This is a genomic window from Kribbella sp. NPDC051952 (assembly GCF_040680855.1).
Classification (GTDB): Bacteria; Actinomycetota; Actinomycetes; order Propionibacteriales; family Kribbellaceae; genus Kribbella.
Genome location: NZ_JBFAXQ010000016.1, coordinates 1 through 203471, shown reverse-complemented (window position 1 = coordinate 203471; position 203471 = coordinate 1). Strand labels below are relative to the sequence as shown.

176 protein-coding genes are annotated in these 203471 nt (G+C 68.0%); 82 read left to right on the top strand and 94 right to left on the bottom strand.

The window, feature by feature from the left end:
• Positions 1-1027 (bottom strand): Gfo/Idh/MocA family oxidoreductase (locus tag AB0L70_RS27760; protein ID WP_363689148.1); only part of this gene is annotated, 1027 nt, incomplete at its 3' end.
• A 175-nt stretch (positions 1028-1202) separates the two neighbouring features.
• Between AB0L70_RS27760 and AB0L70_RS27755 the strand changes: the two genes are divergently transcribed.
• The 4 genes from AB0L70_RS27755 to AB0L70_RS27740 all read left to right on the top strand — a co-directional run bounded on the left by AB0L70_RS27755 (position 1203) and on the right by AB0L70_RS27740 (position 6480).
• Entirely contained in the window at positions 1203-2333 is a 1131-nt protein-coding gene (locus AB0L70_RS27755; protein ID WP_363689146.1) for an ROK family transcriptional regulator, read from the top strand.
• A gap of 57 nt (positions 2334-2390) precedes the next feature.
• The gene (locus AB0L70_RS27750) at positions 2391-4139 is read left to right on the top strand and encodes a DUF4832 domain-containing protein (protein ID WP_363689144.1); all 1749 of its coding nucleotides are present in this window, start codon (positions 2391-2393) and stop codon (positions 4137-4139) included.
• Between the two features lie 30 nt (positions 4140-4169).
• Complete coding sequence (locus AB0L70_RS27745; RefSeq protein WP_363689142.1) at positions 4170-5612, top strand: DUF4832 domain-containing protein; 1443 nt, start codon at positions 4170-4172, stop codon at positions 5610-5612.
• 121 nt (positions 5613-5733) lie between these two features.
• Positions 5734-6480: a hypothetical protein gene (locus AB0L70_RS27740; RefSeq protein WP_363689140.1), complete on the top strand. Its 747-nt coding sequence runs from the start codon at positions 5734-5736 to the stop codon at positions 6478-6480.
• A 5-nt stretch (positions 6481-6485) separates the two neighbouring features.
• Here the strand turns inward: AB0L70_RS27740 and ftsH are convergent, their stop codons facing one another.
• The 6 genes from ftsH to AB0L70_RS27710 are packed head-to-tail and all read right to left on the bottom strand — an operon-like array spanning position 6486 to position 12607.
• Positions 6486-8462: an ATP-dependent zinc metalloprotease FtsH gene (gene ftsH / locus AB0L70_RS27735; protein WP_363689138.1), complete on the bottom strand. Its 1977-nt coding sequence runs from the start codon at positions 8460-8462 to the stop codon at positions 6486-6488.
• A gap of 57 nt (positions 8463-8519) precedes the next feature.
• Positions 8520-9455, bottom strand: a complete 936-nt coding sequence (locus AB0L70_RS27730; protein WP_363689136.1) for a zinc-binding alcohol dehydrogenase family protein — start codon at positions 9453-9455, stop codon at positions 8520-8522.
• Between the two features lie 10 nt (positions 9456-9465).
• Positions 9466-9825, bottom strand: a complete 360-nt coding sequence (locus tag AB0L70_RS27725) for a hypothetical protein (protein WP_363689134.1) — start codon at positions 9823-9825, stop codon at positions 9466-9468.
• On the bottom strand, positions 9822-10685 hold the full coding sequence (locus AB0L70_RS27720; RefSeq protein WP_363689132.1) for a hypothetical protein: 864 nt from the start codon (positions 10683-10685) through the stop codon (positions 9822-9824). Before AB0L70_RS27720 ends, AB0L70_RS27725 begins: the two co-directional genes overlap by 4 nt.
• 12 nt (positions 10686-10697) lie before the next feature.
• Positions 10698-11483 carry a citryl-CoA lyase gene (locus AB0L70_RS27715; protein ID WP_363689130.1) on the bottom strand — a complete coding sequence of 262 codons (786 nt, stop codon included), beginning with the start codon at positions 11481-11483 and terminating at the stop codon, positions 10698-10700.
• Complete coding sequence (locus AB0L70_RS27710; RefSeq protein WP_363689128.1) at positions 11480-12607, bottom strand: CoA transferase; 1128 nt, start codon at positions 12605-12607, stop codon at positions 11480-11482. Before AB0L70_RS27710 ends, AB0L70_RS27715 begins: the two co-directional genes overlap by 4 nt.
• Positions 12608-12797: 190 nt before the next feature.
• Here AB0L70_RS27710 and AB0L70_RS27705 point away from each other — a divergent pair, with 190 nt between their 5' ends.
• Genes AB0L70_RS27705 through AB0L70_RS27695 form a run of 3 tightly spaced genes read left to right on the top strand, consistent with a single transcriptional unit; the run spans position 12798 to position 16636 of the window.
• Complete coding sequence (locus AB0L70_RS27705) at positions 12798-14279, top strand: amidohydrolase family protein (protein WP_363689126.1); 1482 nt, start codon at positions 12798-12800, stop codon at positions 14277-14279.
• Positions 14280-14320: 41 nt separating this feature from the next.
• Entirely contained in the window at positions 14321-15142 is an 822-nt protein-coding gene (locus tag AB0L70_RS27700; protein WP_363689124.1) for an IclR family transcriptional regulator C-terminal domain-containing protein, read from the top strand.
• Between the two features lie 36 nt (positions 15143-15178).
• Entirely contained in the window at positions 15179-16636 is a 1458-nt protein-coding gene (locus AB0L70_RS27695; protein ID WP_363689122.1) for a benzaldehyde dehydrogenase, read from the top strand.
• An 11-nt stretch (positions 16637-16647) separates the two neighbouring features.
• Here AB0L70_RS27695 and AB0L70_RS27690 read toward each other — a convergent pair whose 3' ends face one another.
• From AB0L70_RS27690 to AB0L70_RS27680, 3 genes are all read right to left on the bottom strand, one after another.
• Positions 16648-17103, bottom strand: a complete 456-nt coding sequence (locus tag AB0L70_RS27690; protein ID WP_363689120.1) for a hypothetical protein — start codon at positions 17101-17103, stop codon at positions 16648-16650.
• A gap of 8 nt (positions 17104-17111) precedes the next feature.
• Positions 17112-17696, bottom strand: a complete 585-nt coding sequence (locus tag AB0L70_RS27685) for a sigma-70 family RNA polymerase sigma factor (RefSeq protein WP_363689118.1) — start codon at positions 17694-17696, stop codon at positions 17112-17114.
• 68 nt (positions 17697-17764) lie between these two features.
• Entirely contained in the window at positions 17765-20356 is a 2592-nt protein-coding gene (locus tag AB0L70_RS27680; protein ID WP_363689116.1) for a CHAT domain-containing tetratricopeptide repeat protein, read from the bottom strand.
• A gap of 58 nt (positions 20357-20414) precedes the next feature.
• Here AB0L70_RS27680 and AB0L70_RS27675 point away from each other — a divergent pair, with 58 nt between their 5' ends.
• Complete coding sequence (locus AB0L70_RS27675) at positions 20415-21707, top strand: S8/S53 family peptidase (protein ID WP_363689114.1); 1293 nt, start codon at positions 20415-20417, stop codon at positions 21705-21707.
• Between the two features lie 181 nt (positions 21708-21888).
• On the opposite strand, the gene AB0L70_RS27670 is transcribed toward AB0L70_RS27675, so the two are convergent.
• The gene (locus tag AB0L70_RS27670) at positions 21889-22206 is read right to left on the bottom strand and encodes a hypothetical protein (protein ID WP_363689112.1); all 318 of its coding nucleotides are present in this window, start codon (positions 22204-22206) and stop codon (positions 21889-21891) included.
• Between the two features lie 235 nt (positions 22207-22441).
• Between AB0L70_RS27670 and AB0L70_RS27665 the strand changes: the two genes are divergently transcribed.
• The gene (locus AB0L70_RS27665; RefSeq protein ID WP_363689110.1) at positions 22442-23875 is read left to right on the top strand and encodes an alkaline phosphatase PhoX; all 1434 of its coding nucleotides are present in this window, start codon (positions 22442-22444) and stop codon (positions 23873-23875) included.
• Here the strand turns inward: AB0L70_RS27665 and AB0L70_RS27660 are convergent.
• Positions 23844-24947 (bottom strand): serine hydrolase domain-containing protein, encoded by a 1104-nt coding sequence (locus tag AB0L70_RS27660; protein WP_363689108.1) that lies wholly within the window; start codon positions 24945-24947, stop codon positions 23844-23846. The two genes, AB0L70_RS27665 and AB0L70_RS27660, sit on opposite strands and share 32 nt — an antisense overlap.
• Positions 24948-25028: 81 nt before the next feature.
• Between AB0L70_RS27660 and AB0L70_RS27655 the strand changes: the two genes are divergently transcribed.
• The gene (locus tag AB0L70_RS27655; protein WP_363689106.1) at positions 25029-25610 is read left to right on the top strand and encodes a TetR/AcrR family transcriptional regulator; all 582 of its coding nucleotides are present in this window, start codon (positions 25029-25031) and stop codon (positions 25608-25610) included.
• On the opposite strand, the gene AB0L70_RS27650 is transcribed toward AB0L70_RS27655, so the two are convergent.
• The 3 genes from AB0L70_RS27650 to AB0L70_RS27640 form a co-directional block, all read right to left on the bottom strand.
• Positions 25579-26715, bottom strand: coding sequence for an MFS transporter (locus AB0L70_RS27650; RefSeq protein ID WP_363689104.1), 1137 nt, complete (start codon positions 26713-26715; stop codon positions 25579-25581). The two genes, AB0L70_RS27655 and AB0L70_RS27650, sit on opposite strands and share 32 nt — an antisense overlap.
• A gap of 23 nt (positions 26716-26738) precedes the next feature.
• A complete protein-coding gene (locus AB0L70_RS27645; RefSeq protein ID WP_363689102.1) occupies positions 26739-28040 on the bottom strand; it encodes a BNR-4 repeat-containing protein in 1302 nt (433 codons plus the stop codon).
• A 119-nt stretch (positions 28041-28159) separates the two neighbouring features.
• The gene (locus AB0L70_RS27640; RefSeq protein WP_363689100.1) at positions 28160-28747 is read right to left on the bottom strand and encodes an NADPH-dependent F420 reductase; all 588 of its coding nucleotides are present in this window, start codon (positions 28745-28747) and stop codon (positions 28160-28162) included.
• A gap of 94 nt (positions 28748-28841) precedes the next feature.
• On the opposite strand from AB0L70_RS27640, the gene AB0L70_RS27635 reads away from it, so the two are divergent.
• Positions 28842-29321, top strand: coding sequence for a MarR family transcriptional regulator (locus AB0L70_RS27635; protein ID WP_363689098.1), 480 nt, complete (start codon positions 28842-28844; stop codon positions 29319-29321).
• Here the strand turns inward: AB0L70_RS27635 and AB0L70_RS27630 are convergent.
• Positions 29318-30988: a DUF222 domain-containing protein gene (locus AB0L70_RS27630; protein ID WP_363689096.1), complete on the bottom strand. Its 1671-nt coding sequence runs from the start codon at positions 30986-30988 to the stop codon at positions 29318-29320. The two genes, AB0L70_RS27635 and AB0L70_RS27630, sit on opposite strands and share 4 nt — an antisense overlap.
• A 179-nt stretch (positions 30989-31167) precedes the next feature.
• Between AB0L70_RS27630 and AB0L70_RS27625 the strand changes: the two genes are divergently transcribed.
• Both AB0L70_RS27625 and AB0L70_RS27620 read left to right on the top strand, forming a co-directional pair.
• Positions 31168-31944 (top strand): inositol monophosphatase family protein, encoded by a 777-nt coding sequence (locus AB0L70_RS27625; protein ID WP_363689094.1) that lies wholly within the window; start codon positions 31168-31170, stop codon positions 31942-31944.
• 76 nt (positions 31945-32020) lie between these two features.
• Positions 32021-32938: a pyridoxal-phosphate dependent enzyme gene (locus AB0L70_RS27620; protein WP_363689092.1), complete on the top strand. Its 918-nt coding sequence runs from the start codon at positions 32021-32023 to the stop codon at positions 32936-32938.
• On the opposite strand, the gene AB0L70_RS27615 is transcribed toward AB0L70_RS27620, so the two are convergent.
• Positions 32900-36334: an error-prone DNA polymerase gene (locus tag AB0L70_RS27615; RefSeq protein ID WP_363689090.1), complete on the bottom strand. Its 3435-nt coding sequence runs from the start codon at positions 36332-36334 to the stop codon at positions 32900-32902. The two genes, AB0L70_RS27620 and AB0L70_RS27615, sit on opposite strands and share 39 nt — an antisense overlap.
• Positions 36335-36751: 417 nt before the next feature.
• On the opposite strand from AB0L70_RS27615, the gene AB0L70_RS27610 reads away from it, so the two are divergent.
• The 10 genes from AB0L70_RS27610 (at position 36752) to AB0L70_RS27565 (ending at position 46763) form a co-directional block, all read left to right on the top strand.
• Entirely contained in the window at positions 36752-37027 is a 276-nt protein-coding gene (locus AB0L70_RS27610; protein ID WP_363689088.1) for a hypothetical protein, read from the top strand.
• Positions 37028-37132: 105 nt separating this feature from the next.
• Positions 37133-38365, top strand: coding sequence for an MFS transporter (locus AB0L70_RS27605; RefSeq protein WP_363689086.1), 1233 nt, complete (start codon positions 37133-37135; stop codon positions 38363-38365).
• 188 nt (positions 38366-38553) lie between these two features.
• A complete protein-coding gene (locus tag AB0L70_RS27600) occupies positions 38554-39321 on the top strand; it encodes a GNAT family N-acetyltransferase (RefSeq protein ID WP_363689084.1) in 768 nt (255 codons plus the stop codon).
• Positions 39322-39323: 2 nt separating this feature from the next.
• Positions 39324-39548, top strand: coding sequence for a translation initiation factor IF-1 (infA, locus tag AB0L70_RS27595; protein WP_363689082.1), 225 nt, complete (start codon positions 39324-39326; stop codon positions 39546-39548).
• Positions 39549-39657: 109 nt separating this feature from the next.
• Positions 39658-39993, top strand: coding sequence for a hypothetical protein (locus tag AB0L70_RS27590; protein ID WP_363689080.1), 336 nt, complete (start codon positions 39658-39660; stop codon positions 39991-39993).
• An 81-nt stretch (positions 39994-40074) separates the two neighbouring features.
• Positions 40075-41100, top strand: coding sequence for an agmatinase (gene speB, locus AB0L70_RS27585; RefSeq protein WP_363689078.1), 1026 nt, complete (start codon positions 40075-40077; stop codon positions 41098-41100).
• A 73-nt stretch (positions 41101-41173) separates the two neighbouring features.
• Complete coding sequence (locus AB0L70_RS27580) at positions 41174-42628, top strand: amino acid permease (RefSeq protein WP_363689076.1); 1455 nt, start codon at positions 41174-41176, stop codon at positions 42626-42628.
• Complete coding sequence (locus tag AB0L70_RS27575; RefSeq protein WP_363689074.1) at positions 42625-43545, top strand: universal stress protein; 921 nt, start codon at positions 42625-42627, stop codon at positions 43543-43545. Before AB0L70_RS27580 ends, AB0L70_RS27575 begins: the two co-directional genes overlap by 4 nt.
• Before the next feature lie 31 nt (positions 43546-43576).
• Positions 43577-44833, top strand: coding sequence for a diaminopimelate decarboxylase (lysA, locus tag AB0L70_RS27570; RefSeq protein ID WP_363689072.1), 1257 nt, complete (start codon positions 43577-43579; stop codon positions 44831-44833).
• Positions 44834-44849: 16 nt separating this feature from the next.
• Positions 44850-46763 (top strand): primary-amine oxidase, encoded by a 1914-nt coding sequence (locus AB0L70_RS27565; protein ID WP_363689070.1) that lies wholly within the window; start codon positions 44850-44852, stop codon positions 46761-46763.
• On the opposite strand, the gene AB0L70_RS27560 is transcribed toward AB0L70_RS27565, so the two are convergent.
• Positions 46723-48858: a transglycosylase domain-containing protein gene (locus AB0L70_RS27560; RefSeq protein ID WP_363689068.1), complete on the bottom strand. Its 2136-nt coding sequence runs from the start codon at positions 48856-48858 to the stop codon at positions 46723-46725. The genes AB0L70_RS27565 and AB0L70_RS27560 overlap by 41 nt on opposite strands.
• 9 nt (positions 48859-48867) lie before the next feature.
• Complete coding sequence (locus AB0L70_RS27555) at positions 48868-54384, bottom strand: carboxyl transferase domain-containing protein (protein WP_363689066.1); 5517 nt, start codon at positions 54382-54384, stop codon at positions 48868-48870.
• 181 nt (positions 54385-54565) lie between these two features.
• On the opposite strand from AB0L70_RS27555, the gene AB0L70_RS27550 reads away from it, so the two are divergent.
• A complete protein-coding gene (locus AB0L70_RS27550; protein WP_363689064.1) occupies positions 54566-55924 on the top strand; it encodes an FAD-binding oxidoreductase in 1359 nt (452 codons plus the stop codon).
• Here the strand turns inward: AB0L70_RS27550 and AB0L70_RS27545 are convergent.
• Entirely contained in the window at positions 55921-56784 is an 864-nt protein-coding gene (locus AB0L70_RS27545; protein ID WP_363689062.1) for an NAD(P)-dependent oxidoreductase, read from the bottom strand. The two genes, AB0L70_RS27550 and AB0L70_RS27545, sit on opposite strands and share 4 nt — an antisense overlap.
• A gap of 23 nt (positions 56785-56807) precedes the next feature.
• Here AB0L70_RS27545 and AB0L70_RS27540 point away from each other — a divergent pair, with 23 nt between their 5' ends.
• A complete protein-coding gene (locus AB0L70_RS27540; protein ID WP_363689060.1) occupies positions 56808-57980 on the top strand; it encodes a pyridoxal phosphate-dependent aminotransferase in 1173 nt (390 codons plus the stop codon).
• Here AB0L70_RS27540 and AB0L70_RS27535 read toward each other — a convergent pair.
• Genes AB0L70_RS27535 through AB0L70_RS27520 form a run of 4 tightly spaced genes read right to left on the bottom strand, consistent with a single transcriptional unit; the run spans position 57946 to position 61760 of the window.
• Positions 57946-59082: a DegT/DnrJ/EryC1/StrS family aminotransferase gene (locus AB0L70_RS27535; protein ID WP_363689058.1), complete on the bottom strand. Its 1137-nt coding sequence runs from the start codon at positions 59080-59082 to the stop codon at positions 57946-57948. The genes AB0L70_RS27540 and AB0L70_RS27535 overlap by 35 nt on opposite strands.
• The gene (locus AB0L70_RS27530; RefSeq protein WP_363689056.1) at positions 59079-59828 is read right to left on the bottom strand and encodes an amidohydrolase family protein; all 750 of its coding nucleotides are present in this window, start codon (positions 59826-59828) and stop codon (positions 59079-59081) included. The genes AB0L70_RS27535 and AB0L70_RS27530 overlap by 4 nt, the downstream gene beginning before the upstream one ends.
• The gene (locus AB0L70_RS27525) at positions 59825-60502 is read right to left on the bottom strand and encodes an amidohydrolase family protein (protein ID WP_363689054.1); all 678 of its coding nucleotides are present in this window, start codon (positions 60500-60502) and stop codon (positions 59825-59827) included. Before AB0L70_RS27525 ends, AB0L70_RS27530 begins: the two co-directional genes overlap by 4 nt.
• Positions 60503-60506: 4 nt before the next feature.
• Positions 60507-61760 (bottom strand): sugar ABC transporter substrate-binding protein, encoded by a 1254-nt coding sequence (locus AB0L70_RS27520; RefSeq protein WP_363689052.1) that lies wholly within the window; start codon positions 61758-61760, stop codon positions 60507-60509.
• 112 nt (positions 61761-61872) lie between these two features.
• On the opposite strand from AB0L70_RS27520, the gene AB0L70_RS27515 reads away from it, so the two are divergent.
• Positions 61873-62613, top strand: coding sequence for an alanyl-tRNA editing protein (locus tag AB0L70_RS27515; protein WP_363689050.1), 741 nt, complete (start codon positions 61873-61875; stop codon positions 62611-62613).
• Here the strand turns inward: AB0L70_RS27515 and AB0L70_RS27510 are convergent.
• Positions 62610-62984, bottom strand: a complete 375-nt coding sequence (locus tag AB0L70_RS27510; RefSeq protein WP_363689048.1) for a DUF5997 family protein — start codon at positions 62982-62984, stop codon at positions 62610-62612. The two genes, AB0L70_RS27515 and AB0L70_RS27510, sit on opposite strands and share 4 nt — an antisense overlap.
• A 48-nt stretch (positions 62985-63032) precedes the next feature.
• Between AB0L70_RS27510 and AB0L70_RS27505 the strand changes: the two genes are divergently transcribed.
• Positions 63033-63731, top strand: coding sequence for a LysR substrate-binding domain-containing protein (locus AB0L70_RS27505; protein ID WP_363689046.1), 699 nt, complete (start codon positions 63033-63035; stop codon positions 63729-63731).
• Between the two features lie 69 nt (positions 63732-63800).
• A complete protein-coding gene (locus AB0L70_RS27500; protein ID WP_363689044.1) occupies positions 63801-64319 on the top strand; it encodes a VOC family protein in 519 nt (172 codons plus the stop codon).
• On the opposite strand, the gene AB0L70_RS27495 is transcribed toward AB0L70_RS27500, so the two are convergent.
• Positions 64316-66286, bottom strand: coding sequence for a GMC family oxidoreductase (locus AB0L70_RS27495; RefSeq protein WP_363689042.1), 1971 nt, complete (start codon positions 66284-66286; stop codon positions 64316-64318). The genes AB0L70_RS27500 and AB0L70_RS27495 overlap by 4 nt on opposite strands.
• 79 nt (positions 66287-66365) lie before the next feature.
• On the opposite strand from AB0L70_RS27495, the gene AB0L70_RS27490 reads away from it, so the two are divergent.
• Entirely contained in the window at positions 66366-67463 is a 1098-nt protein-coding gene (locus tag AB0L70_RS27490) for an aldo/keto reductase (RefSeq protein ID WP_363689040.1), read from the top strand.
• On the opposite strand, the gene AB0L70_RS27485 is transcribed toward AB0L70_RS27490, so the two are convergent.
• Genes AB0L70_RS27485 through AB0L70_RS27475 form a run of 3 tightly spaced genes read right to left on the bottom strand, consistent with a single transcriptional unit; the run spans position 67450 to position 70026 of the window.
• Positions 67450-68040: a TetR/AcrR family transcriptional regulator gene (locus AB0L70_RS27485; protein WP_363689038.1), complete on the bottom strand. Its 591-nt coding sequence runs from the start codon at positions 68038-68040 to the stop codon at positions 67450-67452. The two genes, AB0L70_RS27490 and AB0L70_RS27485, sit on opposite strands and share 14 nt — an antisense overlap.
• A 17-nt stretch (positions 68041-68057) precedes the next feature.
• Entirely contained in the window at positions 68058-69002 is a 945-nt protein-coding gene (locus AB0L70_RS27480; protein WP_363689036.1) for an aldo/keto reductase, read from the bottom strand.
• Position 69003: 1 nt separating this feature from the next.
• Complete coding sequence (locus AB0L70_RS27475; protein WP_363689034.1) at positions 69004-70026, bottom strand: hypothetical protein; 1023 nt, start codon at positions 70024-70026, stop codon at positions 69004-69006.
• A 62-nt stretch (positions 70027-70088) separates the two neighbouring features.
• On the opposite strand from AB0L70_RS27475, the gene AB0L70_RS27470 reads away from it, so the two are divergent.
• Entirely contained in the window at positions 70089-70727 is a 639-nt protein-coding gene (locus AB0L70_RS27470; RefSeq protein WP_363689032.1) for a helix-turn-helix domain-containing protein, read from the top strand.
• Here the strand turns inward: AB0L70_RS27470 and AB0L70_RS27465 are convergent.
• From AB0L70_RS27465 to AB0L70_RS27455, 3 genes are all read right to left on the bottom strand, one after another.
• Entirely contained in the window at positions 70649-71050 is a 402-nt protein-coding gene (locus tag AB0L70_RS27465; protein ID WP_363689030.1) for a DoxX family protein, read from the bottom strand. The two genes, AB0L70_RS27470 and AB0L70_RS27465, sit on opposite strands and share 79 nt — an antisense overlap.
• Before the next feature lie 94 nt (positions 71051-71144).
• On the bottom strand, positions 71145-71690 hold the full coding sequence (cpt, locus tag AB0L70_RS27460; protein WP_363689028.1) for a chloramphenicol phosphotransferase CPT: 546 nt from the start codon (positions 71688-71690) through the stop codon (positions 71145-71147).
• Entirely contained in the window at positions 71687-72940 is a 1254-nt protein-coding gene (locus AB0L70_RS27455) for an MFS transporter (protein WP_363689026.1), read from the bottom strand. Before AB0L70_RS27455 ends, cpt begins: the two co-directional genes overlap by 4 nt.
• A gap of 94 nt (positions 72941-73034) precedes the next feature.
• Here AB0L70_RS27455 and AB0L70_RS27450 point away from each other — a divergent pair, with 94 nt between their 5' ends.
• Genes AB0L70_RS27450 through AB0L70_RS27440 form a run of 3 tightly spaced genes read left to right on the top strand, consistent with a single transcriptional unit; the run spans position 73035 to position 76886 of the window.
• Positions 73035-75032, top strand: coding sequence for a potassium transporter Kup (locus AB0L70_RS27450; RefSeq protein ID WP_363689024.1), 1998 nt, complete (start codon positions 73035-73037; stop codon positions 75030-75032).
• Positions 75033-75083: 51 nt separating this feature from the next.
• Positions 75084-76310: an FAD-binding oxidoreductase gene (locus AB0L70_RS27445; RefSeq protein WP_363689022.1), complete on the top strand. Its 1227-nt coding sequence runs from the start codon at positions 75084-75086 to the stop codon at positions 76308-76310.
• Positions 76311-76325: 15 nt separating this feature from the next.
• Entirely contained in the window at positions 76326-76886 is a 561-nt protein-coding gene (locus tag AB0L70_RS27440; protein ID WP_363689020.1) for a dihydrofolate reductase family protein, read from the top strand.
• Here the strand turns inward: AB0L70_RS27440 and AB0L70_RS27435 are convergent.
• On the bottom strand, positions 76883-77494 hold the full coding sequence (locus AB0L70_RS27435) for a maleylpyruvate isomerase family mycothiol-dependent enzyme (RefSeq protein WP_363689018.1): 612 nt from the start codon (positions 77492-77494) through the stop codon (positions 76883-76885). The two genes, AB0L70_RS27440 and AB0L70_RS27435, sit on opposite strands and share 4 nt — an antisense overlap.
• Positions 77495-77611: 117 nt before the next feature.
• Here AB0L70_RS27435 and AB0L70_RS27430 point away from each other — a divergent pair, with 117 nt between their 5' ends.
• The 4 genes from AB0L70_RS27430 (at position 77612) to AB0L70_RS27415 (ending at position 81592) form a co-directional block, all read left to right on the top strand.
• Positions 77612-78826, top strand: coding sequence for a helix-turn-helix domain-containing protein (locus AB0L70_RS27430; RefSeq protein WP_363689016.1), 1215 nt, complete (start codon positions 77612-77614; stop codon positions 78824-78826).
• A gap of 86 nt (positions 78827-78912) precedes the next feature.
• Positions 78913-80142: a DegT/DnrJ/EryC1/StrS family aminotransferase gene (locus AB0L70_RS27425; protein WP_363689014.1), complete on the top strand. Its 1230-nt coding sequence runs from the start codon at positions 78913-78915 to the stop codon at positions 80140-80142.
• A complete protein-coding gene (locus AB0L70_RS27420; protein ID WP_363689012.1) occupies positions 80142-80867 on the top strand; it encodes a hypothetical protein in 726 nt (241 codons plus the stop codon). The genes AB0L70_RS27425 and AB0L70_RS27420 overlap by 1 nt, the downstream gene beginning before the upstream one ends.
• The gene (locus AB0L70_RS27415; protein WP_363689010.1) at positions 80861-81592 is read left to right on the top strand and encodes an amidohydrolase family protein; all 732 of its coding nucleotides are present in this window, start codon (positions 80861-80863) and stop codon (positions 81590-81592) included. The genes AB0L70_RS27420 and AB0L70_RS27415 overlap by 7 nt, the downstream gene beginning before the upstream one ends.
• Here AB0L70_RS27415 and AB0L70_RS27410 read toward each other — a convergent pair.
• The 4 genes from AB0L70_RS27410 to AB0L70_RS27395 all read right to left on the bottom strand — a co-directional run bounded on the left by AB0L70_RS27410 (position 81582) and on the right by AB0L70_RS27395 (position 84232).
• Positions 81582-82127, bottom strand: a complete 546-nt coding sequence (locus AB0L70_RS27410; protein ID WP_363689008.1) for a GNAT family N-acetyltransferase — start codon at positions 82125-82127, stop codon at positions 81582-81584. The genes AB0L70_RS27415 and AB0L70_RS27410 overlap by 11 nt on opposite strands.
• A 9-nt stretch (positions 82128-82136) precedes the next feature.
• Positions 82137-82580, bottom strand: a complete 444-nt coding sequence (locus AB0L70_RS27405) for a hypothetical protein (protein WP_363689006.1) — start codon at positions 82578-82580, stop codon at positions 82137-82139.
• Between the two features lie 67 nt (positions 82581-82647).
• Complete coding sequence (locus tag AB0L70_RS27400) at positions 82648-83361, bottom strand: type II CAAX endopeptidase family protein (RefSeq protein WP_363689004.1); 714 nt, start codon at positions 83359-83361, stop codon at positions 82648-82650.
• Positions 83362-83662: 301 nt separating this feature from the next.
• On the bottom strand, positions 83663-84232 hold the full coding sequence (locus tag AB0L70_RS27395) for a TetR/AcrR family transcriptional regulator (RefSeq protein WP_363689002.1): 570 nt from the start codon (positions 84230-84232) through the stop codon (positions 83663-83665).
• Between the two features lie 46 nt (positions 84233-84278).
• On the opposite strand from AB0L70_RS27395, the gene AB0L70_RS27390 reads away from it, so the two are divergent.
• Positions 84279-86690: a glycoside hydrolase family 3 C-terminal domain-containing protein gene (locus AB0L70_RS27390; RefSeq protein ID WP_363689000.1), complete on the top strand. Its 2412-nt coding sequence runs from the start codon at positions 84279-84281 to the stop codon at positions 86688-86690.
• Between the two features lie 20 nt (positions 86691-86710).
• On the opposite strand, the gene AB0L70_RS27385 is transcribed toward AB0L70_RS27390, so the two are convergent.
• Positions 86711-87667: a winged helix-turn-helix domain-containing protein gene (locus AB0L70_RS27385; protein WP_363688998.1), complete on the bottom strand. Its 957-nt coding sequence runs from the start codon at positions 87665-87667 to the stop codon at positions 86711-86713.
• Positions 87668-87726: 59 nt separating this feature from the next.
• Here AB0L70_RS27385 and AB0L70_RS27380 point away from each other — a divergent pair, with 59 nt between their 5' ends.
• From AB0L70_RS27380 to AB0L70_RS27370, 3 genes are read left to right on the top strand one after another with little or no spacing between them, the layout of a single operon-like run.
• Entirely contained in the window at positions 87727-89001 is a 1275-nt protein-coding gene (locus tag AB0L70_RS27380; protein ID WP_363688996.1) for an MFS transporter, read from the top strand.
• Positions 88913-89731 (top strand): ATP-binding cassette domain-containing protein, encoded by an 819-nt coding sequence (locus AB0L70_RS27375; RefSeq protein WP_363688994.1) that lies wholly within the window; start codon positions 88913-88915, stop codon positions 89729-89731. The genes AB0L70_RS27380 and AB0L70_RS27375 overlap by 89 nt, the downstream gene beginning before the upstream one ends.
• A complete protein-coding gene (locus AB0L70_RS27370; protein ID WP_363688992.1) occupies positions 89728-90384 on the top strand; it encodes a hypothetical protein in 657 nt (218 codons plus the stop codon). The genes AB0L70_RS27375 and AB0L70_RS27370 overlap by 4 nt, the downstream gene beginning before the upstream one ends.
• Before the next feature lies 1 nt (position 90385).
• Here AB0L70_RS27370 and AB0L70_RS27365 read toward each other — a convergent pair whose 3' ends face one another.
• Together AB0L70_RS27365 and AB0L70_RS27360 are read right to left on the bottom strand one after the other, a co-directional pair.
• The gene (locus tag AB0L70_RS27365) at positions 90386-91432 is read right to left on the bottom strand and encodes a LacI family DNA-binding transcriptional regulator (protein WP_363688990.1); all 1047 of its coding nucleotides are present in this window, start codon (positions 91430-91432) and stop codon (positions 90386-90388) included.
• Between the two features lie 4 nt (positions 91433-91436).
• Positions 91437-93791 (bottom strand): glycoside hydrolase family 3 N-terminal domain-containing protein, encoded by a 2355-nt coding sequence (locus tag AB0L70_RS27360; protein WP_363688988.1) that lies wholly within the window; start codon positions 93789-93791, stop codon positions 91437-91439.
• Positions 93792-94056: 265 nt separating this feature from the next.
• Between AB0L70_RS27360 and AB0L70_RS27355 the strand changes: the two genes are divergently transcribed.
• From AB0L70_RS27355 to AB0L70_RS27345, 3 genes are all read left to right on the top strand, one after another.
• Positions 94057-95406, top strand: coding sequence for an extracellular solute-binding protein (locus AB0L70_RS27355; RefSeq protein WP_363688986.1), 1350 nt, complete (start codon positions 94057-94059; stop codon positions 95404-95406).
• 95 nt (positions 95407-95501) lie between these two features.
• Positions 95502-96344: a sugar ABC transporter permease gene (locus AB0L70_RS27350; RefSeq protein WP_363688984.1), complete on the top strand. Its 843-nt coding sequence runs from the start codon at positions 95502-95504 to the stop codon at positions 96342-96344.
• Between the two features lies 1 nt (position 96345).
• A complete protein-coding gene (locus tag AB0L70_RS27345; RefSeq protein WP_363688982.1) occupies positions 96346-97236 on the top strand; it encodes a carbohydrate ABC transporter permease in 891 nt (296 codons plus the stop codon).
• Here the strand turns inward: AB0L70_RS27345 and AB0L70_RS27340 are convergent, their stop codons facing one another.
• Positions 97237-97479 (bottom strand): hypothetical protein, encoded by a 243-nt coding sequence (locus AB0L70_RS27340; RefSeq protein WP_363689150.1) that lies wholly within the window; start codon positions 97477-97479, stop codon positions 97237-97239.
• Between the two features lie 159 nt (positions 97480-97638).
• On the opposite strand from AB0L70_RS27340, the gene AB0L70_RS27335 reads away from it, so the two are divergent.
• Both AB0L70_RS27335 and AB0L70_RS27330 read left to right on the top strand, forming a co-directional pair.
• Positions 97639-98016: a DUF2255 family protein gene (locus AB0L70_RS27335; protein ID WP_363688980.1), complete on the top strand. Its 378-nt coding sequence runs from the start codon at positions 97639-97641 to the stop codon at positions 98014-98016.
• Between the two features lie 56 nt (positions 98017-98072).
• Positions 98073-99041 (top strand): aldo/keto reductase, encoded by a 969-nt coding sequence (locus AB0L70_RS27330; protein WP_363688978.1) that lies wholly within the window; start codon positions 98073-98075, stop codon positions 99039-99041.
• 36 nt (positions 99042-99077) lie between these two features.
• Here AB0L70_RS27330 and AB0L70_RS27325 read toward each other — a convergent pair whose 3' ends face one another.
• Positions 99078-100028, bottom strand: coding sequence for a zinc-binding alcohol dehydrogenase family protein (locus AB0L70_RS27325; RefSeq protein WP_363688976.1), 951 nt, complete (start codon positions 100026-100028; stop codon positions 99078-99080).
• 58 nt (positions 100029-100086) lie between these two features.
• Between AB0L70_RS27325 and AB0L70_RS27320 the strand changes: the two genes are divergently transcribed.
• The 5 genes from AB0L70_RS27320 (at position 100087) to AB0L70_RS27300 (ending at position 109047) form a co-directional block, all read left to right on the top strand.
• On the top strand, positions 100087-100692 hold the full coding sequence (locus AB0L70_RS27320; RefSeq protein ID WP_363688974.1) for a TetR/AcrR family transcriptional regulator C-terminal domain-containing protein: 606 nt from the start codon (positions 100087-100089) through the stop codon (positions 100690-100692).
• 151 nt (positions 100693-100843) lie between these two features.
• On the top strand, positions 100844-103189 hold the full coding sequence (locus AB0L70_RS27315; RefSeq protein WP_363688972.1) for a transglycosylase domain-containing protein: 2346 nt from the start codon (positions 100844-100846) through the stop codon (positions 103187-103189).
• Between the two features lie 90 nt (positions 103190-103279).
• Positions 103280-105259, top strand: a complete 1980-nt coding sequence (locus AB0L70_RS27310; protein ID WP_363688970.1) for a hypothetical protein — start codon at positions 103280-103282, stop codon at positions 105257-105259.
• A gap of 61 nt (positions 105260-105320) precedes the next feature.
• Positions 105321-107723, top strand: a complete 2403-nt coding sequence (locus AB0L70_RS27305) for a hypothetical protein (RefSeq protein WP_363688968.1) — start codon at positions 105321-105323, stop codon at positions 107721-107723.
• Positions 107724-107784: 61 nt separating this feature from the next.
• Positions 107785-109047, top strand: coding sequence for an aminotransferase class I/II-fold pyridoxal phosphate-dependent enzyme (locus tag AB0L70_RS27300; protein ID WP_363688966.1), 1263 nt, complete (start codon positions 107785-107787; stop codon positions 109045-109047).
• Here the strand turns inward: AB0L70_RS27300 and AB0L70_RS27295 are convergent.
• Positions 109038-109550, bottom strand: a complete 513-nt coding sequence (locus tag AB0L70_RS27295; protein ID WP_363688964.1) for a PaaI family thioesterase — start codon at positions 109548-109550, stop codon at positions 109038-109040. The genes AB0L70_RS27300 and AB0L70_RS27295 overlap by 10 nt on opposite strands.
• A 169-nt stretch (positions 109551-109719) precedes the next feature.
• Here AB0L70_RS27295 and AB0L70_RS27290 point away from each other — a divergent pair, with 169 nt between their 5' ends.
• Positions 109720-110283 carry an excalibur calcium-binding domain-containing protein gene (locus AB0L70_RS27290; RefSeq protein ID WP_363688962.1) on the top strand — a complete coding sequence of 188 codons (564 nt, stop codon included), beginning with the start codon at positions 109720-109722 and terminating at the stop codon, positions 110281-110283.
• Here the strand turns inward: AB0L70_RS27290 and AB0L70_RS27285 are convergent.
• The 3 genes from AB0L70_RS27285 to AB0L70_RS27275 all read right to left on the bottom strand — a co-directional run bounded on the left by AB0L70_RS27285 (position 110280) and on the right by AB0L70_RS27275 (position 113652).
• Positions 110280-110723: a nuclear transport factor 2 family protein gene (locus tag AB0L70_RS27285; protein WP_363688960.1), complete on the bottom strand. Its 444-nt coding sequence runs from the start codon at positions 110721-110723 to the stop codon at positions 110280-110282. The genes AB0L70_RS27290 and AB0L70_RS27285 overlap by 4 nt on opposite strands.
• A gap of 64 nt (positions 110724-110787) precedes the next feature.
• On the bottom strand, positions 110788-112203 hold the full coding sequence (locus AB0L70_RS27280) for a hypothetical protein (protein ID WP_363688958.1): 1416 nt from the start codon (positions 112201-112203) through the stop codon (positions 110788-110790).
• Between the two features lie 90 nt (positions 112204-112293).
• Positions 112294-113652 (bottom strand): NAD-dependent succinate-semialdehyde dehydrogenase, encoded by a 1359-nt coding sequence (locus AB0L70_RS27275; protein WP_363688956.1) that lies wholly within the window; start codon positions 113650-113652, stop codon positions 112294-112296.
• A gap of 143 nt (positions 113653-113795) precedes the next feature.
• Between AB0L70_RS27275 and AB0L70_RS27270 the strand changes: the two genes are divergently transcribed.
• Both AB0L70_RS27270 and AB0L70_RS27265 read left to right on the top strand, forming a co-directional pair.
• Positions 113796-114833 carry a hypothetical protein gene (locus AB0L70_RS27270; protein WP_363688954.1) on the top strand — a complete coding sequence of 346 codons (1038 nt, stop codon included), beginning with the start codon at positions 113796-113798 and terminating at the stop codon, positions 114831-114833.
• Between the two features lie 112 nt (positions 114834-114945).
• Positions 114946-117060: a M6 family metalloprotease domain-containing protein gene (locus AB0L70_RS27265; protein WP_363688952.1), complete on the top strand. Its 2115-nt coding sequence runs from the start codon at positions 114946-114948 to the stop codon at positions 117058-117060.
• Here the strand turns inward: AB0L70_RS27265 and AB0L70_RS27260 are convergent.
• Positions 117019-117648, bottom strand: a complete 630-nt coding sequence (locus tag AB0L70_RS27260) for a histone deacetylase (RefSeq protein WP_363688950.1) — start codon at positions 117646-117648, stop codon at positions 117019-117021. The two genes, AB0L70_RS27265 and AB0L70_RS27260, sit on opposite strands and share 42 nt — an antisense overlap.
• A gap of 162 nt (positions 117649-117810) precedes the next feature.
• Here AB0L70_RS27260 and AB0L70_RS27255 point away from each other — a divergent pair, with 162 nt between their 5' ends.
• Positions 117811-119841 carry a phosphocholine-specific phospholipase C gene (locus AB0L70_RS27255; protein ID WP_363688948.1) on the top strand — a complete coding sequence of 677 codons (2031 nt, stop codon included), beginning with the start codon at positions 117811-117813 and terminating at the stop codon, positions 119839-119841.
• A 104-nt stretch (positions 119842-119945) separates the two neighbouring features.
• Here the strand turns inward: AB0L70_RS27255 and AB0L70_RS27250 are convergent, their stop codons facing one another.
• From AB0L70_RS27250 to AB0L70_RS27230, 5 genes are read right to left on the bottom strand one after another with little or no spacing between them, the layout of a single operon-like run.
• Positions 119946-120833: an ABC transporter ATP-binding protein gene (locus AB0L70_RS27250; protein WP_363688946.1), complete on the bottom strand. Its 888-nt coding sequence runs from the start codon at positions 120831-120833 to the stop codon at positions 119946-119948.
• Positions 120830-121648 (bottom strand): ABC transporter ATP-binding protein, encoded by an 819-nt coding sequence (locus tag AB0L70_RS27245; protein ID WP_363688944.1) that lies wholly within the window; start codon positions 121646-121648, stop codon positions 120830-120832. Before AB0L70_RS27245 ends, AB0L70_RS27250 begins: the two co-directional genes overlap by 4 nt.
• On the bottom strand, positions 121641-122516 hold the full coding sequence (locus AB0L70_RS27240) for an ABC transporter permease (protein WP_363688942.1): 876 nt from the start codon (positions 122514-122516) through the stop codon (positions 121641-121643). Before AB0L70_RS27240 ends, AB0L70_RS27245 begins: the two co-directional genes overlap by 8 nt.
• A 5-nt stretch (positions 122517-122521) precedes the next feature.
• On the bottom strand, positions 122522-123616 hold the full coding sequence (locus tag AB0L70_RS27235) for an ABC transporter permease (protein ID WP_363688940.1): 1095 nt from the start codon (positions 123614-123616) through the stop codon (positions 122522-122524).
• Positions 123613-125454 (bottom strand): ABC transporter substrate-binding protein, encoded by a 1842-nt coding sequence (locus AB0L70_RS27230; RefSeq protein WP_363688938.1) that lies wholly within the window; start codon positions 125452-125454, stop codon positions 123613-123615. The genes AB0L70_RS27235 and AB0L70_RS27230 overlap by 4 nt, the downstream gene beginning before the upstream one ends.
• A gap of 316 nt (positions 125455-125770) precedes the next feature.
• Here AB0L70_RS27230 and AB0L70_RS27225 point away from each other — a divergent pair, with 316 nt between their 5' ends.
• Both AB0L70_RS27225 and AB0L70_RS27220 read left to right on the top strand, forming a co-directional pair.
• Positions 125771-126586 (top strand): class I SAM-dependent methyltransferase, encoded by an 816-nt coding sequence (locus AB0L70_RS27225; protein ID WP_363688936.1) that lies wholly within the window; start codon positions 125771-125773, stop codon positions 126584-126586.
• 93 nt (positions 126587-126679) lie between these two features.
• A complete protein-coding gene (locus tag AB0L70_RS27220) occupies positions 126680-128467 on the top strand; it encodes a BTAD domain-containing putative transcriptional regulator (protein ID WP_363688934.1) in 1788 nt (595 codons plus the stop codon).
• On the opposite strand, the gene AB0L70_RS27215 is transcribed toward AB0L70_RS27220, so the two are convergent.
• Positions 128429-131395, bottom strand: coding sequence for a hypothetical protein (locus tag AB0L70_RS27215; RefSeq protein WP_363688932.1), 2967 nt, complete (start codon positions 131393-131395; stop codon positions 128429-128431). The genes AB0L70_RS27220 and AB0L70_RS27215 overlap by 39 nt on opposite strands.
• A 43-nt stretch (positions 131396-131438) precedes the next feature.
• Between AB0L70_RS27215 and AB0L70_RS27210 the strand changes: the two genes are divergently transcribed.
• Positions 131439-132236, top strand: a complete 798-nt coding sequence (locus AB0L70_RS27210) for an SGNH/GDSL hydrolase family protein (RefSeq protein WP_363688930.1) — start codon at positions 131439-131441, stop codon at positions 132234-132236.
• A gap of 10 nt (positions 132237-132246) precedes the next feature.
• On the opposite strand, the gene AB0L70_RS27205 is transcribed toward AB0L70_RS27210, so the two are convergent.
• The 3 genes from AB0L70_RS27205 to AB0L70_RS27195 all read right to left on the bottom strand — a co-directional run bounded on the left by AB0L70_RS27205 (position 132247) and on the right by AB0L70_RS27195 (position 133854).
• Positions 132247-133041, bottom strand: coding sequence for a GNAT family N-acetyltransferase (locus tag AB0L70_RS27205; RefSeq protein WP_363688928.1), 795 nt, complete (start codon positions 133039-133041; stop codon positions 132247-132249).
• Between the two features lie 37 nt (positions 133042-133078).
• Entirely contained in the window at positions 133079-133249 is a 171-nt protein-coding gene (locus AB0L70_RS27200) for a hypothetical protein (protein ID WP_363688926.1), read from the bottom strand.
• 107 nt (positions 133250-133356) lie between these two features.
• Positions 133357-133854 (bottom strand): MarR family transcriptional regulator, encoded by a 498-nt coding sequence (locus tag AB0L70_RS27195; RefSeq protein WP_363688924.1) that lies wholly within the window; start codon positions 133852-133854, stop codon positions 133357-133359.
• 98 nt (positions 133855-133952) lie between these two features.
• Here AB0L70_RS27195 and AB0L70_RS27190 point away from each other — a divergent pair, with 98 nt between their 5' ends.
• Both AB0L70_RS27190 and AB0L70_RS27185 read left to right on the top strand, forming a co-directional pair.
• Positions 133953-134726 carry a hypothetical protein gene (locus AB0L70_RS27190; RefSeq protein ID WP_363688922.1) on the top strand — a complete coding sequence of 258 codons (774 nt, stop codon included), beginning with the start codon at positions 133953-133955 and terminating at the stop codon, positions 134724-134726.
• Between the two features lie 15 nt (positions 134727-134741).
• The gene (locus AB0L70_RS27185; RefSeq protein WP_363688920.1) at positions 134742-135623 is read left to right on the top strand and encodes an MBL fold metallo-hydrolase; all 882 of its coding nucleotides are present in this window, start codon (positions 134742-134744) and stop codon (positions 135621-135623) included.
• Here the strand turns inward: AB0L70_RS27185 and AB0L70_RS27180 are convergent.
• Both AB0L70_RS27180 and AB0L70_RS27175 read right to left on the bottom strand, forming a co-directional pair.
• The gene (locus AB0L70_RS27180) at positions 135577-136287 is read right to left on the bottom strand and encodes a DUF2071 domain-containing protein (RefSeq protein ID WP_363688919.1); all 711 of its coding nucleotides are present in this window, start codon (positions 136285-136287) and stop codon (positions 135577-135579) included. The two genes, AB0L70_RS27185 and AB0L70_RS27180, sit on opposite strands and share 47 nt — an antisense overlap.
• A gap of 3 nt (positions 136288-136290) precedes the next feature.
• Complete coding sequence (locus tag AB0L70_RS27175) at positions 136291-136611, bottom strand: hypothetical protein (protein WP_363688918.1); 321 nt, start codon at positions 136609-136611, stop codon at positions 136291-136293.
• A gap of 60 nt (positions 136612-136671) precedes the next feature.
• Here AB0L70_RS27175 and AB0L70_RS27170 point away from each other — a divergent pair, with 60 nt between their 5' ends.
• A complete protein-coding gene (locus tag AB0L70_RS27170; RefSeq protein WP_363688916.1) occupies positions 136672-137718 on the top strand; it encodes an epoxide hydrolase family protein in 1047 nt (348 codons plus the stop codon).
• Here the strand turns inward: AB0L70_RS27170 and AB0L70_RS27165 are convergent.
• From AB0L70_RS27165 to AB0L70_RS27130, 8 genes are all read right to left on the bottom strand, one after another.
• Positions 137715-138716 (bottom strand): sugar phosphate isomerase/epimerase family protein, encoded by a 1002-nt coding sequence (locus AB0L70_RS27165; protein WP_363688914.1) that lies wholly within the window; start codon positions 138714-138716, stop codon positions 137715-137717. The genes AB0L70_RS27170 and AB0L70_RS27165 overlap by 4 nt on opposite strands.
• A 199-nt stretch (positions 138717-138915) precedes the next feature.
• Positions 138916-144276: a ThuA domain-containing protein gene (locus AB0L70_RS27160; RefSeq protein WP_363688912.1), complete on the bottom strand. Its 5361-nt coding sequence runs from the start codon at positions 144274-144276 to the stop codon at positions 138916-138918.
• A gap of 114 nt (positions 144277-144390) precedes the next feature.
• Positions 144391-145551 (bottom strand): xylose isomerase, encoded by a 1161-nt coding sequence (gene xylA, locus AB0L70_RS27155; protein ID WP_363688910.1) that lies wholly within the window; start codon positions 145549-145551, stop codon positions 144391-144393.
• A complete protein-coding gene (locus AB0L70_RS27150) occupies positions 145548-146711 on the bottom strand; it encodes a Gfo/Idh/MocA family oxidoreductase (RefSeq protein WP_363688908.1) in 1164 nt (387 codons plus the stop codon). Before AB0L70_RS27150 ends, xylA begins: the two co-directional genes overlap by 4 nt.
• Positions 146712-146732: 21 nt before the next feature.
• Positions 146733-147773, bottom strand: coding sequence for a substrate-binding domain-containing protein (locus AB0L70_RS27145; protein WP_363688906.1), 1041 nt, complete (start codon positions 147771-147773; stop codon positions 146733-146735).
• 13 nt (positions 147774-147786) lie between these two features.
• On the bottom strand, positions 147787-148860 hold the full coding sequence (locus AB0L70_RS27140) for an ABC transporter permease (RefSeq protein WP_363688904.1): 1074 nt from the start codon (positions 148858-148860) through the stop codon (positions 147787-147789).
• Positions 148857-150359, bottom strand: a complete 1503-nt coding sequence (locus AB0L70_RS27135) for a sugar ABC transporter ATP-binding protein (RefSeq protein WP_363688902.1) — start codon at positions 150357-150359, stop codon at positions 148857-148859. The genes AB0L70_RS27140 and AB0L70_RS27135 overlap by 4 nt, the downstream gene beginning before the upstream one ends.
• Entirely contained in the window at positions 150356-151642 is a 1287-nt protein-coding gene (locus AB0L70_RS27130) for an ROK family transcriptional regulator (protein WP_363688900.1), read from the bottom strand. Before AB0L70_RS27130 ends, AB0L70_RS27135 begins: the two co-directional genes overlap by 4 nt.
• 137 nt (positions 151643-151779) lie before the next feature.
• Here AB0L70_RS27130 and AB0L70_RS27125 point away from each other — a divergent pair, with 137 nt between their 5' ends.
• Positions 151780-153285, top strand: a complete 1506-nt coding sequence (locus tag AB0L70_RS27125; RefSeq protein WP_363688898.1) for a lectin — start codon at positions 151780-151782, stop codon at positions 153283-153285.
• Here AB0L70_RS27125 and AB0L70_RS27120 read toward each other — a convergent pair.
• The gene (locus AB0L70_RS27120; protein ID WP_363688896.1) at positions 153282-154070 is read right to left on the bottom strand and encodes a hypothetical protein; all 789 of its coding nucleotides are present in this window, start codon (positions 154068-154070) and stop codon (positions 153282-153284) included. The genes AB0L70_RS27125 and AB0L70_RS27120 overlap by 4 nt on opposite strands.
• Positions 154071-154327: 257 nt before the next feature.
• Entirely contained in the window at positions 154328-155137 is an 810-nt protein-coding gene (locus tag AB0L70_RS27115; protein WP_363688894.1) for a dienelactone hydrolase family protein, read from the bottom strand.
• A 141-nt stretch (positions 155138-155278) separates the two neighbouring features.
• Between AB0L70_RS27115 and AB0L70_RS27110 the strand changes: the two genes are divergently transcribed.
• Positions 155279-158155: a S8 family serine peptidase gene (locus AB0L70_RS27110; RefSeq protein WP_363688892.1), complete on the top strand. Its 2877-nt coding sequence runs from the start codon at positions 155279-155281 to the stop codon at positions 158153-158155.
• A gap of 49 nt (positions 158156-158204) precedes the next feature.
• Here AB0L70_RS27110 and AB0L70_RS27105 read toward each other — a convergent pair whose 3' ends face one another.
• Positions 158205-159539 carry an amidohydrolase gene (locus AB0L70_RS27105; protein ID WP_363688890.1) on the bottom strand — a complete coding sequence of 445 codons (1335 nt, stop codon included), beginning with the start codon at positions 159537-159539 and terminating at the stop codon, positions 158205-158207.
• 89 nt (positions 159540-159628) lie between these two features.
• Positions 159629-160252, bottom strand: a complete 624-nt coding sequence (locus AB0L70_RS27100) for an XRE family transcriptional regulator (RefSeq protein ID WP_363688888.1) — start codon at positions 160250-160252, stop codon at positions 159629-159631.
• Positions 160253-160353: 101 nt separating this feature from the next.
• On the opposite strand from AB0L70_RS27100, the gene AB0L70_RS27095 reads away from it, so the two are divergent.
• Positions 160354-161175, top strand: coding sequence for an MBL fold metallo-hydrolase (locus AB0L70_RS27095; protein ID WP_363688886.1), 822 nt, complete (start codon positions 160354-160356; stop codon positions 161173-161175).
• Between the two features lie 236 nt (positions 161176-161411).
• On the opposite strand, the gene AB0L70_RS27090 is transcribed toward AB0L70_RS27095, so the two are convergent.
• The gene (locus tag AB0L70_RS27090) at positions 161412-162269 is read right to left on the bottom strand and encodes an SDR family NAD(P)-dependent oxidoreductase (protein ID WP_363688884.1); all 858 of its coding nucleotides are present in this window, start codon (positions 162267-162269) and stop codon (positions 161412-161414) included.
• Between the two features lie 103 nt (positions 162270-162372).
• Between AB0L70_RS27090 and AB0L70_RS27085 the strand changes: the two genes are divergently transcribed.
• A complete protein-coding gene (locus AB0L70_RS27085; RefSeq protein ID WP_363688882.1) occupies positions 162373-162972 on the top strand; it encodes a CGNR zinc finger domain-containing protein in 600 nt (199 codons plus the stop codon).
• 89 nt (positions 162973-163061) lie between these two features.
• Positions 163062-163706 carry an alpha-ketoglutarate-dependent dioxygenase AlkB gene (locus tag AB0L70_RS27080; protein WP_363688880.1) on the top strand — a complete coding sequence of 215 codons (645 nt, stop codon included), beginning with the start codon at positions 163062-163064 and terminating at the stop codon, positions 163704-163706.
• 44 nt (positions 163707-163750) lie between these two features.
• Here the strand turns inward: AB0L70_RS27080 and AB0L70_RS27075 are convergent, their stop codons facing one another.
• Positions 163751-164218 (bottom strand): hypothetical protein, encoded by a 468-nt coding sequence (locus AB0L70_RS27075; RefSeq protein ID WP_363688878.1) that lies wholly within the window; start codon positions 164216-164218, stop codon positions 163751-163753.
• Positions 164219-164360: 142 nt separating this feature from the next.
• Here AB0L70_RS27075 and AB0L70_RS27070 point away from each other — a divergent pair, with 142 nt between their 5' ends.
• The 3 genes from AB0L70_RS27070 (at position 164361) to AB0L70_RS27060 (ending at position 167483) form a co-directional block, all read left to right on the top strand.
• The gene (locus AB0L70_RS27070; RefSeq protein WP_363688876.1) at positions 164361-165611 is read left to right on the top strand and encodes an MFS transporter; all 1251 of its coding nucleotides are present in this window, start codon (positions 164361-164363) and stop codon (positions 165609-165611) included.
• Positions 165612-165625: 14 nt separating this feature from the next.
• Positions 165626-166264 (top strand): pyridoxamine 5'-phosphate oxidase family protein, encoded by a 639-nt coding sequence (locus tag AB0L70_RS27065; RefSeq protein ID WP_363688874.1) that lies wholly within the window; start codon positions 165626-165628, stop codon positions 166262-166264.
• 79 nt (positions 166265-166343) lie between these two features.
• On the top strand, positions 166344-167483 hold the full coding sequence (locus AB0L70_RS27060) for a sensor histidine kinase (protein WP_363688872.1): 1140 nt from the start codon (positions 166344-166346) through the stop codon (positions 167481-167483).
• On the opposite strand, the gene AB0L70_RS27055 is transcribed toward AB0L70_RS27060, so the two are convergent.
• Complete coding sequence (locus AB0L70_RS27055) at positions 167484-168695, bottom strand: alpha-hydroxy acid oxidase (protein WP_363688870.1); 1212 nt, start codon at positions 168693-168695, stop codon at positions 167484-167486.
• Between the two features lie 181 nt (positions 168696-168876).
• Between AB0L70_RS27055 and AB0L70_RS27050 the strand changes: the two genes are divergently transcribed.
• Entirely contained in the window at positions 168877-169572 is a 696-nt protein-coding gene (locus AB0L70_RS27050; protein ID WP_363688869.1) for an FCD domain-containing protein, read from the top strand.
• Here AB0L70_RS27050 and AB0L70_RS27045 read toward each other — a convergent pair.
• The gene (locus AB0L70_RS27045; protein WP_363688867.1) at positions 169569-170081 is read right to left on the bottom strand and encodes a DUF6069 family protein; all 513 of its coding nucleotides are present in this window, start codon (positions 170079-170081) and stop codon (positions 169569-169571) included. The genes AB0L70_RS27050 and AB0L70_RS27045 overlap by 4 nt on opposite strands.
• A gap of 133 nt (positions 170082-170214) precedes the next feature.
• Here AB0L70_RS27045 and AB0L70_RS27040 point away from each other — a divergent pair, with 133 nt between their 5' ends.
• The 6 genes from AB0L70_RS27040 (at position 170215) to AB0L70_RS27015 (ending at position 174993) form a co-directional block, all read left to right on the top strand.
• On the top strand, positions 170215-171354 hold the full coding sequence (locus AB0L70_RS27040) for a histidine kinase (RefSeq protein ID WP_363688865.1): 1140 nt from the start codon (positions 170215-170217) through the stop codon (positions 171352-171354).
• Positions 171351-172007 (top strand): response regulator transcription factor, encoded by a 657-nt coding sequence (locus AB0L70_RS27035; RefSeq protein WP_363688863.1) that lies wholly within the window; start codon positions 171351-171353, stop codon positions 172005-172007. The genes AB0L70_RS27040 and AB0L70_RS27035 overlap by 4 nt, the downstream gene beginning before the upstream one ends.
• A gap of 21 nt (positions 172008-172028) precedes the next feature.
• Positions 172029-172694, top strand: a complete 666-nt coding sequence (locus AB0L70_RS27030; protein ID WP_363688861.1) for a response regulator transcription factor — start codon at positions 172029-172031, stop codon at positions 172692-172694.
• A 34-nt stretch (positions 172695-172728) separates the two neighbouring features.
• Positions 172729-173169 (top strand): hypothetical protein, encoded by a 441-nt coding sequence (locus tag AB0L70_RS27025; protein WP_363688859.1) that lies wholly within the window; start codon positions 172729-172731, stop codon positions 173167-173169.
• Between the two features lie 77 nt (positions 173170-173246).
• Positions 173247-174158: an ABC transporter ATP-binding protein gene (locus tag AB0L70_RS27020; protein ID WP_363688857.1), complete on the top strand. Its 912-nt coding sequence runs from the start codon at positions 173247-173249 to the stop codon at positions 174156-174158.
• Positions 174148-174993: an ABC transporter permease subunit gene (locus AB0L70_RS27015; protein ID WP_363688855.1), complete on the top strand. Its 846-nt coding sequence runs from the start codon at positions 174148-174150 to the stop codon at positions 174991-174993. Before AB0L70_RS27020 ends, AB0L70_RS27015 begins: the two co-directional genes overlap by 11 nt.
• Here AB0L70_RS27015 and AB0L70_RS27010 read toward each other — a convergent pair.
• Genes AB0L70_RS27010 through AB0L70_RS26995 form a run of 4 tightly spaced genes read right to left on the bottom strand, consistent with a single transcriptional unit; the run spans position 174986 to position 180340 of the window.
• Entirely contained in the window at positions 174986-176260 is a 1275-nt protein-coding gene (locus tag AB0L70_RS27010; protein ID WP_363688853.1) for a glycoside hydrolase family 125 protein, read from the bottom strand. The genes AB0L70_RS27015 and AB0L70_RS27010 overlap by 8 nt on opposite strands.
• Positions 176261-176268: 8 nt before the next feature.
• Positions 176269-177513, bottom strand: coding sequence for an ROK family transcriptional regulator (locus AB0L70_RS27005; protein ID WP_363688851.1), 1245 nt, complete (start codon positions 177511-177513; stop codon positions 176269-176271).
• 15 nt (positions 177514-177528) lie between these two features.
• On the bottom strand, positions 177529-179100 hold the full coding sequence (locus AB0L70_RS27000) for a hypothetical protein (RefSeq protein ID WP_363688849.1): 1572 nt from the start codon (positions 179098-179100) through the stop codon (positions 177529-177531).
• Positions 179101-179137: 37 nt separating this feature from the next.
• A complete protein-coding gene (locus tag AB0L70_RS26995; protein ID WP_363688847.1) occupies positions 179138-180340 on the bottom strand; it encodes a cysteine desulfurase-like protein in 1203 nt (400 codons plus the stop codon).
• A 129-nt stretch (positions 180341-180469) separates the two neighbouring features.
• Here AB0L70_RS26995 and AB0L70_RS26990 point away from each other — a divergent pair, with 129 nt between their 5' ends.
• A complete protein-coding gene (locus AB0L70_RS26990) occupies positions 180470-181417 on the top strand; it encodes a DMT family transporter (protein ID WP_363688845.1) in 948 nt (315 codons plus the stop codon).
• Here the strand turns inward: AB0L70_RS26990 and AB0L70_RS26985 are convergent.
• Genes AB0L70_RS26985 through def form a run of 4 tightly spaced genes read right to left on the bottom strand, consistent with a single transcriptional unit; the run spans position 181407 to position 185305 of the window.
• Entirely contained in the window at positions 181407-182405 is a 999-nt protein-coding gene (locus AB0L70_RS26985) for a DMT family transporter (protein WP_363688843.1), read from the bottom strand. The genes AB0L70_RS26990 and AB0L70_RS26985 overlap by 11 nt on opposite strands.
• A 49-nt stretch (positions 182406-182454) precedes the next feature.
• Positions 182455-183831, bottom strand: coding sequence for a transcription antitermination factor NusB (locus AB0L70_RS26980; RefSeq protein ID WP_363688841.1), 1377 nt, complete (start codon positions 183829-183831; stop codon positions 182455-182457).
• Positions 183828-184760, bottom strand: coding sequence for a methionyl-tRNA formyltransferase (gene fmt, locus AB0L70_RS26975; RefSeq protein ID WP_363688839.1), 933 nt, complete (start codon positions 184758-184760; stop codon positions 183828-183830). The genes AB0L70_RS26980 and fmt overlap by 4 nt, the downstream gene beginning before the upstream one ends.
• Positions 184757-185305, bottom strand: coding sequence for a peptide deformylase (gene def, locus AB0L70_RS26970; RefSeq protein WP_363688837.1), 549 nt, complete (start codon positions 185303-185305; stop codon positions 184757-184759). Before def ends, fmt begins: the two co-directional genes overlap by 4 nt.
• A gap of 161 nt (positions 185306-185466) precedes the next feature.
• Between def and AB0L70_RS26965 the strand changes: the two genes are divergently transcribed.
• The gene (locus AB0L70_RS26965; RefSeq protein ID WP_363688835.1) at positions 185467-186762 is read left to right on the top strand and encodes a C39 family peptidase; all 1296 of its coding nucleotides are present in this window, start codon (positions 185467-185469) and stop codon (positions 186760-186762) included.
• Positions 186763-187920, top strand: a complete 1158-nt coding sequence (locus AB0L70_RS26960) for a hypothetical protein (RefSeq protein ID WP_363688833.1) — start codon at positions 186763-186765, stop codon at positions 187918-187920.
• Positions 187921-188085: 165 nt separating this feature from the next.
• On the opposite strand, the gene AB0L70_RS26955 is transcribed toward AB0L70_RS26960, so the two are convergent.
• Genes AB0L70_RS26955 through AB0L70_RS26945 form a run of 3 tightly spaced genes read right to left on the bottom strand, consistent with a single transcriptional unit; the run spans position 188086 to position 190234 of the window.
• Positions 188086-188631 carry a DUF1707 domain-containing protein gene (locus tag AB0L70_RS26955; RefSeq protein WP_363688831.1) on the bottom strand — a complete coding sequence of 182 codons (546 nt, stop codon included), beginning with the start codon at positions 188629-188631 and terminating at the stop codon, positions 188086-188088.
• A 9-nt stretch (positions 188632-188640) separates the two neighbouring features.
• Positions 188641-189258, bottom strand: coding sequence for an HAD family phosphatase (locus AB0L70_RS26950; RefSeq protein WP_363688829.1), 618 nt, complete (start codon positions 189256-189258; stop codon positions 188641-188643).
• Positions 189259-189286: 28 nt separating this feature from the next.
• Positions 189287-190234: an Lrp/AsnC family transcriptional regulator gene (locus tag AB0L70_RS26945; RefSeq protein WP_363688827.1), complete on the bottom strand. Its 948-nt coding sequence runs from the start codon at positions 190232-190234 to the stop codon at positions 189287-189289.
• A 97-nt stretch (positions 190235-190331) separates the two neighbouring features.
• On the opposite strand from AB0L70_RS26945, the gene AB0L70_RS26940 reads away from it, so the two are divergent.
• Positions 190332-191660, top strand: coding sequence for an MFS transporter (locus AB0L70_RS26940; RefSeq protein WP_363688825.1), 1329 nt, complete (start codon positions 190332-190334; stop codon positions 191658-191660).
• Here AB0L70_RS26940 and AB0L70_RS26935 read toward each other — a convergent pair.
• A complete protein-coding gene (locus AB0L70_RS26935; RefSeq protein WP_363688823.1) occupies positions 191593-192807 on the bottom strand; it encodes an MFS transporter in 1215 nt (404 codons plus the stop codon). The two genes, AB0L70_RS26940 and AB0L70_RS26935, sit on opposite strands and share 68 nt — an antisense overlap.
• A 72-nt stretch (positions 192808-192879) precedes the next feature.
• Between AB0L70_RS26935 and AB0L70_RS26930 the strand changes: the two genes are divergently transcribed.
• Together AB0L70_RS26930 and AB0L70_RS26925 are read left to right on the top strand one after the other, a co-directional pair.
• The gene (locus AB0L70_RS26930) at positions 192880-193869 is read left to right on the top strand and encodes a helix-turn-helix domain-containing protein (RefSeq protein WP_363688821.1); all 990 of its coding nucleotides are present in this window, start codon (positions 192880-192882) and stop codon (positions 193867-193869) included.
• Positions 193870-194059: 190 nt separating this feature from the next.
• Positions 194060-195136, top strand: a complete 1077-nt coding sequence (locus tag AB0L70_RS26925; RefSeq protein ID WP_363688819.1) for an aminoglycoside phosphotransferase — start codon at positions 194060-194062, stop codon at positions 195134-195136.
• A 9-nt stretch (positions 195137-195145) separates the two neighbouring features.
• Here the strand turns inward: AB0L70_RS26925 and AB0L70_RS26920 are convergent, their stop codons facing one another.
• From AB0L70_RS26920 to AB0L70_RS26885, 8 genes are all read right to left on the bottom strand, one after another.
• Positions 195146-197170, bottom strand: a complete 2025-nt coding sequence (locus AB0L70_RS26920) for a primosomal protein N' (protein ID WP_363688817.1) — start codon at positions 197168-197170, stop codon at positions 195146-195148.
• Positions 197171-197278: 108 nt separating this feature from the next.
• Positions 197279-198472: a methionine adenosyltransferase gene (gene metK / locus AB0L70_RS26915; RefSeq protein WP_363688815.1), complete on the bottom strand. Its 1194-nt coding sequence runs from the start codon at positions 198470-198472 to the stop codon at positions 197279-197281.
• Between the two features lie 189 nt (positions 198473-198661).
• Positions 198662-199774: a winged helix DNA-binding domain-containing protein gene (locus AB0L70_RS26910; protein ID WP_363688813.1), complete on the bottom strand. Its 1113-nt coding sequence runs from the start codon at positions 199772-199774 to the stop codon at positions 198662-198664.
• 355 nt (positions 199775-200129) lie between these two features.
• On the bottom strand, positions 200130-201434 hold the full coding sequence (gene coaBC, locus AB0L70_RS26905) for a bifunctional phosphopantothenoylcysteine decarboxylase/phosphopantothenate--cysteine ligase CoaBC (protein WP_363688811.1): 1305 nt from the start codon (positions 201432-201434) through the stop codon (positions 200130-200132).
• Positions 201435-201461: 27 nt separating this feature from the next.
• Positions 201462-201770: a DNA-directed RNA polymerase subunit omega gene (gene rpoZ / locus AB0L70_RS26900; protein ID WP_363688809.1), complete on the bottom strand. Its 309-nt coding sequence runs from the start codon at positions 201768-201770 to the stop codon at positions 201462-201464.
• Positions 201771-201772: 2 nt separating this feature from the next.
• Positions 201773-202411 (bottom strand): guanylate kinase, encoded by a 639-nt coding sequence (gmk, locus tag AB0L70_RS26895; protein WP_363688807.1) that lies wholly within the window; start codon positions 202409-202411, stop codon positions 201773-201775.
• Between the two features lie 62 nt (positions 202412-202473).
• A complete protein-coding gene (gene mihF, locus AB0L70_RS26890) occupies positions 202474-202788 on the bottom strand; it encodes an integration host factor, actinobacterial type (protein ID WP_363688804.1) in 315 nt (104 codons plus the stop codon).
• A 105-nt stretch (positions 202789-202893) separates the two neighbouring features.
• Positions 202894-203280 (bottom strand): hypothetical protein, encoded by a 387-nt coding sequence (locus AB0L70_RS26885; protein WP_363688802.1) that lies wholly within the window; start codon positions 203278-203280, stop codon positions 202894-202896.
• Positions 203281-203471: the final 191 nt, after the last annotated feature.

Genomic DNA, 203471 nt, shown 5'->3' with positions numbered 1-203471 from the left:
TTTCCCGCGGCAACTTTTTCGCCAAACTTTTTTCATGGTCGTCCCTTCTTTTTTTGTTTTTGTGGTTGCCGGTTTCGGCCGCCTCGTTGGCGGCCACGACCAGACGGGTCAGTTCGAGTGCGCGCTCGATGTTCTCGTCCGCGCGGGTGCCGTTGGTGATGTGGTCGACCCACTGACCGAACGGGTCCAGGATGTGCTCGGGCACCGGCGTCTGCTCGCCGTTCACCGTCAGCAGGTTGCCCTCGTCGGTGTAGGTCAGCGTGCCCTCGGTCCCGAAGAGCTCGATCGTGAACGGGTTCCGGCTGGCGAAGCCCGCCTCGATCACGCCGATCTTCTGGTCGCCGTACCCGACCACCACGACAGCGTTGTCTTCGAGGCCGCGCTCGGCGATCGACCGGTACGTCGCGCTGACCGTGTCGGGCTGCGAGCCGAGGAAGAGCTGGGTCAGGTAGACCGGGTGGCAACCGAGGTCTGTCAACGCGCCACCGATGGCGGTCGCCGGCTCGAAGAACCGCTGCGGCAGCCAGCCCTCGACACCGTCGCGCGGAATCGCGCCGTCGTGCGAGAGCCGGACCCGGCCGTAGGTGAGCGTCCCCAGCGTGCCATCGTCGATCACCTGGCGGATGGCCTGGGTGTAGCCGTGCGACAGCCGCGGCAGCGAGACCGTCAGCTTGACGCCGGCCTCGTCGGTCGCGGCGATGATCTCCTCCGCCTCGGCGACCGTCGGCGCGAGCACCTTCTCGGTGAAGATGTGCTTCCCGGCCTGGGCTGCCTTCAGCATGATGTCGCGGTGCACGTTCGTGGGCGTGGTGATCACGACACCGTCGAGGTCGTCGCGGGCCAGCAGCGCGTCGAGATCGGCGGTGAACTCCACGCCGAACTGGTCGGCACCGCCCTGGCCGCGCTCGGCGTCGTCGTCCCAGACGGCGACGAGCTCGGTGCCGGGATGCGCTTGCGCCTGCCGCGAGTAGTCCCCCGCGTGCACGTGCCAGAAACTCAGGGTCGCGATCTTGAGCGGATTGGACACAGTGGTCCTCCTACTGGGTCGGAAACGTTTCGGACTGACTCGCGGCACACCACGGTACAACGTTGTCATCGGGTTGAGGAGGGGTCCGGCGCGCCTCTCTCGCGCGGTGAGATCGGGACGTACGACGGACGCCTATAGTTATTCAGGACTCCATCAATAACCTCGAGGGGCCGCGATGATCGACGAGCCGACCGGTGGCGATCTGTCCCGGCTGCGGCAGCTCAACGCGGCGACCGTGCTGCGGGTCCTGCGGGCCGATCAGCCGCTCACGCTGACGGAGTTGTCGCGTCGGGCCGGCCTGTCCCGCGCCTCGACCGAGGACGTGGCGCGCGACCTGCTCGGGCGCGGCTGGGTGACCGAGGTGGCGCCGGCCGCGGGCACCGTCGGGCGACCGGCCAGGCGCTACCGGTTCCACGCCGAGGCAGGCCGGTTGCTCGGGGTCGACATCGGCGGGCACAAGGTCCTTGCCTTGGTCACCGATCTCGAGGGTGAGGTGCTGCACCAGGCCCGGATCGCGGTCGCGCCCGAGCTCGGGCGGCGCGAGCGGCTCGCCGTACTCGACAAATGTGTGGCTGACGCACTGGCCGGCGCCGGGGTCGAGCGCAGCCAGATCTGGTCGACCGGTGTCGCGACGACCGGGCTCGTCGACGGGACCGGGAAGGTGATGCTGTCCGATTCGCTGCCCGAGTGGACCGGGGTCGACCTGGCCGCACACCTACGCCGGCTCGTTCCGGGGCCGGTCCGGGTGGAGAACGACTGCAAGCTCGCCGCGCTCGCGGAGAGCTGGCGCGGGGTCGCTCGCTATGCCAAGGACGTGGTGTTCCTGCTGGCGGGCCTGCGGACCGGCGCCGGGTTGATCATCGACGGGAAGCTGCATCGCGGTTTCGCCAACTGGTCGGGCGAGATCGGCGCCCTGCCTGCCGCGGGCTGGCTCCGCGCGCCGGAACACCTCCGCAACTGGTTGGGGGCCGACGACTCGGGGGACGACGTCGAGCGGGTGTTTCTGGCGGCGCGGGACGGGGATCGGGAGGCGATGCGCGCGGTCCGGGGATACGTCCGGGACATCGCGGTCGGCGCCTCGGCTCTGGTGCTCACGCTCGACCCGGAGGTCGTCGTCATCGGTGGCGGCTTCTCCCGGTCGGCCGACGTACTGGTCGAGCCGCTTCGGCGTGAGCTGGACCGGTGGTGTCTGCGCACTCCGGAGATCCGGGTCTCGGCGTTCGCGGACCTCGGCGTCGCGCTCGGCGCCGTCCGGTTGGCGCTCGAACAGGTCGAGTCGACCGTCTACAACGGGCTGAAGCCTTGACATAGTTTCCCAGGACTCCATGATTATTCCATCGCCCGCCCAGCGAGAGGATCCATCATGCGTCCGCCATCGCACCCCCTTCGGCTCTTGATCGGCATCGTCACCGGCAGCGTGCTCGCTGCCCTTGCGGTCGTCCTGCCCGCCCAAGCCACCATCAGCGGTACGTCGGCCACCAACACCGCGACCACGGTCACCTATCGCTTCTCCTACACCGGATCGCCACAGTTCCTCCGCGCGTACGTCGACACCGACCGCAACGCCTCCACCGGCTTCGCCCAGGGCGGCACGGGTGCCGATTACCTGCTCGAGAACGGCAGCCTCTACCAACACACGGGCACCGGCTGGAGCTGGACGCTCGTACGCACAGTGACCTTCTCCAGTACGGGCGGAGTCGCGCAGTGGACTGTGAACCGTGCCGATCTCGGCGAGACCGCGTCCCCGAATGACGCCGACCTGATCTTCCAGGTCGAGGCTCCCCTGGAGACGTCGAGCAAGTACACCCACGTCTACAGCGGCGGCGGATCCTCGGGCACCGTGACCTACACCGCGGCCACGGACAACTTCGCCAACCCGGAGCGCGGTTTCTACCACCACACGGGCGACTGCGACAAGACCGACTTCTCCCAGAGCACTCTGCAGGGCTACCGCACCAGCCAGGGCATCTCGCTGGTGATGTGCGTGTTCTACCTGGCCGAGTACAAGAACAGCCCGATCGCACAGGCCGCCCTCGACCAGTTGCAGCAGCAGATCAACACCGTCCGGGCGGCCGGGCTGAAGATGGTCCTGCGGTTCGCCTATACGACGTCGACCGCCGGAGACGACGCGCCCAAGGACCGGATCCTGGCTCATCTCGACCAATTGGCGCCGTACCTGAACTCCGGCAAGGACGTCATCGCGGTCGTGCAGACCGGGCTGATCGGCGCCTGGGGCGAGTGGTACTACACGCAGAACTTCGGCAACGCCGGCACGGTCAGCGCGACCGACTGGGCCAACCGCAAGGCCGTCACCGACAAGCTCCTCAGCGTGCTCCCGTCCAACCGGATGGTTCAGCTGCGTACGCCGAAGTTCAAGCGGACCATGTACTCGACCACACCGGTGCAGTCCGCAAGCGCGTACAACGGCTCGGCGCTGTCCCGGATCGGTCACCACAACGACTGCTTCCTCGCCAGCCCCGACGACTTCGGCACCTACGAGAACACCGCGGTCGAATACCCGTACCTGCAGGCCGACACGACGTACGTCGCCATGGGCGGCGAGACCTGTGGATCCAACCCACCGCGGTCCAGCTGCCCGACGGCCACCTCCGAGCTCGCGCAGTTCCACTGGTCGTTCCTGAACACCGACTACGAGCCGACCGTGCTGAACTCCTGGAGCACGGGTGGCTGCCTGGCCGACGTCAGCAAGAACCTCGGCTACCGCTTCCGGCTGGAGACCGGGACCTACCCGTCGACCGCCTCCCCCGGCGGCAGCCTGCCGGTGTCGATCGCGGTACATAACGACGGTTATGCAACTCCGTTCAACCCACGCAACCTCGAGCTGGTCCTGCGGAACACCTCGACCGGCACGAACTACAAGCTCACCCTGAACTCCGACCCGCGACGCTGGACCGCCGGCGCGACCACCACGGTTGCGCAGACGCTGACCCTGCCCGCGAACCTTCCGGCCGGTTCCTACTCCCTGCTGCTCAACCTGCCGGATCCACTTCTGTCCACTCGCCCCGAGTACTCGATCCGCCTGGCCAACCAGGGCACCTGGGACGCGGCGACCGGGATGAACTCGCTCCTGCACACGATCACCGTCAGCTAGTCCCCCGCCAGCTACTGCTAGGAGACAACCATGAGACGGCTTGCCGCAGGCATCGCCGCGATCGGCCTGCTCGTGCCGGTGCTACCGGCCCAGGCAGCGATGACTCACCACGACCCGCCGACGACAACTCGCACCTACGCGCCGACCGACGAGGTCATCAGCAACCAGGAGCGCGGTTTCTACCACCACGAAGAGACGCATTTCCGGGCCGACGGCAGCGGTTACGTGCCACTCGACCTGACCACCCTGCGGAACTACCGGACGCAGGAACACATCACCCAGATCCTCCGCCTGTTCTATCTGGAGAAGTTCTCCAAGCAGGACGTGATCGACAAGCACTACCTCGACCTGATGCAGGCCGACTTCAACACCGCGCGGGCCGCCGGCGTGAAGATGATCGTCCGGTTCGCCTACGCACTGCCGGGCGACGGCTGGCCGCCGCCAACGCCGTACGGCGACGCGCCGGTCGCGCGGGTCGTCAAGCAGATCAAGCAACTGACGCCGATCCTGCGGAAGAACGCCGACATGATCGCTGTCGTCCAGTCCGGCTTCGTCGGCCTCTGGGGTGAGGGCTACTACACCGACTACTTCTCCGACCCCGCGGACCCGAGCCAGGTCTCGGACCAGAACTGGGCCGACCGCAAGGCCGTTATCGACGCGCTGCTGAAGGCGCTGCCGAAGGACAAGATGGTCCAGGTGCGGACGCCGTACATGAAGCAACGCATGTACGGCGTGCCGACCGGCACCGCGGGCGGGCTCACCGCCAGGCAGGCCTACAACGGCTCGGCCGTGGCGCGGATCGGGCAGCACAACGACTGCTTCCTGGCCAGCCCGGACGACTTCGGCACGTATCTGAGTGACCCGATCGAGCTGGACAAGGACTTCGTTGCCCAGGACACCAATTACGTGCCGGAGGGCGGCGAGACCTGCGGCGTGAACGCGCCCCGCTCGGAGTGGCCGTCGGCGTCGGCCGAGATGGCCCGGCTGCACTTCTCCTTCCTGAACATCGAGTACCACCCGGACGTGCTGGCGAGCTGGGGTGACAACCTCACCATCGCCAAGCAGAAGCTCGGCTACCGGTTCGCGCTGACCCAGTCCACGGTGAGCCAGTCACACGGCAAGGTCCAGGTCGGCGTGAAGATCCGGAACGACGGGTGGGCAGCGCCGTACAACCCGCGGCAGGTTCAGCTGGTCTTCCAGAACTCCAGGCACACCTATCGCGTCGATGTGCCGGCCGATCCGCGTCGCTGGGGCGCCGGTCAGACGGTGAGCCTGAACTGGAGCGTCAAGCTGCCCAAGGGCAAGTACCAGGTCCTGCTGAACATCGCTGACCCGAAGCTGCAGTCCCAGGCTCACCTGCCAGGCTCCGCCGAGACCTACAACTCGGTCTATGCGGTCCGCCTGGCCAACACCGGAACCTGGCAACCCTCCACCGGCTACAACGACCTCCAGCAGACGGTGACTATCCGATAGGCGCCCAAGGTGGCGATGTGGTCCACGCTCGTCCAGGTGAGAACCTTGGCCGAGCGTGGGCCGGATGACCTGAAGGTGACAGCAGTCGGTGCGCGACCCGGCGGGCTGGTTGACTACCGAAATGTCCACGGGCGAACTGACGGCGGAGATCGTCACGGGGGTGTTCGCGGAGCTCACAAAGCTCCACGAAGCCGACCAGCTGACAGGGACCGCGCTGCGCGACCCCGGGTTCGACCGGCGGTTCCGGACCGAACGGGTCGCTGAGCTCGACGCGGAGATCGCCGCCGTACTGCACGTCCGCGACTGGTGCATGGATCCGGTTCATCAGAAGGAGCTGAAGAAGGCGCTGCACAGCAAGCGCTGGGTCATGCCAGACGCGGAGGTCAGTTGGTTCCTGCTGAAGCTCGCGCAGCGGCTCCACGATCCGGTCCGTGAGCGCGCCACCTTGTCCGGTCGCCGGCCACAGGCCACCGCTTCACTCGCCGAGCTCCAGCAGACGCTCTCCGAGTACGGCCTCGTCTACGAGAGCACTCAGCTGTACATGCACCGTCTGGTGGTCCTGCCGCACTACTCGGGATCCCACAAACGCTTCGTGCGCGGGAACATCAGGCTGTTGGGCGGCCGGAAGCAGGTCGAGGACATCCTGCAGCGGCTCGCCGACAAGCTCTGGGCGTTGCTCGCCGAGACCAACTGGCAGGATGCCGGACCGGCCCAGCTCCCGGCCGGGGACAAGGCGTTCGGGCAGGAATGGGGCAAGTCGTCCTCCACCATGCTTGCCCGGCGCCACGAGTTGGTGCGGCTCGGGGTCGGCGAGCACCGCAGGCTCACCGTCGATGCCGACGGTGAGGTCCGGTACGAGCCGCTCTGACCGCGTCAGGTGCGGGCGTCGTGGGGGATGCCGGCGGCCGCGTAGGCGTCGGCTTCGTCGAGGGTTTCGTGCAGGAGGAGTTGTTCGGCGAGGGAGTCGAGGCGGGTCCGGTTCTCGCGGAGAAGGCGGCGGGCTTCGGCGTAGCACTCCTCGATCAGGCGGCGGATCTCCTCGTCGACGGTGTTGAGGAGCTCGTCGGAGACTCCGGCCGTACGAGCGTCGCCCTCGGACGGGAGGACGGAGACCGGGCCGACCGCCTCGGACATGCCCCAGCGACCGACCATCGAACGAGCGATCCGGGTCGCGGTCTCCAAGTCGCTCTCGGCGCCCGTGGTGACGACACCGAGGACCTCTTGCTCGGCTGCCATTCCGCCGAGGGCCCCGATGATTCGGCCGCGCAGGTAGTTCACGTCGTACCCGTAGCGATCCATCTCGGGAGTGGAGAGCGTGACACCGAGCGCCCGGCCGCGCGGGATGATCGACACCTTGCGGACCGGGTCGGCGCCGACCTGGACCATGCCGAGGACCGCGTGACCGCCTTCGTGGTACGCCGTACGACGTCTCTCCTCCGCGGGCATCACCACGTTGCGCGCCGTACCGAGCTGGATCTTCTCCAGCGCGTCGGTCAGGTCCCGCTGGACGATCTCGAGCCGTCCCTGCCGGGCAGCGGTCAGCGCGGCCTCGTTCAGCAGGTTGGCGAGGTCGGCGCCGGTCATCCCGGGCGTGGATCTGGCCAGGGCGCCCAGGTCGGTGTCCGTGGCGAGTGGCTTGCCGCGGGCATGGACGCGAAGGATCTCCTCGCGACCCTTCTGGTCCGGCGCATTCACCGTGATCGTGCGGTCGAAGCGGCCCGGCCGGAGCAGCGCCGGATCGAGCACGTCGGCACGGTTCGTCGCCGCGAGCGTGACGACGCCTTCGGACCCGGAGAACCCGTCCATCTCGGTGAGGATCTGGTTCAGCGTCTGCTCACCCTCGTCGTGACCGCCGATCGAGCGAGCCCCACCGCGGGCGCGGCCGATCGTGTCGATCTCGTCGATGAAGATGATCGCGGGCGCGACCTTGCGCGCCTCGCCGAACAGCTCCCGGACCCGGCTCGCACCGACCCCGACGATCATCTCGATGAACTCCGACGCGCTGGCGGAGAAGAACGGTACGCCGGCCTCCCCCGCAGTCGCCCTGGCCAGCAAGGTCTTGCCCGTCCCCGGCGCGCCGGACAGCAACACGCCCTTGGGCGCCCGCGCACCAACCCGGCGGTATTTCTCGGGATCCTTCAGGTAGTCGACGACTTCCTCGATCTCGGCCTCGACCTCATCGATCCCCGCGACGTCCGCGAAGGTCACCCGGACCGACGTGGGGTCGACCGGCTTCTTCTGCCGGCCGCCGCCACCGAGCAGACCGCCGAGTCCGCCACCGGCCGCCCGCTGGCGCCGGAACAGCCAGATGTAGAAGCCGACCAGCAGCAGGATCGGCGCGAACGAGATCAGCAGGTTCCACAGCACGCCACGCTGCTGGGTCACCGGCGTCGCCCGGACCGTGGCGCCGCTCTTCTGCAGAGCGCCGTACAGGTCGTCGTTCGCGAACGTCGGTCGCTCGGTGGTGAACTTCGTGTACGTCGAGTCACTCTTGCCGGGGACCGGGGTGGCGTTCTTCAACCGGCCCTCGATGGTGTCGCCGCGGGAGAAGACTTCGGCGACGTTCATCTTCTGCACCTGCGCGGTGAAGTCGGTGTAGGCGATGGTCTGTTCGCTGCCGGACATCTGGTCCTGCATCGTGGTCACCAGGAACAGCAGCAGGTATCCGCCGACGATCCAGGCCACCCACCGCCACCACCGCGGCCTTCGCGGCTTGTCCCCGTCGTCATGCCCGGCCGGCAGCCCCTCGGTCCGCCACGGCTTGTGCGGATGCCGCCGCACATCATCGGGCCGCTCGTCCCGCTCCGAGCTGGACTGATCCTGCGGCGGCGGTTGATCCTTGTCGCTCATATTCGGCTCCGCTGGCTGACCCACCCGCTGAACACACGGCCTGAGCCAAACATACGACTAGATCGTCACGACCAGACGACCTGAGGTGGTACCGCTGGACTGCCGGTGCCACGCGGTCGCGATGTCGGCGAGCGCGACCGTCTCGTACGCGACCTTGATCGCACCGGTCGCCGCGTGCTCCAGTACGGCGGTCAGCGCGTCGCGACGCTGGTCCGGGGTGATGGCGTTGTTGGTGTAGCCGAGGATGCTCGCCGTACGACTGCGCAGGATGGCCGAGGAGAACGTTGCCTCGTCACCAGAAGCTCCACCGAGGTTGACCAGCCGACCGCCGTCGGCCAGTGCGGCCGCCGCAGCGGTCGCGGCCGCTCCGAAGACCGGATCGATCACCACGTCGAAACGTGCATCACCGAACCCCTCGTCCACACCGACCACCTCATCGGCCCCCGCCGCCAGAGCTCTGGCGGTGTCCGAGCGGACCATCGCGACAACCCGCTGAGCACCAAGAACCCGAGCAGCCCCGATCGCGGCCTGCCCGACCGCGCCACCGCCGCCGAGCACGAGGACCCGCTCCCCCGGCTTGAGCTGAGCCCGCCAAGTCAGCGCCATCCAAGCCGCCACCCCCGACAATCCGATCGCAGCCACCTGCGCATCTGGCACCGCCGTATCCAGCACGATCAGATCGCCATCGGGAACGACGGACCTCTCCGCCAGGCTGCCGTCCCCCGCAGCCATGCCGGCCGAGGTCGCGAAGAACACCTTCGTCCCCGGCGCCACCGCATCCGACTGCTCGACCACGCCGACCCCTTGAACGCCTGGTACATAAGGGAGTTGCGGCTGACCGAAGTACGACGTACCGGACGCACAGAGCAGGTCGAGTGGCACGACCGGTGCAGCGGTGACGCGGACGATGGACTGGCCGTCCGCTGCGACGGGGTCGGGGTGTTCGCCGTGGGACGGCGGTTCGCCGTGGGTGTGCAGGACTGCTGCTCGCATCCCGGCCTCCTCAGGTGCTGACGTCGGGATAGGGCAAGGTGAGGTGCTGCAACGCCCGGCCGTACGCCTTCTGGTACTCGAGCGGCCCGTGGTCACGCTCGAACAATGCGATGAACAGCGTGAGCGTGAGGAACGGATGCGCGCCCAGCTCGAAGAGCGCGACGTGGTCGTGCTCGCTCAGGGCACGACGCTCCTCGTCGGTGAAAGCGAGCCAGGTCGACTTCTCCTGAACCGTGCAGTTGAGGAGCTCGTTGGCCCGCTCCGATTCCCACCAGGTCACGGTGCCGACCGCGTCCTCGCGATACCGCTCGACCAGCTCCGGATCACGGTCGACCGTGTAGAGGAACTTGTTCAGCAGGTACTTACTCATGCCGGCACTCCGTTCGGGTACCAGGTGAAGTACGCCTCCATGGTGTGGAAGAGGTCGAGCGAGTCGACGTGATCGGCCTTCGCGCCGGCGCCGGCCGCTCCCATCATCAGCATGAAGTCCATGAACCCGTGGGTCGCATTACCCGGCAGGTGCAGGCTGTCCAGCGTCACCTCGGCCAGGCAACCGTCGAGGTCACCGCTCGCGATCCACTCCACCGCCTTGCGATCGAACTCCGGATCCGGCCCGTGCTCGCCGAACTGTCGCGGCCCACCCAGTTCGAGCGACAGGTGACCGGTGCCGATGATCGCCACCCGCGCATCGATCGGCCATGACTCGACCAGCTGCCGGATGGTCCGGCCGAGCTCGACGAACCGGCCCGGCCGGGGCAGCGGTGGCGCGAAGATGTTCGTGTAGATCGGCACGATCGGCAGATCTGCCTCGGGCCGGAGCGTGATGATCGGGCAGGTGATGCTGTGGTCGATCCGCAGTTCGTTGCTGAAGGCAAGATCGAAGCCGGCGTCCAGGCCGTTGCGCAGGATGTGCTCGGACAGCCGCTCCTCCCCGGCCAGCGTCATCCGCGGCAGCCCGAACTCGCGCTCCTCGTTGTACCAGTTCGCATCGAAGTACGGCGCCTTGCCGACCAGGAACTGCGGCATGTTGTCCAGCCAGAGCTGATGGAAGTGGTCGCTGCCGACCATCACCAGGATGTCCGGCCGGGCCTTGGTCAGGGTCTCCCGGAACGCCTCGATCTTCGCGACCCACTCGTCGGCGAACGGCGGCCGGTCGTCGCCGGTCGCCGTACTGGCGCGGTAGTAGAACGGATGATGCGTCGAGGCGATGACCGCGGCGACAGTGGCCATGTAGTGCTCCTCTCAACTCGGGTCGACGCTCGGGTCGACGTAGACCGCGTCGCGGTCGACGGTGAGATAGACGTCCATACCGATCGGTCGGCGGCGCTCCTCGGCCAGCTGACCGAGCAGCCCGGCAGCCCTTGCCAGTAAGGCGAATCCGCGCAACAGCTCGACCGGCAACCCGAGGTCGGCGAGCGCGGCACCGCAGACTCCGGCGCCGTTCAGCGGCAGCTTCCGGCCGAGCACCTGCTCGTGCGTTCGTCCGATCGCTTGGAACAACTGCAGGTGCGGACCCAGCAGTCCTTCGTCGGCGGCGATCCCAATCAGCACCGGCGTACGCGGATCCTCGACCTTGTGCACCGGATGCCCGAGTCCCGGCACGTACTTCCCCGCTGCCCGGGTCGCGGTGACCACCTCGAGCGCGAGCGCGTCCCACCCTGCGTCATCGGTGGGCGGTTCCAGTCCTTCGAGAGCCTCGTGCAGATACATCCCGCAGTCCTCGGTCACGCCGAGGAAGCGCGATCCCCCGCCGAGCAACCCGGCCGCCAACGCGCCTTGCAGGGAGTCAGGTGCGGACAGATAGGTGAGCCGGGCCGCGATGGCGGTAGGGGTGAAGCCGTGGTCGGCGAGTGCGACCAGGACGGCCTCGAAGACCCGGGTCTCCGACGGTGTCGGCCGACGCATCGCGACCAGCCAGAACGCGAGCTCACCGAATCCGACCTTGCCCATCAGGTCGGCCGTGAGGTCCTGTCCCAACAGCCGGATCTCGTCGGCTGACGACGTACCCAAGGAGGTTGGAAAGCTCATGTCGTCAGCCACTTCCGTAGTTCGGCGCCGTGCTCGTCCAGGTCCGGCGGCGGCAGCCGGTACGACGCCGCGCTGTCGGAGAACGCGATCGGGTTCCGGATGGTCGGGATCGACCCGACCGTGACGACCGGGTCCAGGCCGATGTCCTCGGCGAACGCCACGCCACCGTCGATCGTGTTGATCGGACCGCAGGGCACGCCCGCGGCGATGATGTCGCCGAACCACTCCATCCGGGTCCTGGTGCCCAACCGCTCCACCAGCAGCGGCCGCAGCTCGTCACGATTGGCGGTCCGCTTCTCGTTCCGGTCGAACCGCGGGTCGTCGGCCAGCTCCGGTACGCCGAGCACCTCGGTCAATCGGCGGAACTGGTTGTTGTTCCCGGCCGTGATGATCAGATCCCCGTCGGAACACGGCAACGGCTCGTACGGGAACAGGCTCGGATGGCTGTTCCCCATCCGCATCGGTACGACGCCGCCCGCGACGTACGCGCTCGACTGGTTGACCAGCCCGGACAGCGCCGACGACATCAGGTTCACCTCGACGTGCTGACCCCGGCCGGTCTCGTGCCGGGCGTTCAGCGCGGACAGTACGCCGATGGTTGCGTGCAGGCCGGCCATCACATCGAAGACCGAGATACCGGCCCGGAACGGTTCACCGTCGGGGTCACCGGTCAGACTCATCAGCCCGGAGATCGCCTGCACGATCAGGTCGTATCCCGGCAGCTCGGCGCCTTTCGGGCCGGAGCCGAAGCCGCTGATCGACGCGTAGATCAGCTTCGGGTTGCCCTCGGCAACGGTCTCGTAGTCCAGCCCGAACCGGGCCAGTCCGCCAGGCTTGAAGTTCTCCAGCATCACATCCGCGCGCCGGACCAGCTCCTGCGCGGCGGCCCGGTCGTCCGCGTCCTTGAGATCGAGCGCGATCGACCGCTTGTTCCGGTTCACCGCGAGGTAGTACGTCGAGATCCCGTCGCGGACCGGTGGTTGCCAGGACCGGGTGTCGTCGCCGCCGGGAGCCTCGACCTTCACCACGTCGGCGCCGAGATCGGCCAGCAGCATGGTCGCGTACGGCCCGGCCAGGATCCGGGAGAAGTCGGCCACCAGCAGCCCGGAGAGCGGACCCGTCACACGACCTCCCAGCACTATTCCGGACAGCTGTCCGGACGGTTGGATCGCCTCAGTCTCCGACCGTCGCCACCCGCCTGTCAACCACCCGGTCGACCCCTTGACACTCCGCGCGCACGCTCAGATAGTGAGTATCACCGCCCCGATGACCGTCATACGGACGTATGTCCGGGCACTCTTCTGGAGGGGAACCATGACCACTGCCGAGGCGCCGCTGGCGGGCCGGCCGATCCTGCTGCGCGGCGGCACCGTGCTGACCATGGACGACAACCACACGATCGTCACCGACGGAGATGTTCTGATTGCCGACAATCAGATCGCGGCCGTCGGTCCGGGGCTCGACGTCCCCGAGAACACCCAGGTGATCGACGCGTCCGGCGGCATCGTCATGCCCGGCATGATCGACACCCATCGGCACATGTGGCAGACCGCGATGCGCGCGTACGGCGCCGACTGGACGCTGACGCAGTACTTCGTCTGGTACTACCTCGAGCACGGCAAGATCTTCCGCCCCGAGGACATCCACGCCGGCAACCTGACCTCGGCCTGGGAGTCCCTCGAAGCCGGTGTCACGACCACGGTCGACTGGTCCCACGGGCTGCAGAGCGTGGATCATGCGGAGGCTGCCGTCGATGCGCTCCGCGCCGTACCCGGGCGGTTTGTTCTTGCCTACGGCAACATTCAGGCGGGGCCGTGGGAGTGGTCCGCCGATGCGGCGGTCCGGGCGTTCCTGGAGCGGCTGCGGGACGACGACGAGATCGGGTTGCAGCTCGCCTTCGACGTCACCGGGGACCCGGCCTTCCCGGAGCGCGGCGCGTTCGAAGTGGCGCGGGAGCTCGGGCTCGGCGTGACTACGCATGCCGGCGTCTGGGGCGCGACCAACGACGACGGCATCCGGCTGATGCACGAGAACGGCTTCATGACACCGCAGAACATCTACGTGCACGCGGCCACCTTGAACACCGACTCCTACCAGCGGATCGCGGCGACCGGTGGGTCGATCTCGGTCTCGACCGAATCCGAGCAGAGCGCCGGTCAGGGCTACCCACCCACCTGGCAGGTGCGCCGGCACGACATACCGGTCTCGCTGTCGATGGACACCAGCGTGTGGTGGAGCGGCGATCTCTTCAGCGCGATGCGTACGACGCTGGGCGCCGACCGGGCTCGTGAACACCTCGAGGCGCATATGAAGGGCGACACCGTGACGCACAGCCATCTGCGTGCCGAGCACGTCGTCGACTGGGCCACCCGCGGTGGTGCGAAGGCACTCGGCCGGGACGACCTCGGCAGTCTCGAGGTCGGGAAGAAGGCGGACGTCGTACTGCTCAAGAACGACTCCTCCCCCGTGTCGTTCCCGCTCGTCAATCCCTACGGGCACGTGGCGTTCCAGGCGCAGCGTGGGGACGTGCACACGGTGATCGTGGACGGCAAGGTGGTGAAGTTCGCCAACCAACTGGTCGGTTGTGATCTGGCCGCGGTCCGGAGCGAGGTCGAGTCGACGGTCGATTTCCTGCGCTCGTCACTCGGTGCGGAGGCGTGGGCGAGTGGGATGAACCCGGAGTTGCCGAAGGGCGAGGTGCTCGACAACCCGTACCAGTACACGGAGTACAAGTCCGACTCGACGCGGGAGGCGCGCGGCACCATCTTCGGGGATCCCGGATCCGAGACGTCGTAGGCTCGGGCGGTACGTCGTACGCCGGTTGGAGGCAGGCACTGATGGCAGGACGGGGCTCGGGCCCGGATTTCGTCGAATCTCTGGCTCGTGGGCTGGATGTGCTTGCCTGCTTCGACGCCGACCACCGGACGATGTCGCTCAGTGAGGTGGCGACCGCGGCCGGGCTGGCGCGGCCGACCGCGCGGCGGTTGCTACTGACGCTGGCCGAGCTCGGGTTCGTCCGTGGGGTCGAGGGCTCCTACCAGCTCACGCCGAAGGTGCTGACGCTCGGCATGGCGTACGTCGGTTCGCTCGGGCTGTGGGACATCGCGAAACCGCATCTCGCCGAACTCGTCGCGCGGACGGGCGAATCGTCGTCGATGGCGCAGCTCGACGGGTCCGACATCGTGTACGTCGCGCGAGTATCGGTACCGAAGATCATTGCGCTCCGCGTCGACATCGGCACCCGGTTCCCCGCGGCCCAAACCTCGCAGGGGAAGGTCCTGCTCGCGGCCCTCTCCCCCGACGATCTGGCCGACGTCCTCGCCCAGCCGAGCCGCGCCGGACTTCCGCCGTACATTGGCCGTACGGCGGACCAGCTCCGCGACGAGCTCACCGAGATCCGGGCCCGCGGCTGGGCGCTGGCCGACGAGGAACTGGCCCCTGGAGTTCGGTCGGTAGCGGCCCCCGTCCGCGACGGCACCGGCACGGTCCGAGCCGCCATGAACGTCACCGTCCACGCCGCCGAAACCACCACCGACAAGCTCCTCCAGGCTCACCTCCCCCTCCTCCTCCGCACCGCCGGCGACGTCAGCGCCGAATGGGCTCTCTGGCAGTCCCGCCCTCACCAAGAACTGGAAAGCTTCCACTCAGCGGAAGCGTGATGTCCGGCCGCGGCACCTCGTTCCTAGCGTCAACTCATGATGCTGCTGGCGCCCGAGGTGTGGTCCGGGAAGATTCTTGTAGAGAAGTGGACTTCTGGGGCGGCTGGTTCGCGGGCTGTGGTTGAGCCGGCGACCGGTGGGCAGCTTGGCGAGATCGGCATGGCGTCCACGGAAGACGTCGTACGCGCGTCTGCCCGGGCCGCAGCCGCCCAACGGGAGTGGGCCGTCGCGCCGCCCGCCGTCCGCGGTGCGGTTCTCCGTCGCGCCGGCGAACTCTTCGAGCAGTACGCCGAGGAGATCCAGGACTGGCTGATCCGCGAGGCCGGCTCGATCCGCCCGAAAGCCGGGCTGGAAACCGACATCGCGGCCGCAGAATGCTTCGAAGCATCCGGACTCCCGACCCACCCCATGGGCCAAGTCCTTCCCTCCGGAGAACCGCACTGGTCCTTCTCGCGCCGCCGCCCAGCCGGAGTCGTCTCGGTCATCGCGCCCTTCAACTTCCCGCTGATCCTCTCGATCCGCAGCGTCGCCCCGGCCCTGGCCCTCGGCAACGCCGTACTCCTCAAGCCCGACCCCAGGACCGCAGTCTCCGGTGGCGTAGTACTCGCCCGCATCTTCCAGGAAGCCGGCCTCCCCGACGGCCTGCTCTCACTCCTCCCCGGCGGACCGGATGTCGGCGAAGCCCTCGTCACCGCCCCAGAGGTGTCGATCGTCTCCTTCACCGGCTCCACCAGAGCAGGCCGAGCCGTCGGCCGAACCGCCTCAGAACACCTGAAGCGAGTCCACCTCGAACTAGGCGGCAACAACGCCCTCATCGTCCTCCCGGGCGCCGACCTACCGAAGGCCGCCAGCGCAGGCGCGTTCGGCTCGTTCAACCACCAAGGCCAGATCTGCATGACCACCGGCCGCCACCTGATCCACGAATCCCTGTACGACGACTACGTCGCACTCCTCGCCGACAAGGCCACCAACCTCCCGATCGGCAACCCTGCCAAGGAGAACGTCGCCCTAGGCCCGATCATCGATGCCGCCCAACGCGATCGCATCCACGACCTCGTCACCCGCACCGTCGAGGCCGGCGCAAACCTGTCTGCCGGCGGCCGCTTCGAGGACCTCTTCTACCGCCCGACCGTGCTCTCGGCCGTCACCCCGGACATGCCGGCGTACGCCGAGGAGGTCTTCGGCCCGGTAGCCCCGGTGCTGTCCTTCGGCTCGCTCGACGACGCGATCAAGCTGGCCGCGGATTCGCCATACGGCCTGTCGCTGGGGATTCTCGGCGATGTCGGCCTGGCCATGACGGTCGCCGACGCGGTCCCGGCCGGCATCGTCCACATCAACGAGCAGACTGTCGGCGACGAAGCGCAGGTCCCGTTCGGCGGCGTCCGTACCTCTGGCACCGGTTCACGCTTCGGCGGCGCCGAGGCCAACATCGAAGCGTTCACGGACACGCAATGGCTGACCGTCCGGCCAGACATCGCGCCGTACCCGTTCTAAGCAGACCCGTTCTACGGGGTGACCCATCCGGTCAGGATCGTGATCCCGGAGTCGACACTGCATACCAAACGGTATGGGACGGTCGGGACCGGCCGTAGTGCGAAGAACCCGAGCTCGTCGACCTGGGCCGAGGCCAGTTCACCGGCGTCGTCGCGAGCCGTGACCGTGCCGGTATCCGGCGGATCCAGCTGACCGAGCACCCCATCCGGAGTCAATTCGAGCTCGATCGTCCACCCGTCGGAAGCGAACGTCAGCGACCGAAGCGTCGCGCTCTCCGAGCGCACCAGCACCGGCTCGGGGACGTCCCAGTCCGAGTCGTAGGTGAGCGCCGCCAGTTCGGCGTCGATCGTGCGCCAGACGAAGGCGGCCTTGCCGGCCTCGACAAACGCCTGTGGCACCTCATCGCTCGTGGCCAGCGCGTCCCGCAACGCCTCGAGCAGCTCGTCGTCATTCCAATCGAGATCCATCACTCCGCTCACCTCCTCGTCTCATCGTCCGGTCCCCCGGCGACCAGCAAGGCCAGGGCGGGGGTACGGCGTAGTCGTTCCAGGCACCGGGCCCGGTTGGGTCCGATGCTCCCGATCGGCACCTGCAGGCGCCGGCTGATCTCGTCGTACGCCGTCGGTGGGTCCAGCGTGAGCAGTGCCAGCAACGCCTGGCAGCGCTGCGACAGCTCGCGGAACGCCGCCCGGATCGCGGCCCGGCGTTCGTACCGGAGCACTTCCTCCTCGGCGATCGCCTGCTCGACCACGTCGTTCGACTCGGCCGGGTCGATGGGTTCGATCCGGCTCGCCGCCCGCAGCAGCCGATAACACTCGCGCTGCGTCGTGGTGGCGATCCAGCCCGGCAGCGCCGCGGCTTCACGCAGGCCCGGCAGGTGTTCGATCAGCCGCAACCACACGCTCTGCCCGACGTCGTCGGCGTCAACCTGTGTCAATCGGTATCGACGGCACACGGACCAGACGAGTGGTGCGTACCGCTCCACCAATTCGTCCCAGGCATCCTTGTCGCCGTCTCTGGCCCGGGTGACCAGGTCGACGACAGTCGGGTCATCCCGCATGTCATCCCCCTTTCCTACCGGACCGCTCATCAGTACGGAGTCAGTACGGCCCGTTGTGATACATCGGTTCAAGCCCCCAGCGCGACGAACGACCTCCCAGCTGCCAGGGCCACGGGATCGTCCGCGGCCGCCGTCCGGGCCGCGGCGAACGCAGCGGCAAGCGATTGTCCAGCCTGAAGATTGTCGTGCAGCGCGGTCATCAACGGCACGGTCGCAGGATCGTTCACCGGTACGACGCTGGCCAGAATCCCGGCCGCCCCGAGCGGGATCAGGCTGCTGCTCAACCCGAGCAACTCGTCCGCCCCGACCGGCTTGGCCAGGCCGGAATCGCAGCTCGACAGCACCAGTTGGTACGGCGCCCGCCGCAACCGCTCGAAGTCGTACACGGTCAACGGACCGTCGTCGAGCCGCAGCGACGAGAACAGCGGGCTGTCCGACCGGAACGTGCCGTGCGCGGCGATGTGCGCGATCCACGCACCATCCAAGGCATGCAACACCTTCTCCGCGGTCGCGTCACCGTTCGCCAGCACCGTCGCGCCCGGATAACGCGCCGCCAGCCGAGTCACCTCGACCTTGCCCGCCGACAACCCCGGACCGAGCACCAGCACCACACGCCGATCGGACGGCGGCCGCAGCCGGCGCGCTCGCAACCAGGTCGCCGCCGACGGTACGACGTTCACCGGGCGGTCAGCCAGCGACGGCAGCAGTCCCCACGGCAACGCCTGCAACCGCCCCGGCGGGACCATCACCACCGGCCGATCACCGAGCAACTCCTGCGCCGGCCCGAGAATCGCCGCCCCCAATCGCGCGCCGAGCACCTCGAGCGACGGACCACGCTGCGACCGGCCATGGGCCAGCCACCGCAACCGGAACCGCGACCGCTCGACCTCAACCGCCGCCGTCGCAATCGGCCCAACCGTATGCCGGCTGATCACCCCGTCCCGGACCACAACCGCCTGCAGTACGTCGTCGACCTCGATCAACTCGACCAGCACCGTCTCGCCCAGTGCCCCGACCAGCTCGTCGACCTCGAACCGAGTCGTTGCCCCACGCAACGAAGCACCGTGTGCCCGCAGCGTCCGCTCCCGGACAGCCTTCTCCAGCCGGCGCCGCTCCTTCTCCAAAGCAGGGTCCGGCTGCGCATCAAGGCGCCGTACGACGTCTCGCAGGGCGGCGAGATCGCCGACCAACTGCTCGTCACCTGGCGGTCGCACCGGCGGAACAGTGAGCGCGGTCGCGCGCCAGCGTTCGCTCCAGGCCAGCAGGCTGCGCGCGTCGTCTCGCCGCAGCGCGTCGCGCAAAGCCAACTCGGCAAGCTCTGCGCCATGACCGGTCGCCAGCGCGCGGAGCTCGGTGGCACCCATCGTCAGCCGATGTTCGTCCAAGGCGTCGAGGCCGCGACCGCAAGCGGTCAACATGCCGCGCACATCGGCGCGGGCCTTTGAACGCAACGCCTTGCCGAGCCAGGCCGCGCTGCGAGCCAACGGCGGCGCGTCTTTGCTGCGCCGTCCGGCCAACTCCAGTTGGCGATCCGCCATCCGTGTCCGTCCATCGGCCAGCGCAAGCCGACCGGCGAGCAGATGCGCGGCCGATGCTTCGGAAGCACCAAGTGCATCGAGACGTCGCGCCACCTCACCCACTCGTCGCAGGAGCAGCGGACCCTTCTCGCCCGACTGATAACGCGCTTCCAGGTGCACCATCGACGACCGCACCGACCACCACTCGCGCCGTTGCGCGGAGAACAGCCGCCGAGCCCGATCCGCCCGCTCCCGCGCGGCCGGCAGATCACCGGTAGCCAGAGCCGCATGCGCCGACGCGAACCACACCTCACCGCGCTTCGTCGCCTGCGCACCTTCGGCTTCCATCCGGGCGATCGCCTGATCCATCTCGGCCGACGCCTCGGTGCTGAGCCCGGCAGCAAGCAGTACGCCGCAACGGTCGATCGCGAGGTCCGGCCACACCACACCGACCGCCGCGAAGCGCTTTCCGGCATCGTCCAGATATCCCAACGCTGCCGGCAGATCACCACGGGAGAACGCGACCAGACCACGGTTCTGCCGGGCTTCGGCGTACTCGAACTCCTGGCCGGTGGCGGCGTACAGGCGTTCGGCGACGGAGAAGTCGGCGTCCGCACGTTTGGTCCCACCGAGGGCGAGTTGGATGAAGCCGCGATAGTTCCGCGACCGCGCCTCCCAGACCTGATCGCCGGAACGACGCAACCGCGTGATCGCGGCCCGCAAGTCGTCCAACGCCTCGCGATGCCTGCCCAGTACGAGCAGTACGTCGGCACGCCGTACGAGCACGCGTCCGGTCAGGGCGCCGCGGCTGAGGTCGACGGCACGGTCGAGATTCGCCAAGCCCTCGCGGCTTCGACCCGCGCGACCAAGAGTGGCGCCGAGGGTTGCCAGTACGTCGGCCTCACGATCGGCCAGACCGCTGAGCTCGGCGAGCTGCAACGCACTGCGCAGTTCGCGGATCGCTGCCGGCACATCGCCGAGCTGGCGCACCGCGATGCCGATCGCCTGATGCGCCAGGGATGCCGCGGCGGCCGGCGGATCGGCGCGCAACAAAGCCTGCGCTGCCTCGATCGCGTCATGCGGCCTCGACAGTGCAAGCGGCAGCAAAGATTCTGCTGCGACACTCCCCCCGGCGGTCGGCACTCTGAAAGGATAACGGCCGAATGCTCCATTTCATTCGATTCCAGGGGGAAGGCCGGAAATGGCTCAGCAGGGGAAAGACAACGGGGGAAAGCAAACGGATGACAGAAAATACGTCCAGCAGATCGAGCTGATTCTGCGAGCGTACGGCGAGGACGTCCAGGTCTATCCGCGGGACTGGCAGCGGCGCGAGGAGGGCGCCGACTACCTGTACCGCACCGGCACCGTGCTCGTCCGCGATGCCGACGTCGACCGGGTCGTCGAGCTCTTCGGAGGCGGCCGGCAGGGCGAGGGCGGAATCGGCGGGGTGACCCGGCTGCATCTGCCCGACAAGTACCCGCCGGGTGTGCCCGAGGAGCTAGGGCTCACCCAGGCGTATCTGCAGTTCGCCGACCTGCGACTCGGTCGGGGCGTGGTCACTCCGGAACACCTGTTCTACGTGACTCCTAGCGTGAGTCCGTGTCCCGCGACCGAACCAGAGGAGGTAGCGCCCGGGACCCCGCCAGATCCGGTCCTGCCGACTCCGCTCGTGTCCGGCGGCGCGGCGGACGGCGCCGGGGTGAAGGTCGTCGTACTCGATGTCGGTTGGTCCGAGGCGCCGGCGGCGTACTGGCTGGCCGGGGTGACCGGAGACCCGGAGGACGCGTTCGACGGAGCCGGGCAGATCAGGCCGTACGCCGGTCATGGCACGTTCATCGCCGGTGTGCTGCGAGCGATCGCGCGCAATGTCGAGGTCGTGGTGAAGAGCTACTTCACCACGACGGGCGCGATGTGGGAGTTCGATCTGGCGCTCGCACTCGACGAGGTGCTCGATCTGGGGCCGGACATCATCAGCCTGTCCGCCGGCACGCGGACGCGCTTCGATCTGCCGCCGCTCGGTCTGGACGTCTTCGTCCAGACCCATCTGGACCGCGTCAACGGTCTGACTCTCGTCGCCGCGGCCGGGAACGAAGGCACCCGGGACTATTTCTGGCCGGCCGCTTTCCCAGAGAGTGTCGGGGTCGGAGCCCTGGCGTCGAGCGGGCGGGATCGCGCGTCGTTCAGCAACTTCGGTGGCTGGGTCGATGTCTACGCACCGGGTGTGGACCTGATCAATGCGTTCCTCACCGGCACCTACAAGTGCACCGAGTCGCCTCATGTCGACGAACTGCGAAACTTCGCCGGGATGGCGCAGTGGAGTGGTACGTCGTTCGCGACGCCACTGGTCGCCGCACTGATCGCGGGACGGATGTCGGTCACCGGTGAGAACGCCAAGCAGGCTTCAGATGCGTTGCTGGCCTTCGCACTGACGCAGGCGGTGCCGGGTGTCGGCCCAGTCCTGCGGCCGGGTGACGCGCTGGCTTCACTGCCTTAGGCCGGTGTCGTGCGCTGACGCGGTACGGAACTCCGGCCTGACCACCGGACCTGCCGTACCGCGTCAGCCCTCCCCCCGACGAGCCTCCGGATCGCAATCCCCCCTGGTGCAACCTGGAGACATCCCCCATTTGTGCGGAGTCCGCGACGACAGACTGTGATACACCCCAGTTCAGAAATTCTCAGCGCGTCGGTTCTTGGGGCTTCTCGCACAGGAACGGAGCCCGGCCCGCGCCGGAGTGGTACGAGTACTGCGTGCCGGCAACCTCGAGGACCGTGTGGAAGCCGGCCACCAGTGCCTGGGTGTAGAACATGCCGGGTTGCGGGCAGCCGAGGCTCCCGTCGTTCCACGTCACCTCGGCCGCGCTGACCACGGTCACCTGCGCCGCGTCGACCCGCAGTCGCGCGGCCAGATCGGCCTTCGCCTGCTCGACCGGGTCGGCGGGCAGGGTGGGTGGGGTGGTGGGCTCCGACGTCGGGTCGGGTGATGCTGGATTCATCGACGGTTCCTCCCCGGATCCGGATTCGTTGCCGCATGCAACCAGCAGGACAGTCGCAACCGCAGTTGCGGCCATTACGCTTACTCTGCGCATCACGATCACCTCCCACAGTAGACGCCGTACGTCTTCGGTTCGTTGCAGCCCTGGTTACCTGGCAGTTGTTCAAGTGGTGTTTGCCGTATGTCAGCCGACTCCCTGAAGGATCACCCTGACCATACGCACCAAGGAGACCGCCATGCCTGTTGCACGTCGATCTGTCCTACGAGGCGCCGCCGCTGGTGCGGCCGGCGTCGGAATCGTCGGATCCGTACCGACCCTCGCCGACGCGACGCCGTCGTCGCACCACGAGCCGTTCCCGCAGCACCGTCCGTTCCCGCCGCTGCTCGACGACCCCAAGGGTGTCCTCGCCCTGCCGCCCGGGTTCAAGTACAAGATCGTCACGCAGGCCGGCCAGACCAAGCTCAAGAGCGGTCACCCGACGCCGACCCTGCACGACGGTACGGCGGTCTTCAAGGGCAGCCGGCACGACACGTACCTGCTGATCCAGAACCACGAGATCGGTGCCGCCGACCCGCTCGGCGTACCGCCGATCGAGGGCACCGTCTACGACAGCGGCGTCGGTGCGGCCGGTGGCTGCACGGTCATCTCGGTCGACCGGGACGGCAAGAACCTCGGCGAGTGGGTCGGCATCTCCGGCACCATCACCAACTGCGCCGGCGGCCCGACGCCGTGGGGCACGTGGATGACGTGCGAGGAGACCGAGAACAAGGCCAACGGCACCACCCGGCTGAAGGACCACGGCTATGTCTTCGAGGTCTGGGGCGACGGCAAGACCTCGCACCCGACGCCGCTGAAGGCACTCGGCCGGTACGCGCACGAGGCCCTCGCAATCGACGAGGACCGCACCCACATCTATCTGTCCGAGGACGCCTCCGGCCCGAACGGGACCTTCTACCGCTGGTCCGGACCGCGCGGCTACAAGCTCAGCTCGAAGAGCTGGAAAGACCTTGCGGACAAGGACTTCGGCACGCTCGAGGCCCTGGCCATCCTCGGTGACGACGGCAAGCCGATCCCGGACGTCGCGTACCTGACCTCGGCCCAGCTGCTCCGGCCGTTCCGGGTCGCGTGGGTGCCGGTGCCGGACCGCGACGGCGCGTCGGTGTCGGTCCGCAAGCAGTTCACCGACGACCAGATCACCCGGGGCAAGAAGTTCGAGGGCGTCTTCGGCACCCGGGACGGTGTGTATGTCGTGAACTCGTACGCCGAGTCCGGAACGGCCGACGTGCCGGTTGACGGCGTACCGCACGACGGCATGGTGTGGTTCTACAACTACAAGAACCGGACCATCCAGCTGGTCACGTACTTCCCGGAGAACGCCGCCGCGAACTCTCCGGACTCGAAGTACCAGGACCTCAACTTCGACGGACCGGACAACGTCACCGTCACGCCGTGGGGCTCGCTGATCCTGGCCGAGGACGGTCAGGCCAGCAGCCACGTGCTGAGCGCGACCCCGGGTGGGCCGACGTACGCGATCGCCCGGAACATGCTGAACGACTCGGAGTTCACCGGGCCGACGTTCTCCGAGGACGGCAAGGTGCTGTTCGTCAACATCCAGACCCCCGGTATCACGCTCGCCATCACCGGTCCTTGGCGCGACTACCTCGGCTGAGTGCGGCTAGCAAGGTGAGCGGACGGTCGTCTGGACCGACGCGCACCTCGTTCATCAGGTAGGAGTAGGCGGTTCCCCGGCTCGGCCACGCGCCGTGCCGGGATCCGCCGGCTCCGGCATGACCGAACATGTCGGCGGGATCGGCGGCAGCGGTCCGCAGTTCGAAGCCGGCACCGTAGGCGATCTCACTGCCCCACGTCGGCTCGATCCCCCGCCGGATCTCCCGGCGGGCCAGTTCGACGATCGCGGGTGCGAGTACGCCGTCGACCTTGTCCAGCAGCGACGCGTAGAAGCGCGCCATCCCGCGGGCCGTCGCGAATCCGCCGACCGCGGCGAGCCCCGCACTGCGGTACTCGACGCTGTTCCAGATCTTTTCGGCACCAGGCACCAGCAACGGATTAGGCCTGAAGAGCGGTTCTGGGAGCGGTTCGGCGGTGAGCACTCCGTCGGCCGCCACCATCGTGGCTGCCCGCCAGTGCAGCTCCTCCGGCAATCCGATCCAGACGTCCAGCCCCAGCGGTACGGCGAACTCCGCATCGAAGAATGCGCTGATGGTCCGGCCGTCCACCCGCCGTACCAGTTCGTCGACGAGCCAGCCCCAGGTGATCGCGTGGTACATGAACGCGGCCCGCGGATCGGCCACCGGCGCCTGCGCGGCCAGGTGCGCCGCCATCACGTCGTGGTCGAGGAGGTCGGCGTACCCGGCCTCGACCCACGGCAGCCGAGCCTGATGGGACAGCACCTCCCCAATCGTGATGCCTGCCTTGCCAGCCGCGGCGAACGCCGGCCAGTAGCGACTGAGGGGATCGTCGAGCGACACCTGGCCGCGTTGCACCAGGCGTAGTACGCAGGCGGCCGCGAGACCCTTGGTCCCGGAGAACATCAGCTGGACCGTGTCGCGATCCCAGGCCCGGCCGGTGTCGCGGTCCGCCGTACCACCCCACAGGTCGACGACCAGCTCGCCGTCCTGGTACGCGGCGAAGGCCGCTCCGAGCTCACCGCGCTCGGCGAAGTTGCGCTCGAATGCCTCGGCCACGGGCTCGAATCCTGCCGCTGTCCAGCCATCGATCATGGACTGATAGTACCGATCGTTCTTATCTTGTGCCAGTAGATGACACCGATCGGTACTCTGGTCTGCAGGAGGTGGTGCGGTATGCCGGTCAAGGCCGGAGAACGACTGGACCCGGAGGCGACGAAGGCCCGGATCCTCGCGGCGGCGGCTGAGGTGTTCACCCGGCGCGGCATCCACGCGGCCGGGATCAACGAGGTCGCGGAGGCGGCGGGCGCCTCCAAACTCACCATCTACAAGAACTTCGGCTCCAAGGACGGCCTGATCGAAGCCGTCCTCACCGATCGCACCCACCGGGTCCGCGCCTGGCACAACCACGCGGTCGAGCAGGCCGCGCCCGGCCGGGACCGGATCCTGGCCGTCTTCGACCTGATCGCGAGCTGGTACGCCGAGGCCGGATTCCGCGGGTGCGCGATGATGAACGCGGCCACCGAGGACCGCGGCCAGGACGGCGCCCCGCGGCGACTCGCCGCGGACCACCTCGCGTTCTACCGCGACCTGTTCGCCCGGCTCCTGACCGAGGTCGGCGTCCGCGACCCCGGGACCACGGCCCGGCAGCTGGTCGTCGTACTCGAAGGAGCGACGCTGATCAGCGCCGTCGAGCGCGACCCCGGTCTAGGCGCGGAGGCGCGCGTCATCGTGGAGACCCTGCTCGACGCGGCCTGAGCAACGCCGCACACACGACCACGCACGCCACCGCGAAACCGGCCGCCACGAAGAACGCGGCCGGGAACCCGGCTCGTTCGGCCACCAACCCGCCGAGCGGACCCGCCACCATCACCCCCAGATCCCAGAACGACGTCATCACGCCCATCGACACCCCAGGACGCAGCCCCCGCACGCGATCCAGGGTCATCGACACGCACGCCGGGTAGACCAGCGCCATCCCGAGGCCGGCCAGCGCGATGCACACCAGCGCACTCACAGGACCACGAGCAAGTGCCAGTCCCACCAGCGCGACGCTCTCGATCGCCACGGTCGAGACCGCCACCGCGCGACCGCCGTACCGGTCCACCAGCGGGCTGCCCGCGAACCGCACGACCAGGAAGGAGCCGGCGAACACGGCCAGCGCGATGTGGTCTATCACGATCCCACCGTCCCGCAGGCGTAGTACCAGCAACGCCGCGACCGTCCCGTAGCAGTACGCCGCCAGTCCAATGGTTGCTCCTGGCAACGGTACGCCGACCGGCAGGAGATCGCGGATCCGGCGGATCCGGACCAGCGGCTCGATCCGCCCGGGGTCGGCGCGGGTTGTCGACACCAGGATTGCCGACAATCCGGCGAGCCCCACGACGGTCCACCAGACCCGGTCGCCGCCCACCAGCGTGGCAATCACCGGACCGCCCGCCAGCCCGCCCCACATCGACAAGCCGAACCATCCCGCCAACCGTCCGCGCTGCGCCACCGGCGTCCCGGCCAGCACCCATGGCAATGCGCCCGAGAACAGCGCAGCCTCCCCCGCACCCATCACCAACCGGGCGACCAGCAAGGCGGCCAGGCCAGGCGCAAGCAGTTGCCCAACGCCACCAATGGCCGTCAGCACTCCCCCGGCCAGCACGACAGGACGCGACCAGCCGGCATCCGCCAGCCATCCGGCAAACGGGCGGCAGCACGCGGTCGCCAGGAACGCGATCCCAACCGCGGTGCCACTCGCCAGCGCACCCCCGCCGAACCTCTCCGGCACGTACGACGGCAACGCCTGCAGCGTCGCACCGAACGCGAGATACCCACACAGCACCGCCACCCACAACCGCCGGACCGGAACACTCATGGGCGAGATAGTACCGCTTGGTATTATCTCTGTCTGGGAGTGTCCACGAGAACAACCTCGCAGGCGTAGTGCTGGGATGCCGTCATCTCACCGCGGAACCACAACAGCGGGACGCGGGCGGGATCCCCCGGCGCGACGATCGGGCGGAGGTTGTCGGTGCTGGAGTTCTCGGTGACCGGTGTCCAGGTCCAGCTCTCGCCGGCATCTGCCGTACGCGCGTGGTAGATCTCGTGATGCTCGAGCTCGGTCCCGTCCCTGGGGTCGATCGGCGTGGAGACGTAGAGCGAGTCCACGTCGTACGGATCGATCGCGACCAGGCCGGTGTAGTCGTTCTCATGCACCAACAGACCCGGCCCGGCCTTGGCCAGCTGATGGACTTGCCACGTGCCGCCCGGCGCGAGGCGGGCGTAGAAGAAGCGGTGATCCGGCACCGGATGCCGTCGCGCAAAGGCGTCCTCGGGATTCTCCGGCGCGTCCTGGCGAGCCGACAAGACAGCCGCGAGTACGCCGTCCTCGCTACGCCGGATGTCGACCGTCCAGCAGTGCGTCATCGGCTCGCCGTCCCAGACTGAATCGGCCGCGAGCACAGTCGTGAGCTCTACCTGCGACGGAGCCTCGCCCTCCAGCACGGCTGGGTCCACGACCGTCCCGTCGCTCCGATGCAGGGCGCCGCGTTCGAGGTAGCCGTGATAGATCGAGTTGTTGTAGTCGCGGGGATGGTGGTCGGTCGTGATCAGATCGACCCGCGACGGGGTTGAGACGTAGCGCGTGTAGCCGTTGACGTAGCCGACCTTTGGGCGGGTGAACAGCTTGCCCGCGTACGTCCAGGTATCGCCGTCATCGTCGGAGACCAGGGCGCACGGATCGTCGTTGACCGCTCTTGCGAAGCAGTACAACCGTCCGTCGAGCTGGTGCAGGTTCGAGTACGTGACGCCGCGACCGCCCGTGTACGGACCCCAGTCGAACGTCTGCTCCGGCCCCCACGTCCGCGGATCTCCCGGCTCACTCACCCGCCACCGGGTCAGGTCATCGGTCTTGTGCTTCGTGTACACCGCCAGCCAGCGCCCATCGGCACGCCGCCACAACGCCGGCACATCGTGATCGTCGGCCTCGAACTGCTCATGCAGTACGACGATGTCGGTCGAACCGGACCGCAGATCCACAACGGTCAGCTCGACGTTGCCGGCTCGCTCCGCGCCGCCCGGACCTTCGGGCGCCGCGATGGACCCGACGACCAGCAGCTGGTCTTCCGGGTCCACCACCGCACGCTCATCCTGGAACCAGCACCAAGCACCGTTGTCATTGATCACCCGAGAAGCACCCATGGCGCAACAGTCTGTCAGCGCCCGGCCGCTCCCAGGGCTCCGATGTCCGGATCCGGCAAACGTTTGCCAGCATGTGGTCTTCTGCGGTCAGCTTCACTGCGGCCGATCGGGCGGTGGGATCAGGCGGCCGGGGTCTCCGACAGGCCGAACCCGCCGGTCCAGGCGATCTTCTCGCCGGCTGCGAGCGTGAGCTGGAGGAATCCGACCGCCTCGAGCTCGCGGGCGCGCTTCAGCGAACCGGCGTCGACGGCGCGCAGGCCGCCCTGGGAGACAACCCCAGCCAGCAGCTCCTTGGCCTCGACGTCGTCGCCGGCGATCAGGACCGTGGTCGGCACCTCGCCGGCCTGTCCGGTCGCGACCGTCGCGGCGAAGGTGGTGTTGAACGCCTTCACCACCTTGGCTTCGGGCAGCTTCTCCGCCAACTCAGCGGCGGCCGAGCCGTCCGCCGGCACGACCAGCGAGTCGAAGGTCTCGAAGTTCAGCGGGTTGGTGATGTCCACGACAACCTTGCCGGCCAGCTGGTCGCCGCGCTCCGCGAGTACCTGGGAGAGCGCCGGGTACGGCACCGCGAGTACTACGAGTTCGCCGGTGACGGGACGGTCCTTGTCGGTGGTGTCGAACAGCTCGACGGTGTTGCCGCCCTGCGTCGCGACGGCCGAGATGGCCTGACCCATGTTGCCCTTGCCAATGATGCTGACGTGCGTCATGTCGCTCTCCTGCGTTCGATTTGGTTGTGCGTTCAACCATTACGGTAGCGCAGGTTGGTTGTAGCTACAACCATTTGGATGAGAGAATCTCGTCATGACCGAACCGCGCTGGCTCGACGAGGCCCAACTCGCCGCCTGGGTGCGACTGGCCGCCGTACTCGAACTGCTGCCGGGCGTACTCGACACCCAACTACGTCGGGACGCCGGGCTGACGCACTTCGACTACTTCGTGCTGGCGATGCTCTCGGAGGCGCCGAAGCGGACACTGCGGATGACCGCCCTCGCACTCCGGACGAACTCCACGCTCCCCCGCCTCTCCCACGTCGTGAAGCGCCTCGAGGACCGCGGACTGATCGAGCGGTTCCCGTGCCCCGAGGACGCCCGTGCCACCAACGCCCGCCTCACCCCGGCCGGCTGGGAGAAGATCCAGGCAACTGCCCCCGGCCACGTCGACACCGTCCGCGACCACGTGATCGACGTCCTCACCCCGACCCAGATCACCCAACTAACCAAGATCACCGAAGCGATCCTCACCACCCTCGACCCCAACGGCCACCTCAGCCACGCCGACTAAGGCGTGTCTACGCGGCGGGTGCCAGTGGGAGTCACGCGGTACGTGAACCCGTGGGGTGTGGTCCATTCCAGGGTCTTGTGGTCGATGCGGCGCACGCTCCAGCCAGGGGCATGGGTCTTGACCCGGTGGGTGTACCGGCCCAGGGGTGCGAGGTTTTGGGTGTTGGTCTGGCCTGGTGGACCAAGCGGGTCGTAGGGCTGGATGTGGTCCAGGTCCATGCCGGGGTGGGTCTCGCGGGTGCCGAATGGGAACAGCTCGACCGGGTTGGCGAGTCGGACGCGCTCACGAATCCGGTCGGGAATCTCGTAGGCGTCGACGCTGATGGCGCCGTTGAGGTCGATGACGGGCTTCACGACGTACGGACCGTGGCCGACGAGCTCGGTCAGTTGATCGGCGAGGAGAGGGCCGATGCTTTCGGCGCGGAGTACTCCGCTGCCGGTGGCGAGAGTGTGGTCGGTGAGGTGGACGTAGATCTCGGTCTTGCCTGGGCGCAGTCGTCCACCGGCGGTGGAGGGGCTGGTGTAGGCGTCGTGTTTGATCTGGGCGAGGCGTGCGTGCAGGGCTCGCTGGGCGGCGGCGTCCATGGGTTCACCGTCATCGAGATCCAGGTGAAGGTTGGGATCGTAGGGTTCGATCGGCGTGGCGCGTTGGGTGTCGAGAGGGTCGGGCATGCCGGTCGCACTGGGCGGCGGCGCTTCGCGGTCCGCTTCGTCGTTCAGGCCGGGCTCGATCCAGTCCTTGGTCCGGTCGACCAGCAGTTCGTCGTCGTACGACTGGGAATCGGCTGCTCGCCCGAGTGCGATGTGGTCGCGGCGGCCGGCGGCCGGACCTGCAGGTGGAGTCAGTGGTGCGGTCTTCGCGGTGGCGGTCGCGGCTGGGGTGTTGCCGGCCTCGTGGCGGGCTCGGCGTAGGAGTTCTTGGGTGTAGCAGGGGTCGGCGATGATGCCGACGGCATCGGAGCGGCGGTGTTGGACGGGGCGGGTGTCGCCGAAGATCTTGAGTGCGTCGGCGATGTTCGCGATGGTGGCATCGTGGCGGGTGGCGTTGCTGCTGGCCGTGCGGATATAGATGGTCTTGGTGCCGCGGTCGTCAGACTGTCCGACGTACACGCCGCGTTCGCGGGTCTTCTCATCGGTTTCGGCGCGAGCGAGTTCTGGATCGGCGTGGTTCTTGGCGGCATTGACAATCTTCTCGAGTCGGTACGGGGTGATCGAGTCGATGATCGGTGCGATACGGCGGTCGACGTACCTGGCCGCCTCTTCGGAGAGCTTGGTGCAGTCGGCGACGATCCGGCGGGCCTTCCAGGCGGTGGCGTCGCCGGCCTGGACGCGTGCCCAGGTGAAAGGGAACCGGTGTCGCAGGGCAAGGGCGTGGCCGAGATAGTCGGCGGCGACGCGAGGGGAGATTCCGAGGATGACTCCGAATTCGGCGATGGCGAACTCGGCGATCTCGGGACATCCTTCGCCGCCGAGGACTACCGGGCGTTCGCGGCCGTCGCAGGAGCGGCGGCCCGGACGGGTCGGGCATTTATCGGGATGGTAGCGGTCCGCGTAGATCTGGGCATGTTCGAGGAGCCGGGCTTCGGCGCGGTTGACGACTGCGCGGTGTTCGGCGGCCGATTCCAGCAGGTCGGCCGTCGAGAGCGTCGCCAGATCTTCCTCGAACATGTGATCGACTCTATGTATCAATCGTTCGTGAAGCAAATGCAGATCGCACCGAAAAGCCTTATCCACAAGGGGAAACATCACACCAGATCGATCGGTGAGAACTGGTAGGCACCGCGGAGGTGCTTGCCGCGCGTGGACAGTGGGTTCGCGTTGGGATCCCGATGGAGTTGGATGGGCGTATGAGCGATCTGCGTGATGTCGAGGTGGCGATCAAGGCGGCTGAGGCGGGGGCTGCGGTGGTGCGGCAGAAGTTTGGTGGGGCGCTGACTCGGTACGACAAGTCGGCGACCGACTTCGCCACCGAGGCGGATCTGGAGGCTGAGCGGGCCATCCTCGCGGTGATCCAGGCCGAGCGTCCCGATGACGCCGTGATTGGCGAGGAGTACGGCGCGAGCGGTGAAGCTGAGCGCACGTGGTTGGTCGACCCGCTGTGCGGGACGCTCAACTTCGCGGCGCAGAACCCCTTGTTTTCCGTGAATGTGGCGTTGCAAAGCCCCACGGGGGACGTCGCTGCGGTCGCTCAGCCGCTCACCGGCGAGATCTTCTGGACCGACGGTACGACGGTTGCCGTGCGCAAGGATGGGATCGATTCCCCGGCCGCTCCGGACGCCACCTCGCGGATGGTGAACGTCGATATCGACGCGCCGCCGGAGGGTGATTTCATCGGGGCTCAACTGCTGACGGATGCGAAGCTCCGGGAGGCGTTCGCGCTCCGGGTCTGCTCGACCACCCTCATCCTCGCCTGGGTCGCCATCGGCCGCCAGGCCGCGTACATCACCGACGGCAACCTCCGCGACAGCGTCCACTTCACCGCCGGCACCATCCTCTGCCAGGCTGCGGGCGCCACTGTTACTGACCTCCGCGGCAACCCCCTTCACACCACCTCGGGCCTGATCGCCGCTGCCCCTGAAACCCACCCCCACCTCCGGACCCTCGTAACCCCTCACCTCACGTGACCCACGTGATCCGGCGTGATCATGCGGACGGGAGCTATTACGGCCGGACCATCGGTCGCCATGTGATGCTGGGGCTGTGGGTGTGCCTCCAGTGATCGAGCTGCGGGTTCCGTCGCCGTTGGTGGAGCTGTACGACGACCGGCTGACTGCGGCCGGCGTTCGGGTGTTGCTCAAGCGGGACGATCTCATTCACCCGGAGATCCCGGGCAACAAGTGGCGCAAGCTGAAGTACAACCTCGCGGCCGCCCGCGAGCTCGGCCACACTACGATCCTGACCTTTGGCGGCGCGTACTCCAACCACCTGCGCGCAACCGCCGCCCTCGGCTACTACGCCGGCCTCACCACGATTGGCGTCGTACGGGGTGAAGAGCACCTGCCGCTGAACCCCTCACTCGCGTATGCCGCAGCCCGCGGCATGCGGCTCACCTACCTCGACCGGACCACCTACCGCGCCAAGACCTCAGCCGAGGTGATCGACAGGCTGCGCCAGCAGTTCGGCGACTTCTACTTACTGCCAGAAGGCGGTAGCAACGGCGCCGCAGTGCTGGGATGCGCAGAGCTTCCAGCTGAGCTCACCGAACCGTTCGATGTCCTGTTCTGCGCAGTGGGCACCGGCGGGACCTTGGCAGGCGTCGCCGCTGGGGTGAGCGAGCGACACGTCGTGGTCGGCGTACCGGTCCTGAAAGGCGGCACCTTCCTCGAGAACGAGATCGCCGGACTCCAGCAGGCCACCTACGGCGCTCGCGTTGGCACCTGGCGCCTCTACTACGACTACCACTTCGGTGGTTACGCGAAGCGAACCCCCGAACTGGATGCCTTCATCAACGACTTCGACGGACGGCACGGTCTCCGGTTGGACTGGGTGTACGAGGCAAAGATGATGTACGCCCTCTTCGACCAGGTACGACGTGGTGCGTTTCAAGGCGGTACGACGATCGTCGGGCTGATCAGCGGGTCATCGGAAGTCCCGGGAGGAGGGGGTTCGGGTGGCTAGGGGGAGGCGTTGGAGGTGGTCGGCGGAGAGGTTGGTTACTTCGCCGGCTCGTTCTACCCGGCCGCGGATGATCATGGCGCTGGCGTTGCGGGCTACGGCGGCGTGGCGGTGCCAGCAGCCGACGGTGATGACGATGTTGGCCATGCCGGTCTCGTCTTCGAGGTTCATGAAGGTGACGCCGGAGGCGGTGGCGGGGCGTTGGCGGTGGGTGACTACGCCTGCGACGCGGACGCGGGCTCCGTCCGGGGCTTTGCGGAGCTCGGCCGCAGACAGGATGCCTTCGGCGCGGAGCTGATCGCGGACGCGCTGCATCGGGTGGCTGGTGGTGGTGATCGAGGTGGACCAGAGATCCGCCATATCGGCCTCGATGTCGCTCATCCCGGGCAGGGTCGGTGGTGGACCGGCCGCGGTGATGCCGGCCAGTTGGCCGGGGCGTTCCTCGGCGGCCCGGCCGGCTTCCCAGATGGCCTGGCGGCGGTCCAGGCCGAAGCACTCGAAGGCATCGGCGGTGGCCAGCGCCTCGACCTGCGCCGCGGTGATACCGGTACGCCGGACCAGGTCGGCCATCTCGGTGAACGGCCCACCCCGCTCCCGCTCCTCGATGATCAGCTTCGCGCCCTTCGTCCCGATCGTGCGCACCTCGGACAACCCGAGCCGGACTGCGAACGCACCGTCGCGGCGATGGAACGTGGTGTCGGCCGGCGCCTTCGGGTCGAACGGGCCGACCAGCGGCTGCGGATCCTTCAGACACAGGTCCGACCCGGTCGGTCCGGTCAACTCCTGCCCGTCGATCAGTTGCTCGAGCCCGGCGTCGATCCCCGACAGGTGCAGGTGTGGTCGCCGCACCTCCACGCCGTGGCGGCGGGCGTCGGCGACCAGGGACTGCGGTGAGTAGAACCCCATCGGCTGGGCTCGGAGCAGTGCGGCCAGGAACGCGGCCGGGTAGTGCAGCCGCAGCCACGTGCTGGAGTAGACCAGCAGGGCGAAGCTGATCGAGTGCGACTCGGCGAACCCGAAGTTCGCGAAGGCTTCGATCTTCGCGTAGATCTCGTCGGCCAGGTCGCCGGTGATCCCGTTCCGCGCCATCCCGGCGTACAGCTTCTCCTTCAGTGACGAGATCTTCTCGATGCCGCGTTTGGAGCCCATCGCCCGGCGGAGCAGGTCGGCCTCGTCGCCGTCGATCTCGCCGACCGCCATCGCCATCTGCATCAGCTGCTCCTGGAACAGCGGCACGCCCATGGTCCGCTCCAGCACCGGCTGCAGCTTCGGGTGCAGATAGGTGATCGGCTCCTCACCGGTCCGGCGGCGGATGTACGGATGGACCGCACCGCCCTGGATCGGGCCGGGCCGGATCAGTGCGATCTCGGTGACCAGGTCGTAGAACCTGCGCGGTTTCAGCCGTGGCAGCGTCGCCATCTGGGCCCGAGACTCGACCTGGAACACACCAACCGAGTCCGCCCGGCAGAGCTGGTCGTAGACCCCGGCCTCCTCCTTCGGGATCGTGTGCAGCAACCAGGACTCCCCCACCTGCTCGCGCACCATCTCCATGCAGTACTGCAGTGCGGCCAGCATCCCGAGCCCGAGCAGGTCGAACTTCACCAGCCCCATCCAGGCACAGTCGTCCTTGTCCCACTGGAGCACCGTCCGGTTCTCCATCCGGGCGTGCTCGATCGGCACCACCTCCCCGACCGGACGCTCGGTCAGCACCATCCCACCGGAGTGGATCCCCAAGTGTCGCGGGAACTTCAGCAACTCGGACGCCATCGCCACCACCCGCGGTGGGATGTCGTGCTCGGTCGAGGTGATCTCCGGACTCCATCCGTCCACCTGTTTCGACCACGCGTCCTGCTGACCGACCGAATACCCCAGCGCCTTCGCCATATCGCGTACGGCGGACTTGGGCCGGTAGGAGATCACGTTCGCCACCTGGGCGGCGTTGTGGCGGCCGTACTTCTTGTAGACGTGCTGGATCACCTCTTCGCGGCGGTCCGAGTCGAAGTCGACATCGATATCCGGCTCCTCGGCCCGGGTCGTGGCGAGGAACCGCTCGAACGGCAGGTCGTAGAGGATGCTGTCCACCGCGGTGATCCCGAGCGCGTAGCAGACCGCCGAGTTCGCCGCCGATCCCCTGCCCTGGCAGAGGATTCCCTCGGTGTGCGCGAACCGGACGATGTCCTCGACGATCAGGAAGTATCCCGGGAAGCCCTTCTCCTCGATCACCGCCAACTCCCGCTCCAGCCGCTCGTACGCGTCCGGCCGCTGCTCGCGGGTGCCGTACCGCTTCGCGGCGCCGTCGAAAGTCAGCTCCCGCAGCCACGACATCGGGTCGTGCCCGTCCGGTACGTCTCGCAAGGGCAGCTTCGGTTTCGCCCGGGCCAGGTCGAAGGACAGCTGGTCGGCCAGTGTCACCGAGCGCGCAACGGCTCCGTCGTACTGGCGGAAGCGGGCGGCCATCTCCTCCCCCGAGCGTAGGAACGCCATCCCGCTCGAGGGCAACCAGCCGTCCATCGAGTCCAGGTCTCGTCGGGCGCGGACCGCGGCCAGCGCGGCGGCCAGCTTGTGCTGGGCCGGGGTGGCGTAGTGAACGTTGTTCGTGGCAACTACCGGGAGACCGCGGTCGGCGGCCAGGGCGGCCAGGATCCGGTTCCGGGTGGTGTCCGCGGGGAGGTGATGGTCGATCAGCTCGACCACTACGCGGTCCTTGCCGAACAACCCGGTCAGCCGGTCCAGCTCTCGTCCGGCGGCGGCTGGACCGTTGGCGTGCCCACCGAGCTCCAGTGCCTGCCGGACCAGGCCCTTCCGGCAGCCGGTCAGGATCATCCAGTGATCCTCACCAAGAGCCGCCAGCTCCTCCAGGTCGTAGACCGGCTTGCCTTTCTCACCACCGGCCAGCTGCGCCTCGGTGATCGCGCCGGCCAGCTTGTGGTAGCCGTCCTGACCCTCCGCAAGCACCAGCAGGTGGCTGCCCTCGGGGTCGGCCACGCCGTTCTGCGGGCCGGTCAGTCCGAGCGACAGCTCCGCCCCGAACACGGTGGGCAAGGAGTACGCCGCCGCTGCCTCAGCGAAGCGGGCTGCGCCGTAGAAGCCGTCGTGATCGGTCAGCGCCAGCGCATGCAGCCCCTGCCGGACCGCGGCCTCGATCAGGTCCTCCGGTTGGGAGGCGCCGTCGAGGAAGGAGAAGTTTGAGTGGGCGTGCAGCTCCGCGTAGGGAACCACCTGCTCTGGGCGGACGATGTCGGTCTTCGAGGGCACATACGGACCGCGGTGCTGCGACCAGGCCGGGCTGTCGCCACCGTCGGCCGTCACCGGGCGGTCGCCATGGCTGCCCGGCCGGGACCGGTCCGACAACCTCCGCTCCAGCTCCGACCACTTGATCGGCGGATTGTTGTAACCCACACGCCACCTCCCCGATCGTCACCGCAGGTGTCCCAACAAGTGCAATAGTAGAACAAATGTTCGATACCGTAATCAGACCGGCTCCGGGCGGGAGTGGGTGGAGACAGTGGTGACACTGCGCCGTACGCGATGGAACGCCGAGATCGAGGACCTTGCGGCTGTTATCGGGGCGGTCGGGGGCCGGGCGCACGTGTTCGGTGTCGTCCGGCGGAGCGCTCGCGCTGGAGGCAGCCGCGACCGGCGTACCTATCGACAGAATCGCTGTTCACGAGGTGCCGTATCTCCTCGGCGACGAAATGGTCGCGAGCTGGCTGGTCTACGTCGACGAACTGGCCGTCGCCTTGGATGCCGATGACCGAGACCAGGCGCTTCGGCTGTTCATGGAGTTGGCCGGTTCCTCGGAGCAAGACATCGCGGGTGCCGAAGCCGCTCCGGTATGGCCGGCGCTGGTGGCGCTCGCACCAACGCTGCGGTACGACTGCTTGCGTCGGCGAGGGTCCACCACCCGCAGAGCGGCTGGCGAAATTGGCTCAGCCTGTGCTGCTGAGCACCGGCGCGACTCTGGATCCACACTCGGCCGGACTGCCGGTCGACTTCTTCGGCGCCGCTGCCGATGCGGCAGCCCATGCTTGCCGGACGCGCAGCGACTCACCATTCAGGTCGCTGGACATGTCGCTGATCCACTGGTCCTAGGGCCGTTTCTGTCACGGTTCTACACGGGGTAAGACACGACGCAGGCGACGTCATCGCAGCGAAATGGGTTGATGACCCCCGGCCCGGAGACCAGAATCACCCCTTGTGCCTGACGCGGAGGAACCCGACGGCCAAGGGGACCCGTCGAGTCGGCCGCTTCGGTCGCCTTCTTTCCGATGGTTCTTCGCCGGGTGGTCGATCTCCGTCGCCGGGAGCTCGATGGCACCCGTCGCGCTGGCATTCGGCGTGCTGGAGGTCACCGGCAGCGCGACCTGGCTGTCGGCGGTTCTCACCGCATCGATGGTTCCGCTGATCGCGACGATGATCATCGGCGGCGGGATCGCCGACCGGTACCGTCGCGACCGTGTCCTGCGGCTGTCCAGCCTGGGAGCCGGCATCAGCCAGGCCGGCGTGGCCGTCGTACTGCTGACCCGTCAGGACCCGGTGTTCCTGCTCCCGCTCGCAGCACTGAACGGCGTCTTCCAGGCACTGACCACGCCGACCATGCGTGGCATCGTCCCGCAGTTGACCACCGGACCAGGCATCAAGGTGGCCAACTCGCTACTCGCCTCCGCCAGAAACCTCGCTCGCATGATCGGCCCCGCCGCGGCCGGGTTGTTGACCGTGACGATCGGCGGTGGCTGGGCCATTGCCGCCGACGCCGCATCCTTCTTCCTGGCAGCGGCCTGCTTCGGCCGGATGGCGCTCGCCGCCCGGCCGGCTCGCGGCGCCGGCTCCCCGAGCATGCGCAGCGAACTGCGGGAAGGCTGGAGCTACTTCAGTTCCCAGTCGTGGATCTGGTCGGTGACACTGGCATTCGCTGTTCTGAATGCCGCCTACACGGGAATCTGGCAGATCCTCGGGCCCGTGATCGCCCTCGCTACGATCGGCGCCGACGGCTGGGGTCTGGTGCTGAGCGCCCGCGCGGCCGGGTCGTTCCTGGCGACTGTGGTGATGGTGAAGCTGACCGTGCGGCGTCCGATGGTACGAGCGCTGTCCATGATGACGCTGGCCGCTGTCCCGCTGATCCTCCTCGGCGTCGGCGCGAACGCGTGGTGGCTGGCGGTCGCCGCCTTCGTCGCAGGAGTGGCGGCCGAGTTCTTCACCGTCGTCTGGTCGACGATCTGCCACGTCCACATTCCCGAGCGGCTGCTGTCCCGGGTCGGCGCCTACGACGAGTTCGGGTCGTTCGCGTCGATTCCGCTCGGTCAGCTTTCGGTTCCGTTCCTGGCCGCGGCCTTCGGGGCCGCGGCCGTGGCTGTCAGCGGTGGGGCACTGTTGGCGGTGGCCATGCTGCTGCCACTGCTACTGCCCTCGCTGCGGCGACTTGAGATGTAGGAAATGGTTGGCCGGTGCGATGGGTGGGTTGGTACGGTTCCGGGGTCCGTGACATCACGCCTGGAGGTGAGACCCCATGAACGCTGTAGCGCAGTGGGTGCTCCGCCTCTCGTGGTCACGGGCGGGCGATTGACATAGGTGTCGCCGGGAGCGCCTCGAGAAGTTCGGCACTCCCGAAAGGAACACCTATGAACTCTTTGCCTTTGACGGTCTCCCGGGTCGCGGAGAACCAGTGGCACGCGGTCGAGAACGACCTGGTCGTCGGTCGTGGTCATGCTTCGCGCCGGCTCGACGGCCGGACCTTCCTCAGCATCGATACGTGGCGCGGCGCCGTCTTCGACCGACTCGCCGACGCGATGCTGGCCGACCAGTCGACGCCGCTGTACACGGTCGTCGACGAGACCGACCGTGACCTGGCGGCCAGCTGGGAACGTGCCGGGTTCACGAGTTGGCGCCGCGAGCGGGAATTCGTCGTACCCACTGGGCGCGCCTCGGCATCGCTGCCGCCGGGGGTGGTCATCGTGGCGGCCGATGAGGTGGCGGAGGGGCCGCTTCGTGAGCTGGACCAGGCGATTCGGACCGAGGTCCGGGCTACCGTCGGCTGGGAGACGATGCCGGCGGAGGTGCTGCCCTGGCAGGGTGGTACTACGCCCATGGAGCCGTCGAAGTACACGGTCGCCGTGCGGGGCGATCAGTACGTCGGATTGGTCCGGCTGGCGACGAGGACCCGGCAGCCGCGGATCGGGCTGATCGCGGTCCGGGGCGGCGAGCGACGGCGCGGTATCGCGCGGGCTCTGCTGAGCCGGGTGCTGGGTGACCTGCACCGATCCGGGGTCGAAGCAGCATCGGCCGAGGTGAACGAAACCAATGCGGCCGCGATGGCGCTGTTCGAGAGTTTCGGCGCTCGACGAACAGGCAGCAATCTGGAACTGGTCCACCAGCAGGGGAAGGCCTGACCATGCCCAGAAACGCAGGCGGCATCGAAATGGAAGGCACCGTCGTCGAGTGCCTCCGCAACGCCAACTTCCGGGTCGAACTCACCAACGGTCATCAGGTCCTGGCGCACATCAGCGGGAAGATCCGGAAGAACTACATCAAGATCCTCCCTGAGGACCGCGTCCTGGTGGAGCTCAGCCCGTACGACCTGACCCGGGGCCGGATCACCTTCCGCTACCGGAGCTGACCCCACCGCCACTACCACCGTCACCGGGCTCGGCAGCACGACGGCTGCCGGGCTCGGACCGGCCACGCCAGACTAGAACATATGTTCGAAGGTGCGCTAATCTGAAAACATGCTTGGTCGGTTCACGGTGCGCCCGTCCGACGACGGATCCGAGGGATTCGGCGTCTGGGACGGTGCGGTCAACGGGTGGCGTGCAATCGGTATCGACGACGAGACGGAGGCTTACCTGATGGCGTCGGAGCTCGACGTGCAGTACGACGCGCACGGGCCGAGACCCGCGGACGCGGTGCGGAAGGTGGATCCGGCCCAGGCGGTCCAGCGGGCCGAGTGGACCACGGGCGAGCTCGACGTCTGGATCCGGGACAACGGCGAATGGCTGGGCCGCTTCCGCGGCAAGGACGGCCGGGTGACCTGGATCCCGGGCTCCGAACTCCGGCCGTTGTGAACAACCAGTTGCCCAAAGCAATTACTTGGGGCGATCGGCGGACTGCTGGACGGGTGGGAGCCGGGGTGCGAGACTCCGGAGATGAGCCGCTACGGCCAGCAGTTCGGCCCGGACTTCACGTTCCTCGGCGTCCCGGTCTGCGACCTGGACGACCCGGCTTCGTACGCGGACGCACAGGTGGTCATCCTGGGCGCGCCGTTCGACGGCGGCACCTCACATCGGCCCGGCGCCCGGTTCGGGCCGATGGCGATCCGGATGCGGGACTACCTCGGCCATGACGGGTCGCGGCCGAGCCTGGCGCTACGCACCGACGGCCTGGTCGACCTGCATGTGGTCGACGCCGGTGACGTCGAGATGTACTCCGGTGACATCGAGGTCGCACTCCCCGCCCTCGAGGCGGCCGTCGAGACCGTGACCCGTTCGGGTGCGATCCCGATCGTGCTCGGCGGTGACCACTCGATCGCGTTCCCGGATGCGAAGGGCGTCGCAAACGTACTCGGCCACGGCCGGGTGTCGATGCTGCACTTCGACGCGCACGCGGACACCGGCGACATCGAGTTCGGCTCGTTGTGGGGCCATGGGCAACCGATGCGCCGGCTGATCGAGTCCGGCGCGCTGCGTGGCGACCGTTTCCTGCAGATCGGCCTGCGCGGGTACTGGCCGCCGCCGGACACGCTGGACTGGATGGCCGAGCAACGAATGCGGTCCTACGAGATGACCGAGATCGTGCACCGCGGCCTGGACGAGTGCCTGACCGAGGCGTTCACGATCGCGACCGACGAGTGTGAGGGCGTCTTTCTGTCCGTCGACATCGACGTCTGCGATCCCGGTCATGCTCCCGGCACCGGGACACCTGAGCCAGGTGGTCTGACCGCACGTCAATTACTCGATGCCGTACGCCGGATCTGCCTCGAGCTCCCCGTGGTCGGCATGGATGTCGTCGAGGTGAGTCCGCCGTACGACCACGCGGATATTACGGCTGCGCTGGCCAATCGCGTCGTACTGGAAGCGGTGTCGGCAATCGCCCGCAGGCGCAAGGACGAGCGCGACGGCACCCACTGGGATCCGGCTCAGCCCTTACTGGGTGACCGGTCCGAGCCGAGCTGACCTGTTCCCAGTAGGGAACGCCGGTGCCACACTCCGAAGAGGGTGGCGGGGGCTTCCAGGGAGGGGAGGCATCATGGCGATGACTCTGCAGCAGCTGTTCCGCCGCAAGCCGGTACCGGAGATGTCGCAGGAGAGCGGCACTGACTCCGGCCAGAGCGAACTGGTCCGTTCGATCGGTCTGTTCCAGCTCTCGATGTTCGGCATCGGTGCCACCATCGGCACCGGCATCTTCTTCGTGCTCGCACAGGCCGTTCCGGTCGCGGGACCGGCGGTGATCTGGTCGTTCGTGATCGCGGGCGTGGTCGCCGGGCTGACCGCGATCTGCTACGCCGAGCTGGCGAGTGCGGTCCCGGTCTCGGGTTCGTCGTACTCGTACGCCTATGCGACGCTCGGTGAACTGCCGGCGATCGGCGTGGCCGCGTGCCTGCTGCTCGAGTACGGCGTCTCCGCTGCCGCCGTCGCGGTCGGCTGGTCGCAGTACCTGAACGAACTGTTCGACAACATCTTCGGCTTCACCATCCCGGACAGCCTGTCGCAGGCACCCGAACAGGGCGGCATCCTCAACCTGCCCGCGATGATCCTGGTCGCGCTCTGCACGCTGCTGCTGATCCGCGGCGCGAGTGAATCGGCCAAGACCAACGCGGTGATGGTGTGTATCAAGATCGGCGTACTGATCCTGTTCATCGTGCTCGGGCTGAAGGGCTGGGACGCCAACAACCTCTCGGACTTCGCGCCGTTCGGCGTCACCGGGATCACCTCGGCGGCCGGCATCATCTTCTTCTCCTACATCGGTCTGGACGCCGTCTCGACCGCCGGTGAGGAGGTCAAGAACCCGCGGCGAACGATGCCGCTGGCAATCTTGATCGCCCTCGCCACGGTCACCGCGCTCTACATCCTGGTCACGCTGGTCGCCGTCGCCGCCCAGCCGTCCGGTGAGTTCGAGGACCAGGAGGCCGGGCTGTCCGCGATCCTGGAGAAGGTGACCGGATCGTCCTGGCCGGCCACGGTCCTGGCCGCGGGTGCGGTGATCTCGATCTTCAGCGTCACGTTGATCGTCATCTACGGGCAGACCCGGATCCTGTTCGCGATGGCGCGGGACGGGATGATCCCCGAACTGTTCCACCGGGTGAATCCGCGCACGCACACGCCGGTACCGAACACGCTGATCGTCGCGATCGTGATCGGCCTGCTGGCCGGGCTGATCCCGATCAACTTCCTGGCCGAGATGACCAGCATCGGCACGCTGGTCGCGTTCCTGGTGGTGTCGATCGGGGTGATGGTGCTACGGCGTACCCACCCGGAACTGCCACGTGGCTTCAAGGTGCCGGGGTATCCGGTCACGCCGGTCCTGTCGATCCTGGGCTGTCTGTGGATCATCAAGGACCTGCGCGCGGTGACGATCTACGTATTCCTGATCTGGGTCGCGGTCGCACTCGCCTGGTACTTCTTCTACGGCTTCAAGCACTCCCATCTCGGGCGGCAGGAGCACGTCGGGCTGATCCATGACGAGGACGGGCCGCAGCCATGACGATGATCGTCGGGTACGCCGCCGACGAGCGCGGCAAGGCGGCCCTGCATCTGGCCGGGATGCTGGCCCGGTCCGCGGGCGACGATCTGATCGTGTGCAGCGTCGTACCGGCGCCTTGGACGCCCGGGATGGCTCGGGTGGACGCGGAGTACCAGGAGTACCTGGCCCAGTCCGCCGATGATGCACTGCGACGGGCGCAGAGTTTCCTGCCGACCGACGTACCGGCGACCTACGTCCGGCACAGCGCGCGGTCGGCGCCGGCCGGCCTGCTTGAGCTGGCCGACCTGCATGACGCCCGGCTGATCGTGCTCGGCTCGTCGTCGGACGGGGTGTTCGGGCACATCGCGCTCGGCAGTGTCACCGACCGGCTGCTGCACAGCTCGCATGTCTCGCTTGCCCTGGCCACCCGCGGGTTCCGGTGTCCCGGAGATCGGAAGGTCGCGCGGGTGACCGCGGCGTTCGGCGGCACCGAGAGCGCCGAGGACCTGGTCCTGGCCGCGGCCTCGATCGCGGCCGATGTGGGCGCGTCGTTGCGGATCGCCACCTTCGCGGTCTGGTCGCGTCCGGCGTACACGACCCGGCTTGGTACCGAGCCCGAGGACCTGGTGCTGCAGGAGTGGCGGGCCGAGCTGGACAAGACGGTGACCGCCACGCTCGCGCAGGTACGCAAGCTGCCCGAACAGCCGAGCGCCATGGAGACGGTGGTCGGTTCGGGACCGACCTGGGCCGAGGCGATCGACGACGTCGGCTGGGATGCCGGCGACGTCCTGGTGGTCGGATCGAGCCACCTCGGGCCGGTCGCCCGGGTGTTCCTGGGGTCCCGGGCCGCCAAGATCCTCCGCCACTCCCCCGTGCCGGTCCTGGTCGTCCCGCACAACCGGGCCGAGGAGCTGGCCGACCAGGCAACCGTGAGCTGAGGCAGCCGTGCACGACGTCCCGGAGCGAGGAATGAGTGATCTGTTGTCGCTCTTTCCGCCGGGCAGCCGGTTGGCTGCCGACGGCACCTTGATCGTCGGCGGCTGCCGCGCGGACGACCTCGCCACGGAGTTCGGTACGCCGGTCCTGGTCGTCGCCGAGCAGGCGCTCCGGGAACGTGCCCGCGAGTACCGCGATGAGCTCACGGCCCGCTGGCCGGACTCCCGGGTCGTCTTCGCCTCCAAAGCCTTCCCGTGTACGGCGGTCCAGCGGGTGATGGTCGAGGAAGGAATCGGCCTGGATGTCGCCGGCGGTGGCGAGATCCTTACCGCGCTCAAGGCGGGTGTCGATCCGGCGCTGATCGTCCTGCACGGCAACGCGAAGAGCGACGAGGAGATCGCCCTCGCGGTCGAGCACGGCATCGGCCTGGTCGTGGTGGACAACGCCGACGACGTGGACCGGCTGGAGGCGACCGGCCGCTCGCAGGACGTGCTCGTGCGGATCATCCCTGGCGTCACCGCGGACACGCATGCGCACGTGCTCACCGGGCACGCGGGCTCGAAGTTCGGTCTCGCGCCGCCCGACGCGGCCCGGCTGATCCAGCGGATCGAGCACAGTCCACGGCTGCGGATGCGCGGGCTGCACGTCCATGTCGGCTCGCAGATCCTCGACGTCGAGCCGTTCGCGGAGTCGGTCGCGCCGGTCGCGCGGCTCGGCGAGTTCGAGGTGTACGACCTCGGCGGCGGGCTCGGTGCCCGGTACACCTGGGCGGACAAGCCGCCGACGGTGGCGGCGTACCTGGACGCTCTGATCGGCGCGGCGAAGCAGCACCTCCCCGCATCCGCGCAGCTGATCATCGAACCTGGACGCAGCATGGTCTGTACGGCGGCAACCACGATCTACCGCGTCACCACGGTGAAGCGCGGGTCGATCACGTTCGTCGCGGTGGACGGCGGAATGGGCGACAACCTGGAGGTCGCGTTGTTCGAGCAGCGGTTCGAGGCGGGCATCGTCGGGCGCTTCGACGGGACTCCTCAGGCGGGCATGGAGAACGTGACCGTGGTCGGGCGGCACTGCGAGAGCGGTGACGTGCTGGTCGACGGCGTACCGCTGTCGGACCCGAAAGTCGGTGACCTGCTGGCCGTCCCCGCGACCGGGGCGTACTGCTACACGATGGCGAACAACTACAACGGCAACCGCCGGATCCCCGTGGTCTTCGCGAACGACGGCGTCCCACGTCTCGTCGTACGCCGGGAGACGTGGGACGACCTGATGGCCCGAGACGTCTAGTCCCGAGGAGAAGGTCATGGCACACCCACTGGAGCCGCTGGACGAGGACGAGTTCCGGCGAACGGTCGCGATCCTGCGCCGGGACCAGGAGCTCGGTGGGACCTGGCGGTTCGCGGCGATCGAGTTGCTCGAGCCGGCCAAGACCGCGGTCAAGGCGTGGCGTCCTGGTGATCCGGTGCCGCGGACGGCGTTCGCCGTACTGTGGAACCGGGCCGACAACCAGACCTGGGAAGGTGTCGTCGACCTGATCGGTGACCGAGTGGTGTCGTGGACCCACGTGCCCGGCGTGACCCCGAACTTCACCACCGACGAGTACCACGAGGTCGACGAGGCGATGCGGGCTCACCCGGACGTGATCGCGGCCCTCGCTGCACGCGGGATCACGGACCTCGCGCTGGTGCAGATCGAGGTGTGGACCTACGGCAAGGCGCTGATGCCGGCGCAGTACCGCGACCGGCGGCTCGGCTGGTGCGACATCTGGTACCGCGAGACTCCCGACGGCAACCCGTACGCGCACCCGGTCTCCGGGCTCAAGGTCGTCGTCGACATGAACACGCTGGAGCTGCTCGAACTCGAGAACGATCACGACCACGGGCAACCGGCCGTCGACGCCGAGTACGCCCCCGGACCGTGGAAGGGCACGGTCCGGACCGACCTCAAGCCGCTGCAGGTCCACCAGCCCGAGGGTGTCTCGTTCACGGTCGAAGGCACCGAGCTCAAATGGCAGAACTGGACCATGCGGCTCAGCTTCAACCACCGTGAGGGCCCGGTCATCTACCAGGTCACGTACGACGACCACGGCACCACCCGGGACATCGCTTACCGGATGTCGTTCGCCGAGATGGTGGTCCCCTACCGGGACACGTCGTTCGACCATTACCGCCGTACGGCGTTCGACATCGGCGAGTGGGGTCTCGGCTTCATGACCACGTCGCTCGAGCTCGGCTGCGACTGTCTCGGCGAGATCGTCTACAAGGACGCCGTACTGCATGACACGCACGGTGAGCCGTACACGATCAAGAACGCGATCTGCCTGCACGAGGAGGACAACGCCGTCCTCTGGAAGCATGTCGACCACACCACCGGAGCCGAGGTACGGCGGATGCGCCGGATGGTCGTGTCCTGTCACGCGACGGTGGCGAACTACGAGTACCTGATCTATTGGCGGTTCTACCAGGACGGGAACATCGAGTGCGAGGTCCGCGCGACCGGCCTGATGGTGACCACGCCGTTCGCCGCGGACAGTACGCCGCCGGCGACCGGGACCGTGGTCGACGAGCGGACCTACGCGCCGTTCCACCAGCACTTCCTGGTCGCGCGGCTCGACCTCGACGTGGACGGCGACGAGAACACCGTCCAGGAGATCGACTCCCGGGCGCTACCGGTCTCGGCGGACAACCCGTACGGGCTCGCGGTGGTCACGGACGCGACCCCGATCCGGTCCGAATCCGGCGCTGCCCGTGACTTCAATTGGTCGACCCAACGATCGTGGAAGGTGGTCAACCCGAACCGGGTGAACGCCGTCGGCACGAATCCGGCGTACAAGCTGGTCCCGACCGCGTCGATCCCGCCGCTGATGGATCCGGACACGCCGCAGTACCGGCGGGCGCCGATCATCGGGCACACGCTCTGGGTCACCCGGCAGCACGACGAGGAACGCTGGCCGTGTGGCGACTACCCGACCCAGTCGACCGACGACGCCGGGATGACCCGGTGGGTCGCCGACGACGAATCGCTGGAGAACACCGACGTCGTGCTCTGGTACGTGTTCGGCATCCACCACGTCACCCGGGTCGAGGACTGGCCGGTGATGCCGGCCGACACGATCGCGTTCTGGCTCAAGCCGTTCGGCTTCTTCGACCAGAACCCGTCGATCGACGTGGCACCAACTACCCCGGGCGACGGTCCGGAGGCTTGTCACCAGGCTTAGGCTTCTCACCCGGTTTGGGCTTGCCGGAGTCCGGCCCCTTGAGCATCTTCGCCGGCGGGGCGACGAAGCGCTTCACCGGCATCCCGCGCAGCGCGCCCTGCATCGCCGTCTCCCACAGCGGCCCCGCCGTGCCCGAACCGGTCGGGTCGGAGATGTCGCGGCCGTTCAGGGTGTGCCCGTACATCAGGTTCCGGTACGGGAGGTTGGCGTCGGCGACCACCGCGGCCGAGGCCAGGTTCGGGGTGTAGCCGGAGAACCAGACGGCCAGGTTCTGCTGGATGGTTCCGGTCTTGCCGGCCATGTCCCGGGTGCCGAACCGCAGGTTGCCGCCGGTCCCGCCGGGCGCCATCACCGCGCTGAGCACCCGGTTCACCCCGTCGGCGACCTGCTTGGAGATGGCCTGCTTGCACGAGATCTGCGGGGTCTCGATGTACTTGCCGGCCTTGTCCCGCACCGACGTGACCACGAGCGGCTTGCAGTACTTGCCGCGGGCCGCGAAGGTCGCGTACGCGTTCGACAGCTGCAGCGGGGTCACGTAGCCGACCCCGAGCGTCATCGAGACGACCTGCTCGAGCGGCTGGAGGGTCTGCGCGTTGTACATCCCGAGCTTGGACGCGATCCGGCCGATCGAGCAGAGGCCGGTTCGCTGGGACAGCTGCAGGAAGTAGGTGTTGGTCGAGTACCGGGCCGCCTCGACCATGGTCAGGTCGCCGCTGCGGGTCGAGTTCTTCGGCGTGTAGTCCGGGTCGTACGTCGTCCCCGTGCAGGTCTGGAACTTCTTCCGGCTGAGGTCGATCTGCTCCGGCGAGTTGATCCGGTAGTCCATCGCGATGCCCTTCTGCAGGGCCGCCGCGATCGTGAACGCCTTCATCGTCGAGCCGTTCTGGAACCCGCCGTACCCGCCGGCGTAGGACTTCTCGACGTTGTAGTTGTAGTTCGTGTGGTTGCGGCCGTTGCCGTACGGCCTGCTCTGCACCATCGCCTTCACCAGGCCGGTGCCGGGCTGGACCATCGTGATCGCCGCGATCGCGGTGTCGGTGGGCTTGCTGTGCTTGTCGATCGACGCCTGTGCGGAGGCCTGGATCTTGGGGTCGATCGAGGTCCGGATGGTCAGGCCACCGGTCTTCAGGTAGTGGTCGCGGTCCTTGGCGGTCGCACCGAGCTTCGGGTTCTCCAGCAGCTTGGAGACGACGTACTCGCAGTAGAACGGGTAGCGGGAGTTCGCGCAGCCGTTCGGCACCGGCTCGACCTTGGCCAGGTTGATCACCGGCGTCCGCAGCGCCTCGTTCGCCTCGTGCACCGAGATCGCGCCGAGCTCGAGCATCCGCCGGATCACCACGTCACGGCGGGCCTTCGCCCGGGCCAGGTTGTTGGTCGGGTCGTAGCCGGTCGGGTTCTTGACCAGGCCGGCCAGCAGCGCGGCCTGCGGGAGGGTGAGCTTGTCGGCCGAGGTCCGGAAGTAGTGCTGGGCGGCGGCCTGGACGCCGTACGAGCCGTCGCCGAAGTTCACCAGGTTCAGGTAGCGCTCGAGGATCTCGGTTTTCGACAGGTCGCTCTCGATAGCGATCGCGTACCGCAACTCGGCCAGCTTGCGCTGGTACGACACCTCGGTGGCCTGCTGGCGCTCCGCGGCGGTCCTGGCCTTCTCGACCAGGCTGAGCTTCACGTACTGCTGGGTGATGCTCGACCCGCCCTGCTGCACCTCGCCCTCGGTCTGGTTGCGGACCATGGCCCGCAGCGTGCCCTTCAGGTCGAGCGCGCCGTGCTCGTAGAACCGGGAGTCCTCGATCGCCACGATCGCGGTCCGCATGATCGGCGCCATCTTGCTCAGCGGCACCGGCACCCGGTTCTGGTCGTACAGCGTGGCGATCAGCGTCCCGTCGGACGCCAGGATCCTGCTCCGGACCGCGAGCGGGTCCACTTCGAGTTCGCGGGGCAGATCCTGCACGGTCATGGCAACCCCTGCCGAACCACGCCCGGCGAAGCCGGCGAACGGAATCGCCAGCCCAGCCGCCAGCGCGCCCGACAGCACACTCACGCCGATGAACGTAATCAACGCGCGAGCCTTGTTGCGACCGCCCCTGTCGGTTCGCATACCTCCAGGCTAGAGCAGTGGAGTCGCTCCCGGTAGGCCGGAGATGATTGCCTTGATCAACTTTGGTCTCAATTCCCTTGCAGTTATGACCTCATCGACCGATCCGACCTCGGCCGCGCGCTGGATACTGTGCACGCGGTCGAACCCGGCCGCCACTTCACCGAGCTTCTCGGACCGTACGGCGGTGCGCACTTCGGCCAGCTCGGTCGCCAGCGCGGCCCGCTCCGCGCCGGTCGCCTCACTGACCCGCTCGGCCAGCGACGCCACGCGCGGATCGGCCGCCGTCCGTGCGTCCACCTCGCCCGCGAAGACCACCGCGGCCGCCGGCGCACCGCCGATCACCGAGGCGAACGAGCCCTCGACCGCCAGCACCGTCATCGACGGGTTGAGGTGCTTGGAGAAGACCACGAACGCACCACCGTGGTACCGCGAGACGACGCAGAAAACGATCGGCCCCCGGAAGTTCACGATCGCGCGGCCGATCTCGGCGCCGTACTCGAGCTGCAGGTTCCGCATCGAGTCCGGCGAGCCGTCGAACCCGGACAGGTTCGCCAGCACCACCAGCGGCCGGTTGCCGCTGGCCGTGTTGATCGCCCGGGCCACCTTCTTCGACGACCGCGGGAACAGCGTGCCGGCCGTGTAGACGTCCGGCCCGTCCGCGGGCGGGAAGCCCCGGCGCGGCACCGACTTGGACTCGATCCCGACCAGGCAGACCGGGTAGCCGCCGAGCCGGACGTCCTGGACGACCGCCGTGTCGGCGTCGGCCATCCCGGCCCAGCGCTCCAGCACCGGGTGGTCCTGGTCGGTGACGGCCCGCATCAGCGTGCGGATGTCGAAGGCCTTCTTGCGGTCCGGGTTGGTCGCCGCGGAGAAGATCTCGCCGACCGTCTTGAAGTCGCTGTCCGGCACGTCGTGCGGGTACGACGAGACGTCCCGGTCGACCGGGTCCGACGTCTCGGCCCGGCGCGGTCCGCTCTCCCCCGGCACGACGTACGTGTGGTCGTAGTGCGACATCAGCACATCCCGGGCGCCCTTCAGGTCCGCTGCCCAGTACTGCGCCTGGCCGTTCGGACCCATCACCCGGTCGTAGCCGCCGATCCCGAAGTTGTCCTCGGCGGAGACGCTGCCGGAGAAGTCAAGGGTCTGCTTGCCGGTCAGCACCATCGCGCTGTCCGGGGTCATCACCAGGATGCCCTTGGTGTGCATCAGCATGGTCGCCTCGGCGTTCCAGTACGGCTGGGCGCCGACGTTGATACCCGCGACCACGATGTTGATCTCACCGCCGGCCTGGGTGAACTCGACGATCCGCTTGAGCGCCTTCGCGACCCAGTCCATGTTCTCGGTGCCGGAGTCCATCGAGATCCGCGCACCGGCGGACAGCGAGTACCACTCGACCGGGACCCCGAGCTCCTCGGCCAGGTCGAGGGCCGCGATGATCCGTGAGCACTCCCGCTCGGCGACCGCGCCGAGGGCCATGGTCGGGTCGCCGCTGAGCGCGACCCGGGTGACACCCTCCGGGTGCCGTTCGGTCGGCGTCCGGACGACACCGAGGATGATCCCGGCCTTGTTCAGGCCGCGGGGGCGGTCGACCGGGACCAGCGCGCCGGTGTCGTCGAGGTCGTACTCGACGAACGAGCCGCCGTCGCCCGCGACCATGCCGCTGACCTCGTACGGGTAGATCGTGTTCCGGCGCCGCGACCGCTGCACCTTCTGCGCGTAGTCGTCGAGCGGCAGCAGCCGTCCGGTCGGCGGCTGCTCCACCGAGGTGACGACGCCCGCACCGTGCTGGTAGTAGAACCTGGCCGCGACCGGGTTGATCGTGCCGTCCGGCGCCGCCACCCGGCCCTGGACCAGGACCTCCTCGATCCCGGCCCCGGCGGTGAGCGGCGCGATGTTGCGCTGCAGTGCGGTCACCTCGTCGACCTGGGCCTCGACCACCGGCCAGATCTGGACCCAGACGTGGTTCATGTCGAGCTTGGCTCCGGCCGCGCCACGCTCGGTGCGAGCCCGGCGGATCGCCTCCAGGCAGTTCGCGATCGCCCGCTCCGCGTGCGGCAGCGAGGTCACCTGCCCGTCCTCGTCCCGGACCACCGCGAACTGGCGCACCTGGGCCAGCGCGACCAGCCGCTGGTCGGCGGCGTTCTCGCGAGCGACGCAGTAGTAGAGGAGGACGTCCTCGGGGCCCTCGAGCCGGGTGATCCGGAAGTCCCGCAGCCGCCAGAGGTTGAGCCGGCGACCGACCATCGGGTGTACGCCGCGGACGTTGTCGTCCTCGGCCACCGATCCACCGGCCGGGCGGTAGGTGAAGTAGTAGACGGGCTTGTTGTGACCGGGCGCGAGCGCCACCGAGATCCGGCGTACCCGCTGGGCGATCGGCAGAGCCGCGACCATCCGGCGGAACCGGTCGGAGGCCTCCTGCTGGGTCTCCTGGAGCTCGGGGCCGAACAGGTAGAGCTCGATCACGGCCTCGTGGCCGACGGTCCGGGCGTCGACCCGGGCGGACAGCGCCCGGGACAGCGCGCTGTCCGGGTCGGCGAGCTCGTCGATCGTGCCGACCGTGCTGATCAGGTGACTCGGCCGGTCGTCGATGGAGTAGTCGGCGGTCGCGAACGGCCGCCCGTCGACGGCGAACTCGCGCAGGTCGTGCAGTTCGTACTCGCGGTAGTGCCGGCGGATCAGCACCTCGAGCATCGGCTCGCGCTCACTCCAGCCGTGCTCGAGCCGTTGCGCGAGGAAGCGGACGATCGGCTCCGGGATCGCGGCGAGCGCGTCGATCCGCTCCTGCCGGTCCGGTGCCTCCGGGTGGGCGGCCAGATCCGCGACCTCGTCGCCGACCCCGGCGATGATCGACGCGCGCTCCTCGTCCACCAACGGCTGGTCGAACCAGCGGAACCGGACGCTCCGGGCCAGGTCGCCGACCACCGGGAAGCGCAGTTGCGTGGCCAGCACCAGCCGGTCCAGCAGGTCGTGCGCGGACTCGTCGAGCGGTGCCTCGGGACGCGGCTCGGCGATCCAGCGCTGCAGCACCGACGTCACCAGGAGTACATCGGGCGTCGAGCGCTGCTGAGCCAGGAAGGTCCGGAACACGGCCTCTTCCAGCTCGGTACTGCGTTCGAGGTCGGTCACCCCGTAATGACCGAGCACCCGGGTCAGCCGGGAGCGGAACTCGGCCGGCAGACCGCCACGGTCCGGGTCGAGGCTCTGCAGGTAGGTGTGGAAGTGCTCCCGCGGGCTGTGCACCCGGTTCTCGATACTCGTATCCGCACCGGCCGGCCGGTTGCGGCTCAGCTCGGCGAAGTCCGCGAACACCTTCAGCAGCTCGATCTCCGCGACGACCGGCGCCTCCGGAAGCTCCGCGCGCGCGGCCAGGTAGCCGGCCAGCGTCCCGTCCTCGTCCTGCGGGTCGATGTCGAACCCGAGCAGCATGCTGCGCAGGTCGTCGAGCCCACGCTCCACCCGCTCGGCCGCGGACTTCTCCCCGGTCCCGTTCGGCAGATCCAGCTGTACGCCGTTCTCTGTCGGCGCGACCTCCGCCGCCTCGGCCTCGTCAGCCAGCGGCTCGAGCCGGAGCAGCGGCGCACCGGTCTCGACCTGGCTGCCGGTGGAGACCAGCAACTCCTTGACCGTGGCCTTGAACGGCGCGTAGAGCACCGTTTCCATCTTCATGCTCTCCAGCACGAGCACCGGCGCCCCGGCCTCGACCTCGGCACCGCTCTGCACCGGCGTCGCAACCACGAGAGCCGGCGCAGGCGAACGCAGTACGCCGCCCTCGTCGCGGCTCACGCGGTGGGTCACGCCGTCGACCTCGACCAGGTGAACCGGGCCGTGGGTCGCGGTCACCAGCCGGAATCGCTGCCCGCCGACGACGAGCCGGCTCGTGTAGTCGTCCAGCCGCTCCAGCTCGGCGTCGACCACCTTGAGGTGATCGTTGCCGGTGCCGACGCCGACCCGGAACCGGTCCGGCCCGATCCGCGCCACCGTCACCCGGTAGCTCGCGCCGCGCAGCTTCAGGTCGATCGCGCGACCCACCTCGTGCTGCACCTGTGGGCGGCCGCCGTGCGCGGTCTCCAGCAACCGCGTCCGCTCGACCTGCTCAGCGTCCTCGTATCCCTCGATCGCGGCCGCGACCAGGGCGATTCCGGAATGCCGGTGCGACACGAGCCGGCCTTCGCCGCGCACGCGGTCGATCCAGCCGGTGTCCGCGCTGCCGTCGATCACCTCGGGCTGGTCCAGCAGTTCGAGGATGAAGCTCTTGTTGGTCGCGCCGCCCTCGATCAGCACCGTGGTCGACCCGACCGCCCGGCGCAGCCGCGCCAGCGCCTCGTCCCGGGTCCGGCCGTACCCGATGATCTTCGCGATCATCGAGTCGAAGTCGGCCGGGATCGTGTCCCCCGCACTCACGCCGGTGTCCACGCGGACGCCGGGTCCCGCCGGCAGATCCAGTACGGCGATCCGCCCGGGAGACGGTGCGAAGTCACGGTCCGGGTCCTCGGCGTTCAGCCGCGCCTCGACCGCATGACCGCTCTCCAGAGGTTTCGGTCCTTCCAGCCGGCCGCCGTTGGCGACGTGCAGCTGAGCCTTGACCAGGTCGATCCCGGTCGTCATCTCGGTGATCGGGTGCTCGACCTGCAGACGGGTGTTCACCTCGAGGAAGGCGAAGCTCTTCTCTCCCGGGTGGTACAGGAACTCGACCGTCGCCGCGCCGCGGTAACCGACCGCGAGTGCCAGCCGCTCGGCCGACGCCTTCAGGTCATCGACCTGTGAGGCCGCGAGCAACGGGGAAGCGGACTCCTCGATCACCTTCTGGTTGCGGCGCTGCACCGAGCAGTCCCGTACGCCAAGAGCCCAAGCGGTCCCCTGGCCATCAGCGATCACCTGCACCTCGACGTGCCGCGCACCGGTGACGAGACGCTCCAGGAACACGATGCCGCTGCCGAACGCACGGGCGGCCTCTTCGCTGGTCCGCGCGTACGCATCGGTCAGCTCATCGGCGGAACGGACCACCCGGATGCCGCGGCCACCACCACCAGCCGTTGCCTTGAGCATCAATGGGTAGCCGATCGACTCAGCCGCCTGCAAAGCCGCTTCGAGCGACTCGACCGGTCCGCGGCTCCAGGGCGCGACCGGTACGCCGACCTCCTCGGCGATCAGCTTCGACCCGATCTTGTCGCCCAGCTTGCGCATCGCCTCCGGCGACGGCCCGATGAACGTGACGCCGATCCGCTCGCACAGCTCCGCGAACGCCGGGTCCTCGGCCACGAACCCCCAGCCGACCCAGGCCGCGTCGGCCTTCGTCTCGAGGAGTGCCCGCTCGAGCACAGCGAGGTCCAGGTACGGGCGTGCGGACGCCGGCCCGAGCGAGTAGGTGAGATCGGCTTCGCGGACAAATGTCGCCGTACGCTCGCCGTCGGTGAACAAAGCCACCGTCTCGATCTGGTCACCGCCCTCGGCGTTGACCTCTCGGACAGCATTGATCAGCCGCATGGCGGCCTCGCCCCGGTTCACCACTGCGATACGCTTGAACATCGACCGCCTCCGTGTCTCACCTTGCCTTGTGCCACAGGGCCATTGCCTGACTTGGCCCGTCGCTGGCACAGGTTTTCAGCCCGGGACCGTTACCGTCGAGTCGGGGTCGAATTTCGCGGTGTCGTGACCCTCGGTGCCGTAAGACTGCACCGAAGAACGCGACTTTGGGGAGGACGACGGCATGAGTGGATTGGTCGAGCGACTTCGGGGTGTTGTGGCCGGGCCGGTGCTGGTTCCGGGGGACGACGATTTCGCCGGGGAACTGGCCGGATTCAACCTGGCGGTCACGCACAGTCCTGACGTCGCCGTCGGGATCACCAGTGAAGCCGACGCCGTCGCGGTAGTGCAGGCAGCAGCGGAGACCGGTACGCCGGTCCGCGTGCTCGCGACCGGGCACGGAATCCCTGAGCCGATCACCGGCGGCATCCTGGTCACCACTTCACGGATGCCGGGCGTCACCGTCGACCCGGATGCGAAGGTTGCGCACATCAACGCCGGCTGCGTGTGGGCCGAGGTCGTCAGCGCCGCAGGTGAGCACGGGCTGGCACCGATCACCGGCGCGTCCGACGCCGTCGGCTGCATCGGGTACACCCTGGGTGGCGGTGTGGGTCCGCTGTCCCGGACCTATGGCTTCTCGTCGGACTGGGCGCGTGGATTCCGCGTGGTCACCGGGACGGGCGAGGCGGTCACCGCGAACGCGACCGAGAATCCCGAGCTGTTCTGGGCGTTGCGCGGCGGCAAGGGCGGCCTCGGCATCGTCACGTCGATGGACTTCGCGCTGGTCGAGCTGACCACGCTGTACGGCGGTTCCGTGTTCTTCGAGGCCGAGCACATCGCGCCGGTGCTGAGCGCGTGGGGCGAGTGGACATCGACCCTGCCGGAGACGGCCAACTCGTCGGCGGTGATCCTGCGGCTGCCGCCGCTCGAGTTCATCCCGGAACCGCTGCGCGGCAAGACCGTTCTGAACGTCCGGTTCGCGTTCGTCGGCGACGTTGCCGAAGGCAAGCAGTTGTTCCAGCCGATCCGGGACGCGGGCACAGTCTTGATCGACGCGGTCGGCGAGATGCCGGCCACCGACATCGCGCTGATCCACAACGATCCCAAGGCCCCGACCCCTGCCTGGGACCGTGGCGTATTGCTGACCTCGCTCGACGCCGACTTCATCAAGGCCTTCGTCGATGCGGCCGGGCCGGACCAGCAGCTACCGCTGGTGGCGGTCGAGCTCCGGCACCTCGGCGGCGCTACGCAGCGCGATGTACCTGAGGGCAGTGCGGTCGGCGGCCGGGGTGGAGCGGCGACGCTGATGCTGATCGGCGTACCCGATCCCAGCCTGTTCGAACAGGTGCTGCCGGCAACCGCCGACGGAGTACTGGCCAAGGTGGCGCCCTGGATCTCCCCCGAGATGACGGTCAACTTCGCCGGTGCCTTCGCCGTACCCGGTTCGTACCAGGCGTCGTGGCCGGCCGAGACGTTCACGCGGCTGGCCGCGGTGCGGGCGGCGCACGACCCGGAGAAGCTGTTCCCGTACGGGCCTGGCTAGTCGTTGGTTCGCCAGCTGTGCGCCGGCTCGTAGCCGAGGAGCCGGCGCGCCTTCTCGATCGACAGCAGCGTCTCGTTCGGGCCGAACGGGCGCTTCACCGCTACGCCGGGGAACACCTCCGCGAGCAGTTCCTCGTTGGGCCGGGACATCACGGTGTCGGCGTTCGCGACGATGAACACGTCCGTACCGGTGACGTCGTACTCGAGCGCCTTGCGGACGGCCTGGGCACCGTCGCGGGCGTCGATGTAGCCCCAGAGGTTCCACTTGCGGGCCTGTGCGTCGGCGTCGAAGGACGGGAAGCGCGCGTAGTCCTCGGGGTACATCACGTTCGAGAACCGCAGCCCGATCAGCTTGAGGTCCGGATGCCACCGGCACAGTTGCCGGGCCAGCTCCTCCTCAAGCGTCTTCACCAGCGAGTACGTGCTGTTCGGCCGCGGCGGGTAGTCCTCGTCCACCGGCACGTACGGCGGGAACTCGTCGAACGGCAGTCCGAGCACGGTCTCGCTCGACGCCCAGACGATGTTCCGGACGCCGGCCCGCAGTGCGGCCGAGAACACGTTGTAGGTCGCGGTCATGTTGTTCTGGAACGTCGCCGCGTTCGGCCGCAACCCCGGCGCCGGAATCGCGGCCAGATGCACGAGCGCGTCGATCCCGTCGTGCCGGTCGTCGATCCCGGCGATCGCCTCGTAGGTCTGGCCGAAATCGGTCAGATCCAGCCGGGTGGAGACCACGTCACTCCGAGCCGGAGCCGCCTGATCGAGCGCGACCACGTCCCAGCCGTTGTCCACCAGGTGATCGACCACGGCCCGACCGAGCTTTCCGCTACTTCCTGTCACCGCTACCCGTGCCATGTTCTTCATCGTTGCAGATTAAAGTTGTCGTTGTGAAACTTGCTCAGCGGATGGAACGTCTCGGGACCGAGTCGGCCTTTGAGGTGCTGGCCAAGGCGAAGGCTTTGGAGGCGAGCGGCCGCGAGGTCGTGCACCTCGAGATCGGCGAACCGGACTTCGACACCCCGGCGCACGTGATCGACGCCGCGCAGCAGGCGCTGGACAAGGGTTTCACGCACTACGTGCCGTCGCCCGGGATCCCGGAGCTGCGGAGCGCGGTGAGCGAGTTCCTCGACCGCACCGGCCGGATGCAGACCGACCCTGATCGGGTGCTGGTAACGCCAGGCGCCAAGCCGATTATGTTCTTCACGATCATGGCGCTGTGTGAGGAAGGCGACGAGGTCCTCTACCCCGACCCCGGCTTCCCGATGTACGCGTCGATCGCCGCGTTCGCCGGCGCGAAGCCGGTGCCGGTGCCACTGCGCGAGGAGAACGGGTTCGTCATCGACCCCGACGAATTGCGGTCATTGGTCACCGACCGGACCAAGCTGCTCATTCTCAACTCACCGCACAACCCCTGCGGCAGCGCGTCCACTCCCGAGCAGTTGCAGGCGATCGCGGAGATCGCGATCGAGCACGATCTCGTCGTACTCAGCGACGAGGTCTACTGGGCACTTCGGTACGACGGTGAGCACCACAGCGTGCTCGAGGTCGACGGCATGGCCGACCGGACGATCCTCCTCGACGGCTGGTCGAAGACGTTCGCGATGACCGGCTGGCGACTCGGCTTCGGTGTCTTCCCACAGCCCTTGGTCGAGCCGGTGACCCGCCTCCTGATCAACTCCGTCTCGTGTACGTCGGCCTTCAGCCAGTACGCCGCTATCGCCGCACTGGAAGGCCCGTGGGACGACGTCGATCGGATGCTCGCCGCCTTCCGCGAACGGCGCGAGGTGATCGTGTCCGGGCTGAACGCCGTACCGGGTGTGTCCTGTGTCGAGCCGGGCGGCGCGTTCTACGCGTTCCCGAACATCAGCGAGCTCGGCATGTCCGCCGCCACCCTGGCCGACCGCCTGCTCGACGAAGCCGGTGTGGCTGTCCTCCCCGGCACCTCGTTCGGCGAGTACGGCGAGAACCACCTGCGGTTCTCCTACGCCAACTCGGTCGAGAACATCCGGCGTGCCCTCGATGCGTTCACCACGCTCGTTGAATCTTCCGAGTCGCGGTGACGATGTCGGCGAGTGACTCCTCGTCGGCCATCAACATGCTCTGCCGGATCCACACGATCGAGTCCGCCGCGGCCTCGGCGACCGGGCACGGCTGCAAGTCTGAGTAGGCGCTGAGTGCGGTCTCGCGGGACAGCGATCGGTAGCCAGAATCGAGGGGAACGCCCTCGGCTGCCATCGCCGCGATGAACTCGGCCTTGCTCCGTCCACCGAACAGCTTGGGGTCGTAACGGACCAGCGCAAGGTGATGGCTGTTTCGCGTCGTCCCGGCCGGCACCGGAAGGATGTCCAGCTCACGACTGAGGACCTCGACCGCGTTCGCCCTGCGCCTGAGCTGCTCTTCGAGGACGGCGAGTTGCGGGATGAGGACAGCCGCCTGGAACTCGGTCATCCGCAGGTTCCACCCGACGTCGGGATGCTCGTACCAGCCACCCTCGAGACTCCGGCCGACGTTGTGCAACGCCCAGAGCTTCCGGTAGACGGCCTCGTCCGCCGTCACAACCAGCCCGCCTTCACCGGCCGTCATCGCCTTGCTGGACTGGAAACTGAAGCACGCTGCATCGCCGAGCGTCCCGACCGGCCGATTGCGCCACGTCGCCCCATGCGCCTGCGCGGCATCCTCCACAATCGGTATGCCGTACTCCTTCAGCGCATCCACCTCCGCCGGAGCCCCAGCCAGATGCACCGGCATGATCGCCTTCGTCCGGGGGCCGATCAGTCGCCCGACCGCGACCGGATCAAGATGCAGCGTGTCCGGCGTGACGTCCGCGATCACCGGTCGCGCCCCGGCCAGCACCACCGCGGTCGCACTGGCAACGAACGTGTACGCCGGCACGATCACCTCGTCGTCCCGTCCGACCCCGAGCGCCCGGAGTGCGAGGAACAATGCGACCGTGCCGTTCACGACCGAGACGCCGTACGGCGCTCCGATCGACGCGGCGAAAGCCTTCGTGAAGTCATTGACCTTCTGACCAGTGGTCGATCCCCAGGCGCCACTGTCGAGGACCTCGAGCAGGAGTTCACGTTGCTCCGCGTTCGCGGGCGGCGGCCACGACGGCCAGCCGGCCGTGCGGACCGGCGTACCGCCGTCTAGTGCGAGCGTCATCGACGTCCCTTCAGGAGGCGGGTCATGGTGCCGGACAGAAGTTGGTCGCGGTCGGCCGCCGAGATCGGCGCGAGCTGAACCCGGCCGAGCCCGACGCGGAGATCGAGGAAGAGCGCGTCGGAGCCGAAGGCCATCCGGTCCGCTCCGACGGTATCGACGAACCAGGCGATGTCACGCGCGGTCATCCGGGAGCCGCAGAGTTCGAGGGTCACGTTCGGATGCTGCGATGCGACCTCGGCCGCGGCGGGGAAGCCGGCCGGGAGCAGCCCGGCGTGTCCCATCAGCAGTTCGACGGACGGGTGCCGGGCGGCAACGGTTGCGAACCGGTCCGGAGCACACCAGCGCGAGCCGTGCATCGAGTGCGCGAGCACGATGCAATCGTGCTCGGCCGCGAGCTGGAACGCGGCCTCATATCCCGGCCCATCCAGGAGATGCTCGTGAGTATCCGGATGGAGCTTGAGACCGACCACCCCTGGGGTGGCGAGCAGGTCAGCCGTGCGTTCCGTGGCCTCGGGATCGTGGGGATCGAAGACGGCGTACCCGAGGAAGCGGTCCGGGTACTGCTCGATTTCCTTGAGCAGCAAGGCGTTCCCGGCTCGTGCATCGGGGCCGATCGCAAGCATGTGCGAGACGCACATCGTGGCGACGTCGCACCGGTCCATCACCCGGACCAGGCTCGCGGTCGAGCTGTCCGGGATCGCGAACGCGAACCAGGCGCCGAGATGGCCGTGGGCGTCGATGATCATCTGAGCAGCTCCATGACGTTGCCACCGGCAATCAGTTCGACGTCGGCAGCGGACAGCTCCAGATGATCCAGCTGGAACCGCGGCCCGGCGTCGTCGGTCGCGGGTGCCCCGGTGCCGAACAGGACCCGCTGAGCGCCGTACCGGTTGGCGACCCACTCGACGGACAGGTGCCCGACGAGCGTCGCGGTGTCGACTCGTATCTCAGCGTGGACGTCCATCAGGTCGGCGAGCTCGCGCAGCGCGCGGTAGCCGGTGTTGATCAGCACGATCCGCAACCCCGGCACCTCGGTCGCTAGGCGATGGATCTCCCCCGGGTTCTCCGGTGTCAGCAATACCGCGATGCCACGATCCGCGAGGTCCCGGGCCAACGCCAGCCCGTGTGGCCCGGTCAGCAGGAAGCGGTGCTCGGCCGGACACATCCGCACCAGCTTCGCGTCGGCGGGCGCCGTCGTACCCAAGGGTCCGGGTACGACGACCGGCACCCGGACGAGCCGTGGATCGTCCGGGAGCTCGGCCGCTGTCATCGGGTCGTAGTACAGGTCGTGGGAGTGCACGACACATGCGGCGTCGATCGCCAACCGGTCGAACTCGGCCAGCAGACCGGGTGCGTCCGTACTCGGCACGTGGCCCGTCGGCATCGGACCGACGATGCGGTTGACGTCGATCACTCGCATCCACTCACCGCTGTCTGGAGAGCAGATCGTTGGACTGCTTGGCCGCGTCGTCGAGGGCCTGCTGCGGCGCCTTCTTGCCGGTCAGCACCGCCTGGATCTCAACCGAGAGCAAGGCCATCACCTGACGGGCCGCCGGGTTGACCTCGCCGGAGTACGCGTACTGCAGGGCCTCCTCGAACTTCTTGGACTGCTCGTCGGTGGCCGGGACCGGCGCGTCGGTCCGTGGCGAGAGGAAGTTCGCCGCGGCGCCGAGGCTCTTCACCTGCGCCGGCTGGGTCATGAAGGTCAGGAACTTCTCGGCCGCCTCGACGTTCTTCGACCCGGCGTTCACCGCGAGCCCACCGGGCAGACCGAAGCCGACGCGCTTCTTGTTCTCCAGCGGTACGCCGACGATCACGTTCGCGGCACCCCAGCTTGCGGTGACCGTCTTGGCGTCGATCAGCGTGTTGGTGAACCCCATCGCGACCTGCTGCTTGCCGAGCGCCTGGTCGGCCACCACGTTCGCGTTGCTCAAGGCACTCTTCGGCAGCGCACCGGCGTCGTACAGCGACTTCAGGAACGTCAGCGCCTCGAGTCCGGGCGCCTGGTTGAACACGACCTTCTTGCCGTCCTCGGCGAACACGTTGCCGCCGGCCTGCCAGAGCAGCGGGTAGAAGCTGAGGTTGAGCGACGCCTCGCTCGAAGCCGAGTAGTCCAGCGTCGCGACGCCGGCCGCCTTCAGCTTCGGCGCGGCCGCCTTGATCTCGGCCCAGGTCTCCGGCGGCTTGGTGATCCCGGCCTTCGTGAGCAGGGCCTTGTTGTAGATCGTCGTCGTCACGGTGTGGTAGATCGGCGCCGCGTACAGCTTGCCGTCGACGGTCAGCGCGTCCAGCGCACCGGGCAGGAACTTGTCCTTGTCGGCCGCCAGCACCTTGTCGATCGGCTCGAGCGAACCGCTGGTGACGAACTGCGGGATCTGGTCCGGACCGAGCAGGAGCACGTCCGGGCCCCCACCGCCCGAGAACGCGGTCGCGAGCTTCTGGTCCCGGTTCGCCCACGGCTGCTGCTCGATCCGCAGGTCGACGGTCGTGTTGGCCGCCTCGAAGTCCTTCTCGACCTGAGACCAGTACGCCGTCGCCTTCTGCTCATCCGCGATCACCGGGTACATCCACACCGTCACGACCGCTTTGGCCGACGACTCCCCCGAACCCCCGCACGCACTCACACCCGCCACCAGCACCGCGGCAGCAAGCCCCGCAACCATCCGCCCAACCTTCATCGGACCTCCTCAGCCCGCCGCCCTTTACGGCCATGGCCGAAACTACAGCGCCCGATACAGTCCACGTCAACCCTTCAGCGCCGTCCGAGTGCTGGGGTAGGTTCGGCTCACCATGAACAGTTCGGTGAATCAGCACGGTCATACGCATCGGGTGGACCTCGAGGACGCCTCGGTCCGGGAGTGGGACGCGACCGTGGTCGGGGTCGATCCGGAGCGCGGGATCGTGCTCGATCGATCGGCGTTCTATCCGGGTGGCGGCGGGCAGCCGCCCGACCAGGGCGTGTTGCTGTGGGGCGGCGTGCGGACCCGGATCGTCGGGACCGTCAAGGGTGATGACCTCTATCTGGTGCCCGACGAGGGTGATCCGGTGCCGCCGGTGGGCACCGCGGTACGAGGCGCCCTGGACGATGAGCGGCGTACGGCGTTGATGCGGACGCACTCCGGTCTGCATGTGCTGACCGGCGTGGTGTTCCGCGACTTCGGGGCGCTCGTCACCGGCGGGAACATGGAGCCGCTGACCGCACGGATGGACTTCGACCTCGCGGAGGTGCCGCCGGACTTCAAGGACAGGGTCGCCGAGGCGGTGAACGCGGAGATCCGGACCGACCGGCAGATCACGGTGAGCAACCTGCCGCGGGACGAGGCGTTCGCGATCCCGGACATCATCCGGACCGCGAAGAACCTGCTGCCGCCCGACATCGAGGTGGTCCGGATCGTCGACATCGCCGGCCTGGACACCCAGGCCGACGGCGGCACCCACGTCGCCTCGACGGCGATGATCGGCCGGATGGAGGTCGTGAAGATGGAGAGCAAGGGCAAGGGCTTCCGGCGCCTCCGCGTCCGGATCAGCTAGCTGCGGGGCTTGTTCTTGAGCTCGGCCTCCTGCCGGCGGACCTCCGCCTGGGTGGCGCGCTCACGCTCCAGCCAGTCCGGGTTCTCGGACCTGATGTCCTCGATCTCGTCGGTGGTCAGCGCCTCGGTGAGACCGGCGCGCGCGAGGCCGCTGATCGAGACCCCCAGCCTCGCCGCCACCACCGAGCGCGGGTGCGGCCCGTTCTTGCGGAGCTCGCGAAGCCACTCGGGCGGGTCGGCCTGCAGGGCGTTCAGTTCGTCTCGGGATACGACGCCTTCCTGGAACTCCGCCGGCGTGGCCTGCAGGTACACATCGAGCTTCTTCGCGGCCGTCGCGGGCTTCATCGTCTGGGGAGTCTTGCGCGTCGTCATGGCAGCAGGGTAGTCGGCGAACCCGCTACGCCGGGTAATCTGGCAGCCGTGACCGGGCAACCCTCCTTCCGGCTGGGGTACGTCCCCGGCGTGACACCCGCCAAGTGGGCGCGGATCTGGGCCGAGCGGTTACCCCGGATCCCACTCGAGCTGCTCCAGGTCGCCGACGCCGACGCGCCCGGGCTGATCCGGGACGGCAAGGCCGACGCTGCCCTCCTGCGGCTGCCGTTCGACCGCGACGGCCTGCACGCGATTCCGCTGTACGTCGAACAGACGGTGGTCGTGGTCCCGAAGGATCACCTGGTGACGGCAGCCGACGAGGTGACCACCGGGGATCTCGCCGACGAACTGATGCTGCACCCGGTGGACGACGTACTCGACTGGGACGCCTTGCCAGGGCGGGTCATCGACGAGCGACCTGCCAGCACGGCGGATGCGATCGCGCTGGTTGCCATGGGCACCGGGCTGCTCGTCGTACCGCAGTCGCTGGCGCGGCTGCATCACCGCAAGGACCTCACGTACCGGCCGCTCACAGGCGCGCCGGAGTCGCAGGTCGCGCTGAGCTGGCCGGAGGGCGAGCCGTCCGAGCTGATGGATCAGTTCATCGGCATCGTCCGCGGGCGGACCGTCAACAGCAGCCGCGGCGCGGCGCCCACACCTCCCGCCAAGAAGAAGCCCGCCCCGGCCAAGAGGTCGGCGCCGGCGAAGAAGGCTGTCGGGCGGAGGAAGCCGCGGCCCCGCCGCTGAGTGTCGGCGCTAGTGTTCAGTTGAGTTCTCAACTATTATGGGGTGCAGCCCAGCGAGTGGAGTGCGGTCATGGCGATCTTCCGGTTGAATCACGCGGTGCTGTACGTGCGGGACGTGGCAGAGAGTGTCGCGTTCTATCGCGACGTCCTCGGCTTCACGTACACCGACGGCGGCGACGCCATCCCGGGCGCCGCGTTCCTCCGGGCGGCGGGCTCCACCAACGACCACGACCTCGGGCTGTTCGAGATCGGCTCCCAGGCCGCGGCCTCCGGCGCGGGCCGAACGACGGTCGGCCTCTACCACCTGGCGTGGGAGGTGGACACGCTCGGCGACCTCGAGGACCTGGCTGCAACCCTGAGTGAGCACAGCGCACTGGTCGGCGCGTCGGACCACGGGACCACGAAGTCGCTGTACGGCAAGGACCCGAACGGACTCGAGTTCGAGGTCGTCTGGATCATCCCGGCGGACCTGCTCACCGACGAGGACAAGCAGAAGACCGGCGTCGGCCGGCTCGACCTGGCGGCCGAGGTCGCCAAGTACGGCCGCGAGGCCCGCAGCGGCGTCGGGATCTCCCGCAGCCTCGCCTAGGAGACCAACCGCTCGGCGATCCGGAGTGAGTTCGCCAGGACCGTGAGGACCGGGTTCACTCCCCCGTTCGTCACGTGCACCGACGCGTCCGCGATCCAGACATTGTCGTGTCCCCACACACGCCCGTACGGATCGGTGACCGAGTGCGCCGGGTCGTTGCCCATCCGGCACGAGCCGGCCTGATGCTGACCGCTGCTCGCTCGCCCCAGTGTGCCGACTCCGCCGACCGACGTCCGGACGGCGCCGGCCTCCTCCAGCCACTGCCGCGCCTTCGCGCTCATGAACTCGTGCGCCCGCACGTCTTCGGGATGAATCGACCCGCTGATGCTGACCACCGGATTCCCGAACCGGTCGACCACACCGGGATCGACCCGTACGCGCGATTCCGCTGACGACACCTCCTGGATCGGACCGACGACGCGCAGCATCCGGCGCGCCTCGCGCCGCATCGCTTCCTTGCCCGCGGCACCGGCCGGCGGAATCAGCCCGGCGCCGGTCAGATAGTCGTACGTCGCAGCCGGCGTCGGCACGAACTCGTTGGCCAGCATCCCGCCGCCGATGATCCCGTCGTTGCCATGCCGGAAGTCGCAGGTCGCGATCGAGACGCCCGGCCCGACCAGGTCGGACACCTCGTCGGCGAACAGTCCAACAGCTCCGGCGTACACGTGGGCCTGGAGGTGGCGACCGACCTGGTCCTGGTTGTTGCCGAGGCCGTTCGGCTCGCGGTCGTGGGCGCTGTTCAGCAACAACCGCGGTGTCTCGGACGCACCCGCGGCCACCACGACCTCGGTGCAGTCGACCGTCCGACGCCAGCCACCTTCAGCGACCAGTGCGACTCCGGTGACCCGGCCGGATCCGTCGGTGACGAGTCGCTCGGCTGTGGTCTCGGTGACGAGGGTGCAGCAGCCGGTGGCGAGGGCGGCCGGTAGCGCGGTGTTGTGAGTGCCCGCCTTCGCCTCGACCGGGCAGGCGAAGCCGACGCACTGGGCGCAGCGGACGCAGCCCGCCCTGCCTTGGTAGTCGACCGAGTTGATCAACAGCGGTGGCGAGAGCGTGCCCCAACCCAACCGATCGGCAGCGTCAGCCAAACGCTGGGCCGGACCGGTTCGCGGGAGTGGCGGCATCGGCAGCGGGATCGACCGTGCCTCGTGCCACGGGTCCACACCTCCACCGCTCACCCCGAACCGCTGCTCGGCCAACGAGTAGTAAGGCTCAAGCTCGTCGTACGTGATCGGCCAGTCGGATAGCGCGCTGCCTTCAGGTACGCCGTACGTCGTCGCCATCGTGAAGTCCCGTGGGACGAACCGCCACGCCTGCGCGCCGTACACCCGCGTGCCGCCGCCGACCGTGAACGCGTTGTTCCCCCACCCACCATCCGGCGGCAGAACCTGAGCCGGTACGCCGTCAACCACCGAGACTCGCGGTCGCCCGGCCGGGTCGGGGTCGGTCACCGCCGGCAGCCCGGCCACCGATCGCGGGTTCCGCAGATGGTCCCGCGAAAGCGACGCCGTGGACGGATAGCGACCCAGTTCGACAACCAGCACCGATCGCCCGGACTCGGCCAGCACCTGCGCCGCCGCTCCCCCGCCCGCACCGGAGCCGATCACGACAGCGTCGTACCGATCCGCGAGCGCCGAGCGTGGAGTGATCGTCAGCTCGGTCTGAACCGGCTCGAAGTCACCCGTCTGCCAACCGATCATCGGCCAGGTCGACGGCTCCGCGTAGTACCCCTGGGCCAGCAACCGCACCAGCCAGGCACCGTCGTCGTCCGCGAGGACCGCGTCGAGCGACTGCCCGGCAACCGCCAGCGCCCGCTCCACCCGCTCGAGCCAGTCCGGCCGGTCGAGCGACAGGACCCGCTCGATGAATTCCACGGCCCCGACGTCGCCGGCGGGAAACTCATCCGCCGGCACCGCAAGCTCGGCCAACCGCTCGAGGACAACCCGCTGCTGTTCAGACAAGCGCACAACCAGATCCTTTCAGATCACCGGCAACCGCGCTCTTCTGTACTTGCCGGTCCATTTTCTCCGAGCAAATCTAGGAGACATGGCACTTGACGACTATTACCTGCTCGGCCGGTCCGGACTGCGCGTCAGCCGGCTGGCCCTGGGCACGATGAACTTCGGCGTGGCCGGCTTCCACGCGCCGTACGGGAAGAACGAGGACGAGGCCCGGGCGATCTTCCGCGCGTACGTCGATGCCGGCGGCAACTTCCTGGACACGGCCGACTTCTACACCGCCGGTGAGAGCGAGCGGATCCTCGGCAAACTGATCGCCGAGGCCGGGAACCGCGAACGCATGGTGCTCACCACGAAGGCCACCAACAGCGTCGACCCCGGCGACCCGAACGCGGGCGGCAACGGCCGCAAGCACCTGATCCGCGCGCTCGACGCGTCACTGCGCCGGCTCGGCACCGACTACGTCGACGTCTTCCTGCTGCACACCTGGGACCGGATCACCCCGGTCGAGGAGGTCCTGCGCACGTTCGACGACCTCGCCCGGGCCGGCAAGATCCGGTACGCCGGTCTGTCCGACGTACCGGCCTGGTACGCCGCCCGCGCGCAGACCCTCGCGGACGCAAACGCACTGACGCCGATGGTGAACCTGCAACTCCCGTACTCCTTGGTCGAGCGGACCATCGAGACCGAACACATCCCGGCCGCACAGCAACTCGGCCTCGGGGTGACCGCGTGGAGTCCGCTCGGAAGCGGCTTCCTGACCGGGAAGTACCAGCGGGACGACGCGCGAGGCGTCAGCGGAGACGGACGGCTGACCGGTGACGGCGCGCCGGTACGGGCGTGGAGCGATCGGCACTGGGAGCTGCTCGAGACCGTCGAATCCGTCGCGGACAAGCTCGGGGTGACCATGGCCCAGGTCGCCGTCAACTGGGTCGCGACGCAGCCCGGAGTCGCCTCGGCGATCGTCGGTGCGAGCAGCCGTGAACAACTGCGGGCGAGCGTCGGAGCCCTCGACTTCGAGCTACCGGACGAGCTTCGGGCCGCACTCGACGAGGCCGGCGCCGTACCGCCGGAGTCGGTCTATCGCATGTTCACCCCGGCGTACCAAGGCTGGTTGGTGAACCCGGACGCGAAGGTCGCCGACAAGCCGGCCGGCTATCGACCACCGGTGGTCAATTGGAGCTGACCCGCAGGTAGTCCAGGCAGAGGTCCAACGCGTACTCGAGGTGTTGCGCCGAACCGCTCGCCATCAAGATGGCGACACCACCCTGGATCGCGGCGATCAACGCGGCGGACGCGCGGGTGGGATCCACGTCGGAGCGGATCTCACCCGCGGCCTTCATCTCCTCGATCCCGACCTGGATCCGGTGCTGCCACTGCGCCAGCAGCCTGGCCGTGATCGCCTGCGCTGCCGGGGTGTGCCGCCCGATCTCGGTCATCAGTACACCGAGCGGGCAGTTCACGCCTTGGCGCCGGTACTTCTCGACCACGACGTCGCGCCACTCGTTCCACGCGTCCCAGGTCGTCAGCTGCCCGAGCTGCGGTTGCTGGTCGTCGATGACGCGATCGGCCTCGCGCTCGGCGACGGCAAGCAGCAACTGCTCCTTGCCGTCGGGGAAGTAGTGGAAGAGCTGGCTCTTCCCGGTCCGGCTCCGCCGCCCGACATCGTCGAGCGTCACCGCACTGACGCCACGGTCCCGGATCTCGGCCGCGGCCGCCTCGATGATCCGTCCGCGCGTCGCCAAACCTTTCGCCGTCAACACACGGTCGATTGTACTGGTCAGTCCAGGACAGGGTGAGGACGGTACGGCGCCTCCAACTCAGCTCGCTCTTCGGCGGTGAGGGTGAGGTCGACGGCGGCGACCGCATCTTCAACGTGCTTGGTCTTGGTGGCTCCGACGATCGGCGCGGTCACACCGGCAGAGTTCATCAGCCAGGACAGGGCGACCTGCGCGGGCGGGACTCCGCGACGAGCGGCGACAGCCCGGACCGATTCCACGACGGCGAGGTCGTTCTCGCCGTACAGGTCGTCGGCGACGGGATCCGCGCCGGCTCTCGCCGTACTGCCGGTGCGGGCCAGCAGGCCGCGGGCCAGTGGGCTGTACGGGATCACACCGACGCCCTGGTCGATGCAGAGCGGGATCATCTCGCGCTCTTCCTCGCGGTAGACCAGGTTGTAGTGGTTCTGCATCGAAACGAACGGGACGGACGCCACCCGCTGGGCCTTGGCGAACTGCCAGGCGAACATGCTCGACGCCCCGAGGTAGCGCGCCTTGCCCGCCCGGACGACGTCCGCGAGCGCCTCCATCGTCTCCTCGATCGGTGTCTCGTCGTCCCACCGGTGGATCTGGTAGAGGTCGACGTACTCGGTGCCGAGCCGGCGCAGGGACGCGTCGATCCCGTCCAGGATGTGCTTGCGGGACAGGCCGCGATCGTTCGGTCCGTCGCCGGTCGGGTAGTACACCTTGGTCGCCAGCACGTAGTCCTCGCGCCGGCCGAAGAACTTCCCGAGCAGCCGCCCGGTCAGCTCCTCGCCGGTCCCCTTGGAGTACGCGTCGGCGGTGTCGAAGAAGGTCACGCCGGCCTCGACCGCGCGCCGGACGATCGGGTCCGCGGCGTCCTCACCCAGATGCCACTCCCGCGCACCGCCGGTGCCGAAGCTCATCATCCCCAGGCAGATCCGCGAGACCCGCAGACCGGTGCCGCCCAGCCTCACCTGATCCATGTCAGCGCTGCCCGTCATTCAGTTCGGCAAGCTTGCCGAACACCCGTTTCGGCGTCAGCCGACCATCGTCGTGGACCGCGACCAGCCCGTACGACGAGAGGTCGAGATCGTGCTGTGGATCGTCCGGACGGCGCTGGAGCTCGAAGCCGGCGAAGCTGAACCAGAACGCGGCCGCGAGCTCGATCCGCTCGAACTCCTCGACGAGTTCCAGCAGGTACTCCACTTGTTCCTCCTCGTCGCGCTCGAAGCTGCCCTTGATCGCGGGTGGAGTGACGCTGCGGTCGACGATCATCCAGCCCGACCCACCACGGTCGGCCGCTCCCCGGTAAGCACAGCAGCCGAACTCGGTGATCGCCACCGGCTTTCCCCACGTGAACCGGGCCCGCAGGTCGTCGCGGAAGGTCGCGGAGTTGGCGGCATCGCGGTACGCGTCGACGCTGACGATGTCGAACAGCTCCCAGTTCACGTCCTCCCACATCCCGGCCGCGTAGGTGATCCGGCCGCCGAACACCCCACGGGCGGCCGCCACCAGTTTCTGCTGGACCTCGCCCCACCGGCTGAGTCCGGCGTACAACTGGGCGAGCTTGTCCTGATCGGTCCAGGTCGCCGGGTCGCCCATCAGCGCGAGCCGCTCCCCCGACGTCTCGCCCGGCACGATGCCCTTGCAGAAGACCGAGAGCTCACAGCCCAGCACCAGTACGACGTCACCCCGGCCGGACTGCCGCAGCGTCTCGGCGCGGGCGGCGCAGTCGGCCAGGAAGGCGATGTACTCGTCCGGCTCGAGATCCATCGGGATCGGCGAGAACCACAGGTCGAGCCCGGCGTCGAGCGCCGCCTCCCCCGCGATCACCAGCCGATCCGGGTCGTTGCCCGACACCCGGACCGCGGGTGCGTGCAGGTCGTTCGCGATCATCCGTAGCTCCGCGGCGACGGTGCCGGGATCGAAGCGGTTGCGAGTACTGCGGTTGTTGTCATGTCCGTCGTAGCGCAGGCCGGTGTCGTAGTTCACCCCGATGGGTTGCATGCCGGGCAGCCTAGCAACAATCTCATACTCAGTACATTTTTTTATCCAGTATGGTTATCCGCGTGGACCAGCATGCACAGCACGGGCGCCGGGAGCGGAAGAAGGCCGCGCTCAGGACCCAGATCTCCGAGGTCGCGACCGCGCTCTTCCTCGAGCGCGGGTTCGACCAGGTGTCGGTCTCCGAGATCGCCGAGGCCGCCGACGTGGCCCGGCCGACCGTGTTCGCGCACTTCGCCCGGAAGGAGGACCTGCTCTTCGACCGCTACCCGGAGGCGGAGGCCCTGATCGTTGCCACGATCAACGATCGGCCGGAGGGCACGTCCGCGGTGGCGGCCCTGTCCACGCTGCTGACCGAGCTTGCCCGGACCGGGCATCCGCTGGCGACGATGCGTGCTCACTTCGCCCGCTTCTGGCAGGTGATCGCGGAGTCGCGCGCGCTGCAGTCCCGGGCCCGCGAGCTGCTCGACCACCTCGAACAGGCGATCGCCGGTGCGATGGAACGCACCGGCGAGCCCGAACCTCACCTGACCGCTGCCCTGACCGTCGCGGCCTACCGGACGGTCCACCTCGAGTCGGTACGGCGGATCCTGGCCGGCGAGGACGCCGAGCAGGTCGCCGCGGATCACCTCCGGAGGATCCCGAAGGCGCTCGCCAGGGCGGATCGGCGCAACCACGCGATCACACCGGCCACCAGCAAGTAGGCGAGCGGGATCGCCGGCGACTCCCCCAGCACGAACACATTCGTGACGATCGCGCCGGCCATCAACGCGACCAGGCCGAGCGCGGCCGGCCCGCACAGCCGCGGAATGAGCAGACCCAGCGCCCCGGCCACCTCGAGCGCCCCGACCAGGTAGCGCAGCCACTGTCCGGCGCCGACGTTGCCGAACATCTCCACCATCCCGGGATTCCCGGACAGCTTCATCAGGCCCGCCATCACGAACTGCGAGGCCAGCACCACCTGCACCACCCACAACACCACGGTCCCCGGCCGGACCGCCCTGCGCATCGTCACCGTCGTACTCATGATTTCCTCCTTCGTCGTTTCCTGGTACGACGAAGGTCCCGCTCGCGACCCATGACCGGCATCCGTGCCGGCCACGGATCCACCACGGAACGACCTACGTGGTCGCTTGCTTCAGGTAGTTCGCGATGATCCGGGCGCACTCGATCGACTCGGTGTGGGTGGAGTCGACCTCGACGTCGTACGACACGCCCTCGTGGACGATCAGCGCCTGCTTCGCGGCCATCCCGGGAGCCCGGTCACCGCGAGCGATCTCACGGCCGGTCACGACCTCGGGTGAGCAGTGGACGCCGACCCACAGCGTCTCGACGTCGCCGGCTGCGTCCCGCCAGCGCTGCTGCGAGCCCGCGCCACCGAGGAAGACGTCGTCCACGATCACCCGGCCACCGGCCCGGCACATCGCGACGATCCCGGCGATCCAGGCCGCGTCCAGCTCCCGGAACGCGCGCCCGACCGACACCTCACCACCGGGGCCGATGACGATCCCGTCCGCCGACCCTTCCATTGCCGCCGGCAACGCGTCCACGAAGTCGTCCACGCTGAACGCCAGCCACGGCTCGTCCAGCACCGCCTGCAAACACCGCACGATCCCGGTCTTTCCCGAGCTGGACCCACCGTTGACGATCATCAGTCGCGCTGTCACGGCTGCAAGGCTAGTGCTTCCTCCGGTCGCGGCTCGACGGCTTTGTCGTTGCGCCGGGCCCGGACGAGGAACGGCAGCGCACACAGCTGGATGGCCGCGGTCAGCAGGTAGGCGGGTCCGTAGCCCCAGAGGTCGGCCGAGCGGCCCAGCGCCGGCTGGATGACGACACCACCGGCGGAGCCGAGCAGATTGTCCGACGACAGCACCGTCGCCCGCTGCGCCGACGGGATGTGACTGTTCAGGAACGCCTGCCGGATCGGGGTGATCGCGGCGAACATCGTGCCCCACACCATCAGCAGGACGAGCGCGATCCCGAACGACGTGACCAGACCGATCAGGGCGATCACGGCACCCGAGATGGTGATGGCCGCGATGATGGTCCGGATCCGGTCCTTGAAGATCCGAGCGATGTACGACGCGGACGCACCGCCCGCGATCTGCGCACCGGCCACGATCCCCGCGGACAGACCGGCGATCGCGTACGAATCGGTGTGGCCGTAGAGCTGGAGGAGATACGGCTGCGCGGCGTAGAAGCCGTACATGCTCGCCCCGGCCGCGAACGGACCGGCGATCATCAGCCAGCGGACCGACGGATTGCCGAGCCCGTGCCGCAGTGAAGCGTGCACGATCCCGCCCATCTCGGAGCGCACGGAGACCCGCGGCTTCGGGGTGAAGCCGATGTCGCGCATCGACCGCCACGCCACCAGGAAAGTGGCCGCTAGCAGGACCGCGCGGGCGACGTACGGGACGCCGAGGTTCGACACCTGGGCGATGAGGCCACCGCCGATCGAGCCGACCATCATCGCGATCCCGTTGGCCATCTGGCCCTTCGCGAACGCCTGGTCGAGCGAACCGCGGTAGCCGGTCGCGTTGAGGCCGTCCACGAGCCAGGCCTCGGTCGCTCCACTGAAGAAGGTGAACCCGAGCCCGAGCAGCATCGACACCACCGCCCACGCCACGAACGGCGCGTGCGTCTGCCAGAGCAGCAGATAAAGCAGCGTCGTCGCGAGCACAACGGCCGTCCCGATCAGGTACGACGTACGCCGTCCGACCGTGTCGGCGACCACACCGGTCGGGACCTCGAACAGCACCATGCCCGCGGTGAAGAACGCGTTCGCGGCGAAGGCCTGCCCGATACTCAGGCCCGCGTCCAGGAGGAACAGCGTGTTGATCCCCCAGATCATCGACGACGCTCCGGTCGACACCACGACCAGCGTGATGTAGGTCCGCAGTACCCGCTCCGCTGTCATCCCTGCCTCCTCCGTAGTCACCAGGTACGTCGGAGGCGTCCGGCCGGGCTCGACATCCCCGGAGTGGTCTCCTGGGACCGGTATCGTCCGGGCCGTGACGGAACATCAAGACGCGGGGACCGAGGACACACCGGGAACAGCCGGTGGGAGTGCTACCGACCCGGACACCGGCGTCAGCAGGCAACCGGGACACACGATCAACGACACGGTGAAGCTCGCTGTGATCATCGGAGCACTCGGGGTCGTGTTCGGTGACATCGGCACCAGCCCGATCTACACCCTGCAGACGGTGTTCAACCCCGAAGACCCGCACCCGGTGCCGGTCAGCGACAACAACATCTACGGCGTGGTGTCGGTCATCTTCTGGTCGGTGATGATCATCGTCACCGTGACCTACATCCTGCTGGCGATGCGCGCCGACAACGACGGCGAGGGCGGGATCATGGCCCTGATCACGCAGCTGCGCCGCTGGAGCGGCCAGCGCGGCCGCAAGGCCGCCGTCACCTTGGCCGCGGTCGGCATCTTCGGCGCCTCGTTGTTCTTCGGCGACAGCATGATCACCCCGGCGATCTCGGTGCTGTCCGCGGTCGAAGGCCTCAAGGTCGTCGAGCCGTCGCTGGGAGAATGGGTCGTACCGATCACCGCGGTGATCATCATCTTGTTGTTCCTGGTCCAGCGGCGTGGCACCGAGGCCGTCGGCAAGGTCTTCGGCCCGATCATGATCGCGTGGTTCGTGGTCATCGGCGCCTGCGGGATCTCCGGGATCGTCGAACACCCCGGGATCCTCAAGGCACTCTCACCGACGTACGCGATCGGCTTCCTGTCCGGGCACTTCCATATCGCGTTCTTCGCGCTGGCCGCGATCGTGCTGTCGGTCACCGGCGCCGAGGCCCTGTACGCCGACATGGGTCACTTCGGCCGTCGTGCGATCACGCGGGGCTGGCTGATCCTCGTCCTGCCGGCCTGCACGCTGAGCTACCTGGGTCAGGGCGCGCTGATCCTCAAGGACGAGTCCAACATCAGCAGCCCGTTCTTCCTGCTCGTCCCCGACTGGGGCCGGCTGCCGCTGGTACTGCTCGCGACCGCGGCGACCGTGATCGCCTCCCAAGCTGTGATCACCGGCGCGTACTCGGTCGCCTCCCAGGCCGCGCAACTCGGCTACCTCCCCCGGCTCCGGGTCCAGCACACCTCTGCCACCACGATCGGGCAGATCTACGTGCCCTGGATCAACTGGCTGCTGCTGGTCTCAGTGCTGACGCTGATCTTCGCGTTCCGCAGTTCGGCCGCACTCGCGTACGCCTTCGGCATGGCGGTCACCGGGACGATCACGATCATGACGTTGCTGTTCTTCTACGTCGCCCGGCACCGCTGGAACATCCCGCGCTGGCTGATCGGCATCGGCGCGACACTGCTGCTGTCGGTCGACCTGCTCTTCGTCGGTGCCAACCTGACCAAGCTCGTGCACGGTGCCTGGCTGCCGCTCCTGATCGCGCTCACCGCGTTCACGATCATGACCACCTGGCAGCGTGGCCGCGCGGTCGTCACCGCCGAGCGCGAACGCTCCGAGGGTGCGCTGCAGGACTTCGTCGACCAGCTGAGCACCGGTGCGCTGACCGCCCGCACGGTTCCCGGTACGGCGATCTTCCTCAACCGTGGCAGCAAGACCGCACCGCTGGCGTTGCGCGCGAACGTCGAGCACAACCAGGTCCGGCACGAGCACGTGGTGATCGTGTCGATCGAGACCGAGCCGGTGCCGCGGGTCAGCGACGACCAGCGCGCGGTCGTCAGCCAGCTCGGGTACGCCAACGACGGGATCACCCATGTCACGGCGAAGTTCGGCTACATGGAGACTCCCGACGTACCTGCGGCCCTGGCCACGCTCGGGCCGGACGCGACCGAGGGTGCCCTCGATCTCGACCACGCGTCGTACTTCCTGTCGAAGATCGAACTCCGCCGCGGTGCGGCCAAGACGATGGCCGGCTGGCGCAAGCATCTGTTCATCGCGACGTCGCACATCACGGCGGACGCGGCCGAGTTCTTCAACCTGCCGCGCGACCGTACGGTGATCATCGGTTCGCATATCGAGGTGTAGGTGCACGTTTCGTTCAAGCCGCGCGACACCGGATGGGCCTAGCGTCGTGGTGTGATCGATCTGATCGGGCCTGACCACGAGCTGTACGACGTACTGCGCGTGCCGGCGCAGTGGAGTTTCCGCGACGTGCGACCGACCGCGATCGCGCGTTGCAGCTCGGTCGACGACGTGGTCGAGGCCTTGGCGTACGCGCGGAACTCTGGCCTGCACGTCGTACCTCGAGGCGGTGGACACTGCTTCGCCGGGCGATCGTCGACGGATGGGTTGGTCCTTGATCTGGGCGGGCTGAACTCCGTCGACGTTGGTTCGGACGGACTGGCAACCATTGGGGCCGGGGCTCGGCTGGCGGCGGTCTACCAGGGACTGCACAGCCACGGTCTCACCATTCCCGCGGGTTGCGGGCCGACCGTGGGGATCGCCGGGCTCACGCTCGGCGGCGGCCTCGGGCTCTTGGGCCGTCGGTACGGGCTGACCTGCGACCGCTTGGTCGCCGCCACGGTGGTCCTCGCCGACGGGCGGGTCATCATCTGCGATGAGAAGCACGATCCCGACCTCTTCTGGGCGCTCCGCGGTGCGGGCGGCGGTCAGTTCGGCATCGTCACCGCTCTCGTCTTCGACCCCGTCCCTTCGCCGGCCGCGACCCGCTTCGCCGTGAGCTGGCCGGCTTCGGAAGCAGCCGAAGTGATCGCGGCCTGGCAGGAGTGGGCACCCGACGCGGTCGACGACCTCACCGCCAGCTTGGCCGTCACGCCCGCCGAGGTCCGGGTCTTCGGCGCCGCCCTGCGGCCGCCCGCTGAAACCGCCGACCTGCTGGCCGACCTCCCTGGTGGGGACCTCGACCTTCGCGACGGATTGAGCTGGCCGGAGCTCAAGGACAGCCTGGTGGGACCCGAGGGCGATCCAACCGCGATCAGCAAGTCCGAGTTCTTCCAGCGAGCGCTGCCCGCCGACGTCGTCACCGGGCTGCTGGCCCAGGGCTGCGAGCTCAACTTCACCCCGCTGGGTGGCGCCTACAACCGCGTCCCCGCCGACGCGACCGCGTTCGTACACCGCGGCGAGCGCTTCGTCCTCGAACACCTGGGCACCGACAGAGAACAAGTACGCCGGTCCTGGACCATCGCCCACCCGCATGCCTCGGGACGCGTCTACCCCAACTTCCCGGACCCCGATCTCACCGACTGGGTCGAGGCCTATCACGGTCCCAATCACGCCCGCCTTGCTGCGATCAGGCAGCACTACGACCCCGAGCGAGTGTTCCACTTCCCGCAATCCCTCTGACCTTTGGAGTTCCGGATGATCGTGCTCGACATGTCCATGTCCCTCGACGGCTTCGTCGTCGGCCCCGATGACAGTGTCGAAGAGCCGATGGGCCGCGGCGGCTTCCGGTTGTTCAACTGGCTCGACGACCGCGACTCCGACGGCCCGAGCGGTCAGGTGTACCGGGAAGCGATGACCACCCGCGCCCTCATCGCCGGCCGGCGGACGTTCGAGCACGCGGGCCGCTGGAACGGTGACCACCACGACGGCGTACCGATGTTCATCCTCACCCATCACGTGGACGAGGGCGACGTACCGCCGGGGACCGCTGTCTTCGTCACCGACGTCGCCGAGGCAGCCGCGCGGGCGAAGGAGGCCGCCGGCGATCGCAATGTCCTGGTCCACGGCGCCGGCGCCGGCCAGGCCCTACTGAAGGCCGGTCTGGTCGACGAGATCGAGGTGCACCTCGTCAACGTGCTGCTCGGCCAGGGCCGCCGCTTCTTCGACAATCTCCCCGCCGAATACATCGAGCTCGAACCGATCCGCCAGCTCGTCGACCGCGACGTGACCCACCTGCGCTACCGCGTCGTCCGTTAGAGCCAGGGCGGCAGTGGCTCGGCCGGTGACCCATCGGCCGTGAACACACCGTCGTACGAGCGGCCCGCGAGGTATGCCGCGACCTCCGGGAGCGGGCCGTCGAGCTCGGGTACGTCGCCACGCATGGTCCGGATGTCCGCACACAAGGCCTCGAGGAAGTCGGTCGGCAAATCTGCGAACGTGACGCCCGCGCCGAGGTCGACCGCGTGGATCATCACCTCGCGGCTGCGCATCCAGGGCGTATAGGTTGCCGGGACCTCCATCCCCTGCATCGTGCGCACCGTCCGTGCCCACTGGTCATCGGTCAGGCCGGCCATCTGGTCGGCCAGGAGCCGCGCCGACTGGTCGAACCAGGTGATCAACTCGCTGTCCGGGCGCAGCGCACCGGCCTCGATGTCCACGGTCCGTTGCTCGGGCGAGAGGTACATCCGGTGTTCCTCGCCGGTCTTCGCCCACTGGACCAGGTTGCCGATCCCCTCCGCGTTCAGCGCCAGGTGTGCGGCGAGGTGCTTGCGGGTCCAGTCCGGCAGCAACGACGGCCCGGCCAGGTCCGCGAGCGCGCTCCGGCACAACGCCGTACCCTCGGCTATCCACTCCTGCGACCGCATGTTCAGCCCTTTCGACGAGACCGGGCCCAGTATTCCGCAGTCACGGCGTACGGCGCGGGTTCTTGCAGCGGTGTGGTGATCTGGTGAGACTGAGCCGATGAAGGAGGGGACCCACGGATGGTGACGACGATCGGTGTGGTCGGGCCGTCCGATCTGGTCACCTCCAGTAGCCGGATCATCCGGGCGCTGCGTGGAGTCGAGGTCGTTCCGCTGCGATACCGGCGTGAGACGGATACGCCGAAGGTGATGGCGGACGCCCCGCCGAGTGTCGACGCCTGGTTGTTCACCGGCGTCGTTCCATACCAGCTCGCCGCTGCGAACGAGCTGCTCGACCGGCCGGCCGCTCACGTCGAGTACACCGGCGCGACGCTGATGCGTGCGCTCGTCGAGCTGCTCCGCGACGGCCACGACGTCACCTCGATGAGCATCGACGTACTGGACGAGGCCCAGGTCCGCGAGACGTTCGACGAGGTCGGGTTGCCGACCCGCGGGATCCGGGTACTGCCGTATCACGCCGGCCTGAGCTCCGACGACGTGATCGCGTTCCACCGCAGATCCAAGGCAACGATCGCGATCACCTGTCTGCGATCGGCGTACGAGAAACTCCGGACCGAGCAGACCACGCTCCGGCTGGCTCCGTCCGTGCACTCGGTGCGCGCGGCTGTCAACAGTCTCTTGCTCGTGCACGACGCTCTGCGCAGTGACGATGCGCAGATCGCGCTCGGACTGGTCGAGATCGCCGCGGACGGCGAGAGCGCGCTCCGGCGCGAGGCCGGCTCGCTCGGCGGCAGCGTGATCCGGTACGACGACAAGCGGTATCTGGTCGTGACCACGCGCGGCCCGCTCGAGCAGGCGACCGCGGCGTTCACCGAATTGGGCATGCTGAACCGGCTCAAGGAGCAGTTCGGGCCGGTGCGGATCGGGTTCGGCATCGGTGGCTCCGGGACCGAGACCGAGGCGCTCGCCCGGCGGGCGCTCGGCCGGGCGAGATCGGCCGGCCGGACCGCGGCCGTGGTCTCGCTGCGCAACGACATCGACCTGATCCTGGTCGGTGGCGCGGCGCCACGGGCCCAGCAACGCTCCAAGCTTCAACTGCTGGCCCAACGCGCCGGGTTGTCCAAGGCAACACTCGAGCGACTGCAGGAACTCGTGCACGCCAGCACCGACGACGGTCTGACGACGCGCTCGGTCGCCGATCACCTAGGCATCCAGCCCCGCACCGCCCGCCGGGTCCTGAACCGGCTGGAGCGCGCCGGGCTCGCCGACGCTACCGGCACACAACTCGGCACCGGCAGCGGCCGCCCTCTGGTTGTCTACCGCGTCCACCTCTGAGCTCTCCCGCTGGTTGACGCACCGACGCGCGCGCGACTAATTTCAGTCATGACCGTAATTCGATCAGCCGCGTCCCGGGAGACCTTATGGACAAGAGCTTGCTCGCGCGTGACGGCGGTACGCCGGTGCGCACGGAGCCGCTGCCGTCGGTGATGAACGCCAGCGGCCGGCGGTTCGGCGACGACGAGGTCAAGGCGGTGGAGCGCGTTCTGCGTAGCGGGATGCTGTCCGCGACCTGGGGCGAGGAGGTGCCCGCGCTCGAACGGGAGTTCGCGGACCTGCTCGGCGCCGGCCACGCGGTCGCCTGCAGCTCGGGTACGGCGGCCCTGCACCTGGCCGTTGCCGCGGTCAACCCCGATCCCGGCGACGAGATCATCACCACGCCGATCAGCGACATGGGCACCGTGTTCCCGATCATGATGCAGAACGCCGTACCGGTGTTCGCCGACGTGGACCCGATCACCGGCAACCTCGACCCGGCCGCGGTCGCCGCCGCGATCACGCCGCGGACCAAGGCCGTGATCGTGGTGCACCTGTTCGGGAAGCCCGCGCCCGTGCGCGAACTGCGGGAGCTGTGCGATCAGCACGGGATCCTGCTGATCGAGGACTGTGCCCAGGCGTACCTCGCGCCGGTCGGTGACACGTTCGTCGGACGGATCGGGCACATCGGGTGCTTCAGCCTGCAGCAGACCAAGCACATCAGCGCGGGCGACGGCGGGCTGGCGATCACCGACGATGCCGCCCGGGCCCGGCGGATGCGGCTGTTCGCCGACAAGGGCTGGCCGCGGGACACCGACGAGCGGACGTACCTCTTCCTGGCACTCAACTACCGGATGACCGAGCTGGTCGCATCGGTGACACGCGCCCAGCTGACCCGGTTGCGGGGTGTCGTGGCAGACCGTCGTACGGCGGCTGCGCGGGCGACGGCCGGGATCGCGGACCTGGCCGGGATCACGGCGCCGCCGGACGGTGGCGATCACGTCTACTGGCAGTACCCGTTGATCATCTCGCCTGCGGCCGGGGACATGCACGAGTGGGCGGCTGCGCTCACCGCTGAGGGTGTGCCGGCGAACGGCGGGTACCTGACCGGCCCGCTGTACGCCGCGCCCGCCGTCCGGGACCGGATCACCTACGGGGACTCCGGGTTCCCGTTGCAGGATGTGTCGTATCCGGTCGGACTCTGTCCCAACGCCGAGGAACTGATCAACAGCCGGCTGTTGGTGCTGGGCTGGAACGAGAACTACACCTCGGCGGATGTCGATGACATCATCGCGGCGATTCGCAAAGTTCACGCTGCACTGGCCCGGGAGGCCTGATGACTGAACCGTTGCTGATGGACTGCGACGTACTGGTCGGGCATGACGTGACGACCGGGCGGTGGGGCCGGCCCGAGCGGATGCACGAGGTGTTCAAGGCGACCGGCATCTCGGGTGGGGTGGTGTCCGCGTTGCGGGCGGTGCACTTCGACGTACCGTCGGGGAATCTGGAGGCGCAGCAGGTTGCCGAGGGCAACGGGTGGTCGTGGTGCCCGGTGCTGGACCTGCGGGATCCGCTGGGGGCCGAGCGGGAGCTGGAGCGGGTGCTGTCGCTCGATCAGCCGCCGCGGGCGATCCGGTTGGCGCCGACCGCACAGAGCGTGGAGCCTGGGTATCCGTCGTTCGGGCATGTCGTGCAGCTGCTGGTTGCGGCCGGGCTGACGATCTTCGTCGAGGGCGACGTACGGAAGGTGGGGCCGGCGCTGCGTGATCTCGGGGCGCGGGTGGTGTTCCTGGACACGCACTTCTATTACCTCGGTGACTTTGTGGTGCTGGCTCGGTCGGAGCCTGGGTTCCATACGTCCACGCGGATGCTGACCGGGCCGGATTCGCTCGAGATCGTCGCTGCGGAGGTTGGCGCGGAGCGGTTGGTACTCGGGTGCCGGACTCCGTTCCACGAGACCCATTCCGTCGTACGGCGGTTGCTCACCTCGAGGCTCTCCCCCGGTGAGATCGCCCGGGTGGGCAGTCAAAATCTAACCACCTTGCTGGAGGCGTCATGCTGATCGACGTGCACGCCCATTGGGGGCCGTGGTTCTTCTCGATGGATGTCGAGAGCATCGAGGTGAACATCGAGCTGATGGACCGGTTCGGGATCGACATCCAGCTGGTGTCGGCGATCGAGGCCATCGTGTACGACGCTCCGGTGGGGAACCGCTCACTCGCGGCATTGCTGCCTTCGGATCCGCGGTTGCGCGGGATGGTGGTGATCGATCCGCGCCGGCTGAAGGAGGGCCGGGAGGATCTCGAGGAGCTGCTGGCCGGGGACGGGCGGTCGCGGTGGGTCGGGGCGAAGATCCACACCGAGTACAGCCGTACGCCGATCGATTCGCCGGCGATGCAGGCGGCGATCGAGCTCACGACCGAGTTCGGACTGCCGACGCTGGTGCATACGTGGGCCGGGAACGTCGTCGACCTCGCGGATGTGGCGGACCGGGTCCCGGACGCGCGGCTGATCGCGGGTCACATGGGGGCGCCCGGCTGGCCGCTCGTGCCGGAGGCGGCGTCCCGGTCGGACCGGATCTGGTTCGAGCCCTGCTGGTCGGCGCCTGACGCCAACCGCATCCGCTGGATCCTCGACCAGCTCGGCCCGTCCCGGCTGATGTTCGGCACCGACGCCACTCTCATCGACCCGTCGATCGCCATCGGTGCCTTCGAAGCCGCCGCCCTGACCCCGGCCGAAGAAGAGGCCATCATGTGGAAGAACGCGACGGAACTCTTCAGTCTGTAGGTGCACCTGGGTGGTTAGGTGCCAGGAACACGAGGATGTTGTGGCTCGGGCCTTCGGGGGCGGGTTCCTGCCAGCCGACCTGGCGGTAGAAGGCGATGGTGTTGTGGGCCTGGTTCCAGGTCAGGAGCCAGGCTCGGGGGTGTTCGGCTGTCGCCAACTCGAGGAGCCGGCGGCCGAGGCCAGTGCCTCGGGCGTACTGGAGCACGCCCAGTTCGTCGATCTCGAACGCACCGACCAGCAGTGCGTCGACCTGGGCCGGACCCAGCCGGTCGAGGACATCGCCGTACGAGCGATCCGTGCGGAACGGTCCCGGGGTCGTCCATCCGGTCAGGAAGCCTGAGATCCGGCCGTCGTCCGAGCGCTCGATCCACGCGCGGAAGCCGTCCCGGTGGGCATCATCCTCGAGCCGCTTGCGGAACGCGGTCCGGGTCTCCTCGGGATCGCGGTGCTCCCACGGTGGCGCGGTGAAGACCTCGACGTACGCCGTGGTGAGTTCATCCGCGATCCCGAGTACGTCCGTCCCATAGGTCTCCACCGCGGCAATCTATCCGTTCGACACCGAACTCGCCGCCGGCACGGCCGGCACATCCAACGCGCTCGGCGACACCGGTCCGTCCGGCAACTCCAGCTCCCCCGGCAGCGCAGCGCCGGCCTCAACCGGTGCGATCAGCCCAGCCCCGGTCGGCATGCTCAACCCAGGATCGGTCGGTGCGGTGGGTGCGGTCAGCGCGGCCGGGGCGGAGGCGATCGACTCCAGCTCGCTGCGGAACTGCGGCAGCATCCAGCGCAACGGCTGGTCCAGGACCCGCGCGATCGTTGCCTCGTCGACCCGCAGCAGCCCACCGATCCGGGCGAGCGCGTCCGCCTCGTCACTCGCGGCGTACAGCAGATGGACGACTTCGTGCCGGTGCGCGAACACGGCCAGCGCGGCGGCGGCCAAGCCTGCGTCGATTTCCGGCGGACTTGCGATATCCCCGTTGACAGTCACGACATCTCAACCAGCGAGAGACCCGATCGGTTACGTGTCAGTCGTTTCAGTGAGCCATCAGTAAGGCTCAGCTCGGCAACCAGGAGACCTTCCCGAGCAGGTACGTCGCTCCGATCAGCGCGGTTGTATCGATCAAGGTGTGCGCGACGACGAGCGGCATGATCCGGCCCCAGCGGCGGTACAGGTAGGTGAAGATCACGCCCATGATCACGTTGCCGGCGAACCCACCGAGGCCCTGGTAGAGGTGGTACGAGCCGCGGACGAGCGCGCTGGTGACGGTCGCCTGGCGGACGGACCAGCCGAGTTGGTCCAGGCGGTGGTTCAGGTAGCCGAGGACGATGACTTCCTCGAGGATCGCGTTCTGCGCGGAGACCGCGATCAGGATCGGGATCCGCCACCAGTAGTCGGGCAGCTGCGACGGGTCGACGGTCAGGTTCGCGCCGGTCGCGTGTGCACCGATGTAGAACAGCAGGCCGGCGGCGCCGATGCAGGCGGCGACGGTGGTCCCTCGGCCAAGGTCGCGTAGCCGGTCGCGGAGGTCGAAGCCGAGGGTCTTGAGGGACTCGCCACCGCGGAGGAGGAAGTGGCCGACGAGGGCGACCGGTACGAGCGCTGTTACCACCGCGAAGAGCTGCCAGGACAGGTCCAGCCATGGTCGGCCAGGTGCTCGGGATCCGACGATCACCGCCGTCTGCCCACTGATCGGCTTCGCCGAGGTCAGCACCCCGAGAAACGAGATAACCGCCGCAACCCCAGAAGCCCCGAGGGAGAGGGCCAACACCAACCAAACCTCCCGACCCAACACCCGCCGAGAGACCAACTCCGGAAAAGAAGATGAAGTGGGGCTCCCAGCCGAGGCTGGGGACGGGGTGGGGCCGGCAGCCGGGGACGGGGACGGGCCGGCGGCCGGGGTTGGGGATGGTGCTGGGGTCCCGGCGGAGGGGGATGGGGGCGGGGTGTGCGCCGACGACGCAGCCGGGGACGGGGCGGGGTGAGGGGACGGGCCGGCCTCGGACGGGGTGGGGGGATCGTCGGCGGGCCTGGTCATGGTTCAACTATCTCGCGGGGGGCCAGGGGTCGGGTTATGGGGTGAGGAGGGTGATCAGGTGGTTAAGGAGGTCGGCGGGTTCTGCGTCCAGGGCGTACTGGGACTGGATCTGCAGGCCGTCGGAGAGGGCGATCAGCAGGGTCGCGACCGTCTGCGGGTCGGCGGTCGGGTGGAGGGTGCCGTCGGCCTGGCGGGCCTCGACGGCTCCGGCGAGCGCTGAACGGAGTCCGGCGTACCGCTCGACGAAGTACTCGTGCGCGGGATGCTGAGGGTCGCCCGCCTCGGCGGAGAAGGTGGAGTAGAGCTGCACCAGACCAGGGACGTCGCCGTTGTGCCGGATCACCGCGCCGTACTTCTCGATCAGATCCGACTGCTCGAACCGCTCGATATCCGCCTCGTCCCGGGCCCGCAGCACCGCCTCGAACAACTTCTCCTTCGACCCGAAGTAGTGCAGCAGCCCGGCCTCACTCAACCCGACCGCCGCGGCGAGCTCCCGCGTCGACGTCTTCCGGTAGCCGTGTTCGGCGATCACCTCGAGCGCCGCCCGCAGGATCTCCTCCCGCTTGGCGACCCCCTTCGCGTACGGACCTCTCGAAGCAGCCATAGCCAAAACCTAGCACTACTCGGTTTTCGCACGTACAGTCGTGCGCATGCACCCCGATTTCGCCGATCTGGTCGCCAAGCTCAGCCTCGAGGACAAGGTCCGGCTCCTCACCGGCCAGGACTTCTGGTCCACCCATCCCCTGCCCGCGATCGGCCTGCGGTCGATGGTCCTGTCCGACGGCCCGAGCGGCGTCCGCGGCCCGGTCTGGGACGAGCGCGACCCGTCGCTCAACCTCCCGTCGGCGACCGCGCTCTCCTCGTCCTGGGACCTCGACATCGCCCATCGGTACGGCGTTGTCTCCGCGCTCGAGGCCCGCCGCAAGAACGTCGACGTCGTCCTCGGCCCCACGATCAACCTGCACCGGTCCCCGCGCGGCGGACGGCACTTCGAGGCGTTCAGCGAGGACCCGGTCCTGACCGCCGACCTCGCCGCCGCGTACGTCGCCGGCGTCCAGGAGCTCGGGGTCGGCGCGACCCCGAAGCACTACGTCGCCAACGACTTCGAGACCGAGCGCTTCACCGCAAACGTGGTCGTCGGCGAGCGGGCTCTGCGCGAGCTGTACCTGCTGGCCTTCGAGAAGGCGGTCACCGAGTCCAAGGCCTGGCTCGTGATGAGCGCCTACAACTCGATCAACGGCGCCACCGCCTCGGAGAACGACCTGCTCGAGACGCCACTCAACACCGACTGGGGTTTCGACGGTGTCGTGGTGAGCGACTGGACCGCCGTACGCAGCGTGGAGAGCGCGAAGCACTCCCAGGACCTGGCGATGCCGGGTCCGATCGGCGCCTGGGGTGACGCGCTCGTCGAGGCCGTCCGGTCCGGTGAGGTCAAGGAGGACGCGATCGACCGGAAGGTGCTGCGTCTGCTCGCGCTGGCCGCTCGGGTCGGCGCGCTCGAGGGCTACGAGAAGCCGACCGATGTCCCGCAGGTCGACGGCATCGCCTTCAGCCGTACGGCGGCCGCCGAAGGCTCGGTCCTGTTGACCAACAAGGACGAGCTGCCGTGGACCGCTCAGTCGCTGCACCGCGTCGCCGTCATCGGCCACAACGCCCGGGACGCGCGCACCCAGGGTGGCGGCAGCGCGACCGTCATCCCGTCGTCCGTGGTCTCGCCCCTCGACGGTCTCCGCCAAGCAATCCCCGACGCCGAGGTGACCTACTCGCTCGGCGCGGTCGTCCAGGAGGGCGTCGCTGAGCTGCCACTGACCACGATGACCAACCCCGAGACCAACGAACCGGGCGCCCGCGTCCGTTTCCTGGCCGCGGACGGCATCGAGCTGTTCGCCGAAGACCGGCGCTCCAGCGCCCTCGTCTATCTCGGCGGGGATGCACCGATCGCGGAGGCCGCCGTCTTCGAGTTCCGTACGACGTACACGCCGACCGAGACCGGTGAGATCCTGCTGGGCTTCGCATCGGTCGGCCACGGCCGGATCTTTGCCGATGGCAACCTCCTCCGCGAGGAGACCGTCGTACCGGTCGGCACGGACCTGGGCGCCGCGCTGCTCTCGCCGCCGTCGACCTCGACTCCACTCAATGTGACCGCGGGACAGCCCGTAGACGTCCGGATCGAGCTAGATCTGGCCGCGCCGGAGGGCGGTCTGCACGCGTTCAGCATCACCGTCGGCGTCGAGCCCGACCGCTCGAACCCGCAGGTTCTGATCGACGAGGCCGTCGCCGCGGCGCGGGCGGCCGAGGTCGCGGTCGTTGTCGTCGGCACCAATTCCAAGGTCGAGTCCGAGGGCTACGACCGTACGACGCTTGCCCTTCCCGGTCGGCAGGACGATCTGGTCCGGGCCGTGGTCGCGGCGAATCCACGCACGATCGTGGTCGTCAACGCCGGCTCACCGGTCCTCCTCCCCTGGCGTGACGAGGTCGCGGCCCTCCTGGTCACGTACTTCGGCGGCCAGGAGTACGGCAACGCCCTCGCCGACGTACTGCTCGGAGCCGTCGAGCCCGGTGGTCGGCTCCCCACCACGTGGCCGCGCGAAGAGGACGACGTACCGGTTATTGACGTCACTCCGCAGGACGGCGTGATCGAGTACGACGAGGGCGTGCACATCGGCTACCGCGCCTGGCTCAAGGCCGGCACCGAGCCCGCATTCGCCTTCGGCCACGGCCTTGGCTACACCACCTGGGAGCTCTCGGGCCTGCGTGCGAACGACCCGACCTCGGTCGCTCTGACCGTCCGCAATACGGGCGAGCGCGCCGGCAAGCAGGTCGTCCAGGTGTACGCCGAACGCCCCGAAAGCACCGTGGATCGCCCGGTCCGCTGGCTGGCCGGATTCGCCGTCGTACGCCTCTACGCCGGCCAGGCCCGCGAGATCACCGTCCAGCTGCACAACCACACCTTCGATCACTGGGCCGATGGCTGGGCCACCGAACCCGGCACCTTCACCCTCCGAGCCGGCTCGTCCGTGTCGGATCTCGCACTCACGACCGAACTGGAGATCCTGCACTAGCTGCCCAGCTTGGGCGAGCCTCAGCCTGACACCGGTCGCCCGACCACGCGGCGGCCGGTGTCGGACTGCCAGTAGAGAACCGACCGGCCGGAGCGACGGCGTTCGAGCAGGCCGGCCTCGGTCAGGACGCGGAGATGGTCGGAGATCGCGGCCAGGGACAGACCGGTCGTCGCGGCCAGGAGCGTCGTACTGACCGGCTCGGCGGCCTCGACCAGGATGCGCGCCCGGTTGCGGCCGAGCAATTGCACCAAAGGTTCGCCGGGTGCCGCCGTACTGGCGAAGATCCCGGTGACCGGGTAGGTCAGCGCGAAACGATCCGGCTTCCGCCAGCTCACGCTGACGCGCTGCGCGTGCGTCGCGATGAACATCAGGTCGCACCCGCGTACGTCGGTGGTCGGGTAGTCCCACCGATTGACCTGGATCCGCCCGTCGCCGAGCCACCGGACGTCGGGCCCGAGCCCACGCAGTACGCCGGACCACCCCTGCTCGCTGAGTCGCGACGTACGGGACACGATGTCGGCCTGCAGGACCCGGACCCGCCGCGGCCACTCGGGCTCGACCGTCTCGTTCCACACCCAGCGCAACAGGTCGGCCGCCTGGTCGGCCAACCCCGCCGTCGAGAGCAGCACGTCCGGCAGCGGCGTTCGTACGACGCTCAGGTCCGCCCGGATCTGGTCATCGTCGAAGTTCCTGAGGGTCGCGATCTCATCGGCCAACTCCTGGTTGGGCTCGAGCGGCGGCATCGTGATGAAGTCGGCGACCCAGCTCCGCCCGAGCGCACTCTCCGCGAGCGCTGCCCAGACCGGCTTGCGCGCCAACTGCCGGCGGTACGCCGTGACGTGGGTGTCCTTCCACGCGCGGAACCAGGGCTCGACCGGGCGCTGCAGCATCTTCAGCGCGGACACCGCCTCGGTCAGCTGCGACGTACCGAAGCGCGCGTTCGCCAGGGTGTCGGCATCGACCAGGAACTCGGACAACGTTTCGCCTCCACCCGAAACTGTAGGTGCTCGACGGTCTCGCGTCGATGCTCCTTGGCATGAGCACTTACACGCAGATCTTCGCCAACCGCGAGTTTCGCAACCTGTGGTTCGGCAGCGCGCTGGGCAACGCCTCGTCGACGATGACGAGTCTGACGCTGGCGATCATGGTCGACGCCACGACCGGGTCGGCGCTGCTGGCGGCAATGATCATGTTCGGGCCGTCGCTGGCGCAGGTCCTCGGCGTCTCGACGCTGATGTCGGCGGCCGACACCGCGCGACCGCGCCGCGTGCTCAGCCTGCTCGCCGTCCTCTCGACGGTCGCGGTCGGAGGCCAGGCCGCCCTCGATCTGAACGCGGGCTTCCGGCTCCTGCTCGCGCTGGGCGTGGCCTACGGTCTGTCGATCGGATCCGGCGTCCGCTGGGGTCTGCTCGGCGAGGTACTCGGCCACGACCAGTTCATCCTCGGCCGCTCGGCGATGAACCTGTCCGTCGGCGCGATGCAGATCGCCGGCTTCGGCATCGCCGGAATCTTGCTGCAGGCAATCAGCCCGTCGGCCGTGCTCTGGATCGCGACCGGGTTCTCCGCGCTGGCCGCGCTGACGATCCGCTTCGGGCTGCGGGACCGAGCGCCGCGGCGAGTGGCTCGCACCGGCCTGGCCGAGACGTGGCGCGGCAACCGCCGCCTGCTCGGCCGGCGCAACACCCGCCCGCTGCTCCTGGCCCTGTCCCTTCCGAACGGACTGATGGTCGGCTGCGAGGCCCTCTTCGTCCCGTACGCCGGATCGCGGGCCGGCTGGCTGCTCGCGGCAGGGGCCGCCGGGATGATGTCCGGTGATCTCGTCAGCGGCCGCTTCCTCAGCCGGACCAAACGCCGGATCGCGGCTCGCTGGTTGCGGTTCGGACTCGCCGTACCGTTCCTCGGCTTCGCGTTCGACCTGCCCCTCGCGGTCCTCGCCGTACTCGTCGCGCTCGGCAGCATCGGGTACTCGGCGTCGCTGTCCCAGCAGGAGGTGCTGGTCGAACTCACCCCGGCCGATCTGCGTGGTCAGGTCCTCGGGCTGGAGTCCGCGCTGCGGATGACCGCGTTCGGCGTCTTCGCGATCCTGGCCGGTGCACTCGCCGACCTGACCTCGGCGGGACCCTCCATCGCCGTCTTCGCCGCGGGCTCCTTGCTCATCTCCGTCGTCCTCACCCGACCGCTGGGGCGGGTGATGAAACCCCAGGCCTCGGTAGGGTCGGAGCATGGAAGTAGTGCGGCTGAAGCAGGTCTCCAAACGGTTCGGGCGGCGGGAGATCCTGGCCGGGGTCGACCTGCGAGTGAACTCCGGTGAGCTACTCGCCTTGGTCGGCGCGAACGGTTCAGGTAAGTCCACGGTCCTGAAGCTGATGGTCGGGCTGTCCCGGCCATCGACCGGCACAGTCCGGCGTACTGCGCGCGTCGTGAGCTACGTGCCGGATGTGTTCGCGTCGCACGATCGGTTGTCGGCTTCGGCGTACCTGCGGCACATGGGCCGGATCCGTGGGCTCAGCGATCGGGTCGCGCGGGATCGGGCCGGTGAACTGCTCGAGCGGCTCGCGTTGTCGGGTGGCTCGGATACGCCGATGCGGAAGCTGTCGAAGGGCAACGCGCAGAAGGTCGCACTGGCGCAGGCGCTGCTCGATCCGCCGGAGCTGCTCGTGCTGGACGAGCCGTGGGCCGGGCTTGATGCGACTGCCCACGCGACGCTGCGCGAGCTGCTCACCGAGACGGCCGAGCAGGGCGCGGGGGTCGCGTTCACCGAGCATTCCGAGCTGGTCGTCCGCTCGACCGCGACCAGGGTCTGCGAGATTCGCAACGGTCAACTGCAAGCGGCCGAGGCTGTGCAGACGAGCCTGACCGAGATCTCGCTACTCGCCGGCGCGGAGCTCGACTGGACGCAGCAGCCCGACGTCATCGACGTACGGCGTCATGACACCGGGGTCACGTTGATGCTGCCGACCGGGCGCCACGACGCTGCCCTGCTGACCGCGTTGAACCACGGCTGGTCGGTCACGACCGTGCGGCAGGTGACACCCGAGTGAGCGCCCTCTACCGGTACCTGATGAGCAGCGTGCTGCTCTCCCAGCGCTACCTCCCGCCGACGCTGATCTTCCTCGCCGCGATGGCGGTAGGTACGACGGCCGACAACGGGCCGCTGTTGTCGTCGTACTCGTTCTGCGTCCTCGCCATGCTCGTCTGTACGACGTGGTTGTCGGTGAGCATCCTGAACCACGAGGACCCGACGCAACGCAAGATCACGCTGGTCATGATCGGGAGTTCGCTGCGCGTGCTCGCGGTCACCGTGGCGGTCGTCCTGACCTGGTGCGTTCCGTTGCTGATCATCGGTCTCGCCTACCCGATCGTCCTCGGTAAGCACGCCTACACCGCCGGGGATCTCGTGGTCGGTGCGGCGGCTCAGCTCGGCGCCGCGATGATCGGGATCGCGATCGGACTGCTGTGCTCGCGACTCGTCATCCCGCGGATCGGCATCGCGATGCTGACCGCGGCCGCCGGCATCCTCGCCGTACTGCTGATCCGCTGGATCTCCCCGATCCGCCCGCTGATGAAGCTCCTGTCCAACAACCACACCCCCGGAGCCGACGCCGCACCCGTCACACTGCTCACCGCGCTGGCAGTAGTCATGCTCCTCGCCGCCCTGTTCGCCACCCGGGCACTCGCCGACCGGAAGGAATGACTCAGGAGACCGCGATCGAGGCGTGGCGGTTGGGCGCGGCCGAGCCCCGGACTATCAGGGTGGTGGCCAGCTCTACATGGTGGGAGTCGACTTTGTTGCCCTCGGCCAATTGCAGGGCTGTGCGTACGGCGACCGCGCCGATCTCGCGTAAGGGCTGCTTGACCGTGGTGAGCTGAGGCGATGCGAGCCGGGCAACCTGGGTGTCGTCGAAGCCGACCACGCTGAGGTCTTCGGGGATGCGCAGACCTCGCGACCTGGCCGCTTCCATCACACCGACCGCGACCTCGTCGGAGCCGGCGAAGATCGCCGTCGGCCGGTCCGGCAGGTCGAGCATCATCGAGCCGCCGGCCACACCCTCGTCGTACAGGAAGTTGCTCAGCCAGATGTAGTCCTTCGGCACCGGCGCGCCGGCCGCGTCCATCGCATTGCGGAACCCACTCATCCGGGCCTGGTTGCAGGCCGAGGTGGGCGGACCACCGACGTACGCGATCCGCCGGTGCCCCAGGTCGAGCAGGTACTGCGCGGCCGCCATGCCGCCGGCGAAGTTGGTGGAGCCCACGCTGGTGACGTCGGGCTGGGGAACGTCGGCCGGATCGATGATCACGAGCGGCAGCCGGGCCCGCGACAGCGCAGCCAGGTCAGCATCGGACAGCTCGCTGGTGATCCCGACCACCGCCCGGCGACCGGACGTGATCAGCTCCCGGATCCACCGCGCCGCCCGCCCGGCGGAGTGCCGGCCAGGATGCGGCGGCCGGGAACTCAGCACGACCTCGACGCCGGCCGCCTCCCCGGCGTCGAGTACGCCTTGGATCACCTCGACCGAGTAACTGTTCAGCACACCTTGGTAGAACAACTCGACCGTGTCCCGCGCGACCGGGTCCGGACGGCGACCGACGTACCCATGCTTCTCGAGGATCTCCTGCACCCGCGCCCGGGTCACCGGCGAGACGTCGCTCCGGCCGTTGAGCACCTTGGAGACCGTGGCGACCGAGACACCGGCCGTACCGGCCACCGTCGCCAGGGTGACTCGTCCCTTCAACCGCGACATCTCATCACCCTCCTCCTGGATCCCGGACCGTCACCGGCGTGGTCAGCACACGATCGTGCCCCACTACCCTCACATCCCCGTCGATCCTGACCAAAGCGCGACACGGCAGGTCCAGCGACGACGTGCCCACCATCACTTCGAAGTCCCCGGGCTCGACGATCCGGCGCAGATCCGGACCCGTGTACGCCGTCCGATCGGCGTGCACGCTGAACGTCACCTCAACCGCGGCTCCCGGCTCCAGCGACACCCGAGCGAACCCGGTCAGCAGCTTCAACGGCCGCGCAACCCGCGCCACCACGTCCCGCAGATACAGCTGCACGACCTCGTCACCGGCCCGATCGCCCGTGTTCCGCACCCGGACGGTCGCGGTGAACTCACCGTCGTTGCCGATCTCCTCCGCACTCAGCCGCAGCTCGTCGACCGCGAAGCTCGTGTACGACGCCCCGTACCCGAACGGGTACAACGGCCGGGCCTCGAGCCCGCTGATCCCCGCGCTCTCCACGCTCCCGAGAGCCGGCTGCAGGTACGTACCGGGCTGCCCACCGACGTGCCGTGGAATCTGCACCGGCAGCTTCCCACTCGGCACGATCCGCCCACTCAGTACGCCGGCAATCGCAGCCGCACCCTCCTGCCCAGGGATGAACGCCTGCACCAGGCCGGCGAGTCGATCCGCAAACGCGCCGAGCGCGTAGGGACGACCCGAGACCACAACAACGACCACCGGTGTCCCCGTCTCGAGCAGCGCCTCGACCAGCTCAGCCTGGACGCCAGGCAACCGCAGGTCCTCGGCGTCGCAGCCTTCGCCGGACGTCCCGTGGCCGAACAGTCCGGACAGGTCCCCGACGTACGCGATGCAGAGGTCCGCGTCGCGCGCCGCGGACACGGCGTCGTCGAACCCGGACCGATCCGTACCGGTGAACGAACAACCCTTCACCTGCACGAGCTCCGCGTCCGGCAGCTCATTGCGGAGGGCATCGATGGGTGTGGTCACCGCAATTCCGAGACCGCGATCCGGGTACCGCGGCAGGACGTGGTTCGGGAAGGCGTAACAACCCATCAACGTCCGCGAGTCACCGGCCGAGGGCCCGACGACCGCGATCCGCGAGGCTGACAGCGGCAGCGCCGAGCCCGCGTCGAGCAGTACGACGGACTTCTCCGCGAGCTCCGTCGCGATGGCACGGTTCTCCGCCGAATCGAGCTCGACCTCGCCGCGCACCGATCCCTCGGGAGTCCAGTCCGGGTCGAGCAGACCGAGCTTGACCTTCTGCAACAGCAGTCGCCGGGCGGCCCGGTCGACCAGCTCCTCGGGCACCTCCCCCGACTTCACCTTCTCCGCCAGGCCGAGGAAGCCGATCGTGTCCGGCAGCTCGACGTCGGTCCCGTTGGTCAACGCGACGACGCCCGCGTCGGTGTTGTCGGCGGCAACTCGATGCATCGACGCGAGGAACGGCACTGCCCAGTAGTCCGACACGACTGTGCCGTCGAATCCCCACTCGTCCCGCAGTACGTCGGTGAACAACCAGGGATCCGCACTCGCGGGCAGTCCGTCGACATCGGCGTACGAACTCATCACCGAGGCCGCACCGGCCGTCGCGATCGCGGTCTCGAATGTCGGCAGGATGAAGTCGAGGAGCTCCCGCCGCCCCATCGACACCGGACCGTGGTTCCGTCCGGCGCGGGACGCCGAGTAGCCGGCGAAGTGCTTCAGCGTCGCCAGTACGCCGGCACTCTGCAGACCCCGGACGTACGCCGATCCCAGCAGCGCAACCAGATACGGGTCCTCGCCGATCGTCTCCTCGACCCGCCCCCAGCGATAGTCGCGCACTACATCCAGCACCGGCGACAACCCCTGGTGCACTCCGGCCGCAGCCATGTCCCGCCCGATCGCGGCAGCCATCCGTTCGACCAGGGCGGGATCGAACGTCGCTCCCCAGGCGATCGACGCCGGGTAGACAGTCGCGCCGTACGTCGTGAATCCGGTCAGGCACTCCTCATGGACAAGGGCCGGCACACCAAGTCGCGAGTCCTTCAGTACGACGTGATGCTGACGGATCACCTCCGCCACACCCTCCTCGACCGTCTGCGGGTAACTCCCCCAGACGCGGGTCAGGTGACCGAGTCCGTCCCGGCTCGCCTCCTCGAGCGTCAGCGAACCGCCCGTCGCGAACACGTCCTCCATCGGCGCGACGTTCATCGCCTCGTCGGCGGGCAGCTCGGTGTCGGCCATGTCGTTGCCGGCCCAGCGACTGCCCAGCTGGGCGATCTTCTCCTCCAGCGTCATCGCCTGCAACAGCAGGTCGGCCCGCTTGTCGGCGGGCAGGGCGGGGTCGCGCCACGGCTGATCAGTCGAGCTGGACAAGAAAATCTCCCTAAACAGAACCCGATCCGGTGACAAAGTATCGAAACATTTTCGAAGCTTCTGGGCGCTCGCCACAGTTTCCACCGGAACTGTGAATCCCCTGTGCCTGCAGGGCTATCCGTGACCTCACTGTGACCCCGAAGTGCCACTAGTTCAAGTCTTGACAGCGATACCTGCGAAATCTATGTTTCGAAAACAGTCTTTATTGGCAGGTGCTTCCGCAACCTGCGGGGCAGCATGGAGTACGGAGATCACAGTGGATCCCATGAGCACATCTCGGCGTACCTTCCTCGGTCTGGTCGGTGGCGGCGCCCTGGCGGCCGGACTCGCCGCGTGCGGCAGCTCCGGCCCCAAGAGCACGCCCGGTTCCACCGCGGGCGCGGCGGCCGGCAGCGGGACGACGTACTGGTTCCTCACCGGACAGCCGCAGCAGGCCATCCGGGAGGCACAGGTCAAGCGGTTCAACGACGCGAACTCGGGCACCCAGATCAAGACCACCGAGTTCCAGAACGACGCGTTCAAGGCGAAGATCAAGACCGCGATCGGCGCCGGCCAGGGCCCGACGCTGATCTGGGGCTGGGGCGGCGGCGGCTTGAAGGCCTACGTCGAGGCCGGCCAGGTCGAGGACCTGACCGACTGGCTCACCAACGACCAGGCCGACCTGAAGAACTCGATCTTCCCGTCCGCCTTCACGGCGGCGACGGTCAACGGCAAGATCTACGCGGTGCCGGGTGAGACTGTGACGCCGATCGTGCTGTTCTACGACAAGCGGTCCTTCGAGAAGATCGGTGCCGAGCCCCCGCAGTCGTGGGGCGACATCATGGACCTGGTGCCGAAGTTCAACGAGAAGGGCATCGCGCCGTTCTCGCTCGGCGGTCAGTCCCGCTGGACCAACATGATGTGGCTGGAGTTCCTGTTCGACCGGATCGGCGGCGCCGAGGTCTTCCAGAACATCTTCGACGGCAAGAAGGACGGCTGGTCCGACCCGTCCGCGCTCAAGGCGCTCGACGAGATGCAGAAGCTGATCAAGGCGAACGGCTTCATCAAGGGGTTCTCGTCCATCACCGCCGACTCCAACGCCGACCAGGCCCTGCTCTACACCGGCAAGGCGGCGATGATGCTGCACGGCGCCTGGACCTACGGCAACATGAAGACGGCCGGCAAGGACTTCGTCACCGGTGGACACCTCGGGTACATGAACTTCCCGCCGGTCGACGGCGGCAAGGGCGACCCGAGTGACACCGTCGGCAACCCGGGTCAGTACATGTCGATCTCCTCCAAGGCGAGCCAGGCCGACAAGGACACCGCGAAGAAGTTCATCGCGAGCAACACCCTCGACGACGCCACGGTGGACGCCTGGGTGAAGTCAGGCAACATCCCGGTCGTGAAGAGCGCGAAGGAGAAGCTCTCGTCCATCACGGACAAGAACGACTCCGAATGGCTGAACTTCGTCTACGACACGGCCGCGAACGCGAAGAACTTCGCGCAGTCCTGGGACCAGGCCCTCAGCCCGACCCAGGCCGAGACGCTGCTCGACAACATCGCCAAGCTCTTCCAGCTGTCGATCTCTCCCCAGCAGTTCGCCGACAGCATGAACGCGGTGATCGGCCAGTGACTGTAACCGCTCCGCCCACGACACCACCTGTCGCGCCGGCGACTCAGCGTCACGCAGGTTCGTCCGGCGTCGGGCGGAGCGGTTCGGTTGCCTGGATGGTGCTGCCTGCCCTGGTGATGTTCATCGTCTTCGGGGTCGTCCCACTGCTCGGCGTGCTCTTCCTGAGCTTCACCCAGTGGGACGGCCTCGGCGCGATCAGCCCGGCCGGTATCTCGAACTGGAAAACGGTTCTGTCCGATCCGCAGTTGCCGCACAGCATCCTGGTGACCTTCGAGATCATGATCCTGTCCTGGGCGGTGCAGACTCCGATGAGCCTGCTGCTCGGCACGTTCCTCGCCGGCCGCCAGCGGTACCGCGCGTTCCTCGCGGTCCTGTACTTCATCCCGTTGCTGCTCAGCTCGGCGGCGATCGCGATCACCTACAAGGCGCTGCTCGACCCGAACTTCGGGCTGGGGCCGGGCCTGCACCTCCCGTTCCTGACCCAGGACTGGCTCGGCCGCAGCGACCTCGCGGTCGGCGTGGTGATCTTCATCGTCTCCTGGCAGTTCATCCCGTTCCACTCGCTGATCTACCAGGGCGGCGTCCGGCAGATCCCGACCACGATGTACGAGGCGGCGTCGATCGACGGCGCCGGCCGGGTCCGGCAGTTCTTCAGCATCACGGTGCCGCAGCTGAAGTACACGATCATCACCTCGTCCACCCTGATGGTGGTCGGTTCGCTGACGTTCTTCGACCTGATCTTCGTCCTCACCGCGGGTGGTCCCGGCGACGCCACCCGGGTCCTTGCCCTCGACATGTACAAGCGCGGCTTCATGTCCAACCAGATGGGTCCGGCCAGCGTGATCGCCGCCCTCATCGTGCTGCTCGGACTGGCGCTCGCCCTGCTGCTGCGCAGGCTCGGCGGCAGTACGACGGCCAGCCAGCAGGAAGGTGCGTGACATGGCAGTGGCGACCAGCAGCACGAGTACGGCGACCCGGCGGGCCCAAGGTGGTCCGGTCCGTGCCCACAAACTGCTGCAGCTCAACTGGTTCGGCGGACTGGCCGGCTGGCTGTGGCTGGCGATCGTACTGATCCCGCTGTACTGGATCGTGGTCACCAGCTTCAAGGACCAGAGCGCGTACTTCAGCCAGAACCCGTTCGCCCTTCCGTCGGAGCCGACGACCGAGAACTACAAACTGGTGATCGAGTCCGACTTCCCGCGCTACTTCATCAACAGCGTGATCGTCACGATCGGCACGATCATCCCGGCGGTCGCGATCTCGTTCATGGCGTCGTACGCGATCATCCGCGGCGCCGGCAGCCGTTTCCTGGCCGGCGTGAACGCGATGTTCCTGATGGGGCTGGCGATCCCGCTGCAGGCGACGATCATCCCGGTGTACCTGCTGATCATCAAGATGCACCTGTACGACAGCCTGCTGGCCCTGATCCTGCCGTCGGTCGCGTTCTCGATCCCGCTGTCGGTGCTGGTGCTGTCGAACTTCATCCGCGACGTACCGAAGGAACTCTTCGAGTCCATGCGCGTCGACGGCGCCACCGAGTGGGGCATGATGCGGAAGCTCGCCTTCCCATTGACCCGGCCCGCGCTCGTCACCGTCAGCATCTACAACGGCCTGGGCGTCTGGAACGGGTTCCTACTCCCCCTGATCCTGACCCAGAGCCCCGACAAACGCACGCTTCCCCTGGCCCTCTGGACCTTCCAGGGCCAGTACAGCGTCAACGTCCCGGCCGTCCTCGCCTCGGTGGTCCTGACCACCCTCCCCATCGTCATCCTGTACGCCGTAAGCCGCCGCCAGCTCCTCAGCGGCCTGACCGCCGGCTTCAGCCGCTAGTCACGACCTCCAGCTGCGCGGCCGGGACGCCAGGGCGAGGGATCTCCCCTGATCTTGTGCCTTCTCCGCTGATCTACCAGCAGAGAAGGCACAACTCCAACGGATATCCCAGGGGAAGCTGGCAAGTAGTTTGCGGGCGTCTGCGCTCGGGGAGCCGGCCGGGGCGGTGTAGACGACCATGGCCAGGCCTGGGTCGGAGCGGAACTCCATTGCTTCGAAGTTGACCTCGAGGTCACCGACCACCGAGTGGTGCAACTACTTGACGCCGGTCCGGTGGAAGCGGACGTTGTGCGCCGCCCAGGGCAAGGTCTTCGATCGCGCTATCGATCTGACCGAGGTTCCCGACGGATACCGCGGCATGGACGAGCGCGAAGCGTTGGAGGTGCTGATAGGAACGACTGTATGACCACTTGGACAGCTGATGAACTGCAGCGGATCGGCGACGCGGAGGAGTTGGGCGTCGCCTCGGTCCGGGCCGATGGCACGCTTCGGTCGTACGTGACGATCTGGATGGTTCGGGTCGGCGACGACATCTACATCCGCTCCATGACCAGCGAGGGCACGCCCTGGTACCGGCGGGCGAAGGCCAGCGGGGTGGGCCGGGTCCGGGCCGGCGGGGTCGAACGGGACGTCACATTCGGCGAGGTCGATCCCGACGTTCACGGCGACATCGATGCCGCCTTCCACACCAAGTACGACCGCTTCGGGCCTGGCCCGGTGGGTGCCGTGGTCGGGCCGACCGCCCACCCGGTCACGTTCCGGCTCATCCCCCGCGACTGAGTCCCTCGCAACTGAGTCCCCTGCGACTGAGTTCCCTGCGATTGAAGGAAGAACTGATGGAATACACACGTCTCGGTAACTCGGGGCTCAAGGTCAGCCGGATCTCACTGGGCTGCATGAGCTTCGGCGACACCTCCCGCGGGTTCAACGAATGGGCTCTCGACGACGCCGGCGCCGAGCCGGTGTTCCGGCAGGCGGTCGAGCTCGGGATCACGTTCTGGGACACGGCGAACGTGTACGGGTTCGGGAGCTCGGAGGAGATCACCGGCCGGGCGATCGGCAAGTACAGCCGGCGGGAGGACGTCGTACTCGCGACCAAGGTGCACTTCCGGATGCACGACGGGCCGGGCGGTTCCGGCCTGTCCCGCAAGGCGATCATGGAGCAGATCGACGCCTCGCTGACCCGGCTGGGGACCGAGTACGTCGACCTCTACCAGATCCACCGCTTCGACCCGGAGACGCCGGTCGAGGAGACGATGGAGGCGCTGCACGACGTCGTACGGGCGGGCAAGGTCCGTTACCTCGGGGCGTCGTCGATGTGGGCGTGGCAGTTCGCGAAGCTGCAGCACGCGGCCGACCTGCACGGCTGGACGCGGTTCGTCTCGATGCAGAACCAGTACAGCCTGATGCAGCGCGAGGAAGAGCAGGAGATGTTCGGCCTGCTCGCCGACCAGGGCGTCGGCAGCATCCCGTGGAGCCCGCTCGCGAAGGGCCGGCTGGCCAGGCCGTGGGGAACGCAGACCAAGCGCGCGGACACCGACCCGATGGGCCGCCGCTTCACCGCGGCCAACGACGAGCCGATCGCCGACGCCGTCCAGAAGGTCGCCGAGGACCGCGGTGTCCCGATGGCCCAGATCGCCCTCGCCTGGGTCCTGCACAACCCGGTCGTCGCCGCTCCCATCGTCGGCCCGACCAAACCGCACCACCTCGCCGACGCGGTCGCCGCCCTCGACCTCACCCTCACCGAGGACGAGATCGCCACCCTCGAGGCGCCGTACACCCCACGCCAACCAACGGGCTACTGATCCCGGTCAGCCATAGAGGCCATCGACGCTTCGGGATCAGGGCAGTACGACGGTTCGGCGGCCGTGGGTGCTGGTGCGTTGCCAGGCGGACTCGATGTCGCTCAGGGGGACGCGGTCGAGGTCGAAGGTGAGGTCGCCGGACCGCGTCCACTCGAGCACCTGGTTGTAGGCCTCGCCCATCGTCTCCGGGGTCAGACCCCGAGCAGCGCCGTAGATCTCCACGCCCGAGGTCCGCAGCGCCGCAGCCGGTACGACGAGATCCGCGCCGGCCACCTCGCCGGTCTGGATCAGCCGGGTCGGCTTGGCGAACGCGAACGAGTCCGGCGTCAGCGAACGCAGCAGCAGCTCGGTCGGCCGCCCCCACAGGAAGTCGAGGACAACGTCGTACCCCTCGCCCTTCGCGTCCTTGAAGGCCTGGATCAGTTCGTCGTCGGAAACGGCCGTGTTGATGACCGCATCCGCGGCGAGCTCGCCGAGTTGCTCGTCGTCGCGACCGGTGGCAACGATCCGCCCGGCGCCGAGCAGCCGCGCGACCTGGACCGCGAGCCGCCCCGCGACCCCGGTCGCGCCTTGCACCAGCACGGTCTCCCCCGCCACCAGACCGCCCGCCAGCTTCATCGACATCCCGGTGATCGCCGACGCGAGCACGGTCGCGACCGCGGGCTCGATCCCGTCGGCCATCGGCACATACGACCCAGCCGGTACGACGGTCTTCTCGGCGAGAGCGCCGTACGGCGAACGTGGGTTGCCGAAACCGACCACGGTCCCGTCCGGCAACCGCCCGATCCCGTCGAACACCGGGATCATCGGCAACTGGCTCACGTACTGCCCGGCGGCGAAATGCTTGCCTGCGGCAATCGCCTTGTCCACGTTCTCGACCGCGGCCGCGATCACCTCGATCAGCACCTCACCCTCGGCCGGGACCGGATCCGGGAAGTCCTCGTACCGCGGCACACCGCCGACCTCGTGGAGCACTGCTGCCTTCATGCCACCCACCCCTCTCTAACACCGTTAGAGTCACTCTAACACTGTTAGAATCCGGTTCGTGAGCCTGGACCGGAAACAGATCGTCAACGAGGCCGTGGCGCTCCTGGACGCAGAGGGACTCGACGGCGTCACCCTGCGGAAACTGGCCGCGCGCCTTGGCGTCCAGGCACCGACGCTCTACTGGCACCTGCCCAACAAGGCCGCCCTGGTGACCGCGATCGCCGAGGCGATCGTCCCCGAGCCCACGCCGGCCGCTCCGGACCAGCCGTGGCAGGAGTGGCTGACGGACGTCGCCGTACGACTCCGGGCCGCGCTGCTCGCTCACCCGGACGGAGCCAGGGTCGTGTCGGCGGCACAGCTCTCGGTCAAGATGGCGGCGCTGTCCGAGCTCGCGATGAGCACGCTCGTCGACCGCGGGATCAGCCTCCGCGATGCCCGCATCATCGTGCTGACCGTCGAGCGTTTCACCGTCGGTCACGCCCTCGAGGAGCAGTCCCCGCCGCCGGACACCACCGACTTCGACCTCGAGGCCTTCACCGCCGCCCATCCGGTCTCGGTGGGCGCCATCAAGGAGTACTTCGAACCCGGTCGAACGGTCGACGATTTGTTCCAGGATTGCCTCGAAGTGGTCATCGCCGGGGCCGGAATGATCGCCCAACGGTGAAGGTAGGATCACAGACAGTGAGATCGCTGGGCAGATGTGTAAAGTCTGTAACGAAAAGACTCCCAGTAATCCTTTTCCTGCCGTAATCTGCCGGACCATGCACAGAGGCGAGCGGGCCAGGCGGCCCAGGCGGCCCAATGTTGTTCAGTCGGTGTTCGTGTTCCTGGTCGTGAGCGCCCTTGCCGGAGCCCTGGTTGCCGGGCTGGCCCTCCCCTTCGCCGGTCTGATCGGAGTGACCACGGCGAAGGCCCACGACTCGGTCCAGTTCCTGCCACAGGAGCTGGAAACGGTGCCGCTGACGCAGAAGAGCTTCATCAAGGCCGCCGACGGTACGACGATCGCCACGCTGTACCAGGAAAACCGGACGCCGGTCACGCTGAAGCAGATCGCCCCGGTCATGCTGAAGGCGATCGTCGCGATCGAGGACGACCGGTTCTACGAGCACGGCGCCCTGGACGCCAAGGGCACCCTGCGAGCGCTGCTGCGCAACAAGGCGGCGGGTGGGGTCCAGCAGGGTGGTTCCAGCATCACCCAGCAGTACGTGAAGCGGACCCTGATCACCAAGGCCCGGACGCCGGAGGAGGTCCAGCAGGCCACCGCGGACACCTACGAGCGGAAGATCCTGGAGCTGCGGTACGCGATCGCGGTCGAGAAGGAGCTCTCCAAGAACGAGATCCTCAACGGTTACCTGAACCTCGCCTTCTTCGGCGACCGCTCGTACGGCATCGACGCCGCGGCCCAGCACTACTACGGCGTCCACGCCGCCAAGCTGAACCTGCCGCAGGCGGCGATGCTGGCCGGCCTGGTGAAGAACCCGAGCGGCTACGACCCGATCGACCACCCGAAGCCGGCCAAGGCCCGCCGCGACGTGGTGCTGCGGCGGATGCAGGAGCTCAACATCATCACGGCCAAGGAGGCCGACGCCGCGATCGCGACCGCGGTGATCGACCCGGCCAAGGTGATCACCGTGCCGAGCGGCTGCGCGAACTCGCGGTACCCGTTCTACTGCGAGTACGTCGTCGGCCAGCTCAAGCAGAACCCGGCCTTCGGCAAGACGCCCGAGGAACGGGAGAACTACATCGAGACCGCCGGCCTGGTCGTCCAGACGTCGATCGACCCGAAGCTCCAGGCCGCCGCCGAAGCCTCGATCAAGAAGCACTCCAAGCCCACCGACAGTGCGATCGCCGCGATCAGCATGGTCGAGCCCGGCACCGGTCTGGTGAAGGCGATGGCGCAGAGCAGGCCGTACGGCAGCAAGAAGGGGCAGACGGCGTACAACTACAACGTCGAGAAGTCGTACGCCGGTGGGTACGGCGGATTCCAGAACGGCTCGACGATGAAGGCGTTCACGATCGCCGCCGCGATCGGCAAGGGCGTCCCGATGACGTACCGGATCAACTCGCCGCAGACCCTCGACCTGAGCGGCAAGAAGTTCAGCACCTGCTCCGGTACGACGTCCGACGACAGCTACCACCCGAAGAACTCGACCCACACGGTCGCGGACCCGTCGATGCTCGACGCCGCGAAGGCCTCGACCAACACCTACTTCCTGCAACTGTCCGAGCAGATCGGCCTGTGCCCGATCGCGACCATCGCCTCGAAGCTCGGGATGTACGACGCCCAGACGATGAAGCCGCTCGACCAGGTCGTCTCGTTCACGCTCGGGTCGGCCGGTCAGATCACGCCGGTCATGCTCGCGAACGCCTACGCGACGTTCGCGGCCCGCGGGATGTATTGCAAGCCGGTGATCATCACCTCGATCATCAACAAGGGCAAGCCGGTCCCCACTCCGGGTCCGGAGTGCAAGCGCGCGCTCTCGCCGACGGTCGCCGACGGCGTCAACTACGTGCTGAACAAGGTGATGGAGCCGGACGGCACCGGTGGCAAGCTGAAGTTCGGCCGCAGCGACCTGGCCGGCAAGACCGGTACGACCGACGAGAACCACGCGGTCTGGTTCGCCGGCTACACCAACAAGCTCGCCGCCGCGTCGGTGGTGGCCGACGCGAGTCCGCCGTACGAGAACCTGATCAACCAGACGCTGAACGGCAAGAAGATGCGCGACGCGTCGGGTTCCGGCACCGCGGGGCCGATCTGGGAGAGCGCGATGCAGGCGGGCCTGCGCGGGATCGCGACGACCAAGTTCGTCCAGCCCGACGACAAGACCATCCGCGGCAACGTGAAGGACCTGCCGTACCTGAAGGGCATGACCCCGGCCGACGCGGCCAACAAGCTGGTGTCGATGGGCTTCAAGGTCGCGGTCGCACCGGAGCGGGTCGACTCGGAGGTCCCGAACGGCTTCGTCGTCCGGACCACCCCTCGGCAGGAGGACGGGGCGCCCGCGGGCGCGACCGTGACCCTGATCCTGTCCAACGGGAGCAAGGCTCCGCCGACCCTTCCGCCGACGCCGCCGGTCATCCCGCCACCGCCGCCGATCACGCTTCCGCCCGGTTTGCCCACCTGTAAGCCGTGGCAACCGAAGTGCCGCCCGCCGCGCTGACCCGCTGCTCGCCTACCCTTCATCGCACCTGAGGGGTGGCATCGCACCCGAGGGGTATCGCACCTGAGGGGTAGGCGAGAGGGTGAGGGCGTGCTGCGTCGCAAGCTGGCGGTCACCGGTCTGATCGGGTTCGTGATCGGGGCGATCGTTGCCACGATCATCGTTGTCGCGGTGAGGCAGGACGAGCCCGTCGCGGATGCCGCCGCGCGGAAGGCGGACAAGCCGTTGCCGACCGCGCCGGTGCCTACCGCGACGCCGATCGCGGCCAAGGTGCCGAAGCTCGATCTGTCCGCGGCCAATCGCCGTACGCCGATCCCCGGGCTGCCGGACTGGAGCAAGGCCGGGTACCGCGAGGGGGCCGGGCTGCCGGACGATTCGTTGGTCAACCCGCAGTGCCGGATCACGCCGGATCGCTTGGCGGAGTTCGGCGTACATCCCGATGACTCCCAGGACGACTCCGACGGGCTGCAGAAGGCGATCGACACAATCCGGACCGACTGTTCCGGGCAGGCGTCGTACGAGAAGTTGTCGCTGATCCAACTGCCCGCCGGTGTTCTCGACGTCACCAAGCAGCTCGGGGTCGACGCCGACTACCTGATGATCCGCGGCGCCGGTACCGACAAGACCCGCTTCGTCTTCCGCCCGGACGAGAACACCCGGTACGACGCCCTGACCAAGGACGGCGGGGACTGGGACGAGGACGGGATGAAGTTCGAGGACGGGAACGGCGGGTGGCTGTGGCCGGGCCGTGGACTGTTCCGGGTGCAGAGCCGGGCCGTGGATCCGGACTACCAGAAGGCGTACGAGCAGGCGCCGGCCAACCGCAAGGATCTCTTCGAGGGCACGGTCAACGTGCATTGGAAGGCCGGGCTGAAGCTGCGGGAGAAGCCGGGTGGAGCGGGGTTCGCGGCGAAGGCCGGCGACACCGTGATCTACCTGGACGAGAAGGCGTCACTCCACACCGTGAAGCCCGGCGGGTACGTGAACGTGCGGGCCGCGAACACGATGAAGTTCTACGAGCAGCAGCACGCCGTGCCAACCGATCAGGAGCTGCAGAACCTGCACATGCGGCAACAGCTCTTCACGGTCAAGGCGGTCGACCCGGCCCAGCACACCGTCACGATCGACAAGCCGTTGGAGTACGACGTACCGGTCGACTCGACGTCCGACGGGTCGGAGAAGATCGACAAGAAGGTGTATGCGTCGAAGCTCTCGCCGTTGGTGGATCCGGTCGTCGGCGTCGGTCTGGAGAACTTCTCGCTGACCCAGCCAGTGGCCGCGGCGGCGACCGATGCCGTGCACAACTACGGCAACCTCGCACCTGCTGAGGAGATGCACGGCATCGTGCTGAAGTGGGCCGTGAACTCGTGGGTGCGCGGCATCCGGACCACGATGACCGGTTCGCACGCGATCGTCACCGAAGAGGCGAAGAACCTGCAGATCGAGGGCAACCAGTTCGACGGCGCCTGGAACAAGGGCAAGGGCGGCAACGGCTACCTGCGCGGCTCCCGGGTCTGGGACTCGATCTACGCCGGCAACGTATCCCGGGGCCTGCGGCACCTGACCCTGCAGTGGTCGTCGTCCGGCAACGTTGTCATCGGCAACGACCTGGACTCCGACCTGAATCTGCACGGCGGCTGGGAACGCCGCAACCTGTTCGAGCTGAACACGGTCCGGATCCCGTACGAGCACCGCTCCGCGAACTGCAGGTCCAACTGCGGCGGCGAAGGTGGCGAGCAGAAGGACGACTCCACCTGGTTCCCAATCTGGTGGGCAACCGGCCAGAAGGCAGTCAAGTGGTCCGGCGCCACCGGCCCCCAGAACGTCTTCTTCAACAACAACCTCACCAAACAAACCAAACCCGCCGCCCCCTTCACCCCCTACCTCCCGAACCACCACACCATCTACCAGTTCGGCTGGAACGGAACGGCGTACCAACCGCTGTCGGCCGGCGGCCAACCGATCCCCGACTGGTCCGGCCACGAACAAGACAACTTCACCGCCGCAACCGGCCTCGACACCTCAAAGACCGACCCGAACCAGTCCCTCTTCCTCCACACCGTCGGGTGAGTTATCCACAACTTCATGTCGACGGCTCACCGGAGAGTCGGCGATACCTAGACTTCTGGGCATGAAGCGCCTGGGGCTCCGCATCATCATTGTCGGCCTGATTCCCGCTCTCGGCCTGGCTGCGTGTACGTCGTCGCCCGGCTCGGGCCGGCTGTCGACCGATCCGCCGATCGCGCGTCCGGTTGACTTCGACCAACCGACAACACCGCAGGATGCCGACAAGTCCTACCCACCCGGAGATCGGACGTCGCAGGCCCTGCAGGCGGTCGCGGCACGTGACAAGACAGTGGTCGCGGCAGGGTTCGACGAGTCGTTCAACGTCAGCCGGCCGCTGTTCCTCACCAGCAACGACGGTGGTGAGACGTGGGTACGGCGTTCACTCGACAAGGCATCCGTCGAGCGGTCGAGCACGTCCGAGGCAGTGACAGATCTGGCAGCCGGTTCAAGTGGCTTCGTTGCCACCGGCTACGGCTACCCCGGTCCCGTGCTGTGGCACAGCTCGGACGGCGCCAGTTGGCAACGACTGCAACTTGATGCCAAGACGCTCGCGAACACTGATTCCGTGGGTGCGATCACAGCGACCGCGACTGGGTTCGCCATGGTCGGTAGCAGCAACCTGGGCGAAAATCACCTGGTCTACTGGCAATCCGTCGACGGCACCACCTGGCGTCGTACCGATGGCCCCGCGATCGGGCTCAAGCCGACGACGAAGGGAGATGTCTCAGCCGACGAAATAGTTGCCTCGGGCAAGACTGTGGTGATCAGCGGGAACCTGTCCACGCCGGCCGCCAAGCAGACCGATCGGCTGCAGTACTGGTATTCGACAGATGCCGGCAAGACATTCCGGTCAGCGGCCGTGCAGGGCGAGATCGCCACTGATCAGCGGGTTTACAACAAAGCGCTCACCGCTGCCGGAGGCAAGTTCGTGGCGCTCGTCCAAGGCAGCGGTTTCGATGACTCCGACAGTGGTTCCTGGGACGGCGTCATCGTCGAAGGTGGGAGCGCCGGCTCGTCGTGGCACGTCGCCGCGAAGCCTTGGGTACTCGGATCGTCCTTCGAGGAAATGCCCGGCACACTGGTCAGGACCGGCAAGGACTGGGTGGCCACTGCGGAGGTCCGCGCCGGGACGGTCGACACAACCGTCGCCGTCGGTCCGGCCTGGCCACAGCTTGCCGACGGCACCGACACGAACAGCCAGCGTGGTCGCGGAGACCAGCTCGTCATCGACTCGGTTGCGGTCGGCAACGATGCGGTGATGGTGGGTTCGAACAACCGCAGCGGCTCGATCGAAGCGGCCGTCTGGCGTTACCGGGATCTGCGAGTCTCAGCGATCGCGCTGCCGCCCGAGGCCGCCGCCGGGCGAGCCTCGTCGAGTGTGGCTACGATCTTGCGGGCCGGCCAGGAACTGGTGGCGGTGGGCGACGTGTCCAGAGCACCGACTGCGTGGAGCCGCAAGGGATCGACGTGGCAGGCCACGACGCTGCCTGGACGCAAGAACGGCCAGGACGTCGTCGGGCACGACGCTGCCGTGACCGCCGACGGTCGAGTGGTCGCGGTTGGCGAGAAGGACCTGACGCTAGGGCAACGGGCTGTGGTCTGGGTCAGGGCCACAGGTGGCGAGTGGGCAGAGGTCGATTCCCCCACGTTCGGCGTCGGGAGTCGATCGCCGTTCGGCGGACCCACCGCATCGGCGGTGGCCGTCGGACCGTCGGGATGGATCGTGGTCGGTCAACGACATGACGGCGACGGACATTTCGACGCGTGGTCGGCGTACTCGAAGGATGGCAAGACGTGGGTCGAAGGTGTGGGCGGCAAGATCCTGTCAGCTGGGACCGGCACCGACACCCGCCGGACCCGGGCGCAGAACCTCCGCAGCGTGAGCACCGGAGAAGCCGAGATGACTACGGCACTCGCAGTCGGATCGAGGTTCGTCGCGGGCGGCGATCGGGGAGACGGGAGTCCGGCCGTGTGGCTTTCGCCGAACGGAAGCGACTGGAAGTCCGTGGTGAACCTGCCACTGGCCAGAGGCGTCCATTCGGCAGTTGTCCGGTCGTTGGGGCGGATCGGCAATACGCTCGTCGCTGTCGGCGAGTACGAGCGAAAGGACGGCGATGTCGACAGTGGGTGGGTGAGTTGGACCTCGAAAGACGGCGGGCTGACCTGGACCGCCAGCCAGATCGCGGTCGCGGCTCGCGCGATCGGCGCCAACCTTGTGAGCGTTTCGAACGGAATTGTCGCGCTCGGCAACACTGGCGGGCACGACGACATCGATGCTGCCGCGTGGTTCAGTCGAGACGGGCGTACCTGGAAGCCGATCCCGCTGGCTGGCGACCGCATCAAGGGCCCCGGGCGGCAAGGACTTGTATCGGCTGTGTCAGTGGACGGCAAGCTGCTCGCGGTCGGCTACGACGTTCCGCCGTACGGCGGTGGCTACTACACGCTCGAGATCGACATCCCGAAGTAGTAGCTCGTGCGAGGGTCACTAGGCTGTGATCGATCACCTAGCACTTGTGAAAGGACTTCCCGTGAGTGGCGATGAGCTGACTGTCCAGCGTGACCGGGCCCGGCAGGACTATGAGGCGTTGGTGGCGAAGGGGCTGAAGCTGGATCTGACGCGGGGGAAGCCCTCGCCGCGGCAGTTGGATGCGGCCAATGGAGTGCTCGGGCTGTCCGGTGACCCGGTGGCCGCGGATGGGACCGACCTGCGCAACTACGGCGGGCTGAACGGCCTCAAGGAGGTACGGGCGATCTTCGCCGAGGACCTCCAGGTACCGGTCGAGCAGCTGATGGCGGCCGGGAACTCGAGCCTCGAGCTGATGCACGACGCGGTCGTGTTCGCGCTCCTCGGGAAGGTGCCGGGCGCCGAGCAGCGCTGGGCCGATGTCGAGGGGCTGACGTTCCTGTGCCCGGTGCCGGGCTACGACCGGCACTTCGGGATCTGCGAGCGGTTCGGCATCCGGATGATCCCCGTCCCGATGACGGCCGACGGCCCGGACATGGACGTGGTCGAGCGGCTGGTCGCCGAGGACGCGTCGATCAAGGGCATCTGGTGCGTGCCGAAGTACAGCAACCCGGACGGCACGGTCTACTCCGACGAGACGGTCCGCCGGCTCGCCGCGATGGAGACCGCCGCACCGGACTTCCGGATCTTCTGGGACAACGCGTACGCCGTACATCACCTGACGGACTCGCCCGCGCAGCTCGCCGACGTACTCGCGTTGTGCGCCGACGACGGTCACCCGGACCGGGCCTTCGTGTTCGGGTCGAGCTCGAAGATCACCTTCGCCGGAGCCGGCGTCGCGTTCTTCGGGTCGTCACCGGCCAACGTCGAGTGGTGGCTGAGCCACACGGTCAAGCGCAGCATCGGACCGGACAAGATCAACCAGCTCCGGCACGTGCAGTTCCTCCGCGACGCCGACGGGCTGCGGGCGCACATGCGGACACTCGCCGAGGTGATCCGGCCCAAGTTCGAGGCGGTCGACAAGATCCTCACGGCCGAGCTCGGCGACAGCGGTCTGGCCTCGTGGACCTCCCCCGCCGGCGGCTACTTCATCAGCCTGCAGGTCCCGGAGGGTTGCGCCCGCGAGGTCGTCGCCAAGGCCAAGGCGGCCGGTATAGCCATCACCCCGGCCGGTGCGACCCACCCGTACGGCGATGACCCGACGGACCAGACCATCCGGATCGCACCGACGTACCCCGAACTGCCCGAGGTCGAGGCCGCGATCACCGGCCTGGCCACCTGCGTCCGCCTGGTCGCGACCGAGAAGCTGCTGGCCGATCAGGCCTGAGGCAACTCGAAGATCAAGCAGGTCGAGGTCGCGTGGGCCAGCAACGCACCGCGCTCGTCGAACAAGCGTGACTCGGCGACCGCGGTGCGGCGGCCCCGGCTGATGATCGAGCCCTCACACCGGAGCAGACCGGACTTGACCGTGACCGGCTTGATGAAGCGGGTCATCAGATCCAGGGACGTGTAGCCGACGCCGGCGGGCAGGGTCGAGTGGACCGTGCAGCCGGCGGCGGTGTCCAGGAGCGTCGCGATGACTCCGCCGTGGACTGTGCCGAGCGGGTTGTAGTGGAACTCGGCCGCCGGCAGGTACACGACGACCCGGCCCTCCTCCGCCTCGAGCCCGGTCGCGCCGACGAGCTGCAGGATCGGTGGCGCGGGAATCTCGCTGTCGCTCATCGCCCGCAGCATCTCCAGTCCGGACGTCGTGCCGAGCCGCGCCGCGGTCAGCGCCGGATCGGTCCAGGAGAAGGTCCGGCTGCGGGTCTGGTCCTGCGTGTCAGTCATGGACCGAGCTTCACACCGCTTGCTAAGTCTGTCAACGAGACTTAGCCCTCACTACGGTGACCTCCCGGTGACGCGACGTCGAGCTGGCAAACGCATGAAATAAAGAGGTTTCGGGCCCTCCTCTTCCCTCTCGCGAAGCCGTCGCTAGGCTGCCTGAGGGGAGGACGAAGTGAGGCAGTTCAACACACCACCGCAGTGGCCCGATCCGCCGACGGCAGGATGGCGGCCACCGCCGCGCTGGCGACCCCCAGCGTCCTGGCCGGCGCCACCAGATGGATGGGCGTTCTGGACCGACGAGCACGGGCGTACGGTCCGAGGACCCGTCGGCAGGTACGGCGGCGCGAGCCGGATCAAGGTGGTTGCGATCGTGCTTGTCCCGACCGCCCTGATGTCACTCGTGCTGGTGAACCCCTGGCGTGCGGATGACGCGAGTACGACGTCGCCGTTCACCTCCACCACCGAGGCACCCCTCGGGCGGGTCGAGAAGCCCACCCGGGAAGCCGCGCGGACCGCTGCCTCCACGCCGCCGGGCGGCGAGACAATCGCCCCGACGTCCAGCGTCGCCCCGACCTCGACGATCCTCCCGACGACCCAGTCGACCGTCGTCGTGTACAGGGACTGCGCCGAGGTCCGAGCCTCCGGCAAGGCCCCACTCCCCCGCGGCAACCCCGGCTACTCGAAGGCGCTGGACCGGAACCGGGACAACATCGCCTGCGGCCCCGGCGACTCCTAACCAGCGACTGCGGTTCCCCGGGCGAGTTCGGCCAGCTCGTTGACGCCGATGGGGTGGACCAGCGGGTCGGCATGCCGGTGCACCAGATCCCAGCCCGCTTGTGTACGTCGGAAGACCAGCGTGACGCGTAGGGACAAGTCCTGGTCGGGCAGACCGCCGATCTTGCCGTGCTGGCGTTCGACCGCGACGATCACCGTCAGATCGCCGGACTCGTACGTCTGCTCGATGTCGACCGACGCCTCGCCGCCCCGGAAGAACTCGCGGGTGGCCTGCAACGTCTCCGGCGAGGTGTCGAAGCCGCGGACGAGCTCCCCACCATGGGGCGACATCAACGTGTAGTCGTCGCTGTGATGGATCAGCTCCAGGTACCTGTCGACATCACCGCGGAGGTAAGCCCCCGCCGACTCCTGGAGCCGCCGCTCCAGCTCTGCGTCCACCATCACCTGTCTCCTGTCCTGTGTCGGGTACTCCACGAGACATACGCAGCACCGGACCGTTCCGGTTTCAGGGAGCGAGGATCGGTTTGAAGGCGGCTTGGACGGTGGCGCTGGTCGGCGTCACATACTCCTGCGACGGTGTGTACGACGTGTAGATCGTCTGTGGACACGATGATCCGCCGATCTGGACGGTCGTGCTCATGACCAGGCGACCGGTACGCAGCTCGTAGGCCTTCACCGGGACCGCGATCTTGTAGAACGTCACGCTGGTCGACGCGGCGTAGGAGTCGCCGATGGGCGTGTACGGGCAGGTCTCGACCGCCGTACCGTAGTCGTTCTCCTCCGTGCAGAGCATCAGGGTGGCCCGGTACGGGTCGGTCGTCCGCCATTGGCTCGGGAGTTTCCCCGTGTACTCGTCGGTGCCGCCCACGAACAGCGCTCGGTTGACGCCGCGACGGTGGTACGGCGCGGCCCCGCCGTACTTGGCCGGCGACGAGCAGTACTCGCCACTGGTGATCAGGCCGCGAACGTTGTTCAGCTCCAGCGTCAGCGCGGCTCGCTGCGCGCCGGCGCGGGCCTTGACGGCTTGTTTGGCGCGAGGGTAGTTGTCGGCAAGCTGCTGGTAGACGACGCGCGCTTCGTCCCATTTCCCGGCGGCGGCGCGCGCGTCCCCGCACCCGAGGAGTGCGTTCGGCTCGAGGCGCGGGACGACCGCTCTGGCGCCGTCCAGGAGATTGTGAGTCGGGTCCCGGAACCGTAGAGCGGCCGTGAGCGCGACAGTCGCGCACGGGTCTTTGGCCGGCAGGCCGCGGAGGAACCCATCCAGTACGGCGCTCACCGTGTGCTCCTGGCCCGGCTCGGCGAGCACCTCGGACAGGACGCCGAAGCCCGCGTCGAGTGCCTTGGGATCGCCCGTCCGCGTGGCGGTCCGCAACGTGATCGCAGCCGAGTCCAGCCGGTCGCACGCGCCGACATCGCCCTCGACCCGGACCGTCCGCGGCGCGTCCGCGAGCCGATGGCCGAACGAGTACTTCGCCTTCGCCGCCGACACCCCGGCACAGTCCCCCGCGTTCCGCGCCGCGACGGCCTCGTCGTCGATCCGGGCAGCGCCGAAGCGCAGGACGCCGACCGCGAGCAGGACCGCGACCGTGAGCCCGAGGGCGACCAGCCGCTTGGGGAGGCTGCTGGTCCGGTTCGGTTGCTGCTGGGCGAGGAACCAGCCGTGGACGATCGCGACCGCCCACCAGACCACGATCGCCAACTCGTAGCTGGACTCCTTCTGCACGACCAGGACCACCACGAGTACAGCGGTCACGAGGAGGGCCGCGATCCCGGTCTTCCATCGCCGCATCAAGAAGTACCCGAGGCCGAGCAGGGAAGCGTTGCCTAGGGCAACGGTCAGTGGATCGGGTCGCGCCGGCGTCTTGGGTGCCGGCCCCGGGTACGGCCCGGTGCCCGGTGCGGGAGGTGGCAAAGAGCTCATCGGTCACTTTCGATCACGTGGAGAGACGGAACGTCACTCAACGTACGAGTCCGCCTGGACCCGGTGTGACCGCTGACCGCTACCTGCCAGTCAGAGCCGGATGGACTTCTTGTTCATGAACTCCTCGATGCCCGCCGGGCCGAGTTCGCGGCCGAGGCCGGAGCGTTTGATCCCGCCGAAGGGCAGGTCCGCCTGCGATCCGCCGGCTCGATTCAGGTAGACCATGCCGGCCTCGATCCGGTCGGCGACGCGTCGGTTGCGGGTGGCGTCCGTACCCCAGACCGATGCGCCGAGGCCGAACGGTGTGTCGTTCGCCAGCCGGATCGCGTCGTCGTCGTTCTCGGCCTTGAACACGATCACGACCGGGCCGAAGATCTCCTCGTAGTACGCATCCATGTCCGGCGTGACGTCGGTGAGAACGGTCGCCTCGAGGTAGGCGCCCGGGCCGATCCGGTTCCCGCCGGTCCGTAGGGTCGCGCCTTGCTCGACCGCCTTCGCGACCTGCGCGGCGACCTCGTCCGCGGCCGCGATGGACGCGAGCGGCGGGAGCTTCGTCTCCGGGTCGGAGGGGTCGCCGGGCACGTAGTAATCCGCGATCCGCTTCGTCAGCCGGTCGACGTACTCGTCGTACAGGTCGGACAGCACGATCATCCGCTTCGGGGCGTTGCAGGACTGACCGCAGTTCCGCATCCGCGCGGTCGCGGTGGCGTTGACGGTCTCGTCCAGGTCCGCGGTGTCGAGCACGATCAGCGGGTCGGAGCCGCCGAGTTCGAGCACGGTCCGCTTGAGGTTCTTGCCGGCTTCGGCGGCGACCGAGATGCCGGCTTGCTCGCTACCGGTCAGGGAGACGCCGACGATCCGCGGGTCAGCCAGGATCGCCGGGATCTGCCGACTGGAGGCGTAGGTGTTCACGTACACGTCCTCGGGTACGCCGGCCGCCCACAGGATCTCCTCGATCGCCCGGGCCGAGCGCGGGCAGATCGACGCGTGCTTGAGCAGGATGGTGTTGCCGAGCACCAGGTTCGGCGCGACGAACCGGGCGACCTGGTAGCAGGGGAAGTTCCACGGCATGATCCCGAGCAGCGGCCCGATCGGCTCCTTGGTGATGACCGCGCTTCCGCCCTTGATCTCCAGGGGCTCGTCCGCGAGCAACGCCGGCCCGTGCTCCGCGTAGTACCGGAAGATGTCGACCACGATCCCGACCTCGCCGAGACCCTCGTTGACCCGCTTTCCCATCTCCAGCGTCATGATCCCGGCCAGCTCATCAGCCCGCTCATCGAACAGGTCCGCAGCCCGCGCCACGATCCCTGCCCGCTCCCCAACGGACCGCCCCCGCCACCCCGCATACCCGGAATGCACCCGCCCGATCGCCCCCTGAACCTCCTCCTCCGTCGAGTTAGCCACTTCCTCAACCAACAACCCCGTCACCGGGTCAGCAACTACATACATAACTCCTCCATCCACCACGAGCACAGCCTCGCCAAGGCTACCCACCTCGCATCATACTGTATACAGTCTTGCCGAATCGCGACGGACTGCACGTTTGACCGCATCCAGTTACCCTGAAATACGGTGAGTGACGGGGGTGAGGTGTGATTGCTGCAGGTGACTTCCGAGCACTGGTGGCGTTGCGCTCGAAGCAAGGCGAGCTGGAAGCGCTGAACACACTCCACCGGGATCTCGGCGTACAGCCGTTGGTGGTGATCGAGGTCGAGGAAGACAAATCACCTGAGCCGACGCTGGACCGGGTCGCCCGCACGATGCGGAAGCTCAACGCGCTCGGCAGAGTGGCGATCGCGGACGTCAACGCGATTCATTCGGATGCGGAGAGGTTCGAGCTGCTCGACAAGTTGGCGAATCGGCTGCATTCCGCAGACGACGAGCTGCCTTTGGATCCCATTCCGTTCATACCCGTGGCTCGAGCCGGCGACGCCGCCTGGCTGTATCGGCTCCGCGCGTTCGCCGACGAGTTCGGGTGCGGCTGCGCACTTCGGATCGAGCCGGAGTCGGCAACCCCGGCTCAGGTCGCGCAGTTGCCGCAAGCACTTGGCCTCGAAGCGACGGACGTCGACCTGATCGTTGACCTCGGCTATGTGGCGTCGTCGACCTCGCGAGTGACCGATGAAGCGGTGGCGACTCTCGCCGATCTGATCGGGCAGCCGACATTCCGGTCGATAACGCTCCTCGGCGGCTCTGTTCCCAGGTCGCTGACCCAGGTCGCGGTCTGGGAACAACCCCGCTACGAGGAGCTCGTCTGGCGCGCGGCGGTGTCGGCAGGTCTTGCCGAGGTGCGGTTCGGCGACTACGGCGTCGTACATCCGGTGACCGCCCCGGGGATCCGCCGCAGCAACCACGTGAACGTCAAGTACAGCTGCACCGACCATTGGCTGTATGTCCGGGAACCGATCCCGGTCGTCGACCAGCAACATCTCGTCTCGAAGGCCATCGGCACCGCGAGTCAGAGCTTGCTGGAGTCGGGGAGCTTCGCCGGTGCTGACTATTCGTGGGGCGACAACGGATTCGTCGCGGCGGCGAGCGGCAACGCCTCCGGATACGGCTCGAAGACGAAGGTCGTCGCCCTGGCCACGTCCCATCATCTGTCCTACCTGGCCGACCTCAGCGCAGCCTGAGTTCGGCCGCCAGGCGAACGCCCACGCCGCGATCTGTTGTGGTCAGGGGTGTTGTGGGGGCAAGCTCGTGGCTTGCCCGTTGTCCCGCCCTTTGTCGATCGGATGCCCGCCCGTGTCTGAGCAACGGAAGTTTCGTGTTGTCCTGCGACTGGTCGCCGTACTGGCGGCTGTGTCGGTCCCGACGATGGCTCTCGCGTCGCCCAGTGCGACCGCTCCCCCGGATCCCGCGAACGCCTGGCAGTACCCGCACTGGCCGCAGAAGCAGCCCTGGCAAGAAACACAGCAGGAGTCCGGTCAGGACAAGCGGATCGCGACCACCACGTCCCACGGTCTGCCGGGTCCCATCGACCCGCAGAACTGGGAGAACCCGGATCACATGACGTGGAGCGACTACGTCAAACCGCCGGGCACGGACTGGGCCAACCCCGCGACCAAGGGGTCGACCCGGACGTTCAAGGGTGCGCTGGTCCTGCTCGACTACCCGAACCAGGACTTCGTCATCACCAAGCCCAAGGGCGCGACCGTGTTCGGCAACCCGAGTGCCGAGGCGAACGGCGTACCGCGGGACCAGGTCGCGCAGTTCTACAAGAACTTCCTGAACACGCCCGGCCAGCTCAACCGCGGCCACACGCTGCACGAGTACTGGATGGAGGACTCCAGCGGCCGGTACGGCGTCGACCTCACCGCATTCGGTCCGTACCGCATGCCGGGGAAGTCGCACGAGTACGCGATGGAGTTCCAGAAGCCTGAGGACTGCCCGGCCGGCGACAACTGCAACCGCAACATCCGTACCGACGGTCGCGCCGCGTGGGTCGCGGACCAGGGGCCGGAGGTGCCGGCCGGGTTCGACTTCGTGTTCTTCCTGAGTGCCGGACAGGACGAGTCGTCCACCTGGCAGGAGTTCGGGATGATGAAGTTCCCGACCAAGGAGGACGTGACCGACGACTTCGGTCCGCCGGACCCGAGCCTGCCGAACTGGTCGGACACCCGGTACGTCGACTGGACGTCGTGGGCCGCGGGTTCGTCGATCTGGCCGAACGCCGGCGGTGGTTCGTCGACGCAGGCGGAGAGCTCCGGCATGGCGGTGTTCGCGCACGAGTTCAGCCACATCCTCGGCATCGGTGACAACTACAACAACCCGTACGGCGTACCTGCCCGGCGCGCGTACACCGGGATCTGGGAGATGCTCAGCCGCGGCAGCTTCAACGGCCCAGGAGGTCCACACAGCCGCTGGATGATCCCGGCGACCGGTGGCGCCTCGATGGGCGCGCAACACATGCTGCGGAACAAGATCAAGCTCGAGATGGTCGACGAGCAGAACGTGCTGCGATTGTCGCGGGAAGCGCTCGCGACGTCGGGTGTGGTGATCGCGAACGTGACCGCGCGTACGGCGCAACCGGGGCCGAAGGGGCTGTCCGGGGTCAACATCCAGCTCGGCGGCGCGGGTGATCTCGCACCTGCCTGTGACGTGACGACGGATCCGTTGTGTGACGGACGTGGGTATCAGAACTACACGGTCGAGGTGGTGGACCGGATGGGCACGGACTCGTTCACGCCCGATTCCGGCGTACTGCTCGCGAAGACGAAGAACCAGGATCAGGCGCCGTTCGAGTGGGTCGTCGACGCCAACCCGCAGGACATCAACATGACCGACTACGTCCTGCCCGACGGCACCAAGGTCCCGATCACGATCGGCGACTACCGCCAGCTGTCCGACGCCCTGTTCCACGCCGGCACAAATTCGGGCAGCGAGTACGAGTACACCGACACCGCGAACCGCCTGCACTTCTACGTCACGAACGTACGCCGGGACCGCGCCGGGATCCTGTCCTACACAGTCGCGATCCGCTCCCTCGACGGCTCCGGTCCGCAGAAGCGCGGCGTCCGCGTCCTCCCCACGGTCGCCAAGCCGACGTCGAACGGCGTACAAACCTGCAACTTCCAACTCACCAACACCGGCAAGGCAGGCACGGCCTCCACGCACCCCGAGGACGTCACGCCGTACCTCAAGGGCGACATCTACCGCCTCTCCGCCAAGGTCACCGGCAAGAACTGGTCCCTCGCCCTCCCCAACGCCCTGACCACCGCCAACGCCGGCCAACACGTCAACGTCCCCGTCTACACCAAGGCAGGCACCACCCCGCTGGCAAAGATCACCCTCACCGCAACCTCCGAAAGCGACCCCTCAAAAACCACCACCGCCACCTGCGTCGCCATCAAGCGGTAGCGAGACGTTCTCCGCACCTGGGGCGGTCCGCAGATAGTCGACAATCTGCGGATCGTCCCAGCCGTGGGCCTCGCGGAGGCCGGTGGCTATCCATTGGAGGTACGACGGGGTCGGGGCGACCGGGGTGAGTTCGGCGGCGTCTCCGTGCGTGACGGTGTACATCGGGAGGCCGTCGTGCTCGCCGAGGCGTACGACGGTCTCGTACCGGCCGGGACCCATCGTGTGGAACTCAACGACGTCGGTGAGGGCCGCGGTCAGGTCTTGGGCGAACGGCCCGCCGGGTTCTCGCCACATCTCCTGGGCGGCGACGTCGCCGAGTTGCTCCGGGGTCAGGAGGTAGGCCCGGCCGGCGACTCCGCGGGTGGCGGTGCGGTCGTAGAAGGCGGAACCGCCGCCCCAGACCTTCGAGGCGCCGGCGAACAGGAGGCCGCCTGGTACGGCGACGGGCTCGATCCGGGTGGGGTTGCTGCCATCACGGCAGCCTGGGTACACCCGGGCGCCACCTTGTGGTCGGCCGCCGGACAGGTAGCAGCGGAAGCGTGCAAGGGCCAGGTTGGAGCCGTACGCGACGTACCAGACGCGATGCATGGTCGGCAGTGAACCACGAGAGCAGTGATCGGAACAGTTTGAAAGTCACCGGCAATGGACAGGACAGTTCATCTTCCGTCGGTTAATCGTTCAGACTAGGGTGCCTGCGACGTAGTGCTGGTGTTTCAGACTCCATCCGCCCTCAGCCGTCAGGAGACCCGTATGCCAGACATCAATCGCCGGAGGTTCCTGCAGCTCGCGGGAGCTTCGGCTGCGTTCGCCGCGATGAGCAACAGCATCGAGCAGGCCGCCGCGATCCCGGCGCACCGCCGGCACGGTGACATCGAGGACGTCGAGCACATCGTCGTCCTGATGCAGGAGAACCGTTCGTTCGACCACTACTTCGGCACCATGAAGGGTGTGCGTGGTTTCGGTGACCCGCGGCCGGTGACGCTGCCCAGCGGGAAGCCGGTGTGGCACCAGAAGGATGCCGCCGGCAAGGAGATCCTGCCGTTCCGGCCGGACGCGGACAACCTCGGCCTGCAGTTCATCCAGGACCTCGCGCACAGCTGGGGCGACGCGCACCAGGCCGTGAACAACGGCAAGTACGACCAGTGGATCCCGGCGAAGACCTCGACCACGATGGCGTACCTGACCCGCGAGGACATCCCGTTCCACTACGCGCTCGCGGACAAGTTCACCCTGTGCGACGCCTACCACTGCTCGTTCATGGGCTCCACCGACCCGAACCGGTACTACATGTGGACCGGTTACACGGGCAACGACGGCACGGGCGGCGGCCCGGTCCTGGGGAACGACGAGGCCGGTTACGGCTGGACGACGTACCCGGAACGGCTCGAGCAGGCCGGTGTGTCCTGGAAGATCTACCAGGACATCGGTGACGGTCTGGACGCGGCCGGCGGCTGGGGCTGGATCGACGACGCGTACCGCGGCAACTACGGCGACAACTCATTGCTCTACTTCAACAACTACCGCAACGCCGCGCCGGGGAATCCCTTGTACGACAAGGCCCGCACCGGCACGAACGCGAAGGCCGGCGAGAGCCTGTTCGCCCAGCTGACCGCGGACGTGAAGAACAACCGGCTGCCGAAGATCTCCTGGATCGCCGCGCCGGAAGCCTTCACCGAGCACCCGAACTGGCCGGCCAACTACGGCGCCTGGTACATCTCCCAGGTCCTCGACGCGCTCACCGCGAACCCGGCCGTCTGGAGCAAGACCGCGCTCTTCATCACGTACGACGAGAACGACGGCTTCTTCGATCACGCCGTACCGCCGTACCCGCCGATGTCCGCGTCGCAGGGTCTGTCGACCGTCGACGTCGGCCCGGATCTGTACACCGGTACGAAGGTCGCGCCCGGCGCGTACGGCCTGGGTCAGCGCGTTCCGATGCTCGTCGTGTCCCCGTGGAGCACCGGCGGCTACACCTGCTCGGAGACGTTCGACCACACCTCGATCATCCGGTTCATGGAGCGGCGATTCGACGTGCACGAGCCGAACATCTCCCCCTGGCGCCGGGCGATCTGTGGCGACCTCACGTCCGCCTTCGACTTCGGTACGACGGCGACGAAACCGGCCCGTCTACCCGACACCACGGCGTACGAGCCGCCGGACGACAAGCGGCACCCCGACTACGTGCCCACGCCGCCCGCGGTCGGCAAGGTCCCGGCGCAGGAGCGCGGCGTCCGCCATACCCGGCCGTTGCCCTACGCACCGATCGTCGACGGCACCGTTGCCGATGGCAAGTACAAGCTGACCTTCAGCTCCGGAGCGCACGCCGGTGCGCAGTTCCTCATCACCTCGGCCAACCGCACCGACGGCCCCTGGACCTACACCACGGAAGCCGGCAAGACCGTCGCCGACACCTGGAACCCGGTCTACTCGGCCGGCATCACCGACCTCACCGTCCACGGCCCGAACGGCTTCCTCCGCACCTTCAAGGGCAAGCCCGCGACGGCCCTGGAGATCACCGCCCGCGACACCCGCACCGGCGACGTACTCCTCACCTTCACCACCAAAACAGCCCGCCGCGTCACCATCACCTCGTCGTACGGCGGCAAGCCCAAGAAGCTCGACCTCAAGCCGGGCAAGACCACCCACACCATCACCACAACCACCCGCTGGTACGACGTCACCGTCACCACCGACGGAGACCCGACGTACCTCCGCCGCTACGCCGGCCACGTAGAAACCGGCACCCCCGGCCTCAGCGACCCCGCCACCAAAACCGTCTGAACGTACGACGGGATATCCCCGCGAGTTGTCCCTTCTCCCCCCGGCATACGAGGGGAGAAGGGACAACGCGAAGGGATATCCCCTCGGACGGAAAGGGCGCCGGGCTACAGGATCGGGGCCTCGGGCTTGGTGGCGGCGGCTGGGTTCGCGTCGTCGACCTGGTCCAGGCCGTCGACGTCGATGCGGGTGGTCCAGCGGTTGTCGGGGTCGGGTTGGGGGATGGAGTCGAGCAGGAGTTTCGTGTACGAGTGGGACGGCTCGTGCATCACCTTGGAGACCGGGCCGCGTTCGACGATCTGGCCCTTGGTGATGACCATGACCTCGCCGCCCAGGTAGTAGACGGTGGACAGGTCGTGGGTGATGAAGAGCGTCGTCATGCCGTGCTCGCGCTGGAAGTCGAGCAGGATGTCGAGGAAGTGCTTACGGACCTGGGCATCCAGCATCGACACCGGCTCGTCGGCGATGATGAACGACGGCCGCAGCATGTGCACCCGAGCCAGCATGATCCGTTGCCGTTGGCCACCGGACAGCTGGTGCGGGTAACGCCCGAGCACGTTCTCCGGCTCGAGCCGCACCGCCCGCAGCGACTCCTCGATCAGCGCCAGGCCGGCTTCCCGTGACTTCGCCAGCCCGAACTTCTTCACCGCCTTCCACAGCACGCGATCCACCCGATAGAAGGGATTGAAGATCGCGTACGGATCCTGGAACACGGGCTGGACGTCGCGCCGGTACTCGTCGTACTCGGTCCGGCTCAGCTTGAAGATGTCCTTGCCGCCGTACAGCACGGACCCGGCCGTCGGCTTCTGCAGACCGAGCACGTTGCGCGCGATCGTGCTCTTCCCGCTGCCGCTCTGGCCCACCAGCGAGACGATCTGCGGTGGTGACGCCGCGAGCGAGAAGCTCACGTCATCGACCGCGGTGATGTAGCCTGCGGCCACGCCGCGGGCATGGAATCGTTGCTGTACGCCACGAAGTTCGAGCTCGGACTTCACGATACCTTCCTTCCGAGACGCGGGATCGACTCGATCAGCTGCCGGGTATACGCGTCCTGCGGATTCTTGAACACCTGCCGTACGTCGCCAACCTCGACCAATTGCCCTTCGTACATCACCGCGACCCGGTCGGCCAGCTGCGCGTGCACGCCCATGTCGTGCGAGATCAGCATCAGCGTCACCCCGAAGTCGGTACGCAGATCGCCGAGCGACTGCAGGATCACCCGCTGGATCGTCACGTCCAGCGCCGTGGTCGGCTCGTCAGCGATCACCAGGTCCGGTTCGAGCGCGACCGCGATCGCCATCAGCACACGCTGTTTCATCCCGCCGGACAGCTCGTGCGGGTACATCCGCGCGACCCGTGGTTCCAGGCCGACCTGCCCGAGCAGCCGCGGGATCATGTCCCCGACCGCTTCCTTGCGGTCCGGCGCGTGCTCGACGATCACGTCCTTGAACTGGTCGTGCACCCGCATCACCGGGTTGAGCGAACTCATCGAGCCCTGCGGGAGATACGACAGCGAACTCCAGCGCAGGACCCGCAGCTCTTCGCCTTGCACCTGAAGCAGATCCACCGGCGACCGACCGGCCGGGTGGAACATCGCCGAGCCGGCCGTCACCTTGCCAGGTGCCTTCAGCAACCTGAGCAGTGCGACCGCGAGCGTGCTCTTCCCACTGCCCGACTCCCCCGCGATCCCGAGGATCTCGCCGCGGCGGACGTCCAGGTTCAGGTCGCGGACAGCCTTCACGTCGCCACGGTTGGTCGAGTAGGCGACCTCGAGTCCCTTGATTTCCAGGACGTTCGGCGTCTCACTCACCGGCCACTCCCCTCAGTCGCGGGTTGTAGACCTCTTCGAGTCCGATGTTCACCATGTTCAGCGCCGCGAACAGCAGCGTCAGCAACCCGACCGGTACGACGAACATCGGCCACGCGCCCAGTGTCAGCGCACCGGTGCTGATCGCGCTGTAGATGATCTGGCCGAGGTCGATCACGCCACCGGGCCCGAGCCCGATGATCTCCAGGCCGACCAGTCCGAAGATCGCACCCAGCGCCGACGACGCGAACCCGACCCCGATGAACGGCAGCAGGTTCGGCAGCAGTTCCGTGGTGATGATCTCGAGGTCACGGGCCTTGCTCACCCGGGCCAGATCGACGTACGGACGCGTGCGCAGGCTCAGCACCTGCGAGCGGATCGTCTTGGCCGCGAACGGCCAGGCGAAGATCGAGATCATCACGCCGACCTGGAACAGGCTGACGTTCTTCGCGTACGCCGACAGCGCGATCAGCAACGGGAACGTCGGGATCACCAGCAGGATGCCGGTGAACGTCGACAGCACCCCGTCGATCCAGCCGCCCTTGTATCCGGCCACGAACGCGACGACCACGCCGACCACGGTCGAGATGACTCCGGCGATCGCGCCGATCTGCAATGAGACAGCCAGCGCCTTCACCACCATCGCGAACACGTCCCGGCCGAACTGGTCGGTCCCGAGCAGGTGGCCGGAGCCCGGCACCAGCCACTTGTCGTACGCCGCCAGCTCGATCGGATCCTGCCCACCGCCGATGGCCTTCGCGATCAGCGGGCTGAACAGCGCGAGCAGCACCATCAGTCCGAGGATGACCAGCCCGATCGCCAGCCGCCGGCTGTTCCGGATCGTCCGCAGTACTGCTGTGAGGATTCTCATCGGCATCACTTCCAGTACTTGACCCGCGGGTCAAGCAACGGCAGGAGGAGGTCGAGCAGGAGTACGGCGGTCAGCACCGAGAAGATCGCGATATCGGTCACTCCGAGGATCGTGTTGAAGTCGAGCTGCTGGATCGCGGTGACCAGCGTGGTCCCCAGTCCCGGGTAGTTGAACAGCTGCTCGACCAGCACGTTGCCGTTGAAGATGAAGCCCAGCGAGATGCCGAACGCGGTGATCTGCGGCAGGTAGCAGTTCCGCAGCGCGTAGCGGGTCAGGATCCGCCAGCCCTTCAGGCCCTTGGCCTCGGCGTACACCAGGTAGTCCTCGCCGAGTACCGGGACCATCAACATCCGGGTGGACAGGATCCAGCTGAACGTCCCGATGACCACGATCGACAGGCCGGGCAGCAACCCGTACTTCAGCACGCTGCCGATGAACGCGAGATTGATCCCTGGATTGATGTTGGAGTCGTACGCCGATCTGGCCGGCAACACGCCCATCGAGTACGCGAAGATGTAGACCAGGATCAGCGCGACGAAGAAGTACGGCACGTGCGAGAGCGCGATCGACAGGTTGGTCGCGATCGCGGAGCCGAGCTTGCCGCGGCGCCAGCCCGCGATCGCGCCGATGACGACACCCAGGATCCAGGCCAGTACGGCGGAGATGCCGAGCAGGCCGATGGTCCAGGGCAGCGCGCGCAGGATCACCGTCTGAGCCGGTGTCGGGTAGTTGATCAGGCTCGGTCCGAGATCGCCGTGCAGAACCAGCTTCTGCATGTACACCACGTACTGCGTCAGCAGGTTCCCGTCGAGCCCGAACTCGTGCTTGTAGCGGGCGATGATCTCGGCGCTCGCCTGGGCGTTGTAGATGTAGTTCTGCTGCAGGGTCTGGATCAGCGTCTGGATCGGGTCACCCGGCATCAGCCGGAAGAAGAAGAACGCGATGGTGAGCGCGCCCCAGAGCTCGATCAGGTAGAGCCCGAACCTGCGGATCGCGTACGCCGCCAGCGGATGCCGCGACAGCCAGGCCCGCACCCCCGTGGCGGGTGCGGAGTCCTGGCTCTTGTCGACAGCTACCGCGGACGGGGCCTCAGCCGTCACGCCGGCCCCTTCTGCCCGGTGGCCTCGATCTTGCCGAGCACGAAGATGAAGTGCTGCCACCAGTTCAGCGGGACCTCGTACAGGTCGTCGTCGGTCGGCCAGCCCTTCCAGAACGTGCTGTTGAAGTACGACGGGTAGCCGGTCTGGATCACCGACAGCATCGGCAGGTCCTGGAAGTAGATCTCCAGTGCCTGGTTCAGCAGCGGCTTGGCCTGCTCGCTGTCAGGATCCATCCCGGCCAGCTGCTTGGAGATCTCGTCGAACTTCGGGTTCTTGTACCGCAGCTTGTTCTTGCCGGCCGCGTTCTTGCCGATCGGCTGGTACTTGTCGCTGGTCCAGTCCGAGTACAGCTGCTCGGGGTCGACCGCGATCCCGGCCCAGCTGGAGTCGATGTCGTACTCGCCGCGCTGGAACTTCTCGTCGTGCACGTTGCCGGCCAGGCTGCGCAGGGTGGCCGGGACACCGACCTTGGCCAGGTCGGTCTTCAGCACGTTGGCGATCGCGTACTCACCGCCGTCGACCGGCGAAGGCGTGATGATCTCGAGGTTGATCTCCTTGCCCTTGTAGGTGCGCTTGCCGGCGGCGTTCTTCGGCGCGATCTCGTCGAGCAGCTCGGTCGCCTTCTGCGGGTTGAACTCGAACTTGTACTTGTTCGCGAGCTCGTCGTTCTTCCACTTGTCGTTGGTCGGGTAGTCCGCCCACGGGTACTGCGCCGGCGGTACCGGGACCGGCCAGATCGACTTGCCGATCTTCTCCCGGTCCAGGCAGTAGTTGATCGCCCAGCGCATCTTCGGCTCCGAGATCACCCCGCGGGCCGGGTCGCAGTTCAGCCACATCACCCGCGGGTTCGGGTCGTGGAACTGGGTCGTCACGAGCGCCGGGTAGCCGGTGTTGCGCAGCTGCTTGGCGTGCTGCTCGTCCACCGAGCCGACGTCGAACTCGGCCCGCTCGAACGCCAGCGACGCCTGGTCGAGCTGCTTCGACGTGCTCTGGTAGACGACGTACTGCGGCTTGACGTCGAGCTTGTCCTTGTTCCAGTAGTTCGGGTCCTTCTCCCAGATGAACATCTTCTGGTTCCGGATCGCCTGCTTCAGCTTGTACGGGCCGCTGTGCACCGGCGGGTTGTCCTTGTACTTCGTCGGGTCCTGCGACTTCCAGATGTGCTCCGGCATGATCCCGAGCGGCGGACCGGCGATCGCGGAGATGAAGTTGTAGTGGAACCGGGGCGCGGGCTTGGTCATCTTGACCACCGCGGTCTGGGCGTCCGGGACGTCGATGCTCTTGACGAACTCCTTCAGCTCACCGCCGCCGCCGAACAGGTCGGGCCGATCCTTCAGGAGCATGACCGTGAACTTGAAGTCGTTCGCGCCCAGCGGCTGGCCGTCGTTCCAGTGCGCCTTCGGGTCGAACTTGAAGGTCACCTCGGTGTGGTCGTCGTTGTACTTGTACTCGGTCGCCAGCCACGGCTTCATCTCGCCGGTGGCGAAGCTCAGGTAGAACAGTGGCTCGGTGCTCAGCTCCACGCCGGCACCCGAGGGCGATCCGTTCGGGATCATCCCGTTGAAGCTGTCGAAGACCGTGTACTCCACCTGGCCGACGATCACCGCCTGGTCACGCGGAACCGGGATGTTGGCCTTGCCGATCTGGATCGACTTGGTCGCCTGGGGCTTGTTGTCGTTGTTGGCGGGCTTGTCGGAATACGACCCGCCACCGGAGCAGGCAGCCAGGAAGGCGGTCATCGCCGCCGCGGCACCTCCTCCGACCACGCTTCGCCGACTGAGCTGATAGCGGACGACATCCTCGACATCTTCGAACTGCGGGCGCGGCGCTTCGTTCATGACGAAAGTCACCTCCGTTTCCATTGCGTGGACAGGGGCATCACCGACCGAGAGGTGAGTCGGACTATAAGTAGGCATGACAACGTTGGCAAGAGTTCATTGCCACGTTGGAACCTTGCCGTCATATCCGCAGATCAGTCGATATACCAACCTTTGACAACGATGTATTGCGCTGTGTGACCAGTTAGACCTTTGGTCCCGTCGTACGACGTCCTGTCTCGTCACACGCCGCATCACACGGTGCGGGGCTTGGATCGGACCCAGGTGGCCAGTTCCGGTCATCTGACAACGGGACGACTTTCCAGGGGGAAATGGCATGACGAGTACGGCCGTAGACTTCGCGGCGATCAAGGACAAGCAGCGGACCGGATGGCAGACGGGCGACTATCCGCGGGTGGGTAACACCCTGCAGATCATCGCCGAGCTGCTGGTCGAGGCCGCGGACGTTCGCGCGGGGCAACGAGCCATCGACGTCGCGTGCGGTCAGGGCAACGCCGCGATGGCGGCGGCGCGGCGGTTCGCGGAGGCGACCGGGGTCGACTACGCGGCGAACCTGCTGGCGCAGGGGCGTGAGCGCGCGGCGGCCGAGCACCTGCCGGTCACGTTCACCGAGGGTGACGCCGAGGAGCTGCCGGTTCCGGATCAGTCCTTCGATCTCGCGCTGAGCACGGTGGGCGTGATGTTCGCGCCGGATCACCAGCGCGCGGCCGACGAGCTGGTGCGGGTGGTGCGGCCGGGCGGGAAGATCGCACTGGCATCGTGGACGCCGAGCGGGATGGTCGGGCAGCTGTTCAAGACGGTGTCGAAGTGGGCTCCGCCGCCGGCCGGTGTGCAGGCGCCGACCCTGTGGGGCACCGAGTCGCACCTGTCCGAGTTGTTCGGGGACCGGGTCGAGTGGACCGCCCTCGTCAAGCGTGAGTACGTGTTCCGGTATCACTCGCCGGAGCACTTCGCCGAGTGGTTCATGGACTTCTACGGGCCGATCACCCGCCTGGCCGGGTCGCTGGACGGTGAGGACCATCGGCAGTTCGCGGCGGAGCTTGCCGACGTACCGCGAGCGTTCGACTACGCGGAGGACGGAACGGTCGCAGCGCGGGCCGAGTACCTGGAAGCAGTCGGCGTACGGCGTTAACCAAACGCTCCACCGAATGAGGGTCTGGGGGCGACACTGGTCTCGCGCGAGGGGGTGAGACCAGTGTCGCTGATCCGTCTGTTGGGTCCCCCGGTGATCGAACCACCGGGCCGTCAACCACGAGGCAAGAAAGCGTGGGGGCTACTCGGGTACCTCCTGCTGACCGAGCGGCCCCCGAGCAGACGCCGCCTGGCCGAACTCTTCTTCCCCGACGCCGAAGATCCCCTGGCCGCCCTCCGCTGGACCCTGGCCGAACTACGCCGGGCAACCGGCATCCCCGACCTACTGACCGGCGACCCGGTAACAACCCACCTGGATCCAACAACAGTCGACGTCCTCCAACTCACCACCCATCCCGCCCAAACCGCCGGACATCCCAGCCGGGAGAGTGGTTGGGCCCACGGGGAGTTGTTGGAGGGGGTGGAGCTTGATGGTTGTGTGGAGTTCGAGTCCTGGCTCCTCCTCGAGCGCCGCCGGGTAGCCGGAATGATCGAAGCCAGACTCCGCCAGCAGGCAATCACACTGCTCGCAACCGGCCGCCCCACCGACGCGATCCCCTTCGCAGCCAAGGCAGTCACCAGCAATCCACACGAGCAGGGCAACCACGAACTGCTCGTCCGCAGCCTCGCCCAGTCAGGCGACCGGGCCGGCGCACTGCGCCAGATCGCCTTGTGCGAGGACCTGTTCCGAACCGAACTGGGGGTCGAGGTGACCGAATCCCTCCACTCGGCCGCCCTGGTCGGCACCGAGTCCGGCCCACCCCTCAGCAGCCGCGCCGCCGCCGTCAGCCAACTACAAGCCGGACGAGCCGCCCTGGTAGCCGGCGCGGTAGACGCGGGCCTCCTTTGCCTCCGGCAAGCAGCCGCATCAGCCGTCCAATGCCACGACAAAACCCTCCAAGCACGAGCACTAGCAGCCCTCGGCGGCGCCCTCGTGCACGCAATCCGCGGCCACGACGAGGAAGGCGCCATCATCCTCAACGAAGCCCTCCTGATCGCCCAGGAAGCCGGCGAACGCCCCACCGCCGTCCTGGCCCTCCGCGAGCTCGGCTTCGTCGAAGTCCAAGCCGGCCGTCGGACCACCGGCGACGAGTGGCTCAACCGCGCCCAGCACCTCTCCGAAACTCCCGAGGAGCTGTCGGCCATCCTCGGCGTACGCGGAATGAACTCCTCCGACCGATCCGACTACCCCACCGCCTTCGAGCAACTCAACGAATCCGCGGACCTAGCGGCATCCTGCGGTGATCGCCGCCAGCAAGCCTGGTCATTGTCGCTCGTCGGCCGAGCCCATCTCCTCCGTGCCGAGTACGCCGAAGCAGCCGTTGCCCTAGGCAAATCACTGGAGTTGGTCCGCCAGGAACGCTGGATCGCCTTCCAGCCCTGGCCGCAAGCACTAGCCGCCGAACTCGACCTGTACGCTGGCAAGCTCGACACAGCGTTCGACGGTTTCGAGGAGGCCTGGGCGCTGGGCTGTCAGCTCGGAGACCCTTGCTGGGAAGGGATGGCGGGCCGCGGCCTCGCCCTCCTCAACGCCGAACGAGGCGACCACCCCGCCGCCACCCGCTGGCTCGAGATCGCCTTGAACCGAGCCAGCACCGCACCAGATCGCTACCAATGGGTCCACGCCCACGTCCTCGACGCGACCATCACCGTCGCCATGGACCACTCCGAGCACGATCGCGCACTCACCCTCGCCGGTCGACTCTCAGCCCTCGCAGCTAGGTGCGACCTGCGCGAACTTCTGGTCCACGCCCAACTCCACCTCAGCCGCCTGGGCGACCGTCAGGCGGCCACCTCGGCCCGCACCCTCAGCACCGGCATCGACAACCCGGCATTACAGGACCTAATCGGTGTCGTAGGCCGCGTCGATCAGCAACTCTGAGCTCCGACCCGGCTCATTGAGCACCGCACGGATCACATGCCGCTGATCCCACCGCCCACTCCCCCACGCCAGCGCCTTCGCCAATCCGTCGAACGTCGCCGCATGCGGAGCGCCATCCGCGTCGACCCACCAAGACACCTCGACCCCGTCGACCGTGAGCTCCTCGTGCTCCCACCAGATCGCCGGCACCTCAGGCACGAGCTCGAGTACGATCGCCGGTACGTCGGCCGCCGTACCCTCACTGTCAATCTTGCCCTCGGCAACTTCCTGCGCCATCGGTACGTCGAGCAGGTCACTCAACCCGTCCGCCGCGGCACCGAACGCAACGACGAATCCACCCAGATCCGCACGCTGCAACCACATCGGGCCATCGACGACGACCGCATGACTGGCGTCGGTGACCCGGGTCAGACCGTCGTCCGCGAGCACCCGGACCTGCTCCGGCGCATCCCCCGGGAACAGCGAGAGCGTGCCGAGCCGGCTCCACAACCGCAGGATCGTGCTCTCGTCGACCTCGCGGTCCGGATCGGCGAGCCGCTCCAGCAGCAACTCGATGCCATCGGCATCGAGATCGCCGACCTCGCGGACCATGCCGACCGCCGTCCGCACCTCCGGGTCCAGCGCGGCCGTCCAGTCCGGCGCCTCGTCCAGGAACTGCGCGAGGACCGGCTCGGCATCCGGATCCGCCCGCCCGGCAAGGGGTTCGCCGTCGGCCAGCACGACCCGATCACGGATCCACCAGGCCGCGTACGCCGGTACGCCGAGTGGCCGGTCGTCCGGGCCGACGATCCGGACCTGGGTCACGAGCGCGCGCCGGAGCTCGGGCGACGAACCGAGCAGGTCGAGAACGCGCGGCCACGCATTGTCCGTGATCCAGTCGAGGTCCCGGATCGCCATCAGTTCGCCGACGGTCGCCCCGTACCGCGATCCGTCCGGAGCGACGTCGTACGCCCAATCCTCAATGCCATCGAGGTCTTTGAGGGCCTCGGGCAACTGATCGAGGGCCACGTCGGAGGCCGTGACGACACCGAGCGACGCGAGTACGCCGACTGCCTCCAGCGCGGGAAGTCCGTAGCGGTCGAGCAGCTCGCGGGCCACCGGGGCGACCTCGTCGGCATCGAGCACCTCCTCGGCCGCGGATCCGGGGATCACGAGGGCATTCGCCGGGACGAGTTCGCCGTCGGCGTCGTGCAGTACCAGGTCCGACAGCCACCAGAGGCCTTCGGCTTGGGTCGGATCGGCGGCGATCAGGGTCAGTACGGCGTACGCGATCGCGTCGGGATCATCGGCCTCGACCGAATGCTCGACGGCCGTGCGTACGGCGCTGTCCTCGAGCAAGGACCGCGGTGTCGCCGGGATCGCGCCCAGCCGCTCGAGGGCCGGGTCGACGGCGTCCGGGTGGACTACTCGTACGCCGTACTCCCCGAAGGCGGCGAGGATGTCGGTAGGGATCTCGGGGCCGGACAGGAGGAGACCGCGCACGCCGCGGACCATCCGTCCGTCGGCCAGCGGGACTGGGAGCGTGCCGAGGGATTCGCGCAGGAGTGCATCTGTGACCATGCCGGAAAGCGAGGAATACAAGGCTTTCCACCAGGCGGGCGACTCTTCCGCACCGAGCTGGTCGATCACGTCGGCCAGTTCGAGACGCCGGACCTGCAGTGCATCCAGTGCGAGGCGATCCTGTCGTGTGGATCGGATCAGGGCCGGGACGATCGGCGCGAGCACCTGGTTGAACGCGTCGTCGGCCCCTTCGACCGCGACGGCGTCCCGCGGTCGCAGCAGAGCACCGTCCTCCACCGCGCGCACGATCGGCGTCGCAGGCAGGACCGCGAGGATCTCGTCCCGCAAGGCACGATCGAGCGCCCCCGCCGCCAACCCCGTCGGCACCAACCTGAGAATGTGGTCACCGGCGTCAGCCCGATCACGAAGCAACTCCGCATACGCCCGGGCGGCCTCCGCCACAATCCGATCGGCGAGTGGGCCCTTGGCCACGTGTCGTCGGGTCGGGTCGAGGGGGAAGGTTGCCAACAGCAACGCTTCGAGTGAGAGCGTTTCGTCGGTCGGTGTCGGCGCCTGGACCACCCCAGGGAGCTGGGTGGTGAGATCACGCGGCAGCGCCCAGACCACCGACCAACTGGGCCGGGAGCGCTCTTCGGTCGGCCGGTCCGCCAGCAACTGCTCGCGTTCTTCGGCGTCGAACGTCCCTGCGGCGCGATGGATCCACCACCGGGACGCGGCGTCTTCCAGCACCCGATGCTCGTCGTCGGTCTCGATCTCGATGCGCTCGAGCCCAGGCAATGCAAGGAGAAGCGCATCGCCGGCTTCGTTGAGGAGTCGACGGACCAGCGCAGCCGCAGCCTCATTCCGAAGCGGGAGGATGACCGCAGTGTCATACCCCGCTGGCGGCTCCCCCTCCGCTTCAAACGGGAGACGCAGTACAGGCACCTGCCCATCGCGACGGCGTACTTCGGTATCGAGTCCCGCCGAGCCGAGCTCAGCGATCGCCGCCGCCGTGTCCGCCTTCGAGAAGCGCACGCCACCCGTCCGCGACAGGATCACCGGCTCGTCGGTGACCGCGAGTACGGCGGAGAACCCGACCCCGAAGCGCCCGACCGTGGCGTGGTCCCGTTTCGCGGAGGCGCGCAGGGTCGCGAGTGACTCGACCCCTTCGGCGTTGAGCGGCGTACCCGTGTTGGCGACGACGAGGGTGCTGCCGCGGAGCTCGTACAGCACCCGGCCCGGCGTTCCCGCCCGGGCAGCGGCGTCCGCGGCGTTCTGCGCGAGTTCGATCACCAGGCGGTCGACGTACCCACCGAGCGCGAGGTCCTCCTCCGCGTTCGCGTCCTCGCGGAACCGTACGGGCGCCGCCGACCACCCAGCCAGGACCCGCTCGCGAATCCCCGCCGTACCGAACACGTCGTCAGTCACCGGTGCAGTATGCCCCACCTACGCAGGCGGATATCGTGGTGCGGTGATCCCACCCGGAAGCCGGTACGTCGCCCTTGGCAGTTCGTTCGCGGCCGGGCCGGGAATCAATCCGATCGTGGACAGGCCGGCGGGTCGATCGGGCAACAACTACGCGCACCTGGTTGCGGCCGAGCTCGGGCTGGAGCTGACCGACGTCACGTACTCCGGTGCCACCACCGCGCATGTACTCGACACCCAGCAAGACAACGCGCCGCCGCAGCTCGACGCGCTCACGCCGGACACGCGACTCGTCACGATCACCGTCGGCGGCAACGATCTCGACTACATCGGGACGTTCATCCGGGGCAGCTTCCTCAACACGGTTGCCAAGCCCGCGAGCATCTTCGGTCGCCGGGTCGCGAACCGGATCCGGGCCCGGGTGAGCTACCTCAAGGAGGACGCGGAGTACGCCGCGGTCGCCGACGCCCTCACGACCGTGGTCGAGCGGACCCGCGAGCGCGCTCCGGAAGCACGCGTCCTGCTGGTCGACTACCTCACCCTCGTCGGCCCGAGCACCCGCCCGCGCCTCGACGTACCTCTCAACGAGGAACAACTGCCGAGCGTTGCGATGATGGCCGACGGCCTGGCGGCGGCCTTCGCAAAGGCCGCCGCAGCAACAGGCGCTGACCTGGTCACAGCCTCAGCCGCAAGCCGGGACCACGCGATCGGCTCCCCAACGCCCTGGACCACCGCCTACTCAAGAGGCCTCTTCAGCCCCCTGACCGGCTTCGTCCCCTACCACCCCAACGCCGCGGGCATGCGCGCCGTGGCCGACCTGGTCGTCGAAACCCTCCGCGCCTGACCGCCGAGGGTCAGGACGGGGTGTGGACGTAGGGGGTTGTGGTGGTTACTGCCTGGAAGCCGAGGCGTTGGAGGATTGGGGAGCTGTCGTCGGAGGCGTCGACGTGCAGGTACTTGTAGCCGAGCTCTGACGCGCGGGCGGCGCGGACTGCGACCAGCGCCTTGTAGATGCCCTTGCCGCGCCACTCGGCGAGCGTCGAGCCGCCCCAGAGGCCGGTGAACTCGGTGCCCTTCTTGTAGACCGCCCAGGCGGCCGAGACGACCTCGCCGTCGGCCTCGGCGACGAAGATGTCGGTGCCGGTCGCATGACGTCGGACCAGATCGTCCGTGAGCCAGGACCAGTCGTCGTTCCAGACGGTCGACTCCATCGCGGCGATGCGCTCGAAGTCGGCGCGGTCGTTGACGAGATGAATGCTGATGCCGTCGACGGACTCGCGACCGCGGAGCCGCTCGACGATGTCGGCGCTCTCAGCGACGAGGACAGTCTCCTGCTCCTCCGGCTCGAACCCAGCGGCCCGCAGCCGCTCCGGCAGGTCGGCGGGCTGGTCGTGACCACGCAGTTTCCACTCGACGGACTGACCCTTGGCCGCGAAGTAGTCCCGCTGCCGCGCGATCAACGCGTCGATCTCGGCGCTGTCGAGGCCGTCCAGCGTCCGGTAGCTGACGAACCCACGGTTCGGGTACTCGACCCGGATCACCGGTCCGTCCATGCTCGTCGGCACGTCCGCGCTCTCACTGGCCCCTCGCAGCTGCTCGTCGTACACCGCCAGCAACTGCCCCACCTGGTCACTCTTCGCATCAGTCACGGGAGGACTCTCCCATGTCCGAGCGCCAGCTGCCGGTCTATTCGACGGTGCTCAAACCCCTGACCACTGCGAGTAGCCGGGTGCGCGCCGTCCAGCGACGACGCGGGCGACGGCGACCACCACCGGCGGGCTGGCTCAGGCCGTGCTTGTTCTCCGGCTTGGCCTCGATGTTGTGGCTCAGCGACACCATCAGGTTCAGCGGTTCCATGCGTCCGTCCTCCGCTCCGTGGGGCCCCGCTCCGGGGGCGCCTTCACAGATACGTCGGACTAGCCGGCGCGTTTTTGACATGCCGGGCCGAAATCGTCCAAAAGAATTCAGCCGGGCTGTTGCTCGGTGGCTTGAAGCAGGCGGCGCAGCAGCGCCTCGACGCGGATGCGGTCGTCGGACGAGAGGTGATGGATCAGCTCTTCTTCGACCTGCTGGATCTGGCCGACGCCGCGTTCCCAGATCTCGTGACCGGCCGGCGTCAGGGTCGCGACGACCTTGCGGCGGTCATCGCGATCGTGGGAGCGCTCGACGTACCCACGGCGCTCGAGCGCGTCGAGGCGGTTGGTGAGCGCGGCCGGCGACATGCTCAGCAGCTTGGCGAGCTGCCCCGGAGTTGCCTGGTACGGCGTCCCGCCGCGGCGCAGCATGTGGAGCGTCTTGAACTCCCACCACTGCAATCCGAACTTCGCGAGCACGGCGTCACGATGCCGATCGAGGTAGCGGGCCAGGGCCTGGAGTCTGACCGCGATGCCTTCGACCTGGCGATCCAGCTCGGGCCACTCCTCGGACCAGAGGTCGACATGGTCATCTACCCAATCCTTCACCCGTCGAACTTTTCACCAGCTGAAGGTTAGTTGTCAAATATTTCGACGTCGAAATACCCTCTAGGTCATCCATTCGCAGCTCTTGTGAGGACCTGACCATGGCTGAGCTCTCCGTACAGGACGTCATCACCGCCGCTACCCGGCTCCGGCTCGGGGCCCAATGGGATGCGGCTGCCGCCTTGCTCCGTGCGACCGACTCTCAGGCCCCGGCGGAGCGGCGCGCGATCGCAGTGGCTCTCGCCGAGGTGTTGGTCGATCAGGACTTCGCCCAGCTGACCGATCACGGTGGGGAGGCTCTCGCAGCGGCCACCCAAGCCGTCGACACGTTGCCGGACGCAACAAGCTCCTGGGACGTCGAGATGCTTCGGCTGCGGAAGGACTACAGCAGGGAGCTCTTCAGGAAGGACGACTCGGCGGACGGCGAGCGCGTCGCGAAGGAACTGGCGGCCGGCTTCGACGGGCTACAAGCCACGGCCCCGGACAATGCGCGGCAGGGTATGGCGTTCTTCTATGCGGGGCTGGTCGCCGACCACTTCCTGACTGACCCGGACCAGGCGTATGCCTGCTACCGCGAAGCCCTCGACTGCGGCGACGACCTGGTCGGTTCGTTTGCGCTGCGGCATCTCGGGGATCACGCTCACACGGCCGGGGATCTGAAGCTGGCTCGGGAGCAATGGGAGCTGTCGACCGAGGTCCGGCAGGAGGCTGGATTTCTCTTCGGCGTGCTGGCTCAGCAAGCACTCCTGGCGTCGTTGCTGAGCGACGAAGGGGACGCCGCCGGGTCCCGGGCGCTGGCCGGCGAGATCAATCGGTGGGCTCGGCAGCTCAGGTTGCCTTACCTCATCGGGCAGACCGACGACCTGATGGCTTGATGGAATACTCGCCGGATGATCTATCGGTTCTCGGTAGGACGGCTGGAATGTGTGGTCGTCAGTGACGGCCAGCCGCAACCGCCGTGGGAGCCGCCGCTCGACCAGTACTTCACGCCAGAAGCCGGAGTCCCAGAAGACGAGCTGCAGGCAGCCGCGACCGACGAGGGCCGCTCCACGCTGACGTGCGGCTACAACTGTCTCTTCATCAAAACGTCAGACGGCCTGGCGGTCGTGGATACCGGGCTCGGGGCAAGCTTTCTCGGGTACGGCGAGTACATCGAGCCGTTGGTCGGCAAGCTCGAAGGTGGCATGGCCGGAGCCGGCTTCTCCCGGGGTGACCTTGCAGCGGTGGTCTTCACCCATCTCCATCAGGACCACGCGCGCGGTGCGACCTGGTCGGGTGAGGTCAGGTTCCCGGCGGCCACGGCGTACGCACACGCCTCCGAGGTCGCCTTCTGGTCCGAGCCGCTCGAGCTGCCCTCCGCACTCCCCCACGTCGACGCCGCGCGGGCAGCGATTCGCGAGTTCGGCGCCAAGCTGCAGCCCTTCGAGCACGGCGCCGAACTCCTGCCCGGAGTGCACGCCGTCGCGGCGACCGGCCACACGCCAGGACACACAGCGCTGCTCCTCAAGTCCGGCGAAGAGCAGTTGCTCTGCGTCGGCGACACCTTCTACGACCCGCTGCAGCTAACTCATCCCAACTGGGCTACGCCCTGGGACCTAGATCGGTCCAGCTCGATCGCTTCCCGCCGACGGATCCTCGAGTGGGCCGCCGACGAACGCCTCCTGCTCCACGCGTATCACCTCCCGTTTCCAGGACTAGGCCGCGTCAGTCGCAACGGCACGTCCTTCACCTGGCAACCGGTAGACCGAACAGAGCAGGTACGCCGGGGCTGAAGGCAACATGATCCGGCGGCCGACCCGGCGCAGCTAGCCCGACCGAGTTGAAGAGCGCATCGGCGTTCAGGGTGGTGACCTCCGCGGAGTAAAGGATCCACGGCGGATGGTGGTTGGGAAGGTAAAGACCACGGTGGTTATGGAGACCCCACCGCGCAGTCAGGAAGTCCTCCAGCGGGCCCAACGAAAGGCGAGAACCCAGCTCCACGCCGATAGTCGAGCTCGCATGGACACCAGGCCACCGAAGCGTCGACGTATAGGTGTGATGACTGCCGTCGCGAGTGTGGCTCATCCGGGCCCAGCGGTACGGAAGCCCGAAGACGGCCCGTGCGGTTGCAACCACCGCCAGCCGATCGGCATCAAGGCTGAGAAAGACCACTCCCCGCCGGCCGGTCGCATCAACGGAGTACAGGCGCACATTCGTTTCTAGGAAAGATCCTAGATATGGAACGGCGGGCCCGTGCGGCAGCCCGGTATCGACCATCCGGAACGGCACCAGGCCGACGTACGTGCGCCCTTCGAAGGTGTCCGGGCGAGTGCCTGCCGGGAAGAAGTGCGCGACGTCGGCTGGGTCGACCGCCCAGTGCAGGAACGTCAGATCGAGCCAGCGCTGCCGCAGAATCCGCGGTCGTCGCAGCTCAGGCGGCGTCGGCCAGCCGGTCAAGGTTCAGTCGACGGTCGGCCGCACTGAGCAGGTCGGTTTGCCGTCGTTGAGTTCGCAGACGATGTACGGCGTACCTCCGGACTCGGCCGGTCGCCACGGCATCACCGCGTCGCCGGTGAGGAGGGCGTCCAGGGTCTGGAGCTCCGGGTCGCGTTGCTCGGCGTGGTGGTGGTAGCCCGCCGCCCCCAAGGCCAGCGCGATCGCCATCCCGAGCAGGTTCACCTCGGTCGGCCCCTCCGGCGCGACCGAACCCTCCGCCGGCTCGAGCTTGATGCCGTGTTCCGGGACCTCGACGATCTGCGCGATATACCTACCAGCGGTCATGCGCCTGAGCGTAACCCCAGCGGTCAGCCGCTGTCCGCTACTCCCCCTAGTGTCTGAGGCATGGAGTTTTCACAGGCAGAACTGGACGACTTGCAGCGGCGCCTGGATGCGACCAGGTGGCCGGATCAGCTACCCGGTGTGGAGTGGTCGTACGGCGTTGAACGCGGCCGGCTGCAGGACGTGGTCGAGTATTGGCGTACGTCGTACGACTGGCGACGCTTCGAGAACAAGCTCAACGCCTACCCACAGCACGTGACCGAGATCGACGGCCAGCAGGTCCACTTCGTCCACACGACGTCAGGTGGGATTCCGCTGCTCCTCATGCACGGCTGGCCCGGATCGGGCACCGACTTCCTCGACCTGATCGAACCGCTCCAGGACACGTTCGATCTCGTCATCCCGACGATGCCCGGCTTCGGTCTCTCCGGGCCGACCACCGCGACCGGCTGGGGTACCGAGCGGATCGCCAAGGCCTGGGTGACGTTGATGGAACAGCTCGGTTACGAGCGGTACGGCGTGCACGGCTACGACTGGGGTGGGCGGATCGCGCCGGTCCTCGCGCGACTCGTTCCGGACCGGGTGATCGGCCTGCACCTCGACGGCTACCTCGCGTTCCCGAAGGGCGAGGACCTGACCGAGGCGGAGCAGCAGCGACTGAGTGGGCTCGACAAGTGGCAGAGCGAGCGCTCCGGCTACGCCGCGATCCAGAGCACGCGGCCACAGACGCTTGCCTACGCACTCAACGACTCCCCCGTCGGCCAACTCGCCTGGAACCTGGAGTGGTACGACGATTACGGTAACAAGGTCGGTGCCATCAGCAACGATCAGATCCTCGACTCCGTCACCCTGACCTGGTTGACACGGACCGCCGGATCCTCCGGACGGATCTATCGCGAGGCCCAGGACTCGTGGGGCGCCGAGGTCGACTACTGCCCGGTCCCGACCGAGCTCGCGGTGTTCCCTGGCGACTCGACTGTGCGCAAACTCGTCGAGCGAGAGCTCAACGTCGTTCATTACAACGAGTTCGACCGCGGCGGTCACTTCGCCGCGCTGGAGGCCCCCGACCTGGTGATCGAGGACCTCCACGCCTTCTTCGGCAAGCTCTAGGAGGAGAAGGCCGCGTCGAACGAGGCGGTCGGCGGGTCGAACGCGAGCTTGCGGACGAACTCGACCGCCTCGGCGGCGCCGACCAGGCGATCCATGCCGGCGTCCTCCCACTCCACCGAGATCGGGCCGTCGTACCCGATCGTGTTCAGCATCCGGAAGCACGCCTCCCAGGGGACGTCGCCATGTCCGGTGGACACGAAGTCCCAGCCGCGACGCGGGTCGCCCCAGGCGAGGTGCGAACCCATCCGCCCGTTGCGGCCGTTGCCGACCTGGCGCTTCGCGTCCTTGCAGTCGACGTGGTAGATCCGGTCTTTGAAGTCCCACAGGAACCCGACCGGGTCGAGGTCCTGCCAGACGAAGTGCGAGGGGTCCCAGTTCAGCCCGAAGGCCGGCCGGTGACCGATCGCGTCCAGGGTCGCGGTGGTCGACCAGTAGTCGTACGCGATCTCCGACGGATGCACCTCGTGCGCGAACCGCACGCCGACCTCGTCGAACACGTCGAGGATCGGGTTCCACCGGTCCGCGAAGTCCTTGTAGCCGGCCTCGATCATGTCCGGTGGCACCGGCGGGAACATCGCGATCGTCTTCCAGATCGAGGAACCGGTGAAGCCGACGACCACGTCGACGCCGAGCGCCCGCGCGGCCTGGGCCGTCGTCTTCATCTCCTCCGCGGCGCGCTGCCGGACGCCTTCCGGATCACCGTCGCCCCAGATGTGCGCGGGCAGGATCGCCTCGTGCCGCCGGTCGATCGGATCGTCGCACACCGCCTGGCCGAGCAGGTGGTTCGAGATCGTCCAGACCTTCAGGTTGTGCTTCTCCAGGATGTCGATACGGTCGCGGACGTACGCCTCGTCCTCAGCGGCACGTCGTACGTCGAGATGGTCACCCCAGCAGGCGATCTCCAGCCCCTCGTACCCCCACGAGGACGCCAGCCGCGCCACCTCCTCGAACGGTAGATCGGCCCACTGGCCGGTGAACAACGTGATCGGTCGAGCCATGTCCTCTTCTCCTTGTCAGGTGGACTTGCCGGTCCAGCCGGGGCGAGCTGTACATCACAGGGGTCTCCGGTGCCGCCCGGAGCGCGGGGCGGCACCGGAGACAGCCGCCACGGGAGACGCGCTGCCGAATGCCCCGGATGGGGCCGAACCAGCCGGGGCGGCGGCAGGTATACGGATGCGTTCTCCCATGGCGACGTCATCAGGCCGGCCTGGCCTTCAGGTCATTGCCAACCGCGGTCAGCAAGGTGCGTGCCGGTACGTCGCGAACTGTCCGGGCCTGGGCCAGGAACAGCTCGAGCGCGACGAGCGCGACCAGCCGGCGGTTGGCGCGGGCAGCGATACCGAGCTGCACCTTCATCACGGTGGCCGTTGCCAGCGGCACCTTTCCGGCCAGCCGGTAACGGTCCACCAGCTTGACGGCTTCGGCGTACGACGTGACGACGGTGAACGGCACCGTGGTCACCGAGCTGTTGCCGGCGGCATCCAAGGCGGTCGCGGTCAGCTTGTGCGCACCGAGTCCGAGCACCACGCCGTCGAGCTTCCCGACGACGGGCTTGCCGTCCACCGCCAGCGTGACTCCGGCCGGCCCCGACAACGCGTCCGCCGCCGTCGCGGCGACTGTCGCGGTCGACGCCACTCCGAGTGAGCCGCCACTCGTGAGGCCGGTGACCGTGGTGGACGGCGGGGTGCGGTCGATCTTGACCGAGACCGACGAAGGCTCCGAGACATTGCCCGCCGTGTCACTCGCTCGGACCGTCACCGTGTGCGTCCCATCGGCGGACAGCGTCACCGGTGCCGTGTACTCGGACCAGACGTCGCCCGCCTTCTGCTCCACGTAGACCTGACCACCTTGGTCATCGATCGCCATCGCGGTCGCAGTCACCGGCCCGGTCCACCACCCCGCGAGACCTGATGGGGTCGACGGGTTGAGCGACAACGTCACCGCCGGAGCGACCGTGTCCCGGACCAGCTTGAAGTAGTCGAACTTCGCCGTCTTCGAGGCAGCCTGATCCACACCGAAGGCGTAGACACCGAAGGACGCCGATCCGAGCGCGGCGTTGGTCACCGGTGGAAGCGCGGTCCACGCCAAACCGTCCGCGCTGTACGAGCCGGTGAACGTGGACCCGGACTTCGCCAGCCGGAGGTACCAAACGCCCTGACCAGGCTCGGGTGCGTTCGGCTGTGGCGATTGAACGACGTCCCCGACCTCACTACGAAGCTCGATACCTCGGGTGACAGTCGACCCAGCGGCGTTGCTGGTGAGGTAGTCCAGCTTCACGTAATTCGCGTCATCGGCGTAGACCATCAGCCCCGCCTGCTGGTACGCCTCGTTGAACGACGACCCGTCCACCTTCGTCTCGATCGTCCAATCGCCGTCCGGTACGGGCTGGAGCATCAAGTTGCGCGGGTTCGTCGCTGTCCCGCCGTAGATGTCGCCCTTGCCGGTGTCGATCTCGAGCGACTCCCCGGCGACCCGGAAAGCGGCAGGATCCGGTCGTACGACGTCAGTCCACCGACAGGCGTCCAGCGTCGTACCGGTGAACTCGTCGTCCGGCGCCGGCTGCTCGGCCGTGTCGTCCGGCGTGATCGTGAAGTAGTCGAACGACGCCGTGATCGGCAACGCCTCGGTCCGGTTGGCCAGGCCGAACAGACCGATCCGGGGATTGGTGATCCCGGCCAGTTGCTTGGTCTCCGGCATCTCGGTGAAGGTCGCCCCATCAGCGCTGTACGACGCCGTCAGCGACGACCCGTCCGAGGTGAACCGCACCCACACCGTGTCCGGGTACGCCGCGCCGAGGTTGGCCGTGTTCGACGCCGCGACCTCGTTCGGTACGCCGCCTTCCTCACGGATGAACTGGAAGATCCGGTCAGCGGCCGAGGCCGTCGTGGACCGGGCCTGCAGCACCATCTTCGCGTAGTTGTCGTCGTCGCCATACACGATCAGTCCGGCTTGTTGGTAGGCCAACCGCGCTGGCAGCGTGACCTTCGTGGTCGCCTGCCAGGCACCCGCCGGCAGCGGTTGCAGCACGATGTTCGGCGTGCCCGTGTTCCCGGTGCCGTAGATGTCGGTCGCCGTCAGCGGGATCGACAGCTTGCCATCGGCAACCGACAACTCCTGGTTGCCCCGGACAACCTCAGACCATCGGCCGGAGTCCAAAGCGGCTCCATCGAACCCGTCGGAGCGGCCGGATAGACAGGTCGGCAACGACGGCGAGTCGACCGTGATCACGGTCTTCGCCGTCCCGGCAGCACCACGTGCATCGGTCACGGTAGCTGTGGCCGTGAAGCTGCCAGCGGTTGTGTAGGTGTGGCTCACCGTGGCTCCGGTGGCCGTGCCGCCGTCGCCGAAGCTCCACGCATACGTCAACGGCAGGTCGCCCTCGGGATCGGTCGCCGCCGCGGTGAAGTCGACCTGCAACGGAGCCTTGCCTTGGGTGGCGGACGGCGTGACCGTCACCGCTGGGCGTTCGTTCTCCGTCACACCCTTCCCGATGAAGCGCACCCAGTTGACGTTGAGCTGGCCCGTGGTCTTGACGAAGTACAGCGGCCCGCTCGTCAAGGAGGCACCGCTGACACCGCCGGTGAAGTCGCCGTACGTCTGCCAGCCGCCCGTCGGAGCCACCTGGATCGTCGCGACGACGGGGCCATCGGTCGGTGATCCTTGGCGGACCTCGACGGTCGCTCCCGCGTCAGGGGAGGCAGCGCGCAAGGCGATCTGGTTGATGTTGGTCAGGTTCGTCGGCTTCCAGCCCCACCAGTCGCCGTCCTCGATGAACCCGATGTTCTTCCCACCGCCGGCCGTGTCGCCGGTGTCCTCGACCTGCACGCCACCCGTGGATCCGGGTCCGCCGGTCTCACTGAAGAACTCGGCCTCCCGGGTCTTGGGCTGCAGCTGGACCACCTTCTGTGTGGTGATCGCGCCGGTCCCGGGTGCGCCCTTGTCCGTGTAGGTCACGGTGACGATGCCGAAGATGTTCGCGCCCACATGCCCCTGGTCGCCGGGCAGCGGGAACGTGCCCTCACACCCGTGGTACTGCTCGTAGGGATGCGCGTGCTCGTCATGCCCGAGGGCCGGTTGCGTGACCACGTCCTGGCAGTCGACCGTCCCGTCCTCGGGATCGGTGACCGTCACCTTGTAGTGGATCGTGTCGCCGAAGTCGAAGAACCCACCGTCGGCCGGCGCCTCCACGGTGATGGTCGGAGCGGTGTTCCCGGCGGTGATGGTCCGGTTCGAGACCGCCGTACGTCCGTCCGGATCGCTGACGGTCAACCGGGCCGTGAAGACACCGGCAGTGGCATAGGTGTACGACGGTTTCGCCTCGGTGCTGTCCGTCGTACCGTTCCCATCGAAGTCCCAGGCCAGCGTCACCGGCTGCCCATCCGGATCACGTGATCCGGTTGAGTCGAAGGCGACGGTCAACGGCACCGGTCCAGACGTCTTGTCGGTGCTGAACTGCGCGATCGGCGCTCGATTCCCTTGTACGTAGTCGATCCGGTAGATCCCGGAGTCGGCATTGTTGCCGCCGAACCCGCTCCCCCACTCGATCACGTACAGCGCGCCGTCCGGTCCGAACTGCAGTGCGTGCGGCCGGATGAAGTTCATCTCCTGCAGCATCCGGGACACGTCGGCCACGCCGGTCCGGTCGTCGTTCAACTGCACCGAGAACAGCCGGCTGTCGTTCCAGTCCGCCCAGACCGCCTTGCCGTCGAAGTACGCCGGCCATTTGCGATCAGACGTGCTGTCAGCGTTGAACTGGTACGCCCCGCTCGTCATCGGCGCACCACTGCCACCGACTTCCGGGACTCCGGTCGTGGACTTCCCCATCCAGAGGTCCGCGGGAATTGCCGCCGGCAACTGAGTGATACCGGTGTTGTTCGGCGACTCGTTCACCGGCGCGTTGCAGTTGAACGTGGCACCCGACGTACCGGTCGCGAAGTCGTAGTCGTTGTACGGCGTGTTCGCGCCGACGCAGTACGGCCACCCGTAGAAGCCCGGCTTGTCGAGGATGTTCCACTCGACCCGGCCGTCCGGTCCGCGGGTCGGCGAGACCGCGCCGGCGTCCGGTCCGTAGTCCGCGACGAAGAGGTGGTTCGTGGTCGGGTCGATGCCGATCCGGAACGGGTTCCGGAAGCCCATCGCGTAGATCTCCGGCCGGGTCTTCGCCGTACCCGCTGGGAACATGTTGCCGGCCGGGATCGTGTACGTACCGTCTTCCGACGGATGGATACGCAGGACCTTGCCGTTCAGGGCGTTGCTGTTGGCGGCACTGCGCTGCGAGTCCCAGGCCGCGCGACCCGCTCGCTCGTCGATCGGCGCGTAACCGTCGGAATCGAAGGGATTGCTGTTGTCGCCGGTGGCAATGAAGAGGTTGCCGTTGCCATCGAACTCGAGCGCCCCACCGGCATGGCAGCACTGCTCGCGCTGCGTGTCGATCCGCAGCACCTGCTTCTCACTCGCCAGGTCAAGAGTGTCACCAGTCAGCGTGAACCGGGAGACGCGGTCGAACGGTTCGGTGCCCGCCGGCGAGTAATAGAGATAGACGAAGCCATTCGTCGCGAACGCCGGATCCAGGGCGATCCCGAGCAGCCCGAACTCCTGGCCGGTGTAGACGTTCAGCGTCGCGGCGGTCACCACGGAGCCGTCGGTCCTGACGACCTTCACCGCGCCGTTCCGGTCGATGTAGAAGACCCGGCCGTCCTGAGCAACGGCCAGTTCCATCGGGTTCGACGTGTCGTCGTCCAGCGTCACCTTCTCGTAGCTCTCGCTGAGCGACGCACCACAGTCGGCCGGCTCGACACCGGCAGCCGTCTTGATGCCGCCGAGGAGCAGGTTCTTGAAGGTGGGATCGGCGTACGACTCGATCGTGTGGCCCATGCCCGTGTACCAGGCCCGGCCGCCGTCGTAGTCCTGGCACCAGGTGATCGGGTGCTCCGGGCCCATGTTCCCGCCCGTGTACGACGTTTCGTCCAGCGAGGCGAGCACGTGAACGGCGCCGCGCGGGTTGGTGCGGTAGTTGTACCACTCGTCCGTCCGCGGCCAGAGCGTCGGAGCGCCGGCGGTGGACGGGTGCGCGTGGTCTTCCACCTTCACCGTCGCGTTCGGCGTACCGGCGGGGTGGCTGTCGAAGTAGCTGCCGACGAGCTGGCCGTACCACGGCCAGTCGTACTCGGTGTCGGACGCGGCGTGGATACCGGCGTACCCGCCACCGCCGCGGATGTACCGCTCGAAGGCGGCCTGCTGGTCGGCGTTCAGGACGTCGCCGGTCGTGGACAACCAGATCACGACCTCGTACTTGGCCAGCTCGGTGTCGTTGAACATCGACGCGTCCTCGGTCGCGGTGACCGTGAAGTCGTTGGCCGCGGCGAGGTCGGTGATGGCCTGGATCCCGGCCGGGATCGAGTCGTGCCGGAACGCGGCGGTCTTGCTGAAGATCAACGCGTTGAAGGTCTCGTCACCGTGGCCGGGATGGGCCCGGGCGGGTAGCGGCGACAACATCGCCGCGATCAGGGCGAGCACGAGAACACCTATCACTGTGCCGTGCCTGCGTAGCTGGATCATGCGGAGCTCCTCATGGGTCGGACAAGGTGCGCGCTCCATCGATTCCGGGGCGGGAAAGACCCCAGCTACTACAAGTCCCGTGCTCTGCCCTGCGCGGGAGTTACAACAACTGGATCAGCGAACGCCGAGCAGGTGCTCCATCGCCAACTGGTCCAGCTTCTCGAACCCGAGACCGCGCTCGGCCAGCGCTTCCCGGTCGTACTTCTCGGCCCGGAGATCGGCCAGGCTCTCACCCTCGGCCAGGGTGGGCTCGGACAACTCCGCGACCCGTGCGACGGCGAGTGCTTCCGCCACCTCCGGGTCGGCCCGGAACGCCTGCACCTTGTCGCGCAGGATCAGGTAGTTCCGCATACAACCCCGCGCGGTCTCCCAGACGCCTTCCTCGTCCTCGGTCCGCGGCGGCTTGTAGTCGAAGTGGACGTGCCCGTCGTACGCCGGGTAGCTTCCGGACCCCAGCAGTACGTCGACCGTCCAGAAGGCCTCCCGCAGGTTGCCGGCACCGAACCGCAGGTCCTGGTCGAACCGCGGACCGTGCTGCCCGTTGAGGTCGATGTGGTACAGCTTCCCGTGCCACAGCGCCTGCGCGATTCCGTGCGCGTAGTTGAGCGAGGCCATCTGCTCGTGCCCGACCTCGGGGTTGATCCCGACCAGCTCGGGATCGGCGAGATCGTTGATGAAGGCAATCGCATGCCCGATCGACGGCAGCAGGATGTCACCGCGCGGCTCGTTCGGCTTCGGCTCGATCGCGAAACGGATGTTGTAGCCCTGCTCCCGCACGTACGCGCAGAGCAGGTCCATCGACTCCTTGTACCGATCCAGCGCCGCCCGCACGTCCTTCGAGCCACCGGACTCCGCGCCCTCGCGACCGCCCCAGAGGACGTACGTCGTCGCCCCCAGCTCGGCTGCGAGATCGACGTTGCGCAGCACCTTCGCCAGCGCCAGCCGCCGTACCTGGCGATCGTTTGCGGTCAGGCCGCCGTCCTTGAAGACGGGGTGCGCGAACAGGTTCGTGGTCATCATCTCGACGCCCATACCGGTGTCGGCGAGCGCCTTCTGGAACCGGTCCAGGGTCTGCTTACGGGTCGCGTCGTTCGGTACGACGTCGTCGTCGTGGAACGTGACCGCCGCGGCGCCGAGCTCGGCGAGCTTCTCGACCGCGTGCACCGGGTCCATCGCCGGGCGGACCGCCGTACCGAAGACGTCGACACCTTCCCAGCCGACGGTCCACAGACCGAAGGAGAACTTGTCGTCCTTGGTCGGGGTGTAGTCATTCATTCAGGGATCTCCTGCCATTGTCGGGATGCCGAACTGGCCTCGACCGCGGCCAGCACCCGCTGGACACGCAGCCCGTCGGCGAACGACGGGACCGGATCGGCGCCTTCGGCGATCGCGGTGACCAGGTCGACGACCTGATGGGTGAACCCGTGCTCGTAGCCGAGCAGATGGCCGGGTGGCCACCAGGCTGCGACGTACGGGTGGTCGGGTTCGGTGGCGAGGATGCGGCGGAAGCCCGCCGTCCTCGAGTCTTCGGTGGCGTCGTAGAAGTGCAGGAGGTTCATGTCCTCGAAGTCGAACGCGAGGCTGCCCAGGCTGCCGTTGATCTCGATCCGGATCGCGTTCTTCCGGCCGGTGGCGAACCGGGTCGCCTCGAAGACGCCCAGCGCACCGGAGCGGAAGGTGGCCAGGAACACCGCCGCATCGTCGACCGTGACCGGTCCGCGTTCGGTGCCTGCCGTACCGGCCAGACCGGAGTGTTCGGCGGCGACCGGGCGCTCCTTCACGAACGTCTCGAGCCGGGCGCTCACCTCACCGATGGTGTCGCCGATGATGTACTGCGTCATGTCGATGATGTGCGCGCCGATGTCGCCGAGCGCCCCGGAGCCGGCCTTCTCCTTGTCCAAACGCCAGGACAGCGGCGCCTCCGGGTCGGCGATCCAGTCCTGCAGGTACTGCGCCCGGACGTGCCGGATCGTTCCCAGTTTGCCCTCGGCAACGAGCTGGCGGGCCAGCCCGATCGCCGGCACCCGGCGATAGGTGAACCCGACCATCGACCTGATCCCCTTGGCCGCCGCCGCCTCGGCCGCGGCGGTCATCGCCTCGGCCTCCTCGACGGTGTTGGCCAGCGGCTTCTCGCACAGGACGTGCTTGCCGGCCTCCAAGGCTGCGATCGCGATCTCGGCGTGGCTGTCGCCCGGCGTGCACACGTCGATCAGCTGGATGTCGTCGCGGCCGAGCAGCTTGCGCCAGTCGGTCTCGGTCTCGGTCCAGCCGAGCTTCGTCGCGGCCGCGCTGACGGCCTCGGCGTTGCGCCCACAGAGCACGTTCATGGCGGGGTTCAGCGGCAGGTCGAAGAAGCGCGGCGCGCTCCGCCAGGCCTGCGAGTGGGCCGCGCCCATGAACGCGTAGCCGATCAGGCCGATGCCCAGGTCAGTCATAACTCTCCTCTAGCTCTCGATTCAGCTCTCGAACGCGGTCGGCATGTACTGGTCCACGTTGTCCTTCGTCACCACCGGCGCGAACAACTGGACGGTGCGCGGCACCTCGACCTCCACCAGGTCGCCGAGGGCCTTCTTCTGCACCAGCAGCCGGGCCAGCCGGATGCCGTCCGCGCCCTGCGTGGACGGGTAGATGACGGTGGCCTTCAGCAACGAGTTGCCGGACTTGATGTCCCGCATCACGTTCGCCGAGCCGGCCCCGCCGACCACGAAGAACTCCTTGCGGCCGGAGTTCTTGATCGCGGCCATCACGCCGACACCCTGGTCGTCGTCGTGGTTCCAGATCGCGTCGATCTTCGGCGCCGCCTGGAGCAGGTTGGCCGCGGCCTTCTCACCGGACTCGACCGTGAACTCGGCCGCGACCCGGTTGGTCACCTTCAGGCCGCAGTCGGCCAGCGCTTCCTTGAAGCCCTTGCTGCGGTCCTGAGTCAACGGCAGCGAGTCGATTCCGGCGATCTCGGCGACCACCGCGTCCTTCTTGCCCTTCAGTTGCTGGCAGACGTAGGTACCGGCCGAGACGCCCATCCCGTGGTTGTCACCGAGGATCGTCGTCCGGGCGGCGAACGGGCTGTCGAACTCGCGGTCCACGTTCACGACCGTGATCCCGGCCTCCATCGCCTTGGTCGCGACCGGGGTGAGCGCGGCGCCGTCGAACGGCAGCAGCACGATCGCGTCCACCTTCTGGTTGATGAAGGTCTCGACCTGGCTGATCTGCAGGTTCACGTCGTTGGTGCCCTCGGCAACGAGCAGCTCGACGTCGGAGTACTTCTTCGCCTCGGCCTGGGTCGCCTTGGTGATCGCGCCCATCCAGCCGTGGTCGGCGGCCGGCGCGGAGAAGCCGATCTTGACCTTCTTGCCGGGCTCGTCGTTCTTGACGCCGGCCGCGGCCTGCGGCGCGGTGTCGCCGTTGTCCTCGGCTTTCGGGGTGTTGCTGGTACAGGCCGCGAGCGCGAGCACGCTCAGGCCTGCCATGACCAGTGTTCGGGCGGGACGTGCGGACATCTTTGTCCTCCTCTTAGGTGCTGGTGCTACGTGCGGCCAGACGCTGCTGGAGAAGAACGGCGATCACGATGATCACGCCCTTCGCCACTGACTGTGCGGAGATACTGAGATTGTTGAGCGTGAAAACGTTGTTCAGCGTCGTGAAGATCAGTACGCCGATCACCGTGCCGACGATCGTGCCCCGGCCACCGGACAGCAGCGTGCCGCCGATCACCACGGCCGCGATCGCGTCCAGTTCGTACAACTGACCGTGGGTCGAGCTACCGGTCGTCGTCCGGGCCATCAGCATCACCGCGGCGATCCCGCAGCACAGCCCGGCCAGGACGTACAGCGCCACCGTGTGCCGCTGGACCTTGATCCCGGCCAGCCGCGCGGCCTCCGCGTTCCCGCCGACGGCGAAGGTCCGGCGGCCGAAGGTGGTCCGGTTCAGCACCACCCAGCCGGCCGCGGCGACCAGCAGGAAGATCCAGACCAGCACCGGTACGCCGATCAGCGAGCCGCCGAAGAAGTCCACGAACGAGTTCACCGTGATGATCTGGGTCCGCCGGTCGGAGATGATCTCGGCCAGACCACGAGCCCCGGCCAGCATCGCCAGCGTCGCGATGAACGGCACGATCTTGCCGTAGGCAACGAGTAGCCCGTTGACCAGACCACAGGCGGCGCCGACCAGGAGCGCCGTACTGACCATGAAGATCCAGTGGAAGTCGGCGGCCAGTTGCTGGGTCGCCAGCGTGGTCGCCCAGACCGAGGCGAGCGCGACCATCGCGCCGACCGAGAGGTCGATACCGCCGCCGGTGATCACGAACGTCATGCCGATGCTGACCACGCCGATCACCGCGGCCAGCCGCAGGATCGTCAGCACGTTGGCACCGGTGGCGAACGTGTCGCCCGCGGTGGCGACGCCGACGATGCACAGCACGACGAGGGCCACCACCAGGCCGAGGTTGCGGCCCATCCCCGTTCTCAGCAGGTTGCCGGAGCGCGGCGCGGCCGGCGGGGTGACCGTCGCCTGCGTCGATGCCGTCGACTCCAGAGGGGTCTCCAGAGGCGTGTCTACAGGTGTCTTGAGAGGTGCGTCCTCACTCACACCGCACTTCCTTCCATCACCAGGTCCAGGACCTGGTGTTCGTCGATGTCTTGCGCGGGCCCGATGTGGACGGCACGCCCCTCCCGCAGTACGACGACCCGGTCGGCCAGACCGAGTACTTCCTCGACCTCGCTGGAGACCAGCACGATCGCGACCCCGTTGGCGGCCAGTGTGCGAACCAGCGCGTAGATCTCCGACCGCGCACCGACATCGACGCCTCGCGTCGGTTCGTCGAGCAGCAGCACGCGGCAGTCCCGCAGCAACCAGCGGGCCAGCACGACCTTCTGCTGGTTGCCGCCGGACAGGTTGCGCACGGGCTGGTCGACTCCGGCCGGGCGGACATCCAGTGCCCTCGTGAGCTCCGAGGCAGCGTCTCGCTCCGCCCGGTTGTTCAGGAATCCGCCGCCGGCGAACCGCGCCATCGACGACACCGTGATGTTCTTGTAGACGGCCTCGTCCAGCAACAGTGCCTGACTCTTCCGCTCCTCCGGCGCCAACCCGACTCCGGCCTTCACGGCAGCCTGCACCCGGCCCGGCCGCAGCGTCACGCCGTTGACCGTGACGGACCCGCTCGCGGCCCGCCGAGCGCCGTACACGGTCTCGAGTACTTCGGAACGCCCGGAGCCGACGAGTCCGGCCAGACCGACGATCTCGCCCGCGCGGACGGTGAAGCCGATGCCGGCGAACTCCCCTGGCCTGGTCAGGTCGTTCACCTCGAGTACGACGGGCGCCGTACTGAGGATCTCCTGGCGGGGCGGGAAGACGTACTCGATCGAGCGGCCGGTCATCAGCCGGATCAGTTCCTTCGTCGGCGTCTCGCGCGCGTCCAGACCGGTGGCTACGGTGGCCCCGTCCTTCAGCACGGTAACGCGGTCGCCGATCTCGCGGATCTCTTCGAGCCGGTGCGAGATGTAGACCACGGCCACACCGCGCTGGGTGAGGCCGCGGATGACGCGGAAGAGGTTCGACACCTCTTCGGGATCGAGGACCGCGGAGGGTTCGTCCATCACGATCAGGTGGGCGTCACGGGACAGGGCGCGGGCCATGCTGACCACCTGCTGACCGGCGGCCGGGAGTGATCCGACCGTCCGATGCACCGGGATCTCGCCGTGCCCGAGTCCACGCAGGATCTCGCGGGCCCGGGTGTTCGCCTCGTGCGTGCGGCTGAACCCGAAGCGGGACGGCTCGTGGCCGAGGAAGATGTTGTCCGCCACGGTCAGGTCGGGGACCAGGTCGAGCTCTTGGTAGATCGCCGCGATCCCGCGATCGATCGCCGCGGTCGGGCTGTTCAGCTGGACCTCTTCACCGTCGATGTGGATCGTGCCGGCGTCCGGTTGATGTGCGCCGGTGAGGACGCGGATCAGCGTGGACTTGCCGGCGCCGTTCTGCCCGAGCAGGCAGTGCACTTCGCCGGCCCGGACATCGAGATCGACGCCGTCGAGCGCCCGTACGCCGGGGAATTCCTTGACGATGCCGGTCATCTGCAGGAGGTCGGTCATTGCGCCACTCCTGCCTCGGTGCGGCCGATCACGGTCGGATCTACGAAGACCTGGTCGAGCGAGATCTGGGCGCCGCCACGGACCGCCGCCGCGAAGCCGAGATCGGACCGGACGACCCGGCAGCCGCCGCCGTTCGGTGCGATCACCCGATCCCGGATCGCCTTCTCCAGTGGGTCTTTCAGCCACGGCCCGAGGACGGCGAAGTAGCCGCCGAGCACGAGCACGTCCGGGTTCAGGATGTTCACCAGGATCGCTCCCCCAATTCCCAGCCAGGTGCCGACGTCCTTCAGCGCGGTCAGTGTCCGCGCGTCCCCCGCTTCGGCCCGCCGGGTGATCCCGGCCAGCCGTTGCTCCACGTCCAGGGACGGATCCCGGACCGGATCGTCCCTGTCCGTTGCCTTGTGCAACAGTGCGGTCAGCCCGACGACGGTCTCCCAGCACCCGGTCCGCCCGCAGCCGCAGGTCCGCCCGGGTGGCGCGACCGGCATGTGCCCGACCTCGCCGCTGTATCCGCGCCCGCCGCGGAGCAGGTGCCCGCCGGCGACCACGCCGCCGCCGACCCCGACCGCCCCGGTGAGCAGGACCAGATCGTGCACCGGACCTGTCTCGTCGTCCTCGGAGCGCCGCAGCTCCGCGTACGCCGCCAACGCGGCGAGGTTCGCTTCGTTGTCCACGTGCAGCGGGTACGTCGGTTCGCCGAGCCGCGAGCGCATCTCCTGGGCGACCGAGAGCTCACCCCACCCCAGGTTCGGCGCGAGCTTCAGATCACCGGTCGCACCCTGGACCAGGCCGGGTACCGCGAGCGTGACACCGGCGAGTTGCCCGCCGCGCGAATCCACCGCCGCCACGGCTTCCTGAACCAGGTCCGCCAGCCGGTCCAGCGTCGTACTCGGCTCGAGGTGCGCGACATCGAGGGGGACGCGGCGCTCGAGCACCGTGGCGCCGGCCAGGTCGAGAGCGGCGACGGCGAGGTAGTCGACGTTGATCTCGGCGCCGACGCCGCAGACGCTCGTACCGTCGAGCTCGACGAGCTGGCCCGGTCGGCCGAGGGCTCGGGTCGAGTCGGCCGAACCCTCGCGGAGCAGGCCGCGCTCGAGCAGTTCGGCGACCAGGCTGCTGACCGTGGCCTTGTTCAGGCCGGTGTCTGAGGCGATCCGGGCGCGCGAGCGTGGTCCTAGGTCGCGGACGTGCCGGAGGACCACAGAGAGGTTGTTGCGGCGCAGTGAGACGTGGTCGGCGGCGACCCCTCGGTTGCCAGGGCGACGGCCGTCGGTCAGCGACATTCGGGCACCCCTCCCGGACTTTGTCTGTTGAGCCAACAAACTAAGTTTCAGCGCGAATCGCGTCAAGGCCTTGCGACGATCGCTTTCTTGCAAGAGTCTGTTCAAGATTTCCTCCCGCCCCCACAGGAGTCCGCCCCATGAAGCTTTCCCGTCGTACTTTGCTTGCCTCGACCGCCGCGACTGCCCTGGTCGGGACCGTCTCAGAGTTTGCGTCCGCCGCCAGCCCGCCCGGAGATGTCGTCGGCAAGGTGACCGTCGGCTACCAAGGCTGGTTCGCCTGTGCCGGCGACGGTGCGCCGATCAACGGCTGGTGGCACTGGAGCAACAACTGGGGTCAGCCGCCGTCGCCGACCAACAACGCGATCGCGAGCTGGCCGGATGTGCGTGACTACAGCTCGACGTACCAGACGGCGTACTCGAATCTCGGCAACGGGCAGGCCGCCCGGTTGTTCTCGTCGTACGACCAGCAGACCGTGAACACGCACTTCCAGTGGATGCAGCAGAACGGCTGCGACACCGCCGCGCTGCAACGGTTCAACCCGACCGGCGGCGAAGGGCCGACCCGCGACGCGATGGCGGTGAAAGTCAGGCAGGCGGCCGAGCAGTACGGCCGCAAGTTCTACATCATGTACGACGCCACCGGCTGGACGAACATGCAGTCGGAGATGAAGGCCGACTGGACCGCGAAGATGCAGGCCTACACCTCGTCACCGGCGTACGCGCGGCAGAACGGCAAGCCGGTCGTGTGTATCTGGGGCTTCGGCTTCGACGAGGCGAACAAGGCCTGGCCGGCAACTGTCTGCCTCGACGTCGTGAACTGGTTCAAGGGTCAGGGTTGCTACGTGATCGGCGGCGTACCCACACACTGGCTGCCGGGGAACGAGGACTCCCGGCCGGGCTACCTGGACGTGTATCACGCGTTCAACATGCTGTCGCCGTGGATGGTCGGCCGGATCAGCGACCTCGCGGGCGCGGATCACTACTACAACAACGTGAATCAGCAGGACCAGGCCGACTGCAACGCGCACGGGATCGACTACCAGCCCTGCGTCATCCCGGGTGACCTGCAGTCCGGCCACCGGCGGCACGGCGAGCTGATGTGGCGGCAGTTCTACAACCTCACCCGCGTCGGCGTGCAAGGGCTCTACATCTCGATGTTCGACGAGTACAACGAGGGCAACCAGATCGCGAAGACCGCGGAGAGCAGCGCCTGGGTGCCGAACGGTTCGGGCATCCGCGCCTTGGACGAGGACGGTACGGCGTGCTCCGCGGACTACTACCTGCGGTTGACCAACGACGGCGGGCGGATGTTCAAGGGCCAGACGCCGGTGACCGCGACCCGGCCGACGGTCCCGATGCCGAGCCAGGGTACGGGCGGCGCGATCTTCTACGAGCACGTGGATTACGGCGGTGCGGCCGGTGTAGCGCTTGCCAAAGGCAACTACACGCGAGCCCAGCTGCAAGCGGCCGGGGTGCAGGACAACTGGGCGTCCTCGGCCCGGGTGCCGGCCGGCTGGACGGTGACGATCTACGCCGAGGACAACTTCGGCGGCCAGGCCTGGACGCGGACGGCGGACACGCCGAACTTCGTCGCGTTGACGCCGAACGCGAACGACCAACTGACGTCCTGCCGGATCTCCTAGAAAAGCTCCATGCTGTCTGAGACGGCCGAGATGACCGGGTTGTCCAGGTAGAGACGGCAGGCGATCGCGTGGCCGGCGCAGGTGAGCAGCGCCGGTCCCGCGGCGTCGACCACCCGGTATGCGACGGGGTGCTCGCAGCGTTCGACGGCGCCTGCGTTGGTGTGGCCGCAGCCCAGGATGTGGCAGGTGACGGACTCGCCGACGTTCATCAGTGTGAGGCCGTGTTCGGGGCAGACGCCCCAGCCGACGCCACAGGCCTGACCTTCGTTCGCAGCCAGGCGGACCAGCTTGCCGGCCGTGACCTCGAGCTCGCTCGCGATCGTGCGGAAGGTGCTCGCGGCCTGGTCGAGATCGCGGCGGAACCGCCGCATCTCGACGGACTCGGGCATGCCACGGGTGGCGGCCTGCAGGTTCTCGGACAGAGCCATCGCGGCGACGGCGATCTCGTCGACCCGGACGGGCGTGTTGAACTCGCCCAGCGTCGTACCGTTCGGCACCCGCGGGCGATCGCGGACCTCGGAGGTCCAGTCACTGCGGGGCTTGCCGTTCGCGGCCGGTGGCTCGAGCGAGATCTCACCGACCTGCCGCTCGGCGTGCCAGCCCGGCTCGGCCGAACCACCAGGTGTGGCCGGGCCAGGGGTCGCCGCGCCGGCGGGTGTGTCCGGGTCCTCGACCGGGACCTGTCCGAGCTTGGTCTCCGATTGCGGACCGTGACCATTGGTCCCGTTCGCGGCCGTGGTCCCGTTCACCGGGATCCGGCTTTCCTGCGCTGTCCGCCCGTTCATGCAGCCTCACTCGCTATGTGCTTGGCTCTCGCCATGCGCGCCCCCTGATGTGCCTCCGCTGGCCGATCGTGCCACGTCCGCGCCGCCTGAGACCAGAGGAAATGGCCGCGCGTCACCTACCGCTCCCCCGTCCTTGCACACCGCAACAATTCACCCCAGCTGAAGCTAGAATTCCCCACGCACAGTTCAGTGAATCACACGCTGTGCGTTCCTCGACGAGGCTTTAACATTTCCCCACTGTGGGTCACGGCGAATCGTCAGACCGTAGTATTCAAACGAGCTTTCAGGAACTCGACGGTCCGCGCGCGGGCAGCGAAGGCGGAGTTCGGCGGCTGCTCGCGGACCTCCGCGGTGAGCACAGCGTGAGCGGACCGGCCGTATCCGTCCGGGTTGCCCGGCGTGGAGTCGAGCTCGATCACCTCGAACGCGTCGCCGAGCTGCGCGCGCAAAGTGGCGAACCTCGCGGGCGCCGCAGCCCGGTCCGCGCTGAACCGCAGCCCGAGCAGGCACAGCCCGTCCGTCCGCGTCCGCTCCTTGACGATCTCCAGCTCGGCCTCCGACACACCCGGGTCGCGGCGCATCCGGCCGGAGATCGGGAAGGGCACCGACGGCTGGCTCAGGACCGGCGCGTTCACCACGTCCTCGACCGCGGTGGCGAGGGCGAACCCGCCGGTGAAGCACATACCGATCACGCCGACCCCGCGTCCCGGCGTGCGCACGGCCAGGTCGGTGGCGACGGCCCGCAGGTACTGCGTGATCGGCCGTTGGGCGTTGGTCGCGAAGGCCCGGAACTCCTTCGCGACACACAGCCGCGCGACCGTGGTGAGCACGTAGCCCATGCTCATGGCGCGTCCCGGCGTACCGAAGGGTGACGGGATGACGACGGTGAACCCCTCGCTGACGAGGTGGTCGCCGAGGCCGAGCACCTCCGGCGAGAGGCCCGGGATCTCCGGGATCAGCACGACGCCGGGACCTGACCCCTTTTCGAAGCAGTCGTACGTCAGACCGGCGCCGGTGAAAGGCGCCCGCTGCCAGCCGGCCAGATCAGAGCTCGGAGCCGCAGTCATGTGGTCAGCTTAGAGTGCGCGCGCCGCGACAAGCTGTGGTCGCCGGGATTGCTGCTTTTGGCAGGTCGGGCGCTGGTCAAACCGGACCAGACCTCTGAGATACTCCCGCCACTGTCACTTTGAGACCCTTGGGGGGGTCCCTTGTCCATCCGCCCTGCTCATTTGCTGCGTCTGGGCCTGCCCGCTGCCTTGGTCGCGGGCGCACTCGTCACCTTGACCAGCTCGTCCGGTTCCGCTGCTGAACCCCGCGCGTACCGGCCGCCGTTCACCGCTCACCACAACACCGCGAAGGCCGAGTACGAGCCGAACACGGTGATGGTGAAATTCAAGGCGAAGACCACCTCGTCGGCCCGCAAGGCCGCGGTGTCGAAGTTCGGTGCTACCGCCGAGACCTCGGTCAGCTCGGGTGTCGTCCGGCTCAAGGGGGATGTCGCCGCGCCGGACCTGCTGAAGAAGGTCACGGCCGACCCGACCGTCGAGCTCGCGTCGCTGAACTACAAGCGCCACATCGCCGCCGTACCGAACGATCTGTACTACAACAGCGACCAGAAGACGTACTTCAACACGGTCCGGATGCCGCAGGCCTGGGACCTGTCCAAGACGACCGGCAGCCAGATCGTCGCGGTCCTGGACACCGGCGTCGACGCCGGCCACCCCGACCTGGTCGGGCACCTGGCCACCGGCTACAACGCCACCTCCCCGAACCGCGGCCCGATCGACGACAACGGCCACGGCACCATGACCCTCGGCATCATCGCCGCCGGCGCCAACAACCGCGCAGGCGTTGCGGGCGTCGGCTGGAACGTCAAGGCCATGCCGGTGAAGGTGCTCGCTTCTGACGGCTCCGGGTACGACGTGGACATTGCCGAGGGCATCGACTGGGCCGTTGCCCACGGCGCCAAGGTGATCAACATGTCGCTGAGTGGTCCGGGTGACAACGTCGTACTGCACGACGCTGTCATCCGTGCGGCCAACAGGGGTGTTGTCGTAGTGGCTGCCGCGGGCAACGACGGGTCGGACGTCGTGCAGTATCCGGCCGCGTACCCCGAGGTCATTGCTGTTGGCGCCACCAACGCTGGCGGGGTCCTGACCGACTTCAGCTCGTACGGCGACTGGGTCGACATCGCGGCGCCGGGCTGGGACATCCTCAGCACTGGCGTACGTTCGATGACGCCCTCCGGTTATGAGCCGTACTGGTACTGCACTGGTACCTCCTGCTCGTCGCCGATCGTCGCTGGGGTCGCGGCGATGGTGAAGAACAAGTGGCCGTCGTTCACCGCGGCCCAGGTCGCGCAGCGACTCAAGGTCCTCGCCCGCGACGCCGGTCCCCGCGGCACGGATCCGTACTACGGTGCCGGCATCCTGGACGCGTACACGGCTCTGGGTGGCAAGTGGACAACGGACTTCGCGGTCAATGCGGCCGACGGGAACGACCAGCCCGCACGGGCGACGGCGCTTGCCGTGCCGAGTACGACCAGCTCGACGATCAACGTCGAAGGTGACGTCGACTGGTACAAGGTGACCTCAGCCGCCGCGCGCAACCTGAAGGTGACGGTCACCGGAGCCGAGTTCAACTGCGCCTATTCGGTGAACATGGGACCGCGGATCGACGTGTACGACGCCGATCTCAAACCGCTCATGAACGCGGTGAACCCGTACCCGACAACACCGGTCGATCCGGCCACCGGATGCAATCTGCCGGTAAAGCTGGCGGCAACAGCGAACGTCAGTGTGCCGGCCGGTGCGGCTTACTTCGCCGTACGCAACGACAACGGCTCACGCGACACGCGGGCGTACTCGCTGGCCGTCTCCGCAGAGGGCAGCGGTGGGACCGAAAGCGGCTCGCCGTACCCGGCGCTGGACGTGCAGCCGGCCGACCTGTCGGCGACCGCGGCCGTGTCCGTGAAGCCGACGATCACCTTCGCCCAGGCCATGGACCCGACCACAGTGGTCACCCCGCGCGTCCGGCTCCTGAACGGCAAGACGGATGCGACGATCCCGGCGACGGTCGAGTACGACGCGGCTACGCGCAAGGCGACCCTCACGCCGACCACGCCGCTGCTCGACAACACGACGTACAAGATTCTCGGCGAGACGCTGAAGACGGCGGACGGGTTCGACCTGCCGTATTTCCGGTCAGTGTTCAGCACTGCTGACACCGTCCCGCAGCCGGTGGGGACATTCGATGCGACCGGGGCCTACCTGGCCGCGAACCTGTCCTGGAAGGTGCCGGCGACGACCGACGTGGATCAGGTCATCGTGCGACGGAACCCGGGCAGCAAGGCGCCGGCCATCAACACCGGGATCCTGGTGTACGCCGGCGGCGGATCCTCGGTGAAGAACACCGGGCTGCTGCAGGGCGTCACCTACACGTACGCCGCCTGGGTCAAGGACCGCAGTGGAAAGGTCAGCCCGGTGGCGACGACGCAGCTGCTCGGGATGAAGACCGGCATCAGCGTGACATCGACGCTGATCAACTACGGCGGCTCGATCACGATCAAGGGCAGCACGCTGCGGATCGACAACAAGGCGTACGCCGGGTTGCCGACCAACCTGTACGTGCGGCCGAAGAACTCGTCGACGTTCAAGCTGCTGGCCGCGTTCAAGACGTCGCCGACGGGCACGATGAGCCTGGCCTACAAGCCGACGGTGTCCTCGGTCTTCATGCTCACGTTTCCCGGCAACGCCGACCTGATGGGGACCCGGACGGTCGACGTCACTGTGCAGGTGGCGCCGACGATCTCGGCCACGCTCGCACCGGCCGCGATCAAGCTGGGCAAGACCACTGCGTTCAGCGGGTACGTCGCTCCGGCGCATGCGGGGCAGCCCGTGTACCTGCAGCAGTACGGGAGCAAGGTCTGGAAGTCGATCGCCTCGGTGAAGCTGAGCTCCTCGGGCAAGTACGCGTTCGGCATCAAGCCCGCCGTCCGCGGCCAGATCGCCTACCGGGTGTGGTTCCCGGGCGACGCCGACCATGCGCAGGCGTTCACCGCGAACAAGATCGTCACGATCAGCTGACAGCACCACCTCCCGCATGCCCCGGCCTTTGGTCGGGGCATGCGGCTGTTCAGGGGGCGTAGTGCTGGACGGCGCCGCCCTGCGAGAGATCGACCAGGGTGTGGGCCAGTGCCCGCGCGTCGGCGAGGACCTCGTCGAGGTCCATCGTGGTGAGCCGGCGGTCCCGGACCACAACGTTGCCGTCGACAACGACCGTGACGACGTCGGAGGCACGGACCGAGTAGACGAGCGCTGCTCGCGGGTCGTGGATCGGCTGGTTGTGCGGTTTGGAGAGATCGACGAGAACGATGTCGGCCTGGCGGCCTGGTTCGAGGGCGCCGATGCTGTCGGCGAGTCCGGCCGCGGCGGCGCCTCCTCGGGTGGCGAGGCGGATGATGTCTGACAGTGGCATCCACTCGGCGTCGTGTTCGCGCTGCTTCTGGGTGAGAGCGACCATCCGGAGGGACTCCCAGACATCGAGCGTGTTGTGTACGGCGGCGCCGTCCGTGCCGACGCCGACGCGTACGCCCGCGGCCTGGAGACCCTTGATCGGGGTCACCTCGCCCATTGCGAGCTTGAGGTAGACCTTGGGGCAACTGGCGACGGTGACGCGATCGGCGTACCGCTCGAGGATCGGCAGGTCAGACTCGCGGATGCCGCAGCCGTGCGCGATCAGAGTGCCGGCCTCCAGGACGCCGGTGCGCTCGAGGACCTGCATCGGCGTCACGCCGTACTTGTCTACTGAGGACTGGGTCTGATCGTCGGTCTCGGCGGCATGCAAGTGGATCCGGAATCCCTCCGCTTGCGCGATGTCCGCCGTACGCCGCAGGTCGTCGTCGTTCACCGTGTACGTCGCGTGTGGGCCGAGGCTGGCCGTGATCCGGGAGTCGAGGGTGCTGAGCTCGCGGGCGGTGGCGATCGCGGCGTCGATCGCTTCGGGACCGGCGGACGAGAAGTAGGTGGGCGCGAGATCGGCGCGAATGCCGGACTCGACCGCGGCGGCCGCAATCTGGTCGGCGTGGAAGTAGTGGTCCACGAACGTGGTCACGCCGGCGAGCAGCATCTCCGCACAGGCCAGCCGAGCCCCGACGCGTACGCGCTCCGGCGTCAGGTTGACCTCCATCGGCCAGATCCGCTGGTTGAACCAGTCATCGATCGACAGGTCTTCCGCGGCCCCACGCATCATCACCATCGGACTGTGCGTATGCGAGTTCACCAACCCAGGAACGGCAACCAGCCCACTCCCATCGATCACCTCCCACTCCCCCGCCGTAACGGGACCCGTCGGGGTGATCGCAGTGATCCGGCTGTCCTGCACATAGATGTCCTGCGCTTCGTCCACCCGGCACTCGCCCACGACAGGCACGATCAATACCGAGACATCACGAATCAGCAGCCCAGTCATCCATCCTCCACGAGCTCGTCGTACCGCAGTCTCACCGATGGGCGGGCCACTTGCCGCAGTCGCTGTGTAGCCCCGCGAGCTGCGGTCGATCAGGATCTGCGCGAGATGACCATGATGTATTCGCAGGGCGCGTTCGTTCGGTTGGCGAAGCCGTGGTCCGCGTCGGCCCGGAAGAACAAGGAATCGCCTGTGCTCAGGGTTTCGCTGATCCCGCCGATCGCGACCGTGACGGTGCCTTCGAGCACCACGAGTTGCTTTTCCGTGCCCGGCGGATACGCGGGCAGCAGGCCGGTGGAGACCTGCGCGGGGAGGTAGTGGACGACCATCTCAGGCCCTCCCGCACCCGGGGCCGCCGACACCATGTGCCGCTCGAAGCCGGTTTCCGGGTCACGGAAGATCGGGCGATCGCTCTTGCGCATGACAATGGCAGCGCCGGACGAGACAGCGGTCGGCGCACCGATCAGGTCCGAGAGCGACGCGTCGAGCGCGTAGGCGATCCTGGACGCGATCCCGATCGTCGGGCTCTTCTCGCCGCGTTCGACCTTGGACAGCATCGCCCGGCTGACCGACGACTGCGTGGACAGCTGCTCCAGCGTCAGGCCTGCCTCCTCGCGGCGCCGCCGCACGTTACCGCCGAACGCGCCGGCCAGGTCGTCGCCGTGCTGCGGTTCGGCCGCGTTGTCGTCTTGCTCGACCGCCGTTTGCTTGACCACCGTGCTCCTCGATTGATGGGGACCTCGCTGCGCACAGTTTACGGTTTCCCCTAAAGAAGATACGCTCTTCTATCGGAGACAGGCACGACGACGGAGGTTCCATGCGTTTGACATCGAGTGGCCGGCACCACGCCACGTTCGAATTCGGAGATCTGCAGGTGATCTCGTTGCGAGACGGGTACATCGACATGCCGCCGACCCGGCTCCGCGACGAGGACGGGCACACGCTCGACGAACTGCCCGCCGCCGTCCCATTGGCCGGGGACAACTTGCGCCTGTCGGTCAACGCCTTCTTCGTCACCGACGGCACGCGGTCCCTTCTCATCGACACCGGCGCGTCCAACGCCTGGCACGACCCCACCATGGGCTTGATCTACCACGCGCTCGACGAAGCGGGAGTCGACCGCGGGCACATCACCGATGTGGCCATCACGCACAACCACGAAGACCACGTAAGCGGCTTGATCGCGCCGGACGGGTCCAAGGCGTTCGCCAAACTCGAGCGGGTGTGGATCGGCGCGGGCGACACCTCGGTGTTCACGCGGCCACGACTCGAGCCGGTTCGCGATCGGGTCGTCCCCGTGTCGGAGAAGGTCGCGATCAACGACTGGGCCACCGCGGTCCCGACACCGGGCCACACACCCGGTCACACCGTCTACGACATCAGCAGCGGCTCCGGCCACCTTCTCGTCTGGGGCGACACGGTTCACGTCCCCACGCTCCAGTTCGATCAGCCGAAGGTGTCCTGGGAACTCGACGGCGACCAGTCCCAGGCCCGCGCCGCTCGAGCCGGCCTCCTCGAGCAGCTGACCCGGCCACACCACTTCGTCGCCGGCGCCCACCTCGACTCACCCGGCATCGCCCGAGTAACCCCCGCCGGCAACGGCTACACACTGGAATACCTCGCCCCACCAATCACCTGACCCAGCCCGTCCGGCTAGCGCAGGGCGGTGCCGTCGGGGCATGACGTCGTAGGGAAGGGCGCCGCCTTCCAGGTGCAGGGTCGGGCGCAGCCCGGCCAGATCGTGGTCCGTCGCAGACTGGATTGTGGGAGACAAGCGTGGCTGCGCGCCCTTCCGCGTTTGGTTGGCCGAGACTTGGCCCCTGGCGACTATGCAAGGGGCCGTCGGGCGCTCTCGGGCCGTGTTGGGGTGAGCGTTCAGTTGGCGCCGTCGACCGCGTTGCTCACCGGGGTCCATTCGTCTAGTTCGGCGATTCGCGCGACCAGTGCGGTGCGGATGTCATTGGCGGCGGCGCTTCCGGTCGCGATGCGGTGCGGCGGGGTGGCGGTCTCGGTGGCGGCGATGATCGCGTCGACGACGCGCTCGGCGCTGTTGAACGCGGTCGGCGGCAGGCCTCCGATCGTCTTGAGGACTTCGCGCACGGTCTGGTCGTAGTCGCCGATGGTCTCGACGTGGTCCAGGTTGGCCAGGAAGGACGTGGCCGTGAGGCCCGGCTCGATCAGCGTGACCTTGATGCCCAGTGGGTCCAGCTCTCCGAACAGGGCCTCGGTCAGACCTTCGACAGCGAACTTGGTTGCCGCGATCATGCCGACACCCGCGTGGGCCATCTGACCGAAGTAGGAGGAGCCCTGGAGGATGTGGCCCGACTTCTGGGCGCGCAGCGTCGGCAACGTTGCCCGCAGGACGTTGAGCACGCCGTGCACGTTGGTGTCGAAGATGGCGCGGACCTGCGCGTCGGTCGCTTCCTCGACGGCACCGAAGACGCCGTAGCCGGCGTTGTTGGCAACGAAGTCGATCCCGCCGAACCGCTCGACGCCGGCGGTCACGGCGCTCTGCAGCTGGTTGAGGTCGGCGACGTCGGCGCTGGCGGCGAGGACCTGGTTGCCGTACTTCTCGGTGAGTTGGGTCAGACCTTCGGCCTTGCGGGCGACGGCGATCACGTTGTCGCCCCGATCTGCTGCTCGGACTGCGAGTGCGAGGCCGATTCCGGATGAGGCACCGGTGATGAACCAGGTGCGAGTGGACTGGGACCGGGTGTCGATTGAGCTCGTCATGGTTAGGACCATAACAGCTTCACTCATAACGTCAAGACGCGTTGTTCAGGATTTGTTATGGTTGAACTGCGAGTGACCACAACCAGGTTGAAAGGAGTGCGAGATGAGCACTTCGACGCCGTCCCCTCTTGAGTTGGTCCTGGCCTTCGCGAACACCCATGCAGACGCCGGCGATCGCACAGAGCGGTTCACGGACGCAGAAGGTTTGACGAATTGGCTGGGCGAAGTGGCCTGGAGTGGAGCCGAACCGGCTCGAACTGTCACGGACTCGGACGTCGTTGAGGCCCGTGAGCTTCGTGACGCGTTGGTGACCGTGCTGCTCTCGCACTCGAATGACCCTGCTACCTCTGACCCGGCGGTCCGGTCAGCCGAGGCGATCCTCGAGCGAGCTGGTGACAAGTGTCCGGTCGCAGTGCGGTTGAGCGGCGCGGAGGCGCGTCTTGGTCCAGGCTGCGGCGGGGTAGCGGGCGCGTTCGCGGGCATCTTGGCAGCGGCGACCGAGCTTGCCCTCTCAGGCCAGTGGGCCCGGATCAAAGCATGCCGGAACGAGCCTTGTCACTTCGCGTTCTTCGACCGAAGCAAGAACACATCGGCGGGCTACTGCAGCACGCAGTGCTCCAGTCAGGCGTCGATGCGCGCCTACCGTGCCCGGAAGAAGGAGACGCTCGCCAAGAGCTCGCCGAGCTCCACGACCACCGAGTAGGACACAACAAGCATGGGTAGCTGAACAGTCTGACGCACACCATCAGGCCAGATGGGAACGTATGTTCGAGTTTCGGGTATGGTGGGGGCATGGGTGCTGATCTTCAGGGCTCGTTGCTTGGTGCGTTCGAGGATCCCGGGTTGGGGTCTTTGGACGGGCTGACGCGGACCGAGCTTGGGTCCGGGGCGTGGATCGATGTGCTGCCGGCGTGGTTGACGGGCGCGGATCAGGTGTACGAGCGTCTGGCCCGGGATGTGCCGTGGCAGGCGGAGCGCCGGCAGATGTACGACCGGGTGGTCGACGTACCGCGGTTGCTCTGCTTCTACGGGGAGACCGAGGACCTGCCGCTGCCGATCCTTGATGAGGCTCGGTATGCTTTGAGCGCGCATTATGCGGAAGAGCTTGGCGAGCAGTTCCGGACGGCTGGGTTGTGCTTCTATCGCGATGGTCGGGACAGCGTGGCCTGGCATGGGGATCGGATCGGGCGCGGGAATCACGAGGACACGATGGTGGCGATCGTGTCCGTTGGTGAGCCGCGGGTGCTCGCGTTGCGGCCGCGGCCGGGTGCCGCGAGTGGGCCAGTTGGATCGACTGTGCGGTATCCGCTCGGGCACGGCGATCTGATCGTGATGGGCGGCTCGTGTCAGCGCACCTGGGAACATGCAATCCCCAAGGCCTCCGGCCGCGTCGGCCCCCGCATCAGCATCCAGTTCCGCCCCCACGGCGTCCGCTGACGCGGTCACACAGTCCCCACCCGCCGCACAACGCGCCGAGGGTGTCATGCGGCGGCTGCGGGGGTTGGGAGGGGTTGGTAGATGCGGGTGGGGGCGGCTATGTAAAAGCCGAGTAGGCGGACGTTTGCGGCTCGGCAGAGGTGGGTGGCGGCCTCGGCCCATTCGGCGTCCAGGTCTGGCCAGGAAGGGGGTCCCGGTCGGCCCAGGGCGAGGATGAGCGCGGTGCCGGGGGCGGTGTGGACGGCGGGGATGATCGGGCTCAGGACGGACGAGCAAACGTCAGGAGTCCTGACGGCGGCCGTCCCACCCGCCGGGGCCAGGTGCTCGAACTCGGAGGGTAGATCGATCGTGATGGTGGCTCGGTAGCGGTCGTCGGGGTCACAGAGGAGGACGGTGAACGTGCCGCGCTGCCGCTCGCCGAGGCTGACCATCAGGTCGACGACATCGGCGGCGAGCGCGGGATCGGTGAGTGGCTGGGTGGTCCAGGTCGGTGCGAGGTTCTGGAAGCTCATGTTCATAAACGTGCCGTGATTCCGACCCCGATCCGGAGTTGTCCACAGGGCAATGTGGCCCATCACAACCGGGCCAAAGTGGATCTGCCTGCTGGGCCGCTGCGCTCATAGGCTCAAGTCATACCGAGCCGAGGAGACTCCGATGAGCGTCACGACTGCCAAGCCCCACCAGAAGGTCAGCCGGATGCTGCCACCCGCCGGCGCCCCGCGGGACCTGGCAATGGCCCAGCTCGCCAACTCCGTCGGCGACGGCGCGTTCGTCGTCACCTCGGCCCTGTTCTTCACCCGGGTCGTCGGCCTCTCCACCGCAGAGGTCGGGCTCGGACTGACGATCGCCTGGCTACTGGGATTCCTGGCCGGCGTGCCGTTGGGCAACCTGGCGGATCGGCGCGGCGCCAAGGGCGTAGCAGTCGTGCTGGCGCTCACGACGGCAGGGGCGGTCGGCTCGTTCCTGGTCGTGCGAAGCTTCGCGTTCTTCCTGATCGCCGCGATCGTCTACGCATGCAGCCAGACCGGCCTGACCGCGGCCCGGCAGGCCCTTCTCGCCGGCCTGGTCCAGCCGGCCGAGCGCACGAGGATCCGGGCCTTCCTCCAGTCCACGGTCAACGCCGGACTCGCGGTCGGTGCCCTGCTCGGCGGGATCGCGCTCCGCTTCGACACCGAGACGGCGTACCTGACGGTGTTCGCGGTGGACGCGGTCAGCTTCCTGATCGCGGCCGGACTGATCCGCCGGGTCCCGCCGATCGCGGTCAGCCTGCGGGTGCAGGGTGAGCCGCGGCTGGCCGTCCTGCGGGACCGCCCGTACGCCGTCCTCGCGCTGCTGAACGCGATCATGCTGATGTTCATGCCGCTGATCAGCCTGATCGGCCCGCTCTGGATCGTGACCCGGACCAACGCACCGAACTGGGCCGTCGCGTCGCTGATGATCGTGAACACCCTGGGCGTCGCGTTCTTCCAGGTCCGGATCGCCAAGAGCGTCAAGGATCTCCGCACCGCCACCCGCTCGGTCCGGTACGCCGGTATCGCCATGCTGGCCGCCTGCGGAGTCTTCGCCCTCTCGGCCTACAACAGCAGCCCCGCGGCCGCGGCCACCGTACTCGTCCTGGCCGCCGCTCTCCTCACCCTGGGCGAGATGAAGCTGGCGTCCGGCGCGTGGGAGATCAGCTTCGGACTCGCACCCGCCGACAAGCAGGGGCAGTACCAAGGGTTCTTCGGCACCGGTCCCGCGATCGCCCGCATGCTCGGCCCGGCGCTGCTCACCACGGTGGTGCTCGGCTGGGGTCCGATCGGCTGGATCGCGGTCGGTGCCCTGTTCCTGGGGACCAGTTGCGCAACTGGTCCCGCCGTACGATGGGCCGCACGGACGAGGGCCGTCACCGCGGACGGCCGGTAGAGGAGAACCGCCCGATGGACATCCCCGGATTGGTCGAGATCACGACGTACGACGAGTTGCGTGAGGTCGTCCCGCAGCCGCTCGCCGCCGCGGCCGGCAAGGTTCGCAAGGAGCTGGACGACCTGGATCGGCAGTGGCTCGCGGCCTCGCCGTTCTGCCTGATCGCCACCTCCGCGGCCGACGGCAGCTGCGACGTCTCCCCCAAGGGCGACCCGGCCGGGTTCACCACGATCTTCGACGGCAGCACGATCGCGATCCCGGAGCGGGCCGGCAACCGCCGGGTCGACGGGTTCACCAACATCCTCACCAACCCGCACGTCGGGCTGATCTACTTCATCCCCGGCCGCGGTGACACGCTGCGGATCAACGGGCGGGCCCGGATCGTCAAGGACGCGCCGTTCTTCGACGACATGATCGTCAAGGGCAACCGTCCGCAGCTGGCGCTGCTGGTGGAGATCGAGGAGATCTTCCACCACTGCTCGAAGGCGTTCCTGCGCTCCGAGCTGTGGAAGCCGGAGACCTGGAACCCCGAAGCGATGCCGAGCCGGGCCCGGATCGCGAAGGCGCTGGAGCGGCAGGACACCGAACTGGCCGAGCTCGAGCAGTACTACGGCAAGGCCTACGAAGAGAAGATCTACAAAGTCAAGTACTGAACTACCGCACAGGGAGCAGGCGCGGATACTCCGTGGCGACGATGACACCCGCCCCCGCCGCCCTCTACGGTTTCGTACTGTGAGCACGACTGAGCCGATCGCAGCACCCACGCTGGGTTCCCGGGCACGCCGGGTAGCCCTGCCACTGGTGCTGTCCTTCGTCGCGGTGGCCGGTTCGCTCGGCGCCTCCCGCGGCGAGCCGGACCGCCGGGCGGCCGACTGGTTCATGGTCGTGCTGATCCTGGTCGGCACGGTGTCGCTGTACTGGCTCCGGACCCATCCGACCCGGGTGCTCTGGGCGACGGTCGTCGCGACGCTCGTCTACATGCTGATGCAATACGCGTACGGCCCGGTCATCTTCGCGTTCGTGATCACGGTGTTCTACACGATCCGGATGGGCTACCGAGTGTCCGGTTGGGCCGCGCTGGCCGCGCTGTACATCGGCCATGTCGGCGGCCGGATGGTGCTCGGGATCAACGAGCAGGGCGTGTACCAGGTCCTCCTGGTCGGCACGTGTTTCGTCGTACTGGGGTTCACCGCCGAGCTCTTCCGGGCCCACCGCGATCGGGTGATGGCGGCGGCCCGGACACGGAAGGAAGCCGAGCTGCGGCAGGCCGGCGAGGAGCGACTGCGGATCGCACAGGAGCTGCACGACGTCGTGGCGCACCACATCTCGCTGATCAACGTGCAAGCGTCGACCGCGCTGCACCTGGTCAACCGTCAGCCCGAGCAGGCGGCTCCGGCGCTGTCCGCGATCAAGGACGCCAGCAAGGAAGCGCTGGTCGAGTTGCGGTCGATCGTCGGCATCCTGCGGCAGTCCGACGAGTCCGCACCCCGCCAGCCGGTCGCCGGACTCGAGCGGCTGGAGCACCTGGTCAACCGGACGTCGATGGCCGGCCTGGAGGTGCACACGGTCGTCCACGGCGACCCGCACCCGTTGCCGACCGGGCTGGACCGGGCCGCGTTCCGGATCATCCAGGAGTCGCTCACCAACATCGTCCGGCACGCCAAGGCGACCGCGGCGACGGTCCGGATCCAGTACGGCGAACAATCGCTCGTACTGCAGGTCGACGACGACGGTAAGTCCCTCGTCGGTCCACCCACCGAAGGCAACGGCATCATCGGCATGCGCGAACGCGCCACCGCCCTCGGCGGCACCCTCACCGCCACCCGCACCCCCACCGGCGGCCTCCGCATCGTCGCCACCCTGCCTCTGTAGCTACGGCAGGCGGACGTGACCAGGGTTGAGGTCGGCGACCTGGGAGACACCCAGTAGGGCCATCGTGCGGCGGACCTCCTTGGTGAGGATCTCCGCGGCCTTGGCGACTCCGCGCTCGCCGCCGGCCATCAGGCCGTAGAGGTACGCACGTCCGACCAGGCAGGCGTCGGCGCCGAGCGCGATCGCGGCGACGATGTCCGCACCCGACAGGATCCCTGTGTCCAGGTAGATCTCCGCGTCGCTGCCGACTGCCTTGCGAACCTCGGGGAGGATGCGCAGCGGCGTCGGCGCGCGGTCCAGCTGGCGGCCGCCGTGGTTCGACAGCACGATCGCGTCGGCGCCGGCGTCGACCACCCGGCGGGCGTCCTCGACGGTTTGGATGCCTTTGACAATCAACGGGCCGGACCAGATCGACCGCAGCCAGTTCAGGTCGTCGATCGTCATGGTCGGGTCGAACAGCTTGTCCAGCAGCTCGGCGACCGTGCCGTCCCAGGTGGACAGCGAGGCGAACGTGAGCGGCCGCGTAGTGAGCAGGTTCGCCCACCAGGCCGGGTGCATCGACGCGTCGAGCACGGTCTTGGCGGTCAGCGACGGCGGGATCGTGAACCCGTTGCGGACGTCTCGCAGCCGCGCACCGGCGACCGGTACGTCGACGGTCAGCATCAGCGCCTCGTACCCGGCGGCGGCCGATCGCTTGACCAGGTCCTCCCCCGAGTCCCGGTCCTTCCACACGTACAGCTGGAACCACTTCCGCGCGTTCGGCGCGGCCGCCGCCACGTCCTCGATCGACGTCGTGCCCATGGTCGACAACGCGTACGGGATGCCGATCCGGTCGGCGACCTTGACGACCGCGCTCTCGCCCTCGTGGTTCATCATCCGGGTGAAACCGGTCGGCGCGAACGCGAACGGCAGCTCCGAGCGGCCGCCGAGGATCGACGTACCGAGGTCGATCTCGGAGACGTTGCGCAGGATCGACGGCTGCAGCTCCATCTCGGCGAACAGCCGGCGGGCCCGGCGCAGGCTAATCTCCGCCTCGGCGGCGCCGTCGGTGTAGTCGAACACCGACCGCGGGGTCCGCCGCTTGGCGATCGCGCGCAGGTCCGCGATCGTGAGCGCCTTCGCGAGCCGGCGCTCGGTCGGGTTCGTCTCGATCGGCTTCGGCCGCAGCAGCGGCTTCAGCTCGGACCATTTGGGCAGCTGTCGATCGGTCATCAGAACTCCGGGGCCGGACGGGCGATCAGACGGTACGCCGTACCCGCCTGACCCTGTGGTCGGACCACAGCATAACCTGTGGTCCGACCACACAGGTAGAGTCGTCCGCAGAGCGACCTGGGGAGGATCTTGCCCCAGCTCGGGAGGGAAATCCTCCCCAACCTGGCCGAAGGGGGTGCGGGTGAAGAACTACGAACTGGTGCTGCATCGGGTGGAGGCGGACCTGGCGGCCGGGCGGCTGCGGATCGGTGGCCGGCTGCCGGGTGAGCGGGCGCTGGCCGAGGAGCTGGGGATCAGCCGGCCGTCGGTGCGGGAGGCGGTCCGGGTGCTCGAGGCGATGGGCGTCGTACGGACCGCGACCGGGTCCGGGCCGGAGGCGGGCGCGGTGATCGTGGCGGAGCCGGTGTCGCCGCTGACCGCCGTACTGCGGTTGCATCTGGCAACGAATCATCTGCCGATGGGGGACGTCGTCCAGACCCGGATCCTGCTGGAGTCGTGGTCCGCGCGGGAGGCGGCCGGGCGGGACGTGGCGGCCGGTGAGCTCGAGGTGGCCGAGTCGTTGCTCGACCGGATGGACGCTGCCGGGTTGTCGCCGGAGGAGTTCCATCTGCTCGACGCGGAGTTCCACGTCGCGCTGTCGGGGCTGGCCGGGAACGTGCTGGTCGCGGCGGTGATGACGTCGTTGCGGTCGGCGATTCACGAGTATGTGCTGGCCGCCGTACCCAACCTGGCGGATTGGGACGCGACGGCGGTGGGGCTGCGGGCCGAGCATCGCGGGATTCTGGGCGCGGTGCGGGCCGGTGAGCCGGATCGCGCGGCCGAGTTGGTGACCGCGCATATCCGGGGCTTCTACCAGGCGGCGCAGCTGCAGGATTAGCAGTCCTCTACGCAGCGTTCGGCGGCGGTGAGGGCGGTCCGGCGGAGGCCGAGGATGACGACTGCTCCGACGACCAGGTGGAGCGAGGCGAGGCCGAGCTTGGCGCCGATCCCGATACCGCTGAAGAGCGGGCTGCCGAGCGAGGTGACGCAGGCGATCACCGCACAGACGGTCCAGACCTTGCGAGCGTTGAAGGTACGGCGCTCGAGGATGGCGAGCAGTCCCCAGCCGGCGAAGGCCATTGCGGCGGCAGCGAAGAACACCTGACCGGCGGCGATGTGCATCAAGCTGCCCTGCTGGGCTTCCAGGGTGAGACCGGCGGCCGGGGCGAGGATCGCCCACCAGGCGACTGCCGCGGCGACGGTAACACCGACGACGGCCAGCCGGCTACGGCCGGGGACGCGAGTCGGCCTGGGCTCACCAGACGAACCGTGCTGGGCGGAAAGTGCAGGAGCCGCCTCGGGAGCGGAGGTGACGACACGGGTGGGGCTGTGTTTCGGGCTAGGCATTTCGGGCTCCTTGGTGGTTGGTGATGGGATAAAGGTGCTGGACAGTGCGGGGTGACGGCATCGGCCGGTGGTCGGTGCGGGATCGACTTTGGTCGGTGGTGGGGCAGGAGTCGGGCGGCCTATGGTCGGCGGCATGGAGAGTTGTACGACGATGCGGCCCAGCCGGGTGGCCAATATCTCGGCCGTTACCGCGATCGGCCTGCTGACGGCGATGACGATCATCGGGCGGATGTCCGATCCGACGCATCGCAACTGGCTGATCCCCGACATCGTGGCCGGAGTCGTCGCGTCGGGTCTGATGCTGATGTTGCCGCGGCGCCCGATCCCGACGGCGATCGCGATGGCCGTGCTCGTCGTCCTCTCCCCCGCGGCGACGCCGGCCTCGACCGCCGCCACGCTGACCATCGCGCTGCGATTCCCGCTACGGCGGGCAGCACTCATTGCCGGGGTCCAGGCCGTCGCGCATCTCGCCCAAGGACTGTGGCACCCGATCAGCGGACTGCCGTTCCTCTGGTTCGCGCTCCTCGACGTCGCCATCCACGCGGCCTTCCTCGGTTGGGGTCAGTGGATCCAGGCACGCCAGCAATTGGTCGGCTCGCTGGTCGAACGGGCCCAACGCGCGGAGGCCGAGCAGGGTCGCCGGGTCGCGGAGGCCCGGACGCTCGAACGGACCAAGATGGCCCGCGAGATGCACGACGTACTCGCGCATCGGCTGTCGCTGCTCGCGACGTACGCCGGTGCGCTCGAGTACCGGCCGGATTCGTCGCCGGAGAAGCTCGCCACGGCCGCCGGGGTCATTCGTACCGGCGTGCACCAGGCGCTCGAGGAGCTGCGGGAGGTGATCAACGTGCTCAGAGACGAAGACGTCTACGAAGGGCGACCGCAGCCGACCTTCGACGATCTGCGGGCGCTGGTCGACGAGTCCCGGGACGCGGGTACGGCGATCTCGTACGACGATCTCGTTGCCGACTCCACGTCGTTGCCGCCGGCAACCGGGCGGACGGCGTACCGGATCGTGCAGGAGGGTCTCACCAACGCACGCAAGCACGCGGCCGGGCATCCGGTCACGGTGAGCGTGGCCGGCGCGCCGGGAGACGGGCTGCGGATCGAGCTGACCAACCCCGCCGTCAACGGGACGTCGCTCACCCCGGGCAGCGGGACCGGGCTCGTCGGGCTGACCGAGCGGGTGCAGCTCGCCGGCGGCACACTGGACCACGGCCGCGTCCCCGGTGGCGGGTTCCGGCTCGAAGCCTCGCTACCGTGGCCCACATGAGCGACACGGTCATTCGGGTGCTGGTGGTGGACGACGACGCGTTGGTGCGGGCGAGCCTGGAGATGATGCTCGACGGTGCGAACGGAATCTCCGTCGTCGGTCAGGCGGCGGACGGGGACGAAGTACCGGCTGCGGTCGACGCGCACTTCCCCGACATCGTGCTGATGGACCTGCGGATGCCCCGGGTGGACGGGATCGTCGCGACCCGGCGGCTGCGGGCGCGGACCAACCCGCCCGAGGTCGTCGTACTCACCACGTTCGACACCGACGAGAACGTGCTGCACGCCCTGCGAGCCGGGGCGAGCGGGTTCCTGCTGAAGGACACCCCGCCCGCGCAGATCGTCGACGCCGTACGCCGAGTTGCCGCCGGTGACCCGATTCTCTCGCCGGCGATCACCCGTCGGCTGATGGACCGCGCCGCGACCCAGGCCGATGCCCACACGATCGCCCAGAAATCCCTGCAGCGATTGTCACCCCGCGAGTACGACGTGATGCTCGCCGTCGCACAGGGCAAGGCGAACGCGGAGATCGCGTCGGAGCTCTACATGAGCGTGGCGACGGTCAAGGCGCACATCTCCCACATCCTCACCAAGCTGGAACTCGGCAACCGCACCCAGATCGCCCTCCTGGCTCATGACGCCGGGCTGGCCTGACCAATGCCTTAGGGTCGGCGCATGATCAGGGTGCTGCTGGCGGACGATCAGGCGTTGGTGCGGGCCGGGTTCCGGTCGTTGCTGAACGCCGAGAACGACATCACGGTCATCGGCGAGGTGTCGGACGGGGCGGAAGCGTTCCGGGTGGCGCAGGCCGAGAAGCCTGACGTGGTGCTGATGGACATCCGGATGCCGGGCACGGACGGGTTGGAGGCGACCCGATTGATCGGCGCGGATGCCGAGCTGGCCGACGTCCACGTGGTGATCCTGACGACGTTCGACCTGGACGAGTACGTCTTCGAGGCGCTCCGGGTCGGGGCCAGCGGGTTCCTGGTGAAGGACACCGAGCCGGTCGAGCTGCTGCAGGCGGTCCGCGTGGTTGCTCGCGGTGACGCCCTCCTCTCCCCCGGCGTCACCCGCCGCCTCGTCGCAGAGTTTGCGTCCCGCAGCCGGCAGCCCCACGCCAGCAAGGAACTCGACGTACTCACGGAACGCGAGAAGGAGATCGTCGCCCTCGTCGGCGAGGGTCTCTCGAACGACGAGATCGCCGAACGCCTCGTCCTCAGCCCGGCCACCGCCAAGACCCACGTCAGCCGGGCCATGATCAAACTCGGCGTCCGCGACCGCGCGCAACTGGTCGTCGTCGCCTACCAAACCGGCCTGGTCCGCCCCGGCTGGCTGGGTTGACCTTCCACCAGGTCGAACCTGCAGGATCGCCGCCATGGAACACCTCGCAGAGATCACAGCGGCGGCCGAACTCGGCCGGTCCGGCGACCGTGACACCGCTCGCGCCCAGCTGCAGGCCCTCTGGGACCAGACGGACGACCGGCAGACCCAGTGCGTGATCGCCCACTTCCTGGCCGACGTCCAGAACACGACCGCGGACGAACTCGACTGGGATCTCCGGGCGCTGGAGTGTGCCGATCCCGAGGACCCGATGACTCCGGGGATGCTGGCGTCCCTGCACCTCAGCCTGTCCGACGACTACCGCCGACTAGGCCGGACCGAGCAGGCCCACGAGCACCTGAAGCTCGCGAAGGCCAATCAGCACGCGCTCGGACCGGACGCGTACGGCGACCTCGTGCGCGGCGCACTCGAGCACGTGACTGATGCGCTGGCCGCCGGCAGTACTGCGCCCTTGGAGACGAATCCGAGTAGCTGAGTACTCCCGACGGTGTAGGTGCGGTCACTCCCCTTGGCCGACGCGGTACCCGGCCTCCGAGCGGCACGCTCTGGGGTATGAATGAGACCGGAGTTCCGCTCGTCGAGGTGACGGGGCTGACGAAGAAATATGGCGACACCTTCGCGGTGGATGGTGTCGATCTGACGGTCCGGCCCGGCGAGGTGTACGGGTTCCTCGGACCGAATGGTGCCGGCAAGACGACCACGCTGCGGATCCTCACCGGGCTGATCGCACCCACGAGTGGAAGTGTCCAGGTCCTCGGTGGCCGGCCGGGACAGGCCGACGTACTCCGGCGGACCGGGTCGATGATCGAGTCTCCCGCGTTCTATCCGTACCTGTCCGGCCTGGACAACCTGCGACTGCTGGCCGAGTACGCCGCGGTGCCTCGGCAGCGGATCGACGAGGTGCTCGAGCTGGTCGATCTGGCTGACCGCGCGCGGGACCGGTTCTCGACGTACTCCCTGGGGATGAAGCAGCGGCTCGGCGTCGCGGCCGCCCTGCTGAAGGATCCCGAGCTGGTGATCCTGGACGAGCCGACCAACGGGCTCGACCCGGCCGGTATGCGGGACATGCGTCGCCTGATCCGCGAGCTCGGCTCCGACGGCCGGACCGTCCTGCTGTCCAGCCACCTGCTCGGCGAGGTCCAACAGATCTGCGACCGGGTCGGCATCATCAACGCCGGCCGGATGGTTGCCGAGCACAACGTCGAGGACCTGCGTGGCGAGCAGGAACTGATCGTCCGCGCCACCCCACGGGACAAGGCCCAGGCGATCCTGGCCGGCTTCGGCTCGGTCCACCTGTACGACGACACGCTGCGAGTCCAGGTGGCCCCGGATCGGGCCGCCGAGGTGAACCGCGTCCTGGTCGAGGCCGGGATCGCCGTGTCCGAACTGCACAGCACCGAACGGGCTCTGGAGGACATCTTCTTCGAGCTCACCACAAGCAAGGAGAAAGCCGATGTTGGGTAGCTACCGAGCCGAGTTGCTGAAGCTCCGCAAGCGGTCGGCGGTCTGGGTGCTGTTCGTGGCCGGTCTGGTGCTGAGCCTGATCTTCGGCTACCTGCTGCCGTACCTGGGCTATGCGACCGGCGACGACAACCCCTCGACCGACGGTGTCCCGCGCGCTGAGATCCTCCGCGGCATGCTGCCGGAACGCGTCCTGGACAACACGATCGGTGGTTACCCGATCTTCGCCGGCGCGCTCGCGCTGGTGCTGGGTGCGATCGTGATCGGCGGCGAGTACACCTGGGGCACGCTGAAGACGATCCTCACCCAGCGACCCGGCCGCGGCACCGTGTTGGCGTCACAGTTCCTCGCCCTCGCCACGATGATCGTCGTCTGGGTGGTCGGGATCTTCGTTGCCTGTGCGTTGTGCAGCATCGGGATCGCCGCCGCAGAAGGCGGCGCGATGAACTGGCCCGGTCCGCTCGACCTGCTCCGCGGTCTCGGCGGTGGCTGGCTGGTGCTGATGATGTGGTGCCTGGCCGGCGCGGTCCTGGCCGTTGCCTTCCGCAACGTCGCGCTGCCGATCGGCCTCGGTGTGGTGTGGATCCTCGGCATCGAGACGCTGCTCGCCGGCGTGGTGAGCAGCCTGCTGCCGGACCTGAAGCCTCTCGCCAACGTGCTGCCGGGCACCAACGCCGGTTCGCTCGTGTTCAGCGTGACCGGCATGGGCACCGCCGACGCACCACCTGGAGTGCGCGATGCGGTCGGCGGCGGCCGTGCCCTGCTGACGTTGGTGGCCTACTGCGCGGTCTTCGCCGTACTCGCGGCCTGGACGACGCGGCGGCGGGACGTCACCTGATGCCGGCGTGGACGAGCGCGAGTTCGCAGAACATCGCGTTCGCCCAGGAGAACCACTCGCGGGTGTACTGCGAAGGATCGTCGACGTCGAAGCCCTCGTGCATCTGCCCCGTACCACCCGTGGTGTCGCGGAGGAGCTCCAGCAGGCGCTGGCGCTCCTCTGCCGAGGTGCTCGAAATCCCCTGTACAGCAAGGGCGATGTGCCACACGTAGTTCGGCGGCGTGTGCGGGCTACCGATGCCGGCCGCGGCCGTTCCGCTGTAGTAGTACGGGTTCGATGGGCTCAGCAGCAGCCGGCGGGTGGCAAGGTACGTCGGGTCGTCGGCGGCGGCGTACCCGGTGAGTGGGATCGACAGCAGGCTCGGCATGTTCGCGTCGTCCATCAGCAACGTCGACCCGGCGCCGTCCACCTCGTAGGCGTAGACGCGTCCGTGCTCCGGGTGATCGACCGTCCCGTGCCGGGCGATGCCGTCGTCGATGTCGGCCTTGAGTTCTTTGGCGGCCGACGCCAACGGCTCGTCCCCGAACACCTCGGCCGCGATCTCTTCCAGGTAGCCGAGTACGACGGATGCGAACATGTTCCCGGGTACGTTGAACCCGAGCGCGGTCGAGTCGTCGCTCGGCCGGAACGCACTCCAGGACATCCCCGTCGGCACGGTCAGCCGGCCGCGCCCGTCGCGGACCAGCGTGTCCGTCGGCAGCATGTCCGGTTCGTCCCGCTGGAACCGGTACGACGACCTGCCCTCATGATCCTGCTCGACCGTCCACAGCTCGATGATCGCGACCGCCGCGGCCCGCAGCCGCTCGTCGATCACGTCGGCCCGCCCGGTGATCCGCCACAGCCGGTACGCCAGCTCGAGCGGGAAGCACAGCGAGTCGATCTCGTACTTGCGCTCCCACACCCACGGCGACATCTCGGTGTCGTCGTCGGTGTGGCCCTCGCCGTTCGGCTCCCGGTTGAACGCGTTCGCGTACGGATCCAGTACGACGTACTCCAACTGCCGGTGCAGGACGCCGATCAGGAGGTCCTGCAGGGCCGGATCGTCTTTGCACAGCAGGAGATACGGCCGGAGCTGGGCCGCCGAGTCACGCAGCCACATCGCCGGGATGTCGCCGGTGAGGACGAACGTCGTCCCGTCCGGCAATCGCTCGGCCACGGCGGGCAGATTCTCGGCCATCGACCGCCGGAACATCTCCGCGATCACGTCGTCGCCGCTCGCCCGCTGCACCGCCGCGGTAGCACGAGCCAGGACCTCGGGATCGATCATCAACACAGTCACCTTTCAGCCACGAGTTCGTGGCTCTGCAACAACACGGAGGGGTTGGGAGAGAACGTCTGGTCGAGAACGAGACTGGCTGCGCCGATCGCGCCGACGTCGACGCCGAGCGCCGTACCGGCGACCTCGAAGGGGTGCACCGAGCGGACCAGGAAGCGTCCGTCCAGTGCGGTGCGGACCGCGTCGCCGAACAAGGGTGCGAGCTGCTCCCAGTGCGGGCCGCCGAAGACGACACGCTGCAGGTCGAGCAGGTTCGCGATGTCCTCGACCACCTTGGCGATCCGCTCGGCCAGGGCGACCACGATCGCCCGGGCCAGACCCGGCCCCACTTCGGCGGCCGCGCACAGTTGGGTGAAGGCCGCGTCGACCGCCTGCCGGTCGTCGAGATCGATGCCTGCGGCAAGTACTCCGGCGTGGACCGCCTGCTGCACCAGGTACCGCGGTTGGCTGGTCTCGCCGACGCAACCGCGCCGTCCGCAGTAGCAGATCGGGCCTTCCGGATCGACGATCACGTGGCCGACCTCGCCCACGTTGCTGGACGATCCACGAACCACCTCGTCACCGATCACGAGGCCCGCGCCCACTCCGGTGCCGAGGTAGAAGAAGACGAAGCTGCCGCCTCCGCCCGCCCACTTCTCCGCTGACGCGGCCGCGGTCACGTCCTTGTCCAGGAGCACCGGCAGGCCGGTCCGCTCCCGCAGTTCGTCCCGCAGCGGGACCAGGTGCCACGCGGACAGGTTCGGCGGGTTCACCACGACTCCGCGCTCCACGTCGATCGGACCGGGCGCGGCGATCCCGACCCCGATGATCCGATCGCGCTGTGCACCGGCCTGCGTGATCACGTCCTCGATCGTGGCGGCGATCCGGTCGATGAGTACGTCGGGGTCATCGGCGTACGGCGTCTCGACCCGGCGGCGCGCGATCACCTCGCCGGTGAGATCGAGCAGTACGACGGTGACGACGGCGGGGTCGAGGTGGACGCCGACGGCGTACTGTCCGGTGGGTTCGAGCTCGAGCAGCGTGCGGGGCTTGCCCAGACCGGCGCCGCGCAACCGGCCGGCCTCACGCACGAGTCCGGCGGTGAGCAGCCGGCGGATGATGTTCGAGATCGCCTGCCCCGACAGGCCCGTCACCTCGGCCAGTTCGACGCGGCTGAGGTGCTCACCCCGCCGGATCGCATCCAGAACCACGGCGTCGTTGAACCCGCCGACGCGATCGAGGTTCGTGCCCCGGCGTACGCTCACAGAACTCCCCCAGAGTTAGTCGGAGATCGGGTCCGAGCCCCACGGAAGCGACCAGCCGTAGGTGCGCTGCCCTTCCCCCGTCCGCCACTGGTTCGGCGTGGTGTTCACGAGCCAGTCCAGCGGCTCGATCCCGGACGCGTCACCACCACTGAGCGCCAAATGTATACCGTCTCGCACGGCCTGGTCGGACCGCGCCGTCCGGGCCTGTGGATCGATCGACAAGAAGAGCGCCGTCCCGGAACGTGCGACCAGATCCAGGAAGTTCTCGTTGAGTTCCCACGGCGTCTGCGGCGTGCACGGGACGCAGTCCGCGTCGACGGTGAAGAACCGGTTGTGCTGCGGCAGCCGGAACGCGAGCGTGTTCACGCCCATCTTCCGGGTCCGCTCCCAGCTGCGGCCGGACGTGTCGTCACCGATCCGCTGAACGTCGACCAGTCCGGCCGCGAGATGCCCGACGGTGTTGCACCCGATCAGTACGACGCCCTCCACGGCCGCCCGGATCTCGCGATAGAACGCGAGGATGATCTCGGCAGTCGTCCGGGTCGGATCGTGCAGTTGCCAGCCGTCACCCGTCAGCCGCGAACCCATCGCCGGCCCGAACCGGCCGAACACGTCGTAGGTGCTGAAGTCGTGCTTGACCAGCTCGAAGCCCCAGTCCCTGAACCGCTGCAGGTCCGTGCGGACGAGGTCGAGCACCTCCGGGTACGACGGATCGAGCGCGCGACCGGGTTTGTCGTGCGGACCCGGGCTGGCGTACGAACCTGGTTCGCGGACCAGGAGCGGGCGGAACCAGATGCCCGGACGGGCGCCGATCGCCTTGATCGCGGCCGCCGTACCGGCCAGGTCGTCGAAGACACCTGGCGTACCGGCGTCCCACGGTCCGCCGGACGCGTTGCCGCCCGGGTACCAGCCGTCGTCGACGACGCTGAACGGCTTCACCGGGTGGCCGTCGGCGAGCTCGACGATCGTGGTCGCGTCCTGGAGGACGGCCTTCTCGTCGAAGTTCTCGCCGTACGCGTAGTACCAGTTGTTGGCCCCGACCACCGGCGCGGGCTCAGGTCGCGCCGGTAGCCGGGTGATCATGGAGGCGACCGCTGCGTGCAGGGTCTGCCAAGGTGTGCCGCCGTCCTGGAACCACCGTACGGCCGCGGCCCTAAGAGTCCGGCAGTTCAGCTGGGTCGCGCCGCCGCCGTTGCGGAGGTCGAGCCAGAGCGTGAAGCCGTCGGAGTCGACGGTCCACGAGCAGAACGCGTTCGGCTGTACGTCGACGCCGGCGCCGGTCGTCGTACCGGTCTGGGGGTCGTGGGCGAGGAAGTACCACGGCAGCAGGCGCTCGGGTTGCTGGTGACGCCACTGCAGATCGCCGTACGAGCGTTCCCAGGCGTCGCCGAGGATCAGGGCCTCAGCGGGGAGCCGTTCGGACCAGCGGAGGGCAACGCGGGAGATCGTCGCGGCGGTGACGTCGATGGCGCCGTCCGACCAGGTGACGTCGATCCCGGCGGCCGACCACGTCGCGCCGGTCCGGACCGCACTGGTCAGGCCGTCCGAGGGTCCCGCTTGGACGAAAACAGCGCTCGGTTCTCTCACCTGGCTCCTCGGCAGTTAATTTCCCCACAAACTTTACTTAATGGTCAGAAGAGCGGTCAAGGCGTTCCACCGCCGCGACCAGCCGGTCGACGTCGGCCTGATCGGTGTACGGCGCGAGGCCTGCGCGGACGGCTCCGGTCAAGCCGATCCCCAGCAGCTTGGCGGGCTCGTAGGCGTAGAACGAGCCGGCCGGGGCATTTACGCCGGCGCGTGCGAGCTGCTCAGCGACGGCCGCCGGCGGGTGGCCTTCGACGGTGAAGAGCAGGGTCGGCGTCCGGCTCGCCGCGTGGCCGTAGAGCGTCAGGCCGGGGATCGCGGCCAGGCGTGACTCGAGGTCGTCCCGCAGCCCGTCCTCGTACTCCTCGACCAGCTGGAGTGACCTGACGAGCCGCTCACGACGGGTGGTCCCGGTGCCACCAAGACCGGCCAGGAAGTCGACGGCCGCGGTCGTTCCGGCCAGCAGCTCGTACGGCAGTGTGCCGAACTCGAAGCGCTCCGGTACGGCGTCCGACGACGGCAGGAGCTTGTCCGGCCGCAGCGTCTCAAGGAGCTCCGGCGCCGCGGTCAGCGTGCCGAGATGCGGCCCGAAGAACTTGTACGGCGAGCAGACGTAGAAGTCGGCGTACGACGTCTCGACCGGCGCGTGCGCGGTCAGATGCACACCGTCGACGTAGATCAGCCCACCGGCCTCGTGGACCTGCTCGGCGATCCGGACAGTGTCCGGACGGGTGCCGAGCAAGTTGGACGCGGCCGTGACGGCGACCAGGCGGGTGCGGTCGGTCAACAGCGGCGCGATGTCGTCCAGCTCGGAGGTCTCGGTGTCGAAACCGATCCACTTCACGGTCGCACCCGCAGCCTCCGCGGCCTGCACCCAGGGCCGGACGTTGGCGTCGTGGTCGAGCCGGCTCACGATGATCTCGTCACCCTCGGACCAGGTCTTCGCGAGCGTCCGGGAGAAGTCGTAGGTCAGCTGGGTCATGCTGCGGCCGAAGACGATCCCGTCCGGTCGGGTGCCGAGAAGATCGGCCATCGCCTGCCGCGCCCCGGCCACGATCTCGTCGGCCCGGCGCTCGGCCGCGGTGAGCTGACCGCGATTCGCGAGCGCCGACGTCATCGTCCGGGACACCGCGTCCGCGACCACCTGCGGAGTCTGCGACCCACCCGGCCCATCGAAGTGCGCCGCCCCTTCGTCGAGTGCTGGGAACTGCTTCCGGACGGCGACGACATCGAAGGCACCCATAGCCGTCATCTTCTCCCGGCTACGACGCCGCTGCCATCGGTTGTCCATTTCTCACGATCACTTGCCCGATCCCGGATAAATATGTCCGGAATGTCCCCCGGGTAGTGCAGGATGTCAGGAGTGAGCACCGTGACGACTACTGACAAGGCCCCGCTGCAGGCCTGGCTCCCCACGATGCTGGCCTTGGCCGCGATCTGGGGATGCAGCTTCCTGTTCATCTCGGTCGGCGTGCGGGAGCTCCCGCCGCTGTATCTGGCCCTCGGACGCGTCGTCGCGGGGTCCGCCGTACTGCTGGCGATCCTGGCGGTGAAGCGCCAGGCACTGCCCCGGGACCCCCGGTTGTGGATGCACTCGTTCGTCCTCGGTGCGATCGGATCGGCCATCCCGTGGACCCTGTTCGGGTACGGCGAGCAGCGCATTCCGTCCCTCCTGGCGGGGATCTGGAACGGGATCACCCCGCTGATCGTGTTGCCGATCGCCGTCCTCGTCTTCCGCACCGAGACGTTCTCGTTGCAGCGGGTGCTCGGGCTGGTGATCGGGTTCGCCGGGATGCTCGTCGTCCTCGGCGCCTGGCACGTCGACGGTGGCGCGGATCTGCTCGGGCAGGCGCTGTGCATGCTCGCGGCGGTCTTCTACGGGATGGCGATCCCCTACCAGAAGCGGTTCATCGCCGGTACCACGTTGTCCGGTACGGCGTTGTCCGCCAGCTTGTTGCTCTGTGCAACGTTCCAGCTCGCGATCGTCGCGCCGATCGTGACCCGGCAGGCGCCGCCCATGCCGTGGACGTTGTCGATCGAGGTCGTGCTGAGCGTGATCGCGCTGGGCGCCCTGGGCAGCGGGCTCGCGTTCGTCCTCAGCCTGCGGAACATCCGGCTGATCGGGGCGAGCCGATCGTCGATGGTCACGTACTTGATGCCGATCTTCTCGATCGTGGTCGGCGTGATCGTGCTGCACGAGCACATCACCTGGTACCAGCCGGTCGGCGGTCTCGTCGTACTGCTCGGGGTCGCGGTGTCGCAGGGGTTGCTGCGCTCGGCCCGGCGGAAGCCGGTCGTCGCGGCGCCGGCTACGACGTAGCGCGGCGGAGGTTCGGGACGGCCGCGATCACCACGGCGGCAAGTGCGAGCACGGTTCCGGCGACGACCTGCAGCGTGACGGCCTTGTCCGCCGCGGGGAGGAACAAGTCGATGAACAGGCTCGCGATCAGCTGACCCGCGATGGTGCCGAGGCCGAGCACGAACACGCCGACCACGCGCACCACGGACGCGGCCGCGCTGATGAAGATCACGCCACACGCGCCACCGAAGTACAGCCAGGGCTCGCTCGGCAAGTGGTGCGGTGCTCCGCGCAGTACGAGGTCGGCGGTGAAGACGATCAGGAGCGCGGCGAACCCGACGACGAAGTTCACGACGCTGGCCGCGACTGCGCCGTACGCGTCTGGTGAGGCGGTGCGCGCGACGCGTCCGTTGATGGCCTGCTGGACCGCGGTGCCGACGCCACCGAGGGCGGGCAGTACGGCGAGGAGCAGGCCGTCGGGGTGACTCAGTTGGTCGGACACCGCGAGTACAACGGCCACGAGCGCGATCAGTGCGCCCACGACTCGGAGCGTGGTGAACTGCTGCGGGCCGGCCGGGCCGAAGCCGAGGCGATCCACGATCAGGCTGCTGACCGCCTGGCCCGCGACGACCGCGACGGTGAAGACCGCGACGCCGATCACGGACACGGTGATCGACTGGGTGGCGACGAGGTAGGCGCCGGCGACTCCGCCGAGACACTGCCACCAGCGCAGGCCGCCGTACCCGCGCGTCGGTTCGCGGATCGTTCGCCAGACCCTGCCGAGCGAACGGCGTACGGCGGGAATCAAAGCGGTCCCGATCAACAGGATCAGCAGGCCGGTGCCGAACGAGATCAGCGCGGCCGCGACACCGTCGCCGAGGACGTTGCCGAGTTCGCCGTTGATCCGGGACTGGACCGCGACCAGCATGCCGATGCCGAAGGCGGCCGTCAGCCCGACGATGTGGTGATGCCGGGTTGACGGCGCTGGCTTGGTAGCGATCGCTGTCACGTCACTATCATGACCGTTCGATCAATTGCGCCTGACAGCAGGTCCCAGATTATGAACGGCGGATCAGTGCCAGGTACATCGCGTCGGTGCCGTGCAGGTGCGGCCACAGCTGTACGTCGGGACCGTCGCCGAGGTCCGGTACGCCGGGGAAGAGTGGGCGGGCGTCCTCGAGAATGGCATCGTCACGGTTGCCGAGTACGGCGTCGACCACGGCGCGGGTCTCGTCCGGATGAGGTGAGCAGGTCACATACGCGATCACGCCGCCCGGGCGGGCCGAGGTGATCGCGGAGTCCAGCAGGTCCTCCTGGAGTGGACGCAGTTCCTTCACGTCTTCCGGCGTACGACGCCAGCGGGCTTCCGGGCGTCGTCTCAGCGCGCCTAGGCCGGTGCACGGCACGTCTGCCAGGACTCGGTCGAACGAGCCGGCCGGCCAGGTCGGCTTGGTGCCGTCGCCGACGAGCACCTTGTGGTCGCCGGGGATCGCGCGCAGGTTGGCTCGGACGAGGTCGGCGCGGTGCTTGAGCGGCTCGACCGCGGTCAGCACGCCATCGCGCTGGTCGACCAGCGCCGCCAGAAGGGCCGACTTCCCGCCCGGTCCGGCGCACAGGTCGAGCCAGGCGGCGTCGGATCCTTCGATCGGCGCGGCGGCCAGGGCAAGCGCGACCAACTGCGAGCCTTCGTCCTGCACACCGGCACGACCGGTCGCGACGGCCTCGATGCGGCCCGGATCGCCCCCACCTTGCAGGACCGCGGCGTACGGCGACCACTGCGCGCGGGTCGCTCCGGCCAGAATCAACTCATCCACATCCGACAAGCCCGGCCGGGCCACCAATGTCACCCGCGGCGGCTCGTTGTCCGCGTCGAGCAGCGCTTCCAGCTCACCGTCCAGGACTCGGTCGAACGCCTCGATCACCCACCGCGGGTGAGCTTTCGCGATCGAGAGGTGACCCAAGCGATCCTCCTCCAGCGACGGCGCCACCGTGGAGATCCACTGGTCGAACGAGCGCTGGCTGATCTTGCGGAGGACCGCGTTGACCAGCCCGCTGCGTTTCTGACCGATCTCGGCGCGGGTGAGCGTGACCATCTCGCTCACCGCCGCATAAGAATCGACCCGCATGCGCAGCAGCTGATGCGCACCCAGCCGGAGCATGTCGAGCAGCTCAGGGTCGAGATCACCCAGCGGCCGGGACACGCTGCGCGCGAGGAAGGCGTCGTACGTGCCCTGCCAACGCAGCGTCCCGTGCACCAGCTCGGTGCAGAACGCGGCATCTCGACCACTCAGCCGAGCGTCGCGGAGCGCCTTGTTCAGGACGAGGTTGGCGTACCCGCTCTCGCCGTTGACCTGCCGGATCACCCGGAAAGCGATCCCACGAACCCGATCCGGCCGACGCTGCGGCGCCCGATTACGCGGTGACCTGTCACTCACAGGGACGGTCCCAACCGATCCTCATCGGCGAGGCGAACGCCACGGGCCCAGTCGGCCGCGGCCATCGGCTTCTTGCCCTGCGGCTGCACGGTCACCAGCTCGACCGCCTTGCTGCCCGTTCCGACCTTCACGCTCGACTTGGTCGCCTGCAGCTCGCCCGGCTTCAGCTCCTCGTCGGTCAGATGCACGGCGAGCACCTTCAACCGCTCGCCCCGGAACATCGTCCACGCACCCGGCGCGGGGTTGCACCCACGCACCAGCCGATCCACACGCTGCGCGGGCGCGGTCAGGTCCAGCTCCGCGTCCTCGACCGTCAGCTTCGGCGCCAGCGTGACCCCGTCGGCCGGCTGCTCCCGCGCCTCGAGTACGCCGGCCTCGATCCCGTCGAGCGTGTCGACCAGCAGCTTCGAACCCGAAACCGCCAACCGGTGCAGCAGGTCACCCGAGGTGTCCTCCGGGCCGATCGGTTCGGTCAGTACGCCGTACACGGGACCGGCGTCGAGCGCCTTCACGATCCGGAACGTGCTCGCACCGGTCACGTCGTCGCCCGAGATGATCGAGTGCTGCACCGGCGCGGCACCACGCCACGCGGGGAGCACCGAGAAGTGCAGGTTGATCCAGCCGTGCGGCGGAATGTCCAGGGCCGCCTGCGGCAACAGGCCGCCGTACGCGACGACCGGGCAGCAGTCCGGCGCGATCTCGGCCAGCCGGGCCAGGAAGTCCGGGTCGCGCGGCTTGACCGGCTTGAGGATCTCGATCCCGCCCAGTTCCTCGGCGTACTGCGCGACCGGTGAGGCGACGAGTTTGCGGCCGCGACCGGCCGGCGCGTCCGGACGGGTGACCACACCGACGAGTTCGTGGCGGCTGGCAACGATCGCCCGGAGGGCGGTGACCGCGGGTTCCGGCGTACCGGCGAAGACGACTCTCACAGACCGAAACCATTCGTTGGGTGGGGTGAGACCTTGATCTGCGGCGGGCCGGCCAGGCCGAACCACTCAGACTCCCGGATCGTCTTCATGGCCTGCTTGCGGGTGTCGGTGTCGAGCCGGTCGACGAACAGGACGCCGTCCAGGTGGTCGGTCTCGTGCTGGATGCAGCGGGCAAGGTGGTCGGATCCCTCGATCACCACGGGGTCGCCGTACATGTTGAAACCCTTGGCGATCACGGACAGCGCGCGGCGGCAGTCGAAGGTCAGCCCAGGGATGGAGAGGCAGCCTTCCGGGCCGAACTGGTCGTCGGCGGACAGCGTCAGCTCCGGGTTGATCAGGTGCCCGAGCTCGCCCTCGACGTGCCACGTGAACACCCGCAGCCCGACCCCGATCTGCGGCGCGGCCAGGCCCGAACCGGGCGCGTCCTGCATCGTGTCGGTCAGGTCCGCGACCAGGCGGCGCAGCTCGGCATCGAAGTCGACGACGGGCGCGGCCTTCGTGTTCAGGACGGGGTCGCCGAACAGGCGGATGGGTTGGATCGACACAGACTCTCCACAACGGTTCCTACGGCGGGGACCGAGCAAGTCTAGTGCGCGCGTGGTGGGGGTCCGGCGTGGAGGCCCACTCGTCATTGTTGCCACAAGCACGTACTGTGTTCTCAGGCGTACCTACAGTCACTACCGTCACACGCCCAACGGGAGACCCAATGCCCACAGCAGCACGGGGGGCAACTCTGATCCTCCTGGGTGCACTTCTGGCCCAGGCGCCTCTGACCGCCGCCGCGTACCAGCCGCGCGATCCGGAGCCGTCCACCCCACCCACCACGTCTGTCCCTTCGGAGCCGGTCAGCACCCCGACTCCCACTCCTACCGAGACCCCGAGTCCCACCGCGACCCCCTCGCCGAGCGCGCCCGTCCCCGAGCAGCCGGCCGCGCGCTCCTGGAGCGAGGTGGTGAAGCAGGTGACCGAGACTTCGCCGGGTGACATGCAGCTGCGCGCGACGGACACGTCCGCGCAGGCCAAGTCGATCATGCGCTGCTTCAAGCTCGACGACGAGAACTACTGCCTCGGGCTCGGCTTCGTCGACCAGGTGCCGACCGGCGCTCAGGTCGAGGCGACCCTCAGCCCGCCGGATATGCACGCGGACGGTGAGACGGGCGTCGAGCAGGACATCTCCACCGGCGACCTGACCCCGGCTGCGTTGGTCGCGCAGCGGGCGGCGATGCCGAAGAGCGTCCGGGTGACCGCGGAGCTCGACGAGATGCAGGCAGCGTGGGACGGACGCGAGAAGGCCCGCGACCTGCGCTTGCTGGCTACCGGGTCGGACACCACGCCTGCGGCGCCGATGCCGACCGCTACCCCCACTCCCAGTACTCCGCCGCGGACTGCACCGACGAAGGGGGTTCCTACGGCGAAGCCGACGGTGACGAAACCGCCGGTGGCGCCGGTGAAGGTGCCGGCCTCGGCGTACATCATGAAGGGGTTCCAGACCTCGCAGGAGAAGGGGTACTGGTGTGGTCCGGCGACGTTCCAGTCGATCGACTGGGCCGACGACAACCAGAAGGACACCCAGGCGTCCTGGGCGAAGGACCTCGGCTCGACCACCGGCGGCACGGCGATCTCCGCAATGGTCCGGCAGACGAACCTGAAGACGGCCTGGCCCAAGGCCGCCGGCACGTACGTCGTGCAGAACGTCTCCGGCTGGAACGCCCAGACGTTCTTCACCGTGCACCAGAAGCACCTCGGCGTGTACAAGGCCCCGGTGATCGAGCACGTCCAGCTGCTCAAGCGGTACTTCCCGTACCTCGCCTTCAACCACAGCGGTCACTACCAGGTCGGCCGCGGCTACGACAAGGCGAACGGGACGATCGCGATCTACGAGGTGTTCAACGAGCGCCGGTTCAACAGCCGCGGCAACGTGACCGACGGTCCGAGGAACATCCCGGCGAGCGCACTCTTCAACGCGACGCTGGCCAACTCCTTCAAGAACATCGGGTTGTAGATGCGTCGTACCACCGTTGCCGTAGGCACCCTGTTCGTCCTGCTCCTGGCCGGCTGCTCGTCGTCGCCCGACGAGTCCGGCCAGGAGACCCCGACCAGCGCGCCACCGAGCACACGTAAACCCTCCGCAACTCCTTCGACAACGCCGTCCACTCCGGGCCCGCCGACCGACTCCGGTACGGCGGTCCCGGCCTGGGCGAAGGTGATGCGGCAACCGGTGGACGGCCAGCACCTGGTCACCCAGCAGAGCAAGTACGTCGTCACCCGGGGCAGTGACGAGGCCGGTATCACCACCGTGCTGAACCGGACCAGCAAGAAGGTCGTGGTCCGGCACGCGCCGGCGGCCGGCTTCGTCGCCCAGTCCCCCGTCGTGATCGACGACCGCTGGGCCCTGATCGAGGACATCAGATCCGACGGTCCCGATCCGCAGATCAAGATCTTCCGCTACGACCTCAGCACCGGCCGCGCCACCGGCCTCGGCGCGCTGCCACCCGTCTCCGAACCCGAGATCGGTGCGTACGACGGAACCTTCGCCTACAGCTCGACCGACGCGAAGAACCGCTCCTGCCTGGTCCTCGCCGACCTCGGGACGCTCAAGTCCCGGACTGTCGCCTGCGTCGCCGCCCCGGGGTACATCGCAGACCCGGTGGTGTCGGCCGACACGGTGACCTTCAGCGAGATCACCGCCCCCGAGACAGCCCGTCGCTGCAAGCGCATACTGACCGCGACTCTGTCCGGCGGCCAACCTCGCGCGGTGCCGGCGGCAACCAACTGTTTGCAGTGGAGCGGCGCCTCCTTGCGCGGGGCAACCGTCTGGTCCGAGGTCGGCCCCACCGACCCGGACCAGTACCAGAGCAAGGCCTACGTCCGCGACTCGGCCGACTCCCCAGCCCGTCCTCTCGGCACCGTCGTCACCGACACGATCCTTGCCTGCGGCAACTGGATTCTCTGGGAGACCCGGACCGTCACCGCCGGCACCGAGTCCTTCCAGATCAACCGCTGGCGACCCGGCCTCCCCAAGCCGCAACGCATCTACACCGCCCCGGCCGGAGCCGCGCTCACTCCCCTCACCTGCCAGAGCAACAAGGTGTACGTCGAAACGGCGTACCTCTCGAGCAGTCCGACGTACACCGAAACCATCTCGGCGGCCGTCGCCTAGGTCGTGTCTGGTGATCCGTCGCCGTAGCGAGCAGGTGCTCGGTGCGGTAGCTCGGCGTGCTGGAGCGAAGGTCTCGATGCGGAGCATCGTGGCCTTTGCGCCAGTGCGGCGAGGTGCCGTGCCGAGTGCCGCGCAGTAGGCGAGGGATTACCAGACACGACCTGGTCAGCGGCGGGCGTGGCGGATCTTCAGCCGTCCGAAGCCCATGGCGCCGGTGAGCCTGATCCGTACGCCGCCACTCCCGGTGGACCGGCGGTTGGGTTTGTAGCGGAGGTCCTTCCAGCCGGTCTTCAGGCCCTCGAGGTCGACGATCGCGTCGGCCGGCAGGGTGAGCTTGGCCCGGCCGGTGCCGAGGTTCAGCACGATGTCGTGGACCGGGTGCTCGAAGACCGCCTGGGACAGGTCGAGGTGGACCCGCCCGAACGCGGACTCGACCTTGAGCGTCCGCGGCACCACCCAGCGACCGCGCCGCTGGATCCGGCCCGTCGCGGCGCCGATCGTGGACGAGGTGCCCGGATCCTCGGCCGGCAGGGCATCGAGAGCCACCTCGAGCTCGGACCGGCGGGTGGCGCTGAGCACCTGGTGCAGGCGCGCATCCATGTCCTCGTGCGAGATGTGCCCACTGGTGAACGCGTCTTGCACACGCTGGACGGCCGTGTCGCGATCGAGGTCCCCGACCATCGGCGAGCGGTCTTCGGGCGGAGTGGTCACTGAATCACTCTAGACCGCGAGGCCCCGCGTCCGGAGCTGTTCGCGCAGGGATGCGGCGCCGGTGAAGAGTTCGGCATCGAGACCGACGACGCGGGCACCGTCGACGTTGTACTGCATGTCGTCGGTGTAGAAGGTGCGGGCCGGATCGAGACCGAACCGGTCGATCAGGATCCGGAAGATCTTCTCCCCCGGCTTGGCGGTCCGCTCGACCCCGGACACGACCTCGCCGTCGAACTGGGTGAGGATCGGGAACGCCTCCTTGGCGACCTCCCACTTCTCCCCGGAGAAGTTCGTCAGCGCGTACGTCGGGATGCCGAGCGCACGCAGTTCGGTGATGACGGCCGCCGTGTCCTCGAACACGCCCTTGACCATCTTCAGCCAGCCGGTGTCGTAGGCCTCGATCCACTCGGCGTGCTGCGGGTGCAGGCCGGTCAGTTCGGCGATCGCCTCGGCCCAGGGCCGGCCCTCGTCCTGCTGGTGGTTCCACGCCGGGGTCGTCACGTTGGTCAGGAAGTGCTTGCGCTGCGCCTCGTCCGGGATCAGGTCGGCGTAAAGGTAGTCCGGACTCCAGTCCAGCAACACCCCACCGATGTCGAACACCACCGCGTCGATCGTCCGCTCAGTCATGTCCGCAACCCTAGTGTCCTGGAGTCCACTAATAGGGGGCGGCGGCCTTCAGGGTGCGGAGGATGGGCACGGTCTCGAGCGCGGTGATGTGTTCGATCGCGCCGAGCCGCTGGGTCAGGTAGGTGTGCAGCGCGTCGGGGCTGGCGCAGAGTGCGTGCGCGACGAGGTTGGTGCGCCCCGTGGTCGCAGCGACGAACGCGAGTTCGTCGTGCTCGGCCAGCGCGCGGGCGACGGACTCGACGTGCGCGGGTGGCACGCAGAGCCACAGCATCGCGCTGGTGGTGACCCCGAGGGCACCCGGGTCGACGTCCACGTCGAAGAAGATCGCGCCGGTGCTCTGCAGCTCCTCGAGCCGCCGGGCAACGGTCGCCGCGGCCCAACCCGTGCGTACGGCGAGATCCGCGAGGGTGGCTCGCCCGTCCTCGCCGAGGGCTTTGAGGAGTTTCGCGTCGTCGGCTCCGAGCGCCCGGACTCCACTGCGGTCTGGCCGCGGGTCGCTCAGGGCGGCTTCCTGAGCCGGGGTGAGGCTTTTGGCCCGACCACGCCAAGCGGTCGGACCACCGACGTACAGGTGGAGGAGGTAGTGGGCCGAGACGGACGTGATGCCGGCGGTGCGCGGGATGTCGTGGAGCAGCAGGGTGTTCCCGTCGCTCGGGGTGGTGTGGACGATGGACATGATCTCGGTGCCGCCCGAGGCCAGCTTGATCCAACTCGTGTCGGGCCGTCGGGACAGTGCGCCCGCAAGATCGCGCGCGGCCTGCGGCGCCGCGGTCAGCCGGACGAGCCAGAGCGAACGGCCCGCCGCCTGCGGATCCGGCAGCCCGGCCACTCGTAGACCGGCCTCCGCGCGGAGCCGGTTGTAGCGACGCGCGACCGTCTGCGTCGACACCCCGAGCACACTCCCGAGCCGGCTGTACGGCGCTCGTCCTTCGAGCTGCAGCGCATGGATCAGGCCCCGGTCGATCTCATCCAGCATAAGAAAATCATCGCGCATCGCCGCTCTGATTGGAAGATTCCTGCAATCTGCTGGTTGCAGATGGAAGCCGATGCGTGGTGAAGCTCATCGTGCTCGTATGACGACTTCGAAGCGATGGGTGGGCCTGATCGCCCTGCTGGTGGCGGAGGCGATGAACCTCCTCGACGCCACGATCGTCCAGGTCGCGGCGCCGGTGATCCACACCGACCTCGGCGGCCGGACCTCGGACATCCAGTGGTTCAGTGCGGCGTACACCTTGCCGTTCGCGGCACTGCTGATCACCGGCGGGCGGCTCGGCGATCTGTTCGGGCGGCGCCGGATGTTCCGGATCGGCGTGACCGGGTTCGTCCTGGCGTCGACCGCGTGCGCGCTGGCGCCACAGGCCGGCGTACTGATCGGGGCGCGGGCGGTTCAGGGCGTCACGGCCGCGTTGATCATCCCGCAGACGATCGGGCTGATCCGATCGAGTTTCAGTGGACCCGAGCTGCCCAAGGCGCTCGGCACGATCGGGCCGGTGATGGGCCTCGCGGGGATCTCCGGACCGTTGCTGGGCGGGTTCATCACGGACGTCAGTTCGTGGCGCGTGGTGTTCCTGGTCAACGTTCCGTTGGGGCTCGCCGTACTGGGGCTGGCTCACATCCTGCCTGAGTCCAAGTCGGCTGCGCGGGTCGATCTGGTCGGCAGCGTGCTGCTCGTGGCAGGCACGGCTTTGATCGTCTACCCGATCCTGCAGTCGACCGACTGGTGGTTGCTTCCGGCCGGGGTCGCGGTCCTGGGTCTTTGCCTGCTGCAACAAAGGCGGCGGCAGGACGGGCGGCTGATCGAGACGAGCCTGTTCGCACACCGTGGGTTCGGTCCGGCGCTGATCACGTCGGCGTTGTTCTTCGCGGTGATGAGTGGCCTGACGTTGGTCGTCGTACTGCATCAGCAGCTCACCCTGCACCACGGCGTGATGCGCTCCAGTCTGACGCTGCTCCCCTGGTCCGCCGTCTCCGGGATCGCTTCCCTGGTCGCGGGTCAGTGGCTGGTCGGCCGCCTGGGATCCAAGCTCATGTACATCGGACTCGGCGTACTCCTGGTTGGCGTCGGGGTGGCGCCGTACGCGCTGCTGCCTGCGCTGGCCGTGGGTGGTGCCGGTGTCGGATTGTTCACAACCGCCTTCTTCACCGAGGCGTTGCACCGGGTGCAACCGCACGAGACCGGATCAGCGGCAGGGTTGCTGAACGCGGTGCAGCAGTTCGGCGGGACGCTCGGGGTCGCCGGGTTCGGCAGTGTGTTCCTGCATCACCCGGCGACGATCGACCGAGCCTTCTGGGTTGCGGCCGGGGTCGTCGTGGTGACCCTCGGTTCCGCTCACCTCATGCGGTCGCCGCGTTCGCCGCGGCTCGGGCGTGCAGTGCCGGAGCCAGCGAGTACTGCCCGATGAAGATCACCACACCGAGCAGGGCGCAGCCGATCCAGGTGACGGTCGGGCCGAAGTGCTCGAGGGCATTGGTCCCGGCCAGCGGGCCGATCACGGTCCCGACACCGAACGCCATCCCACCCAGCCCCATGTAGCGGCCGCGCAGGTCGACCGGAGCGAGGTCGGCCGACACCGCGCCGATCGTCGCGGCGAACCCGATCTCGCCGATCGTCCACACCACCACGGACAGCCCGTAGCCCCACCAGTTGTGTACGACGGCACCCACGCCGAACCCGAGTCCGACCACCAGCATCGAGACGGCCAGCAGCTTGGGTCGATCGACCTTCGCGAACCACCGCCCGAGGATCGGCTGGATCAGCACGATCACCACCCCGTTGAGCGCGATCACCAGTCCGTAGGTCTGCGGCGGCAGGCCGTCGCCGGCCATCGCCAGTGGCAGGGTCGAGTACCCCTGGAAGTAGATGGTCGCGTAGCCGACCTGGATCAGGATCATCATCAGGAACACGGTGTCGCGCAGAACGACGGGCAGCAGCGCCCGGTGCGGAGTGTCCTCGTCCGGCGCCGGGCGGCTCTCCGGGACCATCGCCCAGATCACGGCGCCCGCGATGATCGACGTACCGGCATTGAGCCAGAACAGCAGGCCGTAGCCGAGGTGCGCGAGGACGCCTGCGCTCACGGTCGAGACGGAGAAGCCGAGGTTGATCGCCCAGAACAGCAGGCCGTACGCACGGACCCGTTCGCCCGGCTTGAGCATGTCGGCGACGGTCGCCTGCACGGCGGGGCGGAACAGGTCGCCGAGCAGGCCGACCAGGAACGCCGCCACCCAGATCATCGCCATCGATCGGGCCGACCCGAGCAGGATGAGGGCCGCCGCCGTACCGAAGAAGCAGATCAGCATCGTCAACCGGCGCCCGACCCGGTCGGCGAGCCAGCCGCCGACGAGCTGCGCGACCACACTTCCGGCGCCGACCGCGGCCGCGACGGCACCCGCCGTACCGGCGGAGAGGTGACGGTCGTGGGTCAGATAGAGGACCAGGAACGGCTGCACGAAGCTGCCGAGCCGGTTGACCAGTTGGCACACCCAGAGCGCCCAGAAGGCCCGGGGCAGAGCGGTCGGCGTCGGGGCATCGACAGCGGCAGCAGCGGTCATGGTGACAACTCTCGGACGCTTCGCGGTCAAAGTCGATGATTAGTCCTGTGCCTAATCAGTTAGAGTGTGGAGGTGATCACGATCAGGCTGAATGCGGACGATGTGGGGCGGATCCGGTTCGCGCTGTCGCCGGTGTGGGAGGCCGTGACGAGCGTGCGGGCGTTGAGCAACAACACCGCGCGGAGTGTGCACGGGCCATGGCTGCAGAAGGTGCGGCCGATCATCGATGGTCCGGACCTGATGTTGCTGAAGGCATTGATTCCGGCGTACGGATATATCCCCGACTTCCTCACGCCGGCTCCGCCGCGACGGTCGACCAGCCTGGAGTCCGGTCTGGCCGCGATCTCGGCGACGCCGCATCACCTCGTCGTGAGCGAGATCGGCAAGCTGCACCGGAACAACCCGCACCCGATGCTGCCGGACCTGATCGCGCACCCTGCCAAGGCCCTCGAGCTGATCACGTCGGCGCTGGAGACGTACTGGCGGCGTGCGATCGAGCCCGACTGGCGGCGGATGCGCGCGCTTCTGCAGGAGGATCTGGCGTTCCGGCTGGATGAACTGGCCAGTGGCGGCATCGAGCGGCTGTTCCGCAACCTTCATCCGTCCGTGCGGTTCAGCACCGACCGGATCGAGATCGACCGCCCGTACTCGTGCGACGGCGAACCGCTCGGTGGACAGGGTCTCCTGCTGGTGCCGTGCGTGTTCTCCTGGCCGAGCGGCCTGTCCGTCTCCGAGGCGCCGCACGTGCCGACGATCACGTATCCGCCGCGCGGGCTCGGGCGCCTGTGGGAGGACCGACAGGACACCACGGACTCACCACTCGCCGACCTCGTCGGCCGCACCCGCGCCGCGATCGTCAGTCACCTGGATCTGCCGATGTCGACGACACATCTGGCCCATCAGCTCGGGGTGTCGGCTCCGACGTTGAGCGTGCATCTGAGCATCCTGCGGAACTCCGGCGTGGTCGACTCACGCCGCGACGGGCGCGCGGTGCTCTACTACCGCACGAACCTGGGCACCCAACTCCTCACCGCCTCCACTCCCCTGGCGAGCACCGCCTAGTCCTCTTGACAAGCGCTGCGGCGGTCGGCGAGATTGGCGTCACGGCGCCGACCGGTCGCCGAGCTGTGGAGCATCCACCCCAGCGGGGGTTCCATCGGCGAAGGGGATCTGCCCTCTCGGTCGCAGTTGTCAGCAGGCCATCTCTCAACACCACGTCGCTGGGGGCGAGGGTGTCCAGAGGAGGCTTGTCATGACCAGGGACGGCAACTTCAAGAAGGTAGTCCGGCGTCACGCCGCGGAGACGGGGCAGCGCTACACCGACGCGCTGACCGATCTCGAGGGTCTCGGGACCCGCATGGACCACCAGCCAGTGGCCGAGCGACTGCTCGCCCACCTGCGGAATCACTACGGCATCGACGCCGTCGCGGCGACGAAGGTCAGTGTGCACAAGACCTACGTCTTCCGGATCGACAGGAACGACGGCGACGCCTGGATCGCGCGGGCGTTCCCGCCGGCTCGTCCGCGGACCGGCGTCGAGGGCGATGCCGCGATCTTGCGATTCCTGCAGCAGCACGACTATCCCGCGGAGCGACTCGCGGTCGACGACGCTGTATCCGACTTCGACGGCAGCTCGGTCCTCGTGACCCGGTACGTCGACGGCCCGCCGCTTCCCGAGGGTGCCGAGAAGTTCGCGATCATGGGTGACCTGCTCGGACGGCTGCATGCGCTGCCGTACGACGAGTCCGCCGGCCGCCCCGGTGGGGCAAGCGGCGAAGACCCCAGCCGTGAGGGTGCCCCACGGCAGGACCTGCTGGCCGGCCTGGCCTTTCTCGACGCGGTGGACACGAAAGTGAAGCCTTCCGACCGCGAGCGGTTCGAGCGACTCCGGGACCAGGTGCGCTCGGCCGACGACGGTGACGGCCTTCCGGAGGGCCTGCTGCACGGCAACCTGCTGCACGCCCCCGATCATGCGATCGGCGGCGAAAGCGGGCCGGTGGCAATCAATTGGAAGGCGTCCGGGCGCGGACCACGCCTCGCCGACCTCGCCTATCTGATCTGGGGCACCGGACACTGGCACCCGTCGAGACGCCCCAACCAGGAGTGGATCGACGCGGTCGTCAACGCCTACCGCGAACACCTCGAGCCGACCGACGACGAGCTCGACCGGCTCGAGGCGATGATGTACATCCGGACGCTGTACCTGGTCTGTTTCAGCTACCGGCGAGCGGTCAGCAACGACGTGCCGTTCGACGAGTGGTGGTTCATCGAGCCGTCGGAGTACTTCGCCGCCACCGCAGCGGCCACCAGAGCCGCGTTCCGCAGGTAGACGGGGTCCTCAGCCGAAGCTCGGTGGGTCTACCTGAGTCCGGACCGAGCCCGGGTTCTTCTTGGCTGCGCGGGTGGACTGGGCTTCTTTGAGCGCTCGGACCAGGGCTTGGCCGTGCGCTCGAGGAGTTCGGACAACGGCTCGGACCGTTTCGTCGTCGAGGTCCACCGGGCCCAGGACCTCCAGGCCGGAGGTGGTGGGAAGGAGCTCGCGGAGGCGGGAGATGAGGTCGGCGACGGCCTCGGAGGGGCCGGTCAGCTCGGCCAGTTTGGCAGCGGGTGCCAGCCGTGCGGACCGGCGCTCTTCGATCTCGCGGGTTGCATAGCCTTCGGGACTCCACCGGACGACTGCCTGCAGCGGTAGCGCGGACGGGTCACCGACCAGAATGACCGTCCCGGACGGGCGGACCAGGGCCGCCGCGTTGAACCAGCGGCGGACCGCCTCCTCGGGTGCGCGGAGGTCCTGACGGGCCAGCATCAGCCAGGTGTCGAGCAGCAGCGCTGCGCTGTATCCGCCTTCCGCGACCGGTTCGGCTCCCGGTGTGGTGACGATCAGCGCCGGCTTGTCCGGTACGTCGTCGAGCATGTTGTCGCCCCCCGACGTACGCACAAGGACGCCAGGAAACGCTCGCCCCAATTCTTCCGCCGTACGACGTGCGCCGACAACGGCGGCGCGCATCCGGGTGTCGCCGCACTCCGGGCAGCGGTGGTCGGTGGCCGGTCGCCCGCACACACTGCAGCTCGCCGGGCCTGATCCACCAGTACGACGCAACGTCCCACCACACGTGGAACACCGCGAAGGCGCGCGGCACGTCTGACACACCAAGCTCGGCAGATACCCGGCCCGCGGCACCTGCACCAACACGGGCCCAGACCGCAGCCCATCACGCGCGATCTCGAACGCCCGGTGCGGCAAGCGAGCCGCCCGAGCCCCCGGATCGCGGGCCAGATCCGTGTCCGACTCCCCCGCGATATGCACCGCCGGAGCCGCCGCCCGGATCACCGACCGATCGGCGATCAGCTCATGCGCGAACCCGGATTCGATCAGCGCCGCCGCCTCCGCGGACCGCGCGAACCCACCGAGCAACGCAGCACAGTTCTGCCGGAAAGCCCTGAGCAGCAACACTTCTCGCGCATGCGGGTACGGCGCCCGCGGTTCGGCGTACGAATCATCGCCGTCGTCCCACAGTGCGACCAGCCCAAGATCCGCCACCGGCGCGAACGCGGCCGCTCGAGTCCCGATCACCACTCGCGTGCACCCGCGCAGCGCGGCGAGAAATGCCCGGTAGCGTGCCGTCGGCCCGAGGTCCGCCGAGAGCGTGACAAACCCCGTCTCCCCGAGCACCGCCGTACAGGCCTTCGCCAACCGCTCGAGATCCCGCGCATCGGGCGCAAGCAGCAAGGCACCCCGACCCGACGCCGCACACACCGCCGCGGCCTGCGCGAACGCAAGCGCCCAGTCAGCCCCCGGTACGGCGGTCCAGATCGCGCGCGGCGCCTCCGAACGAGCTACCGCATCCAAGAACCCACCGGGGTACGCCGACCACTCAGAACGCGACGTGGACAGGGGAGGCGGCGCAGGCTGGTTGCAGCGCAGAGCCTCGCCCTCGACCTTCGCGTGTCGAGGCGGGATCGCCAACCGGGTGACGTCCGCGAAGACCCCGGCGTACCGGTCGGCGACAGCACGGCACAGGTCGGCGATCTCCGGCGTCAGCACCTGCTCGGGTGAGACGACCTTGCGGATCCGGACCAGCTTGCCTTCGTGGTCAGTGGATTCGAGCCGTTCGAGCACGAATCCGTCCAGATCCTTGCCGGCGAACCGAACCTTCACCCGGGCGCCGGGCTGGGCGGCATCGGCCAGGTCGTCGGGCACCAGGTAGTCGAACGCCCGGTCGAGATGCGGCAGCGAGACGTCGACCGCGACCCGCGCGATCGGCAGCGCCGACGTGATCCCGGCCGGCTCCTTGGTCCGGGACTTGCGAACGGTGTCCCGCAACAGCGTCAGCTGCTCCGGCGAGTCCCCGTTCGATGTCACCGGGAAACTCTAGTCCGCCGCGACGACACTGCGTGGGACGCCGCGACCCGGCTGTGGACAACTGCCACAGCCGGGTCGTCGGGGTTCGCCGTACTACTGGTTGACCGCCTACTGGTTGACCGCGGCCTTGAGGGCCTCGACGCGGTCGGTGCGCTCCCAGGTGAAGTCCTCGCCGGTGCGACCGAAGTGGCCGTTGCGGGCGGTCTGGGCGTAGATCGGCCGGAGCAGCTCCAGGTCGCGGATGATCGCGGCCGGCCGCAGGTCGAAGACCTCACGGACCGCGTCGGTGATCTTGTCGACCGCAACGGTCTCGGTGCCGAACGTGTCCACGTAGAAACCGACCGGCGCAGCCTTGCCGATCGCGTACGCGACCTGGCACTCGACCCGGTCGGCCAGCCCGGCGGCGACGATGTTCTTGGCCACCCAGCGCATCGCGTACGCCGCCGACCGGTCCACCTTGGACGGGTCCTTGCCGGAGAACGCGCCACCACCGTGCCGCGCCATCCCGCCGTAGGTGTCGATGATGATCTTGCGGCCGGTCAGTCCGGCGTCACCCATCGGGCCGCCGACCTCGAACCGGCCGGTCGGGTTCACCAGCAGCTTGTAGCCGGTCGCGTCGATGTCGAACTGCTCGAGCACCGGGTCGACCACGTGCTTCTTGATGTCCGGCGTCAGCATCGAGTCGAGGCTGATGTCGGCAGCGTGCTGGCTCGACACCACGACCGTGTCGATCCGGACCGCCTTGTCACCGTCGTACTCGACCGTGACCTGGGTCTTGCCGTCCGGCCGCAGGTACGCGAGCGTGCCGTTCTTGCGGACCTCGGACAGCCGCTCCGACAGCCGGTGCGCGATCGTGATCGGCAGCGGCATCAGCTCCGGCGTCTCGTTCGACGCGTAGCCGAACATGAGTCCCTGGTCGCCTGCCCCCTGCAGGTCCAGCGCGTCGACCGACGCGTCCGAGCGCGTCTCGTACGCCGTGTCGACACCCTGCGCGATGTCCGGTGACTGGCTCCCGATGGCGACCTGCACCCCACAGGACGCACCATCGAAGCCCTTCAGCGATGAGTCGTAGCCGATCTCGAGGATGCGCGACCGCACGATCCCCGGAATGTCGACGTACGCCGTCGTGGTCACCTCACCCGCGACGACGACCAGACCCGTGGTGATCAGGGTCTCGACCGCCACGCGGCTCTTCGGGTCCTCGGCCAGCAACGCGTCGAGGATGGAGTCGCTGATCTGGTCAGCGATCTTGTCCGGGTGACCCTCGGTCACGGACTCGGACGTGAAAAGGTGCCTCGCCACAAGTTCTCCTCGGATTGCTCTTGTGCCGCGCGACCACGACGAGTCACAGCCGCGCGATCCCCCCATGCACCGGCGGTTGGCGATGCATCTTGGGAAGTATGCCAGCAGTTTCCCCCGGAGTCCCGGTAACGCTCCGAATTCATCCACAATCCGAGACTCTTGATCACATCTTGGATTCCGGTCCAGATTTCAGGCGTGGGCGCCGACCGTCACCTCGCCCAGGGTGAGCGATGGTGTGCACGACAGGATCGCAGCCAACCGGTCCACCTCGACCTCCAGCAGCTTGCGCCGGCGCCGGTTCAGCGGCCGGATCGCCTCGACGGTGACGTGCAGTGTGCGACCCGCCTTCTTGTGGTGCCAGACACCGGCGACGATGCCGTCGACGAGGAGCAGTGGATAGTTGCCGGCCTGGCCGCGGGCTGTTGCTCGGGCGAAGGCCTTGCCGGGGAAGAGGAGTTCGCGCGGGTAGCTGCCGACGCCGTACGCATCGAAGTACGGCAGCAGCCGGACGCCTTCCACCTTCTCGTCCGGAAGCTCATCATCACCGCGGGCATACCAAACGGTATGTCCTGCTAGTTCGGCCTGCGGGAGGTCCTCGAAGTACGGCTTGACGAACGTCGGGGTGGTGTTGAGCCAGCGGGCGAAGTGCTGCGGGGTGGCAGGGCCGTAGGCGTAGAGGTAGCGGTGCAGGAGTTCGGTGAGTGCCTCGTTCCCCGGCGTCGGCTCGAAGGGCTTGAAGCGATGCGGATTCGAGTACGTCGTGAGCCGACCGCGGGTCGGTCCGTAGCAGAGGACACCGGCGTTGGCCGCGCGCGAGATCGCCTGCCGCCAGCGCGGCCAGTAGCCCTGGAACGCGGGCATGACCAGATCACCGGCCCACGACCCAGTCCGCCGTACGACCTCCTCGCTGAGCTCGTCGACAGTCAGGTCGTCATGGGTGAGCGCATCGCCGATCGCGGCGATCACGTCCGCCGTCTGCTCCGACGTCATCCGCATCATCTCGGGCGCCTTAGCCCCCGTCGGCAACGCGGACAGCGCGCCGGTCCACAACGGCAAGTCGTCAAGCGGCAGCAAATGCACAGTCCCCCGAGGCCCAAACGTCTTCACCAGCCCATCAGCCCGCTGCACACTCTCCCGCGTCGCCCCCGCCACCCTCAGCGCGACAGACAACTCCCCCGCCACCAGGATCTGCGCATGCGCCCCACACATTGCCCGTACGACGTCAACGGCCGTCGCACCCGGCTCACTCAGAAAATGCCGCCGCACCCGCCGCCCAACCACGGCGTCCCACCTGATCTCCATCCCCAGACGCTAACGCGAGAAGAGGACAGAACCTGACCGCGTCCCCCACCACTCCACACCCATCCCCCCACACTCGAGGGGATATCCCCGCAACGTGCCCCTTCTCCCCCTCCCACACCACCACAGAACCGACCACCCGACCGGATATCCCCCCGACAAACCCCATCTCCCCCTCCCACACCACCACAGAACCGACCACCCGACCGGATATCCCCGCGACGTACCCCTTCTCCCTCTCTCACACGACCACAGAACCGACTACATGAGGGGATGTCCGCTCATGTGCCGGTGGGTGTGGGTGTGCATGCGGGAGAGGTTGGGGGCGGGCGTTGCGGGGGTGAGGTGGAGGTGGGGGTCAGTGCCAGTGGCTGGCGACCAGGTTCCAGATGACGCCGGCCAGGGCGTCTTTGCTGCCGGAGGGGACCGGGAGGGCGGTGCCTTCGCGGTCGAGGATTACTGCTTCGTTGTTGTCGCTGCCGAAGACCTTGCCGCCGGAGACGTCGTTCACGACGAGGAGGTCGCAGCCCTTGCGTTCCAGCTTGGCCCGGCCCAACTCGAGCACGCTGTGCTCGGCGTCGCCGGTTTCCGCGGCGAAGCCGACGATCACCTGGTCGGCGCGGGAGCGGTCGTGCGAGATGGTCTGGAGGATGTCCGGGTTCTGCACCAGGTTGACCGCGGGGACCGAGCCGTCGGCGGTCTTCTTGATCTTGTGTTCGGCCACATCGGCCGGCCGGAAGTCCGCGGGAGCGGCCGCCATCACGATCGCGTCCGCGTCACCCGCGCGGCCGGTGATCTCGTCGTACAGGTCTCGCGTGCTCGTCACCGGGACGACGTGGACCCCGGCAGGATCCGGTAGCTCGGAGTTGGCGGCAACCAGCGTGACCTTCGCGCCTCGGGCGGCCGCGATCCGGGCGAGGGCGTACCCCTGCTTGCCGGACGACGAGTTGCCGAGATACCGGACCGGGTCGAGGTGTTCGCGCGTCCCGCCGGCGCTGATCAGCACGTCCTTGCCGGTCAGGTCGGCGACCGACTGACCCGCGGCGCGTGCGGCCTCGTCGGCGAGCATCAACTGGCTGATCGCGAAGATCTCGGACGGCTCCGGCAACCGACCGCGGCCCGTATCGGCGCCGGTCAGGCGCCCGACGGCGGGGTCGAGAACGGTGATCCCACGGGACCGCAGCGTCGCGACGTTCGCCTGCGTGGCCGGGTGCTCCCACATCTCCGTGTGCATCGCGGCCGCGAACAGGATCGGGCACCGCGCGGTCAGCAGCGTATTGGTGAGCAGATCGTCAGCCAGGCCGTGAGCAGCCTTGGCGATCAGGTTGGCAGTCGCCGGAGCGACAACCACGAGCTCAGCCGCCTTGCCGATCCGGACGTGCGGAACTTCTTCCACGTTGTCGAACGGATCCGCCGTCACCGGCTGCCCGGACAGCGCAGCCCAGGTCGCCGCACCAACAAACTCCAGCGCAGCCTCCGTCGGCACCACCCGGACGCTGTGGCCCGACTCGGTCAACCGCCGAAGCAGATCACAGACCTTGTACGCCGCGATGCCGCCACCGACCCCGAGGACGACATTGGGGTGACGCTTAGCGGCGGGAACGACAGATTCCCCTGGGCCCGCATGGGTCCCAGGGGTCTGAAGCTCACCGGATCCGGACATCGAAGGACTCCGTTCCCGGTCGTGGGGCTACTCGGACTTCTTCTCCGCGGCGGCGGCGGCTTCCGCCTCGGCCTCGGGGTCGATGTCGGTGCAGGTCAGCACGCCCTCGTTGATCTCACGCATAGCGATCGACAGCGGCTTCTCCTGCACGTGCGTCTCGACCAGCGGTCCGACGTACTCCAGCAGGCCCTCGCCGAGCTGCGAGTAGTAGGCGTTGATCTGCCGCGCCCGCTTGGCCGAGTACAGCACGAGCTTGTACTTGGAGTCGGTGTGGGTGAGCAGGTCGTCGATCGGCGGAGAGGTGATGCCGATGGCGACAGGCTGGTTGCCAGACAAGGTCAGCTCTTTCCAGAGATGGAGGGTGATCGAATCAACTTTACCAACTGATCAGCGGCTTCCCGAACCGACGCGTTCACGATCGTCACGTCGAACTCCTTCTCGGCCGCCAGTTCGAGGGTGGCGGTCTCCAGCCGGCGCTCCCGCTCCTCGGCTGTTTCGGTCCCCCGGCCGACCAGACGGCGTACGAGCTCGTCCCAGCTCGGCGGGGCCAGGAAGACGAACTGAGCCTCCGGCATCGTCTCGCGGACCTGGCGGGCGCCCTGGAGGTCGATCTCCAGCAGCGCGGGCCGGCCTTCGGCGAGCTTGTCGAGCACCTGCTGCTTCGGCGTACCGTACCGGGCCGCTTTGTGGACCACGGCCCACTCGAGCAGCTCGCCGGCGGCGATCATCCGGTCGAACTCGTCGTCGGAGACGAACAGGTAGTGCACACCGTGCACCTCGGTCGGCCGCGGCTTGCGGGTCGTCGCCGACACCGAGATCCAGATGTCCGGGAACCGCTCGCGGATATCGGCCGCGACCGTGCCCTTCCCGACCGCGGTCGGGCCGGCCAGCACGGTCAGCCGCGCGGGCGCGCGTCCGGCGGCCTCGGCCGGGGTCGCGTCCTCGGGAGTGGTCGGGTGCTCTGGGTACGTGGTCATCGTCACACCAGTGTCCAACGAGCCGGACCGGGTTTCGGTTCGGCTCACGGTCTCGGTTGTGCTCACTCGGCGAATTCGCGCTCGAGCGCGGCGATCTGGTTCGAGCCGAGGCCGCGCACCCGCCGCGTCTCCGAGATCCCCGCCCGCGCCATGATCTGCTGGGCGCGGACCTTGCCCACGCCGGGGATGCACTGCAGCAGCGCACTGACCCGCATCTTGCCGATCACGTCGTTCTTCTGTCCCTCGTGGAGCACCTCCGTCGGAGACGCTCCCGAATGCCGGATCCGGTTCTTGATCTCGGCTCGTTCACGCCGCGCCGCCGCGGCCTTGTCCAGAGCCGCCGCTCGCTGCTCCGGGGTCAAAGAAGGAAGTGGCACCGTTTCACCTGTCCCGTTGTATGGCTTCGCAAGGGAACCTAACACGGGTCCAGCCCCTGGTCCGGTGGTGGCTGAGCGGAGTCGGAAATTGGAACGATCAGACGATCAGTTCAGTGCTGGTACGTCGACCTTGCAGGAGTCCTTCGCGTGGGTCGTGATGGCCTTGTACGCCGTCATCACCGCGCCGGTCTGCTTGCTCAGCTTGGCCAGCTCGACCCGGTCCGAGGCCGCCTTCTCGGCCTTCTCGGCGAACGTCGCCACGACCGCCCAGTCGTCCTTCACCTCGTCCGGTGCGGAGTCCTTGAGCTTCTTCGCGTCGTCCAGGATCTTCACGTAGTCGGCCGGCTTCTGCGGGTCCACATTCACCGCACTGGCGGCGTACTTGGCCAGATCGACGCAGTAGGCCTGGTCGTCGGTGCAGGCGGTCAGTCCGGCGGCGCCGACGATCACAGTCGCGATGGTGGCGGCGATGGTGGAGGTGGTGCGCTTCACAGCTTCATCCTCGGGGGTCGGGGTCCACGGGGGTGTTGGGGCCGAGGCTACCGGGAGTGAGCAAACTATCCGGAACGAATACGTTCCGCTTCCGGGCGCCCCTCTCACCAGGAGAGTTCGAGCCGCGGGCACCAGGTCGCGATAGACGTCCTCGTGATCACGATGGAAGCGGGTCAGCTCGCCGGCGATCG

Bases quoted from the DNA above. Each gene is read 5' to 3' on its own strand.
- AB0L70_RS27550 (WP_363689064.1), top strand. From the start codon at position 54,566: ATGAGTGGATTGGTCGAGCGACTTCGGGGTGTTGTGGCCGGGCCGGTG.
- AB0L70_RS27135 (WP_363688902.1), bottom strand. From the start codon at position 150,359: ATGACCGACCTCCTGCAGATGACCGGCATCGTCAAGGAATTCCCCGGC.
- AB0L70_RS27560 (WP_363689068.1), bottom strand. From the start codon at position 48,858: ATGCGAACCGACAGGGGCGGTCGCAACAAGGCTCGCGCGTTGATTACG.
- AB0L70_RS26940 (WP_363688825.1), top strand. From the start codon at position 190,332: ATGACGACTTCGAAGCGATGGGTGGGCCTGATCGCCCTGCTGGTGGCG.
- AB0L70_RS27285 (WP_363688960.1), bottom strand. From the start codon at position 110,723: ATGGTGGACGCAGAGCTGGAGCGGCGGCTCCAGGAGTCGGCGGGGGCT.
- AB0L70_RS27395 (WP_363689002.1), bottom strand. From the start codon at position 84,232: ATGGCTGCTTCGAGAGGTCCGTACGCGAAGGGGGTCGCCAAGCGGGAG.
- AB0L70_RS27515 (WP_363689050.1), top strand. From the start codon at position 61,873: ATGAACAGTTCGGTGAATCAGCACGGTCATACGCATCGGGTGGACCTC.
- AB0L70_RS27380 (WP_363688996.1), top strand. From the start codon at position 87,727: ATGAGCACTTACACGCAGATCTTCGCCAACCGCGAGTTTCGCAACCTG.
- AB0L70_RS27645 (WP_363689102.1), bottom strand. From the start codon at position 28,040: ATGGGTGCTTCTCGGGTGATCAATGACAACGGTGCTTGGTGCTGGTTC.
- AB0L70_RS27175 (WP_363688918.1), bottom strand. From the start codon at position 136,611: ATGACCGCTGGTAGGTATATCGCGCAGATCGTCGAGGTCCCGGAACAC.
- AB0L70_RS27305 (WP_363688968.1), top strand. From the start codon at position 105,321: ATGAAGCGCCTGGGGCTCCGCATCATCATTGTCGGCCTGATTCCCGCT.
- AB0L70_RS27130 (WP_363688900.1), bottom strand. From the start codon at position 151,642: ATGTCGCTGACCGACGGCCGTCGCCCTGGCAACCGAGGGGTCGCCGCC.
- AB0L70_RS26960 (WP_363688833.1), top strand. From the start codon at position 186,763: ATGCGTCGTACCACCGTTGCCGTAGGCACCCTGTTCGTCCTGCTCCTG.
- AB0L70_RS27665 (WP_363689110.1), top strand. From the start codon at position 22,442: ATGCCTGTTGCACGTCGATCTGTCCTACGAGGCGCCGCCGCTGGTGCG.
- AB0L70_RS27455 (WP_363689026.1), bottom strand. From the start codon at position 72,940: ATGACAGCGGAGCGGGTACTGCGGACCTACATCACGCTGGTCGTGGTG.
- coaBC (WP_363688811.1), bottom strand. From the start codon at position 201,434: ATGTCCGGATCCGGTGAGCTTCAGACCCCTGGGACCCATGCGGGCCCA.
- AB0L70_RS27365 (WP_363688990.1), bottom strand. From the start codon at position 91,432: ATGTCGCGGTTGAAGGGACGAGTCACCCTGGCGACGGTGGCCGGTACG.
- AB0L70_RS27275 (WP_363688956.1), bottom strand. From the start codon at position 113,652: ATGTATGTAGTTGCTGACCCGGTGACGGGGTTGTTGGTTGAGGAAGTG.
- AB0L70_RS27700 (WP_363689124.1), top strand. From the start codon at position 14,321: ATGGCAGGACGGGGCTCGGGCCCGGATTTCGTCGAATCTCTGGCTCGT.
- AB0L70_RS27510 (WP_363689048.1), bottom strand. From the start codon at position 62,984: ATGACGACGCGCAAGACTCCCCAGACGATGAAGCCCGCGACGGCCGCG.
- AB0L70_RS27075 (WP_363688878.1), bottom strand. From the start codon at position 164,218: ATGAGCTTCCAGAACCTCGCACCGACCTGGACCACCCAGCCACTCACC.
- AB0L70_RS27355 (WP_363688986.1), top strand. From the start codon at position 94,057: ATGAGCACATCTCGGCGTACCTTCCTCGGTCTGGTCGGTGGCGGCGCC.
- AB0L70_RS27740 (WP_363689140.1), top strand. From the start codon at position 5,734: ATGTCCACGGGCGAACTGACGGCGGAGATCGTCACGGGGGTGTTCGCG.
- AB0L70_RS27670 (WP_363689112.1), bottom strand. From the start codon at position 22,206: ATGAATCCAGCATCACCCGACCCGACGTCGGAGCCCACCACCCCACCC.
- AB0L70_RS27635 (WP_363689098.1), top strand. From the start codon at position 28,842: ATGACCGAACCGCGCTGGCTCGACGAGGCCCAACTCGCCGCCTGGGTG.
- AB0L70_RS27200 (WP_363688926.1), bottom strand. From the start codon at position 133,249: ATGGAACCGCTGAACCTGATGGTGTCGCTGAGCCACAACATCGAGGCC.
- AB0L70_RS26935 (WP_363688823.1), bottom strand. From the start codon at position 192,807: ATGACCGCTGCTGCCGCTGTCGATGCCCCGACGCCGACCGCTCTGCCC.
- AB0L70_RS27190 (WP_363688922.1), top strand. From the start codon at position 133,953: ATGGCTGAGCTCTCCGTACAGGACGTCATCACCGCCGCTACCCGGCTC.
- infA (WP_363689082.1), top strand. From the start codon at position 39,324: ATGCCCAGAAACGCAGGCGGCATCGAAATGGAAGGCACCGTCGTCGAG.
- AB0L70_RS27655 (WP_363689106.1), top strand. From the start codon at position 25,029: ATGCCGGTCAAGGCCGGAGAACGACTGGACCCGGAGGCGACGAAGGCC.
- AB0L70_RS26950 (WP_363688829.1), bottom strand. From the start codon at position 189,258: ATGACTGAGCGGACGATCGACGCGGTGGTGTTCGACATCGGTGGGGTG.
- AB0L70_RS27055 (WP_363688870.1), bottom strand. From the start codon at position 168,695: ATGACCGATCGACAGCTGCCCAAATGGTCCGAGCTGAAGCCGCTGCTG.
- AB0L70_RS27600 (WP_363689084.1), top strand. From the start codon at position 38,554: ATGAACTCTTTGCCTTTGACGGTCTCCCGGGTCGCGGAGAACCAGTGG.
- AB0L70_RS27425 (WP_363689014.1), top strand. From the start codon at position 78,913: ATGGACAAGAGCTTGCTCGCGCGTGACGGCGGTACGCCGGTGCGCACG.
- AB0L70_RS27420 (WP_363689012.1), top strand. From the start codon at position 80,142: ATGACTGAACCGTTGCTGATGGACTGCGACGTACTGGTCGGGCATGAC.
- AB0L70_RS27575 (WP_363689074.1), top strand. From the start codon at position 42,625: ATGACGATGATCGTCGGGTACGCCGCCGACGAGCGCGGCAAGGCGGCC.
- AB0L70_RS27295 (WP_363688964.1), bottom strand. From the start codon at position 109,550: ATGACTGACACGCAGGACCAGACCCGCAGCCGGACCTTCTCCTGGACC.
- AB0L70_RS27480 (WP_363689036.1), bottom strand. From the start codon at position 69,002: ATGGATCAGGTGAGGCTGGGCGGCACCGGTCTGCGGGTCTCGCGGATC.
- AB0L70_RS27520 (WP_363689052.1), bottom strand. From the start codon at position 61,760: ATGAAGGTTGGGCGGATGGTTGCGGGGCTTGCTGCCGCGGTGCTGGTG.
- AB0L70_RS26995 (WP_363688847.1), bottom strand. From the start codon at position 180,340: ATGGGTGCCTTCGATGTCGTCGCCGTCCGGAAGCAGTTCCCAGCACTC.
- AB0L70_RS27750 (WP_363689144.1), top strand. From the start codon at position 2,391: ATGCGTCCGCCATCGCACCCCCTTCGGCTCTTGATCGGCATCGTCACC.
- AB0L70_RS27375 (WP_363688994.1), top strand. From the start codon at position 88,913: ATGGAAGTAGTGCGGCTGAAGCAGGTCTCCAAACGGTTCGGGCGGCGG.
- AB0L70_RS27345 (WP_363688982.1), top strand. From the start codon at position 96,346: ATGGCAGTGGCGACCAGCAGCACGAGTACGGCGACCCGGCGGGCCCAA.
- AB0L70_RS27580 (WP_363689076.1), top strand. From the start codon at position 41,174: ATGGCGATGACTCTGCAGCAGCTGTTCCGCCGCAAGCCGGTACCGGAG.
- AB0L70_RS27040 (WP_363688865.1), top strand. From the start codon at position 170,215: ATGGAGAGTTGTACGACGATGCGGCCCAGCCGGGTGGCCAATATCTCG.
- AB0L70_RS27535 (WP_363689058.1), bottom strand. From the start codon at position 59,082: ATGACGCTCGCACTAGACGGCGGTACGCCGGTCCGCACGGCCGGCTGG.
- AB0L70_RS27280 (WP_363688958.1), bottom strand. From the start codon at position 112,203: ATGAGCTCTTTGCCACCTCCCGCACCGGGCACCGGGCCGTACCCGGGG.
- AB0L70_RS27475 (WP_363689034.1), bottom strand. From the start codon at position 70,026: ATGCAACCCATCGGGGTGAACTACGACACCGGCCTGCGCTACGACGGA.
- AB0L70_RS27430 (WP_363689016.1), top strand. From the start codon at position 77,612: ATGGTGACGACGATCGGTGTGGTCGGGCCGTCCGATCTGGTCACCTCC.
- AB0L70_RS27720 (WP_363689132.1), bottom strand. From the start codon at position 10,685: ATGGCCACTGTCGCCGCGGTCATCGCCTCGACGCATCATCCGTTCTAC.
- AB0L70_RS27625 (WP_363689094.1), top strand. From the start codon at position 31,168: ATGAGCGATCTGCGTGATGTCGAGGTGGCGATCAAGGCGGCTGAGGCG.
- lysA (WP_363689072.1), top strand. From the start codon at position 43,577: ATGAGTGATCTGTTGTCGCTCTTTCCGCCGGGCAGCCGGTTGGCTGCC.
- AB0L70_RS27715 (WP_363689130.1), bottom strand. From the start codon at position 11,483: ATGAGCTTTCCAACCTCCTTGGGTACGTCGTCAGCCGACGAGATCCGG.
- AB0L70_RS27630 (WP_363689096.1), bottom strand. From the start codon at position 30,988: ATGTTCGAGGAAGATCTGGCGACGCTCTCGACGGCCGACCTGCTGGAA.
- AB0L70_RS27085 (WP_363688882.1), top strand. From the start codon at position 162,373: ATGAGCACTTCGACGCCGTCCCCTCTTGAGTTGGTCCTGGCCTTCGCG.
- AB0L70_RS27490 (WP_363689040.1), top strand. From the start codon at position 66,366: ATGGCACTTGACGACTATTACCTGCTCGGCCGGTCCGGACTGCGCGTC.
- AB0L70_RS27660 (WP_363689108.1), bottom strand. From the start codon at position 24,947: ATGATCGATGGCTGGACAGCGGCAGGATTCGAGCCCGTGGCCGAGGCA.
- AB0L70_RS27030 (WP_363688861.1), top strand. From the start codon at position 172,029: ATGATCAGGGTGCTGCTGGCGGACGATCAGGCGTTGGTGCGGGCCGGG.
- AB0L70_RS27165 (WP_363688914.1), bottom strand. From the start codon at position 138,716: ATGGCTCGACCGATCACGTTGTTCACCGGCCAGTGGGCCGATCTACCG.
- AB0L70_RS27105 (WP_363688890.1), bottom strand. From the start codon at position 159,539: ATGACTGGGCTGCTGATTCGTGATGTCTCGGTATTGATCGTGCCTGTC.
- AB0L70_RS27120 (WP_363688896.1), bottom strand. From the start codon at position 154,070: ATGAACGGGCGGACAGCGCAGGAAAGCCGGATCCCGGTGAACGGGACC.
- AB0L70_RS26910 (WP_363688813.1), bottom strand. From the start codon at position 199,774: ATGGAGATCAGGTGGGACGCCGTGGTTGGGCGGCGGGTGCGGCGGCAT.
- AB0L70_RS27025 (WP_363688859.1), top strand. From the start codon at position 172,729: ATGGAACACCTCGCAGAGATCACAGCGGCGGCCGAACTCGGCCGGTCC.
- AB0L70_RS27350 (WP_363688984.1), top strand. From the start codon at position 95,502: ATGGTGCTGCCTGCCCTGGTGATGTTCATCGTCTTCGGGGTCGTCCCA.
- AB0L70_RS27255 (WP_363688948.1), top strand. From the start codon at position 117,811: ATGCCAGACATCAATCGCCGGAGGTTCCTGCAGCTCGCGGGAGCTTCG.
- AB0L70_RS27500 (WP_363689044.1), top strand. From the start codon at position 63,801: ATGGCGATCTTCCGGTTGAATCACGCGGTGCTGTACGTGCGGGACGTG.
- AB0L70_RS27650 (WP_363689104.1), bottom strand. From the start codon at position 26,715: ATGAGTGTTCCGGTCCGGCGGTTGTGGGTGGCGGTGCTGTGTGGGTAT.
- xylA (WP_363688910.1), bottom strand. From the start codon at position 145,551: ATGAATGACTACACCCCGACCAAGGACGACAAGTTCTCCTTCGGTCTG.
- AB0L70_RS27185 (WP_363688920.1), top strand. From the start codon at position 134,742: ATGATCTATCGGTTCTCGGTAGGACGGCTGGAATGTGTGGTCGTCAGT.
- AB0L70_RS27525 (WP_363689054.1), bottom strand. From the start codon at position 60,502: ATGCGAGTGATCGACGTCAACCGCATCGTCGGTCCGATGCCGACGGGC.
- AB0L70_RS27325 (WP_363688976.1), bottom strand. From the start codon at position 100,028: ATGAAGGCAGCAGTGCTCCACGAGGTCGGCGGTGTGCCGCGGTACGAG.
- AB0L70_RS27685 (WP_363689118.1), bottom strand. From the start codon at position 17,696: ATGCGGGATGACCCGACTGTCGTCGACCTGGTCACCCGGGCCAGAGAC.
- speB (WP_363689078.1), top strand. From the start codon at position 40,075: ATGAGCCGCTACGGCCAGCAGTTCGGCCCGGACTTCACGTTCCTCGGC.
- AB0L70_RS27035 (WP_363688863.1), top strand. From the start codon at position 171,351: ATGAGCGACACGGTCATTCGGGTGCTGGTGGTGGACGACGACGCGTTG.
- AB0L70_RS27260 (WP_363688950.1), bottom strand. From the start codon at position 117,648: ATGCATCGCGTCTGGTACGTCGCGTACGGCTCCAACCTGGCCCTTGCA.
- AB0L70_RS27695 (WP_363689122.1), top strand. From the start codon at position 15,179: ATGATGCTGCTGGCGCCCGAGGTGTGGTCCGGGAAGATTCTTGTAGAG.
- AB0L70_RS27170 (WP_363688916.1), top strand. From the start codon at position 136,672: ATGGAGTTTTCACAGGCAGAACTGGACGACTTGCAGCGGCGCCTGGAT.
- gmk (WP_363688807.1), bottom strand. From the start codon at position 202,411: ATGACCACGTACCCAGAGCACCCGACCACTCCCGAGGACGCGACCCCG.
- AB0L70_RS27590 (WP_363689080.1), top strand. From the start codon at position 39,658: ATGCTTGGTCGGTTCACGGTGCGCCCGTCCGACGACGGATCCGAGGGA.
- AB0L70_RS27555 (WP_363689066.1), bottom strand. From the start codon at position 54,384: ATGTTCAAGCGTATCGCAGTGGTGAACCGGGGCGAGGCCGCCATGCGG.
- AB0L70_RS27675 (WP_363689114.1), top strand. From the start codon at position 20,415: ATGGCTCAGCAGGGGAAAGACAACGGGGGAAAGCAAACGGATGACAGA.
- AB0L70_RS27125 (WP_363688898.1), top strand. From the start codon at position 151,780: ATGAAGCTTTCCCGTCGTACTTTGCTTGCCTCGACCGCCGCGACTGCC.
- AB0L70_RS27020 (WP_363688857.1), top strand. From the start codon at position 173,247: ATGAATGAGACCGGAGTTCCGCTCGTCGAGGTGACGGGGCTGACGAAG.
- AB0L70_RS27010 (WP_363688853.1), bottom strand. From the start codon at position 176,260: ATGATCGATCCCGAGGTCCTGGCTCGTGCTACCGCGGCGGTGCAGCGG.
- AB0L70_RS27640 (WP_363689100.1), bottom strand. From the start codon at position 28,747: ATGACGCACGTCAGCATCATTGGCAAGGGCAACATGGGTCAGGCCATC.
- AB0L70_RS27090 (WP_363688884.1), bottom strand. From the start codon at position 162,269: ATGACGAGCTCAATCGACACCCGGTCCCAGTCCACTCGCACCTGGTTC.
- AB0L70_RS27145 (WP_363688906.1), bottom strand. From the start codon at position 147,773: ATGTCCGCACGTCCCGCCCGAACACTGGTCATGGCAGGCCTGAGCGTG.
- AB0L70_RS27435 (WP_363689018.1), bottom strand. From the start codon at position 77,494: ATGCGGTCGCAGGAGTGGATAGCCGAGGGTACGGCGTTGTGCCGGAGC.
- AB0L70_RS27080 (WP_363688880.1), top strand. From the start codon at position 163,062: ATGGGTGCTGATCTTCAGGGCTCGTTGCTTGGTGCGTTCGAGGATCCC.
- AB0L70_RS27530 (WP_363689056.1), bottom strand. From the start codon at position 59,828: ATGATCATCGACGCCCACGGCCATCTCGGCGCCTGGTTCGCGTTCGCG.
- AB0L70_RS27545 (WP_363689062.1), bottom strand. From the start codon at position 56,784: ATGAAGAACATGGCACGGGTAGCGGTGACAGGAAGTAGCGGAAAGCTC.
- AB0L70_RS27690 (WP_363689120.1), bottom strand. From the start codon at position 17,103: ATGGATCTCGATTGGAATGACGACGAGCTGCTCGAGGCGTTGCGGGAC.
- AB0L70_RS27730 (WP_363689136.1), bottom strand. From the start codon at position 9,455: ATGCGAGCAGCAGTCCTGCACACCCACGGCGAACCGCCGTCCCACGGC.
- AB0L70_RS27070 (WP_363688876.1), top strand. From the start codon at position 164,361: ATGAGCGTCACGACTGCCAAGCCCCACCAGAAGGTCAGCCGGATGCTG.
- ftsH (WP_363689138.1), bottom strand. From the start codon at position 8,462: ATGAGCGACAAGGATCAACCGCCGCCGCAGGATCAGTCCAGCTCGGAG.
- AB0L70_RS26925 (WP_363688819.1), top strand. From the start codon at position 194,060: ATGACCAGGGACGGCAACTTCAAGAAGGTAGTCCGGCGTCACGCCGCG.
- AB0L70_RS27745 (WP_363689142.1), top strand. From the start codon at position 4,170: ATGAGACGGCTTGCCGCAGGCATCGCCGCGATCGGCCTGCTCGTGCCG.
- AB0L70_RS27230 (WP_363688938.1), bottom strand. From the start codon at position 125,454: ATGAACGAAGCGCCGCGCCCGCAGTTCGAAGATGTCGAGGATGTCGTC.
- AB0L70_RS27065 (WP_363688874.1), top strand. From the start codon at position 165,626: ATGGACATCCCCGGATTGGTCGAGATCACGACGTACGACGAGTTGCGT.
- AB0L70_RS27465 (WP_363689030.1), bottom strand. From the start codon at position 71,050: ATGAGTACGACGGTGACGATGCGCAGGGCGGTCCGGCCGGGGACCGTG.
- AB0L70_RS27330 (WP_363688978.1), top strand. From the start codon at position 98,073: ATGGAATACACACGTCTCGGTAACTCGGGGCTCAAGGTCAGCCGGATC.
- AB0L70_RS27240 (WP_363688942.1), bottom strand. From the start codon at position 122,516: ATGAGAATCCTCACAGCAGTACTGCGGACGATCCGGAACAGCCGGCGG.
- AB0L70_RS27390 (WP_363689000.1), top strand. From the start codon at position 84,279: ATGCACCCCGATTTCGCCGATCTGGTCGCCAAGCTCAGCCTCGAGGAC.
- AB0L70_RS27160 (WP_363688912.1), bottom strand. From the start codon at position 144,276: ATGATCCAGCTACGCAGGCACGGCACAGTGATAGGTGTTCTCGTGCTC.
- AB0L70_RS27415 (WP_363689010.1), top strand. From the start codon at position 80,861: ATGCTGATCGACGTGCACGCCCATTGGGGGCCGTGGTTCTTCTCGATG.
- AB0L70_RS27150 (WP_363688908.1), bottom strand. From the start codon at position 146,711: ATGACTGACCTGGGCATCGGCCTGATCGGCTACGCGTTCATGGGCGCG.
- AB0L70_RS26965 (WP_363688835.1), top strand. From the start codon at position 185,467: ATGCCCACAGCAGCACGGGGGGCAACTCTGATCCTCCTGGGTGCACTT.
- AB0L70_RS27095 (WP_363688886.1), top strand. From the start codon at position 160,354: ATGCGTTTGACATCGAGTGGCCGGCACCACGCCACGTTCGAATTCGGA.
- AB0L70_RS27045 (WP_363688867.1), bottom strand. From the start codon at position 170,081: ATGCCTAGCCCGAAACACAGCCCCACCCGTGTCGTCACCTCCGCTCCC.
- AB0L70_RS27225 (WP_363688936.1), top strand. From the start codon at position 125,771: ATGACGAGTACGGCCGTAGACTTCGCGGCGATCAAGGACAAGCAGCGG.
- AB0L70_RS26945 (WP_363688827.1), bottom strand. From the start codon at position 190,234: ATGCTGGATGAGATCGACCGGGGCCTGATCCATGCGCTGCAGCTCGAA.
- AB0L70_RS27015 (WP_363688855.1), top strand. From the start codon at position 174,148: ATGTTGGGTAGCTACCGAGCCGAGTTGCTGAAGCTCCGCAAGCGGTCG.
- AB0L70_RS27565 (WP_363689070.1), top strand. From the start codon at position 44,850: ATGGCACACCCACTGGAGCCGCTGGACGAGGACGAGTTCCGGCGAACG.
- AB0L70_RS27335 (WP_363688980.1), top strand. From the start codon at position 97,639: ATGACCACTTGGACAGCTGATGAACTGCAGCGGATCGGCGACGCGGAG.
- AB0L70_RS27725 (WP_363689134.1), bottom strand. From the start codon at position 9,825: ATGAGTAAGTACCTGCTGAACAAGTTCCTCTACACGGTCGACCGTGAT.
- AB0L70_RS27755 (WP_363689146.1), top strand. From the start codon at position 1,203: ATGATCGACGAGCCGACCGGTGGCGATCTGTCCCGGCTGCGGCAGCTC.
- AB0L70_RS27115 (WP_363688894.1), bottom strand. From the start codon at position 155,137: ATGACTGCGGCTCCGAGCTCTGATCTGGCCGGCTGGCAGCGGGCGCCT.
- AB0L70_RS27440 (WP_363689020.1), top strand. From the start codon at position 76,326: ATGATCGTGCTCGACATGTCCATGTCCCTCGACGGCTTCGTCGTCGGC.
- AB0L70_RS27705 (WP_363689126.1), top strand. From the start codon at position 12,798: ATGACCACTGCCGAGGCGCCGCTGGCGGGCCGGCCGATCCTGCTGCGC.